Here is a 226,417-nt window from a genome sequence, read left to right on the forward strand (position 1 = left end):
CTTACATTTTCGAACCCCTATTTTTACCAGCCATCCCGAAAGGATCGACTTATGACAGTAGCACGCACCTTCACCGCTCACCCTCCCCACCGCCCAGCAACACGGGCGCTGCTTTACCGCATCAACGTGGCGGAGGCAAAACTGGGGGTCTCACGCTCCACCATCTATCGACTGGTGCATGACGGCGAGCTGGAGCTGGTCAAGATCGGCAAGCGCTCCAGCGGCATCACCGCCACCAGCCTCCATGCCATGATCGAGCGAAACAAGACGCCGTGCTGATACCATAGTCGTATTCACGCAACACAGAGAAAAACGCCCACCGGGTTCAAACTGGGTAGCCAGGTGGGTAGCTAGAGCAAAAACGCGGCTTGTGCTGATGTGATAACTATCTGATTAACAAAAGTAATACTCATCGCATGAAACTTGCCACCTGGAACGTCAATTCCCTCAATGTGCGCCTGGGCCACGTCATCGACTGGCTGCAGGCCAACCCGGTCGATGCCTTGTGCTTGCAGGAACTCAAGCTGCCGGACGAAAAATTTCCGCACCAGGCGCTGGAAGACATTGGTTACCACGCCTGCTGGGCGGGGCAAAAGACGTACAACGGCGTGGCCATCATCAGCAAGGCCGCCCCGCAGGACGTGCAGCGCAACATTCCCGGCTACGACGATCCGCAGCAACGCATCATCGCCGCCACGCTGGCTGACGCGCAGGGCATGCCGGTGCGCGTCATCAGCGCCTACTGCCCCAACGGGCAGGCGGTGGGCAGCGACAAATACGCCTACAAGCTGCACTGGTTCGAAGCCCTGCAACAGTGGCTGGCGGACGAAATCCAGCGGCACCCCGACCTCGCCATCCTGGGAGACTACAACGTGGCGCCCACGGATGCCGACGTGCACGACCCCGACGCCTGGGCGGGCAACATCCTGGTGTCGGACGCCGAGCGGCAGGCCTTCCAGGGGCTCATCGACCTGGGCCTGACAGACACGTTCCGCCTGTTCGACCAGGCCCCCAAGATCTTCAGCTGGTGGGACTACCGGCAGATGTCCTTCCGGCGCAACGTCGGGGTGCGAATCGACCACATTCTGGCGACGCCCGATCTGGCCGGGCGCTGTACCGAATGCGTCGTCGATAAAACCCCGCGCGGCTGGGAAAAACCCTCGGATCACGCCCCCGTCGTCGCACGCTTCGAGCTGCCCTGACAGGCAGCGCCCGCGGGGGGCTGTTTATAATAGAGGCACCCCGTTCATACACATATTCGCATGCCGCTTGCCAGCACCCTCATTGCCCGTCTGGATCAGGGCCTGATTCTGGACATCACCCTCGAAAACCTGCCCTTCCGCGTCTACGTCGCGCAGCGCGAAGCCGATGTCGAGCAGGTTTCCAACCTCGTGCCCGCCGAACAGTTCGCCGCCGACGGCGACGTTCACGTAGCAGCCATCCACGAAGGCGACGATGCCTCCGAGCAAATCCAGGACGTGCTCTTCAACCTCAACCCGGGCGATGCCATTGTGTTTCTGTGCACCGGGCCGCAAGCCTATGCCGACGCGCTGGCCGAGCTGGGCCAAGCCGACGAGGCAGCCGCTGCCTCGGGCCAAAAGGGCACCCTGCAATGAGCGCAGACAAGAATACGCCACACATCGGCAACATCTTCATGGTGGTGGCCCCCAGCGGGGCCGGAAAATCCAGCCTGGTCAATGCCTTGCTGGCCGCCGATCCCAGCCTCGCGCTGTCGATCTCCTGCACCACCCGCGCACCCCGTCCGGGCGAACGCGACCAGGAAAACTACCGCTTCGTCTCGGTCGATACCTTCCAGGCGCTGCGCGACCGCGGCGACATGCTCGAATGGGCCGAAGTGCATGGCAACCTGTATGGCACTCCACGCGATCGCGTGGCCCAGGCCATCGCCAATGACACCGACATCATCCTGGAAATCGACTGGCAGGGTGCGCGCCAGGTGCGCCAGCACTACCCGCAAGCCATCGGCATCTTCATTCTGCCGCCCTCCATCGAGGCGCTGGAAACCCGCCTCAACAAGCGTGGCCAGGACGCGCCCCAGGTCATCGCCCGGCGCCTGCTGGCCGCGGGCGGAGAAATGGCGCATGCCTCAGATTGCGAATATGTTATTATTAATCAAGAATTTAGCGTCGCATTACACGAAATGCAGCAAGTCATTGCCGCCGCTCGTCTGCGCTACGCGGCACAGTCCGTGCGGCACGCCGACCTGTTCATGCAGCTAGGCATCCGCAAACCACTCAGCAACGCAAGTTGATCAGGAATCCCATGGCCCGTATTACCGTTGAAGACTGCCTCGAGCAGGTGCCCAACCGCTTTGACCTCACCCTGGTAGCCACCTACCGCGCCCGCGAACTCGCCCAGGGGCACGAAGCGCACATCGAAAGCCACAACAAACCCACGGTGACGGCGCTGCGCGAAATCGCCAAAGGCCAGGTCGGCACCGAGATGCTGCGCAAGGTTCCCACCTGATCGTCCGGGGGCGCCATGGCATTTTCCGGCTTTCGCGGTGCATCATCCGGGCTACTCGCCGTCCTGCGCAAGGGCCCCCGCCTACGTCGGCGCAAGCCGCACAACGCCCCCGCCTCCGTACCCGCCGCAGCCCCCAGCCCGATTGCATCGCTGGCCGGGCTGCAGCAGATCATTTCCGGCTATCTGTCGCCGCGCGACATCGAACGCGTGCGCGAAGCCTACCGCTTCGCCGACAACGCCCACCTGGGCCAATTCCGCGAAAGCGGTGAACCCTATATTTCCCACCCCATCGCCGTCACCGAAATCTGCGCCGGCTGGAAACTCGACGCCGATTCGCTCATGGCGGCCCTGCTGCACGACGTCATCGAAGACCAGGGGGTGGCCAAGCAAGAGCTGGCCGAAAAGTTCGGCACCGAAGTCGCCGACATCGTCGATGGCCTCACCAAGCTGGAACGGCTCGAATACGCCACCAAGGCTGAACAGCAGGCCGAATCGTTTCGCAAGATGCTGCTGGCCATGGCGCGTGACGTACGCGTCATCCTCATCAAGCTGGCCGACCGCCTGCACAATATGCGTACGCTGGGGGCAGTCAGCCCCGAGAAACGCCGCCGAGTGGCGCGCGAAACGCTCGACATCTACACCCCGATCGCCCATCGGCTGGGGCTCAACGCGCTGTTCCGCGAGCTGCAAGACCGCTGTTTCAAGGCCATGTACCCCAACCGCTACGCGGTGCTGCACAAGGCCATGATGGCGGCGCGCGGCAACCGGCGCGAAGTCATCTCAAAAATTGCCGAGGCCGTGCGCACAGCCCTGCCGGCCGCCGGCCTGGACGCCGAAGTCAACGGACGCGAAAAATCGCTCTACGGCATCTACAAGAAAATGGTCGAGCAAAAGAAGTCGTTCTCCGACGTGCTCGACATCTACGGCTTTCGGGTCGTGGTGCATACGCTGCCCGAGTGCTACCTGGCGCTGGGCACCCTGCACCAGCTGTACCGCCCGGTGCCGGGCAAGTTCAAAGACTACATTGCCATTCCCAAGATCAATGGCTACCAGTCGCTGCACACCACGCTCATCGGGCCCTACGGCACGCCGGTCGAATTCCAGTTCCGCACGCGCGACATGGATCACGTCGCCGAAGAGGGGGTGGCTTCGCACTGGCTCTACAAAGAGCAGGGCACCTCGCTCAACGACCTGCAAAAGCGCACGCACCAGTGGCTGCAGTCTTTGCTCGACATTCAAAGCCAGACGGGTGATTCGGGCGAATTCCTCGAACACGTCAAGGTAGATCTCTTCCCCGACGCGGTCTACGTGTTCACCCCGCAAGGCAAGATTCTGTCGCTGCCGCGCGGCGCCACACCGGTCGATTTTGCCTACGCCATCCACACCGACGTCGGCAACCACGCGGTTGCCTGCAAGATCAACGGCGATTTTTCGCCGCTGCGCACCGAACTGCACAGCGGCGACGCCGTCGAGGTCATGACGTCCACCGCCGCGCGGCCCAGTGCCCAGTGGCTCAATTACGTACGCACCGGACGCGCGCGCTCCGAGATCCGCCACTATCTGCGTACCGAACGCTACGAAGAATCCGTCGCCTTTGGTCGGCGCCTGCTCAACCAGGCCTTCGACCAACTGGAAATCCCCTACCCCAAGGACGACGACACGCAGTGGGATCGCCTGGCGAAAGGGTCGGGTGGGGCCTCGCGCACCGAAATCCTGGCCGACATCGGCCTGGGCAAGCGCCTGGCTGCCGTGGTGGCCCGCCGCTTCGCCCCCGAAAACGCCATGCTCGAAACCACGGCCATGGCGGTGGACGAATTCAACTCGGTCACCAGCGCGCCCATCGTCATTCACGGCAACGAAGGCCAGGCAGTGCAGCTGGCGCAGTGCTGCGGCCCCCTGCCGGGCGACGCCATCATCGGCGGCATCCGCCTGGGCCACGGCCTGGTGGTGCACATGGCCGACTGCCCGGTGGCCCTGCGTCAGCAGGCCAAAGAACCCGAACGCTGGATTCCCGTGGTCTGGGACACCACCACGGCGCGCCACTTGACGACACGGCTGGAAATCACGGTGCTCAACGAGCGCGGCGTCCTGGGCCGCCTGGCCGCCGAAGTCACCGAGGCCGACTCCAATATCGTCCAGCTCACCATGCCCGACGAAGCCGCCTCCACGGCGCTCCTGCACCTCACCGTCCAGGTCGACAGCCGCAAGCACCTGGCGCAGGTCATCCGCGCCATCCGCCACGTCCCCCAAGTCCAAAAAATAGTCAGAGCGAAGGGATGAGACAGGACACAAAAGGGGCCCTGCGGCCCCTTTTGTGCCTGTCGAATCCGAGCGGCCTGCAGGCCGCGAGGTGGGGGGATGCCACGCCCAAGAAGAGCCCTGCGAGAGCCCTGCGGCCCCTTTTGTGCCTGTCGAATCCGAGCGGCTTGCAAGCCGCGAGGTGGAGGGATGCCACGCCCCAAGAAGAGCCCTGCGAGAGCCCTGCGGCCTCCCCGATCAAGACGCTTCCCCCAAAAAAACAGGCACGAAACAGATCTTTTCAGACTGCTCCGTGCCTATCTCTCCCACGCGATGGCCCGTAAGTCATCGATCAGGGAAAGCCCAGCCCCATCCAAGAGGCCGCCCCATCAGCTCCCGCTGTCTCCGTGTTCGATCAGCTTGCGGCCTTCGGCCGTTATCTTGACCCCCAGCGTGCGGCGCAGGTCGGTGAGCACCGCCTGTTCTTCGACCCCGCCCAGCATCTGGGCCAGTTGCGAGCTCAGGCCACCAAGAGCGGATTTGTCCATGCTGCCCGCCTTGACCTCGTCCACCTGGACGATGGCATAGGCCTTGGGCAGCGAGACGCCGCCAAAAGCCGGCAGTGCCTGGTGCGGCACGGCAAATGCCGCATCGAGCACCGCTTTGCTCAGGCCCGCGGGATCAAGGCGGCTGATCGTCACGGGGGCCTCGAAGCCGTCGGTGGACGCTTTCTTCCGCAGGTCGGCCAGCGCCTGTTCGCCCGCGGCGACGGCGGCGGCCTGGGCGCGCTCATTTTCGAGCTGAGTATGGATGTGCGTCTGTACCTTGTCGAGCGCGGGCACCTGCGCCGGGGTGACCGTATCGACACGCACCACGACCATCGTGTCGGGCGAGATTTCGATCACACCGGAGTTCTGCTTATCGGTCAGCACCTGGCTGCTGAACAGAGCCTGACGCACCCGGACATCACCCAGAATGGCGGAATCCTTCGAGGCCGACGCCGCCTTGTCGCCGACTTCGTCGGCCGCCAGCAGACGGTCACGGGCAATGCCGCTGGCCTGGCGCAGCTGCAGGCCCAGTTCTTTGGCGGCGGGTTCCAGGCTGTTGGCGTTGTCGTAGACCAGACTGGTGAGTTTGGTGGCCATGTCGGCGAAGCGATCCGCGGCCAGCTGGCGGCGCACCTCGGACTCGACCTTGCTGCGCGCCTGTTCGAAGGTTTCACCCTTTTCGGGCTCGACTTCGTTGGCCATGAAGACGTGGTAGCCATCCGGGCCTTTGATCGGCTCGGACACCTGCCCCTGCTTCAGGGCGAAGACCGCCTGTTCCATGTCGAGCGGCAAGGTGCCGCGCTGAATCCAGCCCAGCTTGCCGCCATCGCGTGCCGTGCCCGCGTCCTGGGATTCTTTGCGTGCCAGCTCGGCGAACTGGGCAGGGGCGGCCTGGGCGCGCTGCGCGATGCCCTGTGCGCTGGCCAGAGCCGCCTTGGCGGTGGCCTCGGACGCGCCTTCGGGCAGCTGCACCAGAATGTGGCTGACGTTGACCCGGGCGGGCACGACGTAGCGCGACTTGTTCTGCTCGTAATAGTCTTTCAGCTGCGCCTCGCCGATGGAGGGCACGCTGGCCACCGCCGCGGCTTCGTCCAGCACCAGGTAATCCGCCGAGACCTGCTCGGGCAGGCGCAGGGCATCTTGATGGGCGTCGTACCAGGCCTTGACGTCTTCAGGCGTGATGACGACAGTCTTGCGGTAGTCGTCCGCCGGGAAGACCCGCAGGCGAATGACGCGTTCTTCGGTGAGCGCCCGCTTGAGGCCGTCGAGCACGGGCTGCGGCACCGCCGCCGTATCGCGCACCGGCCCCAGCACCGTGTTCAGGGCCAGTTCGGCGCGCTGCTGGGCTTCAAAGTCGCGCGGCGTCATCCCCACCGAAGCCAGCACCTCGTGGTAGCGATCTGCGGAAAACTGTCCGTCCACCTGCAGTTGCGGCATGGCGGCAATGGTGTGGCGCAACGTGCTGTCGGACACGCTGAAGTGGTTTTGCGTGGCGACGGCGATCTGCACCTTGCGATCGATGAGCTGGTCGAGCAGTGCCTGACGCGCCTGGGGGTTGTCCAGCAAGGCCGGGTCGAAGCGCCCCTGGCTGCTTTCCTGCATCTGCTGCAGCTGGTTGCGCTGGGCCTCGGTGAATTCGGTCTTGCTCACCGACGCCTTGCCGACCTCGGCCACGGTGGGATCGGCCGTGGCGACCGAATAGCCGCTGATGCCAAGAAACACGAAGGACGGCACCACCAGGATCAGAAGGATCAGCTGCATCAGGCGCTGGTGCGTGCGAATGAAATCGAACATGGGCGAAGGTCCTGCTGAAGATGGCTGGCCCGCTGGCGCAGCCACCCGAAACAAAAAAGGCGAACACCGTCGCCCAAGCTGGCTGATCGAACGGACAGCCGGAAAATGCTCCGAAGTTTAACACTGTGAGCCCCAGCCCGCGAGGCGCGCCCCGGGATCGCCACCCGGCGCGCGGCGCATCCGGGCGCATCCTGGATGCCAGCGGCTAAAATGAGGGCCTCTCATTTTGATCCGATACCGAGCCCATCATGCCCACCTCTTGCGCCGCCTGGCCGTGGCCCGCCTTCATCGCCCACCGGGGGGGCGGTCACCTGGCCCCGGAAAACACGCTGGCGGCCATGCGCACCGGTGCGGCGCACGGTTTCCACATGGTCGAGTACGACGTAAAGCTCAGCCAGGACGGCGTGCCGTTCCTGTTGCACGACGACACTATCCAGCGCACGTCCGACGGTGCGGGCCAGGCCGCGGAACTCAGCTGGAAAGCCCTCAGTCAGTTCGATTTCGGCGGTTGGCACGGATCCGCATTCGCTGGCGAGGCGGCGCCCAGCCTGTTTGCCGTTGCCCGCTGCACCCAGGCCCTGGGCGTACACAGCAACATCGAGATCAAGCCATCCACTGGCCACGAAACGGCCACCGGCCTGGCCGTCGCCCAGGCCGCGGCGCGGCTCTGGCAAGGTGCCGCACTGCCGCCGCTGCTGTCCTCGTTTTCCGAGGCCGCGCTCGACGCCGCCCGCGACGCCGCCCCCGACCTGCCCCGGGCACTGCTCATCGAAGGCCCGGTGCCCGCCGACTGGCGCGCCCGCCAGGCAGGCCTGGGCTGCATCGGCATCAACATCGATGTCCAATACGCCGACCTGGCGCTGGTGCGCGACGTCCTGGCGCGAGGCGCCACACTGGCCGTCTGGACGGTCAACGAGCCCGCACGCGCGCACGAACTGCTGCGGTGGGGATGCCACGCCGTCTTCACGGACGCGCTGCGCGAAGTCCATGCCGTCACGGCATCCACCCAGCCATAAAAGACAAGAGGTTCAGGCTTTGTTCAGCTACCGCCACGCCTTTCACGCAGGCAACCATGCCGACGTGCTCAAGCACGCCATCCTGGTACAGATTCTCGATTACTTCAACCGCAAGGACACGCCCTACTGGGTGATCGACACCCATGCGGGCGCGGGCATGTACGCGCTCGACGGCGACTGGGCCGGCCAGAGCGGCGAAGTCACCCAGGGGCTGGATCGCCTGCTGGGCGCGCCCCAGCCGCCCGAACTTATCGCCCGCTATCTGCGCGCCGTACAGGACTTCAACCCCGACGGAGTGGCCAACCGCTATCCCGGCTCGCCGTGTCTGGCCTTGCACGCCCTGCGCCCGCAAGACCGCCTGCGCCTGTTCGAGCTGCACCCCACCGAAGGCCAGGTGCTGGAAGACACGCTCAGGCACGAGGTGCACGCCTCGCGCCGCCAGGTGGCCGTGGCCTACGAAGATGGTTTCGAGGGGCTCAAGCGCCTGCTGCCGCCACCGCCGCGGCGCGGGCTGATCCTCATCGACCCCTCGTATGAAAACAAACAGGACTACCGCCACGTGCTGCAGGCGGTGCGTGAGGGGCTCGAACGGTTCGCGCAAGGCTGCTTCGTCGTCTGGTATCCGCTGGTGCAGCGCGTGCAGGCGCACGAGATGGTGCGCGCCCTCGAACGTCTGCCGGTGCAATGGCTCGACGCCGCCCTGACGGTGCGCAAGCCCACCGAGGACGGCCTGGGCATGCACGGCAGCGGCATGTTCGTCATCAACCCGCCCTACACGCTGGAAGCCGAACTGCAAGCGGCCCTGCCCTGGCTGAAAAAGACGCTGGCGCAAGACGCGCACGCCCATTTCAGTCTCAAAAACAGCGCCGCCCCGCAGGGCACGGCAGCCAGCGACGCGCCCGCCAGGGCGCCGCGCACGGCGGGCCGCCCGGCGTCAGGCGCGCGCGGCGCCCTGGCGGCTCAGAAGCGCTCGCCCTCGCGCAAATAGCGCCATTGGCCCAGAGGCAGGTCGCCCAGCACCACCTGCCCCATGCGCACGCGCTTCAGGCCGACCACTTTCAGCCCGACCTGCTCGCACATGCGGCGGATCTGGCGCTTGCGCCCTTCGCGCAAGATGAAGTGCAGCTGATCTTCGTTCTGCCAGGCCACCTTGGCGGGGCGCAGCGCCTGGCCGTCGAGCATCAGGCCGTGATTGAGCAAGGCCAGGCCGTTGCTGGACAGGCGTCCGGTGACGCGCACCAGGTATTCTTTTTCGATGCCGGAATCGTCGCCGATCAGCTGGCGGGCGATGCGCCCGTCCTGCGTCAGCACCAGCAGGCCCTGGGAATCGATGTCCAGGCGCCCCGCCGGGGCCAGCCCCCGGACGTGCGCGGGGTCGAAACTGCGGCGCGCTCGATCGGCATGAAACTGGTTTTCGGGGCGAATGAGCGATGCCGCCAGCTTGTAGCCATGATCGGCCTGGTGCGACACGTAGCCCACGGGCTTGTTGAGGATGACGGTGGCTTTATCCGTCTGCCGCCGGGCGGCCTGGCGTTCGAGTGAGATGCGGGCGTTGGGCAAGGCCTTGCTGCCCAGTTCGCGGACGATCTGTCCATCGACCCGCACCCAGCCGCGCTCGATGTAGGCGTCGGCCTCGCGGCGGGAGCACAGGCCGCGCTGGGCCATCAATTTGGAGATGCGTACGGGTTCCATGATGCTGCGCATTGTAGCTTCAGGCGTGCTATCGTGTCGCCCCGATGACCCCCGACACTGCAAGCCCGCGCCACTGGCGCAACGACACGGCTCCCCGGCTCAGTGAGCTACAGAAAACCTGGCTGGCCCAGCCCGGCGCCCTTACGGCGGGCCTGCGCCGCCTGGGCGAGGTGCGCCTGTTCGTCCGCCGGGAAACCGTGCTGGCCATCACTCCGTCCTGGGCCCGCGAAGCGGGCCTGCGGGCGGGCGATGCCGTCTGGTGGCGCGAGATACTCATGACGATCGACGGCTGCCCCGGCGTCCAGGCCTGCAGCTTCACGCCCTGGCGCGCCAGCCTGGGCGCCTGGAAGGCCATGCGCGGCCTGGGTCAGCGACCCTTGGCCGACATTCTGTACCAGGACGCGCGCATCGAGCGCAGCGCGTTTCGCTTTGGCCGCCTGAGGGCTGGAGGGCCCAGCCAGCCCTGGGCAACGCACATCGACAACGCGCCCATCGAAGCGCGCCATTCGGTCTTTACCCGCCTGGGCAGCCCCCTGCTGGTGGCCGAATATTTTCTGCCGACCTTCTGGGTGCTGGCGAACCGCCCCGGGGCTAAAGGGCCTCGACGCCGGTTTCCCCGGTACGGATGCGAATGGCCTGCTCGATTGGCGTGACGAAGATTTTGCCGTCGCCGATCTTGCCCGTGCGCGCGGCGCGGATGATGGCCTCGATGACGTTGTCGGTCTGCTCGGCGGCCACCACGACATCCACGCGAATTTTCGGCAGAAAATCGACCACGTACTCGGCCCCGCGGTAGAGTTCGGTGTGGCCCTTCTGGCGCCCGAAGCCCTTGACCTCGGTGACGGTGAGCCCATTGACGCCGAGTTCGGACAAGGCTTCGCGCACTTCGTCGAGCTTGAAGGGTTTGACGATGGCTGTGATTTGCTTCATGTCGGGCTGCGCCATGATCTCCGGGTTCCGCTGAAAACTTTTAATATAGCGCAGGTGACGTCAGCGCAGCCGAGACGCGCCGCGTTTCCCGGGCGCCGCACCGGATCGACGGCGCGCCCCTCCCTTATAATGCCCGCACTATGCCCAATACCCCGTCTACCCACAGTCAATTCGACAACAAGTCCCAAGCCTGGTCGGCACGCTTCTCCGAGCCGGTATCCGAACTGGTCAAGCGCTACACCGCGTCGGTCAATTTTGACCAACGCATGGCCAGCTTCGACATCCAGGGCTCGCTGGCGCACGCCGACATGCTGGCCGCCGTCGGCGTCATCACCGCCGCCGACCTGGCCGACATCCAGCGCGGCATGGCGCAGATTCTGCAAGAGGTCGAAGCGGGCCAGTTCCACTGGTCGCTCGACCTCGAAGACGTACACCTGAACATCGAAAAGCGCCTGGTCGAACTCATCGGCGACGCCGGCAAGCGCCTGCACACCGGCCGCTCGCGCAACGACCAGGTGGCCACCGACATCCGCCTGTGGCTGCGCCACGAGATCGACCTCGCCATCGAACTGCTGCAGCAGCTGCGCGCGCGCCTGGCCTCGCTGGCGCTGGCGCACGCCGACACCATCCTGCCCGGTTTCACGCACCTGCAGGTGGCGCAGCCCGTCACCTTCGGCCACCACCTGCTCGCCTACGCCGAGATGTTCGGCCGCGATGCCGAGCGCCTGGCCGACTGCCGTCGCCGCACCAACCGCCTGCCGCTGGGCGCCGCCGCACTGGCGGGCACCAGCTACCCCATCGACCGCGAGCGCGTGGCCCGCACGCTGGGTTTTGACGAAGTCTGCCGCAACTCGCTCGACGCCGTGTCCGATCGCGACTTCGCCATCGAATTCTGCGCCGCCGCCGCGCTCATCATGACGCACATCTCGCGCCTGTCCGAAGAACTGGTGCTGTGGATGAGCCCGCGCGTGGGCTTCATCGACCTGGCCGACCGCTTCTGCACCGGCAGCTCGATCATGCCGCAAAAGAAAAACCCCGACGTGCCCGAACTGGCGCGCGGCAAGACCGGCCGCGTGCATGGCCACCTGGTGGCCTTGCTCACCCTGATGAAAGGTCAGCCACTGGCCTACAACAAAGACAATCAAGAAGACAAAGAGGGCCTGTTCGACACCGCCGACACCATCCGCGACACCCTCACCATCTTCGCCGACATGATGGGCGGCGTGCGTGTCAAGCCCGATGCCATGCGCGCGGCGGCCATGCAGGGCTACGCCACGGCCACCGACCTCGCCGATTACCTCGTCAAGCGCGGCGTGCCTTTCCGCGACGCCCACGAAACCGTGGCGCTGGCCGTGCGCGCATGCGAGACGCGCGGCTGCGACCTCGCCGATCTGTCACTCGACGAACTGCGCGCCTTTCATACGCTGATCGACGATGACGTGTTCCAGGTGCTCACGCTCGAAGGCTCGGTGGCGGCACGCAAGCACATCGGCGGCACGGCCCCCGAACGCGTACGCATCGAGGCGCAGCGCATTCTCGACCTCGTCGCTGCGGGAAACACGGCGGTTTAAACCCCTTACTGAGGCTCGAATACCGCGATCGACTCGACGTGCGCGGTGTGCGGGAACATGTTGACCGCGCCTGCCGCGCGCAGCACCCAGCCGCCCACGTTGCACAGCACGCCGGCGTCGCGCGCCAGGGTAGCCGGGTTGCACGACACGTAAACCACCCGCCTGGGCCGTTCTTCGGGGGCCAGGGTCGCCAGCGCCTGGGCCACGGCCAGGGCGCCCTCGCGCGGCGGGTCGATCAGCATGCGGTCGAAATGCCCCAGGCCGCGCAGCCAATCGGCGTCCACCTCGAACAGATTGAGTTCGGTAAACGAGGTCTTGTCGGCCAGGCCCTGGCGCGCCGCGTCTTCGTGCGCGCGCGCCACCAGGGTGCGGCTGCCTTCGATGCCCACCACCGCCCGCGCCCGCGTGGCCAGCGGCAGGCTGAAGTTGCCCAGGCCGCAGAACAGATCGGCCACCCGGTCTTGCGGCTGCACGTCGAGCAGGGTCAGCGCACGCGCAATCAAAGCCTGGTTGATGTGCGGGTTGACCTGCGTGAAGTCGGCAGGCCGGTAGTGCATGCGCAAACCGTAGGCGGGCAAGGCATAGGCCAGCGCGTCTTCCTGCGCGGGATCGAGCGGGTGGGCGGTTTCCGGCCCCTTGGGCTGCAGCCACCAGACGACATTGTGTCGCGTACCGAAAGCGCGCAGGCGGTCGATGTCGGCATCCGTCAGTGGCTCGAGGTGGCGCAGCGAAAACACGGTGGCCTCGTCGCCTACCGCCACTTCAATCTGCGGGATGCGATCGGGCCGCGACAGGCCTTCGATCAACGTGCGCAGCGGCATGAGCAGGGCCGAGACGTGCGGCGGCAGCACCAGGCACTGATGGATGTCGGCCACGTAGCTGCTGGCGCGTTCGCGAAAGCCCACCAGCACCCCGCCCTTCTTGGGCACCAGGCGCACGGACAAGCGCGCCCGGTGCCGGTAGCCCCAGTTGGGGCCTTGCAGGGCGGGCAATATCTGCCTGGGGCGCACCTTGCCCAGGTGTTCGAGCGCGTCTTCCAGGGCGCGCTGCTTGATGGCCAGCTGCGCATTGGGTTCAAGGTGCTGCATGGCGCATCCGCCACAGACGCCAAAGTGCGGACAGGGTGGCGTCGTGCGCTGCGCCGACGCGCGGATCACGCGCTCGACGCGGGCCTTGTCGTATGAGGGCTTGCGGCGCGTGACGCGGGCCAGCACGCGCTCGCCCGGCAGGCCGCCATCGACGAAGATCACCTTGCCCTCGTGATGGGCAATGCCCTGCCCTTCGAGATCAAGCGATTCGATCTCGAGGGTATGCAAAATGGGTTCAGACATAGTTCCAGGCGGAGAGAAATTCTTGCCAATGCGGCGCATCGATGGCGCTGAGCGTGTCGTGCACGAGCTTCAGTTCGGCGGCGTACGAGGTGGCGTCAAGTTCGCCCTTGATGAGCCGGTAGCGGCAATACACCAGCCAGGTGTTGACCACGTCGGTCTCGCAGTAGTTGCGCACGTGCTCGCGCTCGCCCGCGTGCCAGGCCCGCCAGACCTGGCCGCCGTCCATGTCGAGCTTGCCCGGGAAACCACACAGCTTGGCCAGCTGGTCGAGCGGCGCGTTGGCACGCGCGTTGAACTTGGCCAGCACGTCCATGAGATCGATGTGGCGCGTATGGTAGCGATTGAGGTAATTGTTGTAGCGAAACTCGCGATCGTCCTCGCCGGTATCCCAGTAGCGCGGTGCCGCCACCCCGTGAATGAGGCTGCGGTAGTGCAGCACGGGCAGATCGAAGCCCGAGCCGTTCCAGCTGACCAGCGTGGGCGTGTAGTAGCCAATGGTCTTGAAAAAGCCCGAGAGCAAGGTGGCCTCGGGATCGTCGGCCTGGCCGATGGTCTTGACGCGAAAGCCCTGGTCGTCGCGAAACGCGCAGCCGACGACGGCCACCTGCTGCAAGTGCAGCGGCAGGAAATCGTTGCCATGCGACTCGCGCCGGGCGACCAGGGCCGCCTCGATGAGTTCGGCGTCCGGCAGGTCGGCCCACTGCGGGTTGAGCCGCCGCAGACCCGTGGCATCCGGGATGGTTTCGAGGTCGAAGACCAGCGTGGGGATCATCGCGCGGGCAGGTACGAAAGCGGGTTGACCGGCGTGCCGCGGCGGCGGATTTCAAAGTGCAGGCGCGGCGAGGTGGTGTCGGTTTGCCCGATGGTGGCGATCTTGGCGCCCTTTTTGACGCTTTCGCCCGTCTTGACCAGCAGCGTCTGGTTGTGTGCGTAGGCCGTGATGAAGCCGTCGCTGTGTCCTAGCAAGATGAGGTTGCCCAGGCCGCGCACGCCGTTGCCCGCGTACATGACCTTGCCTGCCGCTGCGGCGTTGACCGGCGCACCGATCGCGCCCTCGATGTCGATGCCCTTGGTATTGGCGTTGAAGCCCTGGATGATCTTGCCCGCGGCGGGCCAGCCCCAGGAAACCAGGTTGGCGTCACTGGCCTTGGCCGCCGTCGTATCGACCACCGGCGCCGCCCCGGTGGGTTCGGCGCTGCCCGTGGCGGCGCCGGTGCTGCCGCCCGACTTCACCGGCACGGGCGTGGCCACCGTGGACGAACCCGCGCTGGCGGGCGTGTTGGCATCCAGGCGCAAGACCTGGCCGATGGACAACTGGGTGGGGTCGGTGATGTTGTTGAGCTGGGAGAGGCGCGCGACATCCATGCCGTGCGCCTGGGCGATCTTGTAGAGCGTGTCGCCGGGGCGTACGACATAGGTGCCCCGGGCGGCGGCCACGCCCGACGACCCTGCCGCCGAGCCGTTGGAATAGTCGCTGACAGGCGCGCGCTGAGAGCGCGATGCGCAGCCCGACAGGACGGCTGCCGACAGCATGATCGACCCGAGCAAAATGCGCCCGGTGCGTGGCGATTGGGTGAACGGAGCATCTGTCACCAGCGTCCCATCGAGCATGTGGTTCTCCTACTGAATACTGAGTACTTAGGTCTGCGTTCCGGGACGCAGCGGTACGAATCGGACATCTTCGAGCTCGACCCGGTGCCAGGACGACGGGCCCGTGCGCTCGAACAAAATCAATCTTTGGTGCGTGGCGCCCTCGGGGGCGATGAGACGCGCCCCGACCGCCAGTTGATGCAGCAAGACTTCTGGGATTTTAACGCCCGCAGCGGCCACGACAATGCCATCGAACGGCGCCCGGTGTTCAAGCCCCTGCATGCCGTCGCCAAACGACAGGCGGATGTGGCCCCGGGCACGGATCTGCGCCAGATTGAGCCGGGCCTGATCGTAGAGGCCGCGGATGCGTTCGACGGTGTAGACCTCGGGCACGAACTGGGCCAGAACGGCGGCCTGGTAGCCGCAGCCGGCGCCGATTTCCAGCACCCGCTCGGGCGAACGCCCTTCGCACATCACGGCCAGCATGTAGGCCACGACCCAGGGCTGGGAGATGGTCTGGCCGTAACCGATGGGCAGCGCCGCGTCTTCGTAGGCCCGGCTGGCCAGGCCCTGATCGACGAAATCGTGCCGTGCGACCGCCTGGATGGCGGCCAGTACGCGGTCGTCGCGGATGCCCTGATCGCGCAGGCGGCGCACCATCTGCGTGCGCAGGCGGTCGGAATTCAGGCCCAGATTGCCGGCGGCCTGCGCCATCTGCCGCTGCGCCGCCAACGTGGGCGCCAGCGCCTGCGGGCCCAGAATACGGGCGTTGCTGTTGGCCACCGAATAACCCGGCCCCAGCGTGGAGCTGCGCACCGGGCTGCGCGAGACGCGCGGCGCAAGGGGCCTGTCCAAGGGGCGCCGGGGCTTGTTCATCGGACGTCCATCCAGTGCGCGACGGCCTGCGCCTGATCGTGCGCGGTGAGATCGAGGCGCAGCGGCGTCATGGAAACCGCCTGCGCCTCGATGGCGCCGAAATCGGTGTCCGGGCCGCTGTCGAGCGCGCGCCCGACCGGCCCGATCCAGTACACCGTCTCGCCGTAGGGGGTGGTGCTGCGGATGACTGGCTCGGACGGGTGGCGGCGCCCCAGGCGGGTGACGCGAAACCCCGTGAGGGCCGGGTAAGGCACGGCGGGGATGTTGATGTTCAGCAGCATCGGGCGCGGCCAGGGCTGGTGCTTGTAGCGCTCGACCATTTCCCGGGCGACGCGCGCCGCGGTGTCCAGGTGCTGCCATTCGCGCTGCACCAGCGAGAAGGCGAGCGAGGGCACGCCGAACAGCAACCCTTCCGAGGCCGCCGCGACCGTGCCCGAATACAGCGTGTCTTCACCCAGGTTGGCTCCGTTGTTGATCCCCGACACGAGCAGGTCGGGATGGAAGTCGAGCAAGCCCGTGAGGGCCACGTGCACGCAGTCCGATGGCGTGCCATTGACGAAATAGTAGCCATTGGCCGCCTGGCGCACGGACAGCGGGCGGCGCAGGGTGAGCGAGTTGGAGGCGCCGCTGCAGTTGGTCTCGGGCGCCACGACAGTGACCTCGCCCAGCAGGCGCAAGGCCGCGACCAGCGCCTCGATGCCCGGTGCGTTATAGCCGTCGTCGTTGGTGACCAAAATGCGCATGCCTTCATCTACCTGCTTGATACTGGATGGTGCGAATTGTACTCGGGGATATCCCCCAACATGATGACGGCGCGGCACGAGGGCTATAGAATGGCCGCCATCTCTTTCGTGTCTCTGAAAAACCACCTACTTTATGTCTGAATCGTTTCTCCTGGCGGGCACCGGCCTGAGCCTGCTGGTCGGCTACCTGATGGGCTCGGTCTCGTTTGCGGTGGTCGTCAGCCACCTGATGGGGCTGCGCGATCCACGCAGCTTCGGCTCCGGCAATCCGGGGGCCACCAACGTGCTGCGCGGCGGCAACAAGCTGGCCGCGCTGCTCACCCTGGTCGGCGACGCCGCCAAGGGCTGGCTGGCCGTCTGGCTGGCCACCTGGGGCGTTGCCCAGGCCTGGCTGCCCGAGGCGGCCATCCCGCTGGCCGGGCTGGGCGCTTTCCTGGGGCATCTGTATCCGGTGTTCTTGCGGTTTCACGGCGGCAAGGGCGTGGCCACCGCCCTGGGGGTGCTGCTGGGCCTGCAGCCCTGGCTGGCGCTCGCCACGGCACTGACCTGGATCATCATCGCCTTCGTCACGCGCTACTCATCGCTGGCGGCCATCATCGCCGCCGTCTTCGCCCCCTTTTACTATGTGCTGGGCGACAAGGTGGCCTGGCACATCGACGCGCTGACGGCCTCGGTCATCGTGGCCATCAGCGTGCTGCTGCTTGCCCGCCACCACGAAAACATCGCCCGCCTGATCGCGGGCAAGGAAAGCCGCATCGGCGGCAAGAAAAAATCGGGCTCATGAGGCACGGCGCCCGCGGGCGCCGACAGGCACTTCAGCCCTGGGCCGCTCGCCAGCGGGAAGCCGCCAGAAATCAGGAAGCCGAAACGCACACGTCCTGTAAATCCCAGCGTGGACGCACGGCAAAAGCGGCATCGCGGTAATCGTCCAGGCGGATCAGCCCGGCGCGCACCCGCTGCACGGCGGCCCAGGCAATCATGGCGCCGTTGTCGGTGCACAAGTGCAGGGGCGGAAAATACACCTGCCCGCCCAGCTTGGCCAGCGCCTGCGTCAGCTGCTCGCGCAGACGGCCGTTGGCCCCCACCCCGCCCGCCACGACCAGGCGCTTCAGGCCCGTCTGGCGCAGCGCCTGCAGGGATTTTGCGGCCAGCACGTCCACGATGGCGGCTTCGGTGCCCGCGGCGAGGTCGGCGCGCGCGGCGAGATCGGTTTCCCGCCCTTCGGCCTGCAGCGCCCGCATGCGCGTGAGCACCGCGGTCTTCAGGCCGCTGAAGCTGAAATCCAGATCGTGGCTGTGCAGCATGGGGCGCGGCAGCGCACAGGCCTTGGGGTCGCCCTGCTGCGCCAGGCGCGAGAGTTCGGGCCCGCCGGGATAGCCCAGGCCCAGCAGCTTGGCGCTCTTGTCGAAGGCCTCGCCCGCCGCGTCGTCGAGCGTCTCGCCCAGCAGGGCGTAGCGCCCCACGCCATCGACGCGCATAAGTTGCGTGTGCCCGCCTGAGACGAGCAGGGCCACGAAGGGAAAGGCGGGCACGTCGTCCGCCAGCAGGGGTGACAGCAGATGACCTTCGAGGTGGTGGATGGGGATGGCGGGCAGGCCGCGCCCCCAGGCGAAGGCGCGGGCGAAACCGGCGCCCACCAGCAAGGCCCCCGCCAGCCCCGGGCCCGCCGTGTAGGCGACCGCGTCGAGATCGGCGGGCGCGACCCCGGCTTCGTCCAACACCTGGCGCGTCAGCGGCACGATGCGGCGGATGTGATCGCGCGAGGCGAGTTCGGGCACGACGCCGCCGTATTCGCGGTGCATGGCAATCTGACTGTACAGGGCGTGCGCCAGCAGGCCGCGTTCGGTGCAGGCCACGGCCACTCCGGTCTCGTCACACGAGCTTTCAAATCCGATGATGAGCATAGGGCGCCAGTTTACAGCGGTTCCCAAAAGGGTTTTACGCGCCTTAGAATACCTGGGTTGCAAAACACGCAGTCAATAACAGTAACAGCATCCATCCTTGGGGATACAACCATGCTCGAACAGCTTTTCAAGCTCAGAGAACACGAGACCAATGCCCGCACCGAACTACTGGCGGGCATCACGACGTTTCTCACGATGTCCTACATCGTCTTCGTCAACCCCGACATCCTGTCGAGCACGGGCATGGATCACGGCTCGGTCTTCGTGGCCACTTGCCTGGCCGCCGCGCTGGGCTCGCTCATCATGGCCTTCGTGGCCAACTGGCCCATCGGCATGGCGCCGGGCATGGGGCTGAACGCCTTCTTCGCCTTCACGGTCGTGGCGCAGATGGGCTACACCTGGCAGCAAGCGCTGGGGGCTGTGTTCATCTCGGGCGTGGTGTTCGTCATCCTCACGGTCACGGGTGCGCGTGAATGGCTGGTGGCGGGCATCCCGCCCTCGCTGCGCGCCGCCATCGCGGCGGGTATCGGCCTGTTCCTGGGCATCATCGCCCTGAAGACGGCGGGCATCGTCGTCCCCAACAAGGCCACCATGGTGGGCCTGGGCGACCTCACCCATGCCACCACGCTGTTTGCCATCCTGGGCTTTTTCATCATCGCGGCGCTGGGGGCCTTGCGCATCAAGGGGGCCATCCTCATCGGCATCCTGGCCATCACGCTGCTGGCGGTGGTCACGGGCTACACCGAATACCGCGGCATCGTCTCCATGCCGCCCAGCCTCGATCCCACTTTCTTCAAGCTGGACATCGCCGGGGTGCTGAGCACAGGTTTTTTCCACATCATCCTGGTCTTCGTGCTGGTTGAAGTGTTCGACGCCACCGGCACCATGATCGGCATCGCCACCCGCGCCGGGCTGGTCAGCCCCAACAACCCGGGCCGCCTGGGCCGCGCACTGCTGTCCGACAGCTGCGCCATCGTGGCGGGCTCGATGCTGGGCACCAGCAGCACCACGGCCTACGTCGAAAGCGCCTCGGGGGTGCAGGCCGGGGGCCGCACCGGTCTCACCGCGCTGGTGATCGCCGTGCTCTTTCTGCTGGCGCTCTTTCTGTCGCCGCTGGCCGGCATCGTGCCCGCCTACGCCACGGCCCCCGCCCTGCTGTACGTGGCCTGCCTGATGCTGCGCGAGCTGGTATCGGTCGACTGGGAAGACATCACCGAATCGGTGCCCGCCGCCATCGCCGCCGTGGCCATGCCGCTCACCTACTCCATCGCCAACGGCCTCGCCTTTGGCTTCATCAGCTACACCGTCATCAAGGTACTGTCGGGGCGTGCCCGCGAAATTCACCCGGCCACGCTGCTGGTCGCCGTGCTGTTCGTCATCAAATACACGCTGTTCCCCGAATAAGCGGCGACGTTCGCCACGTCAACCGGCGGGCGCCCGACAGTGCCCGCCGCACCTCGCCGCCCCGCTGAAAAGATTGGAGACAAGCGGCACTTGCAAGCACGGTACACTGCCCCCATCTGCACTTCATCACGGCAGGCATCTCCTGCCCGTCGTCAACCGACCGGAGTCCACATGAGCATCATCGAACTCACCCAGGAAACCTTCCAGGAAGCCACCAAAGCCGAACAACCCCTCATCATCGACCTCTGGGCGCCGTGGTGCGGCCCCTGCCGCCAGTTTGCCCCCACCTTCGAAGCCGCCGCCGAAAAACACGCCGACGTCACCTTCGCCAAGATCAACACCGAAGAACAGCAAGAGCTCGCAGGCGCGCTGGGCATCCGCTCCATCCCCACACTCATGGTGTTCCGCGAAAACGTGCTGCTGTTTCAGCAGGCTGGCGCCCTGGCCGCTTCGCAGCTCGAAGAGCTGATCACGCAGGTCAAGGCGGTGGACATGGCGCAGGTGCACGCCCAGATCGCCGAACAGGAAAAGGCGTCGTCCACGACGCACTAGACCAAGCCGTTGCCCTGGCAGCCCCACAGAGGGCTGCGCGCGCATCAAGGCCCGGATACGCGCCAGCGCCCGGGCCTTTATTCATGGTCGATGTATTCCGGCTGGCGCCAAGGCACACCAACAGGGGCACCGATGGCACCACCGGCGGGGGTCAGCGCGGCTGGCCTCCCGCATCGGCAGACACCTGCCAGCTGCCCTGACCGCGCGTCTGGTCGATGTACAAGGATTCCAGCGCCGCCGCCTCGGCTTTGGCCACGGCCAGCGTCCAGATGACGCCCTGCGCGTCAAACTCGGCGGCCTCGATACGCGCGCCGGCCGCCAGCAAACGCGCCTGCACGCGATCCAGCTCGGGGTACGGACAGGTGCAGCGCACCTGGCACTCGTCACGCAGCTCGGTCTTGTCGGCCAGGCGCAGGCATTCCGCCGCCGTGCCGCCATAGGCGCGCGCCAGCCCGCCCGTGCCCAGCTTGATACCGCCAAACCAGCGGATCACCAGCACCGCCACACGATCGCAGTCCTGCGATTGAATCGCCTGCAGGATGGGGCGCCCCGCAGTGCCGCCCGGCTCGCCATCGTCGCTGAAACGGTATTGATCGCCCACTTGCCAGGCCCAGCAATTGTGCGTGGCCTGCGGATCGCGGTGCCCGTCGAGAAAGGCCTGCGCCGCAGCGGGGCCGTCCACGGGTGCCGCCAGGGCGAGAAAGCGGCTCTTGCGGATGTCCGCCTCGTGGCGCGCCGGGCCGGTGAGCGTGCGGGCCAACGCCAGGCCTAGACCTCGATGCCCTGCGAGGACAGATATTCTTCGTAGGTGCCCGGGTAATCGTTGAGACGGCCATCGGGCAGGATCTCGATGACGCGCGTCGCCACGCCGGAGACGAACTGGCGGTCGTGCGAGACGAACACCAGGGTGCCGGGATATTGCTCAAGCGCATACTGCAGCGACTCGATGGATTCCATGTCCAGGTGGTTGGTGGGCTCGTCCATCAGCATGACGTTGTGGCGCCCCAGCATCAGGCGGCCAAAGCTCATGCGGTTTTTCTCGCCCCCGGACAGCACGCGCACGGCCTTGGTGATCTCGTCGCCCGAAAACAGCAGGCGCCCCAGCACCGAGCGGATCGACTGGTCTTCGTCACCCGGCTGGCGGTAGTCGGTCATCCAGTCGAACAGGTCGCGGTCGGAGTCGAACTGATCGGAGACGTCTTGCGCCATGTAGCCGATGTCGGCGTTTTCCGACCAGCGCACCGCGCCGTCGTCGGGCGGCAGCTTGCCGGCCAGCATGCGCAGCAGCGTGGTCTTGCCCACCCCGTTGGCGCCGATGATGGCGACTTTCTGCCCGGCCTCGATCATGGTGGACAGACCCTGGATGATGGGCCGGTCGAAGGCCTTGGACAGGTCTTCGATGTGTACGGCCTGGCGGTGCAGCACCTTGTTGACCTCGAAGCGGATGTAGGGGTTTTGCCGCGACGATGGCTTGACCTGTACAGTTTCGGACTTGATGCGGTCGATCTGCTTCAGGCGCGAGGTGGCCTGGCGCGACTTGGACTTGTTGGCGGCAAAGCGGCGCACAAAGTCTTGCAGCTCGGTGACGCGATCTTTGGCGCGCGCATTGGCCGCCAGCTGACGCTCGCGTGCCTGGGTGGAAGCCAGCATGTAGTCGTCATAATTGCCTGGATAGACCCGCAGCTCGCCGTAGTCGAGGTCGGCCATGTGGGTGCAGACCTGGTTGAGAAAGTGACGGTCGTGGCTGATGATGATCATGGTGCTGTCGTACCCATTGAGCACGGTTTCCAGCCAGCGGATGGTGTTGATGTCGAGGTTGTTGGTAGGCTCGTCGAGCAGCAGCACGTCGGGGTTGGAAAACAGGGCCTGGGCCAGCAGCACGCGCAGTTTCCAGCCCGGCGCGATCTCGCGCATCAGCAGCTGGTGCTGCTCGACCGGGATTTCCAGCCCCAGCAACAGTTCGCCCGCGCGCGCCTCGGCGGTGTAGCCGTCGTATTCGGCAAACTTGCCTTCGAGCTCGGCCGCCCGCATGTAATCGTCTTCGGTGGCCTCAGGGTTGGCATAGATGGCGTCACGATCGGCCATGGTCTGCCACATCTCGACGTGCCCCATCATCACCACGTCCAGTACGCGCACGTCCTCGAAGGCGAACTGATCCTGGCGCAACTTGCCCAGCCGCAGGCCCGGCTCGAGCGCCACGTTGCCCGAGGTGGCTTCGAGATCGCCGCCGATGATCTTCATCAGGGTGGATTTGCCCGAACCGTTGGCGCCGATGAGGCCATAGCGGTTGCCATCGCCGAATTTGACGCTGACGTTTTCAAAAAGGGGTTTGCTGCCGAACTGGATGGTGAGGTTGTTAGTGGAGATCACGGTGGGGGATGTGGGGGAAAAGTGGTGAGAAAACAATCTGTTAGTTTAGCAGAGAGCGCATCCCAAGCTGGGCGCGGGCCGCCTGCCCGCCATTGTTGGCGGCAGCGCCCCCGCTCGCCGCTTCGCACGCGGGCTCGATCCTGCCCTGAACCCGGCCGCGCGTGCTTCGACGCGCATGCCTCAGTGCGTATGTTCTTGCAGCACCAGGTGCGCCATGCCGTCTTCGGTGGCGATGCCCACCTGGGCACCCACCGGCAAGGTGGCCTTGACGCGCACGTGGCCGTAGGGCAGGCCGGTGATCACCGGCACCTTGATGGTGGCGCGCAGCCAGCGCACCACGGCGGCCAGGTCATAGCCATTGTCGTGGGGCGCCAGCCGATAATCGGTGAACTGCCCCAGGACGATGGCACGCTGCCGGGCGAGCACGCCCGCATGCCACAGTTGCGTGAGCATGCGTTCGATGCGAAACGGGTGCTCGGCGATGTCTTCGAGAAACAGAATGCCGCCGTCGATGTCCGGCAGGTAGGGCGTGCCCACCAGAGACGCCACCATGGCAAGATTGCCGCCCCACAGAATGCCGCGCGCGTCCACCGCATCGGCATCGGGCGATTCGAAGCTGAGGATTTCGAGTTCGCCTGACAGGGTTTCTTGAAACAGGGCCTGGGTGAGGTCGTCCACCTTCTTGCCGCCGAAATCGTACAGCGCGGTGGGGCCGGCCAGGCTGACGGCCCCGGTGCGCGCCAGCAAGGCCAGGCTGAAGGCGGTGAAATCGCTTTGGCCGATGAACGTCTTGCCGCTGTCGGCCACGGCCTGCCAGTCGATGGCGGGCAGCAGGCGGCTCAGGCCGTAGCCGCCGCGTGTCGCCATCACCACGGGGTGCTTCTGCTTGAGCGCGCGCGCGATGCTCGCCAGGCGCTGCTTGTCGGTGCCGGCAAAACGCTCGTGCACCGCGCAGGCGGTGCGATCCACGGCCACCTTGTAGCCCATGCCCTTGAGGCGCTGCACGGCAAGGTCGAGCACGGCGGGATCGGCCACGGCGCCCGAGGGCGAAAAGAGATAAATGCCCGACGGAACCTCGTGGTGATGATGATGCGTATCCCCGTCCGGGCAGGCCCAGTGGGTATGGGCAGCGTGGGGGCCATGACCCCGGGCGCCCTCGCCCGCAGCGGGGCCCTGGCGGGCGGCCGAGGCTCCGCCGGAGCCCGCCGCGAGGTGCGCATCCACGACAGGCGGCATCGCGTCGATCGGGGCTTCTGTGGCTTTTTTCTGCGTGCTTTTCTGAGTGCTCATGGTGGCGTGATCTTCACTGACGGTGGATGGCGTTTTCGCGCGGCGCGCGGCGGCGCGGCGCGTCTGGAAAAAGTGGCGCAGCAGGGCCGCGCCTTCGGCGGCGCGGACGCCGCCCTGGATGAGCGCGTGGTGATTGAGCCGCGGCTGTGCGCCGAGATCGACCACGCCACCGCACGCGCCGGTCTTGGGGTCGGCGGCGCCAAAGGTGATCTGCGCCAGGCGCGCGTGGAACATGGCCCCCAGGCACATGGCGCAAGGTTCGAGCGTGACGTACAGGCGCGCGCCGGTGAGCCGGTAGTTGTTCAGCCGCCGGGCGGCCTGGCGCAAGGCCACGATCTCGGCGTGGGCCGTGGGGTCTTGATCCAGGATGGTGCGGTTGTGGCCGCTTGCCAGCAGGTGGCCCGCGGCATCCAGCACGACGGCGCCCACCGGCACCTCGCCCAGCTCGGCGGCCTGGCGCGCCTGCGCCAGCGCCAGCGCCATGGCGGCAGCGTCATCCAGAACAGCCGACCCATCGGGCGCGCGCCCCCCCTCGCCCGTCGGACACGCGAGCGCATCGATCCGTGGGGCCGTCGAGGGTGAGTCTGGTGCGTCGATAGTGAAGGTGGGTGCCTGCGGCAAGACCTGCCCCTGTTACCTGGACAATGAGGAAGACGCCGACGGATCGTCCGTCAGCCGTGCGAGCGATTCTAGCGCCCCAGGCAGCGCCGCGGGCAAATCTTCGGCCAACAGACCCAGCCCCAGGCGATCGGCCGCCAGGCCGTGCAGCCAGACGGCAGCGCAAGCGGCCTCGAAAGCCGACATGCCAGCGGCCAGCAGCCCCACCAGGCAGCCGCTGAGCACGTCGCCCGAACCGGCGGTGGCCAGGCTGGGTGGGGCGTTGTCATTGATGACGCAGCGCCCGTCGGGTGCTGCGATCACGGTGTCGGCGCCCTTGAGCACCACCACGGCGCCGCTGCGCCGCGCGGCGCCCCGCGCCCGGCCAAGCTTGTCGCCCGCCAGGGAAAACAGGCGGGCGAATTCGCCCTCGTGCGGCGTGAGCACGCATCCTGCGTGCAGGGCATCGAGCAAGGTATCAGGCTGCGCGGCGAACACGCTCAGGGCATCAGCGTCCAGGACGCAGGGCCGCCGGGTGGCCAGCACGGCCAGCACCTGCGCGCGCGCCGCAGGCTGCCGCCCCAGGCCTGGGCCGATGAGCACCGCATTGCGCCGTGGGTCGGCCAGGGCCGCGTCCAGCTGCCCACCTGCACCCAGGGCCTCGACCAGCACCGACGTGAGCGCCCCCGCCTGGATGGCCCAGACCGACGACGGTACGGCCAGGGTGACCAGGCCCGCCGCCGTACGAGCCGCCGCCAGGCAGGCCAGGCGGCTGGCGCCAAGCATCTGCGCGCCACCGACGACCAGCGCGTGCCCCCGGCGGTATTTGTGGTCGCCCGTGCGCGGCCAGGGAAACCCAGCCTGCCACAGCTGCGGATCGTTGGCCCACACCCGCGCGCCCAGCGGCTCTAGCACTGCGGCCGGAATGCCAATATCGGCGCACTGCAGCTCACCGCACAGCACGCGCCCCGGCAGCAGCAGATGGCCGGGCTTGCGGCGAAAGAAAGTGACCGTCAGTTGCGCTTGCAGCGCCACGCCGGGACATTGGCCGTTGGCGCCGTCCAGGCCTGTGGGCACGTCGATGGCGCACACCGGCAGGCCCGAGGCATTGATGGCCTCGATCAGCGCGGCCAGGCCCTGCGCGGGGGCGCGGCTCAGGCCCGCTCCCAGCAAGCCGTCCACCACCAGCTCGGCCCCGGCCAGCGCCGCGGCACCCGCCACTTCGATGGGCCCCGCCCAGGCGGCAGCCGCGCACGCCGCCGCATCGCGCAGCGCCTCGCGCGAACCCAGAAGCGCCACGCGCACGGGCCAGTGCGCGGCCCGCAGCAGCCGCGCGGCCACGAAACCGTCGCCACCATTGTTGCCCGGGCCGCACAGCACCAGGACGGGGCGGGCGCTCCAGCGCCGCATCACCGCCTCGGCCACGGCGCGGCCCGCGGCCTCCATGAGGCGTGCAACGGAAATCCCGGCGCTTGCGGCGGCACGATCCGCCGCGCCCATCTGGGCCGGGCTGAGCAGCACGTGGGCCAGGTCGCCGGGCGCCGTCATGCCGGGCGGGCCGCCCGCTGGCGCAGCTCGAATTTCTGGATCTTGCCAGTGGAGGTCTTGGGCAGCTCGCCGAACACCACCATGCGCGGCACCTTGTAGCCCGCCAGATGCTGCTTGCAATGGGCAATGATGTCTTCCACCGTGACGCGCGCATCCGCCTTGAGCTCGACGAAGGCGCACGGGGTTTCGCCCCAGCGTTCGTCCGGGCGGGCCACCACGGCGGCGGCCAGCACCGCCGGATGGCGGTACAGCACGTCTTCGACCTCGATGGAGGAAATGTTCTCGCCACCGGAGATGATGATGTCCTTGGAGCGATCCTTGATCTTGATGTAGCCGTCGGGGTCAACCACGGCCAGATCGCCGCTGTGAAACCAGCCCCCCGCGAAGGCTTCGTCGGTGGCGGCGGGATTCTTCAGGTAGCCCTTCATGCAGATGTTGCCCTGAAACATGATCTCGCCCATCGTCTGCCCATCGTGCGGCACCGGCTGCAGGGTGGCCGGATCGAGCACGTCGGCGGCGCGCTCGAGGTGGTAGCGCACCCCCTGGCGTGCATTGAGGCGGGCGCGCTCGCCAATGTCGAGAGCGTCCCAGTCGGCATGCTTGGCGCAGACCGTGGCGGGGCCGTAGACCTCGGTGAGGCCGTAGACGTGCGTGAGGTCGATGCCCAGGGATTCCATGCCTTCGATCATCGACGCGGGCGGCGCAGCCCCCGCCACCATGGCGCTGATGCCCGCCGGAATGCGCTCGCGCAGGGCCTGCGGCGCGTTGACCAGCATGCTCTGGACGATAGGCGCGCCACAGTAGTGCGTCACCCCATGCTCGACCATGCGCTCGACCATGGCGGCGGCCTCGACACGCCGCAGGCAGACATTGACCCCGGCCCGGGCGGCGACCGTCCAGGGAAAGCACCAGCCGTTACAGTGGAACATGGGCAGCGTCCAGAGATAGACCGAGTGCTTGGGCATGTCCCATTCGAGGATGTTGGAAACGGCGTTGATAGCCGCCCCGCGATGGTGGTAGACCACCCCCTTGGGGTTGCCGGTGGTGCCGCTGGTGTAGTTCAGGGAAATCGCGTCCCATTCGGATTCGGGCAGCAGCCAGGCGGCATCGGGGTCGCCCTGCGCCAGCCAGGCTTCGTAGTCGAGCGTGCCGATGGCCTCGCCCGGCCCATCGTACAGGGGGTCGTTGACGTCCACCACCAGCAAGGGCTCGGTGCGCTTGCGCAAGCCCAGCGCCTCGCGCATCACGCGGGAAAACTCGCGATCGACGATGACCACGCGGGCCTCGCCGTGATCGAGCATGAAGGCCAGTGTCGCGGCGTCCAGCCGCGTGTTCAAGGTGTTGACGACGGCCCCGCTCATGGGAATGCCAAAGTGCGCCTCGACCATGGCCGGGATGTTGGGCAGCATGACCGCGACCGTGTCGCCGCGCCGGACGCCGACGCGGGTCAAGGCGCTGGCCAGGCGCCGACAGCGTTGATACAGTTCGAGCCAGGTATGGCGGATGGCGCCCGCCCCCAGGCCATGCACCACGGCCAGCCGCCGCGGATACACATCCGCCGCACGCTCCAGGTACAGCAGCGGCGTCAAGGGCGCAAAATTGGCGGACGTCTGAGGCAGGTTCTGGTCGAATATCGAGGTCATGGATGTCTCCGTTCATGCGTTCAGCCATTTTAGCGAGCCGCCGCCGCAACGGGCGCCCTTGCGCGCGCGATCGTCTGCGCGCGCGCAAATGCGCGGGTGGCCGCCCGCGCGGCAGGGGCCGACTATTGGGGTTATCCTAAAACATACTTTCACTGCAAGATTCGAGGCTGTCCATGAGTGCTGTCCCCCCAAGCCGACCGGCTTACCACACCGCGTCCTCCCAGACGGAAATCGAGGCCAACCTGGCCGACATCCGCCAGCGCATCGAGGCCGCCTGCCAGCGCGCCGGGCGCGACCCCGCCGAGGTGCGGCTGCTGCCCGTCAGCAAGACGGTGGACGAGTCGCGCATCCGCATGGCCTATGCGGCGGGCTGTCGGCTGCTGGGTGAAAACAAGGTGCAAGAGGCCTACGGCAAATGGGAACAAATGGCCGACCTCACCGACCTGCACTGGGCTGTCATCGGCCACCTGCAGACCAACAAGGCCAAGTTCGTCGCCCGCTTCGCGCAAGAATTCCAGGCGCTCGACAACCTGCGCGTGGCCGAGGCCCTGGATCGACGCCTGCAGGAAGAAGGCCGCAGCCTCGACGTCTTTGTGCAGGTGAACACCTCGCACGAAGACAGCAAGTTCGGCCTGGCGCCCGACCAGGTGCTCGACTTCGCCCGCGCCCTGCCCGCCTACAGCGCGCTCAAGGTGCGCGGCCTCATGACGCTGGCGCTGTTCTCATCCGACGAGAACCACGTGCGCCCCTGCTTCGTCACGCTGCGCACGCTGCGCGAGCGGCTGCGCCAGGACGCCCCCCAGGGCGCGGACTTCGCCGAGCTGTCCATGGGCATGTCGGGCGACTTTGAATGGGCCATCGAAGAAGGCGCCACCACGGTGCGGGTGGGCCAGGCCATTTTCGGTTCGCGCGCGCTGCCCGACAGCTACTACTGGCCCGAAGGCGCCAGCGGCGAGGCGGCACGCGGCTGACGGCCCCAACGTCCCGTCCGGCCGATGCGCGTCCTTGAATCCGCTGCCTGCGCAGCCCGCGCCGCGTTGCGAACCCGGGCAGCGGCCCGACCCGGCGCGCGGGTCGTTCAAGCGCCCGCCCCGTGCGGGCTGCTCATTTTTTTCATAATTCGTTCATCATTGCGCCGCACTGTCTCTTTAATCTGTGTCCATGGCCGCACCACCGGGGTGCGGCGCCACTGAAAAGGACGCACCATGACATTCATGCCCACCCGCACGCTCTCCACCCTGGCCCTGGCCGCCGCCATCGTCGCCGCGCCGCTGGCCGCCTCGGCCGCCAATACAGGCCCGGCCGACGGCGGCGCCCGCCACTTCCAGAAAACCGGCCACGCCTGGGGCCATCACGGTGACGGCTGGCTGCGCGGGCTCGACCTGACGCAAGCCCAGCAAGACCAGATTTTCAAAATTCGCCACGACCAGGAACAAGCGGTCTACGACCAGAAGAAGGCCGCCAAGGAAGCCATGCGCTCGCTGCGCGAACTGGGCCAGGCCGACACCTTCGATCCGGCCAAGGCCAAGCAGGCCGCTGACGCCCTGGGCCAGGCCCAAGGCCAGCTCGCCCTGCTGCGCGCCCAGACGCAGTCGCAAATTCGCGCCGTGCTCACGCCCGATCAGCGCCAGAAGCTCGCCGAGCGCCACACCCGGCACATGGGCGACAAGGGGGGCAAAGGCGGCATGAAATCGTAATCAGACGGGCCGGCAGGCCGGATCAAACGGCCCGCCGGCCCGGTTTCGCCGTACGCCGCCCAGGCCGCTGCTCACGTTCCAGGCAGTCGCAACCACGGACACGCGCACCGCATCCGCGACATCCACTACATCCACTCCATCCGTCAGCACCCAAGAGCCCCTGTCCGGGGCTCTTTCGCTGTCTGCTCCAAGCACCTTTTCAGCGGGCAAACAAAGTGCCCACGGACTGGAAATGCCGCCGGTAATACGGGCTGTCCAGGGCGTCGAGGCGCACCTGTCCGCCCGTGGACGGCGCGTTGATGAAGCGCCCGCCGCCCACGTAGATGCCCATGTGCGAATTGGGCTGCCCCAGGGTGTTGAAGAAGACCAGATCGCCGGGCTGGAGGTCGCGGCGCGCGATCGGCTGGCTCAGGCGGGCGATCTGATCGGTGCTGTGCGGCAGCGGGGTGTGTGCAGCCGTTGCAAACACGTATTTCACCAGCCCGCTGCAGTCGAAGCCCTGGGCCGGACGCGCGCTGCCGTAGCGGTATTGTGTGTCGAGCAGGCTGAGCGCGGTCATGACCACTTCCGCGCGCTGCGCCGGATCGATGGGCTTGACCATCATGGCCGACCGGCGCCCGCCGGACGGCCCCCCGGCGCAAGCCACCAACAGACCACACAGCAGGGCGACGCCCGCCGCCCGCGCGCGGCGCCCCCAGACTGGTGGCACCGGCCCGTTGGCATCCTTAATAGCTGAAATAACCATGCTTATAATGTTGAGATATATCAACAATCGATTCATGTTCAGGAAGAGGAATGATGACTATCGGTACGCGAGGCTCGCGCCTGGCCTGGGTTCCTGTGTTTGCAGGGTGCCTCAGTTTGTCCGCACTGTCCAGCGCGCACGCGGACACCCTGCTCGATCAGGGCAAGCAAATCTATACCCAGGGGGCCAACGGCGCCCCCGCCTGCATCGCCTGCCACGGCGCCCAGGGCGAAGGCTCGGCGGCGGCCAATTTTCCGTATCTGGCCGGCCAGGGCGCGGACTACCTGCGCGAGCAGCTGGCCGCGCTGGCCGACGGGACGCGCCAGAGCGCCGTCATGAAACCCATTGCGTCGGCGCTCGATGACGCGCAGCGCCAGGCCCGCCGTCCCGCAATTCACGCCGCCGCCCGCCAACGCCCTGCCTGAAGGCCCCTTCGGCGAAGCCGTTCTGCGCGGCCAGGACATTTTCCTGCACACGGCGAAATTCGCCTCGCAATACGTCGGCAACTCGCTGAACTGCGCCAGCTGCCACATGGACGCCGGCCGCCAGGGCAATGCTTCGCCCATGTGGGCGGCCTACGTGCTGTACCCCGCCTACCGGGCCAAGAACGGCCACGTCAACACGCTGGCCGAGCGCCTGCAGGGCTGTTTCCAGTTCAGCATGAACGGCAAGATGCCGCCCGCCGACAGCCAGACCATCGTCGATCTGGAAAGCTATATGTACTGGATGGCCAAGGGCGCCCCGACGGGTGTCAAGCTCGTCGGCCAGGGCTTCCCGGCGCTCGACAAACCCGCGCAAGAGCCGACATACGTGCGCGGCGGGCAGGTGTTCGAACAACACTGCGCCCTGTGCCACGGCGCACAGGGCCAGGGGCAGCACGACGCCACCGGCAAGATGGTGTTCCCCGCGCTGTGGGGCGATGATTCGTTCAACTGGGGCGCGGGCATGCACTCCATCAGCACGGCGGCGGCGTTCATTCACGCCAACATGCCACTGAGCCAGGGCGAGACCCTGACGGTGCAGGAGGCCTGGGACGTCGCTTACTTCATGAACGCGCACGAACGCCCGCAAGACCCCCGCCACGCGGGCGACCTGCAAGCCACGATCAAGGCGCACCATGGTGGCAAGAACGACCTGTACGGCCAGAAGGTCAATGGCGTCGTGCTGGGAGCAAACTCCACGCCCGCCGGCGGACGACTGACGGGCCACAACCCCGGCGTGGCCCAGCCGTAACACGGCCCGGCGCGCATGTGGGCCCGCCGCCCAAGCGGGCCCGCACGGCACACGTCCCCGGCCCCACGCAACACCGCCGGGCCGGGACGCTCAACTGGCCGCGGCGTCCAAGTCCAGCCGATATCCCACCCCATACACCGAGCGAATCAGCTCGCCTTCGGGGCGGATGGCCGCCAGTTTGCGGCGCAAGTTCTTGATGTGGCTGTCCACCGTGCGGTCGGTGACGACCCGGTGATCGTCGTACAGGCCATCGAGCACCTGGTCGCGCGAGAAAATGCGGCCCGGCTGGCTGGCCAGCAGGCTGAGCAGACGGAATTCGACGGGCGTGAGATCGAGCAGCACGCCATCGAGGCGCGCCTGCCAGGCGTCGGCCACGATCTGCAGACCCGTCGCCGGGTCGGCCACAGGATCGGCGCGCCCTTCGGCGCGGCGCAGCACGGCACGCACGCGGGCCACCACTTCGCGCGGGCTGTAAGGCTTGCAGATGTAGTCGTCCGCCCCCAGTTCCAGCCCCAGCAGGCGGTCGATTTCTTCGGTGCGCGCCGTGACCATGATGACCGGAATGCGGGTCTGCGCGCGGATGTCGCGGCAAATGTCCAGCCCATCGCGCCCGGGCAGCATGAGATCGAGCAACACCAGCGCGGGCTGCCACTGCTGCACGGCGTCCATGACCAGCAGGCCATCGGCCACGCAGCGCACCTCGTAGCTGGCCGCTTCGAGATACGTCTGCAGCACCTGAGCCAGCTTGGGCTCGTCTTCAACCACCAGAACCTTCATCGTTCACCCTGCTCAAAGTGTGCTGGCGGCGTCTGTCGGCCAGCGGATGCGAATGGCCAGCCCGCCCAGGTCGGAGGCGGCCGCCGTGATCTGACCGCCGTGGGCCTGGACGATGCTGCGGCAAATGGCCAGCCCCAGCCCGGCCCCGCCGTGCTGGCGACTGCGCGAGGCCTCCGCACGATACAGGCGGTCGAACAGCCGCGGCAGCTGCTCGGGCGCCACGCCCGGCGCCGTATCGGCGACGTCGAGCTCGATGGCCTGGCGCGTGCGATGCGCCCGCACCCGGACGCGTCCCGGGCTGTCGGTGTAGCGCAGGCTGTTTTCCAACAGATTGCTCACCAGCTGCAGCAGACGCCGCTGGTCGCCCTGCATCACCAAGCGCTCTTCGGCCTGCAGGTCGATGGCGATGCCGCGACGCTGGAAGCGATCTTGTACGGCATCGACCGCCTGGGCCACCAGCACACCCAGATCGACCGGCTGCATATGATAGTTGAGCGCCCCGGCATCGGCCAGGGACAGGTCGTACAGGTCGTCGATCAACTGACTGAGCTGGCTGACCTCGTGCGCCAGCGACCCCAGGGCATTGCCATCGAGCGGGCGCAGACCGTCTTGCAAGGCCTCGATCTCGCCACGCAGCACCGCCAGCGGCGTGCGCAGCTCGTGGGAGACGTCGGCCATCAGCTCGCGGCGCCACTGCTCGTGGCGTTCAAGGCTATGAGCCAGGCGGTTGAAATCCCGCGCCAGGCGGCCCAGCTCGTCGGGCGCGCCTACCCGCACGCGGGTCCGGTAATGGCCTTCGGCGAGCCGGTGGGTAGCCTGCGCCATGCGCCGCACGGGCACCAGCAGCACGCGCGCCAGCAGCAGGCTGACGAGCGCCGCCAGCAGCACCGAGAGGCTGACGATCACCCAGGTGGCCCGCAGCTGCCGCGCCTGAAACTGGCGGTCGATCTCGTCGTTGATGACGTGCGCCATCGGCGGCAAGGTGTACAGCCAGCCGACCACCTGCCCATCGGCGCGCACAGGCATGCGGCGCAGGCTGGGCGACGGCGGCAGCTTTGGCCCGGCCAGCCAGTCGCCCTGGGCATCGGCCAGCATGACCCGCAGGGGCGGCTCGTCGTGCTCGCGCCCGTCCGGCAGGTCACGGCGCGACAGGCGCAGGCTGCGCCACCAGCGGTCGCGCCGATCCGACAGAAACTGCCAGCCCTGCGCCTCGAGGTAATCCGCGGCCAGCAGCTGGGCCAGGGTGTCCAGGCGCTGCTGCTCGCGCTCTTGCACGTAGTCGTCAAAACCGCTGTCGAAACTGAAGCGCACGGCGGTGCCCATGGCGAGGGCCACCACGATGCAGCTTGCCAGAATGGCCAGGAACAACTTGAATGTAATACTGGAACGCAACTATGCTTCTCCATCCGCGACGTTCATCCCGGCCTGCCACGGGCACGGCCCCACCGAGAAACCCATGACAGACACCGCAGGCGATACCGATCCGGTCATTGCCATCCACAAGCTTAGCAAAACCTACGCCACTGGCCACCAGGCCCTGCGCGACGTCAGCCTGGACATCCGGGCCGGCGAAATCTTCGCCCTGCTGGGCCCCAACGGGGCGGGCAAGACCACGCTTATCAGCATCGTCTGCGGCCTGGTCAACCCCAGCGGCGGCAGCGTGCGGGTGGCGGGCCACGACATCGTACGCGACTACCGGGCCGCCCGCTCGGCCATCGGCCTGGTGCCGCAGGAACTCACCACCGACGCCTTTGAAACCGTCTGGGATACGGTCAGTTTCACCCGGGGGCTGTTCGGCCTGGCGCCCTCACCCACCACCATCGAACGCATCTTGCGCGCCCTGTCGCTCTGGGACAAGCGCAACAGCATGCTCATCACCCTGTCGGGCGGCATGAAGCGACGCGTCATGATCGCCAAGGCCCTGTCGCACGAACCCAGCGTCCTGTTTCTGGACGAACCCACGGCGGGCGTGGACGTCGCCCTGCGCAAGGACATGTGGGCGCTCGTGCGCAGTCTGCGCGCCGAAGGCGTCACCGTCATCCTCACCACGCACTATATCGAAGAGGCCGAAGAAATGGCCGACCGCATCGGCATCATCAATCACGGCCAACTGCTGCTGGTCGAAGAAAAATCCGCGCTCATGCGCAAGCTGGGACAAAAGTACCTCACCCTGCACCTGCGCGAACCCCTGTCCCGGGTGCCCGACGCCCTGGCCGCCTGGGCGCTCGAAGCGGGCGGCGACCCGCATACGCTGCGCTATCGCTATGCCTCGCCGCAAGCGGGGGCGGACGTACCGGCCCTGCTGGCCGCCCTGCAGGCCTGTGGCCTGGGCATCGCCGACCTCGAAACCGAGCAGCGCTCGCTGGAGGACATCTTCGTCGATCTCATCGGGAGGCCCGCATGAACTGGCGCGCCCTATACGCCATCTACCGCTTCGAGATGGCCCGCACCCGGCGTACCCTGATGCAAAGCATCGTGGCGCCGGTGATTTCCACCTCGCTGTATTTCGTGGTCTTCGGCACGGCCATCGGCTCGCGCATCCAGCACGTGGGCGACGTGAGCTACGGCGCGTTCATCGTGCCCGGCCTCATCATGCTGTCGCTGCTCACCCACAGCGTCTCGAACGCGGCCTTCGGCATTTATTTTCCGAAGTTCACCCGCACCATCTACGAGATCATGTCGGCCCCGGTCTCGTACGTCGAGATCCTGTTGGGCTACGTGGGGGCGGCCGCCACCAAGTCCATCATCCTGGGCATCATCATCCTGGCCACGGCAGCGCTGTTCGTGCCGCTGCGCATCGACCATCCCGCCGCCATGCTGGCCTTCATGGTGCTGACGGCGTTCACCTTCAGCTTGCTGGGGTTCATCATCGGCATCTGGGCCGACAACTTTGAAAAACTGCAGTTCGTGCCGCTGCTCATCATCACCCCACTGACCTTCCTGGGGGGCAGTTTTTATTCCATCGACATGCTGCCGCCCTTCTGGCAGACCGTGACGCTCTTCAACCCGGTGGTGTACCTGGTAAGCGGCTTTCGCTGGAGCTTCTTTGGCCTGGCCGACGTCAACGTCGGCCTGAGCCTGGGCATGACCGCCCTGTTTCTCGCACTGTGCCTGGCCATCGTGGCCTGGATTTTCCGCACGGGCTACCGTCTGCGCCCGTGAAGCCCGCGACCGGGACTACTGCATGCGATCAAGCGCCTGGGCCAGCGTCTGCACCGTGCGCTCGACGTGGTTGAGCTTGTCGAGCCCGAACAGACCCAGACGGAAGGTCTTGAAGCCTTCGGGTTCGTCGCAGGCCAGCGGCACGCCGGCGGCGGCCTGCAGGCCGGCTTCGGCAAACTTGCGCGTGGACTGGATGCCGTCGTCGGTGGTGTAGCTGACCACCACGCCCGGGGCCTCGAAGCCGGGCGCCGCCACGCTCTTGAAACCGCGCTCGCGCAAGAGCTTGCGCACGGCGTCGCCCAGTTGCTGCTGCTCGGCCTTGACGCGCTCGTAGCCATAGGTGTGCGTCTCAGCCATGACGTTGCGCAGCACCGTGAGCGAATCGGTGGGCAGGGTCGTGTAATAGGCGTGCCCGCCTTTTTCGTAGGCTTCCATGATGCCCAACCACTTGCGCAGGTCGCAGGCAAAGCTGGTGCTTTGCGTGGTTTCGATGTGCTTGCGGGCCGCTTCACCCAGCATCACCAGGCCGCAGCAAGCCGACGAGGTCCAGCCCTTTTGCGGCGCCGAGATCAGCACGTCGACGTGCACGTCTTGCATATTGACCCAGATGGTGCCCGAGGCGATGCAGTCGAGCACGAACAGGCCGCCTTCGGCGTGCACGGCATCGGCTACTTGGCGAATGTAGTCGTTGGGCAGCATGATGCCCGACGCGGTTTCGACGTGGGCCGCGAAGACTACCTCGGGCTTGAATTCTTTGACGGCGGCGATGACTTCTTCAACCGGCGGCGGTGCGAAAAAGGGCTGGTTGCCGGATTCGATGGGGCGCGCCTTGAGCACCCGTTCTTGCGCGGGGATGTGCCCGGTCTCGAAGATTTGCGACCAGCGATAGCTGAACCAGCCGTTGCGGATGACCAGCACGCGCTTGCCCGTGGCAAATTGCCGGGCCACGGCCTCCATGCCGAAGGTGCCGCTGCCCGGAATGACGATGGCGGAATGCGCCCCATACACCGACTTCAGCGTCTTGGAAATGTCGCGCATCACACCCTGAAACGACTGGGACATGTGATTCAGGGCGCGGTCGGTATAGACCACGGAGTATTCGAGCAGACCATCGGGGTCAACCTGAGGAAGCAAGCCTGGCATAGTGTTCTCCGGTTTGAGGATGCCCCGATTGTAGACCACCCGGAATCGGGCTCTACAGCTGCGCCAAAAGCGCGCGCGCCCAGCGCCGCGCGGGCAGCCCGGTGCGCTGTTCGAGTTCGGCGGCCCGATCGAGCAGCGTGCGCGCCGAGACGTCGAGCACCGGCCCTTTGAACGCCAGCGCGACGGTATTGCCTTCGTCGATTTCGGGCAGGCACAGCACCTTGCCATTGAAGGCGGCACGGATGCCTTGCAGATTGTGCTCGAAGCTGGCGTGCTGACCAAACAGATTGACCGCCATGACGCCCGGTTCGTCAAGCACGCGAAAGCAGTCCCGGTAGAACGCCGGTTCATCGCACACCGGCCCTTGCGCCTGGCTGTCGTACAGATCGACCATCAGTGCGCGATAGCGCCCTGCCGCGTCGGGCCGCGCCACCCAGTCGCGCGCGTCGGCGTGGTCGATATGCGAGCGGGCGCTGCCCGGCAGGCGAAAAAAGGCCCGGCACATGGCCGTGACCGCCGGGTTGCGCTCGACCGTCTCGATCTGCGCGCGCGTGTGGCGCAGGCTGAAGCGCAGCAAAGACCCCGCCCCCAACCCGAGAATACCCAGCGTGTCGCGCATGCCGGGGCGCACGAACAGCAGCCAGGCCATCATCTGCTGGGTGTACGCCAGCACCAGTTCGGAGGGCCGCGCCGTGCGCATGGCCCCTTGAATCCACTCGGAATTGAAATGCAGATAGCGCACCCCGTCCTCTTCGGACAGGGTGGGGATGTCGGCCTCGATGTCGGCCTCTCGTTGGTGTCGGGCGGTACGCTGGCGTGCCATGTCGTCGATCCGAAGTCTGGGCGGGAGCGCTGGGCCGGACACGACGCGGCGCCCCCCCGCCGAAGGTTAAAGCCGCTCGAAGATGGCGGCGATGCCCTGTCCGCCACCGATGCACATCGTCACCAGGGCATGGCGCCCCTGCACGCGCTCGAGCTCGTGCAAGGCCTTGACCGTGATGAGCGCCCCCGTGGCGCCGATGGGGTGCCCCAGGCTGATGCCGCTGCCGTTGGGGTTGACCTTGGCCGGATCGAAGCCCAGCTCGCGCGACACGGCGCACGCCTGGGCGGCAAAGGCCTCGTTGGCCTCGATGACGTCGATCTGGTCGAGCGTCAGGCCCGCACGCTGCAAGGCGCTGCGTGTCGCGGGCACCGGGCCGATACCCATGTATGCGGGGTCAACCCCCGCGTGGCCGTACGACACCAGGCGCGCCATGGGCTTGAGCCCTCGCGCCTGGGCCGCCTTGGCGCTCATGAGCAGCACGGCGGCGGCACCGTCGTTCAAGCCCGAAGCATTGCCCGCCGTGACCGTGCCGTTTTCCTTGGCGAACACGGGTTTCAGCTTGCTGAAGCTCTCGAGGCTGGCGTCGAAGCGCACGTGCTCGTCCTGCTCGAACACCACGTCGCCCTTGCGCGTCTGGCGCACCACAGGCACGATCTGCCCCTTGAAGTAGCCCTGCTCGATGGCGCGGGCGGCGCGGCGGTGCGATTCCAGCGCCAGCGCGTCCTGGTCTTCACGGCTGATGCCGTATTTCTTGGCCACGTTCTCGGCCGTGACGCCCATGTGATACTTCTCGAAGGGGCAGGACAAGGCCCCGGTCATCATGTCCACCAGACGCGAATCGCCCATGCGCGAGCCCCAGCGCTGCCCCACGGCCAGGTACGGCGCGCGGCTCATGCTCTCGGCTCCGGCGCCGATGGCCACTTCGACATCACCCAGCAGGATGCTTTGCGCCGCCGACACGATGGCCTGCAGGCCCGATCCGCACAGGCGGTTGACGTTGAATGCCGGGGTGGCCTGCGGGATGCCCGCCTGGATGCTGGCCACGCGCGACAGATACATGTCACGCGGCTCGGTGTTGATCACGTGGCCGAAAACCACGTGCCCCACGGCGTCCGGCGCCACGTCCGCCCGCTCGAGCACGGTGCGCACGACCAGCTCGCCCAGGTCGCAGGGCGCAACGTCTTTGAGCGAACCGCCAAAGTCGCCAACCGCCGTGCGGCATGCCTGTACAACGACTACCTCTTCCATGGTGAAGCCTCCTGTAGGTGCTGCATTGCAACATATGATTCAGCGAGCATAGTAGCGTACTGCGCGCCCACAAGCACAGGCCCCGCGGCCAGAAGGGCGCGGGGCCTGCGTCGGCAACGGAAACGCGAGCCAGGCCTAGGCCTGACGGGCAAGCACCTTGCGCAGGGTGTCGGCAAGCTCTTCCGCCGAAAACTTGGCCACGTAGCCGTCCGCGCCCACGCTGCGCACGTGGTCTTCGTTGGCCGAACCGGAAAGGGATGAATGGATCACCACGGGCAAGGCACGCATGCGCGCATCCTGCTTGATGTTGCGCGTGAGCGTGAAGCCGTCCATTTCGGGCATTTCGAGGTCGGTGAGCATGAGGCTGACCTTATCGAGAATGGTCTTGCCCTCGGCCTCGGCGGCGGCCTTCAGGACATTGAGGCGATCCCAAGCCTCGCGTCCGGACTTGACCATCTCGTAGGGCAGTTTCATTGCCTTGAGCGCCTGTTCGAGCAGCGCGCGGGCCACGAAGGAGTCGTCGGCCACCAGCACGATCGTGCCCGGTTTGAGGACGATTTCGTCGCCCACCTGCTTGGCATCGACCTGGTGGCGGTCTTTTTCCGGCGTGACCATCTGCAAGATGGCTTCGACGTCGAGCACCTGAGCCAGGCGCGTATTGTCGGCGCTGTCGTCGAGCTTGGCCATGCTGCTGACCAGGCTTTGCGAGGTGCCGCTGGATTCGGCGGAAATGACGTCGTTCCAGTCGAGGCGCACGATATCGTCCACGGATTCAACCGTGAAGGCCTGCGTGGTGCGGCCAAATTCGGTGACCAGCATCAGCGTGGGCGGATTGTCGAGCTTGTTGCCGACGATGCCAGGCAGATCGAAGACGGGAATCACCTGATCGCGCAGCTGCACCACCCCGAGGGAAAATTTGGGGGCGCCGGCCACCGCGGTGACCGTGGGCATGGTGACGATCTCGCGCACCTTGAGCACGTTGATGCCATAGAGTTCGGACTGCCCGGAACCGACGTTCGTCCCCAGGCGAAACAGGAGAAGCTCGAACCGATTGGTGCCGGTGAGACTGGAACGATCATCCACGACATTCTGGCTGGGACTCATGAGAAACCTTTGGTGATATCAGGGGGCTGAAAGGTGCAGTGTAAAGGAAAGTGTCTTGCGCCAATTGATCTAACTCACCGGCAGCACGGGGCCTATTTGACCGTGTCGGGCAGGAAGGCCGTCCGCGCCGAGCCGCCCCACAGCGCGGTGCACGCCGCGCCGGGCGCTTGACAGCGCACGCTCGATCCTGCATTTTAATTAGGTTTACCAGACGCCCCGACCGGGCGCTCTGGTTCCCGCCCTGATCGGCGACGGGCCGCTTGCGCCGGGTTCAAACAACCCGCAAGAGCGGCCCCGGGGTTCGTTCCCGACAAACCCGTTGCGCGGCAACGAGTGGCGTCTGCGCAGACGCCGCAGGCCGATCACGGGGCCATCCGGCCCCGACGGACGGGGCTGGCTGGCGCCAGCCCGGCGCATGCTGCCATGCCAGCGGCGCTGTCCGATTTCACCCTCTGGTGTGTCGTTGCACCTGCGGCGAGGATGTCGTCAAGACGTTCTCCTGGCTTGCCCGTGCTGTTCGACGCCCACGTCAAAAGGAGAATCCATGCAACAAGCAGAACACACCATCGACGCCCAATTGATGCAACGCCTGAAGCTTGCCAGCCAACGCCAGAACATGGGCGAAGACCTGACGCGGCAGGACTATGCCTGGCTGCTGGCCGTGACGGTTCTCGCCCCTGCCCTGATGATGGTCGCGGGGTGGTATCTATGATCGGGGCGGCAACCCCCGCCACGACCCAAGGCGCCGGACAGGATGCCTGGCCCGCCCTGCCCCACGAACGCAACTGGGGCGTCCTGGCCCTCTTTGGCAATGCCGCCGCCACGGGCGTGGCCACCTGGGTCTACATCATCGGCGGCTTCGTCTCGTTTTATCTGTCCGCCGGCCCCGGCATCCTGGTGATTCTGGCCGGCGGCCTGGCCGGCATGCTGCTGATCGCCCTGGCCCTGCTGCCGGTCACCGGGCGCCATGGTGTCGACTCGGCCACCAGCACCATCCCTCAGCTGGGCACGCGCGGCGCCTGGTATTCCGTGTTCCTGATGTTCGTCACCATGGCGGGCTGGAACTGCCTGCTGCTGATCTTCCTGGGCCGCGCGGTCGCGGAAATCGTGATCTCCCTGGGCTGGGCGGATGCCAGCGCCCGGGAAGCCCTCATCATCGGCTTCTCGCTCATCGGCGCCCTCGCGGTCTGGCTGCTGCTCTGGCGCGGCCCCAGCGCCCTGCAAAGCGCCGGCCCCATCATCTCCATCACGGTCGTCGTGCTGGGCCTGTACATTCTTTACCTGCTCGTGAAGCACGTGGGCTGGGCGCATCTGCTGCGGGCGCAGCCCTCCGAGCCCTCGCCCGACCGCGCCTGGAACTACGCCACGGGCTTCGAGGTGCTGGTCGTCGCCAGCATCGGCTGGTGGCCGTATGTGGGCGGGCTTGTACGCCTGGTGCCCAGCGCGCGCAAGGCGCTGTGGCCCACCGTGGGCGGGCTCGGGCTGCCGTTGTCCGTCATCTCGATCGTGGGCTTTTTCTCGGGCCTGGCTTTTCCGCAATCGGGTGGCGACCCCACCGTCTTCCTCGTCAATCTGGGCGGCTACTGGGGCGGCATCACGGCGCTCTTGTTCATCGTGCTGGCCAACGTCGGCACCGTGATGGTGGGCGCCTACGTCAGCGCCATCGGGCTCAAGCGCATTCCGGTCGTGCAGGCGCGTTGCGGCTGGCGCTTGACGACCTTTCTGGCGCTTGCGCCAGTCTTCGTGATCGTGGTCACCATGCCCGGGCTGTTCTTCGACAACTTCGGCACCTTCCTCGCCTTCGTCGGCGTGTCGTTCGCGCCCATGTGCGGCATCCAGATCGCCGATTACTACTGCCTGCGCCGTCATCGCGGCGGCGTGGATGTCAAGGCGATGTTCATCACCGGGCCCGGCACCCGATACCACTTCTGGGGCGGCATCAACCCCGCCGGGTTTCTGGGGATTGCCGCCGGGTTCGTCGCATACCTGTACCTGCTCGACCCGCTCACCTACGCGTCGCACTTCCCCTACCAATACGTCTCGGCAAGCTTTCCTTCGGCGTTGGTAGCTGGTCTGGTCTATCTGCTGATCACCCGCTATTTTGTGCTGCCCAGTGGCCGGGGCGGATATGCGCCAGTGAAACCGGCCGTGGCCCAGGGTCAATAAGCCGCGTTTTCCGTCTGCTTGGGCGATTTGGGCCGGTGCTGCTTGAGGTAGTCTTGTTGAAACAGGCGCATGCGCATCACGCTGCGATATTCGCCGTTGACGAAGAATTCGTCTTTCAGCTCGCCCTCGGCCTCGAAGCCCAGCTTGTTGTAGATGTGGATGGCCTTGTGGTTCTCTTTATCGACAATAAGATAGATTTTGTACAGGTTGAGCACCTTGAAACCGTATTCCAGCGCCATGCGGGTGGCTCGGGCCGCCAGGCCCTTGCCCTGGAACTCGGGGGCGATGATGATCTGGAATTCGGTGCGGCGGTGCACGTGGTCGATTTCGACCAGTTCGACCAGGCCGGCGTTTTCGCCTTCGCACTGCACGATGAAGCGCCGCTCGCTTTGGTCGTGCACGTGCTGATCGTAGAGCGACTGCAGTTCGGTGAAGGTGGCGTAGGGTTCTTCAAACCAATAGCGCATCACGCTGGCATTGTTGTCCAGCTGATGCACGAAGCGCAGATCTTCGCGTTCCAGCGGCCTGAGCTTGATATTGAGCGCAACCGGCATGTCACGCCCCCTGGCGCAAGCGCACTGTCAGGCTTTGCGCGGCCGTGCCCACCGGCCCGTGGATGTCGCTCAGCACGGAAAACGTCTCGCCCAACCCCGTCGGCCCGAAGCTGACGCGGGTGTCGAAACCCACCCAGCCGGCCTGAGGTTGGCGCGTGAGGTGGATGGTGAGATCGACGTTGGCGAAGAACACACGCTCGGGGTGCTCGCGCACCACCAGGCCGTTGGCGGTATCGACCAGCTTGACGAAGCTGGCCACGGGCGGGTCGGCCTCGCCCGCCACCAGCGGGCAGTGCGTGCGTAGCCAGCTGTGGCCGCGCCCTGGCTGCGCCTCGGCGCTGCGGCGCCCTTCGAGACTGGCAATGAACCCCCCGTTCCAGACAGAGGAAAACGTCAGCGGCGGCACTGCGTCGGGCGGTGGCAGGACGGGCCATTCGTTGCCCTGCACGGGGCTGGTGTCGCTTGCCTGCAGGCGCCAGACGCGTGCGTGGATGCTGGTCTGTTCACCGTGGCGCATGCGCGCCTCGACGAGTTCGATCGAGCGGCCCGGGCGCACCACCTCGACCTCGATGGAAAAGGGGCCCGAATGAATGACCCCCAGCACGTCGAAGGACACCCGGGAGATCAGTTTGTCGCTGGGCAGGCGCCGTTCGATCTCGGCCAGCACCAGCCCCGCAGCGGGTGCCAGGTGTTGTTCTCCGGGCTGCCAGGCGCCCTGGGAATGCAGGGTGGACATGAATTGATGTTCGCCGCGACGCACGTAAAAGGCGTCGGGATAGTCGTCGTCCTCGTGACCGAGGTGCAGGTTCTGTGCGATAGGCATGCGGCAAGTATAGAGGGCCTGCCCGGCGATTGCCAAAGGCGGGTTTACGCCCGCTGGCGACGCACCGTCGCCCGGGCCTCGGGCACGCTGCGGCGGAACCGCGCACCGGTCTGCCGGATGCCGTGCGCCAGCAAGGTGCGCCGGACGGCCCGGGTCGCGGCCGCCAGATAGACCCGCGCGCCACGACGGCCCGCCTTGTCGGCAAAACCCTGGATGGTTGCTGCGCCGGTCGAATCCAGCAGCGAGACGGCGGACAAGTCAATGACGTACGCACCCGGTTGGTCTCCGATGCGGTCGAGCGCGGCTTCGACGGCCGACGTGGCCCCGAAGAAAAACGCCCCGGTCACCCGGATGACGGCCATGTCCGGGTCGCTGGCATCGGCCAGCGCCGCCCCGTCGGGCATGCTGTCCGCGGTGGCGTCCGGCGCGTCTTCTTCGACTCGCGGGCCGATATGGTCGACTTCTACCGCCTGCGCCATGCGGTGCAAAAACAGCAGCGCGCTCAAGGCAAAGCCGATGAGAATGCCTTCGCTGAGGTCGCGGAAGACGACCAGCAGGAAGGTGACCAGCAGCACTACCGCGTCGCCCCAGGAGGCGCGCAGCAGCAGCGCGAAAGCGTGCTTTTCGACCATGTTCCAGGCCACGATCGTCAACACCCCGGCCAGCGCCGCCAGCGGGATATAGGACGCGGCGGGCGCAGCCACCAGCACGAAGAGCAGCAGAAACACCGAATGCAGCATGCCGGAGATGGGGCCGCGGGCGCCCGAGCGCACGTTGGTGGCCGTACGCGCGATGTTGCCGGTGACGCAGATGCCGCCAAACAGCGGCGACGCGATGTTAGCCAGCCCCTGGGCGACCAGTTCGCAGTTGGAGCGGTGCCGCCGCCCGGTCATGGAATCGGCCACCACGGCTGACAGCAGGCTTTCGATGCAGCCCAGCAAGGTGAAGGACAAGGCGCTGGGCAGCACGGCCATCACCTTGGCGTAGCTGATCTCGGGCAGCTGCGGCCAGGGCAGCGCCTGGGGAATGCCGCCGAACTGGGTGCCGATGGTGGCCACGGGCAGCTTGAACCAGGCCGCGCCGACGGCAGCCACCGCCACCGCGATCAGGAAGGCGGGCCAGTGCGGGCGGTACTTGCGCAGCGCCACGATGATGGCCAGCGTGACGCCCGCCACGAGCATGGCCACGGGGCTGGCCGTGGGCAGCGCACCCGCCATGGCCTGCAGCTTGGGTAGCAGCGGCCCGGGCTCGTGCGCGAGCTGCAGGCCGAAAAGATCCTTGATCTGGCTGGCAAAGATGATGACCGCGATGCCCGCCGTGAACCCCACGGTGACGGGATAGGGAATGTACTTGATGAAGGTGCCCAGCCGCAGCAGACCGATGGCGGACAGCATCAAGCCCGAGAGCAAGGTGGCCAGCAAGACACCTTGCACGCCATGCTGCGCCACCGTGGCGGCCACCAGCACGATGAAGGCGCCCGCCGGCCCGCCGATCTGGAAGCGCGTGCCGCCCAGGGCGGAGACGATGAAGCCGCCGATGATCGAGGCGTAGAGCCCCCGGTCGGGCGTGACCCCGGATGCGATGGCGATCGCCATGGACAGCGGCAAGGCCACGATGGCGACCGTCAGCCCCGACAGGGCATCGGCCTTGAGCCCCGTCAGGCCGTAGCCCTGCTTCAGGACAGTGACGATCTTCGGCGTGTACAGCTCGCGGAAACCAGGTTTTGCGGTGGCAACCATGTCGGGGACGATCCTTGCATCCGCCGCGTCACCAGCGGCGCGGCAAGGGGTATTATACTTCAGCCAGCGGCAGCTTTTTCACGTTGCCCGGATGGCCGCGCACGTTGTTCGGGCGGCCGCACGTCAGGCAGCAGCACGGCCAGCAGACCCAGCAGCGGCAAAAACGCGCACAGCTGATAGACGAACACGATGCCGAAGCGATCAGCAATCAGGCCCAGTACGGCGGCGCCCAGGCCACCCAGACCGAAGCTGAAGCCATAGAACAGCCCCGAGACCATGCCGATACGGTGCGTCATCATGTCTTGCGCATAGACGATGATGGCGGGAAAGGCCGACGCCAGCACCAGCCCGATGATGGCGCTGAGCACGACCGTCGTACCCAGACCGACGTAGGGCAAGGCCAGGGTAAAGGGCGCGCAGCCCAGGATCGAAAACCAGATGACGCGCTTGCGGCCGATGCGATCTCCCAGTGGCCCGCCCAGCAGGGTGCCCACGGCAACCGCGATGAGGAACACCCCCAGCAGATTGGCCGCCGCGTGCGCCGTCAGGCCGAAGCGGTGCATGAGGAAAAATTCGTAATAGCTGGAGATGCTGGCCAGGTAAAAGAATTTTGAAAACATCAGGACAAACAGAATGCCGACCGTGTGGCGCACGACCCACGGCGGAAAGCGGCGCACGGCTTCGCCATGCATCGGCTTGGGCTTGCGCAGATACAAGTGCCCGCTATACCAGTGGCTGACCATGAACAGGATGATGACAGCGATCAGGGCGGCAATGCCGAACCAGGCCAGGTTGGCGCGGCCCGCCAGGCCGTAGCGCAGCACGACGGCGGCAGCCAGCAAAGGGCCCAGGGCCTGCCCCAGGTTGCCGCCGATTTGAAACAGCGATTGCGCCAGGCCATAGCGCCCGCCAGACGCCGCGCGGGCCGTCTGCGACGATTGCGGGTGAAACACGGACGAGCCACAGCCGATCAAGGCAACCGACAGCAGCAGCACGGCGTAGTCGGGCGCCACCGACATGAGCAGCACGCCGGTCAGGGTGAAACACATGCCGATTGGCGTGGCGTACGGCAGCGGATAGCGGTCAGTCACCATGCCCACCAGCGGCTGCAGCAGGGATGCCGTCAGCTGGAAGGTAAGCGTGATCAGGCCGATCTGGATGAAGTTGAGGTGAAACTGCCCTTGCAGCAGCGGATAGACCGTCACGATCAAAGACTGCATCATGTCGTTCATCAGGTGCGCCGTGCTGACGCCAGCCAGCACGCCGTAGTAGGTTTGCCGCTTGCCGCCATCGCCACGCGCCGCTGGCGCACTACTCGCGGCAGAGACCGGCATGGGAGCCCCTGCGTTTTGTGTGACTGTATCCATGGTGCTATTGTCGCACCATCGACCAACCTGCTGCGCACGAAACATCAGGCCAATAGGGTCGCTTTTTTCTGCGGAAAGACCCGTGGAAAATGACCTTCGCCAGGGGCCACCAGCCGCACCCGCTGACAGGACGCCACGGCGCCCCGCGGCATCTGGCGCGGCAGCGGGCGAGCACCACTCGATCAGGAAGCATTCACAGCATGAAGATCATCGGCATTCTGGGCGGCATGTCCGCCGCATCAACCCAGATCTACTACCGCCAGATCTGCCATCTGGCCAGGGAACGCCTGGGCGGCCTGCACTCACCGGAACTGCTCATCCGCTCACTCGACTTCGCCCGGATCGAGGCCCTGCAGGTGGCGGGCGCCTGGGATCAGGCGGGCGACATCCTGAACCGCGAGGCCCGGGCGCTCGAGCGCGGCGGGGCCGACTTTCTCGTGTTGGCGACCAACACCATGCACAAGCTCGCCGCGCCGATGATGGCGGGGGTCGGCATTCCGCTGCTGCACATCGCCGATGCCACCGCCGCAGCCATCTCGCAGCGCGGCCTGCGCGCGCCCGGCCTGATGGCTACCGCCTTCACGATGGAACAATCTTTTTACACGGATCGGCTGCGCGCCGCCGGACTGGCGCCCCTCATCCCCGACGCCGCCGACCGGGCGACGACGCACCGCATCATCTACGATGAACTGTGTTGCGACATCACCACTCCGGCCAGTGAAGCGGCGTACATCGCCATCGCGCAACGCCTCGTCGAGCGCGGCGCAGATTCCCTCATCCTGGGCTGCACGGAGGTAGGCATGCTGCTCGACCAGGGCAAAGTCAGCGTGCCGGTCTTCGACACCACGCTGATTCACTGCGACGCAGCCATCGCCCAGGCCCTGGCCTGACACTGGAAACACACCATGAACCTGAGTTACGCCTGGCTATACGACACGGTGCGCGCACGCTTTGATTCCGACGCGGCCCTGGAGGCCTTGCTGCCCCAGGCGCTCGGGCCGGACGAACTGGCCCGCAAGGGCGACGACAGGTATCTGTCGGCCATGGCGCAGCGGGTTTTTCAGGCCGGCATGCAGCACACCGTGGTGGACGCCAAATGGCCGACGTTCGAAACCGTGTTCGCGGGCTTCGCGCCAGAGGCCATGGCCCGGCTGAGCGAAACCGACATCGAACACTACATGCACGACACGCGCATCATCCGCGACCGCGCCAAACTGCGCACCCTCCCCCTGAACGCCCGGTTCATCTTGGACGTTTGCCAGGAACAGGGCGACAGCTTTGGCACCTTCATCGCCCGCTGGCCGGTGAGCGACACCATCGGCCTGTGGCGCCTGCTCGCCCAGCGTGGCGCGCGCCTGGGCGGACGTTCGGCGGCGGGCTTTCTGCGCCTGGCAGGCAAGGACACCTTTTTGCTGACCAGCGACGTGGTGGCCCGCCTGATCGCGGCGGGCATCATCACCCGCGAGCCTGGCAGTCAGCGCGACCTGCGGGCCGTGCAGGACGCGTTCAATGCCTTGCAGGCGGAATCCGGCAGGCCTTTGTGCCAGTTGTCGGCCCTGTGCGCCCTGAGCATCCATCCGGCGTTTTAGGTCTCGCACCGCGAGCCTCCTGTGCCTCGCGGTGCGCGCCCCTCAGGCACTGGATGCCGGGGAGCGCTTACGCGCACGCCACGCGGGCCGCAGCTCGCTGACGAGCACACCCGCCACGATCAAGGCGCCGCCCAGCAAGGCGAGCGCCGGCAGCCGGTCGCCCGCCAGACGCCCCACCACCCCGCCCCAGACCGGCTCGCCCGCGTAAATGACCGTGGCGCGCGTGGGCGACACCGACTTCTGCGCCCAGTTCATCGTCAGCTGAATCACCGCGCTGGCGGCCCCCAGCCCCAGCGCACCGCCCAGCCACACCCAGGAGAAGGCGGGGACAGACTCGCCCGCGACGGGCATCAGCAACAGCGACAGCCCCCCCGCCACCAGTAGCTGCACGACGGTGACCCGGCGGCTGTCCACCGACGTGGCAAAGTGGCTGATAAGGATGATTTCGACGGCGATGGCCAGCGTGCTGACGATGGTGGCGATCTCACCGGCGCTCAGGGAGACGCCCCCCGCTTGTGGCCCCGCCAGCAGGATCAGGCCGGTGAACGCGCAGGCGATCCCGATCCAGCTCATGAGGTGCGGCGGACGTCTCAGCACGGCCCACTGCAGCAGGGGCACCAGCGGCACGTACAGCGCGGTGATGAATGCCGACTGGCTGCTGCTGATCGTCTGCAGGCCGTAGGTCTGCAGCGCGTAACCCGCGAAAATGGCCGCGCCGATGGCGGCCCCCGCCCCGGCCTCGTGGCGTGTCAACCCCCGCAGGCAGCGGCGAAACAGCAGCGCCATCAGCGAGCCCGCCACGAGGAAACGCACGCCGACGAAAAACAGCGGGCCGGCATGCCGCATGGCAAGGTGGATGACGAGAAACGTCCCGCCCCAGACCATGGTGATGGCGATGAGGGCCAGTTCTTGGCGGGACAGGAAGAAAGCGCGGTCGGCGGTCATGTTTTTGGACGAGGAGGATCCCGCGGGTGCGGCCTCGCCAGTGTACCGGCTTCGGCGAAAGGCGCGACGGGCGTCCATCCTGCGGCGCGCGTCGATGAAGTGGTCAATCTGGTCGTCTACAGCGCCTCGCCGCTCGCCTGGCCGTGCCCGACAGTGCCGGACGCTGCCAGAACATCCGTTCAGTGCCGCTCGGTGTCGCTACGGGTCGGTTCCTTCGCCTTAGGCGGATTCGGCCCGATGTAGACCGACTTGCCGTCCTTCCACACCACGGCGTACTGACCCAAGCGCCGCTTGCGATCCAGTGCCTTGGCCACGGAACGGCGCAGGCTTTCCAGAAGTTTTTGGTCGTCCTCACGATACCCAATCATAGACCCGCCTCGTTACGTAAATGCCGGTACACGGCCATATCTGAGATCTCAATGTCGTTTTGGTGCTGGAAAAACACAGCACTTGGGGAGTCACCACTGTTCAAGTAGCAGCGAGCCCGGCTCACCCTTCCCGAGTACAGGGTGAACAAATTCCGCAAGCTGCGCGCAAACCGGCGGTCAATGGCCTCAGGGGGGATATTATGCCCTCCGTGCTCAACCCGTTCAGCAACACGATCGTGTGAAAGCTGTACATGAAGCAGAGCCAAATAGACCAACTCTACCCGCCACCCGTCTTGCATCAGACGATCCACCAGTCGCAGATAACCACGCCCGGACAAGGTTGTCTCAAAGGCGAAGTCCTGGCGGGCACGTTCGCACCGGGCAATTTCCGCCAGATACAGCCTTGACGCCGCCAATTGTTCACGCTCGGGGTTCAAAGGGGACAATCCGGCAGCAATCAGGTCGGCATTGATGAACGCCTGGCACTGGGCCACAGCGGGCAGGTAATCCAGCGCAAAGGTCGTCTTTCCAGCGCCGTTGGGGCCTGCAATGATCCAGCAGGTGGGCGTCATCGTCATGCAAGCTCTCCTGTCAGGTAGGCAGGCAGCTTGGCCTGCCATTCGCTCATCAGAATCAGCGTGCCTTCCACTGTGGTATCTGGGCTCACCAGTTCCAAGTCACCCACAGGCGAGACACGATCCCACTGGAAGTTGCTCGACAGAAAATCCAGCAAATCACGCTTGTAGGCAGTATCCAGATTTCCACTCAGCTGGTCTCCCTTGGTTTCCAGCGCCACGATGCGCTGGGCGCTGCCGTCCTGCCGCACAGCGAAGATGAAGTCTGGATAGACCTTGGCGCGTTTCCATCCCTGCAGGCCGTACTGCTGCCGGGCCACATTCCGGTGCCACCAGGATAGCGTCTCGGCGGCATCCAGATAAACCGCCACGTCACGCTCGTCCTGATTCAGTTCTGCCTCGTACACGGGCGCGAACAAGCTTTGTCGCAGCGCGCCGCCGTCCTGGCCCAGCAGCTGACGGGCATCCTCCGGCTCTATCGTAGCCATGGTGCCGGGCATCTTCCAATTGCGCCCATCCAGGCGTAGCCGAAACTGGATGCGGCCTTGCGCCACCTCATTCTTGAACACCGTTTCGGCCAGCATCGTTCGCGCCGCATCCAGGCCTTTGCGCAGTTCTTCTGCAATCAGACTGGCCAGCTTGCCCAGTTTGGTGCTGTCAAAACCTCGTTCACGCAAACGCGCAATCGCTTTGGCAACGATCTCGCGGGCCACAAACGGATTGGGCACCAAATCAGACACCAGCCGCACTACATAGGCTGGATCAAACGCCAAAGATTCCTGATTACTGGCCACCGGGCTATTGGTCAGCAGTTCATCACCATCGTCGGCCAGTTGAATACGCTGCAACTGGCTCTCAGCCGCCTGGGCGTTGTCGGGGATGCGATTCGCAATGTCCGTCGGGTCGAAACCCCGCCAGTCGATTGCGGCCAACACGTCGGTTTCATAGTCCAGTTCCCGAATGTCCTTGCCGACCACCCGCAGGACCTTGGGCAAGTAAATCTCGGTCTTGGCAAATGCAGGACGGCGCTGAACAGGTCGAGCCGTCAGCCCGCCACCTTGCGTATCCGGCTGTGGGACCTGCAGCACGAGGTCGCCCAAACCATCTCGCTCCAAGCCCGTTTTGATGGCCTCTACCACGTCCTTGGTCGCGGCATGGTGGGTGATCACATAACACTCGTCCAGCGTGTCAACGCCTGTTTTCAAGGCGTAAGGCTGGCGCAGAATACGGCCTACCAGCTGCGTCATGGCCTTCTGGTTGGAACTTGCGGCCAGACTGCACAGCACATAGGCAAAGGGACAATCCCAGCCCTCCTGCAGCGCCTGCTTGGTAATGATGATGCGCACGCGATTCGTGGGCGAGAGCAAATTCTGGTTTTCGGGGGCGGCCAGATCATTTTGTTCCGCCGTTTTGATGGCCACCTCGGCCTCGTCGAAGCCCGCCGTGATCAGCCACTCCTTGACATCGTCAGCGTGAATATGATGGCTTTCACGCTGGTCGCGCCCGGTACGCTCTACTTGCACCAGCATGATTGGGCGGATATAGCGCCCGGTATCGGCTCGCAGCCGGTCGGCGTCCCTTGCCACGCTATTCAGGCGAGCCAACGCGGCATTCAGCGTGGCCCGCCAGTCCGTACCCTGTCTGGGATCGAGGTTGAGCGGCATCTTGATCATGCCCTCGCGATCCAGCTCGCGGCCCGTCACTTCCACCAGGATGTTGGCATAACGCTCTGGACGGGGGTTCCTGCCCCCGCGCGGCTGCACGTCCTGCGGGGTGGCCGACAGCTCCAGCACAAAGCTGGGGTTAAAGCCATACAGCGTCTTAAAGGCCAGATCGGAAATCGCCTTGTGGCCCTCATCCAGCACCACAATGGGACGAACCAGCCGCAACGCATTGCCCAGCGAATCCTTCACCATCGCAAACATACCCTGGTAGGCATCCAGATTGGGTGTGGCGGCAATGGCGGCTTGATGGGCCTGTTGCTCACCTTCCGGCGGAAAGAAGCCATGCACATCGCCCCGATCCTGAAACATCTTCAGCGATTCTTTGTTCTGCCGGTTGGAGGATTGCAGCATCAGCAGCATCACGCACAGATGGCTTTGCACATCTCGGGCATCCAAGCGGTCGGCCTTTTCCATGATGATGACCCGATCTGCGCCCGCCGCTGCGCGATCCAGGGCCTGCCGATACGGATGCTGTCGATCCTTCAAATGCTTCAGGGTCTGGGTATAGATGGCCTCGCTGGGGACGATCCACAACACAAAACCTGCATTGCTGCGCAAATACTGACCCAGGATGCGGGACACCCCAGCCACGGCCAGCCAGGTCTTGCCCCCGCCGGTGGGCACCTTCAACACAACGTTTGGGACGGGTCTGTCGCAGCCATCGGTGCGGCGCGAAAATGGGATGGCTACCCGGGACGCAGGCAATCGGCCCTGAGCCTGCAGTGCATGCCATGCTTCCTTGGCAAAGTCGGGCACAGGAATGGCGATATTCTCACGCAGGGCCAACGCAGCCAGGTGGTCTGCCGTCCCCTTCTTCTCGTTCAAAGCATCCAGATAAGCATCTAACGTGCTCAATACCCGGTCTTGATAATCCAGCTGACGGAACATGGACTCAGCTCCGGTCGATGCGATATAGCGCAAACGGCAGCGGCACAAATTCCACCGGCAGGTTCTGTTCGGCCAGCATCTTCTGACTGACATAACGCGCCGGGGCAAACACCAAATGACGTTTTTCTGGATCAGACGCCGCAAAAATCTGCGCGCGCGACAGCGTCAGAGCCGCATCCGGCGACTTCAGCCATTCCAGGTCGGGCTTGTAGATCAACCAGACGTGCCGGCTTTCCGTGCTTCCCAGGTAGAAATCGGCCTCGCGGATTGCCGCCGAGTCCAGGACTTGGCTGGTGGCCATATTGAACAGCACGGCTCCCAGGCTGCCATAGGCGGGCAAGTCCTGGCCTGTCAGGATTTTGTCGAGTTCAATCGGCTCGCCCAGTGTGCAGTAGGTGAAACTGCCACCCAGGCCTTCTGCCCTGCTTTCAACCGATTTTTCGCCCGTGACGATGAGTTCGCCGTCTTTGACTTCTTTTTTGATGCGGTCAAATTCGTGGCCTTGCAGGTTTTCAATGCCTTCGATTTGGTGCAACAGCTTTTCGGATGATTTGAGAGTCGAAAACGTCAGGCGTTCACGAAGGAGTTCGGTCTTTTGGGTGCCATGGAAGCCATAACCGTTGATGACGCGGCGAACGCGTTCGGCTGTCAAGCGATCAGCGTAGTCTTCCATTTCGACCAAGATGAAGCGGCGGTTACCGCCATCGCTTCTATTAGCCTTCAACACCGCCTGAGCAGTAGTACCAGAACCAGCGCACGAGTCTAGAATAATACTGTCTGACTTCGTTGCTATGTGTATGATTCTATCAAGTAACTTAGTCGGCTTTGGAGTATCAAAATCAATTTCCGCGCCAAGAATCGCATATATCTCCTTCTTTGCCTCATCCGTATGGCCCACTTCATCACTTGGCCACCATGTCCAAGGAACAAGACCTTCTACCTCACTCAGATATCTGATCACATTTGGTTGAGAATTTCCATCCTTACCAAAATAAATACGACCTTGCCTTTTTAATTCTAAAAATGTCTTTTCAGAAACTCCCCAACACCGCCCAGGAGATGGGGTAAACACAGTGCCACTTGGTGCCTTTATTTCATAAAATTGGTCAGGAGTAGCATGCCCAGCCTGAGCGGTCATCGGAATCGGTCTCCAAGGTCCCATGGGGTCATTATTAGGATTGCGATAAACCCGCCCTTGTTCCTCGTTCATCGGAACTTTATTTCTTCTATTTTTGAAATCTGAGGGGTAATTTGCATAAACTAAAATATAGTCATGAACATCCCCTATCGCTTCTCGGTTTTCCCTTGAGTATCGTTTCTGCCAAACGCAGCAAGCAATAAAATTTTCCTCACCAAATATCTCACCAATAAGCGCCTTAGCCCTATGGATTTCATCCTCGCCAATTGTCATCCAAAACGATCCAGTCTCACTCAACAACTCACGCAATAAGCGCAACCTCGGCCACATCATGGCGCACCACTTGTCATGCCGCAACCCATCCTCAATACCAATTGGATTGCTGTCTAACCACTCCCTAATCATGGGGGCGTTAACATTATCGTTGTAGCACCAGTCTTCGTTACCAGTGTTGTAAGGCGGATCAATAAAAATGCAATCTACCTTCCCGGCGTAATACGGCAGCAGCGCTTTGAGCGCATGCAGGTTGTCGCCCTGGATAATCAGGTTGCCATCCAACGATGCCGAGCCTATTCCCTTCTCCGGGTGCGGCACCAGAGGCCGGAACGGCACGGCCAAGTGGTGGTTGTAGACGAATTCTTTCCCTTTGAAGCTGAGCGCCGTCATGATCAGCGTTCTCCCTTTTTAGATGACGGCACACACAAGTGCCTGAATGACAGCATCAGCCCGATACCGGCAAATAGAGCGTCAGCACAGCACTGGCCGTACGCCGAAAGCTGAAACTCTCGTAAAACGCGGCCACCTTCGCATCCTTTGCATCCACAATCAGCACCCGCACACCCATGGTTTGCCGCACAGCCACGGCAAGATTCACCGCGTGGCCCAGTAGCAGTTGGCCGTACCCCTTACCCTGCCGCGCCTGAGACACGGCCAAGCGCCCTACCCGTATGGCGGGCACGGGATACGCCGGTAGTCGCCCGCCATCCGGCTCAAGCATCTCGTGCAGGTGGAGCTGCGCCGCTGACAGGGAGCAATAGCCGAGAATGCGCGCAGGGGCGGTATCGTCCACCAGGACATGCGTCGTGGCGATACCATCGCGCTGATGCTGTCCCGCCCGGCGGCGTAGGTAGTCATCCAGGGCTGCGACGCCACAGGAAAACCCGGCGCGGTCATGTTGATGCCCATCCAGGACAGCAAAGCTTAGCGCCATGAATCAACGCTGTGCCACAGAGGCGGCAGCGTCCATTGCTTCCTTCAGGCGCGCATTAGGCTGAAATGGAGCATCCAATGCCGCCAGGAAGCGACGTGACTCCGCAGCGGACAAAGTGACGACCGTATCGGCTGCAATAGCCGCATCGGCTTCGCGCAAGACAGCATCGCGAACGAAAGACGACACAGGTAGACCGCGCAAGGCGGCGGCCTTAGTGATCCGTTCTTTGTCACGCGGCTCAAGACGCAGATCCAGGCGGGCGGCGGCGGTCGTCATGATTTACCTCCAATCTGTACGCTATTGTACCGTACAAATTTACTACCTACCAAGATGGACTTGACGCCGAAAACCGACGATCGGTGGGCTTACTAGCTTCTCACCGGCCGTCAGGGTTATACGCAGCTTCATCGATAGCTTGTCTTTCTTTCGATGATGGCGCCCTACCCCGACACAGCTTCGCAGCTGGTGATCTGCACCTGAACGGCATGAGGCTGTGATGTTCACGGATGATGCCGACAAACTGCCGGAGCGGGTGGGCCGGTTGGGGATCAAGGGGCTGGCGCATGACCTGCTGCCCGTGACAAATAATGAACTGGCACCAAATCGCGCGGGTTTACGCGGCATCGGCTTATCATCAATCAGACGTCCATCATACCGAACATGCGACCGCCCTGCCGCAAGCTGTCGACAGTTTGAGATTGCCGATCCAATCGTAGTCAGACTACGACGAAGAAAATTATTCAAATATCTCGGGTATAGCTTTCAACGCTCGCCCGCCTCCGCAACAGAGTGGAATCCGGTCACCCTACCCCGCCTCGCTTCCTCGTCGTCACCCAAGTCCTTGTAGAAACTTCGGATGGCTTCGTCCACGCAATTCGGCGACCACCTTGTCGGTCAATTTCCACGGATCGCCCCTGAGCCGGGATACCAGTTTGACCCAAACGCGCTCGAAAGCGCGCAACGCATCGGAGTCGTCGAACCGCACTCCAGCCGACAGCAAAGGCGCGATGTCTTCCGTCAGGCTGCGCGTGAGTTTCTGCAACATGCGCTGCTCGGCTTCCGCACGCGTGATCGCCGTGTCTTCGAGAGCAAGGTAGTGATCGAAGCAAGCCACCAGCTTGTCCACGTTCATGTCCAACTGCTCCAACCCTTGGGCCAAGTCGAACAGGTCACGGTTCTTGCGCCGCTGCAGTAGTGCGCGCAGCTTGGTGCCGAACAGTTCTTCCGGCTCGAAAGATGCGATCTGCGTCCGCCCCCGATACCAGTCGTTCTCCACCGAGAAGGGATACTGGCGGATACCGAACAGGCTTTCATGCTCGCGGGTGTTGATCTCGACCTTGAGCTTCAACGCCGATTGCGGATCGGCCTCGGGGGCGAACCGGAACACCAGGTGCATTGAGTGCCCAGCCTGATTCCGATTGAATCCTCCAAGCCAGGTCAGCGCATCGCGGATCGCATCGACGGTCGTGCCGATCGGTTCCGGTTGTGTCTGTACCAAGTCAATGTCTTCGGAGTAGCGCAGCGGTCGTTGAAACAGCAGCTTGTTGATTGCCGTGCCGCCGCGGAACGCGATCTTGCCACGCAACGCCGGTGCGTTGAATAGGTCGCACAACGCGCGGCTGATGATCAGATCCTGTTCGACCTGGCGGAAGTCGGGCCACGGTGCCGTGGCGCTCCAGGCTTGAAGGAAGGCTTGGGGAATCAAAAATCCACCTCCACTTGCTCATTGATAACGAGCAGCCAATCGGGCGCTTTCTCATGCAGGTCGGACAGCCCTTCCACCAGCGGTTTGACTGACGGATCCAGCAGCACCATCGCCTTGGCTTTCCCGGCGAACGGCCGCAGCGCATCGGCCTGCTGCAAGTGCCCTGCCCGCTCCAACAGATAGCCCAGGCGTCGCACCGAGGAGTTTTCGTAGTGGGCCGCGATCGAGGCGAGCACGTCTGCGCTCGCTTGCCCGCCCAAGTCCCGAGCGATCTGCGCAAGGCCATTGATGCCCGCCGCCTTGTGGAAGTAACGCGCGCAGTCCAGCAGCGTCAGTTCCAGGCCCGCAACTTTCGCAAAGCCGGCCTCGCTCTTGATCGAACCCAACCAGTCGGGGCAATTGGCCTCATGGAATGCGGAGGGGCTTTGATAGACGAACTCCACGCGCTGACGACCGACCTCGAACCCGCGTACTTGCCTGGGCACGATGACCTGGAACACCATAGCCGCCTGATGCGATGAACCGTGGAAGGCGGCCGCGCGCAGCAAGGCAACGCGGTAGTCCAGTTTCAGGCTCCGCATCAACGGGTCGATCCAGCGCACCGGATCGGGGGCGCCGAAGGTCCGGTCCTCAGGGCGCAGGATCAGGTAGAAGCCTCGTCGGGGATTGGCCAGACGCCCTTTCTTGACCTGCCGCAGCAAGGCGACGCTCAACGGGTGCAACGTCAAGCCGAGCGCAGCCTGCGCCTCCTCCCGCGTGAAGTAGGCGCGTCCGCGAGCCAGATGTTCATCGATGTACTGGTCGATCGTCGCCATTCCCAAGTCATATGCGATAGTTGACAATTTTTGTATATTAACGCATATGATCTGGGAAGCAATTGGATAGCGCCATCCTCCTGTCGGGGCCGCCGCCGCTTCATCCCCGGCCTTCCGACCGCTATCCAGCAATCTTCGCACCCCCACTGCGGCTCCTGAACCCCCGGCCCCCCGCCATAAAGGCCTCCAGCACGAGCGGAATCAACGTCACGGCATCGACTGTCTCGCCGTAGGTCTGGGCATGCAGCGCCGCGTAGCGGTCCAGGTCGGCCTTGAGCCGCGCCGGACACGCAAAGGCCAGCTTGACGGTCTGCGTATCGGGCAGCGGCCCTAGCCGCAATCTTTTCGGTGGTGCGCTCATGGCATCGGCCCTCGCTGGATGAAGAGCAGCTGGTACGGCCGCAGCACCAGATCCTTGTTCACCATGACGTTGACTTGGAAGCCGGGTCGCACGGTCAGCGTCGGCTGGATGCTCAGGTTTCGGCGCGTGATCTCCTGGCCGATCTGATTGATGGTGTCCTGGGCGCTGTCACGCAAAGCGATGACGGTGTTGCCGTTGGCCTGATTCTGATTGGAGACGGCCAGTTCGGCGTTGGCCCCCAGCAGCGTGGACAGCGCCGCACCCGCCAGGATGCGGCTCCAATGCCAGTCCACGCCATCCCCCAGGCCGGCATAGCCGGCCGGGTCGATGCCGGGCAGCTTGTCCAGTGCGATCGACGAGGTGTCGGGCAGCACCAGGCGCAGCCGGATCATGTGCTTGGTGTATTCGCGCCGGTCGTCGGCCCGTACACGGGTCTGGCACACCATGAAAGGCTCGAAGCCTTCGCCACGTAGTTCCTGCAACACGGTTGCGGTGGGGATGTAGCTGTAGCGCTGCGAGCGGCTTTCGTGCGGGGCCTCCGCGAAAATGGATGGGGCCACCCTGCTCATTTGGTCGTCGGACAGCAAGTATGCGCTGCGCAGTGCCGGGGAATGGGAAGCGAAACGGGATGCGAGTTGCATGGTCTTTCTCCTGACGAAAAGAGGTTTGCTGTTCACCACACACTGGATTCCAAGATTCGGAGCCCGCCTTTCGGCTGTTTGGTGCGGTCGGCACGAGGAACCCGGTTGGCCCTGTTGCCACCGTCTTTCCTGAGTTCATCGCCCGCGACGGTCAGGAGCGCGCGGACGGGGGCCGTCAAGGAGGCAAGCGCGGGGTGAGTGCGGCCGACAGGCGCAGCCGAGGACAACGTAGCCGTCGGTTTATCCGGTACGCCGAGCCGCGAGGCAAGGCGGAATCTGCCAGCACGAAGGCGGAGAGGCGCCAGGGACGGATGGGTACGACCAACACATGTGAACGTCCGCCAACGCGTCGTAAGCGTCTATCGAGCCAAACGTGCCGACAGGCTCGAACCAAAAAGGTACGCGGCAAGGCATGGTCTTCGTTCTCTGGACCATCATGGACAGGAATGCCGCCGGCGCACAGGACGGGTCCGCACCATCCAGAAATTCATGCGGAACAGGGTAAGCCCATCACGCTGCCGGCAACGGCAGGCGAACCGCAAGGGACGCTATTGGCGTGGTGGGTAAAGGAATGCGGAGAAAGCGAAAGCCCGGCTGTAATAGCCGGGATACGGGCTGCGACATCGCCCGACGCGAAAGCGGGCAGACTTCCGCAAGGTCATTCATGGCGAGAGAAGATGATTAACCGTTGTACGAGGAAAAGCAGATGACGACGAACGATGCGCAAGCATCGAGCGTTGGTGCGTCCTCGCCCGATGCTCGGATGTCCACGGGCTCGGCGGCGAGCCAGATCCGGTCTACCCGAATCATCGGAACAGCTCGCGCAGCCAGGCCGCGCAGTCGTGGGCATCCCGCACCGGCCAGCTGACCTGCGCTTGCAGGGCACCGCGCTGCAGGTGGACTTCGATCACGGTCGCAGCTTGTGTGTTCGGGCGCGGTGACACCGCAGCCTGGGAAGCGGCAACAACGGGAACGAATACGGGCGCGTTCGGCAGCGCTAACTCACCGCCTCGGGCCTCACGACGCCAGCGCTGCACCATGTTCGGGTTCAGGCCGTGGGCGATAGCAATGCCCGAGACCGAAGCGCCTGGCTCACCGCAGGCTTGCAGAATCTGCGCCTTGAATGCCGCGCTGTGCCGACGTCGCGCCGGACGAGGTGTTGAAGTGTCTGACTCCATGGATAGTCCCCACTAAAAGTGAAGTGGGGACTATCGACTGTTCGCTATGCCCCTTCAAGATGCGTTCGCCGGACAGATACCCTTATTCGGACGACAGGCGTTCGATGACTATTCGATACTGCTCCTCGCTAATCGGTGGATCGTTGCGCCGAGATAGCCATTCATCGGGTAGGCCGGCGATCGCGCGGAACCGCGGATAGAAATCGTGCCGCCGATTGGGGTCGAGCGTAGCAAGAGCCTCCTTGGCTTGTCGAGAGAGGCCTCGCGGCGACCAACTCTGGCCGCGCTTATCGATGACGACCACCAGCGAGCGATGGGTAAATCCGCTGGTGTCCCCGGCACGGCCACTCGACTTTCCCCTATGATATTTCTGGAGCGTAAGTAAGACGACAAGGCTACGCTCGGATATCTTGAGCAGGGAAAGCAACACGTCACGATTGACGAGCAAGCGGTATCCAGTCTCACTCCAGGCGTACTCACCGCGTCCGCCATCAGCACCCCAGGCTTCGGCGCGATACGCTCTTCTCCTGTCGATTGACCAGCGACGGGTCGCCTCATCATCCGAGACAGTCCCCAACAGATCTCGCGACCAATCCGATGGGAAAGGCCTGTCGAGTGCGGTTACCGCGCCATAAGGATCATGCCGATCGAGCTGGCGCTCGGTGTTCGATGTCTTTGCAACCCACGGCTGAATCGTGTGCCCGTCGCTGCCGAAGTGACGGGAAATCTCGTCTTCATCGTCAGGCAGCCATCTAAAGAATGCTTCAGCCGAAAGCACAGTCATGACCACCGCTCGTGCATCGCTCGCATTCGCTAGTACGCTTTGAAGCATGACTGTTGTGTCTCGCCCAATCGACCAACGTCCCACGACCGGGAGCCAATCCGCCGCTACTTTGCCGTCCAGCAAGCCAAGCAACGGTGCCAGCAGATTGCTGTCTTCGCGGATGGTGCCTTTCTCACCGCTCTCCGGCATGGGCATGCCCGCCTCCTTGGTAAGGTCGAGCGGAAACGGATCTGTGAGATCGGCAAGCCAAAGACCGTCGCTTCTTGACAGCGTGTATTCCTTCAGGAACGCGGCCCAAGCATCACCACCCCAGTCCTCGCCGACAACCACCCGTGTCGCCAGCAACTCGCCAGCGACAAGCATGAGTGCATGCCATCCGAGATACCCCCCATACCGATCTCGGTCCGGAACATATCCCGATGACCAAGATGCGTCATCGCTTCCGCCACGTGGGCAATCGTACATTCCTCGGACGGTTGTGTCCCAACGCCGCACCCACGCGCTGATGCGGTCTTCCACCTCCCAGCCTGGACAAGCGAAGACATGGCACAAGCGCTCGACCTGGTATTTGTTGAAGTCGTAGTCGAGGTGGAAGCCATCCTCTAATTGCGGCGAAGCGTCTGGTCTGGGTGCATACCGGAACTCGCGATAGTCGGCCCGAGGAGCCGATGGGAAGGACGACTGGTTTGCGAGGCCAAGCTTGGCGATCAGAGCTTCGCGCTCTTCGGGTGCTAGTGCAGGCGCAAGCTCGCGAAGTACGTCTATCGCGAACGTACGCATGACAACATGCGGAAACTCAGCGGAAAAGGCGATTCGCTCGAAGAACGCGCGATGAGGGACAAATGAGTGGGCAGCGTCTTTCGCTACGCGAGCGAGTGCGATCAACATCCAGAGCTGCGCATGCATTACGTAGAAAGGCAGCTTCGCATCACCGAAAGGCAAACTCGAAGTAGATTCAAAGCGATCGATCAGTCGTTCAATGACATCGAGTCGTCCGGCCACCACTAATCGCCGCACCGCATGGGCCGCGCGCCAGCGCATGGCTGCGACGGGATGGCCAAGCCTCGCCCACACCAGCCCTGCCACGAACACGGCCTCGTCGGACGGAACCGCAAAACGCGCATCCCACGGTCCGTCCCCAACTTCGGGCGGCAGCTTTTCATCTGTATTCGCCAGAAACCGTTCGAGGCCCTCCGCTATGGCGCTGTCACTGACATCAGAGGCCAGTTTCGCGGCAAGCGCGAGCCAGGCATTACCACCCAGGCTGTCCGCGGTATTCCGTAGCGCTGCAACGACATGCTCGACAAGAATGGCGCGGTCGGCATGAAAATGTTGCTCTAACCCCCACCAGGCGCCCCACGCATCGGTGCCTGAGCTGGTGAGTTCGGTGGCGTGCTTGGTCGCCAAGCGTAGACCCAGGTCAGGCAGAGCATCACGCATCGCCGCCGACGACCTACCCCACTCATCCAAATAATCATCCAACGCGCGGATCTTGTCAGCAAGCGTGGCCGCCGTTGCTTCAACGACCGCGCGAACGAATCTGAGGCGCTCGGCGGGAGAGCTTGCTCGCTTGGCCAGATCGACCAGTGTCCGGACCGGCCAGCGCCGCCCCGACTCGTCAATCTTCTCGTTGAGGATCTGACGGTCAATGCCGTCCGGAGTCGTGAGGTCCACCGGGAAGGCGGGCGGTAGCTCCGCCGCGGTCGGCGGGGGTATGACCGCTTGTGATTTGGACTTGGGGCCTAGGCGAGCAAGCAGGCCTTCGATGCGTGCTCGAGCTCGGGAAGCGGCAGGAAGGCTGCGCTCAGCGAGGTTTTGTAGCCGTTCGATCGTCTCCCGTGCTGGGGACAGTTGATCCTCGCGATCGATCTCGATCAGCAGGAGATCAAAGAACCATTCCCGTCGTTCTTTAGGCAGGCGGCTAATGATCTCTGACGCGAAGTCCGAGACACGCCACGTCCAGGTTTCGACCGGTGCAGCCAAGCCAAACAGAGCGACGGCGGCTTCGACAGAAAGCTTCGAGTCACGAACGAGGACAGTTAATGCGGGGCCGAGTGACAGTCCGAGCCGAACAGCGTCGCGATCGTCCAGCCGTGCCAGCGTAGCCAACGTCGCCCGCCCAGCGACCGGCACCATCGTTTTCGCGTATTCAGTCCAAGGGAATTTGCCATCCTCGTTCTGATTCAGCTCAAGGATACGTGCCAAGGTATGCGCCGCCGCCGGCGGTAGTTCGGGACCCGAATAGCGGCCGGTCAACTCCAGCAAGTGGTTGGTACGATCGAAGTCATCCGAGCCGATAGCCTCGGCAAGATCGAGCGCACGGCGAAAATAGGCCGCGGCCTCGTCAGTGCTTACTCGCCAGACTGCGCGAGCGAGACTACCGTAGGCTGAGATTCTGGATCCGACATCGGTATCGAGCTGGATCCTGCGTTCAACATGGCCGGCAAGGAGGAGTGCAGCATCATGGCATTGGGGAACGCATGACAGTCGAGCAACCACATTGGTCAGCTCCGGCGTGAATAGGCCTGGCGCACTCGCTGCCCACTCGACCATGCGCTTCGCAAGGGTGGCATTGAGCGCACCTAACGCGTCGGCAAGATCGAAAATGACTCGGAAACCGTTCCGTGCGAGATACGCCTTCCCGTCCCGATACGGATAGTCGGATGACTTCTCAACATCACGGACAAGCCGATCAAACGCCGCGGCCACCATCTCATCCCGCATCTCTCCATGGGGCGGGCGAATGATGTCGGCGACATCCTGCGCATAGTTCAGCATCGGTTGTATCCGGCCGCTAAGCGTGCGCGAATAGTCCGATCGCTTCTCCTCATCGAGTCCGCCACGCCGCTTCCGTCGGCGCCGAGTGCCATCGAACGTCGGAGCGGCCAGCTTCTGGTCAAGTACCCGGCTGAAGGTCGCCGCGCCCCGCGACCGAGCGCTTGTAGGCACCAGTTCGATGAATTCCGTCGGCACTAGGTCGATCAAAGCGGCGCGCTTCCGGCTCAAGGCGGCTCGAACACCAGCGGCCAGCACGGTCACTTGGACCGTGCGGTCAGCCGGATACTGACTTGAATAGTCATAAATGCCAGGCGACGTAAGTGCAGCTCCAGCGAGGATGCTTGCTGCCTCCTTTTCCATGCCGAGCTCTATTGCCAGCGCCGATGCCAGTACGCTGCCCATCGCCAAGTCTCCGCTTTTGCCATCCGCAGAAGCTGCCGCAGCAAGTGCCGCGACAAGTCTTCCGGCGTGGGATGGATCTCGGCCGACGAATGGAAGCGCGGCGGCGTAGAGTGCGCGAGACGGCAGTCGGCAACGCAACAGCCGCGTTGCGATGCGCGTCTTGGGCGGATGCGTCGAATGCTGGTGTCGATCCAGGAGATCGAACAAGTCCTGAAATTTGGCGAAGGCCACACCGTCGTCTCGACGGGCAAAGAACTCTGCGACGCGCACGTCATTGCCTGCCAGCATCTCTACATAGGCGAAGCCCACATCGTCCCACTGCCTGGAGATGCTCGATTCGTTAAAACGTGTGCTGCGTCTGGTATGCGCGGCCCAATTGTGCCAATCGATGGATCGCCGAGCGTGGCGACGGGCCTCGTCTCGGTCACCAGCGAAGACGTTTGCAAGCGCAAGAGCGGCGTGCTTCCCCCCAGGCCAGCCAACGTGGGTCGCGGAAAGCCGTCGCAAAGCTTCGGGGTCGCCTGTCACGGCGGCGAGATCAGGATGCTCGTAAAGGAAGCGGTCGGATCGCTCATGGCCCGCGGCAACGAGCGACGCTTCCAGCAGCAGGCGCAGAAGATCGTCGCGCCGGTTCAACTGCCCCGCCAATGCTATCGCGGCAGTGATTCGCGACAGACGGATGTCGCGTATGCTTACCTGTGAAGCGCCCGGAGGAACGCGCAGGTCGTAGGCCAGTTGGATGAGCCGATCGGCATCGCGTAGCGAGGTGAGCAACGCGGGTAGTGCCCGGGCTGCATAGTTTGAAGTGAGCTGGCGTTCTTGGAGAGCGGCGAGAATGCGATCTCGGCCCGCTTGGCTCGCGCCGTAGCTCGATCGGATCAGGGTCTCGGTCGGTTCGTCTCGGAACATCAACCCGTGTGGCGTCCTCTCAAGCAAAGGGGCTAGGTCAGCCGCGAAACTCTCAACCTGCTCCGTGATCAAGCCGTGTGCTACAGCCAGCTCTTCAATGGGAACTGGAGGCACCAACAAGGCAATGCCTGTGAGCAGGAGATCAATGTCTGCATCGCTTGCACCGCGAGCGCGTGCGGCTTCGCGCGCTTCGGCAAGACGCTTGCGAAGCAGCACGTCAAGCAGATCTTGCTGCTCTCCCGGGGCGTCAGGAAAAGACACGGGGTCAAACGGCCGTCCAGTCGCTATCAGGTTGTCGAGACAGCGGGGATTGCGACCGGATCGTGTCAGCAAAGCGGCGATCTCGTCAGCCGAAGCGTCCGGTACGCGTCGCTCAACGAGGGAACGCACTTCCGCGTCAGTGAACAGCGGAACTGCGAAAGACCGGTGCGAGGCACCCCCAGTTGCCAGCGCGAGCCGTTCAGGCCGGCACGATGCGACAAGGCGAGCGCCGTCAATCGGATCAACGCTGATGCTGCGCATGAGAAGGTGTGCGAACGATGATGTCGCGGTATCCAGCGCGGCAAGCCCGGCGTGGTCGATCGCGTCGAGCACCAGTGAAACACATGCATCGCTGCGAGTTCGCCGAGCTGTTTCCACCGCCTGGGCGAGCCGTCGGCGGAACGCCCTCAGCAAGCTCGTGACATCCGCCACAGGCAACAGAATGTCGCACAGCCCCTGCCCGGCCATGAGATTGGCAAGATGGACAAGCGTCCTTTCTGGGCGGTGCCGGCCGTCGGCAGGATCCCGCCAACGGCCGGCGCCAAAGCCATCAAAGAGCACCACGGGGCCATCAGCTCGCAATCGGTCAGCGAGGCCTTGCATCAATACCGTCTTGCCCATCCCGCCAGCGGCATGAACAACAAGAGGAAGACCAGGTTCGCGGGCGAGAGTTGCAATGTCACCAAGAACGTCGCGCTGAATGACGACATCAACCTCGGGAAACGAGTCAGGCGTGGGATACAGGCGATCCTCGTGTCCCACGCCCAACTCAGCCAGAACCGCTACCCGATCAACTCGTTTGTCCGTCTCGCTACCGGGGCCGGCCTTGATCCTGATGAGATTCCTCAGCTTGAGCAGGCGTTTCTCCGCATCCGGATCCCCTGGTTCGCCCCATGCGGCGAGCGTTGTGGAAATCGCACGCTCCGCCTCGGTCAAGCTTCCCTTGCTGCCAGCCAACTCCAATCGCCGCAGCAGGTCAGCAATGGGATGGGGGTAGTCTTTCAGGGTTTGTGCAATCCGCCCTGCTTGGCGGGCAATATCACCAGTTTCTTGTGTACCCGCGACGACCGCTGAGATTGCCTTCGCCAAGTTCTCGTGGATGGGCCTGTTCGTTGCAAACTCATAGCGGACCACGGCGAGAACATGATCATCACCATGGGTCGCCCGCAGCTCGGCATCGGTCGTGGCAAACTTGCCAAGAGTCGATGCTAGGTCAGCAGCGCGAACTGCCGTGTCAGCGCTTGCGATCGAATACTTGAACTGGACGACCTCGACTCGATCCGCCCGTGCAACATCGGTTGCGCCGTAGTACCGGACAAGATCGGCAATCTCTACCGCGCCAGTCCCCAAACTCTGCTCGTCTTGCTCGTCGAAACCCTCAAGCGTGATCGCTGTAAGGTCGGTGGATGGAGGAAGGAGTTCAAGAGCGGTGCGTGCGGCCCAAGCTTCATGAAAAGCATGGCCTGCCTTTGACGCTCGAACTTTGTCGATTTCTATTGGCGTTGTGCTGGTATCGTCATCACTCATGATCGGCTTGATTCACATAATCCATGCGGTCGTATCTGCGTCACCCAACCAAGACTTCCAGTGCCTTGGACGCCGAACGCGGCAAGCGTCGCCCCTCCTTCGCAAGATTGACCTGCAAGGCTACACGTGCTACGTCCAGCACATCCTCGGCCAGCGAATAACTGCCCTTGGCCTGCAACCAGGCCAGCACATCCACCAAGTGCCAGATCGAAGTGCTGCCTTCGTGCACCGGGGCCGGAAAACTGCCCGAATGGGCCAGCATCAGCTTGCGCATGTTCTGCCGCGACATGCCCACGATGTCCGCCACGTCGGTCAGCCCAACCAGATCCGGCGCCACTTCAATCAGCGTGGCCGACGGCACGGCACGACGCACATCCGCCAGCGCACTGCGCACGGCAGCCTCCGCGTTGGCCGCGTCGCGGGTGAACTCCAGCGCCAACCGTCCTGGTTGCCCGATACCGACCAAGGCATCGTCGCAGCCGGCTTCACCCAGGCGCTCGACCAGCGCATCCGAGTCGCGGTCGTCAGCGGCGAGTTGGTACTTCAAGGTGAAGGTGTATTCCATCGCGCTACTCCTTGGCACCATCGTAAGCCTCGTGCTGCCTGCGGTGCGTGGTGCAGTTGTCCACGACGCGCCGCAAGGCACGAGCGTGGTTTCCGGGGTTCTTCGGCGTGCTCCACACACTGGTAATGCAGAACTCGCCGCAGCGGCATTCCTCATCGTTGTACGGGCAGTAAATCCGCCCCCAGGCATGGCTGCCGCCGACTTCGACGCGCCAGCCCTGCCCTTCGGCGTGCCTGAGAGCTTCCTCGACCACTTTCTTCGGGTGTGAGGGGCGAGCCATCAGTAGCCTCCAGTATGAGGATGGGTCACGAAGTTGTCAAGTGACAACCAACCCAAGACAGGATCAGGCCGCGTCCCGCCCAGTCCAACCAGCGAGAAGTTCAGATTTCCTGGTTTTCGATCACTCACAGTGACCTTTTCACCAAAAAAGTAAACCTGACGCAGCCCAGCAAAGACCAATTCGAAGCGAACCATGGTGCGGCCCCCTACGCGATCGCGCTCAACGCCGGCACGACCACGTTCCTCGGCATCAGCTTCGGTATGTAGGTCTGTCCGGCACCCCAGGCATCGACCAGGTTGGCCCACTCTTGCAGCATGTGGCGCCGCTGCTTGGCGTACTCGGCCTTGTTGTAGACCGAGCGGGAGGAACGCCCCTCCTCGTGCGCCAAGCACTTTTCGATCCAGTCGCGGTTGAAGCCGATTTCGTTCAACAGCGTCGAGCCAGTACGGCGGAGGTCGTGGACGGTGAACGGCTGCAACGGCAGACCTTTGGCCTTGGCGCCTTCCGCCACGAGCATCGTGATGCGATTCAAAGTCGCATTGGACATGCACTTCAGTGGATCGTAGCGAGAAGGGAAAACGAAGCTTGAGCCCGCCGCGCAGGCGTGCAGCGTGACGAAAATGTCGAGCGCTTGAGTCGACAGGTAGGCCACGTGTGGGTTGCGCCCCTTCATCCGCTGCTTCGGAATCGTCCAGGTCTTGCGCTCGAAATTGACCTCATCCCAGGTGGCTTGAATCAATTCGCTCTTGCGCACCAGCGTCAGCAGGATCAAGCGCAGCGCCAGCTTGATGGTCGGATAGGTCGCCACCGACTCCAACTGCTGCACCATCAGCCGGATTTCCAGCGGCGACAGGGCGCGATCTTTTGGGACGAAGGTCGCGATCGACGACGCCCGCACGCTGTCGGCGGGGTTGTCCACCTTTTCGCCGTGGGCGATGGCGTAGACGTAGACCTGCTTCACGATGTCACGAATCTGCACCGCCGTGGCCGGCGCACCGCGTTCCTTGACCTTGTTGCACAAGGCCCGCAGGTCCTCGGGTTGGATTTCGATCAGCAGGCGGTTGCGGAAGACCGGCAGGATGTCCCGGTCGATGATGTGCTTGCGCATGGCGCGGGTGCTGTCGGCCAATCGGGCATTGGTCAGCCATGTGTCCAACGCCGTGCCGAAGGTCTCGATGGCGGTCACCCGGCGTTTGGCACGCTGCTTTTCGAGCGCAGGCGACACGCCCTGGAGCACGGTCTTGCGCGCTTCCAGGAGCAGTTCACGCGCCATCGCCAGCGAGATGCCGCCGGGGCCGTAGCGTCCGAGGGTCAGCGTCTCGCGGCGACCGTGGAGGCGGTAGTCATAGCGGAAGGTGACGGTACCGCTGGGCGATACCGTCACGTACATTCCATTCCGATCAGAAGCCTTATAAATCTTGGACTTAGGCTTCAGGTTACGCAGTGCAGCGTCGGTGAGCATCGTGGTTTCCTCCGGCTTGTGACGGCTTTACCGTCAGGTTTTACCGTCAGGGACCAGGAAACATGTTGATGCTCGGAAAGCCGCATGACACCAGCATTCCAGAGGTGGCTTTTACCGTCAAAGACGGTAAAAGTCTGAATAGTCAACGAGCGGGTCTTAATTCAGCCTCGATTTTTACCGTCAGCACTATCGCCAACTTATTTTGCTGGCCGGCGATAGCCACCGATAGCTGCCGTGACGCATCTTCTTCTAAATCAACACGTTACGTCAGTTTTTCGATAGCTGGCGATAGGCCTCGAGGGACCTAAATTCACTCCCACTCAATCGTGGCAGGCGGCTTGCTCGACACGTCGTACGTCACGCGATTGATACCGCGCACTTCATTGATTATGCGTGACGACACCTTTTTCAGCAGCGCATACGGCAGCTCGGCCCAGTCGGCGGTCATGAAGTCGGTGGTCTGCACCGCCCGCAGGGCGACGACGTAGTCATACGTGCGGCCATCGCCCATGACACCCACGGACTTCACCGGCAGGAACACCGTGAATGCCTGCGAAGTCAGGTCGTACCACGACTTGCCCGTGGCTTCGTCGATCGTGTTGCGCAGTTCGGTGATGAAAATATCATCCGCGCGGCGCAACAGGTCGGCGTATTCTTGCTTGACCTCGCCCAGGATGCGCACCCCCAGGCCGGGGCCGGGGAAGGGATGGCGGTACACCATCTCGGGCGGCAGACCCAGGGCAATGCCCAGGTGACGCACTTCGTCCTTGAAGAGTTCGCGCAGGGGTTCGAGCAGCTTCAGGTTCAGAGTGTCGGGCAGGCCACCCACGTTATGGTGCGACTTGATTGCCACAGCCTTGCCGGTTTTCGAGGCGGCGGATTCGATGACGTCGGGGTAGATCGTGCCCTGGGCGAGCCATTTGGCCGACTTCAGCTTGGCCGATTCGGTCTGGAAGACCTCGATGAACTCGCGGCCGATGATCTTGCGTTTGGCTTCGGGGTCGGCGACCCCGGCCAGCTTGCCCATGAACTGCTCGCTGGCATCCACATGGATGACGCGAATGCCCAGGTTGCGGGACATGGTGTCCATCACCTGCTTGGCCTCGTTCAGGCGCAGCAGGCCGTGATCGACGAAGACGCAGGTGAGCTGATCGCCGATGGCTTTGTGGATGAGCGCCGCCGCGACGGATGAATCGACCCCCCCCGACAGCCCCAGGATGACCTCATCGGAACCCACCTGCTCGCGGATGCGGGCCACGGCTTCGGTGACGTAGTCGGGCATATTCCAGTCGCGCGTGCAGCCGCAGATTTCAGTGACGAAGCGCTGCAGAATGGCCTGGCCCTGTACCGTGTGCGTGACTTCGGGGTGAAACTGAACAGCGTAGAAGCCGCGGGCTTCGTCGGCCATGCCGGCGATGTCGCACGAAGGGGTGGAGGCCATACGTTTGAAGCCCGGCGGCAGCGCTGTGACGCGGTCGCCGTGACTCATCCACACCTTCAGCATGCCGTGGCCTTCGGGGGTTTCAAAGTCTTCGATACCGGCCAGCAGGCGCGTATGGCCATGGGCGCGCACCTCGGCGTAGCCAAATTCGCGGTGGTCGGAAAATTCGACCTTGCCACCCAGCTGCTGCGCCATGGACTGCATGCCATAGCAGATGCCCAGCACGGGCACCCCGGCCTGGAAGACTGCGGCGGGCACCTTGAGGGAGTCGTCGCCGTAGGCCGACGCATGGCTGCCCGACAGGATGATGCCTTTCAGGCCGCTGCCCTGCTGCTCGCGGATGAAGGCGTCGCTGACGTCGCCGGCGTGGATTTCACAATACACGCCGACGTCGCGCACGCGGCGGGCAATGAGCTGGGTGACCTGTGAACCGTAGTCCAGGATGAGGATGCGCTGATGCATGGTGATGCTCTGGGAGGCTGTTCAAGGCGTTAATGTAACCCATGCGCGGTTGCGCTTCCACGCACAATCGCGAGGCCACCCCCTATCGGGGCCACACAGTTGCCGACGCGCGGCTGCTGACAAAGACCCGGTACAACCGTTACAGTAAGTACGTCCGCGCCGGGCGCAACCGCCCACGGCCAGGCACGACCCGACCAGCCATCAAAACCGTCCGCCCATGACCGTACGTTCCCACTTCGTTTCCATGCCTTTTGCGGGCCTGCTGGCCCTGGCTGTCGCCATGGGCATCGGCCGCTTCGCCTTCACCCCCGTGCTGCCCATGATGCAGGCCGACCTCGGCACTACCCTGGCGCAGGGCGGCTGGCTCGCCAGCGCCAACTACCTCGGCTATCTGCTGGGCGCCTTGCTGGTCACGCACCTGAACACCTCGCCCGCCTCGCTGCTGCGCTGGGGCCTGTGGCTGGTCGTGCTCACCACGGCGGCCATGGGGGTGGATACTCACTGGGCGGGGTGGCTGATCTGGCGCCTGCTGGCGGGCATTGCCAGCGCCTGGGCACTGATCGGCACGGCGTCTTTGTGCATCGCGCGGCTCAACGCCAGCGGGCAGGCCGAACGCAGCGGCGTGGTCTTCGCGGGCGTGGGCTGCGGCATCACCTTTGCCGGCCTGGCCTGTATGATCCTCACACTGTCCAACACCAGCGCCTCGCACGCCTGGCTGTGGCTGGCCGCCGCGGCGCTGCTGGGTCTGGTCGGGGCATCCATGCTGTGGCGCACGCCGATCACCGAAGCGCCGCCGCAGCCCGCAGCAGCGCCGCAGCCCGCCGCGGCGCAGCAGGCCGCCACAGCCAAGGAAGACACCAAGGAAGGCGCGCCAAATGCCGTCACGCAGGCGCCGCCACTGCACTGGGGGCTTATCCTCTGCTACGGGGTGTACGGGTTCGGCTACATCCTGCCGGCCACATTTCTGCCCGCCCAGGCGCGCCTGCTGGTTCCCGACCCTTGGCTGTTCAGCCTCGCGTGGCCGGTCTTCGGCATCGCCGGGGCCTGTTCGACGCTGGTCGCCAGCCGCCTGGCCCGCCGCTTCGCGCGGCCCCAGATCTGGGCCGGAGCACAGATCGTCATGGCGGTGGGCGTCCTGATGCCCGCCGTCTGGCACGCGCTGCCCGCCATCCTCATCGCCGCGCTGTGCGTGGGCAGCACCTTTATGGTCATCACCATGGTGGGCCTGCAAGAAGCGCAGGCCGCCGTCGGTGCCGCCGGGGCCAAGCGCCAGATGGCCGCCATGACGGCCTCGTTCGCCCTGGGGCAGCTGATCGGGCCGATCTTCTTCAGCCTGACGCACCAATGGTTTGGCGCACCACTGGAATTTGCTCTGGTCATGGGCACGCTGGGCCTGGTGGCGGGCGCCCTGCCCATCTTGCGGCTGTCTACGCGGCAACCCGACGCGGCCTGAACAAGGCTGCGCGTACCAGGCCCACCCTCACAGGAGACTGCCATGACACCCAGACAATCGAACACCTACGTCCTCGTGCACGGCGCCTGGCACGGGGGCTGGTGCTGGACGCGGGTGGCCGAGCGCCTGCGCCAGGCGGGGCACACGGTTCGCGCCCCCACGCTACCCGGCCTGGCCGAACGCCAGCGCGAGCTGTCGGCGGCCATCACGCTGGATGACTTCATCCAGAGCATTGCCGACGCGCTGCAGCAGCAAGACCTGCAAGACGTCATCCTGGTGGGCCACAGCTTTGGCGGTCTGGTGATTTCAGGGGTGGCCGATCGCCTGCGCACACGCATCCGGCAGCTGGTGTTGCTGGACGCCTTTCTGCTGCGCAACGGGCAATCCACGCTGGACACCCTGCCCCCCGCGCTGGTGGCCAAGCTCGAACACAAGGCGGCGGACACGGGCGGCATCCCGCCCCTGCCCGCGGACGGCTTTGGCCTGAACGACCCGGCGGACATCGCCTTCGTGCAGGCGCAGCTGACGCCGCAGCCCATCGGCACGTACCGCTCGACGTTCACGCTGCGACACCCGCTGGGCAACGGCCTGCCGGTCAGCTACATCCGCTGTACCAGCCCCGCCTTTGCCGGCGTGGCCGACTGCCAGCAGTGGGCTCACGCGCAGTACGCGCAAAAATGGCAATGGATCGACCTGGTCGCCGGGCACGATGCGATGATTTCCGCCCCCGATGCCTTGACGCAGTTGCTGCTGACTATCCCGGATCAAGCCAGACCCTGAAAGGTAAAGCGGCCAACACCGCGCAGGGGGTGTTGGCCGCTTGATCAAGAAGATCCGGCAAGGATCAATCAGGGATCAACCCGGACATCAATCGGCCCGGTAGTTGGGCGCCTCTTTGGTGATCTGCACGTCGTGCACGTGCGATTCGCGCACACCCGCGGCGGTGATTTCGACGAACTCGGCCTGGGCATGGAGGTCGGCGATGGTGCCGCAGCCGCAGTAGCCCATGGACGCCCGCACGCCACCCACCAGCTGGTAGATGATGGCGATGACGCTGCCCTTGTAGGGCACGCGCGCCTCGATGCCTTCGGGCACGAGCTTGTCAACGTTGTTGCTGGGGTCCTGGAAGTAGCGGTCGGCCGAGCCGTCGGCCATGGCGCCCAGGCTGCCCATGCCACGGTACGACTTGTACGAGCGGCCCTGGAAAAGCACGACTTCGCCGGGGGCTTCTTCGGTGCCCGCGAACATGCCCCCCATCATGCAGGTGGATGCCCCGGCAGCCAAGGCCTTGGCCACGTCGCCCGAGTAGCGGATGCCGCCGTCGGCGATGAGCGGCACACCCGTGCCGTCGAGCGCCTGGGCCACGTCGGCGATGGCGGTGATCTGCGGCACGCCGACACCGGCCACGATGCGCGTGGTGCAAATGGAGCCCGGGCCGATGCCCACCTTGACGGCATCGGCACCGGCTTCGACCAGCGCGCGCGCGGCGGCGGCCGTGGCGATGTTGCCGCCGATGACCTGGATGTTGGGATAGTGCTTCTTGACCCAGCGCACGCGTTCGATGACGCCCGCCGAATGGCCGTGCGCCGTATCGACGACGATGACGTCCACCCCGGCGGCAGCGAGTTTTTCGACGCGTTCGTCGGTGCCTTCGCCCACGCCCACGGCAGCGCCCACGCGCAGCTGGCCTTGCGCATCCTTGCTGGCCAGGGGGTGTTCGGTGTTCTTGACGATGTCTTTGACGGTGGCCAGGCCGCGCAGCTGGAATTTGTCGTTGACGATGAGCACGCGCTCGAGGCGGTGCTTGTGCATGAGCGACTGGGCTTCTTCGAGGGTGGCGCCTTCGCGCAGCGTGACCAGGCGGTCTTGCGGCGTCATCACCTCGCGCAAGGAAACGTCGAGCCGGTCTTCAAAGCGCAGGTCGCGGTTGGTGACGATGCCCACCAGTTTGCCGCCCTCGACCACCGGCAGACCCGAGATGCCATGCTGGCGCTGCAGCTCGATGGCGTCGCGCACTTTCATGGTGGGGGTGACGGTGACCGGATCGATGACGATGCCGAATTCGTGGCGCTTGACGCGGGCGACCTCGCGCGCCTGTTCGTCGGCGGTGAGGTTTTTGTGGACGATACCGATACCGCCTTCTTGGGCCATGGCGATGGCCAGGCGCGATTCGGTGACGGTATCCATGGCGGCGGAAACTAGCGGGATGTTGAGCTGGATGCCACGGGTGAGTTGGGTGTTCAGGCGCGTGTCGCGCGGCAGAACCTGGGAAAAGGCCGGAACCAGAAGAACGTCGTCAAAGGTCAGGGCTTTCTTGATGAGACGCATGGAAGAACTCCGCACAAAGATGGATTATACCGTCGTGATGCCTCCCTGTTAAATGCAGGCGGCGGATGGCCCGGAAATCCGGGACGCATCCGCCGCGCGGCCGACGGCGCCATGCCGCCGACGTATCGTCTGGAAAACGCCTAGCCCAGCCACGCCCGGGCGTTGCGGAACATGCGCATCCAGGGGGTATAGCCGCCGTGCGCCGTGCCTTCACCCCCCTGGTCGGCCGCCCCCCAGCGTTCGGGCCGCCAGGACATCGTCACGTTGCGCGTCACCCGCTCGGGGTGCGGCATCATGGCGGTGAAGCGGCCATCGGCGGTGGTAACCGCCGTCAGGCCCGCCGGGCTGCCGTTGGGGTTGGCTGGGTAGGCGTCGGTGCGCACGCCCCGGTTATCGACAAAGGCCGCCGCGGCAATGACGCGATCAGCCTGCCCCTGGCGGCTGAAGTTGGCAAAGCCCTCGCCATGCGAGACCGCGATCGGGATCTGCGCACCCGCCATGCCGGCAAAGAAGATGGAGGGCGAATCAAGTACCTCGACCAGTGACAAGCGGGCCTCGAATTTTTCCGACACATTGCGTGTGAAGCGCGGCCAGTCCTGTGCCCCCGGAATGAGGTCGGTGAGCGCAGCCAGCATCTGGCAGCCATTGCACACGCCCAGCGCAAAGACGTCGGGCCGCGCGAAGTAGGTAGCAAACTGATCGGCCAGCGCCGCATTGAAGCGGATGGTGCGTGCCCAGCCTTCGCCCGCACCCAGCACGTCGCCATAGCTGAAGCCGCCCACGGCCACCAGGCCTTGCATGTGATCGAGACGGATACGGCCTTCAAGCAGATCGGTCATGTGCACGTCCACGGCCTGGAAACCGGCCACGTCAAAGGCCCAGGCCATTTCCACCTGGCTGTTGCAGCCCTGCTCGCGCAGCACGGCCACCCGCGGGCGGGCGCCCGTGGCGATGAAGGGCGCCGCCACGTCTTCCTGGGGATCGAAGCCCACGCGCGGGGTAAGCCCTGGGTTGTCGATATCGAGCCAGGTGTCGTATTCGGCCTGGGCGCACTCGGGGTGATCGCGCCGCTGCATGATGCGCCGCGTGGTTTCGCTCCAGATCTGACCCAGTTCGGACAAGGGCCGATGGTAGAGGATGGCGCCGTCGCGGAACACCTGCAGCTCTTGCCGGGGGTTGAGCATGCCCACGACGTGAACGATGGGCGCCAGGCCTTCTTGCCGCAGAAACTGCAGGATTTCGTCGCGCTGCGCGCGCGGCACCTGCACCAGCCAGCCGGCCTCTTCGTTGAAGAGTGCGGTCAGGTTGTGCTCGTGGTGCAGCACAGCCACCTGGTCGTTGCGGATCTTGTAATCGCCGGCATCGGCGGTGTGCGGGTCGATGGTCAGCATGTCGAGGTTGAGCGACACCCCCACGTGCCCGGCAAAAGCCATCTCGGCCGCCGCGGCCAGCAGGCCGCCGTCCGAGCGGTCGTGGCAGGCCAGCACCCAGCCACGCGCCACCAGCTTGCGCAGCGCCAGAAAGGCCGTGCGCAGCATGCTGGCGTCCTGCATGTCAGGCGTCTCGGCTCCGATGCCGCCATACACCTGGCCCAGCACCGAACCGCCCATGCGCTGGCGCCCCTCGCCCAGATCGATGAGCAGCAGCACGGAATCGCCCGCATCGGTACGCAGCTGCGGTGTGAGGGTGGCCCGCACGTCGGCCACCGGGGCAAAGGCGGTCACCACCAGCGAGACGGGCGACACCACTTCGTGCTTGCCTGCGTCGTCTTGCCAGGCGGTGCGCATGGACAAAGAATCCTTGCCCACGGGAATGGCCAGGCCCAGGGTCTGGCACCAGTCGCTGACCGCAGCCACGGTGTCATACAGGGCGGCATCCTGCCCCGCCGCCCCGCAGGCAGCCATCCAGTTGGCCGACAACTTGATGTCTTCCAGGCGTGCAACGTCGGCCATTGCCAGATTGGTGAGCGCCTCGGTGACGGCCAGGCGGCCGGAGGCCGCGGGATTGAGAATGGCGACCGGACTGCGCTCGCCCAGCGCCATGGCCTCGCCCGCCACGCCTTCGTAATCGCGCAGGGTCACGGCACAGTCGGCCACCGGCACCTGCCAGGGCCCGACCATCTGGTCACGTGCCGTCAGGCCGCCCACGGTGCGGTCGCCGATGGTAATGAGAAACGACTTATTGGCGACCGTGGGATGGCGCAAGACGCGTTCGACGGCATCGCCCAGATCGACGTCCACGAGCGTGAGCGGCTCGCCATGCAACGGCGTGCGCCGGGCGTCGCGCTGCATGCGTGGCGGCTTGCCGAGGATGACGTCCACCGGCACGTCCACGGGGCGCACCCCCTGGGCGGGAAGTTCGCCCTCGGGACGGTCGATACCTGGCAAGCCTTCGCCCAGCGTGACGCGCAGGCGGCGTTCTTCGGTGGCCACGCCCACCACGGCATACGGGCAGCGCTCGCGCTCGGCGATGCGGGCAAAGCGTTCGAGGTCGCCCGGCAAAATGGCCAGCACGTAGCGCTCTTGCGACTCGTTGCTCCAGATTTCGGCAGGCGACAGGCCGGATTCTTCGAGAGGCACGCGCTGCAGCTCGAACTCGGCGCCGCGCCCGGCGTCGTTGACGAGTTCGGGGAAGGCGTTGGACAGGCCGCCCGCGCCGACATCGTGGATGGCAAGCACAGGGTTGGCCTCGCCCTGCTGCCAGCAGCGGTCGATGACCTCTTGCGCGCGGCGCTGCATCTCGGGGTTGCCGCGCTGGACAGAATCAAAGTCGAGTTCGGCCTGGTTGGTGCCCGCCCCCATGCTGGAGGCCGCACCGCCACCCATGCCGATGCGCATGCCCGGCCCGCCCAGCTGCACCAGCAGGGCGCCCGGAGGCAGTGGGTCTTTGTGCGTGAGCCGGGCATCGATCAGCCCCAGGCCGCCCGCGAGCATGATGGGCTTGTGGTAGCCCCAGTGCACGCCCGCGGCCTCTTGTTCGAAGCTGCGGAAATACCCCAGCAGGTTGGGCCGACCAAACTCGTTGTTGAAGGCCGCGCCCCCGATGGGGCCTTCCGTCATGATGGCCAGCGGCGAAGCAATGCGCCCAGGCGCCTGCGGTGCGCCTTCCCAGGGTTCGACGGCGCCATCGACCCGCAGGTTGGACACCGTGAAACCCGTGAGCCCGGCCTTGGGCTTGGAACCGCGCCCCGTGGCGCCTTCATCGCGGATTTCCCCGCCCGCCCCGGTGGCCGCGCCGGGAAATGGCGCGATCGCGGTGGGGTGATTGTGGGTTTCCACCTTCATCAGGATGTGCGCGGTGACGTCGTGACGCCGGTAGACGGTATCGGCGCCATCGCCCGCGTGAAAGATTGAAGCCGGGCCACCTGCCATGATGGCGGCGTTGTCCGAATAAGCCACCACCGTGCCCTCGGGCTGGGCAGCGTGGGTTTCACGGATGAGGTCGAACAAGGTGAGCGACTGCGCCTGACCATCGACCGCCCAGTGCGCGTTGAAAATCTTGTGGCGGCAGTGCTCGCTGTTGGCCTGGGCGAACATCATGAGCTCGACATCGGTGGGGTCGCGCTCGAGGTCGCGGTAGGCCCGCAGCAGATAGTCGATTTCGTCCGCCGACAGTGCCAGGCCAAGATCGGCGTTGCAGGATTCGAGCGCCGCGCGCCCCTGGGCCAGCACGGGCACCAGTTGCACCGGCTGCCCCGTGACGGGGGCAAACAGGGCCTGGCCGTCGAAGTCGGCGGGCACCACGGTTTCGGTCATCCGGTCGTGCAGGCAGTCGGCCAGCACCGCCAGCTGCGCCGCGTCGAATTTCTGCGTGCCCAGCAAACGGCGTTCGGGCGTCAGCACGTAGCGCACGCCGCGCTCGATCCGCTGCACCGTATCCAGCCCGCAGTGGCGCGCGATGTCGGTGGCCTTGCTCGACCACGGGGAGATCGTGCCCAGACGCGGAACCACCAGCAGCTGGATGGCATGGCGCTCGGCGGCGGGCGGCGTGTGGTCACCGCCGTCGTCCAGCAGGGCCTGCAGGCGCTGTTGCTCGGCGGCGGACAAGGCCTCGCGGGTTTCGACAAAATAGCAGGATTGCGCCGCAATCGTGGCAACCGGCAAATCCCGGTCGAGCAGCGTGCGCAGCAGGCGCTCTCTGCGGAAATCGGACAAAGCGGCAGAACCGGGAAGGATCGATACGGTGGTCACGACAGATAGCCCAAGAACAAACAGAATGAGGAAGCCGGTATTTTACCGGCATCGCCCCGGCTCAAGCCCAGAGACCCGCCCGCAAGGCGGGATGCCCGCGAGGCACCCTGAGCTCAGGCATCAGGATAGCGGACTTCCAGGATATCCAGTTCTTCGATGCCGGCGGGCGTGCGCAACGTCACCACGTCGCCCTCGCGCGCCTTGATCAGGGCGCGCGCCACGGGCGATATCCAGCTGATGCGCCCGGCCAGCGGCTCGGCTTCATCGACCCCGACGATGGTCACGGTGAACTCCTCGCCCTGGCGGTTGCTGTAGTGCACGGTGGCGCCAAAGAACACCTGATCGCGGTTGGGCTGCAGGGCGGGATCCACCACCTCGGCGGATTCAAGCCGCTTGGTGAGAAAGCGGATGCGCCGGTCGATCTCGCGCAGGCGCTTCTTGCCATAGATGTAATCGCCGTTTTCCGAGCGGTCGCCGTTGGAGGCCGCCCAGGAGACGACCGACACGACGCCAGGCCGCTCGACGTTCATGAGATTCATCAGTTCGTCGTTGAGCGCGCGGTAGCCGCCAGTCGTCATGTAGTTTTTGGTGCCGGCGGGCAGTGCGCGCGCTTGCGGCAGTTCGTCGTCCTCGTCTGCATCGGATTCTTTTACAAAGGCTTTGTTCATTGCTTGACTCCATGAGTCTGGGAATAGCGGCGCAGCGCGCAAACCTGCCCACGGGCAGGCTAGAACAGATCATGCCAGATGGGTGTGAGCCCTTCGGGCAGCGCGGGCATATTGCCCAGGTCGGCCCGCCCCACCCCCGGCGCGTGAAAATCCGAACCGCGCGATGCCTCGAAACCATAGAAGGCGGCCAGGCGGGCGTACTGCTGGTACTGAGTCGGCGTGTGGCTGCCCGTCACCACCTCGATGCCCTGCCCGCCCAGATCCTTGAAAGCGTCAAACAGGGCATTGCGCTGCGCGGGCGTGTACTTGTAGCGCCCCGGGTGCGCGATGACGGCCTTGCCCCCCGCCGCATGAATCCAGCCCAGGGCCTGCGCCAGGCCGACCCACTGAACCGGCACGAAGGCGGGCCGCCCGTCCTTGAGATAGCGGTCGAAGGCATGTTGCAGGTTCTTGCAATGCCCTTGCTCGAGCAGGAAGCGGGCAAAGTGCACCCGGCCGATGAGATCGGGATTGTCCACGTGGCGCAAAGCGCCCTCGAACGCACCGTCGATGCCGCAGGCCGCCAGACGCCGGGCGATCTCATGGGCGCGCTCGAAGCGGCTGCGGCGCGCGGCCGCCAGACCGGCGCACAGCGTGGGTTGCGCCGCGTCGATGCCCAGCCCCACGATGTGGATGGTCTTGTCACAAAAGGTGACAGAAATCTCGACGCCAGGCACAAAACGCATGCCCAGGACACGGGCTGCCGTGGCAGCCTCGTCCAGGCCGCTGGTTTCGTCGTGGTCGGTCAGCGCCCACACGTCCACGCCGTTGCCCTGCGCCCGCGCCGCCACGGCGGCGGGCGGCAGCACGCCATCGGACTGGCAGGAGTGGCTGTGCAGATCGATGTTCAACATCAGGCGTCCAGCAGAAAATCCCGCACCAGCCGGATTTGCTCGTCCGAGCGCAAGGTGGGCGCATGCCCGACCCCCAGCAGCTCGGCGCAGCGGGCCTGGGCGTTGCGCGCCACCATCTGCTGGGCCGTTTCAGCCGAGAGGATATCGGACTGCGCGCCGCGCACCACGAGGGCGGGTACGGGCAGATGATCCCAGGCCCGCCAGAGCAGGGCCTCGGCGGCCTGAGTGGCTTCGGGCGTCTGCAGGGCAAAGGGCTGCGCCATGCGCAGATCGTAGTGCTTGACCCACTGGCCGCCCTGTTCGAGAAACACGTACCGGGTCAGCGCCTCCCAGCCCGCCGTATCGTGCGGCCCGAAGCCCTGCGAGACGGAGTGCACATAATCCACGGCTTGCTGGAAGGTCTCGAAGCGGATGTCCTGGCCCACGTAGCCCGCGATGCGCGACAGGCCGTTCAGGTCGAGCGCCGGGCCGACGTCGTTGAACACCATGCGCCCCAGCGGGATGTCCGCGGCGGCGCCCAGCCCGTGGCTGCCGCGCCCGGGCCGCAGGGCGGGCGAGGCCGTGGCCGCCCCGGCCAGCGCCAGCCCGATCAGGCCACCCATGGAGGTGCCCACCCAGTCGAGCCGCGTGGGCTTCAGGCGGGCGATGAGCGTGACCATGTCGGCCACGTATTGCGGAATGACGTAGGAGGCCGGGTTTGCCAGCCAGTCGGAGCGCCCGCGGCCCACGACGTCGGGACAGACCACCCGGTAATCGCCCTGCAGGGCCTGCGCCAGCGGATCGAAGTCGCGCCCGGTGCGCGTCAGACCATGCACGCACAACAGCACGCGGTCGTTGCATGGATCGCCCCATTCCAGATACGCCATGCGGTGCAGCCCCGCCGGGCTGGCGCAGGTGACAAAATCAGCCCGCGGGCTGGCACTGGCCGACGAGGTGTACCCGGAACGACTGACACTGGCGACGGAAGACATGAGAAACCCCTGAAAATGCCGGAAATCACCAGATCATTGTAAACAAGCGGACTCAAGCGGGTGGAATCCGACAGGGGGATCGGATGGGCGCCGGACGAAAACGCCGCGCCCCCGCCACCGCTCACGAGCCGCCGATGCACATCGTCGGCTGTCGGCACCAGGGCAAGACGGCGGGCGCCCGAAAAACAGGCCCCCGCCGCGCCTGGCGCATCAGGTGTGGATGGCCTGCCCCAGGGCCCGCAGCGCGGCCTCTTGAATGGCCTCGCCCTGCGTGGGGTGGGCGTGGATGGTATGCCCCACGTCTTCGAGGCGTGCACCCATTTCCAGGGACTGCCCAAACGCGGCGGCAAATTCGGACACGCCGCGCCCCACGGCCTGCCAGCCGATGATGAGGTGGTTGTCGCGGCGCGCCACCACACGCACGAAGCCGTCGGTGGATTCGAGCGTCATGGCGCGGCCATTGGCCGCCAGCGGGAAGGTGCCATCCAGGGCGTCGATGCCCGCCGCCGCGGCCTGCTGCGGCGACAGGCCCGCCGTCACCACTTCGGGGTCGGTGAAGCACACCGCCGGAATCGCCGCGGGCACGAAGCGCCGCGTCTGTCCGGCAATCTGCTCGGCCACGCACTCGCCCTGCGCCATGGCGCGGTGCGCCAGCATGGGCTCGCCGGTGAGGTCGCCAATGGCCCAGACGCCATTCATGGACGTGCGGCAGCGGTCGTCCACGCGCACCGCCAGGCCGTCCATGTCGAGCATGAGCGAGCTGAGGCCAAAGCCGCGGCTGCGCGGGCGGCGCCCGACGGCCACGAGCACCTGCTGCGCGGCCAGCACCCGCTCGTCGCCCTTGGGCGGCTGGATGCGCAGCCCCTTGCCGTCGTCGGCCAGCCCCAGCACCTGGGTCTGCAGATGCAGGCTCATGCCCAACGACTTGAGCGAAGCCAGCACCGGCTTGGTGAGTTCGGCGTCGTAGGCGGGCAGGATACGATCTTGCGCCTCGACGACATCGACCTTGACGCCCAGCTTGCGGTAGACCGTGCCCAGTTCGAGGCCGATGTAGCCGGCCCCGACGATGGCCAGCGACTTGGGCAGCTCGCGCGGCGAGAGGGCCTCGGTGGATGAAATCACCGGGCCGCCAAAGGGCATGAAGGGCAAGGCGGCGGGTTCTGAACCCGTGGCCAACAGCAGGTGTTCGCAGCGGATGCGCTGGGGCGCGCCCTCTTTGCCCTTGACGAGCGGATCGACATCCACGGTCTTGCCGTCGATGATGTGCGCCCAGCCGTGCACGACGGTGATTTTGTGCTTTTTCAGCAGGGCACCGATGCCGCCGGTGAGTTTTTTGACAATGGCGTCCTTCCAGGCGACGCTGCGTGCGAGGTCGAGCTCGGGGGCCTGCACCCGGATGCCCAGCGCGCTCTCGCCCGCGTAGCCTTGCACCGCGTGGAATTGTTCGGCCACGTGGATCAGCGCCTTGGACGGAATGCAGCCGATGTTCAGGCAGGTGCCGCCCAGCGACGCCCCTTCGACCAGGACAGTGGGTATGCCCAACTGCCCGGCCCGGATGGCCGCCACGTACCCGCCGGGGCCACCGCCCACGATCAACAAAGTGGTATTGATGGGATTGGACATGCTTACTCCACGAACAGAAGCGCCGGGCATTCCAGATAACGGCGAATGCACTGGATGAACTCGGCGGCGTGCATGCCGTCGACCACACGATGATCAAAGGACGAGGACAGGTTCATGAGCTTGCGCGCCACGATCCGCCCTTCGCGGTAGACCGGGCGTTCGACCACCCGGTTGACCCCGACGATAGCCACTTCGGGCCAGTTGATGACGGGGGTGGAAACGATGCCACCCAGCGGCCCCAGGCTGGTGATGGTAATGGTGGAACCCGTGAGCTCGTCGCGGGCCGCCTTGCCCTCGCGGGTGGCCACGGCCAGCCGCGCGATCTCGGCGGCGCACGACCAGAGGTCGAGCGTTTCGGCGTGGTGCAGCACCGGCACCATCAGGCCCGACGGGGTTTGCGCCGCCACGCCCAGGTGCACCGCGCCATACTGCGTGACCACGCCCGCATCGTCGTCGTAGCGCGCATTGATCTGCGGAAATTCGCGCAACGCCAGCACCATGGCGCGCGCCAGGAAAGGCAGCAAGGTGAGCTTGCCGCGCTCGGTGCTGTAGCGCGCATTGAGGCTGGCGCGCAGGGCTTCGAGTTCAGTGACGTCGGTTTCTTCGACGTAGGTGAAGTGCGGGATGCGCCGCTTGGATTCTTGCATCTTCTGCGCGATCTTGCGGCGCAAACCGATGACCGGAACCTCGGTTTCTTCGTCGTGCGAGCGGTACAGCGCCGCCGTGGTGCGATTGGACGTCGCATTGCGGTCGCGCGCCAGCCAGGCGTCGAGGTCGCCATGGGTGATACGGCCCGCGGGCCCCGTGCCCGGCACGTACTGCAAGGTGATGCCGAGATCCCAGGCCCGGCGGCGCACGGCGGGTGAAGCCAGGGGACGCTGCCCTTCGAGGCGCGCCGGCGTATGCGACGCGGAATGTGGCCCCGGCGCGGGGCGTGCGGCCATGGCCATGGGGGCCGGAGCCGGGGCGTGCGGCGCATGTTCGGGCGCCGCTGCGTCGGGCGTAGCCACCGCGCGCGCTGGCGCGGAAGCATGCACTGCCGGGGCGGGAACGGATGTGGCGGCCGCAGCCTGCGCGGCGGCCTGCGCCCCGCGCGCCGCTGGTTCAGCGCGTGTCTTGAATGTGTGCTCGTTGCCTTCGCCCTCGACTTCGAGGCGGATGAGCTCGGAACCCACGGCCATGACCTCGCCCACTTTGCCGCCCAGCGCCAGCACACGGCCATGCACCGGCGATGGCACTTGCACGGTAGCCTTGTCGGTCATGACGTCGGCCAGCACCTGGTCTTCGACCACGGCGTCGCCCGGCTGTACGTGCCATTCGACCAGTTCGACTTCTGCGATGCCTTCACCGATGTCCGGCATCTTGATGATGTGAATACCCATTATGCCTCCCGGAACGCCCGCTTGAATGCCTCTGCCACCCGCTTCGGGCCTGGAAAATAGGCCCACTCGTGAGAGTGCGGATAGGGCGTATCCCAACCCGTGACGCGTTCGATGGGCGCCTCAAGGTAATAGAAGCAGTGTTCTTGCACCAGCGAACACAGCTCGGCCCCGAAGCCCCCGGTGCGGGTGGCTTCGTGCAGCACCACACAGCGGCCCGTCTTGCGCACCGACGCCAGGATGGTGTCGAGATCAAGCGGCCAGAGGCTGCGCAAATCGATGATGTCGGCCTCGATGCCGGCCTCTTGGGCCGCCACTTCAGCCACGTAGACCATGGTGCCGTAGGTCAGCACCGTGAGCTCGCGCCCCTCGCGGTACAGCGAGGCCTTGTCGAGCGGCACGGTGTAGTAGCCCTCGGGCACATTGCCCAGCGGGTGCTTGGACCAAGGCACGACGGGCTGGTCGTGATGGCCGTCGAAAGGCCCGTTGTACAGGCGCTTGGGTTCGAGAAAGATGACAGGGTCGTCGTTCTCGATGGAACTGATGAGCAGGCCCTTGGCGTCGTAGGGGTTGGACGGCATCACCGTGCGCAGGCCCGAGACGTGCGTGAACAGGGCCTCGGGGCTTTGGCTGTGGGTCTGCCCGCCGAAGATGCCGCCGCCGCAGGGCATGCGGATGGTGAGTGGCGCCGAATAGCCGCCCGCCGAGCGATAGCGCACCCGGGCGGCTTCGGAGAAAATCTGGTCGGCGGCAGGATAGAAATAATCGGCAAACTGGATTTCGACCACGGGCCGCAGGCCGTAGGCCCCCATGCCGATGGCCGCCGCCACGATGCCGCTTTCGGAGATCGGCGCGTCGAACACCCGGTTATGGCCGTACTTGGCCTGCAGGCCTTCGGTGCAGCGGAACACGCCGCCAAAATAGCCCACGTCTTCGCCGAACACGACCACGTTGTCGTCGCGCTCGAGCATGATGTCCATGGCCGAGCGCAAGGCCTGGATCATGGTCATGGGACGCGTCTTGAGTTTTTCTTGTGCCATGATCAGACCCCCAGTTCCTGGCGTTGCTGACGCAGATGCCCGGGCATCTCTTTGTAGACGTCCTCGAACATCGTCGCCACGCTGGACGTGCGCCCGGTGGCCATCGTGCCGTGAGATTCGGCCTTTTTCTGCGTGGCCACGATGTCGGCCTCGCAGGCTTTCTGCGCCTCTTGGTGTTCTTGCTCGGACCAGATGCCGCGCACGATCATGTGCTGCTTCAGGCGCACGATGGGGTCGCCCAGCGGAAAGCGCGACCAGTCGTCCGCCGGCCGGTATTTGGACGGATCGTCGGAGGTGGAGTGCGGCCCGGCCCGGTAGCTGACCCATTCGATGAGCGTGGCGCCGAAGTTGTTGCGTGCCCGGTTCGCGGCCCAGCGCGAGGCGGCGTACACGGCCAGGAAATCGTTGCCGTCCACGCGCAGCGAGGCCACGTTGGAGCCAATGCCACGCGCGGCCAGGGTGATGCCCTCGCCGCCCGCCACTGCCTGGAAGGTGGAGATGGCCCACTGATTGTTGATGACGTTGAGGATGACCGGCGCGCGGTAGACGTGCGCAAACAGCAGTGCGGTCTGGTAGTCGGATTCGGCTGTCGCGCCATCGCCCACCCAGCCCGCGGCGATGCGGGTGTCGCCCTTGATGGCCGAGGCCATGGCCCAGCCCACGGCCTGCGGCACCTGGGTGGCCAGGTTGCCCGACAGCGTGAAGAAACCCTTGTCGGGCACCGAATACAGCACCGGCAGCTGGCGCCCCTTGAGCGGGTCTTTGTCGTTGGAGAAAATCTGGCACATCATGTCGAACAGGGGGTAGTCCTGCGCGATCAGCAGGCCCTGCTGGCGGTACGAGGGAAAGTGCATGTCGCCCGGCTGCAATGCCAGCGACTGGCCAATGGCGATGGCTTCTTCGCCCAGGCACTGCATGTAGAACGAGCACTTCTTTTGCCGCTGGGCAATGACCATGCGGGCATCGAAGATGCGCGTCTTGATCATGGCCAGCATGCCCTTGCGCAAAGTGGCTTCATCGGGCCCGTCTTCGGCCCAGGGCCCGACGGCATGGCCGTCGTCATCCAGCACCCGGATCAGGCCCAGGGCCAGGTCGCGCGTGTCGTAGGGGATGGTGTCGATGGGGGGCTTGCGGGCAGCGCCTGCGGGCTGCAGGCGCAAGTAGGAAAAATCGGTCGCCTGACCGGGACGCCCCGAGGGTTCGGGGACATAGAACTTCAGCGGTGTCTGTGTCATGGTCGCAAAAATCTTTTGGATTTCCATTAACCCATCAATGGGCAACAGTCGCCTTGTGGACGGCTGCCGCATCTTCACTGATCCCGCTCTGTTACGCAAGATAGCGAAAACCACTACGGGCGCCGTCCGTGCCAATAACGACGGGACGACTCAAGAACACTGTACAACGTAAGCCCCGTGGCGCGCGACTGGGCATTTACCCCGCCCTGCGCATCGGTGCGCCAGAGACGGGCACCCGCCCGTGCCCAACGCGCCAGCACCATCGGCGCGGGGTGCCCATGGCGATTCCAGCGCCCCACCTGCAGGATCACGTGCCGCGGCGCAGTGGCCGTCACGAAGGGGGCGGACGAGGACGTTCGCGAGCCGTGGTGGGCGGCCACCACCACGTCCACGGCCCCCAGGCCACGGAGCACGAGCGCCGCCTCGCCCCGCGCATCGATGTCGCCCGTGAGCAGCAGGCTGTGGTGAGCACCCCGCACCCGCAGCACGCAGCTGCCGCGGTTGGCCTGCACCCCCTTGCGTACGCGGCGTTCATCCAACGGCCAGAGAAACTCGAAGCTCACGCCGTCCACCTGCCAGTGCGCCCCCAACAGACAGCTGTTCAGAGCCAGCGGTGGACGCACCACGGGTGCCTGCAGCAGGCGTGCCTCGGTTTCCAACCAGGGCTGCAGAGCAAACGAGCTGTAGGCCTGCTCGACCGGCACGGCGTCCAGCACCCCGCGCACACCGCCCGCATGATCCAGGTCGGCATGCGAGACCACCAGGGTATCGAGCCGTCGCAGACCCAGGGCTCGCAGCATCGGCACCACCGTGCGGCTGCCCTCCTCCGACTCCCGGCCATGGCGGGCGCCCGCGTCGAACAACAGGGCATGCCGCGCGGTGCGCAGCAACAGCGCGCTGCCCTGCCCCACGTCCAGCGCGTGCAAATCCCATTCGCCGTCGGCGGGCCGCGGGGCCGTCCAGAACAGCATGGGCGCCAGGGCCAGGCAGGCCCAGCCACGACGGTGCCGCAGCCACTGCGGCAAGGCTGGGCGCGGCCATAGCGCCAGGGCGGCCCCCGCGCTCGCCAGCAGATACAACCAGGCGGGCCCGGCTGTCACCGGCCAGGTGGGCAGGCGCGCCAGCCACTGGGTGGGCTGCATGAGCGCCTCCAGGACGGCATGCGCCAGCCAGGCGAGCGCCTCGGCCAGCGGCGCCAGCGCGGGCACCGGCGCGACCGCCGCCAGCAACAGCGACAGCGGTGTGACGCACAGCTCGATGAGCGGAATGGCGTAGGCATTGGCCAGCGGCGAGACCAGCGAAATCTCGTGAAAGACCCAGGCCAGCGCCGGAGCCAGGGCCAAAGTAACGGCCCACTGCAGGCGGGCGGCCAGCCACAACCCCTGGCGCCAGCGCCGCAGACGAACACGCCACGCGGACACGGGCTGCGCCGCTACGGACGCCACCGCGGGCGCCGGGCCTGGCCCCGCCCACGTCACCTGCCCCGCCCGCCGGGCAGCGGCCTGCGCGGCCTCGTGCTCGGCCCCGACAGCCAGCAGCACCGCCACGGCGCCAAAGGACAGCCAGAAGCCGCTGGCAAGCACCGCCCACGGATCGCAGGCCACGACCGCCACGGCCGCCATGGCCAGCACCCGCGAGCCGGTGAGCCGCAGCTGCAAGGCCTGGGTGCCGGCCACCACCGCCAGCATCATGAGCGTGCGTCGGGCGGGCACACCCCAACCGGCCAGCAGGCAGTACAGCCAGGCCACCAGAAGCGCTGCGCAGGCCGCTGCCCGGCGGGCGGGCCAGCGCTCGGCCAACGGACGGCCGCGCCAGGCCAGTCGGCACCAGAGCCAGGACACGGCCAGGCCGCCCGCCCCGGCGAGCAGCGTGATATGGGAGCCGGAGATGGACACGAGGTGGGTCAAACCCGTGCGGTTGAAGAGCGTCCAGTCGCTATCGTCCACCCCGTCCTGGTCGCCGATGGCCAGCGCCCGCAGTACCGGCCCGTAGCGCCTGTCACGCAGGTACGGCGCCATGGCCTCGCGGATGCCGTGGCGCGCCCGGTCGGCGACGACGGCCAGGCTGTGCCAGTCATCGTCGCGCACGTGTTCGGGCGTACCGCGCACCGTGGCGGAGGCCCGGATGCCGCGCGCAAACGCGTGGCCTTCGTAATCGAAGGCCGCCTGATTCTGCGCCGCGGAAACAGGGCGCAGCACCAGGGCCATGCGCCAGACCTGCCCGGCGCGCAGCACTGGAAACGGCGGATCGGCGGGCTGCGACGCGGCATAGGGGCTGCGCCAGCCTGGCGCCGACCAGCTCACCAGCACACGCCTGGGCACACCCGCCGGGCGGGCTTCGAGAACCTCCGCCTCGAAGCGCACCCGATCCGGCTGCAAACGAGGCAAGCCTTCGACGCGCAGCAGCACGCGCGACACCCGATCGACGTTGCCCGCCAGCAGGCGATCTGCCAGCGTCAGCTGCGCCCACCCAGCCGTAAAGACAAAGCCGGCGGCGCCCGCCAGCAGCCAGAGCCCCAGGCATGACAGCTGTCTGCGCAGACGCCCGCGCAGCCACCCGCGAAAATGCCCACACAACCGCCCGCGCACCGGCGCCCCGGCCGGTGCAAGGCCCGGATGCATCGCCCACAGCAGGCCGACGCCCAGCAGGCCGACGCCCAGCAGCAGCGCGGCCGCCAGCGCCAGCAGCCAGGGCCAGCCGGGCAGCCGCGCCAGCTGATGCGCCCCGCTCACCCCCGCCAGCCCCGCCGCCACCGCCAGACGTCCGATCATGCCGTGCCTTCCCCACCCTTGTCCCTGACTCGACATTAAAGAAACGCAGCAGGACAAAACCAGTCCAGCCGGACATTTTCAGCCCATCCCGGCCCGGTTTCCGGTTGGCATCGACACACGGCGATCCATGATGCGCATTCATCAGTGAAGCCTATTAATCAATGGAAAAAAACTGTTTGAACGATGGACGAATCTTGCGTTTAATAAGGACAGCACGACGCAAGAACCGCATGACGCTCCCGCTGTTTTCCGGCCCACCCGGCTTGCGCCGCCCGGATGCGGCCCTACATTCACCGAGGTTGAAATGACGACCGATTCATCCTTGAAGTACCTGAGCGGATTTGGCAACGAGTTCGCCACCGAAGCCCTGCCCGGGGCCCTGCCCGACCGGGGCAACTCGCCACAGCGGGCGCCCTACGGGCTGTACGCCGAGCAGATCAACGGCACCCCCTTTACCGTGGCCCGCGCGGCCAACCGCCGTTCCTGGCTGTACCGCATTCGCCCGGGCGCGGCGCACGACGCCTTCGTCCCGCACCGGGCCGGCGCCCGCTGGCTGTCCACCTTCAAGCAGGTGCCCACGCCACCCAACCGTATGCGCTGGAGCCCGACCCCCATATCCAGCGGCGGCGCGCCGCTCGACTTCATCGACAGCATGATGACCGTCGGCGGCAACGCGGGCTGCGGCATCCACGTGTACACCGCCACGCAATCGATGACCAGCCGCTACTTCTACGACGCCGACGGCGAGCTGCTCATCGTGCCCCAGCAAGGCCGCCTGAGACTGGCGACCGAATTGGGCGTGCTTGAAGTCGAGCCGCAGGAATTCGCCGTCATCCCGCGCGGCATCCGCTTTCAGGTGCAGCTGCCCGACGGCGCGGCGCGCGGCTTTGTCTGTGAAAATTTCGGCGCCCCGCTGCAGCTGCCCACGCTGGGTGTGATCGGCTCCAACGGTCTGGCGCATCCACGCGATTTCCTCACCCCGGTGGCAGCCTGGGAAGACCTCGAAGGCGAGTTTGAAATCCTTGCCAAGTTCGACGGCCAGTTCTGGGCGGCCAGAACCGACCACTCGCCGCTCGACGTGGTCGCCTGGCACGGCACGCACGCGCCCTACAAGTACGACCTGCGCAAGTTCAATGTCACGGGCTTCATCAGCTACGACCACCCCGACCCCTGCCTGAACCTGGTGCTGCACGCGCCCAGCGCCACACCGGGGGTCGATACGCTCGACTTCATCGCCTTCGCGCCGCGCGTGCTGGCCATGCAGGACACCTTCCGTCCGCCCTGGTTCCACCGCAACGTCGCGGGCGAATTCATGGCCAACATCCATGGCCACTACGACGCCAAGGCCGGGGGCTTCGAGCCTGGCAGCATGTCCATCCACAACACCATGACGGCGCACGGCCCGGATACCGCCACTTTTGAAAAAGCCAGCGCCGCCGACACCCGCCAGCCGGACTACATCACGGACACCATGGCCATCATGTTCGAAACCCCGGTCATCATCCACGCCACCGAGCAGGCGCTGCAATCGTCGCACCGGCAGGCCGATTACGTGCACGTCTGGGACGGTCTGAAAAAACATTTCAATCCACAACAACGCTAAGGAGGCGCACCATGCCCGTGCTCGACGAGACGCACGATCCAGCCCTGCGCAGCTGGGTTCCATCCGCCAACGACGAGGCCACCGATTTCCCCATCCAGAACCTGCCCTTCGCCATCTTTCGTCGGCGAGACAGCGCGGAAGCCTGGCGCGGCGGGGTCGCCATCGGCGAGCAGATCATCGACCTGGCGGCTGCGGCGCAAGCCGGGCTGTTCACCGCCGACGCACTGGCGGCGGCGCAAGCGGCCAGCGAGCCCACGCTCAACCGCCTCATGGGCCTGGGCCGGCCCGCGGCGCGCGCGCTGCGTCTGGCGCTGTCCCGGGCGTTGGCGGCGGGCAGCGACCAGCAGGCCCTGGTGCAGCCCTGCCTGATCGACCAGGCCGACGCGCAATACGCGCTGCCCGCCCGCATTGGCGACTACACCGACTTCTACACTTCCATTCATCACGCCACCCACGTGGGCCAGCTGTTTCGCCCCGACAATCCGCTCATGCCCAACTACAAGTGGGTGCCGATCGGCTACCACGGGCGCTCGTCTTCCATCGGCGTGTCGCCACAGCGCTTCCACCGTCCGTGCGGGCAGGTCAAGCCCGCGGACGCCACGCAGCCCCACGTCCAGGCCAGCGCGCGCCTGGATCTCGAGCTCGAACTGGGGGTACTGGTGGGCCGGGGCAATGCCCTGGGCAGCCCCATCCCCATCGACCAGGCAGAAGAGCACCTCTTTGGCCTGGTGCTCTTCAACGACTGGTCGGCGCGCGACATCCAGCCTTGGGAATATCAGCCCCTGGGGCCGTTTCTCGCCAAGAATTTTGCTTCCACGGTGTCGCCCTGGGTCGTCACGCTCGACGCCCTGGCGCCGTTTCGCACGCCCTTTGCGCGGCCCGACGGTGATCCGCAGCCGCTGCCCTATCTGGACGGCGCCGTCAACCGCGCTGCGGGCGGCTTCGACATTCAGCTCGAAGCCCTGATCCAGACCCAGACCATGCACGCGCAGTGCCAGGCGCCCACGCGCCTGGCCCATTCCAACTATCGCTACGCCTACTGGACGGCGGCCCAGATGGTGGCCCACCACACCATCAACGGCTGCAATCTGCAGCCCGGCGATCTTTTTGGCACCGGCACCCTGTCGGGGCCCGAACCCGATCAGGCCTGCGCCCTGATCGAACTGACCGCGGGCGGCAAGCGGCCCATCAGCCTGCCCAACGGCGAACAGCGCACCTGGCTGCAGGACGGCGACACCGTGGTGCTGCGCGGCTGGTGCGCCAAGCCCGGGGCCGCGCGCATCGGCTTTGGATCATGCGCGGGCACCGTGCTGCCCCCGCACAACGCATGAGCCCCCCAGTCGCAAGTCCTCAGCCTGGACGGCCTTCGGGCCCTTCGGGCGCTGTCACAGCGTCGCCACGCCAGGGCGACCCAGGCGACAAGACCGCGCGCAAGCGCGGCACGACCCGGCAGGCATTGGCGGCGCACTGCGCCACAAGCGTTTTGAACGGGGTCGCACGCAGGCCCGCCAACACCTCGGCCATGCGCGCCACCTCGGCGGGCTCGTTGCGCGCGGGCCGACGCCGACCGTCGGCATCCAAGCCTAACCAGGCAGGCGGGATGTCCGGCGCATCGGTTTCCAACACCAGCGCGGTCTCGGGCAGCTGTGCCGCCAGGCGGCGGATTTGCAAAGCGCGCGCAAAGGTCATGGCGCCGCCCATGCCCAGGGCAAAGCCCAGATCCAGAAACTGGGCCGCCTGCTGGAAGCTGCCATTGAAGGCATGGGCAATGCCGCCGATCGCAGGGCGGCGGCGCAGCTGCTTGAGCAGGGCATCCTGCGAGCGGCGCACGTGCAGCAGCACCGGCAGGCCAAACTGCCGGGCCAGATCAAGCTGGCGCACGTAAAAGTGTTCCTGGCGATCACGCAGGGCAGGCGTATTGGCCTCGGGGACAAAATAATCAAGGCCGATTTCACCAATGGCCACCAGGCGCGGGTCATCCCGCCAGGCGGCCAGGCATTCGGCGAGAACGTCCAGATCCCCCTCATCAGAGCGCGCCACGTACAGTGGGTGAATACCCAGGGCATAGCCGACACCAGGCACCGACCGGGCAAGATCGCGGACAGTCTGGAAGTTGCCCCGGCTGACGGCAGGGATGATGAGGCCAGCCACGCCAGCCTGCCGCGCGCGGGCGACCACGGCCAAGCGATCGGCATCAAACTCGGTGGCATCCAAGTGACAATGTGTATCAATCAGCATGGGCTCTCCTGAGGGGTGATGGCACCGAGCGCTGTCCATCGTTCAAGATGGTACACGTTGTCCGCCGCAAGCAGACGCGCCCGAACCGAGCGCGTTGCACGCCGCTCAGGCTTGCGCCAGCACTCCGGCCCGCATCTGCAGCTGGCGATGTGCCAAGGCGGCCAGCGCCGGATCGTGCGTCACGATGATGAAGGCCGTGCCCAGTTCGCGGTTGATGCGCCCCAGCAGCTCGAACATCGCGTCCGCCGTGTGACGGTCGAGGTTGCCGGTGGGTTCGTCGGCCAGCACGCAAGCTGGCCGGGTGACCAGGGCCCGGGCCAGGGCCACGCGCTGGCGCTCGCCTCCCGAGAGTTGCCCGGGGAAATGACTGGCGCGGGCCTCGAGCCCCACCTGGGCGAGCAGGCCCTGGGCTTGTTCGCGGGCCTGCGCGCGCGGCATGCGGCGCACGATGAGCGGCATGGCGACGTTGTCGAGCGCGGAAAATTCCGGCAGCAGGTGGTGAAACTGGTAGACGAAGCCCAGCGCCCGGTTGCGCAGGCGGCTGCGGGCGCGCTCGCTCAGGCCGGCGGCGGCCTCGCCCGCCACCCACAGCTGCCCGGCATCGGCCTGATCCAGCAGGCCCAGCACGTGCAGCAGCGTGCTCTTGCCCGACCCCGAGGCGCCGACGATGGCCAGCATCTCGTGCGCGTTCACCGACAGGCTGACGTCGTGCAGCACCTCGACACGGCCCGCGCCCTCGTCGTAGGTCTTGGCCAGATGTTCGGCGCGCAAGACGGTCTGTGCCGTCCGAAGAGCATCAGTCATGGCGCAACACCTGGGCGGGCTGCAGGCGCGAGGCGCGCCAGCTGGGGTAAAGGGTGGCCAGCAAGGACAGCACCAGGGACGTCACGCCGATGGTGGCGATGTCGCCCACCTGCGGATTGGAGGGCAGCTCGCTGATGAAATAAATCTGCTGTGGCAGGAAATGAATGCCGAACAGCCGTTCGATCCAGGGCACAATGACGTCGATGTTGTAGGCGGCCAGCGTGCCCAGGGCCACGCCGGCCACCGTGCCGACCACCCCGATCAAGGCTCCCTGCACGAGAAAGATCCGCGCGATCTCGGCGGGCGTCGCCCCCAGCGTGCGCAAAATGGCAATGTCGGACTGCTTGTCTTTCACGGCCATCACCAGCGACGACAGCAGGTTGAAGGCCGCCACCGCGACGATCAGCGTGAGGATGAGGAACATCATGCGTTTTTCCGTCTGCACGGCGGCAAACCACGTGCGGTTGTTCTGCGTCCAGTCCATGGCGCGCACCCCGGCGGGCATCAGTTCCAGCAGCTGGCGGGCCACTTGCGGGGCCTGCTGCATGTCGGCGATGCGCAGGCGCACGCCGCTGACGCCGCTGTCGCGAAACACGCGGGCGGCGTCCTGCACGTCGACGAAGGCCAGCGTGGCGTCGTATTCATAGTAGCCGGTGGCAAACACCCCCGACACCGTAAACTGGCGCATGCGCGGCGCAAAGCCCGCGGGCGAGATCGAACCCTGGGGCGCCAGCAGCAGCACCGTGTCGCCGACCATCAGGCCCAGCGACTGCGCGATCTGGCTGCCGACGATGATGTTGAAGGAACCGGGCGTCAGACTGTCGAGCGAGCCTGACTCCATCTGGCCTTTGAGGTCGGACACCTTGGGTTCGATGGCCGGGTCGATGCCGCGCACCTGCACGCCGCTCAGGGACTGCCCGCGCGCCAACATGCCCTGTGCCGCCACGAACGGCGCCGCCCCGCGCACCTCGGGGTCTTGCGCCGCGTCGCGCGCCAGCGCCTGCCAGTGATCGAGCACCTGCTGGTGATCGACGCCCGGCACGTAGAGTTCGATGTGCGGCAGCACCGACAGCATGCGGTCGCGCACCTGCGTCTGGAAGCCGTTCATGACCGACAGGACGACGATGAGGGCGGCCACCCCCAGGCCGATGCCCGCCATCGAGCTGGCCGCCACGAACGACACGAAGCGGTCGCCCCGGCGTCCGCCGCGTCCCGTGCGCGCCAGACCCGCGTAGCGGGCCCCGATCCACCATTCATAGGCCATGAGCACTGCCTTCGGATTCTTTTGACTCTACAATTCTGCTATGCATATCGTGATACCTGGGGCTTGGCCCGACCCCGAAGTGGCAACCGAACTCGCGCCGCATCTGGTGCAACGCGCACCCACCCTCGCCCGCTGGCTGGGCCAGGGCAAAGCCCGCATCACCCCCAGCCTCGCGGCCGAGACCTGGTGCCTGCCCGCCGAGCACTGGCTGCTGCAGGCGCGCGGTTTTCAGGCGCTCGAAACCGAGCATCTTAGCGCAGGTTTGGGCCCCCTGCGCGGCCAGGCGCACGACGACGACCCCGTCTGGCTGGCCGAGCTCATCCACATGGCGCCTTCGCGCGACGGCGCGGCCCTGCTGCCCGCCGACACGCTGGCGATCACCGACGAACAATCCAGGGCGCTGCTGCTCAGCGCGCAGGCAGAGCTCGAAGACAGCGGCCTGCAACTCGACTACCTGCGCCCCGACGTCTGGCGCGTGCGCTGGCCGCAGCCCGTACGCATTCCCTGCGCCAGCCCGGCTCTGGTGGCCGTCAGCTCGGTCAACGACTGGTGGCCGCAGCAAACCGAGGCGCGCCCCTGGCGCCGCCTGGTCAACAGCCTGCAGATGGCCTGGTTCGAGCACCCCGTCAACCAGGCCCGGCAACGGCAGGGGCAGGCCCCCGTCAACAGCCTCTGGCTCTATGGCGGGGCACGGGCCAGCCAGCTGAGCCGCCCCCTGCCCGACGGCCTGCTGATTGACGAGCGCCTGCAGCCCCTGGCCGCAGCCCAGCGCTGGGGCGAGTGGCTCGACGCGCTCGCCGCGCTCGATGCCCAGTGCCTGGCCCCCAGGGCGCAAGAACCAGCGCCCGTCCTGGTGCTCACCAGCCGCGAACGCTACGTCGAGGTGACGGTGCGCAGCGGCTGGTTCGCACGCTGGCACACACAAGACTGGAGGCGCTGGTGGTGCAGCCGCTGATCCGCCCGCGGGCCACGCACCGCCAGCACGCGCAGGCGCTCGCCGAGGTCGGTGTGCATCCCCTGCTGGCGCGGCTCTGGGCTGCCCGGGGTCTGGCGCAGCCGACCGCCACCGACTGGCAGGCGCTGATCCCGCCGCAGCGGCTGACGCACGTGAACACCGCGGCCTCGCTGCTGGCCGATGCCATCGCCACGCAAAAAAAACTGCTGATCGTCGCCGATTACGACTGCGACGGCGCAACGGCCTGCGCCGTGGCCATCCGCGGCCTGCGAACCATGGGCGCCCAGGTCGATTTCCTGGTGCCCAACCGCTTCGAGACGGGATACGGCCTCTCGCCCGCCGTCGTCGAATTGGCCTGTCGCCACCCAGCGGGCAAGCCCGACCTGCTCATCACGGTGGACAACGGCATCGCCAGCATCGACGGCGTGGCTGCCGCCCGGGCCGCCGGCATCGAAGTGATCGTCACCGACCACCATCTGCCAGGCGAACAGCTGCCGCACGCCCTGGCCATCGTCAACCCAAACCAGACGGGCTGCGGCTTTCCCTCCAAGCACCTGGCCGGGGTGGGGGTCATTTTCTACGTCCTGCTGGCCCTGCGCGCCGAACTGCGCACGCGCGGCACCCTGCCCGCGCAAGGCGGGCCGCGCCTGGACACCCTGACCGACCTGGTGGCCCTGGGCACTGTCGCCGATGTCGTGCGCCTGGACGCCAACAACCGCCTGCTCGTCACACAAGGCCTCAAACGCATCCGCCAAGGCCGCATGCAGGCCGGCATTGCGGCCCTGTTCCAGGTGGCAGGGCGAGATCCGCAGCAGGCCGGCACCGACGATCTCGGCTTCGCGCTGGGGCCGCGCATCAACGCCGCGGGCCGCATGGCCGACATGAGCCTGGGCATCCACTGCCTGCTGGAAGACGAACCGGCCCGCGCCCTGGAGCTGGCCCAGGCGCTGGATACGATCAACCGTGAACGCCGCAGCCGCGAAACCGAGATGCGCGACGAGGCCCTGGCGCAGCTCGACACCCAGGCGCAGGCGCGGGCCGCCAGCGTCTGCGTCTGGCAACCCGGCTGGCATCCCGGCGTCATCGGCCTGGTGGCTTCGCGGCTGAAGGAAACCTACTGGCGCCCGGCCCTGGCCTTCGCACCCGACGATGCCGACACGCTGCGCGGCTCAGGGCGCTCCATCCCCGAAGTACACCTGCGCGACGCGCTCGACCTCGTTTCCAAGCGCCTGCCGGGGGCCATCGCGCAATTTGGCGGCCACGCCATGGCGGCGGGTCTCACCCTGCGCAAAAGCGCCTTCGAGGCTTTTGCGCAACAATTCGACCTGGCCGTGCGCACGCTCAGCGGGCACGACGCCTTCGAGCCCTGCCTGGAGACAGATGGCTCACTGGAACCCGGCTACTTCAACGCCGAGACCGCGGCGCTGCTGGCGCATCAGGTATGGGGGGCGGGCTTCGCCCCGCCGCTCTTCCAGGATCGCTTCCACGTGGTGCACCAGCGGCTGCTGAAAGAACGCCACCTGAAGCTCTTCCTGGAAAAGGACGGGATGCGCCTGGACGCCATCTGGTTCAACCACGCCGAGCCGCTGCCCGAAGCCATCGAAGCCGTCTACCGGCTGGAACGCAACACCTGGGGCGGGCGCACCACGCTTCAGTTGCTGATCGAGCACGCGCGGCCTGCCTGACGTCGCCGGGCGTCGGGCCAGGCGGCAAGCACCAGCCCCAGCAGCGCCGCGGCGAACGCCAGGGCGTGCAGGCCGCTGAAAGGCTCGCCCAGCACGCCGACCCCGACGCAGGCGGCGCCCACCGGCAGCATGACGGTGAACACCCCGGCGCGAGACGCCGGCACGCGCCGCAAACCCGTCATCCACAACCAGATCGTCCAGCTGGCCGCCAGGCCGTAGAACAACAGCAGCCCCCAGGTGGGCGCCGTAATGGCCGAAAAATCAAAATGCCAGGCGGCATAGGCGCCCGCGGGCAGCATGAGCACGAAGCCCCAGACGTTCATCAGGGCACTGATGCGCCGGGCCGACAGCGCGCCAGTGAGCTGCTTGCCGATGACGGCATAGGCCGCCTCGCACAGCACCGCGCCACCCAGCAGCGCATAGCCCAGCCAGCGCTGCGGCGCGCCACCGTCAGCGGCCGGGTCGGGCGCCTGCGTCAGTGCCAGCAGCGCAATGCCGCAGACAGCGCAAGCGATTGCCGCCAGCACCCGGGGGCGGATCGCCTCTTTGAGCACGAGGCGGCTGAGCACGGCAATGGCCGCCGGAATGGCCGACATGATGATGCCCGCGGCCACGGCGCTGCTGTAGCTCACGCCCAGTACCATGAAGACGGTGAACAGGAAGCTGCCGATGAAAGACTCGAGAAACACAAGGGCGCGCACACGCCGCGTGAGCGCGGCCTCGGCGGGCGGCTTGCGCAGCCAGTGCAGGACGGACAGGCTGCCGATGCCAAAGCGCAGGCAGCCCAGCAGAAAGACGGGGAAAATGGCTGCCAGCGGCTTGCTGAGCGCGACGTAGGCGCCCACCACGAACATGCTGGCCGCCAGGCAGGCGTAGGCCAGCCCGGGCGCCGCCCCGGCGGGGGCGGCACTCATCCGGCGGCCCCCCGGTGCGAAGACAGCACGATGCCGCCGATGATGAGCATGAACGCGAGGGCGTGATAGAAGTGCGGGCTCTCGCCCAGCAGACCCAACGACAGCAAGGCCGCAATCAGGGGGGTGAGGTTGTTGAAGAACCCAGCCAGCGTAGGCCCCACCCGCTGCACCCCCACCCCCCAGCAGCGAAAGGCGATCACGGCGGGCCCCACCGCGACGAACACCACCGTCAGCGCCAGGGGCCAACCCCACTGGATGGTCTGGCCGCCCAGCCCCCATTCGGCGGCGGCGAACAGGCCTGACCAGGCCGCGCCGTAGAGCACCTGTCCCAGGAGAAACCCGGCCCAGTGCGCGCGCACCGGCGCATCGGCCGGCACGCGGGTCAGCTGCCAGCTGTAGAACGCCCAGATGATCGTGGCCAGCACCATCAGCAGGTCGCCCACCACGAAACGCAAGGCCCACAGCTGCGCCCATTCGCCATGCGACAACACGACGGCCACCCCGGCCAGCGACAGCACGGCGCCCAGCACCTGCGCGGCGCGAATCGCCACCCCATGAAAGGCGCGCCCGATGATCAGCATCCAGACTGGCATGCTGGCGGCTACCAGCGTGACGTTGACCGGCGTGGACGTATGCAACGCCAGGTATTGCAGGGAGTTGTACAGGCCCACGCCCAGCAAACCCAGCAAGGCGTAGCGCGGCCATTGGCGCCAGATGGCGCTGTCGCGCCGCAGGGCATGATACCCCAGGGGCAGCAATAGCAGCAGGGCCAGCGCCCAGCGCAGGAAATTGAGGGTCAGGGGGGGCACCAGGTGCACCACGGCGCGCCCCACCACCGCATTGCCGGCCCACATCAGAGGCGGCACGAGCAGCAGCGTGACCGTACCGGGCGTCAGTCTTTCATTCATCGGGATATCGACCGGGCAAGCGCTATACAAGCCTGGATTCTAACCGCAGCATTGCCCCCGCCGATGCGGACACGCGACGCCATGCGGGCGAAAATCCCCGAACGTTCATCGAACCGCCAATAATTCTTGACATAATACTGCTTCAAGCCTTAAGATAAGCCATTGCATCATCAGCGGTTTTCAGTCTTGCCGGGCCTCCCGGCTGTCTTGTCAGGCTCCGCGCCTGCTGCCTCTTGGGGGCCATCGCCGCCCCCGCCTGGTTTCTGATCGCCTCTCAAGCCCGCCCCAGACCGGCACACCGGCCCGGCAGGCGTATGCCCGCTGATGCCACATTCTCACAGGAGCACACCCTATGGCCAAAGAAGAACTACTCGAAATGCACGGTTCCGTCACCGAAGTCCTGCCCGACTCCCGCTTCCGTGTGACGCTGGACAACGGCCACCCCGTCATCGCCTACACCGGCGGCAAGATGCGCAAGCACCACATCCGCATCCTGGCGGGTGATCAGGTCACACTCGAAATGTCGCCCTACGACCTCAGCAAGGGCCGCATCACGTTCCGTCACCTCAACCGCGCCCCTGGCAGCGGCCCCGCCCCGGCGCGTCGCCGTCACTGATCTCTCGGCCGCCAGGGCCTTCTCCCAGAAAGCCCGCCGCCAGTGCCATTCACCGCTCGGCCTCCGGGCATCGGCCTCAGTGGCAGTCCGGCACCGACTGATCCAGATACACCTCAAACGCAATATCGCGCGCCTGCTGGGCAGCCAGCAGCTGCAGGCGCATGGCCGCCGTGGCCTGGCGCAGCGCGTCGCGCACGGCGGGCGCCGCGTCCGCCCGCGACAGGCGCTCCAAGACTTGCTTGCGATACGGCTGCAGTTGCGCGGAAAACTTGCGCCACTCGGGGTATTTCAGCAGCTGGCGCAAAAACCCTTCATCTTGCACCGCGGCATCGCACGCCCCGGTACGCAAGGCCAGCAAGGCATCCGTCGCCGACGGGTACACTTGTTCGAGCGCGGCAAAACGCGCCGCCAACTCGCCCACATAGCGCCCATCCGCGCTCAGACACACCGTCCTGCCCGCCAGTGCCGACCAGTCGTGAATGTCGGTATCGCTGCGCAAGATGGCCATGGGACTGACCGAAACGTCCAGGCGCTTGCGATGGATGGCCGCCGACACGGACGAATCAAGCGGCACGACGCCAATCCAGGCGTCCAGCTGCCCATCGGCCAATTGCTCGACTGCCCGCTCGTAGGGCACGGCCTGCACCGAGGCGCTGCCCTCGGCGGCCTGCGCGGCCAGCACCTCAAGACGCAGCGGCGTGCGCGGCTTGGCGCCCGGCGCAGGCGCGGACGGCACATCGGCCACCCCCAGCGTCCAGCCGTCGGCCCGCGCCACGCTCGCACCCTGGGCCGGCCAGGCACAGACGAGCATCAGGCACAGGCCCGCCCCCGAAAAACGCATCCATCTCGCGCGCCAAAACGGCCGATGGGCACGGCTTGTTGCATCAGACATATTGGTAGCGCAGCACACGGCGCTTGATGTTTTCGAGTATGACCTGGTCGATCAGCGTCGCCAGGATGGCAATCGTCAGGATATTGGCCATGACCCCGACCATGTCGGCCGTCTCGCCCGCATAGGCCAGCGAGCGGCCCAGGCCCTGACCAAAGCCGATCAGCATCTCGGCTGAAATCAGAGCACGCCAGGCATTGCCGAAAGCCAGCTGGGCCCCGGTGATGAGTTCGGGCATGACGGCGGGCAGATACACCCGGCGCAGCATGTCCCAGGGCCGCGCCCCCATCACGCGCGCCGCCGACACGTGAGTCTGCAACACGCTCTCGGTGGCGTTCATGACCGACAGGGCCGCCGGAAAGAAGGCCGCCAGCGCGATGACGACGATGATGGGCACGTTGCCAAAGCCCATCAGAATCAGAAACAGCGGCACCCAGGCAATGGACGGAATCGACTGCAGGATGATGATGGCGGATTTCAGCACTTCGCGAAAGAACAGCAGCAGCCCCCCGGCCAGGCCGAACCCGATGCCGAACAGCAAGGCAAAGCCGTAGCCCACGCCCAGGCGCCCCATGCTGCCCGCCAGAATGGCGCGAAACTCGCCCGTCTGCAGGTCGTGCCAGACGCGCGCCAGCACACTCGGCACACCCGGCATCAGAAAATCGGGCAGCGTCCAGGCGGCCAGCTGCCAGACCAGCAGAATTGCGGCAATGGCCACCAGCATGGCCAGCTTGCGCGCCGTGGGTGAAACACGTCTTGTTTTACTCATGAGCAGCACGAAGGCCGGGGACAAGCCCGGCCACAGAAAGAAGATCAACAGGGGGCGCCATTATGGCATCCGGATCGCCAGCCTGCGTGCCCGGCGGGGCTGGGTCGCGCCTTGGACGCGCGCCCCGCCCGGACGCCAGGCTCACAGCTTGCGCGCCTGCTGCCAGTCGAGATCGACGATCGATTTTACGTCGTAGGCCTTGCCATCCCGGGTTTTGAGAGCGCCCTGGGCCTGCATGATGTCAGCCACTTCCTGCATGCGGCCCAGGTCGGCGGGCGTCAGCGCCGCGCTGAAGGTCTGCGTCTTGATGGCCTTGCTGATCACCTGTTCGCGCGGCACGTCACCGTCTTTCAGCGTCTTGAGCGTCGGCTCGGCGATGAAGTAGCTGGCAATGAGCTTGGCGGCTTCGTCAGGTTTGTGCTGCAGCAGGTCGATGGCCTTGCGCTGGGCATCGAGCGATTTCCAGACCAGGTCTTTCTTGGTCTTCAAGGTTTCTCCAGAGGTGATCGTGACCATGCACGGAAACGGCCAGACTTCACCGATTTCGTAGATTTGCTTGACCGGCGCGATCAGCTGCGCGATGCTGGCCTGCGGTTCAAACAGGAAGGCGGCATCCACCCGCTTGCCCACCAGCGACTGCACCGCCACCTGGGGGCTGACCCCCATGATCTGCACGTCCTGGGGTGTGAGCTTGGCGTCTTTGAGCACCACGCCGCGCAAGACAGTATCGGCCGTGCTGCCTTCTTTTTGCGAAGCCAGCGTATGCCCTTTGAGATCGGCCACGGTATTGATGCCCGCATCATCGCGCACCACCAGGGCATGGTAGCCACGCTGGGCGCCCGCCACCACCTTCAGATCGGCCCCACGCGAAGACCAGGAGGCCGCGTTGGTAAAGCCCAGCACCCCGGTGTCGAGCTGGCCGCCCACGATGGCCTTGATGAGATCGGTGCCCGACTTGAACTCGACCAGTTGCACATCCAGCCCCTGATCGGCGTAGAACTTGCCTTCGTAGGCCGTGATGGCCTGGGCGTCGTCCATGACGCGAATGTACCCGACCTTGAAGGGCTCGGCCGCCATGGCCTGGGATGACAGCGTCAGTGCGGCCAGAACGGGAATCAGAAGACGGGCGAGTTTCATGCTGCGAGTTCCTCGGGGATGGAAAGAGAAGGTTGGTGGGGTTCGTCCACGATACCCAGCAGGTGCAGGATTTCGCGGCGCACGTCGGCGTAATGGGACAGATCGTGGGTCTTGTCTTCGTCACTGAGCTGAAATTCTTTCAGCAGGCGCGAAGGCCGGGCGCTGAACACCAGGATGCGATCGGCCAGGAACAGCGCCTCGTCCACATCGTGCGTCACCAGCAGCACGGTGGGCCGGGTTTCGCGGATCAGGGTGCGCAGCGCATCTTGCAGGGTCATGCGGGTGAGCGCGTCCAGGGCGCCGAAGGGCTCGTCCAGCAGCAAGACCTCGGGATGCGTGATGAAGGCGCGCGCCAGCGCGCAGCGCTGGCGCATGCCGCCGGACACCTGATGCGGGAAATAGTCTTCAAACCCTTTCAGGCGCACCTTGTCGAGCCAGACCAGTGCCTGCTCGCGCGCCTTGCCGCGGCCGACCTTCTGCAGTTCGAGCGCCATGGAGACGTTTTGCGCCAGGGTCAGCCAGGGGTACAGGGCATTTTCCTGAAACATCAGCATGCGGCTTGGGTCGGGGCGCCGAATGAGCTGGCCATCAGCCAACACCTGGCCCGCGCTGGGCTTTTCGAGCCCCGCCGCCATGTGCAGCAGGGTGGATTTGCCGCAGCCCGAAGGCCCCACCAGGGCGACCAGCTCGCCCGGCGCGATGTTCTTGTCGAAATGATCGACCACTTTGAGATCGCCAAACTGCTTTTCGACCTGCTGAAAGGAAAGATTCATAGTGCTTGCCTGCCTCTGGGAGGCGTTGGAGTGCCGGGCGCGTCACCGGCCCGACACGGCTCATACGGTATGACTGACACTGTACCGAGCGCACTTAATGCTTAACAACGATAATTTTATGATTTCTTTATAACCAGTAGAAATAAATACCCAACCCACATCCGCGCCTTCGGGCGCGGCGACCGCATGGCGGCGCGCGACTGGCTACTATGGAGGCTCCGGCGCTTCCGGCGCCCAGCGATGCCCCGACAGACCATGCCCGATTCCGCCGCCCCCGCCCCCATCGAAACCCTGCTTCAAGCGCACGCGCGCACCCGCGCACTGCTGCGCACACTGGCCGCCTGGGCCGCGCAAGCTCCGGCCGATCCCGCCCCGCCGATGCGGCGGCGCGACGAACTGATCGCCTGGTTCGACGGCCCGGCCCCTGCCCAGCACCACCTGCTGGACGACGTCCTGTTTCCAGCCTTCATCGAATCCATGGCCGGATCGGACGCCGTCTGTCTCAAGGGGATGACCCAGGGCCTGAGCGCCCAGGGTGCCCGTCTGCAGCACCGCTGGCACGGCACCATCCGCGCGCAGCTGATGGCCGCGGCCCCCATGCGCGACACCATCGTCGCCTGGGCCGAAGACTATGTCGATTACCTGCAACGCGCCGACGAAGAACTGCTGCCCATGGCCGAGCGCCTGCTGGACGACGACGCCATGGCCCGGCTGCGCGAAGCGTGCGCGGCCCTGCCCCCCTGGATCGGGGGGCGCGACGATACAGGCAACGGCGCAACGGGCGCGGACACAGACAGTCGGCAGCCATGAGCGGCGGTCAAGCCGCAACCCCGCGCGTTCAGACGGACGCCGTCCCCCGCAATCCGCGCACCGAAGCGCGCACCAGCCCGATGAACGTCACCAACCAGGCTAGCAGGGCGGCATACAGAAAGACCCTGGGAATACCGGCCAGGAAGCTGAAGTCCATCGCACGATCCATCTGCCAGGTGCACGCCGCATACATCCCCAGGGGAAACACCATGCCCCAGTACAACGGATCGTAACGAAACGGATAGCGCTGAAAGATGTGGCGCCAGACACCCAGCAACAGCAGCATTGGAATCCACCACGTTCCCGTGGCCCAGTAGAACACCGTGAACCCCTTGAGAAAAGGCAGCAGGGAAACCAGATACGGCGCCTGCGGAGCATTGAGAATCAGCAAGGATCCGGCCAAGGTGGAAATCGCCATCGCGCCCATGTTGATCCAGTATGGCGGCAGCAAGTCGGCGGGCGAGAAGTGGAAAAATGCATAGCGGTAGAAGATGAGCGACATCATCCAGATGTACAGCATGCCCCCCCACAGCCACATCGACAGGGCAAAGAAGTTCAGTTCAAGCCGCAAGGGCTGGCCGATGCGTGGGGCCAGCAGGGCACTGGACACCGCCAGGGACTGGGTGGCCACCACGGCCAGCAGCCAGCCCCCGCTGATCCCCTTGTCGAGTGGCGGCTTGTGCGATTTGACGGTAAAGGCGGCAAAGATCGTATAGGTGAGCATCAGCCATAGAACGACCGCCCCGCCCCACAAGAAAACGCCGACATGAAGCTGGTGCACCTGCACCATGAACTGGCTGGACAGAATGCCGGTGGCGGCCACGGCGGTAAAGTAGCCCGGCCCGGCCGAATGACTGACCATGTCACCAAAAAAACGGCGCGGAAAGCGCACCGCGCGCGCCGCGTACAACACGCACAAGACGCCATACTGCACGACGTTGAGCACCAGCAGCAGCCGGGACAGCAAGCTGTAGCCCATCATGTCGGCCCCCAGCGAGACAATGCCGGTTGCCATGACCAGGCCGAAATAGGCCGGCGACAGGTTTTCCAGTCCGCCAGCCAAGCGCGCGCGCAAAGAAGTCATTGCCAAAGGCGGGGCCGCTGGCAAGGATTCCCGGCTGATAGGCGCGGGCAAGCCTTCCGGCTGCGAATGATCTGGCACCATGTGTTCTCCCAACTGCCAATTCTGTTGACGCGTTAAAATATCAGGTTTATCGCTGCGGCGTCATACAGCTTGCCTCCAAAGGCAGGCCTGCCACCTGCCGCACACATCACACGGAAACACTATGGAAGCCGAACGCCAGAACCAGATCAGCAGTCACATCGAGGACTACCTCGACCGTCAGGCGACCCTACGGAGGTATCTTTGACTACGATGCCAAGGCCGAACGCCTGCTCGTCGTCAATGCCGAACTCGAAAGCCCCGACGTCTGGAACAATCCACAGCACGCACAAGAACTAGGGCGCGAGAAAAAGTCCCTGGAAATCGTCGTCCACACCCTCAGTGAACTCGAACGCGGCTTGCTGGACGCGCGCGACCTCTTCGAACTCGCCAGCGAAGATGACGACGACGCCACGCTCGTGGCCATCGAACACGACTGCGCCGCCTTGGGCGAACGTCTCGAAGCACTTGAATTCCGCCGCATGTTCAACAATCCGGCCGATCCGCTCAACTGCTTCGTCGACATCCAGGCGGGCGCGGGCGGCACCGAGGCACAAGACTGGGCCTCGATGCTGCTGCGCCAGTACCTGCACTACGGCGAGCGCAAAGATTTCAAGACCGAAGTCCTCGAAGAATCCGAAGGCGAAGTCGCCGGCATCAAGTCGGCCACCATCAAATTCGAGGGTGAATACGCCTACGGCCTGCTGCGCACCGAAACCGGCGTGCACCGCCTGGTGCGCAAAAGCCCCTTCGATTCCTCCAACGGGCGCCACACCTCGTTTGCCAGCGTCTTCGTCTACCCGGAAATCGACGACTCCTTCGAGATCGACATCAACCCGGCGGATCTGCGCATCGACACCTACCGGGCCAGCGGCGCCGGCGGCCAGCACATCAACAAGACCGATTCCGCCGTGCGCATCACGCACAACCCCACCGGCATCGTCGTGCAGTGCCAGAACGACCGCTCGCAGCACCGCAACCGCGCCGAAGCCATGCAGATGCTCAAATCGCGCCTGTACGAGCTCGAAATGCGCAATCGTATGGCTGAACAGCAGAAGCTCGAAGACTCCAAGAGCGACGTGGGCTGGGGGCACCAGATCCGCTCCTACGTGCTGGATCAAAGCCGCATCAAAGATCTGCGCACGGGCGTCGAAATCTCCAACACGCAAAAGGTGCTGGACGGCGACCTCGACCCCTTCATCACGGCAAGCCTGAAGCAAGGGGTGTAAGCCCCCCGCCTCGCCCGCTTCCAGACACGGGGCTTGCGCCTGCAGGCCCCGGCGTCCACCCTCTTTCACGAACTGACCGATATCCCACCATGACCTCGCAGACCGACCCCCAAGCCCCGGACGAAAACCGCCTGATCGCAGAGCGCCGCGCCAAACTGGCGGCCCTGCGCGAGGCGGGCCCGGCCTACCCCAACGACTTCCGCCCGGACAGCCACGCCGCCACCTTGCACGAAGACTGCGACGCGCTCGACGCCGAAACACTCGAAACGCAAGCGCGGCGGGCCCGGGTGGCGGGCCGCATGATGCTCAAGCGCGTCATGGGCAAGGCCAGCTTCGCCACACTGCAAGACACTTCGGGCCGCCTGCAGCTCTATCTGGATCGCAGCGTGCTGGGCGACGACACCTACGCCGCCTTCAAATCGTGGGATATCGGCGACATCGTCGGCGCCGAAGGGGTTGTCTTCAAGACGCACAAGGGCGAGCTGTCCCTGCGGGTCGAGTCGCTGCGCCTGCTGTCCAAGTCGCTGCGCCCCTTGCCCGACAAATTCCACGGGGTGGCCGACCAAGAACTGCGCTACCGCCAGCGCTACGTCGATCTCATCATGACCGAAGAGACGCGCCGCACGTTCCTGGCGCGCAGCGGCATCGTCACGGCCATCCGCCAGATCATGTCCAAGGCCGATTTTCTCGAAGTGGAAACGCCCATGCTGCACCCGATCCCGGGCGGCGCGGCGGCCAAGCCCTTCATCACGCACCACAACGCGCTCGACATGGACATGTACCTGCGCATCGCCCCCGAACTGTACCTCAAGCGACTGATCGTGGGCGGTTTCGAACGCGTGTTCGAGATCAACCGCAACTTCCGCAACGAAGGCGTCAGCCCGCGCCACAACCCCGAATTCACCATGATGGAGTTCTATGCCGCGTACACCGACTACCGCTGGCTGATGGACTACACCGAAGCGCTCATCCGCGAGACGGCCCTGCGCGTGTGCGGCACCACCGAACTCAGCTATCAGGGCCAGCCGCTCGAACTGGGCCGCGCCTTCGACCGCCTGACCATCACCGAGGCCATCCTCAAGCACGCGCCGCACTACACGGCGGCCCAGCTGGAAGACATCGATTATCTGCGCGGTGAACTGCGCCGCCTGGGCGCCGACATCGATGGCCCCGCGCTCGCCCACGCCGGGCTGGGCGCCTTGCAGCTGGCCCTGTTTGAAGAAACAGCCGAAACCAAGCTGTGGCACCCCACCTTCATCATCGACTACCCGGTCGAAGTCTCACCCCTGGCGCGTGCGTCGGACACCCAGGCGGGCATCACCGAGCGCTTCGAGCTGTTTGCCTGCGGGCGCGAAATCGCCAATGGTTTTTCCGAGCTGAATGACCCCGAAGACCAGGCCGCGCGCTTCCAGGCCCAGGTGGCCGCCAAAGACGCGGGCGATGAAGAAGCCATGTACTACGACGCCGACTACGTGCGTGCGCTGGAATACGGCATGCCCCCGACGGGCGGCTGCGGCATCGGCATTGACCGCCTGGTGATGATGCTGACCGACAGCCCGAACATCCGCGACGTGATTCTGTTTCCGCACCTGCGCCGCGAAGACTGAGCGCGACACGCGCCCAGGAAGGCGGGCCGACAGCGCGTCGGCCCGACAGGCCCGCTTGGCTCAGACGGTGAACGATTCGCCGCAGCCGCAGGCGGCCTTTTCGTTGGGATTGCGGAAGCGGAAGCCCTCGTTCAGCCCCTCGCGGGCGTAATCGAGCTCGGTGCCCTGCAGGTATTGCAGGCTGTCGGGCGCCACGTACACCCGCGCGCCAAACTGTTCGAATACCTGATCTTCGGCGACGGGCTCGTCGACGTATTCCAGGTGATACGACATGCCCGAGCAGCCCGAGGGCTTGACCCCCAGGCGCAGACCGACGCCCTTGCCGCGTTTGTCGAGATGGCGCTGGATGTGATCCGCCGCCGATTGAGTGAGAGTGATCGCCATGATGACCTCGAACGGGTGAAGGTTCAGGAATGTTTGTGCGCGTAGTCTGCCACAGCCGCGCGGATGGCGTCTTCGGCCAGCAGCGCGCAGTGCAGCTTGGCGGGCGGCAGCTGCAGCGCCTGGACGAAATCCTGGCTGTGGATGCGCAGCGCGTCGGGCAGGCTGCGCCCCGCCAGCCACTCGGTGGCCAGCGACCCGGCGGCAATCGCCGCACCACAGCCGAACGCCCGGAAGCAGGCGGATTCGATCACGTCGCCCCGCAGGCGGATTTGCAGCTTGAGCACCTGCCCCACGGCGGGCGAACCCACCAGCGCCGTGCCCACGCGCGCATCGTGAGGGTCGAACGACCCCACGTGGCGCGGATGCAGGTAGTGGTCGAGCACCTGCGGCCCATAGTTTGGCCCGGCCATCAGTGCGCCTCCGCCCAGGCCGACAGCGTGCCCTGTTGTCGCATTTCCCAGAGGGGCGACAGTTCGCGCAGGCGCTGAATCTGCGTGCGCAGCAGAACGACGGCGCGATCGACCTCGTCTTGCGTGGTGTAGCGCCCCAGCGTGAGCCGCAGCGAGCTGTGCGCCAGCGGATCGCTGCGCCCCAGGGCGCGCAGCACGTAGGAGGGTTCGAGGCTGGCCGACGTACAAGCCGAGCCGGTGGACACCGCAAGCTCGGGGATGGACATGAGCAAGGCCTCGCCTTCGATGTGGGCCACGCTGAAATTGAGTGTATGCGCCACCCGCTGTTCGGGGTGGCCGTTGAGATAGATGTCGGGCAGATCGCGCAGCCCGGCCCACAGGCGGTCGCGCAAAGCGCGGATGCGGGGGACTTCGTCGGCCATTTCTTGCGCCGCCAACGCATAGGCCTGCCCCATGCCCACGATCTGGTGGGTGGGCAAGGTGCCCGAACGCATGCCGCGCTCGTGGCCCCCGCCGTGAACCTGCGCTTCGAGGCGCACGCGCGGCTTGCGCCGCACGTACAGCGCCCCGATGCCCTTGGGGCCATAGGTCTTGTGCGCCGACAGGGACATCAGATCGACGTCCAGCGCCTGGACATCGATGGCCACCTTGCCCGTGGCCTGGGCGGCATCGGTATGAAAGAGAATGCCGCGCTCGCGGCACACGGCGGCCAGCGCGGCAATGTCCTGCACGACGCCGATTTCATTGTTGACCAGCATCACCGACACCAGGATGGTGTCGGGACGCAAGGCGTCGACCAGTGCCTGCGCGCTGAGCAGCCCGTCGGCATCGACGTCCAGGTAGGTGACCTGAAAGCCCCGCTGCTCGAGCGCCTGACAGGCATCGAGCACCGCCTTGTGTTCGGTGCGCACGGTGACGATGTGCCGTCCGCGCGCCGCGTGGAATTCGGCCACGCCCTTCAGGGCCAGGTTGTCGGACTCGGTGGCACCGGACGTGAAGATGATTTCACGCGGGTCGGCATGGATGAGCCCGGCCACCTGGGCACGCGCCTGTTCGACGGCTTCTTCGGCATCCCAGCCCCAGGCGTGGCTGCGCGAGGCGGGGTTGCCAAACCGCTGACGCAGCCAGGGCACCATGGCCTCGACCACCCGCTCATCCACCGGCGTCGTGGCCGAATAATCAAGGTAGATGGGATGATCGGGGGGCAAATCGTGCAGCATTCGGACTCCGGAATCAGACCGAGACAGGCTCGCGCGGATGCGGGGCATCGTTGACGGGCGTGATCGGAATAGTGGGTCGGCCATTACGCATGTGGCCGGACTCTTGCCATTCGCGCAGGCGCTGCTGATCGACGAGATCTTGCAGCGACACTGAATCGAGGTATTCGAGCATTTTACGACTCAAGGTGGCCCAGAGATCGTGCGTCATGCACTTGCCCGAGCGCCCGTTGCGCCCGATGTCGCAGTTCTCTTTGCCGCCGCAGCTGGTGGCGTCCAGCGGCTCGTCTACCGCGAAGATGATATCAGCAACCGAGATGTCGCGCGCGTGACGCGCCAGCGTGTAGCCACCGCCCGGCCCGCGCACGCTATCGACGAGTTCGTGGCGACGCAGCTTGCCGAACAGCTGTTCGAGGTAGGACAGGGAAATGTTCTGGCGCGCGCTGATGGCGGCCAGCGTGACTGGCCCGCTGTGGTGGCGCAACGCCAGATCGATCATTGCCGTGACGGCAAAACGCCCTTTGGTCGTCAAACGCATGATGAACCCCTTGAATCTAGATGAAAGGTCACGGGCGGATGGATACCCGACCATTTGAGTCAAGTATAGCCCGATACCTGAGTAAACCAGTCAGTTTTAGGGGTATTTGCCAGACAATGATTGATCGATGTCAATTCTGTGTCCCGCAGACGTAAAACGCAAAAAGCCTCAACGGCGGTGGTTGAGGCTTTTTGGAAAGGAGGTTGAAATCAGGCTGCCTGGTACTGTAATGCGCGCTTGCGAACGAGTTCGAGCACACCCTGACAGGAATCTTCGATGTAGTCGAGCACCTTGTTGAAGCCTTCGGGCCCGCCGTAGTAGGGATCGGGCACCGTGGCTTCTTCGTATTCGTTGGAAAAACGCATCAGCAGCATCAGCTTGTGCTGGTAGACCTTGGGGCAGCGTTGCTGCAAGGCCGACAGGTTTTCCCAATCCATGGCGAGGATGAGGTCGGCTTCGCGGAAGTCGTCGGCCGTGATTTGACGCGCCACGTGTGTGGAGATATCGTAGCCACGTTTGCGCGCCGCCGCTTGGGCGCGCGCATCAGGGGCTTCGCCCACATGGAAGTGATGGGTAGCGACTGAATCGACCGAAACAGCGTCAGCGAGCCCAGCCTCGTCGATGAGATGCTGGAACACACCCTGGGCAGAGGGGGAACGGCAGATATTGCCCGTGCAGACAAAAAGTACCTTATGCATGATAGGTGAAAGTGTGCGGGAAAACCCGGAAATAGGCAAGCTTTTTTAAGCAAAATACTCAAAAAAACGTGTCTGGCCGGGGGCTTGCAAAAACCCTCATTCTCTGCTTAAAAATGCGCGCCGCGCGCATCACGGCCCTTGCCGCAGCCTCTTGCACCGCCTTGCCGCGGCCTGGGCCACGGGCGCCACAAGCGCACGGTGGCCTCAGCCCAGCAAGGCCCGCTCCTGCAAGGCCCGCAGGGTGTCGCGCACGGCGGCCGCCTGTTCGAACTCGAGGTTGCGGGCGTGCTCGTTCATGCGCTGCTCCAGCCGTTTGATTTCGCGCGCCAAGGCCTTTTCGTCTGTCAGCACCGAGGCGTCAAAGCTGGCCTGCTCCACCGCGGCGGCAGCCGCCGACGACACGCCGTCGATCAGGTCGCGCACCGCCTTGCTGACGCCGCGCGCCGTGATGCCGTGCTCGACGTTGAAGGCCTGCTGGCGCTCACGGCGGCGCGCCGTCTCGTCCATGGCCCGGTGCATGGAATCGGTGACGCGGTCGGCATACAGGATGGCCCGCCCATTGAGGTTGCGCGCGGCGCGACCGATAGTCTGGATGAGGCTGCGCTCGGAACGCAGAAAGCCTTCTTTGTCGGCATCGAGAATGGCCACCAGGGACACCTCGGGGATGTCCAGCCCCTCGCGCAGCAGGTTGATGCCCACCAGCACGTCGAATGTCCCCAGCCGCAGGTCGCGGATGATCTCGACCCGCTCGACCGTGTCGATGTCGGAGTGCAGGTAGCGCACTTTCAGGCCGTTTTCCTGCAGGTATTCAGTGAGGTCTTCGGCCATGCGCTTGGTGAGCGTAGTGACCAGCACGCGTTCGTGACAGGCGATGCGCAGCTTGGCCTCGCCCAGCAGGTCGTCCACCTGGGTGGCCGCCGGGCGCAGTTCGACTTCGGGATCGACGAGCCCCGTGGGGCGCACCACCTGCTCGATCACCGCGTCGGCATGCGCCGCTTCGTAGGGCCCGGGCGTGGCCGACACGAAGACGCACTGCGGCATGCGCGCCTCGAACTCTTCCAGGCGCAGGGGGCGGTTGTCGAGCGCCGAGGGCAGGCGAAAGCCAAACTGCACCAGGGTTTCCTTGCGCGAGCGGTCGCCGCGGTACATGCCGCCCAGCTGGCCGATGGTGACGTGGCTCTCGTCGATGAACATCAGGGCATTGGCGGGCAGGTAGTCGATCAGCGTGGGCGGCGGGTCGCCGGGCGCCGCGCCCGACAAATGGCGGGAATAATTTTCGATGCCCTTGCAAAAGCCCAGCTCTTGCAGCATTTCAAGGTCGAAGCGGGTGCGCTGCTCGAGCCGCTGGGCCTCGACCAGCTTGCCCGCCTGGGTGAGCTCGGCCAGGCGCTCGCGCAGCTCTTCTTTGATGGTTTCAATAGCGCGCAGCACGGTTTCGCGCGGCGTGACGTAGTGCGAGCTGGGAAAGATCGTGAAGCGCACCAGGCTTTGCGTGAGCTTGCCCGTCAGCGGATCGAAGAGGTCGAGCGATTCGATCTCGTCGTCGAACAGCGTGATGCGCAAGGCCTGCTCGGCGTGCTCGGCCGGAAAGACGTCGATGATCTCGCCGCGCGCCCGAAACGTGCCGCGAGAGAAATCCATGTCGTTGCGTTCGTACTGCATCGACACCAGCCGCGCGAGGATTTCCTGGCGGCCGATGCGGTCGTTGGTGCGCAACGTGAGCACCATGGCATGGTAGTCCGCCGGGTTGCCGATACCGTAGATGCACGAGACCGTGCCGACGATGATGGTGTCCGGGCGTTCGAGCAGGCTTTTCGTGGCCGACAGACGCATCTGCTCGATGTGCTCGTTGATGGACGAATCTTTTTCGATGAACAGGTCGCGCGAGGGCACGTAGGCCTCGGGCTGGTAGTAATCGTAATAAGAGACAAAGTATTCGACGGCGTTGCGCGGGAAAAATTCACGCATTTCCGCGTATAGCTGCGCGGCCAGCGTCTTGTTGGGCGCCAGCACGATGGCGGGCCGCCCCGTGCGCGCAATGACGTTGGCCATGGTGTAGGTCTTGCCCGAGCCCGTCACACCCAGCAAGGTCTGGTTCATGAGACCGTCGCGCACCCCTTCTTCCAGCGCGGCGATGGCAGCGGGCTGATCGCCCGCGGGCGGGTACGGCTGAAAAAGCTGAAACGGGCTGTCCGCAAAGCGGACAAATTTTGCATCGGTCGCCATGCTCGTCTAGACACTATTCGGGTAAACCCCTTATTATCCCATCGTTGGCCTACGCGACCAAGCTCAATCCCTTTTCGTCTCAACGGTACTCCATGTCCTCTATCTTCGCTTCCGTCGAACTCGCCCCGCGCGACCCCATTCTGGGTCTGAACGAACAATTCAAGGCCGACACCCGTTCCACCAAGGTCAACCTGGGGGTGGGCGTCTACACTGACGACGCCGGGCACATCCCCCTGCTGAAGGCCGTGCGCAAGGCCGAAGCCCAGCTCTTCGAACAGGCGGCGCCGCGCGGCTACCTGCCCATCGACGGCATCCCGGGCTACAACGCCGGCGCCCGTGCCTTGCTGCTGGGTGCCAATTCGCCGCTGGTGGCCGACCACCGCTCGGTCACGGTGCAAACGCTGGGCGGCACGGGCGCACTCAAGGTGGGGGCCGATTTCCTCAAGCGCATTCTGCCCAACGCCAAGGTCGCCATCAGCAACCCCAGCTGGGCCAACCACGAAGCACTCTTCTCGGCGGCCGGTTTTCCGGTCGTCCAGTACGACTATTACGACGCCGCTACCCATGGCCTCAATTTTGACGGCATGCTGGCCTCGCTGCGCGCCCTGCCCGTCGGCTCCATCGTCGTGCTGCACGCCTGCTGCCACAATCCCACCGGGGTTGATCCCAGCACCGAACAGTGGCAAACCATCGCCGAAACCCTGAAAGCCGGGCAACTGGTGCCCTTCCTTGACATCGCCTACCAGGGCTTCGGTTCGGGCCTGGAAGAAGACGCCGCCGTGGTGCGCCAGTTTGCCGCACTCGGCCTGACGATGTTCATCAGCTCGTCGTTCTCCAAGTCGTTCTCGCTGTACGGCGAACGCGTGGGCGCCCTCACCCTGGTCACGGGCGGCGACGAAGAAAGCGCCCGGGTGCTCAGCCAGCTCAAGCGCGTCATCCGTACCAACTACTCCAACCCGCCCACCCACGGCGGCGCCATCGTCTCGGCGGTGCTCAACACGCCCGAACTCTTCACGCTGTGGGCCGACGAACTGGCCGAAATGCGCGACCGCATCCGCGCCATGCGCCATGCGCTGGTCGAAAGCATCCACGCGCAGGGCGTGGCACAAGACTTCAGCTTCGTCAAGGCCCAGCGCGGCATGTTCTCGTATTCCGGCCTCAGCAAGGCCCAGGTCGAACGCCTGCGCGAAGAATTCGGTATCTACGCCGTGGGCAGCGGCCGCATCTGCGTGGCCGCCCTCAACAGCGGCAACGTCGAATACGTGGCCAAGGCCGTGGCCCAGGTGCTCAAGGGCTGACGCCTGGCAAGTGGCCAAGGCCATCAAGGCCTGCCGCAACCCAGCCGCGGCGATCCCGAAAGGCCCGAGCAGCACTCGGGCCTTTTTTCGGGCTGCGCCAGGCAGCCGGTCAGGCGCCGAAGCAGACGGGAACTTGCACCCACGGACGCATTCGGCCACAATGGCAACTGGTTTTCCATCCAGTAGCATGTTATGGCCTTAAAGCTCACTGCCCGGCAAGCGCAGATCCTGGAACTCATCATCCACGACATCACGCACACGGGGCGCCCGCCCACCCGCGCCGAGATCGCGCGCACGCTGGGCTTTCGTTCGGCCAACGCGGCAGAAGACCACCTGCGGGCGCTGGCGCGCAAGGGCTATATCCAGCTGGCCGCCGGCACCTCGCGCGGCATCCAGCTCACGGCACTGGCGCAGGCACCCGCCGCGTCTCAGGCGATGCTCCGCCCGTCCGTCGGGGCCGCAGGCACACCGGCCCACAGCCAGGCGGGCAACGGCGCAGCGGCATCGACAGGCAGCCACGGCGTGGTCAGCGCCGCGCCGCTATTAGTGGCCGCCCCGCCGCGCCACCTGCAGGCGCCGCCTGGCGCCCCCATCTGGACAGCCTCCTCCGATCAGCGGCTGGTGCCGCTCATTGGCCGTGTGGCCGCGGGGCACCCCATCCTGGCCGCCGAACACATCGAACGCGAAATCCCGCTCGCCCCCCACCTCTTCGAATCCAGCCCCGACTACTTCCTGCGCGTGCGCGGCACCAGCATGCGCGACATCGGCATCCTCGACGGCGACTTGCTGGCCGTGCGCAGTACCCCGCAGGCGCGGCACGGGCAGATCGTGGTGGCCCGCCTGGGCGACGAAGTCACGGTCAAGCGGCTCGAACACCGGGGCCGCCGCATCCGGCTGCTGCCCGAAAACCCCGATTTCGAACCCATCGTCATCGGCGCGGGCGACGACTTCGCCATCGAGGGCATCGCCGTCGGCCTCATCCGCACGGCCTCGCTGCACTAAGGCCCACCGGGCAGACGGCTCAGCCCCCCCCCCCCGGGCGAGGCCGCTACCGCTCGCGGACGCGCCCGCAGGCAGCAGCAAACACCCGGCCCACCGCTTGCCGCCCGCCCAGAAAAATGCCCGCCGATCCATCAGGCGGGCATTTTTCGTTCAGCAGCGGCGTATCAGTGCTTGATGATGTCGGTGCTGCCCGAAGCCGTCGGCTTGCCAGCCGCCACGGCCTCGGCGGCCAGACGCGCCACTTCTTCGTCCGACAACGGGGTGGGCATGCGCTGCAAGGCGACTTCGAGTACCCGGTCGATCCAGCGCACGGGAATGATTTCGAGGTGATTCTTGACGTTGTCGGGGATATCGACCAGGTCTTTGACGTTTTCCTCGGGAATCATCACCGTCTTGATGCCACCCCGGTGCGCCGCCAACAGCTTCTCTTTGAGACCGCCGATTTCAAGCACTTCACCGCGCAGCGTGATCTCGCCCGTCATGGCGACGTCCGCCCGCACGGGAATACCCGTGAGCGCGGAGACCATGGCGGTGGTGATCGCGATGCCCGCCGAAGGGCCGTCCTTGGGCGTGGCGCCTTCGGGGAAGTGCACGTGCAGATCGTGTTTTTCAAACACTTGATCGGCAATGCCCCATTTGTGGGCGCGCGCCCGCACGACGGTGCGCGCGGCTTCGACGGATTCTTTCATCACGTCGCCCAAGGACCCCGTGCGGGTAACCACACCCTTGCCCGGCATGTCGGCGACCTCGATGGTGAGCAGCTCGCCGCCCACTTCCGTCCAGGCCAGACCCGTGACCTGCCCCACGCGATCTTCTTTTTCGGCCACGCCAAAGCTGAAACGACGCACCCCCAGGTAATCGCCCAGATTGTCGGAATCGACCTGGATGGATTCGGCCACCTTGGCAATCTTGTGGTTCTTGCCCATGGGATTGGCCGAGAGCAGGCGTTTGACGGCCTTGCGGCAGATCTTTGAGATTTCGCGCTCGAGCGCCCGCACCCCGGCTTCGCGCGTGTAGTAGCGCACGATGTCGCGAATGGCGGACTCGGTGACGACGAGTTCGCCTTCCTGCACCCCGTTGTTCTTCATGAGCTTGGGCAGCAGGTGGTCGAAGGCGATGTGCACCTTTTCGTCTTCCGTGTAGCCTGACAGGCGAATGACCTCCATGCGGTCAAGCAGCGCGGGCGGAATATTGAGCGTGTTGCTGGTGGCCACGAACATCACATCCGAGAGGTCGAAATCGACTTCGATGTAGTGATCCTGGAAGGTGTGGTTCTGTTCCGGGTCGAGCACTTCGAGCAGCGCGGATGAGGGATCGCCGCGGAAGTCAGCCCCCAGCTTGTCGATCTCGTCGAGCAGGAACAGCGGATTGCGCACGCCCACCTTGGCCATGTTCTGCAGAATCTTGCCCGGCATGGAGCCGATGTAGGTGCGCCGGTGGCCGCGAATTTCAGCCTCGTCGCGCACCCCGCCCAGCGCCATGCGCACGAACTTGCGATTCGTGGCGCGCGCCACCGACTGACCCAGCGAGGTCTTGCCCACGCCCGGAGGCCCGACCAGGCACAGAATGGGTGCCTTGAGCTTTTCGACGCGCTGCTGCACAGCCAGGTATTCGATGATGCGCTCTTTGACCTTCTCGAGGCCGTAGTGGTCGGCGTCGAGCACTTCTTCGGCGTTTTTGAGCGCATTGTTGACGCGGCTCTTTTTGTGCCAGGGCAGACCCACCAGGGTGTCGATGTAGTTGCGCACCACGGTGGCCTCGGCCGACATGGGCGACATGAGCTTGAGTTTTTTGAGCTCACCATCGGCCTTTTTGCGCGCTTCTTTGGACAGGTGCGCACCGGCAATCTTGCGTTCAAGTTCTTCGAGATCGGCGCCTTCTTCGCCTTCGCCCAGTTCTTTCTGGATGGCCTTGACCTGCTCGTTGAGATAGTAGTCGCGCTGGCTCTTCTCCATCTGCTTCTTGACGCGGCCGCGAATGCGCTTTTCGACCTGCAGGATGTCGATTTCGGATTCGAGCTGCGACAGCAGGGATTCGAGCCGCTGCGCCGGGCCGGCCATGTCGAGCAGCGACTGCTTCTGCTCGATTTTCAGCGGCAGATGGGCGGCGATGGTATCGGCCAAGCGTCCGGCGTCTTCGATGCCCGACAGTGAAGTGAGAATCTCTTGCGGGATTTTCTTGTTGAGCTTGACGTACTGCTCGAACTGGGCGAGCACGGCACGGCGCAAGGCCTCGGCCTCGGCTTGCCCCGCGGTATCTTCTTCGATGCCCGTGACGCGGGCCATGAAGTGGGTTTCGGCATCGGACACGGCGTGAATGCGCGCCCGCTGCAGGCCTTCGACCAGCACCTTGACCGTGCCGTCGGGCAGCTTGAGCATCTGCAGAATACTGGCCGCACAGCCGATCTCGTAGAGGTCGTCGGGTGTGGGTTCATCTTTGCCGGCTGACTTCTGGGCCACCAGCATGATGCTGTTGCCCGCCTCCATGGCAAGCTCTAGGGCCTTGATCGAGCGTGGCCGCCCCACGAACAGGGGAATGACCATGTGGGGAAAGACCACGACGTCACGCAGCGGCAGCAGCGGCAAATCCGCAGGTTCCTGGGTCAGAATCTGACTAGCAGACATGGTTGCTTCCTAAAATTTAATATCCAATAAAAAAGGAAGCGCAGGCTTCCTTTTCGCATCTTGCCTGCTTCTTCATATGGAGCCGATGCCAGGCCTTTCAAGGCCTGGCTGGCGACTCTCAGTATAAAGGCAGAACGCCGGGTGACGAACCGGGGATCAGGCGGCAGCCGAACGCAGGGCTTTTTCCTCGTCGGCATGCGGGGCGCTGCGCGGCCCCTCGATGAGGGTGGGCGCGCTGCGGCCTTCGACCGCATCGACGTCGAGCACGACGCGGTTGATTTCCTGGCGCGAAGGCAGCTCGAACATGGTGCCCAGCAGCGCCTGCTCGATGATGGAGCGCAGGCCGCGCGCGCCGGTACGCCGCTTGATGGCGCGCTGCGCGATAGCCGTCAACGCTTCGGGTGTGACGTCGAGCTCGACCTCTTCCATTTCGAAAAGCTTCTGGAACTGCTTGACCACGGCGTTACGCGGCTCGGTGAGGATGCGCACCAGCGTGTCTTCTTTCAGTTCTTCGAGCGTGGCGACGACCGGCAGGCGCCCAACGAGTTCGGGAATGAGGCCAAATTTGATGAGGTCTTCGGGTTCGACTTCGGCGAAGAGTTCGCCCACGCCGCGCTCGGAACGCGCCCGCACCGTGGCTGAAAAACCGATGCCCGAACGCTCGCTGCGGTCGCGGATGATTTTTTCGAGCCCGTCGAAGGCGCCACCCACGATGAAGAGAATGTTGGTGGTATCGACCTGGACGAAGTCCTGGTTGGGATGCTTGCGCCCGCCTTGCGGGGGCACCGAGGCCACCGTGCCTTCGATGAGCTTGAGCAGCGCCTGCTGCACGCCCTCGCCCGAAACATCGCGCGTGATGGACGGGTTGTCGGACTTGCGCGAGATCTTGTCGATTTCGTCGATATAGACGATGGCGCGCTGGGCCTTTTCGACTTCGTAGTTGCAGTTTTGCAGCAGCTTCTGGATGATGTTTTCGACGTCTTCACCGACGTAACCGGCTTCGGTGAGCGTGGTGGCATCTGCCATGACGAAAGGCACGTCCAGCATGCGCGCCAGCGTCTGCGCAAGCAGCGTCTTGCCCGAACCCGTGGGCCCGATCAGCAGGATGTTGCTCTTGGAAAGCTCGACGTCGCCGCTCTTGGCATCCGAGTAGCGGATGCGTTTGTAGTGGTTGTACACCGCCACGGCCAGGTTGCGCTTGGGCGTTTCCTGCCCGATCACATAACCGTCGAGAAAGCTTTTGATTTCCTGCGGCGTGGGCAGTTCGTTGCGTACGGCCAGGCGCGCGGCCTCTTGTTTTTCGTCGCGGATGATGTCGTTGCACAGGCTGATGCATTCATCGCAGATGAAAACGGAGGGGCCGGCAATGAGCTTGTGGACTTCGTGCTGGCTTTTGTTGCAGAAGGAGCAGTGCAGGGTCTTATCCTCGCTGGATCCCTTTTTTTCGGTCATGGCAAACCTGTCGCTATTTGGTTTCGTCGGTACGCGAAACCAATACCTTGTCAATCAGCCCGTAGGCCTGAGCCTCGTCGGCAGACATGAAATTGTCGCGCTCGGTGTCGATGCCGATGCGCTCGATGTCCTGGCCCGTGCGGTCGGCCAGGATGCCGTTGAGGCGTTCGCGCAGGCTGAGGATTTCCTTGGCCTGGATCTGGATGTCGGATGCCTGGCCCTGCGCACCGCCCGAAGGCTGGTGGATCATGATGCGCGAGTTGGGCAAGGCATAGCGCTTGCCCTTGGCACCCGCCGCCAGCAGGAACGCCCCCATGCTGGCCGCCAGGCCGGTGCACAGAGTGGAGACCGGTGGCTTGACGAACTGCATGGTGTCGTAAATGGCCATCCCGGCGTACACCGAGCCGCCCGGCGAGTTGATGTACAGGGAGATGTCTTTGTCGGGGTTCTCCGATTCCAGGAACAAGAGCTGCGCCACGACAAGGTTGGCCGACTGATCGTTGACCTGCCCCACGAAGAAGATGACCCGCTCGCGCAGCAGGCGCGAGTAGATGTCATATGAGCGCTCGCCTCGGCCCGATTGCTCGATCACGATGGGCACGTAGCCCAGATTCGTGGGGACGACGGAATCCCCGCCATACATCGATGCATAGAAATCGGTGAACCTGGACATTAACGTGTTCCCATCAAGGTATCAAAATCGACGGCTTCGTCGGTGACCTGGGCAGCGGCCAGGACGTGATCGACGACGTTGTCTTCGAGCACCAGCGATTCGATTTCGGCGCGCCGCTGGCGGTCGGACAGATAATAGGCCACGACCTGGGCAGGTTGTTCGTAGCTCTTGGCGAATTCTTCGATGCGGGCGCGCACTTGTTCGGGCTTGGCCTTGAGGTCGGCCGACTTGATGAGTTCGCCCACCAGCAGGCCCAGGCGTACGCGGCGCTCGGCTTCCGGACGGAAGGTGTCTTCGGGGATGGGCAGGGTGTCGGCATTGGGCACGCCACGCTGCTTGAGTTCTTCGCGCGCGGCGGCGGTGCGGCTGGCCACTTCGTTATCGACCAGCGCCTTGGGCAGGTCGAAGGTGCAGGCGCCCGCCAGGGCGTCCATCACGCTGAGCTTGGTGCGGTTCTTGGCACGGGCCTGGGCCTCGCGCTCGACGTTGCCGCGCACGTCGGCCAGCAGGGCTTCGACGTTGCCTTCGGCCTGGCCCAGCGACTTGGCGAAATCGGCGTCGATTTCGGGCAGTTCGGGCTCGGCGACTTCTTTGACGGTGATGGTGAATTCGGCCTTCTTGCCAGCGACGGTTTCACTACCGTAGTCGGCGGGAAATTCGAGCGGGAAGGTCTTGCTTTCACCAGCCTTCAGGCCCTGGGTGGCGGCTTCGAATTCGGGCAGCATGCGGCCCTGGCCAAGCACGAAGGGGAAGTCTTGCGCGGTGCCGCCCTCGAAGGCCACGCCGTCGATGGTGCCGGCGAAGTCGAGCACGACACGGTCGCCGTCTTGCGCGGCACGGTCGGCGGCGGGCTTGAAGATGGTGCGCTGGCGGCGCAGGATGTCGAGCGTCTTTTGCACCTCGGCATCACCCACCTGGGCGCTGCTGCGGGTAACCTTGAGCGTGGCGAGGTCGGGCAGTTCGACTTCGGGGTAGACCTCGAAGGTGGCCGAGAAGGCCATCACGCCGTCTTCGGCGCCTTCGACCTTGGGTTCGAGGTTGGGGGTGCCCGCCACGCGCAGGTTGGCGTCGGCGATGACCTTGTCGAGCGATTTGCCGATCTGGGTATTGATGACGTCATAGCGCACCGAAGGGCCATGGCTGCGCTCAATGACCGACAGCGGGGCCTTGCCCGGACGGAATCCGTGGACCTTCGCCGTACGGGCGACGCGCTTGAGTTGTGCCTGGACTTCTTTTTCGATGTCGGCCACTGAAACGCTCAGATCGACACGGCGCTCCAGGCCGGACAGTTTTTCAACCACGGGCTGCATTCGGAACCTATTGATGTAGTGGACAATAAACGGGCTATTTTAGCGGAAAGTGGATGAGGGCGTAGGATTGCCGGGAGGATCGGGATTTCACGCTATAATGTTCGGCTGACCTAGCGAACGTGGCGGAATTGGTAGACGCACCAGATTTAGGTTCTGGCGCCGAAAGGCGTGAGAGTTCAAGTCTCTCCGTTCGCACCACTGATCTTATAACAGCTGACAGCATACTATCATAATCAGCAAAATCAGTGGGTTACGAGACAACCCTGGAGCATACGGGCAATCTCATCATCGCTAAGTTTCGCCACGAAACGGCCCGGCCCACAGAAGACGCTGCACCGGACCCGCGTCTGCACGTCCACGCGCTGCTAACGAACCTGACGCAGCGGGCCGACGGACAGTGGGTTGAAGTAATGGGAAGGGGCGACCATCCCATTACTTCAATTTGATGCTGGGCGATTCGCCGAAAACCCGGCGGTTGATGCAGCAGAAAGCGACTGCACCATGGCGCGGCGACATGCGACCCTGAATGGGCAAGCGATCTCTATAAGACGGATATCTTGTATTTTTGTGTCTCTGAAGATACATTATTAGTGATAGCCAAATTTTTGCATCTCAGGAGGCACCATGACGACGCTCGCTGACGTCGCGGACATGTTGCGCGAGGCCCGCAAAGAAGCAGGCCTTAGCCAACAGGCTTTGGCCAAGCGCGCAGGGGTTTCGCGCACCACGGTTGCCCGCATGGAAACGGTCGCTATGGGCGACATGAGCGTCTCTGCCTTGATCAGGCTATTGGAATCAGCAGGCTATGACCTGAAGCTGATCAAGCACGGCCATACTCGCACCATTGAAGATATCCTTGCCGAGCAACGTCGAGGCGATGACACATGAAGCTCGACGTACACGTCTGCGGCAAAATGGTCGCCAGCCTGCATAAAGACCGGGACGAATACGTCCTGACGTATTTGCCGCAGACCGACCCTGCTGATTTCATCAGTCTGGCCATGCCCGTCCGGGAGGAACCATGGCGCTGGCCTCGTGATCTGCATCCGTTCTTTCGCCAGAACCTGCCAGAGGGCTATTTGCTGAGCATCATCCGCGAGGAATTTGGTCCCCTGCTGGACGGCACCGACCTGTCCTTGCTGGCCGTCGTGGGAGGCACCGGGATCGGACGCGTGACGGTAAGCCCCGAAGGTACCGCCCCAGGCAGCGATCTGGAATCCGTGCATATCGAACAACTGCTGAAGGCTGACAATACGACAGAACACTTCGCCAGGCTGGTGCGTCGGTACGCTCGGGCATCCATCTCGGGCATGGTACCGAAATTCATTGCACCCGAAGCAATCGCTGGAGAAATGCTGGAGCCCCTGGGCAAGCCCACCCTACGCACCCACCGCCACATCATCAAAGGCTCGGACGACAGCACACCGTTTCTGGGGTTCAACGAGTTCTACACCCTGCGCGTCCTGGCACGACTGGATGTGACCCCAGTGGTCACAGCTCAAATGTCGGAAGATGGACGCGTGCTGATCGTCAAACGCTTTGATGTAGACGAGCACGGGGCCGTGACTCACGGTGTCGAGGACGCCTGCAGCCTGTTAGGGCTGCCGCCACACGAAAAATATGCGACCACCACCGAGCGCGTCCTGACAGCCACTCGGACTTATATTGCAAGCAGCCATGCCCGATTACAGCTGACGCATTTCGGCTGGCAATTGCTCGCGAATTATGTCGTGCGCAACGCCGACTACCATGCCAAGAACATCGCGCTGTACTACACCACCCTGAATGATGTGGCATACACGCCGGTCTACGATGTCGTCACCACACAGGCCTACCCACGCTACGCGACCAACCCACCCGGGCTGCCCGTTGATGGACGACAGACATGGGCCGCGGGGAAAACACTGGAACGATTTTTCAACGCACGACTCGGCATCCCACCGAAACAGTATGCTGAGATGGTCGAACGGCTTTGTGAGTCCGCCGTCGAAGTCGGACTAGAAGTGATTGAAGCGGCCAAGAACAACCCACAGTGGCATAGCGTGGCTAAAAATATGGTGCATGCCTGGAACGACGGGATGGCATCGCTGCGCAGCCCCAAAAGCCAAGTGCTGTTCAAAGGCCTGACCAATGCCATTGCCGATGCAGGCTTCTCTGATGCAGACAAACCCGAGAACGAACGAACCGTCATCGGGCGTTCGGAATTACTGGCGACGCGACGGAAAAAATAAGCCGAGCAGATAACAACCGTACCACGGTGCGGCAACGCACGGCCTTGACTATGGGCGATGAGCTTGAAGGCCGTCACACAACGGTCGCGCCTATCGATAAGCAAAGCGGTGCAGAAGCAGGCAAAATCACCGAATCCCCGACGTCTGGCCCCAAAAAAGCCCCAGAACCCGCCGAAACCCACATGAATGTCGGGTGTTGCTTGCTCTCCGTTCGCACCACAAGCCGGTCAGCTGCTGATAGCACATCATTAATAATCAATAAAATCAGCCACTTACCATATCAAGGCGGCATATCGGGGCGTGCCTGAAGCAGGCGGATACAGTTGTGCCGCGACGGCGGCGGTATCCTGGGGGCGGAGAGTCAAGTCATGAACGAGACGCTGTTGCTGTCCCGCCTGCAGTTTGGCTGGGTCATTTCCTTTCATATTCTGTTTCCCGCCTTCACCATTGGACTGGCCAGCTGGCTGGTGTTTCTCGAAGCCTGGTGGCTCAAGACGCGCAGCGAGCTGCTGCGCGATCTCGTCTTCTTCTGGATGAAAATCTTTGCCGTGTCCTTCGGCGTGGGCGTGGTCAGCGGCATCGTGATGAGCTTCCAGTTCGGCACCAACTGGGCGGGCTTTTCCGCCGACGCGGGCAACATCGTCGGGCCGCTGCTCAACTACGAAGTGCTCACGGCCTTCTTCGTCGAGGCCTCGTTTCTGGGCATCATGCTGTTTGGCTGGCGCCGCGTGGGGCACAAGACCCATTTCGCCTGCACCTGCATGGTGGCGCTGGGCACGCTGGCATCCACCTTCTGGATCATGTCGGCCAACAGCTGGATGCAGACGCCCGCGGGCTACACCCTGAAGGACGGTGTCTTCTACCCGCTCAGCTGGTGGGCGATCGTCTTCAACCCCTCTTTCCTGTACCGCCTGCCGCACATGGCGCTGGCCGCGTTTCTCAGCACCGCCTTCATGATCGGTGGCATCTCGACCTACTACCTGCTGCGCGACCGCTTCGCGGACAAGGCGCGCCTGTGCCTGAAATGCGCCGTGGCATTCGTGGCGATCGTGGCGCCGCTGCAGATATTCGTCGGCGACCTCAGCGGCCAGGAGGTGCGCCACAACCAGCCGGCCAAGCTCGCCGCCATCGAAGCGCACTGGAACACCAGCCGCGACGTGCCGCTGGTGCTGTTCGCGGTGCCCGACGAAAAGACCCAACGCAACGACTATGCGCTCGACGTACCGCACCTGGGCAGCCTCATCCTCACGCACTCCTGGCATGGCGCCGTCGAAGGCCTGAAAAGCTTCCCGGCCGACGACCGCCCGCCCGTGGCTATCCCCTTCTATGCTTTTCGGATCATGGTCGGCCTGGGCGTCCTGATGTGGCTGATCGCCTGGTACGGCATCTGGAAGTGGCGGCGCGGCACCCTGCTGGCCGCGCGGGGCTACCTGCGGGCATGGATCTGGATGATGCCCTCGGGCTTCATCGCGTTGCTGACGGGCTGGTACGTGGCCGAGGTGGGCCGCCAGCCCTGGGTGGTCTATGGCCTGCTGCGCACCGCCGACGCGGTGAGCCCCGTGCCCGCGGGCAGCGTCCTGGCCTCGCTCATCCTCTACGTCGCGGTGTACGCCGCCTTGTTCGGCTTTGTCGGCTGGTATCTGCTGAAGATGCTGCGCGTGGGGCCCGTGGCGGCGCCGCAGCGCCTCGCGCACCAGACCGCGGCGCGCCCGCTGTCGCTGGCGGATGAAGAACCGGGAGCTCGTTCATGACGCTTGTCACGATACTGCCCGTCGTCTGGTACGCCGTCATCGGCTTCGCGGTGCTGATGTACGTCCTGCTCGACGGTTTCGTGCTGGGCATCGGCATTCTTTCCCCCTTCGCCGACGACGAGCACCAGCGCGATCACATGATGAATACCGCAGCCCCCATCTGGGACGGCAACGAGACGTGGCTGGTCATGGGCGGCGCGGGGCTCATGGCGGCCTTCCCCAAGGCATACGCCATCGTGCTCTCGTCGTTGTACCTGCCCGTGCTGTTCATGCTGATCGCGCTCATCTTTCGCGGCGTCGCCTTCGAGTTCCGCTTCAAGGCCACGCGCTCGCGCGCGCTGTGGGGCGCGGCCTTCGCTCTGGGCTCGGTCGGCGCCGCCTTCATGCAGGGGCTGATCCTTGGCGCCCTGGTGGAAGGCATGCCGCTCACGGGCGGCAAGTACATCCACGACCCGGCCTTTGCCTGGTTCAGCCCGTTTTCCGTGCTGACAGGGGTTGCCGTGGTGTTTGGCTACGCGCTGCTGGGCGCGACCTGGCTCATCCTGAAAACCGAAGGCCGCGTGCAGCGCATCGCCTTTGACCTCACGCGCCCGCTCATGCTGGCGGTGATCGCCTTCATGCTGCTGGTCAGCACCTGGCTGCCCTTCCTGGATTCCAGCCTGATGTCGCGCTGGTTCACCTGGCCCGGATTCCTGTACCTGTCGCCCGTGCCGGTGCTGGCCATCGCCAACGCGGCGGCGCTGTGGCTGGCCGTCATCCGCAACCACGAAGTGGCGCCCTTCGCGCTGTCCCTGTGTTTTTTCGTCCTGGGCTTCATCGGGCTCGTGGCGGGCATCTGGCCCAATATCGTGCCGCCCACGCTCACCATCTGGCAGGCCGCCTCGCCCGTGGCCTCGCAAGGCTTCGTGCTGGTGGGCGTCGTCATCATGATCCCGGCGGTGCTGGCCTACACGGTCTATTCGTACCGCGTCTTTCGCGGCAAGGTGCAGGCGGGCGAAGGCTACTGAAGCCGCCCGGCCCGCCGACGGCCGCCCCAGGGCGTCAGCGCCGCCCCGGATCGCGGCCCGCCACGGGCTTGCCCGCCCCCAGCATGGATGCCGCAAAGCGGTCGCGCAACCAGCGGGCCGCGGGGCCGCTGGGACGCTGCTTGTGCCAGACCATTTCAAGGGCGACCGGCCAGTCGGCGTCGTCGAACAGGAGCTTGGGGCTGAGCAGATCGACCGCATCGGGCGAGTCTTCAACGATGTGGTCGGGCACCAGCGCCCAGCCTAGCCCCTGGCGCAGCAACTGCAAAATGACCCAGTGGCTCTCGACCCACCAGACGTCCGCCGCCATGCGCAGGCGCTGCTTTTCCGGGCCTTCGCTGCGCACGGCCACCATCAGCTGGCGATGGCGTTTCAGGTCTTCCCATTCGACGGGTTCGCGCGCAAAGGGGTGCTGCAGGCCGACGAGCAGCTTGAGCTGCACCCAGCCCAGGGTGTGGAACGCCAGCTCGGTCGGCAGCGCCTCTTGACGCCACATCACGCCCAGATCGGCCTTGCCGTCGAGCACCATGCGGCTGACGTCTTCCATCATGGGAAACAACAGTTCGAGTTCGATGTGCGGAAAGTGGCGGGCAAAGTCGCCAAACAAGGCGGCCAACGCGCGTTCTGGATAAAGCTCGTCGATGGCGACCACGAGCCGCGTCTCGACGCGCGACTCGAAGCTGGCGGCCACGCCGATGAGGTGTTCGCGGCGGTCGAGAATCAGCTGCGCCTCGCGCAGCAGGCGGGCGCCGGCCTCGGTCAGTACCGGCGTGCGCCCGGCCCGGCTGAACAAAGCCAGCCCCAGGTCGTCTTCGAGGCTGGACACCAGGGTACTGATGGCCGACTGCGCCTTGTGGACGGCCCGGCCCGCCGCGGAAAACGAGCCGTGCTCGGCGGCGGCGACGAAGGCGGCCAACTGATCGATGGAGACGGTCATCCGGTGTCCTATCTATCTTTAAGTGAGATATATTCTAACTTTGGATTATCTCATAATCAGATAACATAGCGGCTATCCATTCTATCCATCATCTGCCACCGGCAACCACCGGCCAGCCGCTTTTACCTGGAACCCGCCACCATGCCTTTGCGCACCTTTGCCGATCGCGTCCGCCACGCCCTGCTGTTCGAAATCATCGGCCTGATCATCGTCATCCCCGGCGCGGCGTATCTTTTCGACCAGCCCATGAGCCACATGGGGGTGGTCGGCGTCGGCGCCTCGGTCATCGCCACGGTCTGGAACTTCATCTACAACCTGGGCTTCGACCACGCCATGCTGCGCCTGGTGGGCCACGCGCGCAAAAGCCTGCCCGTGCGCATCCTGCACACCGCGGCCTTCGAGATCGGCCTGCTGTTCGCGCTGGTGCCGCTGATCGCCTGGTATCTGGACACGAGCCTGTGGGCCGCCCTGGTCATGGACGCCGCCTTCGTGGCCTTCTACCTCGTCTACACCTTCGTATACAACCTGATCTACGACTGGGCCTTCCCTATCCACACCGCCCCCACCGCCCAGCCCGACAGCAGCCGCGCGACGACCGCCCACTGACCGCCCTGAATCAGGCCAGGCAGCAGCGTGCATCGGCAACCACCATCGGGGGCGAAAAGCACAGTCAGATACGCCCTATACTGCTGTCATGTTACGCATCGACAAGCTCAGCAAACGCTACGGCGACCACCTCGTGTTCCAGGGGCTGACACACACCTTCCAGCCGGGGTGCGTGGCGCTCTGCGAAGAAGACAGCACCGGCAAGTCCAGCCTGCTGAGCATCGTCGCGGGCGAACTCGCGCCGGACGCGGGCAGCGTCTGGATCAACGGCCTGTCGCTGCGGGACATGCCGCAGGCCGCCAAGGCCAGGCTGGCCTACGTGCCCGACGACTGCCTGAGCTTCCCGGCGCTTACGGGGCGCGAATTTCTCGTCCAACGCGCCGCCGACAAGCAGGCGGCACTGGACGACACCGTATCCGGCTTCGCCGACCAGCTGGGGCTGACGCCCCACCTCGACAAGCGCTTCGAGCAGATGTCCACGGGCACGCGGCGCAAAGTCTTTCTGGTGGCCGCGGCGCTGGGCAAGCCGACTGTGGTCGTGGCCGACGGCCCCAGCAATGGCCTGGACAGGCAGGCCACCCTGGCCTTGGCCGAGCAATTCAAACACTGGGGGCAAGACCGCGTGGTGCTGTTCGCCAGCTATGACCGCACGTTGGTGCAGGCCTGCGAGGCCCAAATTGTTGAAATCAACACGCTGCGCTAGACGCCGCACACCACCATACGCCCGAGCACACAGCCACTCTCACAGTGCCAGTACGGCCGACAATCCACCGCTGGCACCATTTCTGGCATTGCACCATCCCGCTGACCCGGCATGATGACCTCATGAACACACACTCGACATAAGCCCGATTCAAATCGAATCCCACGCCAACCACCCAACCGCCGCGCCCGGCCCTGACGGATAAAACAATGACCCGATCCGCGCATGCACCGCTCGATATTCTGACCGCCCGCCACCAGCAGACGTGGCAGGCTTATTGCCAGCACGACTTCGTGCGCCAGCTGGCTGCGGGCACCCTGCCCCGGCAGGCCTTCCAGCACTATCTGAAGCAGGATTATCTTTTTCTTGTGCACTTTGCCCGCGCCTGGGGGCTGGCCGTCTACAAAAGCCGCAATATTCACGAGCTGCGCCAGGGCTGCGACAGCCTGAAAGCCATCGTCGATCTGGAAATGGGCCTGCACATCCAGTACTGCGCTCAATGGGGCATCACCGAGGCCGATCTGGCCACCTTGCCCGAATCGCGCCAGACCCTGGCCTACACCCGTTACGTGCTCGACACAGGCCTGCGCGGCGACCTGCTCGACCTGCACGTGGCCCTGGCGCCGTGCCTGCTGGGCTATGCCGACATCGCGCGCTGGTTGTGCGCCCAGGACTTCACCCGACGCGGCGACGCCAACCCCTACGACGCGTGGCTGGGCATGTACGTCAGCGACGAATTCCAGGCCGCCGCGCAGGCCGAACGGCAGTGGCTGAACACGCAGATGGCCGACCTGCCCGCGCGCCGGATGGACGAACTCGCCCAGATATTCGACGACGCCACGCGACTGGAAATCGACTTCTGGCAAATGGGACTGGACGCTGCCAGCCTCTGACGCCCATCACCAAAGCCCGCCGCCAGGCAGGAACAGATCGGCATTGACACCCCGTCCGCCAGCCGCCAAGCTAACAGCTTGAACATCATCCGGCGGAGTGCCACCATGACCTTGAACCTGCTCATCGAACGGCGCATGCACGATCTGGGGGGCGGTTTCACCGTGGGGCGGCTGCTGCCACACGCGCGCCGCCGCATGGTGGGGCCCTTCGTCTTCTTCGACCACATGGGGCCGCTGGACGTCCAGGCGGGCGCCGACGCCAGCCTCGACATCCGGCCGCATCCGCACATCGGCCTGTCCACTGTCACCTATCTTTACAGCGGCTCGATCACGCACCGCGACAGCCTGGGCTCGCACCAGGAAATCTTTCCCGGCGAAGTCAACTGGATGACGGCGGGCCGCGGCATCACCCACAGCGAAAGGCTGGACGCCGCCCGCGCGCAGGGTGCAATCATGCACGGGGTGCAGGCCTGGGTGGCGCTGCCCCGCGAAAACGAAGACATGGCCCCCGCCTTCTTCCACCACCAGGGGCCCGGCGAACTGCCCGAATTTCAAGAAGACGGCGTCACGGGGCGGCTGATCGCGGGCACCCTGGACGGGGCGCGCGCGCAGGTGCAGACCCATTCTCCGCTGTTCTACCTGCACTGGAACATGGCGGCGGGCGCGCGCCGCGGCCTGAGCGCCGAACACCCCGAGCGCGCCATCTATGTGGCCGTCGGCCAGGTCGAGGTCGGCGGCCAGCCGCTGGCCGCCGGACAGATGATGGTGCTCGAGCCGGGCCAGGCCGTGCTCGTCACGGCGCAGGCACCCTCCACCGTGATGCTGATGGGCGGCGAGCCCATCGGCGAGCGCTACATGTTCTGGAATTTCGTCTCGTCCTCCAAAGACAAAATCGAACAGGCCAGCGAAGCCTGGCGCGCGCAGCGCATGCCATTGCCGCCCGAAGACAATCAAGAATTCATCCCCCTGCCCGAACGGCGCAAGCGCGTCTGACCACCAAACCGCCGCAACGCCCTCGTGGGCGCGCTGCGCACGGACACAAAAGATTCAGGACGAATTCAGCTGTCATCCTGATAAAATTTTCGGCCTGATTTTCATATCGCCTCAAGGGCCAGACATCATGCCGAGCACGCTGCAGGAACAGATCGAACTTGCCTGGGAAGACCGGGCCGCCTTGAAACCGGGGCTTGCCTCGTCCGACGTCAGCCGCGCCGTCGAAGAAGCCCTGCACGGGCTGGACACCGGCACCCTGCGCGTCGCCGAAAAGATCGACGGCCAATGGCACACCCATCAATGGCTGAAAAAAGCCGTGCTGCTGTCTTTCCGGCTGGCGGACAACCGCCTCATGGGCCAGGCGCCGCAACTGTACTACGACAAGGTGCCGCTCAAGTTTCAGGATTATTCCCAGGCTGATTTTCAGCAGGGCGGCTTTCGGGTCGTGCCCACGGCCACGGTACGGCGCGGGGCCTACATCGCCCCGGACGTCGTGCTCATGCCCTCTTACGTGAACATCGGCGCGCGCGTGGGCGAAGGCACCATGGTCGATACCTGGGCCACGGTGGGCTCTTGCGCACAGATCGGGCGCCACGTGCACCTGTCCGGTGGCGTGGGCATCGGCGGCGTGCTCGAACCCCTGCAGGCCGGCCCCACCATCATCGAAGACAACTGCTTCATCGGCGCCCGCTCCGAAATCGTCGAAGGCGTCGTCATCGAAGAAAACTCGGTGCTGGCCATGGGGGTGTTCATCTCGCAAAGCACGAAAATCTACGACCGCGACACGGGTGAAATCCACTATGGCCGCGTGCCCGCCGGCTCGGTGGTCGTGCCGGGGTCGCTGCCCGCCGCCGACGGCAGCCACAGTCTGGCCTGCGCCGTCATCGTCAAGCGGGTGGACGCCAAGACCCGCGCCAAAACCAGCATCAACGACTTGCTGAGGGCATGATGGCCGACGCCGATGTGCATGCCCTGGCGCGGGCGCTGATTGCCCGGCCATCGGTCACCCCGGACGATGCGGGCTGCCAGGCCCTGATCACCCAGCGCCTGCAACCGCTGGGCTTCGCCTGCGAGCCCCTGTCCAGCGGTGCCGTCAGCAACCTGTGGGCGCGGCGCGGCAGCACAGCCCCGCTGGTGGTGTTTGCCGGGCACACCGACGTCGTACCCACCGGGCCGGAATCCGCCTGGCCCAGCCCCCCCTTTACGCCCACCGAAGCCGAAGGGCACCTGGTGGGGCGCGGCGCCGCCGACATGAAAACCTCGTTGGCCGCCTTCGTCGTGGCCGCCGAAGAATTCGTCGCAGCCCACCCGGATCACGCCGGGTCGATCGCCCTGCTGCTGACCTCGGACGAGGAAGGCCCGGCCACCGAGGGCACCGTACACGTCTGCCGGGTCTTGCAAGCCCGCGGTGAAACCCTCGACTACTGCATCGTGGGCGAACCCACCTCGGCCGATACGCTGGGCGATACCATCAAGAACGGACGGCGCGGCTCGATGTCGGCACGCCTGACGGTGCGGGGCATCCAGGGCCACGTGGCCTACCCGCAACTGGCCCGCAACCCCATCCACCAACTGGCGCCCGCCCTGGCCGAGCTCGCCGCCACGCGCTGGGACGAAGGCAATGCATACTTCCCCCCCACGACCTTTCAGGCGTCGAACCTGCACGCGGGCACCGGCGCGGGCAACGTGATCCCCGGCAAGGCCGTACTGGACTGCAATTTCCGCTTTTCAACCGCTAGCACGCCCGAAGACCTGCAGGCGCGCGTGGCCGCCATCCTGCAGCGCCATGGGCTCGAATACGACATCCGCTGGACGATTTCGGGACTGCCCTTCCTCACCCCCCAGGGCCCCCTGTGCGCTGCGCTACAATCGGCCATCGCGGAAGAAACCGGCGTCCAGGCCGCGCTCTCCACCACAGGGGGCACCTCGGATGGCCGCTTCATCGCCCGCATCTGCCCGCAGGTGGTCGAGTTCGGCCCGCTCAACCGCAGCATCCACCAGGTGGGCGAGCGCATCCCGCTCGACACGCTGGTGCCCCTGAAAAACATTTACCGCAAGGTGCTCGAAAAGCTGCTGGGCGCCGAACGCGCGTAAGCCCTGTCCGGGCGGCGCGCAGTCGGCCCCGGCGCTACGGATCGGCCCGCGTCAGTGCGCGGTGCCAAGACCCTGCGCGCACCCCCATACAAGGACATTTCCCACCCCGCCATGGCTGCCCCACATACCGAACTGCTTACGCTGCGCGACCTGCTGCGCTGGGCCATCACCCGCTTTCGCGGCGCCAATCTGGTGTTTGGCCACGGCAGCGACAATGCCTGGGACGAGGCCGTCTACCTGTTGCTGCACGCCCTGCACCTGCCACTCGACACGCTCGAACCCTTTCTCGACGCGCGCCTGCTCGAACGCGAGCGCCAGCGCTGTGTCGATCTCATCCACGAACGGGTGAACACGCGCAAACCCGCGGCATATCTGACGGGCGAGGCCTGGCTGCAAGGCGAGCGCTTCCTGGTCGACGAGCGCGTCATCGTGCCGCGCTCGCCCATCGCCGAACTGCTGGGCGAGCAACTGTCGCCCTGGATCGACGACCCGCAGGCCGTACATCAGGTGCTCGACCTGTGCACCGGCTCGGGCTGCCTGGCGATTCTCGCGGCGTTGGCGTTCGAAGACGCCCAAGTGGACGCGGTGGACATCTCCGCCGACGCCCTGGCGGTCGCGCAGTCGAACATCGCCCTGCACGGCCTGCAGGGACGCGTCCGCGCCCTGCGCAGCGACCTGCTCAAGCAGGTGCCCGCCGAGCGGCAATACGGCCTGATCGTCTGCAATCCACCTTACGTCAACAGCCAGGCCATGGGGGCGCTGCCTCCTGAATACCGCCACGAACCACGCCTGGCGCTGGCCGGTGGCAGCGACGGCATGGATCTCGTGCGGCGCATCCTGGCAGACGCTCCGCGCGTCATGGCGCCCGAAGGCCTGCTGGTGCTGGAAATCGGCCACGAACAGGCGCATTTTCATACGGCCTTCCCCGCGCTCGATCCTATCTGGCTCAGTACCGAAACCGCCAGCGACCAAATCCTGCTGCTGCGCCGCGCGCAGCTTGCCTCGTGATCCGCGCCAGTCACCTGACCCTGCGGCGCGGCGTCAAGGTTTTGCTGGAAGACGCCGAATTCGTGGTGCACCCGGGCGAGCGCGTAGGCTTCGTCGGCAAGAACGGCGCGGGCAAGTCGTCGCTCTTTGCCCTCATCCAGGGGCAGATCGACCCCGACGCGGGCGATCTGGACATCCCCGCCGCCTGGCGCGTAGCCAGCGTCGAGCAGATCCTGCACGACACCGACCGCGCGGCGCGCGAATTCGTCATGGACGGCGACCACCACCTGCGCGAGCTGCAGGCGCAACGCGCGGCCACCCCGCTGGATCAGGGCCAACGTATCGCCGAACTCGAATCCGCCCTGATCGAGGCCGACGCCTGGAGCGCGCCCTCGCGCGCCGAGCAACTGTTGGCGGGCCTGGGCTTCGCGCCGGACGAGTGGGCGCGCCCGGTGGCCAGCTTCTCGGGCGGCTGGCAGATGCGCATCGCGCTGGCGCGCGCGCTCATGTCGCCCTCTGACCTGCTGTTGCTGGACGAACCGACCAACCACCTCGACCTCGACGCCATGCTGTGGCTGGAACGCTGGCTCGCCAGCTACCCGGGCACCGTGCTGCTGATTTCCCACGACACCGAGTTTCTCGACGCCGTGGCGCGCGTCATCCTGCACTTTGAGCAGGGCAAGCTCGTGCGCTACAAGGGCGGCTACGAAGACTTTCTCGAACAGCGCGCCGAACGCCTGCGCCAGAACCAGCTGGCACGCCAGAAGCAGGCCCGCGAGACGGCCCACCTGCAGTCGTTCATCGACCGCTTCAAGGCCAAGGCCACCAAAGCCAAGCAGGCCCAAAGCCGGGTGAAGGCCCTGGCGCGCATGCAGACGCTCGCCCCGCTGGCGGTCGAGGCGGGCATCGACATCCGCCTGCCCGACCCAGCGCAGACGCCCGACGTGCTGCTGCGCCTGGACGAAGCGGCGCTGGGCTACCCGGCACCAGTGGGTGCCGAGCCGCGCACGGTGCTGCACGACGTCAGCCTCATGGTGCGCGGTGGCAGCCGCATCGGCATCCTGGGGGTCAACGGCGCCGGTAAAAGCACGCTGGTCAAGACCCTCGCGCAAGAGCTGCAGCCGCTGGCGGGCCGCTACCAACCCGCCAAGGGGCTGGAAGTGGGCTACTTCGCCCAGCAGCAGCTCGACGTGCTCGACCCCGAATCCAGCCCCCTGCAGCACTTCACCCGCATCGCTCCCGACACGCGCGAACAAGAACTGCGCAACATGCTGGGCCGCTTCGGTTTCGGTGGCGACATGGTGAACCAGCCGGTCGCGCCTTTCTCGGGCGGCGAAAAGGCACGCCTGGCGCTGGCCCTGGTAGTCTGGCGCAAACCCAATCTGCTGCTGCTGGACGAACCCAGCAACCACCTGGACGTGGACACTCGCGAGGCCCTGGCCCGCGCCCTGGCCGAATTTCCCGGCAGCGTGCTGCTGGTGTCGCACGACCGCCACCTGCTGCGCACCACGGTGGATTCGTTCTGGATCGTGGCCGACGGCCAGGTGCGGCCCTTCGACGGCGACCTGGAAGACTACCGCGACTGGCTGCAACAGCGGCAGACGCAACAGAACCAGGCCAGCCGCACGGCCACGGCGCCCGAGAAAGACCGCAAGGCCCAGCGCCGCGAGCAGGCCCAGGCCCGCCAGCAACTGGCCGCGCAGCGCAAGCCGCTGGAGACACGACTGAAAAAGGTGGAAGACGCCATGGCCCGCGCGCAAACGCGACTGAGCGCGCTCGACGCCCTGATTGCCGACCCCGACTTCTACTCGGACGCCCACAAGGACACGCGCCCGAGCCTGCTGGCCGAGCATGGCGAACTGAGCAAGGCCTTGCAGCAGGCCGAAGAAGAATGGCTCGAAATCCAGACCGGTCTCGAACAGCTGCAAGCCGACGTCGGGTGACCTTCAACGCTCCATATTCCAAATTTGAATAATTTAATGCGCTTATAGTCGTTCGCTATGAGAGTGCGGCTCCATAGAATGATTGGGTCTTAACCCTGATCACGCTATCTGCCATGAGCCGCCTTCCCATTCAGTCCATCGAATCCGCCCACGCCGACGCCCAAGAACGCCTGCGCACCGCCGCCAAAGCCAGCGGTTTTCTACCTAATCTGCTGGGCGTGCTGGCCAATGCCCCCACCGCGCTCGAAACCTACCAGGTCGTCGGCGCCATCAACGGGCGCAACAGCCTCACCCCCACCGAGCGCGAAATCGTGCAAATCACGGCGGCCACCTACAACGGCTGCGGCTTCTGCGTGGCGGGCCACACCAAGATCGCCACGAAAAAGCTGCAATTGCCGCAAGCATTCGTGGACGCCCTGCGCGGCACCCGCGCCCTGGACGACCCCAAGCTCAACGCCCTGGCGCAGTTCACGCTGCAGGTGCTGGAACACAAAGGACAGGTGGGGGACGAAGCCCTGGCGGCGCTGCGCGCAGCGGGCTACGGCGACGCCCAGGCGCTGGATGTCGTGCTGGGCGTGAGCCTGGCGACCCTGTGCAACTACGCCAACAACCTGGCACGCACGCCCATCAACCCGGAACTCCAGGCCTACGCCTGAACCGCGGGGGCCCGTCATGACTGAATCCACCCTGCCCGCCGCGCTGCGCGACGGCATCGACCAGCTGATCGCCGACACCCTGGCGCCCCAGGTCGAGGCCATCGACCATGGTCAGTTTCCTGAAGCCTTCCTGCGGGCCCTGGGCCGCCTGGGTGGCTTTGGCGCCGCACTGCCCATCGCCCAAGGCGGCCTGGGGCTCGATCTGGCCGCTCAGGTCGAGATCATCGCCCAGGTGGCGCGCACCTGCGGCACGACGGCCTTCACCGTCTGGTGCCAGAGCAGCTGCGTCTGGTATCTGCGGCAGAGCCACAATACCGCGGCCCAGGTGCACTATCTCCCGGCCCTCGCGCGCGGCGAGCTGCTGGCGGGCACGGGCATGTCCAATGCCGTCAAGCACCTGGCGGGCATCGAGCGCATCAATCTGCGCGCCCGCCGCGAAGGCACGGGCTACCGGGTCAATGGCGCCTTGCCCTGGGTCTCCAATCTGGGCCCCGGGCACCTGCTGATCGCCGCCGCCGCGCTGGATGAAGGCGGCTATCTCATGTTCGCCGTCCCGTCCGGAGCCGAGGGCAGCACGCTGCGCGCGTGCCCGAGCTTCTCGGGCCTGGAAGGCAGCGGCACCTACGGCGTGCACCTGAGAAACGTGCTGGTGCCCGCCGATGACGTGCTGGCCGACGCAGAGGATTTCTGCGCTTACATGCAGCGCATCAAACCCGGTTTCCTGCTCACCCAGATCGGCATGGGCGTGGGGCTGGTACAGGCCAGCATCGACACCATCCACGCGGCCAACCGGCGCCTGCAGCACGTCAACTGCTACCTCGATGACCAGGAAGACGACTTGGCGCGTGAGCTGCACGCACTGATCTCGACGACCCAGGCCCTGGCGCGCCAGGATCAGGCGGCTCCCCTGTTGAGCGTGCTGCGCGCCCGCGCCCAGGGTTCGGAACTGAGCCTGCGCGCCACGCAATCCGCCGCCCTGCATGCGGGCGCGGCGGGCTACCTGATGAGCAGCCCGGCTCAACGGCGCCTGCGCGAGGCCCTGTTCGTCGCCATCGTCACCCCTGCGCTCAAGCACTTGCGCAAGGAAATCCAGGCGCTCGAAGCGTTGCAGGCGGCCTAGAAGATGCGCACCACGTCCAGTCAGACAGCCGCCACCAATGCCGGCGGCGTACTGCGCGCCAGCGACATCTCGCTGGGCTATGCCCAGGCGGGTCAGCGGGCCTTCACCCGCGTCCTGGACGACTTCTCGCTGGCGCTGCAGGCGGGCGAAATCGTCGCTCTGCTGGGCCCCAGCGGCGTGGGCAAATCGTCGCTGCTGCGCGTGCTGGCGGGGTTGCAGAGCGCCCAGGCGGGCAGCGTGCAGCTGCACGGCAAGCCCCTCACCGGCCCGGCGCCCGCCCTGGGGCTGGTGTTTCAAGACCCCAGCCTGCTGCCCTGGCTGACACTGGAAGAAAACGTCGCCTTTGGCCTGGACTTCCGCAATCAGCCCAGGCTCGACGCCGCCACGCGCCAGCAGCGCGTGCAACAGGCAATCTCCGAAGTGGGCCTGCTGGCCGCCCGCAAGCGCTATCCCGACGAGCTGTCGGGCGGCATGGCCCAGCGGGCATCACTTGCCCGCACGCTGGCACGCGCGCCCGAAATCCTGCTGCTGGACGAACCTTTCAGCGCGCTGGACGAAGTCACCCGGCACGAGATGCAGACCTTGCTGCTGCAAGTGACGACGCAGCACCAGGCCGCCGCCGTGCTGGTGACCCACGACATCGACGAAGCCCTGATCCTGGCCGACCGGATCGTGCTGATCGGCGGTCAGCCCGGCCGCCTGATCGGCCAGTGGTCGATTGCCCAGCCGCATCCCCGGGATGAAACTCATCCCGAACTGACCTCCCTGCGCGTCGAAATCCTGCAAACCCTGCGCGCCGCCCGTTTACCGAGACCCCAATGACCCGTTTCAAGCTGTTCGACACCTGCTGCGCCACCGACGCCGGCACTCAGGCCCGCCGCCGCGAATTCCTCAAGCTCTCCGCCCTGTTCACGGCGGCGGGCGCCCTGCCCTTCGTACAGGCGGGCCGACTGGCGCACGCCGCTGAGCCCGACGCGCCGGTGCGCATCGGCTACCTGCCCATCACCGACGCCACGCCGCTGCTGGTGGCGCATCACAACGGCCTGTTCGCCAAGCAGGGCCTGCAGGTCGAAGCACCGCGCCGCTTTCGCAGCTGGTCGCAGATCGTCGAAGCCTTCCTGAGCGGCCAGGTAAACGTGGTGCACCTGCTCATGCCCATGACGATCTGGTCGCGCTACGGCAGCCAGTCGCCCGCCAAGGTGGTGGCCTGGAACCACACTGAAGGCTCGTGCCTGACCGTGCTGCCCGAAGTCAACAAGGTCGAGGATCTGGGTGGCACGACTGTGGCCATCCCCTTTTGGTATTCAGTACACAACATCGTGCTGCAAGCCCTGCTGCGTGAATCCGGGCTGGAATTCATCAGCGAAGGCACGCCCGGCAAGCGGCAGGTGAAGCTGGTGGTGATGTCGCCCGGCGACATGCTGCCCGCCCTGGGCAGCAAGCGCATCTCGGGCTACATCGTGGCCGAGCCCTTCAACGCCAAGGCCGAAGAATTGGGCGTGGGCAAGGTCTGGCGCTTTACTGGCGACGTCTGGCGCAACCATGCTTGCTGCGTGGTGACGATGCACGAGCGCGACCTGCAAGAGCGCCCCGAATGGTCGCAAAAAGTGGTCAACGGCATCGTCCAGGCTCAGGCCTGGGTGCGCGACCACCGCGAAGATACCGTACAGATTCTCGCACGCAACAACGCGGCGGCCTATACGCCGCACGAGGCCTCCACCCTGGCTCGCGTGCTGCTGCCATCCGCCCAGCGGGATGCCGAATACGCCCGCAGCGGGGCGATCCTGCACCCCGCCTGGCACGAGCAACGCATCGACTTCCAGCCCTACCCCTACCCCAGCTATACGGAAAAACTGGTCGAGCTGCTGAAATCCACTTACGTGCTGGGCGAGAACGCCTTTCTCAAGACGCTCGACCCGGCGCATGCGGCGCGCGATCTGGTGGACGAGCGCTACGTGCGCAAGGCTATCGAGGCCCAGGGCGGCCTGGCCACTTTCGGCCAGCCGACGGGCTACAGCCGCACGGAAACCTTCGAGGTGAGCTGATGAGCACACGCACCCCCGCCCTGTCGGCCCGCCAGCGCTTGATCCTGAGCGCCAGCGGCCTGCTCGTTCTGATCCTGCTGTGGGCCCTGGGCATCGGCCTGCTGGGCCAGGATCTGGCCATGGCGCGGCTGTTCGCGCCCGGCCAGGCGCTGCCCAGCCTTGTCCACCTGATTTTGGACAATCAGCTCACCACGCACACGCTGGTCAGCCTGCGGCGGGTGGCGGTAGGGCTGTTCTGGGCGCTGGTGTTCGGCATCCCCCTGGGGTTGGCACTGGGCCTGTCGCGCAAGCTGGAATCGGCCACCAGCGGCGCCTTCCAGTTTTTGCGCATGGTCTCGCCTTTGTCCTGGATGCCGATTGCCGTCATGCTGTTTGGCGTGGGTGACGCCCCCATCTATTTTCTGCTCAGCTTTGCCGCCGTCTGGCCCATCATCCTCAACACCAGCGCCGGGGTACGTCAGCTGGACGCCCGCTGGCTGATGCTGGCACGCAGCCTGAGCGCCACCCGGCGCGAAATGCTCTGGAAGATCATCATCCCCGGCGCGCTGGGCCATATTTTGACGGGCCTGCGCCTGGCCATCGGCATCGTCTGGATCATCCTCGTGCCCTGCGAAATGCTGGGGGTCAGTTCGGGCCTCGGGTATTTCATCCTGGACACGCGCGACCGCCTGGCGTATTCCGAATTGATGGCCGTCATCGTGCTGATCGGTGCCCTGGGTTTCGCGCTGGACGCCACCGCCCAGCGGCTGCACCGGCGCTGGGCGCGGGGACGCTGAGGGCTTGCGCGCCCGTGCCCGGGCGGCGTACGACGCCATCCGCCACAGCGGGCACACACACCGGATGGCGTCGTACGCCCCACCACCGTAGAAGTTGGTCACACCGGCACGCCAGACGGTCTGGTATAAAAACCTTTTGTGATCGTTTTTGCGAGGTTTTGCACGATGCCCATCCCGACCACCGCGTATTACGGCGCCGCCCTGCTGCTCACGGCTCTGCTGTCGGGCTGCGGCTCCGCCCCCGAACGCACCAGTGCCGTGCACCGCGACACCCAGTGCCGCCTGGCCCCCAGCAGTTGCCAATACAACGGCGCCTACGAACCGGGCGAGCGCGACTACGCCGAAGAAGAAGCCCGGCGCCTGAACCAGGCGCAAACCGCCAAGCTCAAGCGCGGCGGGCTCTGGTGATCCCAGCGGGCGGCATGGCATAAGCGGTGCCGCATCTGCCGTCGGGCCAAACAGGGACGCCCAGGCAAAGAACGCCGAGGAGGAAACGCTGCACATATGGTTCGACCTGTGGTTCAATCCGATACTGCGAATCGTTCTCATCCATCCAAGGCCGTCCCTGCATGTTCCGCCATCGCTTTGCTATCCCATGCCCACATCTGCTCAGGCAACGCTCTCGGTGGTGGATCGGCTTGACCTTGATATTCAGCCTGTGCGGCATGCCCGGCATCGTACAGGCCCAGGCGGCGTCTTCTCCCAACCAGACCCGCAGCGCGCGCCTGGTCGGGGAAACCGTTGCGGATCACCCCTCGGCATACTATCGCTTCGAAACGCACCAGCTGGACTCCGCCGACGGCAAACGGCACTATCGAATCCAGATCGGTATCCCCGACACCGCCTCGTCTCCGGGCAGCCATGCCGCGCTCTACATGCTGGACGGAAACGCCGCGCTCGACACACTGACCGACCAGGATCTGGCATGGCTGTCGCGCCACAACCCCCCCGTGCTGGTGGCCATCGGCTATGACGTCGCCACCCGCAACGACGTCGTCTCGCGGGCCTACGATTACACGCCGCCGGTCGTCGAACACGGCCATGTTCTTCGGCCGGTCGTGCGCGGACGCGCCGGAGGCGGGGCCGACGCCTTCCTGAATTTCATTGAAACCCGCGTCAAGCCGCTGGTGCGTGCCCGTGCCCAGGTGAACGGCCAGGCATACCTCTGGGGCCATTCGTACGGCGGCCTGTTCGCGCTGCACGTCCTGTTCACACAGCCAGGCAGCTTTTCCCGCTATATCGTCGGTGACCCATCCGTCTGGTGGCACGAAGGCACCCTGATGCGGGAATGGGAGGCTTTCGACAAATCCCGGGCCGTCGGCAAGCGCGTCGCCATCCTGATCGGCACCAAACCGCGCGAAGACGGCCGACCGGCGCCCTCCGCCATCCCCATCCGGGCCGCAGACGGCACGATCCTGGATTCGCGCAGCGCCGCCCGGGCCATGGCGGCGGGCCTGCTGGCCAATGCCGCGGACGCCACCTACGAAACCTTCCCGGAACAAGGGCACGGCGGCATGATCCGCGTCTCCCTGGAGCGCGCTCTGCAAATCGCCACCGAACCCTGAGGGCGCGGCGGCACGCCCAGCTTTCCGCCCCAACCGCGGCAAAAGCCTTGATGGCAGCCGCCTGAGAGGCAGCCCCACGAGCGCGGGGCACCCGGGGCGCTATGCCCCCCGCGCGCAACCCTCATGGCCTTCACGCCACCTGGCCACGGCGCTGTATATAGTCGTGCGCGAAATACCGTATGGTCAAGGCCATATCGCTGTGCAACGGACTTGAAGCCTTGCTCACTCGACTCGTAGCTTTGCACTACGGACAGCTTGAATTGCTCATCGTACTTCGACATGAAAAACACCCCAAATGTTGGATCGGTGTCCATCTTCTGGGGTGCAGTTCACCGGAGGGCTTTTTCATATCTATACATGCTTCCTGGCTACGACCTTCTTCAAAGCTTCGTTCATGCGGGTCTGCCAGCCCGGGCCGTCGGCCTTGAATGCATCGATCACAGTCTTGTCATAACGGATCGTCACAGCGACCTTGGGCGTATCCAGGCGTGGGCGCCCTCCCCGATTCTTCAGTTGCTTGAACTCTTCTGTGCTCAGCTCATAAGTGTCAGGATCCGCCGCTATGCCGCGATTGATCGCCGCATCCTCTTCAGGCGTCGGCATGATCAGTTTACGTTTGATTGACATAGTCTCGTACCTCTCGCGAATTGGCCTTGCGCAGACTGATGACATGCATCTTGTCCCCACGTTGCGTGAACACCACGCAGTGCAAGCGGTCGTCTATGACCGCATAGCCGATTTCCCGCACTTCGCCGTAATCCTGGCGGGTGTCGGGCTTGGTCATTACCTCGTGCCAGTCAATCTCTTGGGCTAGCGCCAGCGACACGCCGTGCTTGCGCTGGTTGCTACTGTCTTTGGCTGGATCAAAGGTGATTTCCATACGGATTATTGTAGTTACAATAACTGCCTATCACAAGAGGTTTTCTCCGTCACGGAAGACCGTCATAGAAACGGGTTTTGCCGCTCTGTCGATCATTTTCTTGCACGAAGTCGCTGACAGCGCCCTCAGAGGGCACTGATAGGCCGCATGGTGGTCTCATTTAAGCATTTCGCTTAATGAAGGCTATACCATGCGAACACTGCTTATTTCGTACTAGCGTGTGCTGGATCTGTCGCAGATGAGGCTAGGAGGGACAACGCTGCCCCATACCTGGCAGCTACGGGTTTAGGCCTTAGTTTAGGCCTCAGACAGCAAGAAAGAACAAGGGCTTACAGAGAAACCTCTGTAAGCCCTTGATAATGCTGGCCGGGACGGCGGGATTCGAACTCGCTCCCCTTGCACCCCATGCAAGCCAGCAAGTAGTAGAGTTCTTATTTTTCAATAACTTACGAGAGTGTCCGTTGTTGCCAATGCCCTACAGAGTCACGCAAAGTCACGCAGCATCACGCAAAAATCACGCAAGACCCGATGGTGCTCACTCATAGAAAACTGTATAAAACAACAGCTATCAAGATGAGCCATCACCATGTACACAATCACCCTTCAAGACGCCCCAGCCGACCTACCGGAACTGGCGCGGGCCGACGCCGAACACCGCTTCCGCAGGACGCTGGAACGCGCACTGGGCGGCCCGGAACAAACGCTTGCGGCCTACCGGGCCTGGACCACGGCAGAGGACACCGCGGAGAGCGAGATGGCGGCCGATGATATCGCGCTGGCCAAGCGCTGGATCGCCGCAGCCGGCCGGGCCCGGGGCGATGCGTTCCAAGCCATGGGGGAGACGGAGGCTTGGTTTGAGGTGCGGGTGGAGAGGTAGTCTGGCAAATCGCCCTCCTTCAGGCCCACTTTCGCCGCCTTGATCGAACCCAGTGACAACAGATACAAAGTAAAGCTCGCTATCCACCCCCACATACCCCAGACTGAATGAAACGAGGCAGAAGTAATTCAAGGCCAATATTTGCCCCAACAGATTGCGCCACCGCCTCCGTCAGAATCGCATGTACTGAACATGCGGCCCCTTGCACACTGATTTCTTCGAAATCGGAACGTTTCGCGACGGGCAACCCTGGCTCGGATGTACACAACAAACCGGCCAGGCTACTTGGAGCCCTCATGACCCTTTACCTCTCGCCTGCTGGCGTTTTCGCCCCGAAACTGCGGGCCACGGACACGGATTGCCCACCTTCGCCACCCTCGCCGTTCGACGAGGTCGAGCGCAACAGGCGCCGCATCAAGCACCGTGCCCATTTTCTCAAGCTGATGAAAGAAAAATTCCCAGGATTGCCATACTGACCCGCAATCCGGCCACGCAGCGGCACTGCCCAACTCCTAACCTAACACCCGTGCCATCGACCCGTTTTGGGCGATGACAACTGAAATCTTGGAGCACACCATGGAACAAATCAGACCCATCAACACCCCTTCCGTCAACCAGAAGAAGGATGAATTGCAACAGAAGCCCGCCCCCGAGAGCGATCCCCAGGAATCCACTGAGCATGAGCACAGGGATCAAGCGCCGAAGAAGCAACAGTAGCCAAAAGGCTACTGAAGGAAGGTCTAGCAGCCCTTCCCTCATCTGCGCTACCAGCCGCCTATGGGCGGCTCTTTTTCGCCCCTATTTGCCATGCACCGCCCGCACATACCTCTGTAGCCCGTTCACCTGCACAGCGCGGCCACGGTCTCATTGTGCACCACGATCTGCCGGGTGATCGCCGGGGGCGTGGCGTCCAACTCGTCGGCCGACTGCCACCAGATCAACCGCGCGATGTCGCAGTAGCTACCGCCCGTCGTGGCGCACCCAGCGTTCAGCCCGATCACGGACAGCAGGATCATCCAGCGCATCGATTTTCTGAGCCACAGCATCGGCTTTCCCCTTCGCGGCCGCATCGCGCCGCCGTTGATCCAACTCTGCACTCCGGCGCGCGGCTCGACCGCCCGCAGCATAGGCCCCGATCAGAATCAGAACCAGGGCGGCAGCGCCTAGCAGGAGCAGCCAGCCCTGCAGGCGGGTCCAGAGACCGATCAGCATTTGAGGCGTCCCAAGTACCGGGCGGCGGCTTCTGATTGCGCTTCCGCGCCTTCCGAGCCCGTCAACATCGCCGCGACGGCTTTGACCCCTGCGCCGTGATCTACCATCATTGGGATCGGTAGATCGACAAACCATTCCAGAAACTGCAGCACCTTTTCCATCACAGCACCCCGGCCTTGTGCTTCGAGACCTGAGACCAGGCGATGAATACCGCCAGCCCCACCAGCACCAGCACCAGCCCCACCACCACGCGGCCGATCTGGCCGCTGGTCAGGCTGTCCTGGGCGTTGGTCACCGCGTCCATCACGGCCGGCGCAGCCTCGGCGAACTGGCTCACGCCCACGTCGGCCGTTGCGGTGGCGCCCACGGTTTCCCGGGTGACAGGCACCGGGCCGGCCGCGCGCTTGGGCGGCTCGACGCCGACCAGCGCCAGGCCTTTGTTGATGGTCTGGGCGTCGTACCAGGTGTTCGGCGTGGACATGGGCCCGGCCCCGTTTTCGTGCCGGATGATGGCTTCGGTCACCGCGCGCAGGTCGGCGTAGTCCTGCATGTCCAGCCGATCGTTCGCCGCGCGGCCGGTCTGGGCGGCCACGGCTCGGACGTAGGCGTTCGTGTCGTTTTCCTTGGCCGGCGCCCACCGGCCGATGATCTGCCGGATTGTCCGGAGGCCGTACTTATCCTGGTAGGTGATCAGCGTGCGGATGCCGTAGGCGGCCGACGCGAACGTGGCGAAATCCTTGTCGGGTTGGTTCTTCGCCAGGCCCTGCCACGGATCGCCGTGGCGGATGTTGCCGGGGTTGTTGTTGCGGATGCCGCAAGAGGTCTTCATTTCATAATCTCCATCTTGAATGCCGTCCATACGGCGTATGCGATCCAGCCTAGAGCGCCGAGTGCGCCGGCCTGCGCGGCCTTGATCAGCGCTTCCTTCACCATCCTGTTGCGCAGCTCGCGCCATTCGATGATGCTTTCGTGATAGCGGCGGTGGCTGTCCGGGTCGCCATCCGGGAACCCCTCGCGCAGTGCCGCCACGTCGGCCTGCAGCTTGCGCTGCTCGGTGATGAGGACCGCGATCTGCCGCTCGACATCGCCCTTCGTCTCGCGCAACGCCCGGATGATGGCCTGCGTGTCGGGAGACAGGGGCGGGGCGTCATGCAGGTTCATGCGGCCGGCTCCGGTTGAAGCAGTTCGGCCTTGCGATCAGCGTCGATGATCCCGGCGCTGATCATCAGGTCCAGGCCCATCCCGACAGCGGGGTCCGTCAGATCCACGAATTGGGCCGCGATCAGGCTGTCGTATGCCCGGTGCAGGTCGATGCTGTCCGACGAGCGCACAGCCGCGTATTCCGCGTTGGTGAAGCGCATCAGATATTCGCGGCTGGACAGAATGGTGCTGGGCTGCGGCGCCGGTGGGTTCAGGTGCGCCTCGACCTCTTCCGGCGTCATCGGCACGAGGTCCGGCCTGATCCAGGCATCCTGAGAACCGTCGGATTCATACGCGAACACATCGTCAGCGGGAGATTTGAAATATTTCATCAGTACAACTCCAGCCAATTACTAACCGCACCGCTCGTTTTGTAGTACCACCCACCCGGAACGCCGCCACCGTGTCGTCCGTGAGGCCTCGACTGTTCAGCCAGGAAAGCACCCGGCCCTTGGCGCTACGCACCTTCGGCTTGGCCGGGGCGGTGTACGCCTTCCTGGGCGCGCGCTCCGGCATGTCGTCGCGAACTCCCAGGTACGCCTTCGCGTCCCGGATGGCATCGGCCAGCACACCACCACGCACGGCGACCCAGAGGTCCAGCAGGTCGCCCGTCTCGCCCGTCGAGAAATCGAACCACACGCCCGCCTTTTCCCCGGACACGCACACCGACAAGGACTGGCCGGCCTCGCCCTTCGTGCTGCCGGCCTTCTACTCCCGGCCCTGCTTCTTGCCCTGGGGCAGCAGGTGCTGGGCGACGTTGGCAGCGGAATCGGCCAGTCGGCGGGAAAGCTCGTGTGCGTTCACGGCTGTCCCTCCCCTGCCCGCCCAGCCTTGTACGCCTGCCAGTCCTCGGGCTGGCGCACCTGCTTGCCGCCTTCGAACATCCAGGCTTTGCCCTCGGAGCAGCCCTCGTTTTCCGCCTCCCAACGGGCGGAGAAACCAGCTGCCAGCCACCAGGAGCCGGCATCATCGTCGCCGCCATCTTCCGTTGTGGATGGGATCTCGTAGCGCTCTTTCCACCGCTCGTTCGGCCCGAAGAAAGTGCTGCCCATCATCGTGTGTTCCGTGCCTACCTTGCCCTTGAACCGGCAGTGTGCGGCGTAGCGGGCAACGGCTTCGGTCAACTCCTGGGCTGTCACACCTGATCGCAATCGGGCCTTCCACGCCTTCCACGCGGTCATGCGCGGATTCGCGCCTTCACGCTTCGGGTAAGCCTCCCATGCTGCCAGGAACTCCGGCGATGGCTCGTCGTCACCGCGTTGCGCCTTTGGGCGAGAAGGGTCATCGCCCTCACCCCCCTTGGGGGGATGGGGGGTATTGTTTTTATCTTTTAATGGAGATGGAGATGGAGATGACGGGGCTGCGCGTGGCGCCTGCCCGGGCGCGCACGTGAGGGGTGAAGGGTCAGGTGTACCCTTTGGTGTTTGCTTTGGTGCTGCATCAATGCCTTCACCAATGGGGGGATTACCTCTTGATTTCTGGACAGTTTCGGGGAAAAGTGAGGAATATTCAGGTGAAAAATACTGGAAATTCCCCCGAGGGCTGTGGAAAACTCCCCACTTTGAAGCATCCTCAAAGAATCAGCGAACGCGATTTAAAACCTGCGTGAGGTGGTCCACGGTCACCTCGCCGACGAGCTGTCCATCTGATGCCGGAAAACCGAGCAACGGGCGTGCTGGCAAACCTGGATGTGTGACGCGTTTCCGTACCAGACCAGCGAACGCGAGTGCCTTGGCCTTCTTCGGGGTGATCGTGTAGGGTGCCCCTTTGGGTCCGTGGCTGCCGGTGCCGCCGTGATGCCAGATAGCCTTGGGGTCATCGTGCCCTTTTTACCAGAACGCCATCCAGGACATCATGCGCATGCTGGACAAAGACGACGGCCAGCCTGATGCACCCATGGCGCTGCGCGAAGCCGAGAACTCGGTGTTCCAAGGCGGCTCCCTGCCGCCCCGGCGCGGCTCCGGCCCGGGTGCAGAGGCACGGCAACGCAGCCCCGGAGGCGGTCGAGCGCCGCGTAAGCCTGCGCCAGACCGGGGGGTTCGCCGGTATTCGGAGGCGCGCCGCCGACTTGAAGACCTGTTCAAGGCGTAGGGGCGGTCATGGCAGAACTACTTCCCCGCCTCATTCGAGCGGGCAAGGCGCCGTCGTACCTGGGGGTCAGCCGCAACACCTTCAATCGCCACGTGCGCCCTCATCTGCGCGTGATTGAGATCGGCCCCCAGGGTAAGGCCTTTGACCGCCTGGAACTGGATGCCTGGGTGGAGCAACGCCTGGGGCAAGAAGGAATTGACAGAGCGCAACCCCAGGGCGAAGATGGCCCCGGCAACAGCGGATGCGCTCATGGCAACGGAGATCATCAACCATGGCGCAAAACACAATCCCAGGGCTACGGCTCCGGGCCGGTGTCTGGCACATCGACAAGCAGGTCAAAGGGTATGGCCGCCTTTGCGAAAGCACTGGAACGAGCAACCGCCAAGAGGCACAAACCTACCTGATCTATCGACTTGAAAATATCCGCCAGACAGTCGTCTACGGGGTTCGCCAGGATCGCACCTGGCGGCAGGCCGCAACACGTTTTTTGGAGGAGTATTCGCACCAACGATCGATATGGCACTCGGCGATTTTCTTGAAACAGCTTGACCCCTATATTGGGGATATGGCGCTGCGTGAGATTGATGGCGAAGCGCTTGAACCCTACATCGAAGACAGGCTTGCGCAAGGGAAATCCAACCGAACCGTGAACATTGCCCTGCAAAGGGTCGTCAGGGTGCTCAACCTATGCGCTCGGAAGTGGCGGGACGAACATAAGCGGCCGTGGCTGGATTCGGTTCCCATGATCGAAATGCTCAGCGAGAAAAGCAGCCGCCAGCCTTACCCGCTATCCTGGGAGGAACAGAAAGCGTTCTTCCTGGAACTGCCTGCGCACCTGAGAACGATGGCGCTCTATAAGGTCAACACGGGATGCCGAGAGCAGGAGGTCTGCAAATTGCGATGGGAATGGGAGATCGCCGTGCCTGAGTTGAAGACCAGCGTTTTTTTGCTGCCCGCCGACTTTGGCGGCAGGTTCGAAAACTCGGGGGTGAAGAACGGCGAAGAGCGGCTGGTGATCCTCAACCGCGTGGCCAAGTCCATCATCGACGGTCAGCGTGGCCAACATGCGGAATGGGTATTCCCGTACGAGGACGGCGCGCTGAACCGGATGAATGACACGGCGTGGAGGAACGCCAGGCGGCGGGCAGCGGCGAAATGGGAGAAAGCTCACAGCACCCCGGCGCATCCTGGCTTCGCTGGGCTGCGAGTCCACGACCTCAAGCACACGTTTGGACGAAGGCTGAGGGCCGCAGACGTACCTGAGGAAGACCGCAAGGCCTTACTGGGTCACACCAACGGCAGCGTGACATCTCACTACTCTGCCGCAGAACTGGGCAAGCTGATCAAGCTTGCAAACAAGGTGGTCGCAGCCAGGGGGCACACCCCAGCGCTTACTATTCTGAAGCGTAAGACTGCGTGATGGAGGTCACGCAAAACTCACGCAAAAAGAACAAGGGCCTACAGACCGAAATCTGTAAGCCCTTGATAATGCTGGTCGGGACGGCGGGATTCGAACTCGCGACCCCTTGCACCCCATGCAAGTGCGCTACCAGGCTGCGCTACGCCCCGAAAGGAAAGCATTCTAGCACAGAATTTTTCGTCGTGTTGGCACCCAGTGCCACGCCCGATGAACACCCGTACTCGAACGCGGATGGATCACCCGCACAGGGCATCAACAGCACACCGACACGACCCGCGCGGGCTGGCGGCTCAGGCTGACGTAGACGTGGCCGACACCGCTGTCGAAGTACGCGGTTTCGTGGCGGCCAAGCTCGACGGTTTCGCCGTTTTCAAACACGATGCGCACGCGCCCCGAGAGCACGACGACGAACTCCTGCCCGGGGTGGCGTATCGTCTCGGAAAAATCGCAGGCCTCGCGCGCGTTGATCCGGGCGATGATCGGCTGCATTTTCTTGCCGGGGAAGGCGCCGCACAGCACGCTGTACTCGTACTGATCGGTCTCGTAGCGCTGCACGTCCTCGAAGCGGTCTTTCACCACGACCGGGTGCTCGGACTCATCCGGGTCGAGTTGCGTGCCAGTGGGCATGAACAGGCGCGTCATGTCGATGTCCAGGGCGCGCCCGAGCTGCAGCACTTTTTCGTAGCTGAGCGCGATGCGGCCGCGTTCGGCCTTCGACACTGTGGAGACCGCCAGGCCGCTGCGCTGCGCCACCTGCTGCAGGGTCAGCTGGCGCGCCTTGCGGGCCTGGCGCAACTTGGCGCCGACTTCCTGCTTGCCCGCCAGCGCGGCGGCCTCCGGCGTCCGGGCACCAGGCAGTACGCTGGACAAGATTTGCGCGGCCTGGAGTTTCGGTTTGATGGCGCCGGACATAAATACCATGAATGTGGATAATGAATCCGCCATTCTATCGGCTGCCCGCCTGCGCGGGCGGCTTCAGGCCCGTGCAGATGCGCCGCGCCGACGCACGACCCGCAGCCAACCCACGAAAGCCAGCGCCATCAGCACAAAGCCGATGTAGCCGTAGATCGGGTACACGATGCCCACCAGCTTGATGAAGCCCACGAAACTGCCGACCAGCGCGACCAGGCCGGCAAAAATGGTGCCGGCGCGAAACTGGCGGGTGTTGGGCGGCATGATCCGGGCCATGAAGGCATAGAGCATGCCCACCGCGGTGTTGAGAATCATCCCGAAGATGACGAGCGACATCAGGTGGCCCAGCCAGGGGGAAATCTGCGCCGCGATCGAGAGCATCGGCATGGGCATGCCGCCGATGGTATCCATGCGCAGGTACATGGCCGTCGCGATCAGGAACATGAGCACGCCCAGCAACAGACCGCCCAGGATGCCGCCCCAGAAAGCGGTGGTGCGCGACTTGGCCTGCCCGCCCATGATGACCAGAAACGGCATGCCCGCCACGATGTTGTAGGACACGTAGAGCAGCGCGGCGATCAGCCAGCCGTCCGCCCCGTGCGGCTGGGTTGCGGCGGCGCTTTCCAGCACTTCGGGCTGCGCGTGCGCGGACATCAGCACGTAGGCGGCCACCACGACCGTCATGAACATGAGAAAGGGCGTGACCGCGCCGATGAAGGCAATGACGCGGCGGATATCCAGGCAGACGATCAGGATCGTCGCCGCCGTGGCCAGGATGCTGCCCCAAGCCTCGGGCAGCCCCAGCCACTGCTGCAGCAAAGACCCCGCCCCGGCCAGCATCACCACGGTGACGGCGAACAGAAAAAACGTGATGAGCACGTCGAAGACAAAGCCGACGTACCGGCCCAGCACGGCATTGATGACTTCTTTGTGCGAGCGGGCCGCCAGACGCTGGCCCATCACGGAGAAGGCCATGGTCAAAAACACGAAGAGCAGGCCCGCCAGCAGGCAGCCCATCAGCCCGATGCGGCCAAAGCCGGCAAAGAACTGCAGGATTTCCTGTCCCGAGGCAAACCCCGCCCCGACGATCACCCCGACGAACGCGCCGCCGATCTTGCAAACATCCTTCAAAGCATCCATGTCTCCATCCCTTTGTGTGTCATGATCAATAAAGCCCGAAAGCCGCTGTCAGGCGCGCTCAGGCGGCCTGCCCCGCGAAACGGCCCGGCCCAAGCAGGCGGGCCTCGACGCCCTGCTCACGCAGGAAATCCGGCAAGGGGCGTCCCAGCAGCAGCGCGCACGCCGCGGCGGAAGCCCCCGCCGAAGTCTGGATGCCATACCCGCCCTGCCCCGCCAGCCAGAAGAAGCCCGCGCGCCGAGTGTCCCAGCCGATCACGAAATCGCCATCCGGCGCAAAGCTGCGCAGACCCGCCCAGACGCGACCGGGCCGCCGGATGCGCAGGCTGGTGAGCGACTCGATGTGGTGGATGCCCAGCGCGATGTCCAGCTCTTCGGGAACCACGTCGTGCGGCGCCACTGGATCCGCATTGGCGGGCGAGCCCAGCAGCTGCCCGGCGTCGGGTTTGAAATAAAAGCTTTCATCGACCCCGATGACGGCGGGCCAAGCGCTGGCGTCCACGCCCTCGGGCGCGGCAAAGGTGAAGGCGGAGCGGCGCTTGGGCTGGATACCCAGGGGCTGCACACCGCAGGCCACGGCCACCGGGTCGGCCCAGGCGCCGGCGGCATTGACGACGTGCCGCGCCCGGACCGGCGCACCGCTGTCCAGGGTGAGCGTCCACAGACCCTCGGCCTCGTCGCGCCGCGCGGCCAGCAGTTCGGCCTTGCAGCGCAGCTGGGCACCCTGGCGGGCCATGCCGCGCAAAAAGCCCTGGTGCAGCTCGGCCACGTCGATGTCCATGGAATCGACCTCGTGGACGGCGCCGATCAATGCCGTATCCAGCAGGCAGGGCACCAGGGCCTTGGCCTGCGCCGCGCTGATCCGGCTGGCAGCCAAGCCCTCGCGGCGATAGGTGGCCAGGGCGTCGTCCAGCAAGGCCTCCTGGCCGGGCGTGCCCAGGTAGAGCACCCCGCGCGGGTGCAGCAGCGGGTGCGTGCAAAAGCCTTCGGGCGGCTGGGTGAAGAACGCCCGGCTGGCGCGCGTCAGGGCGCGGATCTGCTCGGTGCCATAGCTTTCCATGAACATGGCCGCCGAACGGCCAGTCGAGTGGTAGCCGGGCTGCGCCTCGCGCTCGAGCACCAGCACCGACACCCCCTCGCCCGCCAGGCGGCAGGCGACCGAGGCGCCCGCCATCCCCGCGCCGATCACGACAAAATCAACAATCGAATCCAGCATGGTTTTCTCACACAGTCCAATGGTTTTTCCAATCAGAAAATTGTCGTATAGGAAAAAATTTGCCGCAAGCCCTGATCGCATTCAAGTCGGTAAACCAGGGTAGACCCTAATGCTCAAGGCTCTGTTAGACTGCTAACATCTTAGCTAATTAATTCGACCAGCCCCCGGTGCACGTACACCGCGCACCGCCTTATCATGATCGGTGGCGGGTTTCTACCTTTTGCGAGGAAAACCATGCAATTTCATCACCACGGCTACATCTCCGGCGAACCCCGCGTCAGGCCCGCGGCAGGGACCGGGCTCAACAGGCCTGAAACCCTGCCCGACACCATGGATGTACTCATCATCGGCGCAGGCCCCGCAGGGCACATTGCCGCCGCGCAGCTGGCCCAGTTTCCCGGCATCAACACACGCCTGATCGAGCGCCGCGGCGAACGCCTCAACCTGGGGCACGCCGACGGCATCCAGTCGCGCTCGGTCGAAACCTTCCAGGCCTTCGGCTTTGCGCCGCAGGTCATCCAAGAGGCCTACCACATCACCGCCATGGCCTTCTGGGCGCCCGACCCGCAAAACCCCAAGGCCATCATCCGCACTGGCTTGCCTGCCGACGACTCGTACCATATCAGCGAGTTTCCCCACCTCATCGTCAATCAGGCCCGCATCCAGGATTATTTCGCCGAAGCCATGCTGCGTGCCCCCGCGCGCATCAAGCCCGACTTTGGCTGGGAATTCCTCGGGCTGGAAGTGCGCACAGGCGAAGAATACCCGGTGGTCGTGCAGCTGCGCGGCTCGGCCCATGCCCAACAAGACCAAGAGCGCACGGTGCGTGCCAAGTATGTCATCGGCTGCGACGGCGCGCACAGCCGCGTGCGCAAGGCCATCGGGCGCGTGATGTCGGGCAGCGAATCGATGCACGCCTGGGGCGTGATGGACGTGCTGGCCACTACCGATTTCCCGGACATCCGCACCAAGTGCGCCATCCAGTCGCACGACGGCGGCAACATCCTGCTCATTCCACGCGAAGGCGGCTATCTGTTCCGCATGTACGTCGATCTGGGCGTCATCGACGACGACAACGCCAAGACCATCCGCTCGACCTCGATTGACGAAATCATCGCGCGCGCCAACCAGATCATCCAGCCCTATTCCCTGGACGTGAAGGACGTGGCCTGGCACAGCGTCTACGAAGTGGCGCACCGCCTCACCGACCACTTCGACGACGTGGATGAACAAGACATCGGCAGCCGCACGCCGCGTGTCTTCATCACGGGCGACGCCTGCCATACGCACAGCGCCAAGGCCGGCCAGGGGATGAATGTCTCGATGCAAGACGGCTTCAACATTTCCTGGAAGATCGCCCACGTGCTCGAAGGCCGCAGCCCCGAATCACTGCTGAACACCTACTCGGCCGAACGCCAGGTCGTGGCCAAGCAGCTGATCGACTTCGACCGCGAGTGGTCCACGCTCATGGCCACCCCGCCCGACCAGCTCGAAGACCCCGCCGCCGTCGAGAAATACTACGTGCGTACCTTCGAGTTTCCCAGCGGCTTCATGACGCAGTACACGCCCTCCATGATCACCGGCGAAGACAGCCATCAGCCGCTGGCCACCGGCTACCCGGTGGGCAAGCGCTTCAAGTCTTCGGCCGTCGTACGCATCTGCGACATGAACGTACTGGAGCTTGGCCACCAGGCCCCCGCCGACGGACGCTGGCGCATCTACGCCTTTGCCGACACGGCCCCGGCAGGCCAGGATTCAGCTTTGTCGCGCTTTGCGCACTGGCTGGAAAACGACCCGCAATCGCCGATGGTGCGCACCCCCGCCGGGCTCGACCGCGATGCCTGGATCGACGCCAAGGTGATCTACCAGCAGCCCTTCGACACCATCAACATCAACGACGTGCCCGCCGCCTTCAAGCCGCTGACCGGCCCCTTCCAGCTGCCGGACTACGAAAAGGTGTATGCCGCCAGCACCGGCCCCGACGGCAGCGGCAGCGACATCTTCAAAGAGCGCGGCATCAGCCGCGACGGCGTCATCGTCATCGTGCGCCCCGACCAATACGTGGCGCACGTGCTGCCCCTGACGGCGCACCAGGCGGTGGGCGCTTTCTTTGATTCGGTCATGGGCCCCGCCCAGCGCTGAGCGATCCGCGGGTGGCCGCCACGGCGGGCCGCCCGCTTCATGAATAGAGAGAATACCGTGAACGAACTGGGATTCAACTGGCAAGACACGCTGATCTGGTGCCGCCACAGCCCGGCCCCGACCGAGCTGCCCCTGGCGGCGGCGCAGGCGCTGCTCGGGCAAGGCTCCGAGCTGCTGCCCCCGGTGCGCGGCACCGTCTTCGGCACCCTGCTCAACGACAAGAAAGCGCTGCAGGCACTGGGCGATGCCGTGCATCAAGACCCCTACAAGGCGCCACCCAAGGCGCCCATTCTGTATATCAAGCCGCGCAACAGCCACTGCGCGCACGGCGATCGCATCCCCCTGCCCCAAGGCATCGACGGCCTGCTGGCCGGCCCCGCCCTGGGGCTGGTGATCGGGCGCACCGCCTGCCGCGTGCCGCGCGACGAGGCCCTGTCGTACCTGGCGGGATACACCATCGTCAACGATCTGACGGTGCCGCACGACAGCTACTATCGCCCCGCGCTGCCCTGCAAGGCGCGCGATCACTCCTGCCCCATCGGGCCCTGGGTGCGCGCGCCACGACAGATTGCCAACCCCGATCAGCTGGCCATCACGGTACGGGTCAATGACAGCATCCGCCTGCAGGCCAACACGGCGGATCTCATCCGCCCCGTGGCGCAACTGCTGCACGAAGTCAGTGCCTTCATGACGCTCAATGCGGGCGACATCCTGCTGGCAGGCGTACCCGCCGGGGCCCCGCTGCTGCATGCGGGCGACACCGTCAGCGTCGAGATCGAGCAGATCGGCACCCTCACCAACACACTCATCGCGGCCCAAGGAGGTGCACTATGAAGCGCGCACGCGTGGCCTATGCCGGGGCCATCCACACCGCATTCCCGCATGCCCAGGGCCTGCAGCTGGCCGATGGTCGGGTACTGGCCGAAGACCAGGTGGTCTGGCTGCCGCCCTTCGAGGTCGGCACCGTCATCGCCCTGGGGCTGAACTACGCCGAACACGCCAAAGAGCTTTCGTTCGGCAAGCAGGCCGAACCGCTGGCCTTTCTGAAAAGCCCGCAGGCCATCATCGGCCACCGGGGGCAGACGCGCCGCCCGGCCGACGCCACCTTCATGCACTACGAGTGCGAACTGGCCGTGGTCATCGGCCGCACGGCTCAAGACGTGTCCGTCGAACACGCACTGGAGTACGTCGGCGGCTACACGGTGGCCAACGATTACGTCATCCGCGACTACCTGGAAAACTGGTATCGCCCCAATCTGCGCGCCAAGAACCGCGACACCTGCACGGTGCTCGGGCCCTGGCTGGTGGACGCCAGTGACATCCCCGACCCCAATGCGCTGAGCCTGAACACCCGCGTCAACGGCCAGGTCACGCAGGAAGGCGGCACGCAAGACATGGTGAGCAACGTGGCCGAACTTGTTGCTTATCTCAGCAGCTTCATGACGCTGGCCGCGGGCGACGTCATCCTGACCGGCACGCCCAAGGGAGTGGTGGACGTCCAGGTGGGCGACACGGTCACCACTGAAATCGAGCGCATCGGTGCGCTGTCCAGCCAGATCGTGGGCGATGCCACATTCGGCATTGCCTGACGCACGTTTACAGGAGAAATCCGCATGATTCCGCACATCATCAACGGCAAAGAAGTCCAGAGCGCCGACACATTCGAGACCATCAACCCGGCCACGCAAGAAGTGCTGGCCGACGTCGCCTCGGGCGCCCGGGACGAAATCAACCAGGCGGTCGCCGCCGCCAAAGAGGCTTTCCCGGCATGGGCTGCCACGCCGCAAAAAGAACGCGCGCGCATCCTGCACCGCCTGGGCGACCTGATCACCGAGCACGTGCCCGAGCTGTCTGAAACCGAATCGCGCGACACCGGGCAGGTGATCTCCCAGACCGGCAAGGGGCTCGTCCCCCGCGCGGCGCACAACTTTCACTACTTTGCCGAAATGTGCCAGCAGGTCAACGGCCACACCTATCCGGTGGACGACGTGATGCTCAACTACACGCTCTACCACCCGGTCGGCGTGTGCGCGCTCATCTCGCCGTGGAACGTGCCCTTCATGACGGCCACCTGGAAAACCGCGCCTTGCCTGGCCTTCGGCAACACCGCCGTGCTGAAGATGAGCGAACTCTCGCCGCTCACGGCCACGCGCCTGGGCCAGCTGGCGCTCGAAGCGGGCGTGCCGCCCGGCGTGCTCAACATCGTGCACGGCTTTGGCGCCCAGGCGGGCGAAGCACTGGTCGAACACCCCGACGTCAAGGCCATCTCGTTTACTGGCAGCACGGCCACCGGCACGCGCATCATCCAGCACGCGGGCCTGAAGAAATTTTCGATGGAACTGGGCGGCAAGAGCCCCTTCGTGGTCTTTGAAGACGCCGACTGGCAACGCGCCATGGATGCGGCGCTGTTCATGATCTTCTCGAACAACGGCGAACGCTGCACGGCGGGCTCGCGCATCTTCGTGCAGCGCAGCATCTACGACCGCTTCGTGGCCGAATTCACACAGCGCGCCGCGCGCATCCCCGTGGGCGACCCCATGGATCCGCACACCATCGTGGGCCCGATGATCTCCAAAGGCCACCTGGACAAGGTGCGCCACTATATCGAGCTGGGCCCCAAAGAAGGGGCGGAAATCACCACCGGCGGTCTGGACGCCCCCGACCTGCCCGCGCACCTGCGGCAGGGCAACTTCGTGCGCCCCACGGTCTTTGCCAATGTGCGCAACGACATGGCCATCGCCCAGGACGAAATCTTCGGCCCCGTGGCCTGCCTCATCCCGTTTGAAGACGAGGCCGAGGCCGTGCGCATCGCCAACGATATCCGCTACGGCCTGTCGTCCTACGTCTGGACGCAAGATATCGGCAAGGCCCACCGCGTGGCCGCCAAGATCGAGGCCGGCATGTGCTTCGTCAACAGCCAGAACGTGCGCGACCTGCGCCAGCCCTTTGGCGGCACCAAGGCCTCGGGCACGGGTCGCGAAGGCGGCACCTGGAGCTACGAAGTCTTCCTCGAACCCAAGAACGTCTGCGTCTCCATGGGCTCACATCCGATTCCCCGCTGGGGCGTCTAATCATTTTTCCAGGAGTCTGTCATGGGGAAGCTGGCATTTGCCGCAAAAATCACGCACGTTCCATCCATGTATCTGTCCGAACTCGACGGCCCGCACAAGGGTTGCCGCCAGGCGGCCATCGACGGCCACCACGAGATCGGACGGCGCTGCCGCGAGCTGGGCGTGGACACCTTCGTCGTCTTCGACGTGCATTGGCTGGTGAATTCCGAATACCACATCAACTGCGCGCCGCGCTTCGAGGCTACCTACACCAGCAACGAGCTGCCGCACTTCATCAAGAACATGCACTATGCCTATGACGGCAACCCGGCGCTGGGGATCGCCATCGGCCAGGCCGCCAACGACATGGGCATCGCAACGCGCGCGCACAGCGAGACTTCGCTTGATCTCGAATACGGCACGCTGGTGCCCATGCGCTACATGAACGCCGACCAGCATTTCAAGGTCGTGTCGATCGCGGCCTGGTGCGCCTGGCACGACCTGCGCGAGAGCGAACGCTTCGGACTGGCGGTGCGCCGCGCCATCGAAGAGCGCTACGACGGTACGGTCGCCATCCTGGCGAGCGGCTCGCTGTCGCATCATTTCAGCAACAACGGCAAGGCCGCCGAGTACATGCACAAGGTCTGGGATCCTTTCCTCGAAGAAACTGATCGTCACGTGATCGAACTTTGGAAAAAAGGCGACTGGGCCACCTTCCACGGCATGCTGCCCATGTATGCCGAGAAATGCTGGGGCGAAGGCAATATGCACGACACCGCCATGCTGCTGGGCGCGATGGGCGGCAAAGCCTACGACCAAAAGGTGGAAATCCTCACCCCCTACTTCGGCAGTTCGGGCACCGGGCAGATCAATGCCGTGTTCCCGGTCAGCCCCCTGCCGCACACCGCCGAGGCCTGAGCATGCCGCACCTGACCATCGAATACAGCGCCAATCTGCGCCCCCAGACGGACATGCCCGCCTTGCTCAAGCATCTGTCGGACGTGCTGCAGGCGGTGCGTTCCGCCGAAGGCGAACACATCTATCCGCTGGGCGGCATCCGCGTGCGCGCCATCCCCTGCGAAGACTACTGCATCGCGGGCGGCCAGGTGCCCGAGGCGGGCTTCGTGCACGGGGCCCTGCGCATCGGCGGGGGCCGTTCGCTGGATGTCTTGAAAACCACCGGCGACCAGGTATTCGACGCCATCAAGGCGCACTTTGCCCCGCTGTTCGAGCGGCAGCCCCTGGCCCTGTCCTTCGTCATTGACGAGTTCGCGCCGCCGGGCAGTTGGAAGCAGAACAACCTCCATCGTCTGTTGAAAAAGGACTAACGTGCTCAAGCAAGAAACCATCACCGCGCTGGCGCAAGAGCTGTACGCGGCACGCAAGGCGCGCACGCAGATCCGCCACCTCTCGGCGCGCTATCCCGACATGACGATCGCCGACGGCTACAGCATCCAGCGCGCCTGGGTCGCGCTGGAAAAGGCCGATGGCCGGGTGGCACGTGGGCGCAAGATCGGTCTGACATCACGCGCCATGCAGAAGTCGTCGCAGATCACCGAACCGGACTACGCCCCGCTCATGGACGACATGTTCTTCGAGCAAAACGGCGACATCCCCTTCGAGCATTTCATCAAGCCGCGCGTCGAAGTCGAGCTGGCCTTCGTCCTCAAGCACGACCTCAAGGGGCCGGGCGTGACGCTGTTCGACGTGCTGCGCGCCACCGAATACGTGGTGCCGGCGCTGGAAATCATCGATGCCCGCATCGAGCAGCACGACCGCGACACGGGCAAGCCGCGCAAGGTGACCGACACCATTTCCGACTTTGCCGCCAACGCCGGCATCGTGCTGGGCGGCACACCGATGCCGCCCGATGCGCTGGACATCCGCCGCGTGGGCGCCGCCCTGTTTCGCAACGGCACCATCGAAGAAACCGGGCTCGCCATCGGCGTGCTGGGCCATCCCGCCACGGGCATCGTCTGGCTGGCCAACAAAATTGCCCCCTACGACGAACAGCTGTACGCGGGCGACGTCGTGCTTGCCGGCTCTTTCACGCGCCCGGTCGAGGCCGAGCGCGGCGATACGATTCATGCCGATTACGGCGAACTGGGCAGCGTGTCCTTTCGCTTTGTCTAAGAGACCTCACCATGCAATTGAAAACCAACGCATTCAAGGCGGCCCTGAAATCCGGCCCGGCCCAGATCGGCTACTGGGTGGGTACGGGCGACCCCTACGTCACGGAAATCTTCGCCAGCACCGGTTTCGACTGGCTGCTCATCGACGGCGAGCACGGCCCCAACGACCTGCGCTCCACCTTGTCGCAGCTGCAGGCCATGGCCGCCTACCCCACGCACCCGGTCGTACGTCCGGTCAAGGGTGACGCTGCCATCCTCAAGCAGCTGCTCGACATCGGGGTGCAAAACTTCCTCATCCCCATGGTTGAGACCGCCGAGCAGGCACAGGCGCTGGTGCGAGCCACCCGCTACCCGCCAGCGGGCGTGCGCGGCGTGGGCACTGCGCTGGCCCGGGCATCCGCATGGAAGCAAATCCCCGACTACCTGCAGCGCGCCAACGACGAAATCTGCCTGCTGCTGCAAGTGGAATCCGCCACCGCGCTCGAACACCTGGACGCCATTGCCGCCACCGATGGCGTGGACGGCGTGTTCTTCGGCCCCGCCGACCTCGCCGCCTCGATGGGTCATCTCACCGACCCAGGCCACCCCGACGTGAAAGCCGCCATCGACGACGGCATCCGCCGCGTGCAGGCGCACGGCAAGGCCGCCGGCATCCTGATGCTCGACGAACAACGCGCCCACCACTACCTCGATCTCGGCGCACGCTTCGTCGCCGTCGGTGTGGACACCATCTCGATCGTCGGCGCCGCCAAGGCCGTGCTGAACAAGTACCGCAACTGAAATTTTTACGCAGCCAGAAAAAGGCCCGAAGCAAGATTTTGCTTCGGGCCTTTTTCTGGCTGCTGATGCCCCGGAAGCTGGGCGGCACGCCCCGCCCGGACGCAAGGATTGATTACCGGCCAAGCAAAAATGGCCCCTCCCAGATGAACAACTGCCCCCGGAAATCGGCGCGATGTCCAATGACCGGGATCTGTGCGTGCCCAGGTAAATGCCGAGCCTCAGTTGGTCGGCAACAGCATCAGCGTCAACATCGGCACGGAGGCCAGCAGTACCACCCGCACCAGATCGGCGCACAAGAACGGCCCGATGCCCCGGCTGACGGTGGCCAGTGTCGTGCCCTTGCTGAACTTCTGCACGATGAAGAGGTTCATCCCCACAGGCGGCGTGATCAGGCCGATTTCCACCACCATCAGCGCAATGACGCCGAACCAGATCGAAATCTGCGACTGGGTGAGGCCAAAGAACGGCAGGCCGACCATGACCGGATAGAAGATGGGGATGGTCAGCAGGATCATGGAGAGCGAATCCATGACGCAGCCCAGCAGCAGGTAGATGACGAGGATGGCGGCCAGCACCACGTACGGTGCCAGGCCGATGGTGGTGACCCATTCGGCCAGGTCGCTGGGCATGCGGCTGAGCGCCAGGCCGCTGTTGAGCAGGTCGGCGCCCATGACCACCAGGTAGATCATGGCCGTGGCTTCGGCCGTGCCCAGGATGCTGCGATACAGGCCGGGCCAGCGCATGCCGCCGCGGATCACGGCGTACAGCCCGCAGGCCGCCGCGGCGATGGAGGCCGCTTCGGTGAGATTTGCCCAGCCGCCATAGATGCCGTAGATGACGACGACGAAAACCAGCGCCACCGGCGAGACTTCGACCAGCGAACGCAAGCGCGTGGGCCAATCAGCACGCGGCACCGGCGGGATGTCGCGCATCTGGCGCGTGGCCATGATCTTGACCACGACGAAATAGCCCAACATCGCAATGATGCCTGGGATCACCGCCGCGACGAAGAGCTTGGCGATCGACTCTTGCACCAGCACGCCGTAGACGATGAGCGGCACGGAGGGCGGGATGAGAATGCCCAGCGTGCCGCCTGCGGCCACGGTGCCCGCCGCCAGCTTGGGCGGATAGTTGTGGCGCCGCAGTTCGGGCAGGGCCACTTGGCTCATGGTGGCGGCCGTGGCCAGCGAAGAGCCGCAGATGGCGCCAAAGCCTGCGCAGGCGCCGATGGCGGCCATACCCAGACCACCGCGCCAATGGCCGATGAAGGCCGAGGCCGCCCGGAACAGCGCGCGCGACAGGCCGCCGTGGATGGCGAACTGCCCCATGATGAGAAACAGCGGAATCACCGCCAGGTCGTAGTCCGAAAAGCGGGCGTACACCAGGCCATTGATGGTGTACAGCAAGGCGTTGGTGTCGCCGTGATTGACGACGAGATACAGCGCCGCGCCGGCCAGGAACATGCCGATGCCGACGTAGACGCGCAGCGCCAGAAAGCCCAACAGGACGGCCAGAACAATCAGGCCCAGTTCAATGCTGCCCATCGATCACCTCGTCTCCGGTATCAATTTCGTGGGGGACTGCGATGCCTTCCGCCGCCAGGCCGGCGCGATACAGCCCGCACAAGGTCAGCAGGGCAAAGCTGGGCAGCATGAGCCCTTGCGGGATCCACAGCGGCACCATCAGCATGGTGGAAGTTTCCATATTGTGATAGCTCTCGAGCGTGAGCAGCCCGGTGCGCCAGCAGATGAAGGCCGATACGACGGCCAGGGACAGATGGCAGAGCGTGAGCAGAAAGCGGTTGACTGCTTCGGGGAAAATCCCCGCCAGCAGATCCACGCGAATGTGGTTGTCGCCGATCTCGCACAGCGGCAGGAAGGCGGCCACCGCGACGGCGACCACCATTTCCAGCAGTTCGATGTCGCCCGGGATGGGGGCCGAGAAGAGCTTGCGCCCCACCAGCGAGACGATGGACATCGCCACGATGGCCAGCACGGCCATGCCGCCGATCAGGGCAAAGCCCACCGACAAGCGCCGTAAGATATTTCCAAGCATGATGTGATTGCTCCTGGGCAACCAGAAAACGACGCACCGTTCCGGGTGCGTCGTTCAGGATGCCGGCGTCGAATGTCAGCCTATCAATGCACCAGCGCGGGTGCCTGTTCCTTGACCAGCTTTTCCAGGCCGTCGTACAAGGCCTGCTTGTCAACGTTTTTCACCTTGGCGGCCAGCCATTCATCGACCACCGGCTGCGACTTCGCCTTCAACGCCGCATAGGTATCGGCCGACCAGCTGTTGACGTGCTGCTTCGGATTGGCGGAAATGGTCTTGACCACCTGCGCCGTGGCCTTGTCCCAGGCGGCGGCAAAGCGCATGGTGAGCGCCTCGCCGCTGTACTTGTCGAGAATCGCCCGCAAGTCAGCGGGCAGACCCTCGTAGCGCTGTTTGTTCATCAGCACGGCCAGCGTCGTGATGGTGGTGGCCGCCTGATTGGGGCCGGTTTGCGTGTGATAGAAGGTGGTTTCGTCCAGCTTGGTGGGCGGCACGACTTCCCAGGCGGCCAGGGCGCCGTCGAGCACGCCCTTGGACAGGGAATCGGCGATCTGCGACGGCGGCATGCTGACCGGCGTGGCCCCCACCGATTCGAGGAAGCGCGAGGCCAGGCGCGTGGATGCCCGGATGCGCAGCCCCTTTAGGTCGTCCACCGTCTTGACGTCTTTCTTGGTGGTGTGCAGCGTGCCGCCCACGTCGCTATAGACGGCCAGCACCTTATAGGGCGTGAAGTCGTCCTTGCCGTAGGTGGTGGCGTAATCCCAGATGATCTTGCTGGCCGCCTGGCCGTTGTCGGGCAGCATGAAAGGCAGTTCGAGCACTTCGCTGCGCGGGAAGCTGCCTGCGGAATAACCCAGGGCCGTCCAGACAATGTCCACGACCCCATGACGCACCTGGTCGTTGAGCTGCGAGGGCTTGCCACCCAGCTGCATGGACGGGTAGATTTCGCACTGGATGCGGCCTTTGGACTCGGTCTTGAGATCGTTGCACCAGGGCTCGATCACATTGACCTGGGCATTGGAATTGGCAGGCAGGAAATGTTCGAAACGCAGTGTGACCGTATCGTCCTTGGCATTTGCCACCCCCGTCCCAAACAGGCTGGCCGATGCGAAAACGGCGGCCCACGCCGCAACACGTTTGGCTTTGAAGTGCATGATGTCTCCATGAGAGTCGTGATTTCACTAACATGTAAACTATATCGTGCACAATCAGCCTTTGATATGGCGGAAATCCCTAATATTTAAGTGTTCAAGAATCTGAAGCGACGCGCGCATACAGACGCTTGATCGCTGTGGTCAGCCCCGCGCGTGCCGGGCCCACCCGCAGCCTGGGCTGCGGCTAGGCCGGATCGGCCAGGACGTCGATCTCGGGCAAGGCCACATTGGGAATGCTGTCAGTAGGCGCCGCCAGCAGCAGATCGAGCAACTCGTAGGCCTGGTGGACGAGCCCGCTGCCGATCGTCTGTTCGAGCAGGCGGTACTGCGCCTCGATCAACGGCGCGATCTGCTGATACAGGCGCTGCCCTTCGGGCGACAACCGGATGATGACGCGCCGCCGGTCGTGCGCCACACGGGTACGCGTCACCAGGCCCATGGTCTGCAGCCGCGCTAATACGCCCACCATGCTGGGGCTGAGGATGACGCAGGCGTCACACAGTTGATTGGGTTCGGCCGACCCTTGCTCGCCCAGCTCGCGCACGATGCGCCATTGCTGCTCGGTCAGGTTGAAGTGATTGAGAATGGGCCGAAAATGAGACAGCAAAGATTCGCGCGCCTTCAGCAATAATTGTGGAAGATTGCGCTTGGTGATGTCCGCCGCCATGAAAGATGCTCCGCAAGAGACGTGTTTCTCTAGCATGTTAGCATCCAGGCCCGCGCCTGGCACCTTTCGCGTGACACGATGGCATCTTCCGGCCCGGCGGGCGCAGCCCGCGCGGCGGCGCCCCGGCCTACGCCGCCTGCAGCGAGCCGACCCCGCGCCGCTCGATGAAGAGGGTGGATCCCGGCTGTTTCTTGGCCTGTGATTTCGCCTCGCTGGCCGCCTGCGCGATCTGGTGGCGCGATTGATAAGCCCCCGGCTCGACCTGCACCGCGCCCAGCGACAGGGTGGGCAGGCCATATGAGCACGTCACGCCCCGGCGGTCTTCGGCCTCGTAGTGCTGCACGTCGCCCTGCCCGGCCTCGACCATCAACTGCGCCATGCCCGAGGTGAATTCCCGCATCATGCGCTCGCAGCGCGTCTTCCAGTCGCCGCTGCGAAACAGCACGATGAAATCATCACCGCCGATATGGCCGAGAAAATCCAGGCGCTCATCCACGTGATGGCTCAGCACGCGGCTCAGCAGCCGGATGACGTCGTCGCCCAGACGGTAGCCGAAGCGATCGTTGAAAGGTTTGAAGTGATCGAGATCGGCATGGCACACGGCAAACTGCAGGCCGCTGGCCAGGTAGCGCTGAATCTGCCGGTCGATGGGCACGTTGCCCGGCAGCTGCGTGAGCGGATTGGCATGGCGCGCGGCGCGCAGCTGCAGGCGGTTGAGCGCCTGCAGGAGATCCTGGCTCGACCCGATCCCCAGATAGTGCCCACGCCCGGTGATGATGAAATCGGCGGCTAGGCCATGGCCCTCGGCCTCGGCCAGCCAGCGGCTGAGCGTCAACAGGGGCGTGTGCATGTCCACGATGAGCGGCTTGCTGTCCATGAACAGACGACATGGGCTGGAGCCGTACAGTTCGCGCTGAAAAGGCAGCGAAAAGCGCTCGATGAGACTGCTGCGCTTGAGCACGCCGACCGGAATCTCGTGCTCGACGACCGGAATGGTGTAGAGATCGGGTTTGGACAGGAAAAGATTGAAGACAGCCTCGCTGCTGACCTGCGAGGTGACGCTGGGCACGCGGCGCAGCAGCTGCAGGGCCCAGCCCTGGACGTCGTCCTGCGGCAAGCCGGGCTCGGAGCAGCAGCGCAGCGCATCCAGACGCTGGCCCGCCAGCGCGGCGGCAAGCTCGGGCCAGTTCAAGCGCTGCGGCTGAGCCTGCGGTCTGGCCAGGTAGTAGCCCTGCGCGCAGGCGATGCCCTGATCGCAGACGCTGGCCAGCTCTTCAAGTGTCTCGACACCCTCGGCCACCACGATCGCCCCGGCCACCGCGGCAATGTCGCTGACCGAACGCAGAATCTGTTGGCGCAGCAGATCTTCCTGGATGCCCGAAACGAATGCCTTGTCGGTCTTGATGTACTTGGGCCGCAGCGTCAGCCAGCGTCCCAGGTTGGAAAAGCCGGCGCCCAGGTCGTCGATGGCAAACTGCACGCCGCCGCGCTGCAGCCGCGCGATCACGCCCGAAAGCTCGGGCCACGACGCGCCCAGGCTTTGTTCGGTGATTTCGACGACCAGTCGGCTGCCTTCAAGCCCGGCCTGCGCCAGCAGTGTCAGCAGATCCGAGGGGCCGTGCGCGGCAGCCAGCAAGGCCTGCGGGCTGACATTGAGAAACAGCCGCCCCGGCAGCCGCAGCGCGGCGAAGCGCTGAATCACGCAGACGCAGGCGCGGTGTTCGAGCTCGACCCCCAGGCCCAGAGCGCGCGCCCGGGCAAACAGCAGGTCGGGCGCATGCAAGGGGCTGCCGACAGGCCCACGGGTGAGGCCCTCGTGGCCGAGCACCGAGCCCTCGCGCAGCCAGACGATGGGTTGAAAGACGGCGGACAGCGAGCACTGGCGAATGGCTTCGCGCTCGACGTCCAGTTCATCCCCCGGATCGTTTGATACAAACTGATTCGCACCGGGCATCCAATCGGGCAACAAGGACATCGAACCGCAACCACACTAGAAAAAAACGGGCGCCTCGTCGAGGCGAACCTTTACAGCAAACCCAGTTGCAGCTTGGCGGGTTCGCTGATCATCTCCCGGCTCCAGGGGGGATCCCAGACCAGATCGACCGTGGCTTCGTCCACGCCTTCGATGTTGAGCAGCTTGTTGCGCGCCTCGTCGGCAATCATGGTGCCCATGCCGCAACCGGCCGCCGTGAGCGTCATCTTGATTTCGATGCGGAAGCGCCCCGGGGCGCTGGCGGGCACGACCTTGCACTCGTAGACCAGCCCCAGATTGACGATATCCACCGGGATTTCCGGGTCGTAGCAGGTGGACAGCATCGTCCAGGCGGCTTCCTCGACGGATTCTTGCGTGGCGGGCCCATCGTGGGTGTGCTTGACCTCTTCCGTGGGTTCGAAGCCCAGGGCATCGCCATCGACGCCTTCGATGCGATACAGATTGCCCTCGACCATCACGGTATAGGTGCCACCCAGCTGCTGGGTGATGACCGCCTCGCAGCCCGCTTCGATGGTGACCGGAGAGCCATAGGGCACGGTGACCGCCGGGCAATCCCGGTTGACGACCACTTCCTGACGATTGAAACTCATGTTCTTACCTCGGGTTCAACGCATTATTCGGTGACGGCCGTGTCACGCGCCTGCGTGATGGCGTTGTGCAGGGTATGCCAGGCCAGGGTGGCGCACTTCACCCGCGAGGGAAACTCGCGCACCCCCGACAGGACTTCGAGCTTGCCCAGATCGCAATCGGGATGCGCCTCGGTGAGCATGGCATGGATGTTCTGAAACAAGGCGTCCACCGCCTCGATCTTCATGCCGCGCACGGCCTCGGTCATGAGCGAGGCCGAGGCGGTGGAGATGGCACAGCCATGCCCGACGAAACTGACCTCTTGCACCACACCATCGGCCACCCGCGCGTATACGGTGAGCTGGTCGCCGCACAGGGGGTTGTGGCCGTCGGCGCGATGCGAGGCATCGTCCATGGCACGAAAGTTGCGCGGGTTGCGGTTGTGGTCGAAGATGACTTCCTGGTAGAGATCGCGCAGGCCGTCCTCGGTGTCCCTCATGAATTCATACCCCAAATAATGTCTGAGCCTTGCGCACGCCAGCCACCAGGGCTTCGACGTCGCGCAAGTCGTTGTACAGCGCAAACGAGGCGCGTGCCGTCCCGGGGATGCCGAAGTACGACATCAGCGGCATGGCGCAATGGTGCCCGGCGCGGATGGCCACCCCTTCGGTGTCCAGGATGGTGCCCAGATCGTGCGGGTGGATGCCGTCCACCAGGAAGGACAGAATGCCCGCCTTGTGCGCCGCCGTGCCCACCAGCCGCACGCCCGGAATGGCCCGCATGGCCTCGGTGGCCTGTTCCAGCAACATGGTTTCGTGTGCGGCGATACGATCGAGCCCCAGCGTACGCACGTAGGCAATGGCCGCCCCCAGGGCAACCGAACCGGCGATGTTGGGCGTGCCCGCCTCGAAGCGCTGCGGGCCCTCGGCCCAGGTGCTGCCCTCGAAACTGACGGTGCGAATCATATCACCGCCCCCCTGCCAGGGGGGCAGGTCTTTCAGGATGCTGGCGCGCACGTACAGGGCGCCGATGCCGGTGGGGCCGTAGATCTTGTGCCCGGAAAACGCATAGAAGTCGCAATCCAGCGCCTGCACGTCCACCACGGCGTGCGCCACGGCCTGGGCGCCATCGACCAATGCCAGGGCGCCGGCCTCGTGCGCCAGGCGCACCAGCTCGGCCACCGGATTGACCGTGCCCAGGGCGTTGGAGACGTGGGCGATGCCCACCAGCCGCGTGCGGCTGCCCAGCTGCGCCTTGAAGTCGGCCAGGTCGAGTTCGCCCGCGTCGGTGATACGCGCGTGGCGCAGCACCGCCCCCGTGCGCTGGCACAGCAGCTGCCAGGGCACGATGTTGGAGTGGTGCTCCATGCCGGTGACGAGGATTTCATCGCCCGCCTGCAAGCCTTGTCCCCAGGTCTGCGCCACCAGGTTGATGGCTTCGGTGGTGCCGCGCGTGAAGATCACGTCGCGGCTGGCGGGGGCATTGAGCAGGCCGCGCACCTGTTCGCGCGCTTCTTCGTACAGGTCGGTGGCATGCTGCGAGAGCCAGTGCACACCACGGTGGATGTTGGCGTTGGACTGTTCATAGAACTGATCCAGCGCCTGGATCACGGCGCGCGGCTTTTGCGTCGTGGCACCGTTGTCCAGGTAGGCCAGGCGGCGCTTGCGCACCGGGCGGGCGAGGATGGGGAAGTCGTCGGCGCAGACGCGGCCCGCGGCGTCCAGCAAAGCCCCGCGATCCTGAGCGGATTCATCCGCCAGGCGCACGCTTTCTTGAGATGTCAGTGGCGCATTCATGCGGCCTCCAGGACGGCGCCGCCGCCGGGCAGCAGGGAACGGATTGCCTGCTCGACGCGCTGGCGCAGCAGGGGCGCGTCGATGCGCGCCACGCTGGCGGCGGCAAAGGCATAGGTGAGGATGTCGCGCGCATGCGCCTCGTCCAGGCCGCGCGAGCGCAGATAGAACAGGCTGTCTTCGTCGATCTGCCCCACCGTGGCGCCGTGCGCGCACTTGACGTCATCGGCGTAGATTTCGAGTTCGGGCCGGGAATCGGACTTGGCCAGGCGCGACAGCAGCAGACTGTCGTTGCGCTGGATGGCATCGGTGCCGTCGGCGCCCGGCGCCACCAGGATGCGGCCGCTGAACACGCCGTGCGCGGTGTCGGCCAGGATGCCCCGGTAGGTTTCATGGCTGACGCAGCGCGGCTTTTCGTGGCCGATGAGCGTGTGGTGATCGACGTGGCGCCGCTGATCGACGTAATACAGGCCGTTGAACAAGGTCTCGCAGCGTTCGTCGGCAAAGTGCGTGGCGATGTCGTGGCGTGCCAGGCGTGCGCCCAGCGACACCGAATGCGAGGCAAAGTACGAGCCGCGCGCCTGCACGGCGTCGATCTCGCCCAGATGCCAGGCCTGCGCCGATTCTTGCTGCAGCTTCAGGTGCGTGATGCGGGCGTCCTGGTCGAGCCGCAGACGCGTGACGGCGTGGTGGAAATTGCTGGCCCCCGCCACGCCCACGTAGTGTTCGACCACCGTCGCCTGGGCGCCGGCTTCGGCGTGTACCACGTGGCGCAGGAAATGCGCCGCCTTGGGCGAGGCAGCCACGCAGACGATGTGGACGGGCGCGTCGAGCGTGGCGCCGCGCGCCAGCGACACCCAGGCCCCGTCGCTGGCCAGCGCCAGATTGAGCGCGCTGGTGCTGTAGCCATCGGCCACCTGGCCATAGAGGCCCTGCAGCGCGTCGGCCTGCGCGGCCCAGGCCTGCGACAGCGGCAGCAGCCGCACATCTGCGGGCAGGCTACCGATATCGGAGAGCGCCGCATCGAAGGCGCCATCGACGAACACCAGCCAGTGGCCCGCCTCTTGCGCCTTGAGCGCGGCGACCTGATCGGCCACGGCCTGCGCATCGCCATCGACAAAGGTGGCGGCAGCCAGCGGCGACAACGACGTGTGGCGCCAGGCGTCGTTCTTGGTGGTGGGCCAGCCCTCGCCCATGAAGCGGTCGAGGGCCTGCTGGCGCGCCGCCGCCAGCCACGGCAACTGCGCACCGGGCAGGTGCGCCGCGCGCCCGCCAAAGGTGTCGGCCCAGGCTTGCAGGTTGTTGCTCATGCCCGTGCCCCCGGCTTGACGCCAATCTTCTTGCCGTCGTCGGCCTTCAGGCCGCCGCGCGGTGCGGCAGGCGCCTGATTGACGCCTTCGATCCAGCCATAGCCTTTGGCTTCGAGTTCGAGCGCGAGTTCGCTGCCGCCCGAACGCACGATCTGGCCGTGCGCCAGCACGTGTACGAAATCGGGCTTGATGTAATCGAGCAGGCGCTGGTAGTGCGTGATGACGATCATCGAGCGTTCGGGTGAGCGCAGGCGGTTGACCCCTTCGGCCACCGTCTTCAGGGCATCGATATCGAGGCCCGAATCGGTTTCGTCGAGAATGGCCAGCTTGGGTTCGAGCAAGGCCATCTGCAGCACTTCGTTGCGCTTTTTCTCGCCGCCGGAAAAGCCTTCGTTGACGGAACGGTAGAGGAATTCGTCGCGCATGCCCACGAGTTTCATTTCGGCCTTGGCCTTCTTGACGAAGTCCATCGCGTCGAGCTCGGGCTGGCCGCGGTGCCGACGCCCGGCATTGACCGCCGCGCGCAGGAAATAGGCATTGGACACACCGGGGATTTCGATGGGGTACTGGAAGGCCAGGAAGATGCCCGCGCGGGCCCGTTCTTCGACCGGCAGCGCCAAGAGGTCTTGCCCTTCGAACTCGACCGAACCGCCGGTGACCTTGTAGGCCTCGCGCCCGGTGAGCACCTGCGACAGCGTGCTCTTGCCCGCCCCGTTGGGGCCCATGATGGCGTGTACCTCGCCTGGCTTGATGTCGAGGCTCAGGCCGCGCAGGATTTCTTTGTCCTCGATCGAGGCGTGCAGATTGTTGATTTTCAGCATGAGATAGGCTCCTTAACCGACGCTGCCTTCCAGGCTCACGCCGAGCAGATTCTGCGCTTCGACGGCGAACTCCATGGGCAATTCCTTGAAAACTTCTTTGCAAAAGCCGTTGACGATCATCGACACGGCATCTTCGGCGGACAGGCCGCGCTGCATGGCGTAGAACAGCTGGTCTTCGGCGATGCGCGAGGCGGTGGCCTCGTGCTCGACGCTGGCACTGGGGTTCTGCACCTCGATGGTGGGGAAGGTGTGCGCGGCGCAGTCTTTGCCGATGAGCAGCGAATCGCACTGCGTATAGTTGCGCGCATTCTCGGCCTTGGGCGTCATGCGCACCAGGCCGCGGAAAGTGTTGCTGCCGTGCCCCGCCGAAATGCCCTTGGAAATGATGGTGCTGCGCGTGTTGCGCCCCATGTGGATCATTTTCGTGCCGGTATCGGCCTGCTGGTAATGGTTGGACAGGGCCACGGAATAGAACTCGCCGGTGGAGTCGTCGCCACGCAGAATCACGCTGGGGTATTTCCAGGTGATGGCCGAGCCGGTCTCGACCTGCGTCCAGGAGATGCGCGAGCGTGCGCCACGGGCATCGCCGCGCTTGGTGACGAAGTTGTAGATGCCCCCCACCCCGTTTTCGTCGCCGGGATACCAGTTCTGCACGGTGGAGTACTTGATGCGGGCGTCTTCCAGTGCCACCAGCTCGACCACCGCCGCGTGCAGCTGGTTTTCGTCGCGCATGGGCGCCGTACAGCCTTCGAGATAGCTGACGATGGCGCCTTCGTCGGCGATGATGAGGGTGCGCTCGAACTGCCCGGTATCGGCGTTGTTGATGCGGAAATAGGTAGACAGTTCCATTGGGCACTTGACGCCCTTGGGGATGTAGACGAACGAGCCATCCGAGAATACGGCCGAGTTCAGTGCCGCGTAGAAGTTGTCGCCCGGCGGCACCACCGAGCCCATGTATTTCTGCACCAGATCGGGGTGCGAGCGCACGGCTTCGGAGAACGAACAGAAGATGATGCCGACGTCGGCCAGCTGCTTGCGGAAGGTGGTGGCCACCGAGACGGAATCGAACACGGCATCCACGGCCACCCCGGCGAGCTTGGCGCGCTCGTGCAGCGGCACGCCCAGTTTCTCGTAGGTTTTCAGCAGCTCGGGATCGACTTCATCCAGGCTCTTGGGGCCGTCTTTCTTGGATTTGGGCGCCGAGAAATAGCTGATGTCCTGGAAGTCGGGTTCCGGGAAATTGACCTTGGCCCAGTCGGGCTGCGGCATCTTCAGCCATTCGCGGTAAGCCTTCAGGCGCCACTCGAGCATGAACTCGGGCTCGCGCTTGACCGCGGACAGGCGGCGAATCACGTCTTCGTCCAGACCTTTTGGAAAAGTCACGGCTTCGATTTCAGTGACGAAACCGGCGTCGTAGTCACGGTCGAGGAAGGAATCGAGCTTGTCGTTGACAGTACTCATTTGGACAGACTCCAGTTCGGGATGTTCGGAATACGGGAAGCAGCCGCCGGGACATGGCGCGCCGATGCGGCCACGGATACGGGAGCAGGTAGGGATTCTTCAAGCATGTCGGCCACCGTCACGGCTTCGAGCGTGCGGCGCACAATGAGGTTGATGCGCTGCCAGTGGGTGCGGATGTGGCAGGCACCTTCGACGCTGCACACGCCAGGCGTGGCCGTGCATTCGGTGAGGCCGAAGGGCTGCTCTTCGAGCGCGTCGATGATTTCGGCCACGCTGATCTGCCCCGCCTCGCGTCCCAGCCGGTAGCCGCCGTGCGCGCCCCGCGTGCTGGCCACGAGGCCGTGCTGTGCGAGCAGCTTGAGCACCTTGCTGACGACTGGCTGCCCCAGGCCCAGGCTGGCAGCCAGTTCAGCGGCGCTGCAAACGTGTGCCGACTGGGCCGCCATGTGCGTGAGCACAAGGATTCCGTAATCGACGATCTTGCTGATCCGCAGCATGAGCCACACCAGGGGGATGAATTCGAGAGACCAAATAGTACTGCTTTGGTACAGTATAGGTCAAACCCTGATGCGCGACTGTTGCAGCCGCCACATATGGGCGTAGCGCCCGCCCTGAGCCAGCAGTGCATCGTGCGTGCCCTGCTCGACCACCCGGCCGGCGTCGAGCACCAGAATATGATCCGCATCGACGATGGTGGACAGCCGGTGGGCGATGATGAGCGTGGTGCGCCCCCGGGCAATGCGGTCGAGCTGATCCTGGATGGCCCGCTCGGTGCGCGTATCGAGCGCGCTGGTGGCTTCGTCGAACACCAGGATGGGCGGCGACTTGAGCAGCGCCCGGGCGATGGCCACGCGCTGCTTTTCACCGCCCGACAACTTCAGGCCGCGCTCGCCGACGGGGGTATCGTAGCCCTGGGGCAGCGACATGACGAAATCGTGGATGTGCGCCGCCTTGGCCGCCGCAATGCACTCGTCCTGCGTGGCGCCGGGCCGCCCGTAGGCGATGTTGTAGCCAATGGAATCGTTGAAGAGCACGGTGTCCTGGGGCACGATGCCGATGTGCGCACGCACGCTGTCCTGGGTGTATTCGCGGATGTCCCGGCCATTGATGCACACCGCGCCCGCCGTGGGGTCGTAAAAGCGGAACAGCAGCCGCGACAGCGTGGACTTGCCCGCGCCCGAGGCCCCCACCACAGCCAGCGAACCGCCCGCGGGTACGGTGAAGCTCACCCGATGCAGGATCTGGCGGTCGGACTGATAGCCGAAATCGACCGCCTCGAAGCTCAGGCTGGCCTGCCCAGCCTGCAGGGCCACGGCCCCGGGGCGGTCGGCGACCTCTTGGTGGTGCCCGAGCAGATCGAACATGCGTTCCATGTCGGCCAGCGCGTGCTTGATCTCCCGGTAGACGAAGCCCAGAAAATTCAAGGGGGCGTACAGCTGCGTGAGATAGGCCGACACCAGCACCACGTCGCCGATGCTCATGCTGCCCTGCACCACCCCGCGCGCCGACTGCCAGAGCAGCGCCGTCATCCCGACGGTGATGATGACGCTTTGCCCCATGTTCAGCAGATTGAGCGATACCTGATTGCGCACGGCGGAATCCACCCAGCGGCGCATGTCGTGATCGTAGCGGCGGCTTTCGTAAGCCTCGTTGCCGAAGTATTTGACGGTTTCATAATTCAGCAGGGCGTCGATGGCCTTGCCGTTGGCCTGGCTGTCGAGCGTGTTCATGGTGCGCCGGTACACCATGCGCCGTTCGGTCACCCGCAGCGTGAAGACGATGTAGGCGGCAATCGTACTCAGCGTCAGCGCGGCAAAGACCCAGTCATAACGCCACAGCAGCACCCCCGTCACCATGCCGATCTCCAGCAGGGTCGGCAGGATGTTGAAGACGGTGAAGTTGAGCAGAAAGCCGATGCCCTTGGTGCCGCGCTCGATGTCGCGTGTCAGCCCCCCCGTACGCCGTCCCATGTGAAAGCGCAGCGACAGCGACAGCAGATGACGGAACACTTGGCTGGCCACCCGCTGGATGGCCCCCTGGGTGACGCGTGCAAACAAGGCGTCGCGCAGTTCGCCGAACACGCCGGTCATGAGCCGCGCCAGACCATACCCGGCCAGCGCGGCCAGCGGCACGGTCAACAGCGTGGCGGGCACCCCAAGACCGTCGATGAGATCTTTCAGGTAGATCGGCGTCAGCACGTTGGCCAACTTGGCCACAATCATGCAGGCCAGGGCAAAGCCCACCCGTCCGCGGTATGCCCAGACATAAGGCCAGAGATTCTTCAGGGTCTGCCAGTCGTCGCGCCGTGCGGGCGCCGGGCCGGTGTGGGTGAAACGCAATTTGAAACCTCTTTACCAACAGGGATACTGCCAGGACTGCGCATACAATAGGGGGCAATTGCACTATGCCCCGGCCAGGCCGGAAAGATTGTATGACTGTTTCGGTATTCGATTACGAGGCCGAGCTTGGCGCCTGCGCCGCAGGCGACCGAACCGCCTTCCATTCACTGTACCGCCACGAGGCCCCCGCCATGCGCGCCCTGGCCCTGGCCATCCTGGACGACGCCGGGCAGGCCGACCGCCTGTTGCACGAAACCTTCGTGCTCATCTGGCGCAACGCCGCCGGCTACAGCGCCAGCATCGGCACGGCGCGCGCCTGGATGTACAGCATCTTGCGCTACCGCGCCAAGGCACACCGGTACGAACTGCGGCGCATGGGCCAGCACACCGACACGCCCCGGCTGCCCGCGCTGACGCTGCCGCAAGACGCCAGCCACGACACCATTGCGGGGGTGCTCGCCGCGCTGCCGACGCCGCAGCTCGAAGCCCTGCTGCAGGCCTATCTGCACGGCGGCGACCTGGCCCACATCGCTGCCCGCCTCGATCGCTCCGAACCCGACATCCAGGCCTCCATCGAATCAGTGCTCACGCACATCGACGAGGCCGTGCGCGCATGAAATCGCACCGCTCCTATTCCGATCACGAAATCGCCCGCTACGTACTCGGCCTGGACAGCCCCGAACACGCGCAGGACATCCAGGCGCGCCTGGCGCAAGACGACGCCGCCGCGGCCTGCGCACTCAAATGGGAAGCCTATTTCCTCGGCATCGTCGATGCCTTGCCCCCAGCCCCGCCACCCGCCACCGTGCTGGCGGGCATTCAGGCCACGCTAGGCATCGAAGAAACCCCGACCGACGCTGCGCCGACAACCGGTCGTCCGTCTCACGAAGCGCCGGAAACAGCGAGCGACACGGCCACGACGCCCGCGCCCGCCCGGCCCCGGCGCGCCTGGCGCTTCGGGCGCAAGCAGGCCGTGGTGGCCAGTATCGTCGCCGTCGTGATCATCCTGGTGGTTCTCGTCCTGTCGGCCAGCCTGCACCACACGTCCAGCACGGTCGTCCAGCAGACGATCGATCTCGACGCGCAATAACAGACTCAGCGTAAACGGCTCAGCGCACACAGCGGCGCGCCTGCGCAAAGCCGGGCTCCTGGCCCGGCTTTGCCTGGTTCGTATGCAGACGTACTCGGCAAACGCAGACGCCAGACCGGCCCTTCGCGGCCTGGCGACGGCTCAGTCGGGCGAGACGCCGCCTTCGAGCGCCTGCCCCAGCTGCGCCCGGATGGCCAGCAGGTCGCTGCGCAGCGCCTGCAGCTCGGAGCCCTTCAGGCGCACGGCGGCATCGGCATCGTGAGGGACGTCGGCGCCTTCACCCAGGCGGTTGCGCGCCCCGGCAATGGTGAAGCCCTGTTCGTAGAGCAGGTCGCGGATGCGGCGCACCAGCAGCACTTCGTGGTGCTGGTAATAGCGGCGGTTGCCGCGGCGCTTGACCGGCCGCAGCTGCGAGAATTCTTGTTCCCAGTAGCGCAGGATGTGCGGCTTGACGCCGCACAGCTCGCTGACTTCGCCGATGGTGAAATAGCGTTTGGCCGGAATGGGTGGCAGAGCGGCTGCCGTGGTAAGCGTGGTCATGCGGATTCTCCGGTCGCGACGATGCCGTCCTTGAGTTTCTGGCTGGCATGGAAGGTGACCACCCGCCGCGCCAGAATGGGGATGACTTCGCCGGTCTTGGGATTGCGCCCCGGGCGCGGCGGCTTGTTGCGCACCTGGAAGCTGCCAAAGCCCGAGAGCTTGACCTCGACCCCCTGCACCAGGGCGTCACGCACCTCGGAGAAGAAGGTGTCCACGACGTCCTTGGCCTCGCGCTTGTTGAGCCCCACCCGCTCGAACAAGAGTTCAGCCAGATGCGCCTTGGTCAATGTTCGATCCATATCCACCGAAAATGCTCCTATGTACGCAACCGCGCCCCATGCACCCGCGTCAGGGCATCGATGAGACGCTGCATGCAGTATTCAATCTGACGATCATCGAGCGTGGCATCCTGCCCCTGGAACCAGAAGCGCAACGCCAGGCTACGCTGTTCGGCCGACGAGGAGTCGCGCCAAATGTCGAACAGTTTAATGTCTTTGACCACGGCAAGTGCTTCATCCGCCGCAATCTGGTGCTCAAGTGTATCAAGCACGGCCTGCCACGGCAGGGCGGCATCGACCCAGACGGCCAGATCGCGGATCACCACAGGCTGGCGCGACAGTTCGACGGGCTGCGGGAAGGGCTGCGTGGCGATCGCCGCCGTGTCGAGTTCGAACACGACCGGCGCGTGCGGCAAGTCGAGCGCCTGCGCCCAGCGCGGGTGCACCTCGCCGATCCAGCCGATGGCCCGGCCATCGAGCAGCAGGCGGGCGCTGCGCCCCGGATGCAGGGCCGGGTGGCTGGCCGCCTCGCAGCGCAGGCCCGCGGCCTGGGCGCCCAGCAGGGATTGCAGGTCGCGCTTGACGTCGAAGAAGTCGACCGGACGACTGGCCTCGCCCCACTGCTCGGGCACGGCGGGCCCCCAGGCCGCGGCGGCCAGGTGCGTGGGCTGCGCCACGCCGGCCACCGCCAGGGCGCCATCGGCCACCGAGGCGTCGCGCGCGAACACGCGCCCCAGTTCGAAGACGCGCACACGCGTCTGACGGTGCCGGGCGTTGTGGGCAATATTGGCCAGCAGGCCACCGATCAGGCTGGAACGCATCACCGCCAGCTGGCTGGCGATCGGGTTGAGCAGGCGGATGGGCTGCGCGTTGCCGCAGTAGTTCTGTTCCCAGGCCTCTTCCACGAAGGAAAAATTGATGACTTCCTGGTAATCCAGCGCCGCCATGCCGGCCCGCAGGGCGTGCGGCCCGCGCAGCACTTCCGGTTGCACCCGCATGCGGGCGGGCGCCATGGGGGGCAGATCGGGGATCTGATCAAAGCCGTAGATACGCGCCACTTCTTCGATGAGGTCTTCTTCAATACCCAGATCGAAGCGCGCCGCGGGCGGCGTCACCCAGAAATCGTCGCCGTCCTGGCGGAAATCGAAGCCCAGGCTGCCAAACACGGTGGCCACCTGCCCGGCGGACAGCTGGATGCCGAGCACACGCGCGCAGCGCGACAGGCGCATGCGCACGGGCTCGCGCGTCGGCAGGCGGATGATCTGGTCGTCCACGGGGCCGGCCTGCCCGCCGCAGATGTCCAGGATCAGCCGGGTCATGATGTCGAGATGGGCCGGAATTGTGGAAAAATCGACGCCACGCTCGAAGCGGTGGCCTGCCTCGGAGGTGAGCTTGTAGCGGCGCGGGCGGCCCATGATGGCCTCGGGCCACCAGAAAGCCGCTTCCAGGAAGACGTCCGTGGTGTCGAGCGTGACGGCCGAGGCCAACCCCCCCATGATGCCCGCCAGGCTTTCAAGCGTATCGCCCGTCCCGATGACACCGACATCGGGCGTCAGCGTGACGGTCTGCTCGTTGAGCAGTTGCAGCTGCTCGCCCTCGCGCGCCCAGCGCACGGTGAGGCCGCCCCGGATGCGCTGCAGGTCGAAGACGTGGGTGGGCCGCCCGAGTTCGAGCATGACGTAGTTGGAAATATCCACCAGGGCCGAGACCGAACGCTGGCCCGCGCGCTCGAGGCGCGCCTTCATCCAGTCGGGCGTCTGGGCGCGCGCATTGACGCCGCGCACGATGCGCCCGGCAAAGCGACCACACAGATCGGGGGCCTGCACATTCACCGGCAGGCGGTCTTGCAGCGTGACGTCGATCTCGGGGACGGGCGGCGTTTGCAGGACGCAACCGGTCAGCGCTGCGACCTCGCGCGCAACCCCCTGAATCGACAGGCAATCGGCGCGGTTGGGCGTGAGCTTGATGGTGAAGATGGTGTCGTCCAGCTGCAAGGCAGCGCGGATGTCGGTGCCTGGCACGAGCTGCGCGGAGAGTTCGAGCAGACCGGCGTGGTCTTGCGACAGCCCCAGTTCGCGCGCCGAGCACAGCATGCCGAAGGATTCGACCCCGCGCATCTTCACCGGGCCGATCTTCATGCCGCCCGGCAGTTCTGCGCCGATGCGCGCGAGCGGCACCACCAGGCCCGCGGCGGCGTTGGGCGCGCCGCAGACGATCTGCAGCGGCGTGCCCGAGCCGTCATCCACCTGGCAGACGTGCAGCTTGTCGGCATTGGGGTGATCGGCCACCGACACGATGCGCGCGACCACCACGCCCGCGAAGGGCGGCGCATAGGGCGCGGCCTCTTCGACCTCGAGGCCCGCCATGGTGAGGCGATGCGCCAGCGTTTGGCTGTCGATCTCGGGATTGGCCCAGGCGCGCAGCCACGATTCAGGAAATTGCATGATTGGATTCCGTACTAGACGTTGAACTGGCGCAGGAAGCGCAGATCGCCTTCGAAGAACTGGCGCAGATCGTTGACGCCGTAACGCAGCATGGTGAGGCGTTCGAGGCCGGAGCCAAAGGCAAAGCCCATGTAGCGTTCGGGATCGAGGCCGAAATTGCGCACCACCTGCGGGTGCACCTGGCCCGAACCGGAGATTTCCAGCCAGCGCCCCTGGTTGGGCCCCGAGGTGAACATCATGTCGATTTCCGCCGAGGGCTCGGTGAAGGGGAAGAACGACGGCCGGAAGCGCAGGGTGAGGTCTTCGGTCTCGAAGAAGGCGCGCAGGAAATTCGTGTATACGCCCTTGAGGTCGGCAAACGAAATGTTCTCGGCGATCCACAGGCCTTCGACCTGATGGAACATCGGCGAGTGCGTGGCGTCGCTATCGACGCGGTAGGTGCGCCCCGGCGCGATCACCTTGATGGGCGGGGTGTTCATGCGGGCATAGCGCACCTGCATGGGACTGGTGTGCGTGCGCAGCACCAGCGGCAGGCCCCCGGCATCCTGCATATCGACGTAGAAAGTGTCCTGCATCGAGCGCGCGGGGTGGTTCTCGGGGTTGTTCAGCGACGTGAAATTGGTCCAATCGTTTTCGATCTCGGGCCCATCGGCGACATCGAAACCGATCGAACGGAAAATCTGCTCGACGCGCTGCCAGGTGCGGATGACGGGGTGAATACCCCCCGTACCTCGGCCCCGCCCCGGCAGCGTGACGTCGATGGTCTCGGCCGCCAGACGGCGCTCGAGCGCAGCCTGCGCCATATCGGCACGACGCGCGTTGAGCAGCGCCTCGATCTGCTGCTTGGCCTGATTGATCTGCGCACCGCGGCTGCGTTTTTCTTCGCCTTGCAAACTGGCCAGGCCCTTGAGCAAGGCGGTCAGCGAGCCCTGCTTGCCAAGAAAGGCGGCCTTTTCGTTTTCCAGCGTGGCGGCGTCCTGTGCCTGGGCAAAGCGGCCCCGCGCCTGATTGATCAGCTCGTCGAGCGTCGTATCCATAGTTTCTTCCAAAACGCAAACGGAGCCCAAAAGAGCTCCGTTTGCGATGAGACAGAATCGAAAACGAAACTGTGTCGTTTAGGCAGCCAGTGCAGACTTTGCCTGGGCCACGATGGCAGCGAAGCCGGCCTTGTCGCGCACGGCCATGTCGGCCAGCACCTTGCGGTCGAGTTCGATCGAGGCTTTCTTCAGGCCGGCGATGAACACGCTGTAGGTGACGCCGAGTTCGCGGCAGCCCGCATTGATGCGGGTGATCCAGAGCGCGCGGAAGGTGCGCTTCTTGTTGCGGCGATCGCGGTAGGCATACTGGCCAGCGCGCATGACCGCTTGCTTGGCAACCCGGAATACGTTGCCACGACGGCCACGGTAACCCTTGGCGGCTTTGAGGACTTTTTTATGGCGTGCACGAGCAGTGACGCCGCGTTTGACGCGAGGCATGAGGAATCTCCGATCAGGCGAAAGGCAACATCGCCTTCACGGAAGCGACGTTCGTTTCATGGACAGCAGCCGAACCACGCAGCTGGCGCTTGTTTTTCGTGGTCTTCTTGGTCAGGATGTGACGCTTGAAAGCCTGGCCGCGCTTGATGGAACCACTGCCGCGCACCTTAAAGCGCTTGGAGGCGCCTTTTTTGCTCTTCATTTTGGGCATGACGATACTCTGTTGGCTTGGCAAACCCAGGTGGCCAGACACATCGGGCACTTGTTTGACCTGATATTTGCAAATGAATGAACCCGGCCATGCGCAACCAGCATGGCCAAGCCTTGTTCTCAAAATAGGCTTTGAGAAAAGCCCTTGATTATAGGGCGATTTACTCGGTTTTGTCGAGTTGCTGTTCAAGTGCCTGCACACGGGCCTCGAGTGCCTCGACGCGTTCCAGCGCGCGGGCAAGCAGGTCGGTCTGCACGTCGAACTCTTCGCGCGTGATGAGATCCATGCGCGCGAAGGTTTGCGCCATCAAGGCCTTGACGTTGCGCTCGATGTCGGCGGCGGGCGTCTTGGACAGCAGATCGGACATGTTCTTCTGAAAATCATCAAACCACTGGTTGGGGGCGATCATCGCAGCCTCCTGGACGAAAATCGTAGTTTAACCGGCCCGTGGCCCGGCGGTCTGCCGATGGCCGCGCTGCGCGCAGCCGCTGTGGATCTCAGGAAGCAAGCGCCAGCGAACGGGGGCCGGGCTGGGGTCGGAACTGAATCGCCTCGGCCAGGTGGGCCGCAGTCAGCGCATCGGCCCCCTGCACGTCGGCCAGGGTGCGAGCCACCCGCACGATGCGCTGAGTCGCCCGGGCCGACAGGCCCAGAGCGTCCACGGTGCGGGCCAGCAAGGCCTCGCCTTGGGCGTCGAGCGGAGCGTACCGGGCCAGGTCGGCTGCCTCCAGGCGCGCGTTGACGCAGCCCTGACGAGCCAGCTGCCGCGCTCGCGCCGCCAGCACCCGCTCGCGCACCCTGGCTGATGGCTCGCCGGGCGCAGCCTGGTGCCAGGCCTGCTCGACCCCCAGCGCGACGTGCAAGTCGATGCGATCCAGCAAGGGCCCCGACACCTGGGCCCGGTAGCGCACGATGCGTTCCTGCGAACAGCGGCAGACCTGGCGCGGATGCCCCAGCCAGCCACAGGGACAGGGATTCATCGCCGCCACCAGCTGGAAACGTGCGGGAAAGCGGCAGCTGCCCGCTGCCCGGGACACGGTCACCTGCCCGGTTTCCAGCGGCTCGCGCAAGGCCTCCAGCGCGCGGCGTTCGAACTCGGGCAGCTCATCCAGGAACAGCACGCCGTGGTGCGCCAAGCTGATTTCGCCGGGCCGGGGCAGCGCCCCGCCGCCCACCAGCGCGGGCATCGATGCCCCGTGGTGAGGCGCCCGGAAAGGTGGTTCGACCGGCAAGGCCGTAACGGGCTGCAGCAGGCCGCGCACCGCCGCCACTTCCAGCGCCTGCAGCCGCGTCAGGGGCGGCAGCAGGCCGGGCAGACGCTGCGCCAGCATGCTCTTGCCCACCCCCGGCGGCCCGGCCATCAGCAGACTGTGGCCGCCGGCAGCGGCCAGTTCCAGGGCGCGGCGGGCCGTGGCCTGCCCCCGGACGTCGGCCAGGCAGCCCGTGATGCCGCCGGGCTCATCAGGCACCGAGGCCTGCGCCTGCGGCAGCGGCTCGCGCCCCGCGAAGTGGGCAACCACGGCATCCAGGCTGACAGCGGCCAGCACACGCAAGTCTGGCACACAGGCGGCGACCCCCGCCGCTTGCGGCGCCAGAATCAGCGTGGCGTGCGGATCGTCGCGCGCGACGGCCAGCGCGATGGCCAGGGCCGCGTCGGTCGGCACCAGCACGCCCGTGAGGGACAGCTCCCCCGCCAGAACGTAGTGGCGCAGGTCGGGCCCCTGCCCCTGCGCGTCCACGACCTGCCCAGAAGCGAGCAGCACACCCAGGGCGATCGGCAGGTCGAAGCGGCCCGACTCCTTGGGCAGGTCGGCGGGCGCCAGATTGGCCGTGATGCGCCCCGCCGGAAACTCGAAACCACAATTCAAAATGGCCGAGCGCACCCGCTCGCGGCTTTCGCGCACGCCCGCGCCCGGGAGGCCGACCAAAGAAAAAGCAGGCAGGCCATTTCCGACGTGTACCTCCACCTGAACGGGCCGGGCCTGCAGCCCGAACAAGGCACGGCTTGCCAGCACCGCCAGCGACATGGACGCCTCCTTCTGCGCTTGGTTCCAGGAATATCACTTCGAGAACACTATACGCAGGCCGGCCCCGCCCCGGCGCACCACCAGGACAAAACGATCCCGCCCCGGCCCAGGCAGTGCGTCGGCAGGAATCGCGCTCAAGCCATGGGGGTCGGATCGACGAACCGGGGCCGCCGGGTCTTTCAGGCCGCACCATGAAAAACACCCCGTCGGCCGGATCGGAGTCCAGTCGGCGGGGTGCGGTGTACTCGCGGGCCCGCGCGGAAACCGCCTGGCGGCGATGCGGCGCGGGCCTGGCGGGCGGCAGGCTTACTTGCTGCTGCCGTTGCCCACGGCGCCTTGAATGGCGGCGTCGGCCTTGGCCGCGCCTTCCTTGACGGATTCGCGGGCGCTATTGGCCGCGTCGCCCGCCTTGGCGGCCAGTTCGCCAGCTTTGTCGGCCACGGCGTGACCGACTTCAGCGGCCTTGTCCTTGGCTTCGCTGGCGGATTCCTTCACCTTGTCGCCCAGGGAGGACTGCTCACCGGCGGGCGCACTGTCTTGCGGCGGCGTCGATTGCTGTTCGGGCGTTGTGGGCGCGGCCGGCTGAGCCGGCGCCGGCGAGGTGGCCGGAGCGGGTGCGCTCTCGGGAGCCTTGGGTGCATCCGACTTGGAGCAAGCAGCCAGCAGGCTCAGCGATGCGGCCGCGACGGCCAAAGTCAGCGTCTTGCGCGTCATATTCATGATCTTCCCTATAAAATTTATGCCGCCCTCGATACCTGGCGGATCATTGTTCAAGGCCAGCATGTCATCACCTGGCCCGCCTCGCGTCCGATGCCACCTGAATTCTTGACACCGATCAAACCGAGCGCTGGTTACAATTCTAGCGCCGCGGGCCCAAGGGTAAACCCTCAGCTGTAAGGACTCATTTCACCACCGCGCGACACCCCCGCCCGCCGCGCCGTCACGATGCCCCAGGAGAAAGCGCCGCCGGGCGCGCACACGCCAGGCGGCACCGGCGACAACAACTGGACACAATCCCCTGCAGCCTGTAGGGCTCCCCACCATGGGGCGTGCCCGCCCGCCGTCATGCACCAGGCCGGTGCATACGCGCCTCTCGTCCTCACCTACCCGGCACTGTCCCCACCCGATGGGGCCCCTGGCGCCCCTCGTCCACGGTCGGTGGGTGATCACACCTGGCACGGCTTTTGCATGAAAGCCCATCGAGATCAACAGCCAGGAGCGACCATGAAGCTCATCACCGCCATCATCAAGCCATTCAAGCTGGACGAAGTCCACACGGCCCTGCTGGAGTCCGGCATCCAGGGGATGACCGTGTGCGAAGTACGCGGCTTCGGGCGCCAGAAGGGACACACCGAGCTGTACCGAGGCGCCGAATACCAGGTGGATTTTCTGCCCAAGCTGCAGGTTCAGGTCGCCGTGGCGGACGAACAGGTCGAGCTGACCCTCGAATGCCTGTGTCAGGCGGGGCGCACCGGCAAGATCGGCGACGGCAAGGTGTTCGTCACGCCGCTGGACGAAGTCATCCGCATCCGCACTGGTGAAACCGGCGCCGCCGCCCTCTGAACGCACACAAGGAGATGGACAGCATGGATAAAACCGACGTTCTCTGGGTGATGGTTTCCACCCTGCTGGTATGGCTCATGTGCCTGCCAGGGCTCGCCCTGTTCTACGGCGGCCTGGCCCGCCGACACCACACGCTCTCGGTCATGAGCCAGGTGCTCGGGGCCAGCGCCCTGGCCACCCTGCTCTGGTTCCTGTACGGCTATTCATTGGTCTTCACCCCCGGTTCCGGCGCGCTCGGCGGCTGGACGCGACTGGGGCTGTCCGGGCTGTACACCCCGGCGGACAAGCCCTCCCTGGCGCTGCTGGACAGCATCCCCGAACTGCTCTTCGCCCTGTTCCAGGCCACCTTCGCCGCCATCACTTGCGCGCTCATCACCGGCAGCATCGCCGAACGGGCGCGCTTTGGCGCCGTCCTGTGCTTCACCGCCCTGTGGTTCACGTTGGGCTACCTGCCCATCGCCCACATGGTCTGGGGGCCCGACGGCTGGCTGCACGCGCTCGGCGCGCTGGACTTCGCCGGCGGCACGGTGGTGCACATCAGCTCCGGGGTGGCCGGGCTGGTCGCGGCACGCTACCTGGGTGCACGCAAAGGCTTCGGGCGCCAGGCCATGGCCCCCCACAGCCTGCCGCTCAACCTGACGGGCGCGGCGCTGCTGTGGGTGGGCTGGTTCGGCTTCAACGGCGGCTCGGCCCTGGCCGCCAACGAACAGGCCGTGCTGGCGCTGGCCAATACCCTGCTGGCCGCGGTCAGCGGCGTACTGGCCTGGGCCTTGGCGGAACGCATGTTCAAGGGTCGGGCCTCGCTGCTGGGCGCCATCTCGGGCGGCATTGCCGGACTGGTCGGCATCACGCCGGCGGCAGGCCTGGTGGCCCCCGGCGCGGCCTGCCTGATCGGCGCCCTGACGGCCTGGGCCGCCGTCTACGGGGTCAACGGCCTCAAGCGCCGCCTGGGGGTGGACGACGCCTTTGATGTCTTCGGCATCCATGGCATCGGCGGCGCCGCCGGCGCCCTGCTGACGGGCGTCTTCTTCTCCGGCAGCCTGGGCGGGCCCGGCCCCGCGGGGGTGGGGCCGCTGATCCATCAGGTCTGGGTGCAGTTCGAGGCCGTCATCGTCAGCCTGCTGTGGGCGGCCCTGGCTGCCTTGATCGCCGCCTGGACGGCGGATCACCTGCTCGGCCTGCGTGCCACGCCCGAGCAGGAAAGCCAGGGGCTGGATCAGGCCGACCTGGGCGAAAGCGCCTACTCGGTCTGAGCGGCGGGCACGACGGTCGGCGCGTCTTCCGGCGCGCCGACCGCGACACCACCGTCCGTGATCCGTTCGGCCTGCAGCTGCTCGCGCCGCAGCTCGGCGCGCTCCCGCAAGTCGGGGGAATAGACGCAATACTGATTGCGGCCCATATCCTTCGACGCGTACATCGCCAGGTCGGCGTTTCTGAGCAGCTCGTCGGGCCGCTGCCCGTCGCGCGGAGAAAACGTGACCCCGACGCTGGCCGAAATCTGGACAGTATTGTGTTTGAGCACAAATGGCGCTTCCACCGCGCGCAACACCTTCCGGCACACTGTCTGAATGTCTTGCGCATGCTTGAGGCCATGCACCGTCAGGGTGAACTCGTCACCCCCGAGCCGCGCCACCAGGTCGCTGCCGCGCACGCAGCCGCTCAGGCGGCGCGCCACCAGGCGCAGCAGTTCGTCGCCCTCATCGTGTCCGTAGGTATCATTGACCGACTTGAACAGATCGAGATCGACGAACACCAGGGCAAAGAGCAGCCCCGTTTCGCGGGAAGACTGGATGCTGCGCTGCAAATGATCATGGAACATCTGGCGGTTGGGCAATTCGGTCAGGTGATCGTAATGCGCCTGATGCCAGATGGAGGCCTCGCGGCGGCGCTTCTCGGTGACGTCCGAGAACAGGCCGATGCGGCAGTTGACGCTGCCGTCCTCGTTGTACGAGGTATTGATGGTGAGGCGCTCGGTGTATTCTTCGCCCGAGCGGCGCCGGTTGACCACGTCGCCGCTCCAGCGGCCGGTCTCCGTCAGGCTGCGCCACATGCGCCCGTAGAAGGCGCGATCCTGCCGCCCCGAACTCAGCAGATTCATGCGCTTGCCCACGACCTCGGCGGCGCCATAGCCCGTGACCACGGTGAACGCCGGGTTGATGTCCTGGATGAAGCCGTCGGCGTCGGTGACCACCATGGCTTCGCTGGTGTGTGCATAGACCAGGGCTGCCCGCCGTGCCGAGGCCTCGGCGCGCTTGCGCTCGGAAATGTCGAGCATGATGCCGATGATGGTCGCCTGGCCGTTGAGCGACATGGCCGAGCCGAACACCTCGATCTCGATGGGGCTGCCGTCCGCGCGCAACGCCGTGCATTCGTAGCGGCTGCTGCGGATACGCCCCGAGAAGCGCGCCTGCACCTGGCTGACGACCGACTCGTAGGTGGCCGGGCTGAAAAAACGCGCCAAGTTGAAGCCGCTGGTCAGCTCGTCGCGCTCGTAGGCCATCATCTTCGCCAGTTGCTCGTTGGCGTAGATGAGGTTCATCCGGGCGTCCAGCATGTAGATGCCCGCCACGGTGTTGTCCGCCAGGCCGTCGAACATGGCCTTGGCCTGCTTGAGCAGGCCGCGCTCGGCCTCGACGTCGCGCAGCAGGCGGACGATGTGCGCGGCGGATTCATTCAGGGCCTCCGCCAGCTGCCCCAGTTCGTCGGGCCGGCGGGCGCCGGAGCGGGCCGCATAGTTGCCCGCCGCCAGTTCGCGGCACTGGCGCATCAAGCCGCGAATGGGCCGCAGCACCTGCAGAGACACCAGGCCATAGGCCAGCAGCAAGAGCAGCAGATCAAGCACGAAAAGGACGTAGGCGCCGTACAGCGCGCCCTGCTGCACGTCGCGCGCATGCAGCACCAGATTGTCCAGCAAGGCCTCGGTATCCGCCAGCAGCGCATCGCCGGCGGACAGCACCTGGGCCGGGTCACCGCGCGCCGCGTGGCCCGCGGGCATGCGCGCGTCCTGCTGCTGCACATACTGCTCGACCACAGCGCGATACACCTGCCAGTCGCGCCCGACCTGGGCCAGCAGCTCGCGGTGCCCCTCGCCCAGCGCGCGCACGGCCATGCCGAAGGCCATGCCGCCGTCGTGCAGGGCGTGATACGCCTGCTCGAAGGTGGCTTGCTGGCTGCGCAGCACCGCCTGCGCCGAGGTGTCGGTCAGCGAGCCCGCCAGTACCTCCAGCGCGATACGCTGGCTCAGCATCCGCATCTTGCCGGCCACATTGACCGTGGCGGCGATACCATCGGATTCTTGCAGCAACAGGCGGACGACGCCCACGTTGGCCACCGCCAGCACGGCCGCGACGGCAAAGGTGTACAGCACCTTGTGTTTGAGCATGCGCGGCCAGGCAATGCCAAGTCGCGTGGGCCGGGCATCAGGCGAAGAAGTCATCGGGGCCTCGAATCGGACAGCTGTCAGTCAGGAGCAGCGGGGCAACCAGGTCATGGCAGTGTAATTGACCATGAAGAAGACGCGGACTTTACAACATGGAGCAATCGGCCGCCAACTTGACGCATATCAAGCCGACGGGGCGATGCGCGGCCCCAATACGCACGGGAACGGGCGTCAGGCCGACAAGGCGGCCAAGTCGATGCGCTCGGCCCGGTTCAGGGCCGACGCCACCTTGACCCGCAGCGCATTGGAATGCGCCTTGCGAATTTCTTTCTTGACGTCGAGCAACTGCTGCGGATGCATGGAAAAGCCCGTCAGGCCCAGGCCCAACAGCATGCGGGTGACGCGCACGTCGCCCGCCATTTCACCGCAGATGGACACTGGCTTGCCAACCCGCTCGCCGACGTTGATGGTGTGCGCGATGAGCCGCAACACCGCCGGGTGCATGGGGTCGTAGAGCGCCGCCACGTCTTTGTCGCCGCGGTCGATGGCCAGCACATATTGGATGAGGTCATTGGTGCCGATCGACAGGAAGTCGAGCGTGTCGGCGAAAGGCTCGATGGCAATCGCCATGGCGGGGATCTCGACCATCGCGCCGACCTGGATCTGGTCACTGTAGGCGATGCCGGCGCCTTTCAGTTCTTCGGCGGCGCGGGCCAGCGCGCGGCGCGTGGCGACCACCTCGTGCATGTGCGACACCATGGGAATCAGCACGCGGATCGGCCCGTGGGCGGCGGCCCGCAGCAAGGCGCGCAGCTGCGTGTTGAAGAGTTCGGGATTGGCCAGGCAGTAACGGATGGCGCGCAGGCCCAGCGCCGGATTGGTGGCCACGGTGGCTTCGCCATCGAGCGTCTTGTCGGCGCCGATGTCGAGCGTGCGGATCGTCACCGGACGCCCGCCCATGGTGCGCACGACCGCGGCATAGGCCTCGTATTGTTCGTCTTCGGTGGGCAGCTCGGCGCGCCCCATGAACAGAAATTCGCTGCGAAAAAGCCCGATGCCCTCGGCCCCGGCGGCCAGCGCGTCGGCGGCTTCGTCGGGCAGTTCGATGTTGGCCTCCATGCGCACCTGGATGCCGTCGAGCGTGACCGCCGACGCAAAGCGCAGGGCCTTGAGTTCGTCGCGCTCGCGCAGGAAGGCGGCCTGGCGCTCTTGGTATTCGCGCAGGATGGCGGGCGACGGATTGACCACCACCAGGCCATTGAGGCCATCGACGATCAGCAGGTCACCATCGCGCACCAGGGTACGCACGAGTCCCATGCCCACGACGGCGGGCACGTTCATGCTGCGCGCCACAATGGCGGTATGCGAGGTGGGCCCGCCCAGATCGGTGAGGAAGGCGCCGAACTTGCCGCCGCGCAGGCGCATCATGTCGGCGGGCGAGATGTCGCGCGCCACGACAATGAGGCTGCCGTCGATCTCGACTTCGTCGAGGTTGGGCAGCCAGGAAGCCGACCCCGAGAGTACGCGCAAGACGCGCTCGATGACCTGGCGCACGTCGGCGCTGCGCTCGCGCAGGTAGGCGTCCTCCATCAGGGCGAACTGTTCGGCCAGCGCCTGCCCCTGCGAGGTGAGCGCCCATTCGGCGTTGTACTGGCGCTCTTCGATGAGCTGGCAGACGGCCTGCACCAACATGGGGTCTTGCAACAGCATCGCGTGCACGGAGAGCAGGACGCCCAGCTCGCGCGGGGCGTCGCCGGGCAAGGTCTCGCCCATCTGGCGCAGCTCGTGGACGGCGTCATCCATGGCCCGGCGCAGGCGCTGCTTTTCTGTTTCGATGTCTTCGGCGGCAATGCGGTAGTGTGCTACTTCTAGCGAGGCCGCGCTCATGACGACAGCGCGCCCGATAGCGTAGCCGCGCACGACCCCCTGGCCGTACAGGCACAGGGTGGAGGCCAGCCCCATGGGCAATGCTTCGGGGGCGCTCATGCGTCGGCCCCGCCAGACGAGGAAATGCGCATTTTTACTCGGCCTCTCCGAATTTGCCCTCGAACAGTGTGCGGATGTCGGACAGCGCCTGGTGTTCGTCTTCCCCCTGGGCATCGATCTTGACCGTGACCCCCAGGCCCGCCGCCAACATCATGACGCCCATGATGCTTTTCGCGTTGACGCGCTGCGCGCCGCGCGAGATGAAGACATCGCTTTTGAAACGACCGGCCAGCTGGGTGAGCTTTGCCGCCGCGCGCGCATGCAGGCCCAGCTTGTTGGAAATCACCAGATCGATCGACGGCATGGGCAAGGCTCCTGGACTAACAATCGGGAGGGGGGTCGGCATTGACGATCCCGCGCAGCGCCCCCTGTCGCACGCGTTCACTGAGAGAGTCGGGGTTTTCCTGCTGGTCTGTCAAGGCCTTGAGCACCATGCAGGCGTTGGTGCCCGTCAGCAGGTGGATGACGTAGCCTTCTTCCAGCCCCTGGCGCAAAGCCTGGGCCGCAATATTGAACGGCGTGGCGCCGTACAGATCGCACAACATGAGGATAGGTTCGTCGGGATGCCCCTGGCGCACCCAGTTGAGGATGCGCTCGGTTTCGCCCGCAGGCGAGGCGTCGGGCACCACGTCGAAAACCTGCAGATCGGGCGTGCGGCCCAGCACGTGCCGGGCGCATTCTTGAAACGCCGCCCCCAGCGGTTCGTGCATGACCAGCGCCAGCCGCGTCGTGCTCATGCCGCGACCTGGACAGCCTGTTCGAGCGCCTCGACGAAGCGCCCGGCCACGTCGAAACCCGTCTGTTCGGTGATCTCGACAAAGCAGGTGGGGCTGGTGACGTTGATCTCGGTGATGAAATCGCCGATCACGTCCAGGCCGATGAGCAGCAGACCCCGCCCGGCCAGACGGGCCCCCACGGCCTGGGCAAGTTCGCGGTCGCGCGCCGACAGCGGGCGCGCCTCGCCACGCCCGCCCGCGGCCAGATTGCCGCGGGTTTCGCCATGCAGCGGCACGCGCGCCAGCGCGTAGGGCACGGGCTCGCCGCCGATGATGAGGATGCGCTTGTCGCCCTGCACGATTTCCGGGATGTAGCGCTGCGCCATGATGGTGCGCGTACCCAGCTCGGTGAGCGTCTCGAGGATGGAGCCCAGGTTGGGTTCTTCGGGCCGCAGGCGGAAAATGCCGCTGCCCCCCATGCCGTCGAGCGGCTTGACGATGACGTCGCCCTGCTGGGCGTGAAAGGCCCGCAGCCGGGCCATGTCGCGGCTGACCAACGTGGGCGCCGTATACGCGGCAAATTCCGTGATGGCCAGCTTCTCGGGGTGATTGCGGATGGCCGACCCGGCATTGAAGACCCGCGCGCCCTGCGCCACGGCGTAGTCGAACAGGTGCGTCGCGTAGACGTATTCCATGTCGAAGGGCGGGTCTTTGCGCATCAGCACGGCGTCGAACTCGGCCAGGTCGCGCTCGATCGGCGCGTCGTCCTGCGTCCACCAGTCGTGGCCGTGCGCATCGGCCCCGGCGCGCAGGCCCATGCCCGTGGCCGCCGCGCGCACGCGCCCACCGTCGATGTAGAGGTCTTGCATCAGCGCGAAGCTGAACCGATGACCCCGGGCATCGAGACTGCGCATGATGGCCACGGAAGAATCCTTCCAGGCCTTCAGGCCGGGAAGCGGGTCGATGACGAACAGCACGTGCATGAAAAACCTCTTCGATGACGATCGACCCACCCCGCCGGGCAATCGATCAGGAACTGCGCTCAGGCAGCATCGCCTTGCTTGCCCGTCTTGCGGCGTGGCGCCAGCACCATCACCATCTGACGGCCTTCGAGCTTGGGCATGGCTTCGACCTGGATGAGTTCGCCCAAGTCGTCGCGCACCCGTTCGAGCACGCGCATGCCGAGTTCCTGGTGGGCCATCTCGCGGCCACGGAAGCGCAGCGTGACCTTGGCCTTGTCGCCATCCTCGATGAAACGCCGCAAATTGCGCAGCTTGACCTGGTAGTCGCCCTCGTCGGTGCCGGGCCGGAACTTGACTTCCTTGACCTGGATGACCTTCTGCTTGGCGCGGGCTTCGGCCTGACGCTTTTGTTCCTGGTACTTGAATTTGCCGTAATCCATGAGGCGGCAGACGGGCGGCGTGGCCGTGGGCGAGATTTCGACCAGATCGACGTCGTGCTGCTCGGCCAGGGCCAGGGCCTCAGCGGTGCGCATGATGCCGAGCTGCTCGCCATCGACGCCCAGCAGGCGGACTTCATGGATACGGATTTCACCGTTGATGCGGTGTTTCTTTTCGGTTGCGATGTCTAGGACTCCGGTAAGTTGAAGAAAGCGGGACGGCGGGCCTAGGCGGCCTCGCCCCCCTGATAACGGGTGGTGATTTCGTGCTGCAGGCGGGCGGCGAAATCGGCGACGGACAGAGTGCCCAGGTCGAGCTTGCCGCGACCGCGAACCGCGACGGTGCCGGATTCGCGTTCTTTGTCGCCCACTACCAGAATATACGGAATTTTCTGCAGGCTATGTTCGCGAATTTTACGGGTGATTTTTTCGCCACGCAAATCCGAGAAGACCCTAAACCCTTGTTTCACAAGAGATTTGGCGACTTGATCGGCATATTCGGCAGAACTGTCGGAAATGCAGCACACCACGGCATGGTGCGGGGCCAGCCACGCGGGCAACGCACCCGCGTGGTTTTCGATGAGCATGCCGATGAAGCGTTCGAGCGAACCGAGGATGGCCCGGTGCAGCATGACCGGCGTGCGGCGCTGATCCTGGGCATCGACGTATTCGGCGCCCAGGCGCGCGGGCATGGAAAAATCGACCTGGATGGTGCCGCACTGCCAGTGGCGGCCAATGGCGTCTTTGAGCGTGTATTCGATCTTGGGGCCGTAAAAGGCGCCCTCGCCCGCCGAGACTTCGTATTGGCAGTGCGACAGATCGAGACTGTCCATGAGCGCTTTTTCGGCCTTGTCCCAGACCTCGTCGGCGCCGATGCGCTTGTCGGGGCGCGTGGCCACTTTGTAGAGGATTTCGGTGAAGCCGAAATCGGCGTACACCTGCTGCAGCAGGCGCGTGAACGCCGCGCATTCAGCCTGCAGCTGGTCTTCGGTGCAGAAGATGTGGCCGTCGTCTTGCGTGAAACCACGCACGCGCATCATGCCGTGCAGCGAGCCGGAGGGCTCGTTGCGGTGGCACTGGCCGAATTCGCCATAGCGTAGTGGCAGCTCGCGGTAGGAGTGCAGGCCCGCCTTGAAAATTTGCACGTGGCCGGGACAGTTCATGGGCTTGAGGCCGTAGACGCGGTTCTCGGACTCGGTCGTGAACATGTTTTCTTGATAGTTGTCCCAGTGGCCGGTCTTTTTCCAGAGCGACAGATCGAGAATCTGCGGCGCCTTGACTTCTTGGTAGCCGTTGTCCTGGTAGACCTGGCGCATGTACTGTTCGACCTGCTGCCAGACCGTCCAGCCCTTGGGGTGCCAGAAAATGAGGCCCGGGGCTTCGTCCTGGAAGTGAAAGAGATCGAGCTCGCGGCCGATGCGGCGGTGATCGCGCAATTCGGCCTGTTCGAGCATGTGCAGGTAGGCGTCCTGGTCGGCCTGACGCGCCCAGGCGGTGCCGTAGATGCGCTGCAACATCTCGTTGTTGCTGTCGCCGCGCCAGTAGGCGCCCGCCACTTTCATCAGCTTGAAGACTTTCAGCCGCCCAGTGGATGGCACGTGCGGCCCGCGGCACAGGTCGATGAAGCCGCCTTCGCGATACAGGCTGATTTTTTCGTTGCTGGGGATGGAGGCGATGATTTCCGCCTTGTAGTCTTCACCGATACCCTTGAAGAACTTGACCGCCTCGTCGCGATCCCATTCTTCGCGCACCACCGTCTCATCCAGCCGGGCCAGTTCGGCCATTTTCTTTTCGATGGCTTGCAGGTCTTCGGGCGTGAAGGGGCGCTTGAACGAGAAATCGTAGTAGAAGCCGTTGTCGATCACTGGGCCGATCGTGACCTGGGCCTCGGGAAACAGGCTTTTCACGGCATAGGCCAGCAAGTGCGCCGTCGAGTGGCGGATGAGATCGAGCCCATCGGCGTCTTTGTCGGTGATGATGCTGAGCGCCGCATCCTGGCTGATGACGTGGCTGGTGTCCACCAGCCGCGCGGCCTGGCCGTCCACCGCCACCCGGCCCGCCAGCGCCGCCTTGCCCAGGCTCGTCCCGATGGAATGCGCGACATCGTGCACAGTGACGGGATGATCGAACTCGCGCTGCGAGCCGTCGGGTAAGGTGATGCGAACCATGAATGTGTGTCCTGAAAATACAAAACGCGGCCTGCGCCGCGTCGGTAAATGTCTAAATTGCCATGCAGGAGGGGTATCTCCGCAGTTTAGCAATCCGATCAGTAACAAGCAATTTACGCGCGCCCATTTGGGCGCCTGCGCACAGGCCGCGAGGCGCACGCGCCACGGCCCAAACGAAAAGCCGCGAAACCCGATGGCTGCGCGGCTGACTTGGCATACTGAAAAATTGTTGCAGCCGCAAAGGCCACAAAAACGACAAGCAAAAAACCTGGTAGGCAGTACTGGATTCGAACCAGCGACCTCTACGATGTCAACGTAGCGCTCTAACCAACTGAGCTAACCGCCTGAAGAAAGAACGAGATTATAGGCAGGGTTTTGCGGTCTGTCAAACCAAGACGCCATCCTGGCAAGGATGGCCGGTATCCGCGTGCAACAAGTTACTTATAATGACTCACAGCTTGATGGGCAAGTACAGAAATCAAGTACACAAATTCGACCGAGGAGCACGAAGCATGGACGACGCTACCCCCGTGGCTGAAGCACAGACGCAAGACGAACCATCGGCAGCCCTGCCTCCCTACCTCATCCGGCGCGAACCCGTGCTGGACCAGAACCGGGGGCTCAGCGGCTACATTCTGAAGGTGCTCTGGGCGCAGCCGGGCGAGGCAGACCCCGGCGCCGCGCTCATCGAGGCCGCCCGCACCCACGGGCCCAGCAACTTTCTCGCCTATGCCCCCCACTGGGTGGAAGGCACCGAGGCGCTGATCAAGAACACCTTCGCCCTCAGCCTGCCACGCAACCGCTGCTACGTCGAATTCCCCGAAACATTGCAAAGCACCCCCGAAATCATCGCGTCATTGCAGCACCTGGCGCACGCCGGGCTCAAGTTTTCCATCCGCGGCGACCTCGCCGCCCAGGCGCAGCACCAGGCCTTCGTACCTTTTTGCAAAGTCGTGCGCTTCGACCCCCGGCTCAGCACCAAGGCCGACATCTTCCGCCAAAGCGGCCAGCACAAACAGGCGGGCCGCCTGCTCATGGCCGTGCACACCCCCGACCAGACCACGCTCGACCACTTCCTGCTGCTGGGCTTCAGCCTGTTCCAGGGTGGCTGGCCCAGGACACTCGTGGCCGCGGCCGCGCTCACCCCGCGCCAGAAGACGCTGCTGCGCCTCATCACCCTCATCATGGGCGAAGGCGAAGCGCCTGAAATCCAGGCCTGCCTGCAACGCGACCCCGAACTCGTCAAGACCCTGCTGGACATGGTCAACACGCCCGCCTACGGCCTGAGCCAACCGGTCGAATCCCTCAGCCAGGCCATCATGCTGCTGGGCCGACGGCAGCTGCAGCGCTGGATTCAAGTGCTGATGTACACCGAGTCCGGGCGCCCGGCGGGCTACCTGTCGCCCACGCTCATCCAGGCCAGCGCCCGCGCGCACTTCATGGAAGCACTCTCCACCCTGCGCCACCCCGAGCAAACCGTCCGCGCCGAGATCGCCTTCACCACCGGCATGCTCTCCATCATGGATCAGCTCTTTCACAACTCCATGAACGACCTGCTCTCGCAGGTGCAGGTCGATGTGCCGGTGCGCGACGCGCTGCTGCGGCGTGAAGGCCTGCTCGGGCCCGATCTACGCCTGGCCACCCTGATTTTCCCCTCGGACTCCGATCCGCAAGAAGACCTGGCTCCCCTGCTGCAGGCCCTGGGCGTCAACGCCGAGCAACTGGCCCCGCTGATACAGGACGCGTTCGTCTGGGCCCACAGCATCACCCGGGCGGCCCCATGAGCGCACCGGCACTGGGTGCCCGGCTGGCCAGCTGGTTTCGTCTCTCGCACCTGGCCTCGGGCTTCATCGCCGTTCTGGTGGGCTACACCAGCTCGGTTGCCATCGTCTTCCAGGCCGCCACGGCAGCCGGCGCCCAGGATGCCCAACTGGCCTCTTGGCTCTGGGCCCTGGGCATCGGCATGGGCATCACCTGCATCGGCCTGTCGCTCGCCTGGCGCGCCCCGGTGCTCACGGCCTGGTCCACGCCCGGCGCGGCGCTGCTCGCCACCAGCCTGGGCGACATCGGGCTGGCGCAGTCCATCGGCGTGTTCATGGCCAGCTCCGTGCTCATCACCCTCTGCGGCATCACCGGCTGGTTTCAGAAACTGATGGACTGGGTGCCGCGCCACCTGGCCTCCGCGATGCTCGCGGGCATCCTGCTGCGCTTCGGCATGGATCTGTTCACCTCCATGCGCACGCAGGCCGGGCTGGTGCTGGTCATGTTCGTCGTCTTTCTGCTGGCCCGGCGCCTGCTGCCGCGCTACAGCGTGCCGTTGGCGCTCTTTGCCGGGATGGTCGGCGCAGCGCTGCAAGGCTCGCTGTCGCTGCGCGGGCTCGACTGGACACCCGCCCACCCGGTCTGGATGGCGCCGGCCTTTTCTCTGTCGGCGTTCATCGGTGTGGCGATTCCGCTGTTCATCGTCACCATGACGTCGCAAAACATCCCCGGGCTGGCCGTCCTGCGCGCCAACGGCTACCACCAGGTGCCCGCCTCGCCGGTGATTTCCTGGACGGGTCTCACCGGCATCCTGCTGGCGCCCTTCGGCGGTTTTGCCTACAACCTCGCCGCCATCACGGCGGCCATCTGCATGAGCCCTGACGCCGACCCCGACACGCGCGAGCGCTACAAGGCTTCGGTCTGGGCGGGCGTGTTCTACCTGCTCACCGGCATCTTCGGCGCCACCGTCATCGCGCTGTTCGCGGCCTTTCCGCACGAGCTGGTGGCCGCCATCGCCGGGCTGGCGCTGTTGGGCACGCTCAGCACCAGCATCCACGACTCGCTCCAGGCGCCCGAGCATCGCGACGCGGCCCTGGTCACCTTTCTGGCAACCGCCTCGGGCATGAGCCTGTTGGGCATCGGCAGCGCCTTCTGGGGGCTGGTGCTGGGCGGCGTGTGCCACTGGATGCTGCGCAAGAAGGCCGCTTGAGCAGGCACCCGCGAGCCGCACCCGCCGCCCGCTGAAGGGCTCGACACGGGCACCTGCGATCCACACGCCGCCCAGCGGCGCCTCGGGCCTCGGTCAGCAGCCTACAGGTCGAGCACCAGCTTGGGCGTGCGCGCCCGCGAGCAGCAGGGCGTGAACTGGTCGTTGGCCGCATGCTCTTCATCGGTAAGATAGGTATCGCGGTGATCCGGGATGCCCTCGACCACCCCGGTCAGGCAGGTGCCGCAAATGCCTTCTTCGCAGGACACCGGAATGAACACCCCCTGGCGGTCGAGCGCTGAGGTGATCGACTCATCCGCCGGGATGTCGAAGATTTCGCCCGTGCTGGCCAGCTGCACCTGAAAGGCCACGTCCTGCTCGGTGGGCACGGGGCGCTCGGCATCATCCAGCGCAAAGCGTTCGATATGGATGGCCGATTCGGGCATGCCCGCCGCGCGCGCCTGCCCCAGTACGTAGTCGATATAGCCCAAGGGGCCACAGACGTAGAGCTGCGTACCGGGCTGGGCGACGGCCAGTTCGGCGGCCAGGTCGAGCTGCGTGTCCGGTTCGTCATCAAAGTGCAGGCCGACGTGCGCCGCCAGCGCGGGCGCCGCCAGGGCATCGAGAAACGCCGCCCGCGCCCGCGTGCGACAGCTGTAGTGCAAATGAAAGGCCGCACCATCCGCCTGCAGCTTCAGGGCCATGCACAGCAGCGGCGTAACCCCGATGCCTCCGGCCAACAGCAGGCTGCCCGGCGCAGGCACCAGCGGAAAACGGTTGCGCGGCGGGCTGATCTGCAGCAGGTCGTCCCGTTGTATCCGCTCGTGCGCGGCGACCGAGCCGCCGCGCGACTGCGGTTCGCGCAGGATGGCGATGCGGTAGCGGTCGGTGCGTGCGCAATCGCCCGCCAGGGAATACTGCCGGATCAGCCCGCCGGGCAGATGCAGGTCGATGTGCGCGCCCGGCGCAAACGCGGGCAAGGCCCCACCCTGCGCCGCAGCCAGCTCGAGCACCACGATGTCTTGCGCCGCCACCTGTCGGTCGGCGACCCTGACCGTTATCAATGAGTTATCCATATCTGCTTATTGTCGAACATTGAACAAGATCGTGCACCACGTCGGCATGCGCCGCCACGGGATGCACCCGAAGGCCCGCCAGGCGGGCCCGCCGCATCAGCCATCGCCCTCCGCAGGGGCGTCATCGTCCGCCGCGCCGGGCCGCAGGTACAGTTTTCTGTCGATGCCATGGCGCCGCAACTTGTCGTAGAACGTCTTGCGCGGCAAGCCCAGGGCGGCCAGCGTACCCTTCACCTCGCCGCCGTGGTCGACCAGTGCAGCACGGATCAGCTCGGCCTCGTAGCGGTCGATGCGCTCGGGCAGGCTGCCCGGCTCGCCGTCGGCGTGGACGTCCGCGGCCGGCGCCTGGACACCCAGCACGTAGCGGTCGGCCACATGAGCCAGCTCGCGCACGTTGCCGGGCCAGTCGTGCCGCATCAGGTGGCGCCAAAAGGCGGGATCGACGGCGGGCACCGCGCAATTGAAGCGCTGCGCCGAACGCGCCGCGAAATGCGCGAACAGTAACGGGATATCTTCGCGCCGCTCGCGCAAGGGCGGCAGCTCGACCGTGACCACATTCAGCCGATAGTACAGGTCGGGGCGAAAACGGGCCCGCATCCCGGCGGCGCCCAGGTCGGCCTTGGTGGCGGCCACCACCCGGATATCGACGGCGCGGTGCTCGTTCGTCCCCAAGGGGCTGACCTGCCGGGTTTCGAGCACGCGCAGCAGGCGCACCTGCATGGCGGGCGACATGCTTTCGATCTCGTCCAGAAACAGGGTGCCACCGTGCGCGTGCTCGATGCGCCCCACGCGGCGCTTCTGCGCGCCGGTGAAGGCTCCCGGCTCGTGACCGAACAGCTCGCTTTCGATCACGCTCTCGGGCAGGGCCCCACAGTTGATGGCGACGAAGGCGCCCGTGCGGCGATGGCTGAGCTGATGCAGCACCTGAGCCACCACTTCCTTGCCGCTGCCCGTCTCGCCGTGCACGAGCACGTCCACGTCGGCATCGGCCACCTGACGCAGCAGTTCGCGGATGCGCACCATGGCGGGGGCATTGCCCATGAGCAGGGCGGCGGCGTCCGGCGGCCCAGCCTGCGCCCGCAAGCGGCGGTTCTCGAGCACCAGGCGGCGCTGGGCCACGCCGTGGCGGATGGCGGCCAGCAGGCGTTCGGGCGCGTAGGGCTTGGAGAGGAAGTCATACGCCCCCTCGCGCATGGCGCCCACGGCCATCTCGATGTCGCCATGGCCGGTGATGAGGATGACCGGGATGTCCGGGTCGAGCCGCCGCACGTGGCGAAACAGGGTGAGCCCGTCCATCTCGGCCATGCGCACATCGGTGACGAGCACCCCGGGGAAGTCCGGCGTCAGGTGGCTCAGCGCCTCACTGGCGCCCGCGCAGGCGCGCACGACGACCCCCTGCAGATCGAGCGCCTGCTCGTTGGCGTCGCGCACGTCCGCATCGTCATCCACGAAAACGACATCCACCAGACTCACCCCTGCCCCTCCGCACGCATCAGCTGCACTTCAAACAAAGCCCCGACATCGGCGTCGAGCAGCTCGAGGCGCCCGCCGAACTCGGCCACCAGGTCACGGGAAATGACCAGCCCCAGGCCGACTCCCTGGGCCCGCGTCGTGTAGAACGGCGTGAACAGCTGGGCGCGCGCCTGCGCATCGATGCCGCGGCCATTGTCGGCGATGCGCACGGCAAGGCGGTCGTCCCGCACCTGCACGGACAGCCGGATGCACGGCGCGGCGCAGCCCTCCAGGGCTTCCAGCGCATTGTGCAGCAGGTTGACGAAGACCTGCTCCAGCCGCAAGGCGTCCGCCCGCACCCAAGGCGAGGGCGCGCGGCGCTCGTCCAGCAAGGCCACCCCCAGGCGTTCGAGGCGTGGACGGATCAGCATCAAGGCGCCGGCCAGGGCGGCGTCCAGGCTGACCGCTTCGATGCGCGCGGCGCGCTTGCGGGAAAAGGCCCGCAATTCCTGCGTGATACCGCCGATGCGCTCGGTGAGGCGGGCAATGGCCGTCAGGTTGTCGCGCACCCGCTCGAGCTGGCCCCGGCGCAGAAACTCGGCGGTATTGTCGGCGTAGGTGCGGATGGCACCCACGGGCTGATTGATTTCATGCGCCACACCAGCGGCCACCTGCCCCAGCAACGACAGGCGATTGGCCTGCGCCAGTTCGTCGCGCATCTCGTGCAGGCGCGATTCGGCCTGGCGGCGCTCGGTCATCTCGGCTTGCAGGCGCTCGTTGGCTTGCGACAGCTCGGCGGTGCGTACACGCACCTGCGCTTCGAGCGCCTCGGTGGCGCGGCGCAGGCGCGCCGCGCGCCGTCGCCGACGCAGCCCCGCCCACCCAGCCAGCGCCACGGACATCAGGCCCAGCAGCGTCAACGCCTGGGCGGCCAGGGCGGCCTGCCGCAGGGCCGCCGAGACCGGGCGCAGCACGTGCAGGCGCCAGGACGCCGTCTGCCCGACCGGCAGCTCGACGTGCACGAAGCGCTGATCCACCGCGAAGTCGGGGGCGGCGCGCCGCAGGCGCACCAGGGTGGCGGCGTGACCGGCGGCATCGTCCAGCGCGGGCGCGAACGGCAGCTGGCGCAGCGGCGCCGCGCCAAACTGCAGGCTTTCACGCACGCGCGCCGCCGCCTGGGCCGCCAGCGGCCGCACCACTTCGTAGTGCCAGCCGACGGGATAGCCCAGCAGCACGACCCCTTGTGCATCGGTGACGAACTGCGGCATGCCGCTGCGGCCCCACACGGCTTCGAGATCGTGGAAACCGATCTTGAGCACGATCACACCCAGCGGGCCCGACGGCCCATCGACACGCCGGGCGAGGTACAGACCGGGTTCGTGGCTTACCACGCCCAGGGCGAAGTGCGCTGCAACGCCCGAAGCCATGGCATCACGGTAATAGGGCCGAAAGTGGTAGTCGTAGCCAACGAAGGAATCGGTCTGCCGCCAGTTGCTGGCGGCCACCGTGCGGCCATCAAGCCGCATCAGGTACAAGGCCGAGGCCCCCAGCTCGGCGGCGAGGCGCTCGAAACGTGTGCTCAAGCGCGCTTCGCCTGATTCTGATGGGTGCAGCAGCGTGGCGACCAGTGCGGTGTCCTGCGCGAGGATTTGTGGGATTGCCCGAAACTTGTCCAGTTTGTGGCCCAGCGCGGTGAGGCTGAGCTGTGCCACGGCCTGGGTCTGGGCCTGCTGTTCGTGCAGGGCCCGCACGCGCGCCCAGTCGCCCACCCACCAGACAGTCGCCAGCACCAGGGCCGCCACGCACAGCACGACGCCCCCCAGCCAGAGCGGGTGGCGCGGCGATGAGCGCGCGTGCCCAGCGGCGTAAGCCCCAGGCACCGAAGAAGGCGGCGGATCAGACATGCGTGTTTGGGCGAAATTTCGGACATTCTACCTTTTCCATGGGCGAAAATCCGCACATTTTTCCGTTCAGGCCTGGGCCAGTTTTGTGTCATATTTCCAAAAACCATTATTTATCAAATATTTACATAACACAGGCAAATAATCCGAAAACTGGCACGCGGCTTGCTTAAGACCAGGCAGGGGCTGCCGCACATACGGCGCACCCGCTTCCAACACAAGGCAGGATCCGACGCGACACCGAGCGCGCATCCCGCCACCCCGGAGACGCAGACCATGATCGAGATTCCCACCACGCCGCAGCCTGCCCGCAAGCAGCGCTTCTACCAGATTCTGTATGTCCAGGTGATCTTCGCCATTGCGGTGGGGATACTCCTGGGCCACCTGGCGCCCTCGCTGGGCGAATCCATGAAGCCGCTGGGCGACGGCTTCATCAAGCTGGTGAAGATGATCATCGCGCCGGTGATCTTTCTCACCGTCACCACCGGCATCGCCGCCATGAGCGACCTGAAGAAGGTGGGCCGGGTCACGGGCAAGGCCATGCTGTATTTCCTCACCTTCTCAACCCTGGCGCTCATCATCGGCATGGCGGTCAGCCACCTGATCCAGCCGGGCGCGGGCATGCACATCGACCCGGCCTCGCTGGATCACGGCGCCGTCGCGACGTACGTTTCCAAGGCGCACGATTCCACCATCAGCGGCTTTCTGATGAACATCATTCCGGCCACCATGTTCAGCCCCTTCGTCAGCGGCGACATTCTGCAGGTGCTGTTCGTTGCCGTGCTCTTTGGCATCGCCCTGGCCATGATCGGCGAGCGCGCCCGCCCGGTGATCGACCTGCTGACGGCCCTGGCCAGCCCGGTCTTCAAGGTCGTTGAAATCCTCATGAAGGCCGCCCCGGTGGGCGCCTTCGGCGCCATGGCCTTCACCATCGGCAAGTACGGCATCGAGTCCGTGCTCAACCTGGCCATGCTGGTGGGCACTTTCTACATCACGGCGGTGCTGTTCGTGGTCGTCGTGCTGGGCGCCGTCGCGCGCTACAACGGCTTCTCGATCCTGAAGCTGGTGCGCTACATCCGTGAAGAGCTGCTGCTGGTGCTGGGCACCAGTTCATCCGAAGCCGCTCTGCCCACCCTCATGCAAAAGATGGAACGCGCGGGCTGCTCGAAGTCGGTGGTCGGCCTGGTGATCCCCACGGGCTACTCGTTCAACCTGGATGGCACCAACATCTACATGACCATGGCGGCGCTCTTCATCGCCCAGGCCTGCGACATCCCGCTGAGCCTGGGTGACCAGATACTGCTGCTGATGGTGGCGATGCTCAGCTCGAAGGGCGCGGCCGGGGTGACCGGCGCGGGCTTCATCACCCTGGCCGCCACGCTGTCTGTCGTACCGTCCGTGCCCGTCGCGGGCATGGCCCTCATCCTTGGGGTGGATCGTTTCATGTCCGAATGCCGGGCACTGACCAACCTGGTGGGCAACGCCACCGCCTCGGTGGTGGTTGCCCGCTGGGAAGGCGAGCTGGACAAACACCAGCTCGATGCCGCCCTGGCCGGCCACCCGCTGCCACTGGACACCAACGCCCACCCGCACCAGATCCAGCAAACCGGCGCACCCGACGCGGCCCTCCCGGCCGAAGAAAGCGCCCAGGCCGCCTGAGCCCTTTTTTACAAATCACATACCGGAAGACAGGCCGCGGCACACCCATTGCCGATACGGCTCGCAGCACCTGCACCGCGCGGTCTGCCTGACATCCCCGGCTTATGGCCGGGAATGTCGCATTGCACCAACCGTCCGAGTTGACACAACGGCACCTGATTCGCTCAGGCTGTCATGTCCAGGACGACCCGACCATCGACCTGGCCTTTTAACAAGCGATCGAGAACTGCATTGACGTTCTCCAGCCGATCGGTGGAGACCGTGGCGGCAACCTTGCCGTCACCGGCAAAATCCAACGCTTCCTGCAAATCCAGACGGGTTCCCACAATAGAGCCTCGCACGGTGATGCCATTGAGCACCATGTCAAAGATCGAAAGGGGAAATTCACCGGGCGGCAGACCGTTCAAGGCAATCGTGCCGCCACGCCGAGTCATGCCCAGCGCCTGTTCAAACGCTTTAGGAGACACCGCCGTCACCAACACGCCGTGCGCACCGCCAATCTCGCGCCGCAGATAGGCCGCGGGGTCAGTCTGCCTGGCGTTCACCACGACTTCCGCCCCAAGGCGCTGCGCCAAGGCCAACTTGCCGTCGTCGATATCGACTGCCGCCACATTGAGCCCCATCGCCCGGGCATATTGCACGGCCATGTGCCCGAGCCCGCCGATGCCCGAGACCACCACCCAGTCACCGGGTTTGGTGTCCGTCATCTTGAGCCCCTTGTAGACGGTGACTCCGGCACACAAAACAGGGGCAATTTCGATGAAGCCCACATTATCCGGCAGGCGTCCAACGTAATCCGCATCCGCCACGGCATAGCGGGCAAAGCCACCATTGACGGAATACCCGGTGTTCTGCTGGCTTTCGCACAAGGTCTCCCATCCCCCCAGGCAATGCTCGCAATGGCCGCAGGCCGAATACAACCAGGGGATGCCAACCCGATCCCCCTCCTTGACATGCCGCACACCGGCCCCCAGGCCAACCACGTACCCCACGCCCTCATGGCCCGGGATGAAGGGCGGCTCCGGCTTGACCGGCCAGTCTCCGTGGGCCGCGTGCAAATCGGTATGGCAAACCCCCGAGGCTTCGATCTGAACCAGAACCTGTCCTGGGCCAGGCCTGGGCACAGCTACCTCCTCGATATGCAGCGGCTTGCCAAACTCCCGTACCACGGCGGCCTTCATTGTTGGTTCCATTGGCAGTCTCCTTCCTTGTGAAAGACGGGCTTCGTGACGCTCCTTCCGGACGCCGCCCGCAGCAGCGCGCCCTGCCGGGCGCACCATGAAAAACGCCAGCACATCCGGCTGGCGTCGTGAAGGTCTAGAAGAAGCCCAGCGCGTCCGGGCTGTAGCTCACCAGCAGGCACTTGGTCTGCTGGTAGGCGGAGAGCGCCATCTTGTGCGTTTCGCGCCCGATGCCGGACTGCTTGTAGCCGCCGAAGGCGGCGTGGGCCGGGTAAAGGTTGTAGCAGTTCGTCCAGACGCGGCCCGCCTGCACCTGGCGGCCCACCCGGTAGGCCTGCGAGCCGTCGCGCGACCAGACCCCGGCCCCCAGGCCGTAATAGGTGTCGTTGGCAATGGCGATGGCCTCGTCTTCATCCTTGAAGGTGGTCACCGCGGCCACCGGGCCAAAGATTTCCTCCTGGAAGACCCGCATGCTGTTGTCCCCGAACAGCAGCGTGGGCTTGATGTAGAAGCCTTGATCCAGCCCCGCGCCCGGCACGTTGCGGCCCCCGCCCGTCAGGCACTGGGCGCCCTCGTCGCGACCGATGTCGATATAACCCAGGATCTTGTCCATCTGCGCCCGGGAGACCTGGGCGCCCAGCATGGTGGAGGCCTCCAGCGGATGCCCGGTCTTCATGGATTCGACCCGCTTGACCGCACGCTCGATAAAGCGCTCATAGATGGATTCCTGCACCAGGATGCGCGAGGGGCAGGTGCAGATTTCGCCCTGATTCAGGGCGAACATGCTGAAGCCTTCCAGGGTCTTGTCGAAGAAGGCATCGTCCTGATCCATGACGCTGGCAAAGAAGATGTTCGGGCTCTTGCCGCCCAGTTCGACCGTGCTGGGAATGAGGTTGTCGGCAGCGGCATGCAAAATGTGCTTGCCCGTGGGCGTGGAGCCGGTAAAGGCGATCTTGGCGATACGCTTGCTGGAGGCCAGCGCCTGGCCCGCTTCCTTGCCAAAGCCGTTGACGATATTGAGCACGCCCGGCGGCAGCAGGTCGCCGACGAGCTCCATCAGCACCAGGATCGAGGCCGGCGTCTGCTCGGCGGGCTTGAGCACCACGCAATTGCCGGCGGCCAGGGCCGGGCCGAGCTTCCAGGCGGCCATGAGCAAAGGGAAGTTCCAGGGGATGATCTGCCCCACCACCCCCATGGGCTCGTGAAAGTGATAGGCCACGGTGGTCTTGTCGATCTCGGAGATGCCGCCTTCCTGGGCACGGATGCAGCCAGCGAAATAGCGCAGGTGGTCGATGGCCAGCGGCAGGTCGGCGTTCAGCGTCTCGCGCAGGGGCTTGCCGTTGTCGATGGTCTCGGCCACGGCCAGCAGGCGCAGGTTCTGTTCCATGCGGTCGGCCATGCGCAGCAGCACGCCGGCGCGCTCGGCCACCGAGGTTTCGCCCCAGGCCTTGCGCGCGGCGTGGGCGGCATCCAGGGCCAGCTCGACGTCCTCGGCGCCCGAGCGCGGCACCTCGCAAAACACCTGCCCGGTGATGGGCGACAGATTGTCGAAATACTGCCCGCCCACGGGCGCCACCCAACGCCCGCCGATGTAGTTCTCGTAGTGCTTTTTGTAGGGAAAACCGAGGTCGATGCCAAAATGCTTCAGGTCGGTCATGTCCATGTCTGTCTCCTTGAGTCAGGCGCCGCCTGCGGCAGCCGCCCAGTTCACCGGGACACCGTGTCCCGGTGTTTGATGAGTTCCAAAGCAACAACCATGCCAGCCTTGAAAACCCCACGGCCGACAGCGTCCAGGCTCGCGGACGGCGCCCCTCCGCGCACGGCGTCTGGCCCGGGCGCCATGGGGCACGCGGCGCGGGCTTTTCTTGCCGCGTCGGCAATGGCATACTGAAGAAAATCACGTTTAAAAACAGCAAGCTGTCGCATTTTGCGACACTCAGCTGCGCAGCCTGCGACAGGCGTGTCGCCTTATGCACGCCCACCGCATGTGCCCGGACGGAGAGATCCCCATGCCGCATCCACTGCCGCTCACCCTCGCCCCAGACGCCCAGGCCGACGTATCCGCGCTGGTTCATCGCTCATGGGCCCGCTGCGCCAAACTCGACCCGCAGCTGCTCGCCGATCCCAACCCGCTGTCGCAGGCCGATCTCAGCGACCAGATCGACGCGCACCAGGCCCTGCTGCACCATGCCGAGCCCAGCCTCAGCGCCCTGGGCGCCCTGGCGCAGGCCAACCACGGCATCGCCATCCTGGCGGCGCCCAACGGCCTCATCCTGCACGAGCGGGGCAACCCTCAGTTTCTCGACAAAGTGCAGCGCATCGCCTTGCGCCCCGGCGTCAGCTGGGCCGAATCCCAGCGCGGCACCAATGCCATCGGCACGGCGCTGTTCGATGGCCGCGCCATCCGCATCCACGGGGCCGAGCACTTCCTGACGCGCAACCAGGTGCTCAGCTGCCACGCCGCTCCCATCCGTTCAGCTACCGGCGACATCCTTGGCGTACTCGACCTCTCCGGCCCCGCCGATGCGCTGTGCAGCTACGCGCTGGCGTTGGTGCGGCAGCTGGCCAGCGGCATCAGCAACCAGATCCTCGTCGGCAGCCCGCTGCAGCGGCTCGAATTCCACCCAGGACGAATGGCGGTCGGCGGCGCCGCCACCGCCATCCTGCTGTTGGACGACGCGCTGCGCATCGCTGGCGCCAACGAGGCCGCCCTGCGGGCCTTGAACACCGACTGGCGGCTGCTGGGCACCCCGTACACACAGTGGATCGACGGCACACCGCATCCCCAGGACACGGCGCTGCGCCGCCACGACGGGCTGCCGCTCACCGGACGGCTGCTGCGCGGCCCGCAGCCTGTCGGCGCCGCGCCGCGCAAACCCGCCCCGCCCGCGCCATCCCCCACCGCCGCGCACGCGCTGCCTGCGCCTGACGCCATGAACCGCCCGTTGCTGGCCCAGGCCGTGCGCGCCGTCGACAGCCAGCTGGCCGTGCTGCTGCAAGGCGAGACCGGCACGGGCAAAGAGGTGATGGCGCGGCATATCCACGCCGCCAGCGCGCGCGGCACGGGGGCCTTCGTGGCGATCAACTGCGCCGCCCTGCCCGAACACCTGATCGAATCCGAGCTTTTCGGCTACGAGGCCGGCGCTTTCACCGGCGCGCGGCGCGAAGGCGCACGCGGCCTGCTGCGCCAGGCGCACCAGGGCACCCTGTTTCTGGACGAGATCGGCGACATGCCACTGGCGCTGCAGACCCGCCTGCTGCGCGTGCTGCAAGAACGCGAAGTGCAGCCGCTGGGCTCGGAAAAACGTCTGGCGCTCGACTTCAACCTGATCAGCGCCAGCCACCAGAACCTGCCCGAACGGGTCGCCCAGGGCCTGTTTCGCGCCGACCTCTACTACCGTCTGCAGGACATCCCCATCGAACTGCCGCCGCTGCGCGCGCGCCCTGATCTGGCCCGTTTCATTGCCGACCAATACGCGCGCCTGGGGGGCGCGTTGGCCGCCGACGCGCTCGACGCGCTGGTGCGCCACCCCTGGCCGGGCAACTACCGCGAACTGCTCAGCCTGCTGCGACGCCTGCGCTGCCTGCATCCGCAAGAAGAACCGCTGACGGCGTACCAGCTGCCGGTGCCTGCCGGGCACGAGCCCGGGCCCGGATCTATGCCGTTGGACGCGCCGACCGCGGGCCAGCTGCACGCACTCGAACAATCCGCCATCCATCAAGCGCTGCACGACTGCGCCGGCAACATCAGCCAGGCGGCACGGCGGCTGGGCATCCACCGCAGCACGCTGTACCGCAAGCTCAAAGGCCAGCCTTAGCGCGCCACACAGGCCGGCCCCCACGAAAAACACCCCGGACATCGGACGAAAATCCAATGTCTGGGGTGTCGCTGACCGCAGAAGCCCGGCTGTCCCAGGCAGGTGATCCGGGCAAGCGCCGCAGGACGGCGGTTGCCCGCGGATCGCTTACTGGCCTTCGAGGAAGCTCTTGAGCTTGTCGGCCCGGCTGGGATGACGCAACTTGCGCAAGGCCTTGGCCTCGATCTGGCGGATGCGCTCGCGCGTGACGTCGAACTGCTTGCCCACTTCTTCGAGCGTCTGGTCGGTGCTCATTTCGATGCCGAAGCGCATGCGCAGCACCTTGGCCTCGCGCGGCGTAAGCGAATCCAGCACTTCTTTGACGACATCGCGCATCGAACCATGCAGAGCCGAATCGGACGGCGAGACCGTGGCGTTGTCTTCGATGAAATCGCCCAGGTGCGAATCGTCGTCGTCGCCAATGGGGGTTTCCATCGAGATCGGCTCTTTGGCGATCTTGAGGATCTTGCGCACCTTGTCTTCGGGCATGTCCATCTTCTGCGCCAGCGTGGCCGGATCGGGCTCGGCGCCGGTTTCCTGCAGAATCTGGCGATTGATGCGATTCATCTTGTTGATGGTTTCGATCATGTGCACCGGAATGCGGATGGTGCGCGCCTGGTCGGCGATCGAGCGCGTGATCGCCTGGCGAATCCACCAGGTGGCGTAAGTGGAGAACTTGTAGCCGCGCCGGTACTCGAATTTGTCCACTGCCTTCATCAGGCCGATATTGCCTTCCTGGATGAGGTCGAGGAACTGCAGGCCGCGATTGGTGTACTTCTTGGCGATGGAGATCACCAGGCGCAGATTGGCCTCGGTCATTTCGCGCTTGGCCTTGCGGGCCTTGGCCTCGCCGGTGGCCATGCGCTTGTTGACGTCTTTGAGGTCTTTGAGCGGCAGCACCACGTTGCGTTGCAGGTCGATGAGCTTCTGCTGGATTTCCTGCACCGCCGGCTCGTGGCGTGCGAGCGTCTCGGAATAATCGTGCCCTGCGGCAACCTCTTGGGCCACCCAGTCAAGGTTGGTCTCGTTGCCCGGGAAAGCCTTGATGAAATGCGCCCGCGGCATGCCGGCCCGGGTGACGCAGATGGACATGGCGCCGCGTTCGAGCTTGCGCACTTCGGCCACCTGGGCTCGCAAGGCGTCGGCCAGGCGCTCGACCATCTTGGCCGTGAAACGCACGCCCATCAGCTCGGCGTGGATGGCCTCGCGCGCCTCGGTGTAGGCAGGCGACTTATAGCCCTCGGACTCGAAGGCGGCGCGCATCTTGTCAAACCAGGATTCGACGGCGTCGAACTTCTTGAGCGCCTTGGTGCGCAGGTATTCGAGCTGCTTGCTGCTCATGCCGCCCGCCGGGCCATCGTCGTCGTCCGACGACACGCCCGAGCCGGCGTAGTCTTCGCCCTCTTCGTCGATCAGGCCATCGACGACCTCGTCGATCTGGGCCGAACCGTCGCGCACCTTGCGGATGTGCTCGAGGATTTCGTTGACCGTGGTCGGGCAGGCCGCAATCGCCATGACCATGTGCTTGAGGCCGTCTTCAATGCGCTTGGCGATTTCGATCTCGCCTTCGCGCGTGAGCAGTTCGACCGTGCCCATCTCGCGCATGTACATGCGCACCGGGTCGGTCGTGCGGCCGAAGTCGGAATCGACGGTAGTGAGCGCCGCTTCGGCTTCGTCCTCGACGTCGTCGTCGCTGGAGGCCGAGGGCACGTTGTCGCTCATCAGCAGGGTTTCGGCATCGGGCGCCTGGTCGTAGACCTTGATGCCCATGTCGTTGAAGGTGCTGATGATGCCGTCGATGGCTTCGGCATCGACGAGGTCGTCGGGCAGGTGATCGTTGATCTCGCCGTACGTGAGATAGCCGCGATCTTTACCCAGCTTGATGAGGATTTTCAGGCGGTTGCGCCGGGCTTCTTGTTCTTCGGGCGTGAGCTGGCTGCGCGAAGGAGCGTCTTTCTCGCCCTTGGCACGCTTGCCGCCGCGCTTGGGCAAGGGCTTGAGATCGGGGATGACCTCGCCGTCCTCGACGTCGTCATCGACGAAGTCGGCGCCTTCGTTGTTGGCGTTCTTGGCCGGGCGCCCGGGCTTGCGCCCGGTGCCCTTGGCGGCGGCCTTGGGCGCCGCTGCCTTTTTGCTCGTCTTTTTGGCGGCTGTCTTAGCCACCCCAGGTGCAGCACCTGTTGCTGCGCTGGCCGCCGTCACCACGGCCTCGAGCTCGGCGCTCGATACCTTGGTTTTTTTGGCAGCCGTCTTCTTGGCCGCCGCGGGGGCCTTGCCAGTTCCTTGGGTCATGTGCTCAGTTCCGTTAACAGTTCTGTTGACAGTTCCGCTAAAAGCGTTCAACTTATTGAAAACCATATAGTTTACTGCACTCAACAGGAAGATTCATCCTGTCCTGCGCTTCAAGCGAGCCAGACGCTGGCTCAATTCCAGGTAGTGCCTGCGTTGTTCATCGGTGTGGATCCCCATCTCGATCAGGCGATCGCAACGCGCCTGCACCACCTGCAGCTCGATCTGCCGCAAGGCATCGCGCCACTCGGCCTCGGGCTCGGGCAACTCCTGCATCATGACCTCGGTCGACAGGTCGCGAATGGCCTGCGCCAGGTCGGAATCAGGATCGGCGGCCTCCAGTAGCGCCCCCGCATGCCGCCCGCGGCTGGCACTCGCCAGCGCAACAAGCTCGCGTACCAAGCCCAGATGGGGATGATGCGCCAATAATTCAAGCTGCTGGTCGCCCAGGCCATCGACCAGCGCCGGGTGCGCCAGCAAAAGCTGCAACAGGCGCCGGGCCAGCGGCGTGACGCTGCGCGCACCCTGCGGCCGCTTGCCTGCGCTCCGGGCCCGCGCGCCACCCGACGGGCGCGGCGGCTCGTGTGCCTGCCCCAGCCAGGGCGGCGCGTCGTCGGGAGCCTCCCACGAGCCCGTAAATCCGACATCGCCGCTCCCGTCCCAGGGCGCTTCGCCGTCCCAGGGCGCGCCCACGGCGCCCGTCGGCTCCGGCGCGCCACGCCCCCGGCTCGCGCCGCCCGCGCCCGTGCCGACCGCCGCCGCGCCTACCACGGGCGCCTCGGTGCCGCCCGCGGCCAGCAGCATCTGCGTCAGCTCGTCGGGCGTCAGACGCACCAGCTGGGCGAACTCGCGCTCCACCTGCAGGCGATAGCCGCCCTCGGGCATCTGCCGCAGCAGGGGCCGCGCCTCGTGCACGCAGGCGGCGCGGCCCTCGGCCTCGCGCAAGTCGTGGCGCGCGCTGAGCTCGTCGAGCAGAAAGCGGGACAGGGACTGCGCCTCGTCGAGGTAGGCGCGCAGCGCCTGTACGCCGTAGGCGCGCACGTAGGAATCCGGATCCTGCCCCTCGGGCAGGAACAGGAAGCGCATCGCCACCGCCTCGCCCACCCAGGGCAGGCAGGCCTGCAAGGCGCGCCAGGCCGCCTTGCGCCCCGCCCCATCGCCATCGAAGCTGAAAATGATGCGGTCGCTGGCGCGGCACAGCTTCTGCACGTGCGTCGGCGTCGTGGAAGTACCCAGCGTGGCCACGGCGTTGTTCAGGCCGAACTGTGCCAGCGCCACGACGTCCATATAGCCCTCGACCACCAGCACGCAGCCCTCGGTGCGGATGCCCGCCCGCGCCTCATGCAGGCCATAGAGCTCGTTGCCCTTGGAAAACAGGCTGGTCTCGGGCGAATTGAGGTACTTGGGCTCGCCCGGCTCGATGAGCCGCCCGCCAAAACCGATCAGCTGGCCCCGTCCGTTGTGAATGGGAAACATCACCCGGGCGCGGAAGCGGTCGTGGCGGCGGCCATCCTCGGACTCGACCACCAGCCCCGACTCGATCAGGGCGGGGTCGTCGTAGTGCTCGAACACCGCCGCCAAGCCGCGCCGCTCGGCGCTGGCCCAGCCCAGGCCGTAGTGTGCCGCGATCTCGCCGCTCAGGCCGCGCTTTTTCAGGTAGGCGACGGCCTGCGGCGACTGCTTGAGGGCGGCCCGGTAGTGCGCCTGGGCCTTGTCGAGAATGTCGCGCTGGCGCGAACTCTCGGCCTTGCGCTCGCGCTCGACGGCGCGCTGCTTCGGGCTGCGCGGTTCTTCGGGCACGGTCATGCCCACGCTGGAAGCCAGCGTGCGCACCGCCTCGGGGAAGGTGGCGCCTGTGTGCTCGGTCAGGAAGTGCAGCGCGCTGCCGTGCGCGCCGCAGCCGAAACAATGGTAGAACTGCTTGGTCGGACTGACCGTGAAGGACGGCGTCTTCTCATTGTGAAAAGGGCACAAACCCAACAGGTTTGCACCCCCTTTGCGCAGCTGTACATATCGGCCGACGACATCGACGATATCGACGCGCGCCAGAAGTTCCTGAATGAAGGATTCAGGAATCAATCAATAGAGACGCGGCGGCAGTTGTTGGCTGCGGATGCGCTTGTAGTGGCGCTTGACGGCAGCGGCGGCCTTGCGCTTGCGCTCGGCGGTGGGCTTCTCGTAGAACTCGCGCGAACGCAGTTCGGTCAGAAGACCGGTTTTTTCGATGGTGCGCTTAAAGCGCCGCAGGGCAGCCTCGAAGGGCTCGTTTTCTTTGAGGCGGACAATCGGCATGTAAATCCTTGAAAGCCTGGGTAAATTCATGGGTATCGGCGAAAACGAAATCAGCCGGTGCACCCACGGTTGGGGTTAAAGGTATATCCTGACTAGGACAGCAGAAGATTCTATCATGGATCGCCCAACGAAGCCATGGCCGCGCATGGTCGTCAGCCCTGTCCTGCCAAACCCCGCGATCGGCTCCCCGTCGGCGCGAACCGCGATGCCCGCCCCAAAAGCCGCGCTTCGAGGCCGGGCGCCAGGCCGCCGCTTACTTGGCTTCGGAATCGGGGTATGCCGTACGCACGCCCTTGCGGATCCAGGATTCCAGCTGATGCGGCCGCAGGCTGTCGTAGTCTTCGAAAGGCTGATGTATCCAGGGATTGGTCGGCAGCTGATCGACGTAGTAATCGGGCTCGACTTTGGCGTGCCCTTTCCACCACAGCACGGCGGTGCGCAGTTCGGTGATGCCGGCAAACTGTTTGAGCAGGTGATCGCGCACGCGCGTGAAGGTAAGCCCGGTATCGACCATGTCGTCGACCAGCAGCACCCGGCCATCCAGCGTGCCACGCGTGATGGTGATGAACTGGGCGATGTCCAGCTGCCCCTGCACGGTGCCTGCGGCCTCGCGATAGCTGCTGGTGGCCAGAATGCCCAGCGGCACGTCGAAAATACGCGACAACACGTCGCCCACCCGCACCCCACCGCGCGCCAGACACAAAATCTTGTCGAAGGCCCAACCGGATTCATGCACCTGCAAGGCCAGGCGCTCGGTCAGCTCGTGATATTGTTCCCAGCTAACCCATAGATCGCGGTCGGTGCTCGGCGGGGTACTCATGGTGTGATCCTATTGTCTTTCAAAAAATCGAGGTCAAAAAAACCGCAAGCTCACTTGCGGTCTTGGGGAGCGCCTCAGCCCTGGAAGGGGTGGCGCAGCACGATGGTCTCCAGGCGGTCGGGGCCGGTGGACACCATGTCGATGGGCACGTCGCACACGTCGGCGATACGCTCGAGGTAGCGTCGGGCGTTGATGGGCAGCTTGTCGTATTCCGTGATGCCCACGGTGGATTCCGACCAACCCGCCATTTCTTCGAGCACAGGTTCGGCTTCGGCGGCCGCGTGCGCACCGTACGGCAGCACGTCAAGGAATTGCCCCTTGTAGCGGTAGCCGACGCCGATCTTGATCTGTTCGACGCCGTCGAGCACGTCGAGCTTGGTGATGCACAGCCCAGTGAGGCCGTTGATCATGACCGAACGCTTCATGGCGGCGCCATCGAACCAGCCGCAGCGGCGCGGGCGCCCGGTGACGGAACCAAATTCTTTGCCCACGGTGGCCAGGCGCAAGCCGGTGTCGTCGAGCAGTTCGGTGGGGAACGGCCCCGAACCCACGCGCGTGGTGTAGGCCTTGGCGATGCCCAGCACGTAATCGAGTGCCTGCGGCCCGACGCCAGTGCCCGCCGCCGCAGCGCCTGCCACGCAGTTGCTGCTGGTGACGAACGGGTACGTGCCGTGGTCGATGTCGAGCAGCGTGCCTTGCGCGCCTTCGAACAGCAGGTTGTGACCCGCCTTGCGCGCCACGTGAATGTTGCTGGAGACGTCGGCCACCATGGGGGCGATCTGGGGCGCGAGCGCCATGACCTGATCGCGCACCTGGGCCGCGTCCACGGCCTTGGCGCCGAGATACTGGGTGAGCACGAAGTTGTGGTAGTCGAGCACTTCGGCGAGCTTTTCGTCGAAGACCGCCGGATCGTAGAGATCTTGGATGCGCAGCGCGCGGCGCGCCACCTTGTCTTCGTAGGCCGGGCCGATGCCGCGACCCGTGGTGCCGATCTTGCCCTCGCCCTTGCGCGCCTCGCGCGCCTGATCAAGCGCGATGTGGTAGGGCAGGATGAGCGGGCAGGCCGACGACACTTGCAGGCGCGAGCGCACGTCGAGGCCGGCGGATTCGAGCTCGGCGATTTCGCCCAGCAAGGCCTCGGGCGAGATGACCACGCCATTGCCGATGTAGCAGGTGACGTGGGGGTGCATGATGCCCGAGGGGATCAGGCGCAAAATGGTCTTGCGCCCGTTGATCCACAACGTATGGCCCGCATTATGCCCGCCCTGGAAGCGCACGACGCCCTGGGCAGATTCGGCCAGCCAATCCACGATTTTGCCCTTGCCTTCGTCACCCCACTGGGTTCCGATCACAACGATGTTCTTGCTCATAAGCCTTGCTTGCGGCAGCACTATGCCACCATGGGAAACCAGTAAGTTTATACCATCTTAGCGGATGGCTACCGCGCGCAGCACCCAGCCACTGTCCGAGGACACCAATTCCTGATCGATCAGGAACTCGTCGAACTGCCGTGGCTCGCCCGGCAGGCTCTGGATGACGATATGCCCTTGGGTGCGCAGCGTACGCACCGCTTCGGCCAGGGCGGGGTCGTCCGACCAGGGCGCCGAGATGGCCTGGGCGCGGCGCGCATCGGGCAGGCCCGCCGACAGTTTGCGCAAATCGAGGCTGAAACCCGTGGCCGGGCGGGCGCGCCCGAATTTGCGGCCAATGCCGTCGTAGCGGCCACCGCGCACCAGGGCATCGTGCCAACCGGTTGCATAAATGGAAAACACCACACCCGAGTGGTAGCCGTAGCTGCCCCCCATATCGGCGAGATCCAGGGCGATGTGCGCATCCGGCAAGGCGGTGCACAGCGTGCGCAGCGCATCCAGGGCGGCATGCACCGTGGGCAGACCGGGCAGGCACTGGCGCGCCCGATCGACCACGGAAAGATCGCCATACAGGCCGGTGAGCGTGCGCAGAGCCTGCGCGGTGTCGGGCCGCGCACCGGTTTCGGCGCACAGCGCCATCAATCCGGGAACGTCTTTGGCGCTCAGCAGGTCGAAGACGGTATCGGCCACTTCCTTGAGGGCGGCATCGTCGTCCACCAGCGCGCGACCAACCCCCGGATGGTTCAGGTCGAGGCGCGGCTGCAGCACACCCGCGCGGCGCACGGACTCGAGCGCCAGGCGCACGCATTCGATGTCGGCCTGCACCCCCGCATGGCCGAAGATTTCGGCACCGATCTGCAGCAGCTCGCGGTCGGACATCAACCCCGAGGGGCGCGCGTGGATCACCGGGCCGCAGTAGCACAGGCGTGTGACGCCGGACCGGTTGAGCAGATGGGCATCGATGCGCGACACCTGCACGGTCATGTCGGCACGCACCCCCATCGTCAGGCCCGAGAGCTGATCCACGAGCTTGCAGGTGCGCAGGCGCAAGGCCTCGTCATCGGCCAGCATGAGCGAATCGAGGTACTCGACCATGGGCGGCGCCACCAGTTCAAAGCCATAGGTGCGATACAGATCGAGCAATTCGCGGCGCAATTCTTCAATGCGCCGCGCCTCTGCGGGCAGGATGTCCGACAGATTCTCCGGCAGCAGCCAGTTTGACATCATGATGTGGGGTTCCAAAAATCGGCCAAAAAGAAAACGACCCGCCTCCCGCAGGCAGGTCGTTCATTGGATGGGCTCAGTGCGCTGCGGCCTTGTCGCCCTGCGCGCGATCCCAGTAGCGGAAGAACTCGGAGTTGGGGCTCAGCACCAGGCCGCTGTCCTGACCGGCGAACGCCGAACGATAGGCTTCGAGGCTCTTGTAGAAGCTGTAGAACTCGGGGTCTTTGCCATATGACTTGGCGTAGATGGCGGCTGCCGTCCCGTCGCCCTCGCCGCGCTTGGCCTGGGCTTCGGCATAGGCCTTGGCCAGAACCTCTTGACGCTTGCGGTCGGCCTCGGCGCGGATGCGTTCGCTGTCGGCGGCACCGCTGGCGCGCAGCCGGTTGGCCTCTTGTTTGCGCTCGGCTTCCATGCGGCGATAGACCGACTCGGAAATCTCGGGCGCGAAGTCGATGCGGCGCAGGCGCACATCGACCACGTTGACGCCCAATGGCTTGGCGCGCTGGGCGACCGCCGACTGGATCTCTTTCATGATCGTGTCGCGGTCGCTGGACACCACCTGCTTGACCGTGCGGATGTTGACGGCGGCGTTCAGGGCGTCGCGGATCTGCGCCTGCAGACGCTCGACGGCGGCGCCGCTGTTGGCGCCGAACGTCACGTAGAACAGCCGTGGATCGGCGATGCGCCACTTGACGAAGGAGTCGATCAGCAGGTTTTTCTTCTCGGCGGTCTGAATGCGTTCGGGATCGCGCGTTTCGATGGTCTGCAGGCGCTTGTCGAGATAGACCACGTTTTCAAAGGGCGGCGGATACTTGAAGTACAGGCCGGGCTCGGTGATGGTCTCGCGCACTTCGCCCAGGGCGAACAACAGGGCGGAATGGCGTTCGTTGACCACGAACACGCAGGAAGACAGCGCGGCCACCAGCAGAACCAGCCCGACCAGAACAGGAAAAAGGCGTTGCATCATGGGCTCCTAGTTCGAGTACGGGTTGTTCAGCAGGGAATCGAGGCCGGACGGCACGCCCCGCGCAGCCGGGCTGCCGGATGGCTTGCCGGTTCTGGACGTCGTCGCCGCATGGGCCGCGGCCCCCGCCCCGGCCACTGTGCCGCTGCTGCCAGCCGCCGCCGCGCCGGATGCGCCGCCGACTGTCCCGGCGGCGTGGGCCGCCTGCCCCATGATCTTGTCGAGCGGCAGGTACAGCATGTTGTTGCCCGACGGCACATCGACCAGCACCTTGGCCGTGTCGTTGAGGATATCTTGCATCGTTTCGAGATACATGCGCTCGCGGGTGATGGCCGGCGCCTTGTTGTACTCGGCGGCCACGCTGTCGAAGCGCGAAGTATTACCCTGGGCCTGGCCGATGACCTTGGCGCTGTAGCCCTCGGCCTCTTGAATCATGCGCGCGGCCTGGCCCTCGGCCTCGGGCAGCACCTGGCTGGCGTAGGCATTGCCTTCGTTGATCTGGCGTTCGCGATCCTGCCCCGCCTTGACGGCATCGTCGAAGGCGGCCTGCACCTGCTCGGGCGGCTGCACGTTCTGGATGGCCACCGTGGAAATCTGGATGCCGGTCTTGTAGCGGTCGAGAATGCTTTGCGCCAGGGCCTGTACTTCGGAGGCGACCTCGGTGCGCCCGGAATACAGCACGAAGTCCATGGGCTTGCGACCCACGATCTCGCGCATGGCGGTTTCAGCCGCCTGGCGCACGGATTCGTCGGGCTGGCTGGTGTTGAACAGGTAGGCAGGCGCCCCGTCGGGCCGCAAGCGATACTGCACCACGAACTGCACGTCCACGATGTTTTCATCGTTGGTGAGCATGAGCGATTCGGACAGCACCTTGTTGCGCGACGAACCGCGAAAGCCCACCTCGAAGGTGCGCAACTGCGCGATGTTGACGTCTTGCGACGCCTCGATGGGATACGGCATGCGCCACTGCAGGCCTGGCGTGAGCGTGCGCGTGTACTTGCCAAAGCGGGTGACGACGGCCACCTGGCCTTCTTGCACGATCATGAAACCGCTGGCCAGCCACAGCAGGATGGCGACGATGACGAGCAGCAGCACGAAGCGCGGCGACGGCCCTGGCAGGGACGGCAGGCCGCCCCCCGTCGGCAAGCGCGGGCCGCGCCCGCCACGTTTGCCGAACAGGCCCGTCAGCCGTTTGTTGAAGTCGCGCCAGACTTCATCGAGGTCGGGCGGCCCGCCCGACTGGCCGGGCTTGTTGTCGGAGGAATTATCGTCTTGATTTTGCTGACCGCGCCCCCAGCCCGGATCATTCAGGTTGAACAGTTTCATTCCACGCATTGTTTCCCGTTAGCCCCCCAAATTCGGCGATCGACTGTCGCACACCGTCCAGACCCTTGCGCTGTAACGCACTGACAAAGACTCGCGCAATCGTACCATGTTCATTTCGTTCGACCCGCGGATCATATCCGGCGGTGTCGATTTTGTTATAGACGCGGATTTGCGGAATATCCCGCGCCCCGATGTCTTCGAGCACTTTGTTGACCTCGGCGGCCTGCTCGTCGCGCTGCGGGCTTGCGGCATCGACGACGTGCAGCAGCAGATCGGCGTGGACGGTCTCTTCGAGGGTGGCCCGGAAAGCGGCGATCAGCATGGGCGGCAAGGCGCGAATGAAGCCCACCGTGTCGGAGATGACCACCTGCCCCGCCCCTTCGATCCAGACCCGGCGGGTGGTGGTGTCGAGCGTGGCGAAGAGTTGATCCGCGGCATAGGCGCCCGCCCGGGTCAGGGCATTGAACAACGTGGATTTGCCCGCGTTGGTATACCCCACCAGCGACACCGAGAGCGTCTGCCCCCGGGCCCGGGCACGGCGCTGCGTGAGCCGCTGACGCTGCAGGCGTTCGAGGCGCTCGCGCAAGGCACGCACCCGCACGCCGATGAGGCGGCGGTCGGTTTCGAGCTGGGATTCGCCCGGCCCGCGCACGCCGATGCCGCCCCGTTGGCGTTCGAGGTGCGTCCAGAGACGGGTGAGGCGGGTGGACAGGTGCTGCAACTGGGCAAGCTCGACCTGCACCTTGCCTTCGTGGCTTTTGGCCCGCAAGGCGAAAATGTCCAGGATCAGGGCGACCCGATCGACCACGCGCACGTCGAAGTGACGTTCGAGGTTGCGCTGCTGGGCGGGGCTCAGGGGCTGGTCGAACAGCACGACCTCGGCCCCGGTGGCCTTGACCAGCGCCGCTGCTTCTTCGACCTTGCCCGAGCCGATAAAGCCCGCCGCATCGGGACGGCTGCGCCGCACGGTGAGGACTTCGACGATGTCCGCCCCGGCGCCGCGTGCCAGCATGAGGAATTCTTCGGCATGCGCCGTGTAGTCGGCGTTGCCCAGATCGACGCTGATGACGAGCGATTTCATGCAAACGCCCCCTCGACAAACAGCGGAGCGGGCGTCTGGAAGCAGCGGAATGCGGTGTTATTCAGCAGAGTCGTCTACCTGGAAGGAGACTGGGCGAGCCGGCACGACCGTGGAGATGGCGTGCTTGTAAACCATTTGCGTGACCGTATTGCGCAACAGCACCACGTATTGATCGAAGGACTCGACCTGGCCTTGCAGCTTGATCCCGTTGACCAGATAGATCGAAACGGGCACGTGGTCCTTGCGCAATGCGTTCAGGAACGGGTCTTGAAGAATTTGCCCTTTATTGCTCATGGACGAGGCTCCGGTTATTGAAGTTATAGGGAACGAGTTATTTTAATGCGAATCTTGCGGTGCAGCAGGCGCCGCAAGGTTTTCAGGTGGAGAGGACGCTTTTCAGCGTATCACAGAGCCGCGCGCACTGTTCTGGCGTGCCGACCGTGATGCGCAGATATTGCTCGATGCGGGGGGCCTGGAAGTGGCGCACGAGGATACCGTGATCGCGCAGGCGGCGCGCGATGATGGCAGCCTCATGGCTGCGGTGCCGGGCAAAGACGAAATTGGCCTGGGAGGGCAGCACGGCGAAGCCCAACCCCTGCAGTTCGCGCACCAGTTGCTCGCGCGCGTCGATGACGGCACGGCAGGTGCGCTCGAACCAGGCCTCGTCCTCGATGGCGGCCTGCGCGCCTGCCAGGGCAATGCGGTCAAGCGGATAGGAGTTGAAGCTGTCTTTCACCCGCAGCAGGCCCTGGATGAGTTCGGGCGAGGCCAGCGCATAGCCCACTCGCAGGCCGGCCAGCGAGCGCGACTTGGACAGGGTATGGACGACCATGAGATTGGGCGTATCGGCCAGCAGCGCGGCAGCCGACTCGGCGCCGAAATCGACGTAGGCCTCGTCCACCACGACGGCGCTGTCGGGATGGGCCGCCGCGATGGCGGCGATGGTATCCAGCCCCAGGGCGCAGCCCGTGGGCGCGTTCGGATTGGCGAAGATGATGCCCGCGGGCTCTTGCTCGCTGACGGCCGTGTAGTCGGCCACCTTCAGGGTGAAGTCGTCCGCCAGCGGAATCAGGCGATGTGGCACCTGGAAGAAACGGCAGTACGTGCGATAGAAGCTGTAAGTGACGTCGGGCAACCACAGCGGCCGCCCGCCGCGCAGGAAGAAGGCATTGAAGACGTGCGCCAATACTTCATCGGAGCCATTGCCGAGAAACACCTGATCGGCCGTCAGGCGGTAGCGCCGCGCGACGGCCTGGCGCAGGGCCTGGGCCTGGTAATCGGGGTACAGGCGCAAATCGTCGGTGACGGCGGCCCGCATGGCCTCGATCGCCTTGGGCGATGGCCCATAGGGATTCTCGTTGGTGTTGAGCTTGAGCAGATTGGGAATCCGCGCCTGCTCACCGGGTACATAAGGCGTCAGCCCGGCAATGTGATCGCTCCACAAGGTGGTCACGTCTTGTCGTCCTTCAGGTAGGGATTGTGCGAAGACTTGAATTCCACGCTCAGGGGCGTACCCGCCAGCTTGAAGGCCTCGCGAAACTGCCCTTCGAGGTAGCGGCGGTAGGAATCGGGCACGGCGTCGAGCGCATTGCCGTGAATGATGATGCGCGGCGGATTCTGCCCGCCCTGGTGGGCGTAGCGCATCTTGGGCCGGAAAATCCCCTTGCGTGGCGGCGGCTGCTGCTCGACGGCGGCCTGCAGCACGCGCGTCAGCCGGGGCGTGGACAGCTTGGCGAACGCGGCGGCGTGGGCCGCCTCGACCGCCTTGACCACCGGCCCGATCCCCTGCCCTTTCAGGGCCGACAGATGCAGCACCTTGGCAAACGACAGAAAACGCAGCTTGCGGTCGTATTCGCGCTGCACCCACTCACGCTGCTCGCGGTCGATGGCATCCCACTTGTTGAGGCCGACCACCAGCGCGCGCCCGGCCTCCATGGCGAAACCCGCGATGTGGGCGTCCTGGTCGGACACCCCGGCCTCGGCGTCGATGAGCAGCAGCACCACGTTGGCGGCCTCGATGGCCTGCAGGGTCTTGATGACCGAGAATTTCTCGATGGTCTCGAAAACCTTGCCCCGGCGCCGCAACCCCGCCGTGTCGATGAGGGTGTAGCGGCGCGCGCCCCGCTCGAATTCGATTTCGATGGCGTCGCGCGTCGTGCCCGGCAGATCGTAGGCGATGACGCGATCTTCGCCCACCAGGGTGTTGATGAGCGTGGACTTGCCGACATTGGGTCGGCCCGCAATGGCCAGCTTGATGCGGTGATCGGGTGCCGTGGCGGGGTCATCGTCCGAAGCTTCGTCAGCCAACGCGGCATCGGCGGCTGCGTCGGTGGCGGCAGGCGCCTGCAGAGGCAAGAAAGCTTCGTCCACCAGCGCGGCAATGCCGTCCCCGTGGGCGGCGGAAATGGGATGAGGCGTGCCCAGGCCCAATTCGTGGAACTGGGCGAGGTCGGCGTGATCGCGCATGCCTTCGGCCTTGTTGACCGCCAGCAGCACGCGCTGCCCGGACTTGCGCAGCAGGCGGGCGATCTCGTGGTCGTGCGCGTTGATGCCCTCGCGTCCATCGACCAGGAACAGCACGACGTCGGCCTCGGCGATGGCCTGCGCCGTCTGGCGCGCCATCTCGACCAGGATGCCCTGGGTGGCCACTGGCTCGAAACCGCCGGTATCGACCACGATGAAGGGGTGGTCGCCCACGCGCCCCTCACCGTAGTGACGATCACGGGTGAGCCCCGAGATATTGGCAACCAGTGCGGCCCGCGAACGGGTCAGCCGGTTGAAGAGCGTCGATTTGCCGACGTTGGTGCGGCCCACCAGGGCCAGGACGGGTTTGAAGCGCAATTCAGTCACTAACACCCACCAGCATCAGATTGCCATTGCCGGTCTGAACCAGCACGCCGCGCGGCGTGGCGAGCAAGGCGGAAGTAATCGGCCCGCCGCCCACCTGCAGGCGGGCCATCAGGCTGCCATCGGTGCGCGAAAGGAAATGGACGTAGCCCTGGAAGTCGCCCAGGGCAAGCGCGCGTCCGGCCACCGCCGGCGCACTGAGATGGCGATTGAGCAGGGCCGAGGTCTTCCAGGCCTCGTGGCCGTTCTGCAGGTCGAGCGCATGCACGGTATCGCGCAGGCCGGGCAGGTAGAGACGCTGGCCGTCGGTGGTCATGCCGGTGGCCGAGGAAATATCCTGCGACCAGACGGGCCGCCCGCCCTGGGCGACGTCGAAGCAGGTGGTGCGTCCCTGATAGCTGACGCCACACAGCAGCGACCCCGCCGTGATGGGCTCACCGACGATGTCGCTGATGCGTTCGAGGTCGGAGGCCCCACGGTTGGCGGCAATGGTGCCTTCCCAGCGCACGGCACCAGAAGCCGCGTCGATCACCAGCAGCCGTCCCCCCGGCATGCCCGCAATCAGCAGATTGGGCACGATGGCCATGCGCATGCTGGTGCGCAGCGCCAGCGCCGGGCCCGGGCGCTGGATGTCCCAGCGCAGCTTGCCGCTGGATTCGTCGAAGGCCTGCACGCGGTAATCGGTGGTGCGCACCGCGACGATGCCGTTGCCGACGGCCGGCGACACATTGACGGCGCTGGCCGCCTGCGTGCGCCAGACTTCCTTGCCCGCGGCGTCATAGGCCACGACCATGCCATCCTGGGTAACGACCGCCGTGGTGCGGCCATCGCTGCCCACCCCCGCGGTCAACGCCTCTTTGCCGGCACGCCAGCGGATGGCGCCATTGGACAGGTCGAGCGCCGCGACGCTGCCCGAAGGCGTGGCGGCGTAGACGGTATCGCCCACCACTTGCGGCGCAAAGCCGTAGTCGCCGCCACTGCCGATGGACACGGACCAGCGCACCGCCACGCTGAGCGTGGGCGTGTAGTCGGTGAGCGGCGCCGGATCGAAGCGGGCGTCTGTCTGGGAAAACAGCCCGCAGCCGGACAGGCCCGCAATGGCCAGGCCGACGACGGCGGCGCGAAACAGACGAACAGGGATACGCATGAGGCTCAAGCTCCGTTCAAGGCGTCAATCTTCAGTTGGACGATCTGTGCAGCCGGGTCGGCCCCCAGGGCCTTCAGGGCTTCTTTCCAGGCCTCGACGGCCTGCTGGACGTGCCCCTGGGCGGCAAGCACATCGCCGCGCCGGTCGGCATACAGGCCAACAAAGCCGTCAGGCGCCGTCCCCTGCAGCTGGGCCAGCGCGGGGTCGTATTGTTTCTGGGCCAGCAGCACGCCCGCCAGCCGCAGCCGGGCGACAGCCTGCAGGGCGGGCGCCGATTTGTCCCGCACCAGCCATTCGAGCTGTTCGCGCGCGCCGTCGAGGTCGTTGCGCTGCTGCAAGGCCCAGGCGGCCACCAGCACGCCGCGGGCCGCATAGCCCGAGCTGGCGTAGTCCGAACGCAGGGCGCTGCTGGCCGCCTTGATGCGCGCGACGGCGTCATCCCCGGACTGGCCGGCGGCGCTTTCGAGGGCTTCGTAGTAGCCCATGGCCTGCCCCGCCTGATGCGAAGCGTACCACTGCCAGCCGCGCCAGCCGCCAAACGCCAGAACGACGGCCAGCACGAGCACCATGCCAAACGTGCCGTAGCGATCCCACCAAGCCTTCAGTGCGTCGATTTTTTCCTGTTCTTCGAGATCGTATGCCATGCCTGTAGTCAGATCCTTTGCTTGAGATGATGCGCCAGCTGCTCGAAGGCGACCGATTCCTGCTGCGCCGCGTCGGCGGCGTCGCGCCGCAGCCACTTGACCGTGGCGGCGCCAGCGGCAAGTTCGTCGCCACCGATGATGACGGCGGCCTCGGCGCCGCTTGCGTCCGCGCGGCGAAACTGTGATTTAAACCCAGTCGAGCCCGCGTGGACAAGTGCCCGCAGGCCCGCGTCGCGCAGGGCCTCGGCCAGGCGGGCCGCCTGGCGCTGGCCCGCCTCGCCCTGGTGCACGAGATAGACCTGGCATTCCGCTGGCGTCGGCGCCGCCCCGTCCTGCTGCCAGAGGTCGAGCAGGCGCTCCATGCCGATGGCAAAGCCCACGGCGGGCGCGGCCTTGCCGCCCAGCAGTTCGATCAGGCCGTCGTAGCGGCCGCCGCCGCAGACGGTGCCCTGGGCGCCCAGCCGGTCGGTGACCCACTCGAACACGGTGAGATTGTAGTAGTCGAGCCCGCGCACCAGCCGCGGATTGAGCGTGTAGGTGATGCCCGCGTCGTCCAGGCGGGCGCACAGCCCCTGATAATGGGCGAGCGATTCGGCCCCCAGGAAGTCGAACAGGCGCGGGGCGCTGTTGGCCATCGCCTGCATTGCCGGGTTTTTCGTGTCGAGTACGCGCAGCGGATTCGTGTGCATGCGCCGCCGCGCTTCTTCGTCGAGCACGTCCACGTGCTTTTCCAGGTGCTCGATGAGCGCGGCCCGATGGGCGGCGCGCTCGGCGGCCTGTCCAAGCGAATTGAGTTCGAGGCGGATGTCGGCGAGCCCCAGCAGGCGCCACAGGCGCGCCAGCATGATGATGAGTTCGGCATCGACGTCCGGCCCGGGAAAGCCCAGCGCCTCGACGTCGATCTGGTGAAACTGGCGGTAGCGTCCGCGCTGCGGGCGTTCGTGGCGAAAGACCGGCCCCATGGCGTAGATACGCCGCGGCCGATCATAGAGAAAGTTGTGTTCGATGGCCGAGCGCACGATGCCCGCGGTGAATTCGGGGCGCATCGTCAGG

General features: G+C 65.3%; 209 protein-coding genes, 3 tRNA genes and 3 pseudogenes (1 of these 215 cut by a window edge). 76 read left to right on the forward strand and 139 right to left on the reverse strand.

Annotated elements, in window-relative coordinates; all coding sequences use genetic code 11:
* The 6 genes from CCA01S_RS00005 to CCA01S_RS00030 all read left to right on the forward strand — a co-directional run.
* Nucleotides 1–279, forward strand: a 279-nt coding sequence (locus tag CCA01S_RS00005) for a helix-turn-helix transcriptional regulator (RefSeq protein ID WP_369691507.1), incomplete at its 5' end; no start/stop codon positions are given.
* 137 nt (nt 280–416) lie between these two features.
* Nucleotides 417–1,202, forward strand: a complete 786-nt coding sequence (gene xth / locus CCA01S_RS00010) for an exodeoxyribonuclease III (protein ID WP_066452521.1) — start codon at nt 417–419, stop codon at nt 1,200–1,202.
* A 60-nt stretch (nt 1,203–1,262) separates the two neighbouring features.
* Entirely contained in the window at nt 1,263–1,616 is a 354-nt protein-coding gene (locus tag CCA01S_RS00015) for a hypothetical protein (protein WP_103035981.1), read from the forward strand.
* Nucleotides 1,613–2,272 (forward strand): guanylate kinase, encoded by a 660-nt coding sequence (gene gmk, locus CCA01S_RS00020; protein ID WP_066452523.1) that lies wholly within the window; start codon nt 1,613–1,615, stop codon nt 2,270–2,272. The genes CCA01S_RS00015 and gmk overlap by 4 nt, the downstream gene beginning before the upstream one ends.
* A gap of 11 nt (nt 2,273–2,283) precedes the next feature.
* Nucleotides 2,284–2,487 carry a DNA-directed RNA polymerase subunit omega gene (gene rpoZ, locus CCA01S_RS00025; protein ID WP_066452524.1) on the forward strand — a complete coding sequence of 68 codons (204 nt, stop codon included), beginning with the start codon at nt 2,284–2,286 and terminating at the stop codon, nt 2,485–2,487.
* A 15-nt stretch (nt 2,488–2,502) separates the two neighbouring features.
* Complete coding sequence (locus CCA01S_RS00030) at nt 2,503–4,767, forward strand: RelA/SpoT family protein (RefSeq protein WP_066452525.1); 2,265 nt, start codon at nt 2,503–2,505, stop codon at nt 4,765–4,767.
* Nucleotides 4,768–5,114: 347 nt separating this feature from the next.
* Here the strand turns inward: CCA01S_RS00030 and CCA01S_RS00035 are convergent, their stop codons facing one another.
* Nucleotides 5,115–7,067 (reverse strand): SurA N-terminal domain-containing protein, encoded by a 1,953-nt coding sequence (locus CCA01S_RS00035; RefSeq protein WP_066452526.1) that lies wholly within the window; start codon nt 7,065–7,067, stop codon nt 5,115–5,117.
* A 248-nt stretch (nt 7,068–7,315) separates the two neighbouring features.
* On the opposite strand from CCA01S_RS00035, the gene ugpQ reads away from it, so the two are divergent.
* Both ugpQ and CCA01S_RS00045 read left to right on the forward strand, forming a co-directional pair.
* Entirely contained in the window at nt 7,316–8,083 is a 768-nt protein-coding gene (gene ugpQ, locus CCA01S_RS00040) for a glycerophosphodiester phosphodiesterase (protein WP_066452528.1), read from the forward strand.
* Between the two features lie 19 nt (nt 8,084–8,102).
* On the forward strand, nt 8,103–9,071 hold the full coding sequence (locus CCA01S_RS00045; protein ID WP_084386245.1) for a 23S rRNA (adenine(2030)-N(6))-methyltransferase RlmJ: 969 nt from the start codon (nt 8,103–8,105) through the stop codon (nt 9,069–9,071).
* Here CCA01S_RS00045 and CCA01S_RS00050 read toward each other — a convergent pair.
* Complete coding sequence (locus CCA01S_RS00050; RefSeq protein WP_066452906.1) at nt 9,044–9,775, reverse strand: pseudouridine synthase; 732 nt, start codon at nt 9,773–9,775, stop codon at nt 9,044–9,046. The genes CCA01S_RS00045 and CCA01S_RS00050 overlap by 28 nt on opposite strands.
* Nucleotides 9,776–9,819: 44 nt before the next feature.
* Between CCA01S_RS00050 and CCA01S_RS00055 the strand changes: the two genes are divergently transcribed.
* Nucleotides 9,820–10,428: a chorismate--pyruvate lyase family protein gene (locus CCA01S_RS00055; RefSeq protein WP_066452534.1), complete on the forward strand. Its 609-nt coding sequence runs from the start codon at nt 9,820–9,822 to the stop codon at nt 10,426–10,428.
* Here the strand turns inward: CCA01S_RS00055 and CCA01S_RS00060 are convergent.
* Nucleotides 10,367–10,705 (reverse strand): P-II family nitrogen regulator, encoded by a 339-nt coding sequence (locus CCA01S_RS00060; RefSeq protein WP_066452908.1) that lies wholly within the window; start codon nt 10,703–10,705, stop codon nt 10,367–10,369. The two genes, CCA01S_RS00055 and CCA01S_RS00060, sit on opposite strands and share 62 nt — an antisense overlap.
* Before the next feature lie 140 nt (nt 10,706–10,845).
* Between CCA01S_RS00060 and argH the strand changes: the two genes are divergently transcribed.
* Nucleotides 10,846–12,276, forward strand: coding sequence for an argininosuccinate lyase (argH, locus tag CCA01S_RS00065; RefSeq protein ID WP_066452536.1), 1,431 nt, complete (start codon nt 10,846–10,848; stop codon nt 12,274–12,276).
* 5 nt (nt 12,277–12,281) lie between these two features.
* Here the strand turns inward: argH and rlmD are convergent, their stop codons facing one another.
* The 5 genes from rlmD to surE are packed head-to-tail and all read right to left on the reverse strand — an operon-like array spanning nt 12,282 to nt 16,816.
* Nucleotides 12,282–13,607, reverse strand: coding sequence for a 23S rRNA (uracil(1939)-C(5))-methyltransferase RlmD (gene rlmD, locus CCA01S_RS00070; protein WP_066452539.1), 1,326 nt, complete (start codon nt 13,605–13,607; stop codon nt 12,282–12,284).
* On the reverse strand, nt 13,600–14,379 hold the full coding sequence (locus CCA01S_RS00075; protein WP_066452540.1) for a 3'-5' exonuclease: 780 nt from the start codon (nt 14,377–14,379) through the stop codon (nt 13,600–13,602). The genes rlmD and CCA01S_RS00075 overlap by 8 nt, the downstream gene beginning before the upstream one ends.
* The gene (locus CCA01S_RS00080; protein ID WP_066452542.1) at nt 14,376–15,218 is read right to left on the reverse strand and encodes a peptidoglycan DD-metalloendopeptidase family protein; all 843 of its coding nucleotides are present in this window, start codon (nt 15,216–15,218) and stop codon (nt 14,376–14,378) included. Before CCA01S_RS00080 ends, CCA01S_RS00075 begins: the two co-directional genes overlap by 4 nt.
* Nucleotides 15,219–15,245: 27 nt before the next feature.
* On the reverse strand, nt 15,246–16,073 hold the full coding sequence (locus tag CCA01S_RS00085; protein ID WP_066452544.1) for a protein-L-isoaspartate(D-aspartate) O-methyltransferase: 828 nt from the start codon (nt 16,071–16,073) through the stop codon (nt 15,246–15,248).
* Nucleotides 16,070–16,816, reverse strand: a complete 747-nt coding sequence (gene surE, locus CCA01S_RS00090; protein ID WP_066452546.1) for a 5'/3'-nucleotidase SurE — start codon at nt 16,814–16,816, stop codon at nt 16,070–16,072. Before surE ends, CCA01S_RS00085 begins: the two co-directional genes overlap by 4 nt.
* A 133-nt stretch (nt 16,817–16,949) precedes the next feature.
* Between surE and plsY the strand changes: the two genes are divergently transcribed.
* Nucleotides 16,950–17,600 carry a glycerol-3-phosphate 1-O-acyltransferase PlsY gene (plsY, locus tag CCA01S_RS00095; RefSeq protein ID WP_066452548.1) on the forward strand — a complete coding sequence of 217 codons (651 nt, stop codon included), beginning with the start codon at nt 16,950–16,952 and terminating at the stop codon, nt 17,598–17,600.
* Between the two features lie 70 nt (nt 17,601–17,670).
* Here the strand turns inward: plsY and tsaD are convergent, their stop codons facing one another.
* Nucleotides 17,671–18,720: a tRNA (adenosine(37)-N6)-threonylcarbamoyltransferase complex transferase subunit TsaD gene (gene tsaD / locus CCA01S_RS00100; protein WP_066452551.1), complete on the reverse strand. Its 1,050-nt coding sequence runs from the start codon at nt 18,718–18,720 to the stop codon at nt 17,671–17,673.
* Nucleotides 18,721–18,831: 111 nt separating this feature from the next.
* Here tsaD and CCA01S_RS00105 point away from each other — a divergent pair, with 111 nt between their 5' ends.
* On the forward strand, nt 18,832–20,124 hold the full coding sequence (locus tag CCA01S_RS00105; RefSeq protein WP_066452553.1) for an NCS2 family permease: 1,293 nt from the start codon (nt 18,832–18,834) through the stop codon (nt 20,122–20,124).
* A 171-nt stretch (nt 20,125–20,295) separates the two neighbouring features.
* Entirely contained in the window at nt 20,296–20,676 is a 381-nt protein-coding gene (trxA, locus tag CCA01S_RS00110) for a thioredoxin (RefSeq protein WP_066452554.1), read from the forward strand.
* A 151-nt stretch (nt 20,677–20,827) separates the two neighbouring features.
* On the opposite strand, the gene CCA01S_RS00115 is transcribed toward trxA, so the two are convergent.
* The 6 genes and pseudogenes from CCA01S_RS00115 to CCA01S_RS00135 form a co-directional block, all read right to left on the reverse strand.
* On the reverse strand, nt 20,828–21,436 hold the full coding sequence (locus tag CCA01S_RS00115) for an IMPACT family protein (protein WP_066452555.1): 609 nt from the start codon (nt 21,434–21,436) through the stop codon (nt 20,828–20,830).
* An 8-nt stretch (nt 21,437–21,444) separates the two neighbouring features.
* Nucleotides 21,445–23,046, reverse strand: coding sequence for an ABC-F family ATPase (locus CCA01S_RS00120; RefSeq protein WP_066452557.1), 1,602 nt, complete (start codon nt 23,044–23,046; stop codon nt 21,445–21,447).
* A gap of 180 nt (nt 23,047–23,226) precedes the next feature.
* Complete coding sequence (locus CCA01S_RS15915; RefSeq protein WP_373278664.1) at nt 23,227–24,282, reverse strand: LD-carboxypeptidase; 1,056 nt, start codon at nt 24,280–24,282, stop codon at nt 23,227–23,229.
* A gap of 96 nt (nt 24,283–24,378) precedes the next feature.
* Nucleotides 24,379–24,957: pseudogene (tadA, locus tag CCA01S_RS15920) on the reverse strand (tRNA adenosine(34) deaminase TadA); the annotation flags it as partial.
* Nucleotides 24,958–24,969: 12 nt separating this feature from the next.
* Nucleotides 24,970–26,481, reverse strand: a complete 1,512-nt coding sequence (locus tag CCA01S_RS00130; RefSeq protein ID WP_066452558.1) for a bifunctional ADP-dependent NAD(P)H-hydrate dehydratase/NAD(P)H-hydrate epimerase — start codon at nt 26,479–26,481, stop codon at nt 24,970–24,972.
* Nucleotides 26,478–28,124 (reverse strand): acyl-CoA synthetase, encoded by a 1,647-nt coding sequence (locus tag CCA01S_RS00135; protein ID WP_066452561.1) that lies wholly within the window; start codon nt 28,122–28,124, stop codon nt 26,478–26,480. The genes CCA01S_RS00130 and CCA01S_RS00135 overlap by 4 nt, the downstream gene beginning before the upstream one ends.
* Nucleotides 28,125–28,297: 173 nt before the next feature.
* On the opposite strand from CCA01S_RS00135, the gene CCA01S_RS00140 reads away from it, so the two are divergent.
* On the forward strand, nt 28,298–29,095 hold the full coding sequence (locus CCA01S_RS00140; RefSeq protein ID WP_066452563.1) for a YggS family pyridoxal phosphate-dependent enzyme: 798 nt from the start codon (nt 28,298–28,300) through the stop codon (nt 29,093–29,095).
* 234 nt (nt 29,096–29,329) lie between these two features.
* Entirely contained in the window at nt 29,330–29,821 is a 492-nt protein-coding gene (locus tag CCA01S_RS00145; RefSeq protein ID WP_066452568.1) for a Spy/CpxP family protein refolding chaperone, read from the forward strand.
* Between the two features lie 199 nt (nt 29,822–30,020).
* Here the strand turns inward: CCA01S_RS00145 and CCA01S_RS00150 are convergent, their stop codons facing one another.
* Nucleotides 30,021–30,530, reverse strand: coding sequence for a C40 family peptidase (locus CCA01S_RS00150; RefSeq protein WP_232304920.1), 510 nt, complete (start codon nt 30,528–30,530; stop codon nt 30,021–30,023).
* An 86-nt stretch (nt 30,531–30,616) separates the two neighbouring features.
* Here CCA01S_RS00150 and CCA01S_RS00155 point away from each other — a divergent pair, with 86 nt between their 5' ends.
* Nucleotides 30,617–30,991 (forward strand): c-type cytochrome, encoded by a 375-nt coding sequence (locus CCA01S_RS00155; protein ID WP_066452570.1) that lies wholly within the window; start codon nt 30,617–30,619, stop codon nt 30,989–30,991.
* The gene (locus tag CCA01S_RS00160; protein WP_066452573.1) at nt 30,927–31,799 is read left to right on the forward strand and encodes a c-type cytochrome; all 873 of its coding nucleotides are present in this window, start codon (nt 30,927–30,929) and stop codon (nt 31,797–31,799) included. Before CCA01S_RS00155 ends, CCA01S_RS00160 begins: the two co-directional genes overlap by 65 nt.
* Before the next feature lie 90 nt (nt 31,800–31,889).
* Here the strand turns inward: CCA01S_RS00160 and CCA01S_RS00165 are convergent, their stop codons facing one another.
* Both CCA01S_RS00165 and CCA01S_RS00170 read right to left on the reverse strand, forming a co-directional pair.
* The gene (locus tag CCA01S_RS00165; protein ID WP_066452578.1) at nt 31,890–32,576 is read right to left on the reverse strand and encodes a response regulator; all 687 of its coding nucleotides are present in this window, start codon (nt 32,574–32,576) and stop codon (nt 31,890–31,892) included.
* A 12-nt stretch (nt 32,577–32,588) separates the two neighbouring features.
* Nucleotides 32,589–33,968 carry an ATP-binding protein gene (locus tag CCA01S_RS00170; RefSeq protein ID WP_084386251.1) on the reverse strand — a complete coding sequence of 460 codons (1,380 nt, stop codon included), beginning with the start codon at nt 33,966–33,968 and terminating at the stop codon, nt 32,589–32,591.
* A gap of 64 nt (nt 33,969–34,032) precedes the next feature.
* Between CCA01S_RS00170 and CCA01S_RS00175 the strand changes: the two genes are divergently transcribed.
* Both CCA01S_RS00175 and CCA01S_RS00180 read left to right on the forward strand, forming a co-directional pair.
* Complete coding sequence (locus tag CCA01S_RS00175) at nt 34,033–34,980, forward strand: ABC transporter ATP-binding protein (RefSeq protein WP_066452581.1); 948 nt, start codon at nt 34,033–34,035, stop codon at nt 34,978–34,980.
* Entirely contained in the window at nt 34,977–35,738 is a 762-nt protein-coding gene (locus tag CCA01S_RS00180; protein WP_066452582.1) for an ABC transporter permease, read from the forward strand. Before CCA01S_RS00175 ends, CCA01S_RS00180 begins: the two co-directional genes overlap by 4 nt.
* Nucleotides 35,739–35,753: 15 nt before the next feature.
* On the opposite strand, the gene CCA01S_RS00185 is transcribed toward CCA01S_RS00180, so the two are convergent.
* The 4 genes from CCA01S_RS00185 to CCA01S_RS00200 form a co-directional block, all read right to left on the reverse strand.
* Nucleotides 35,754–36,881 carry an aminotransferase class V-fold PLP-dependent enzyme gene (locus CCA01S_RS00185; RefSeq protein WP_066452583.1) on the reverse strand — a complete coding sequence of 376 codons (1,128 nt, stop codon included), beginning with the start codon at nt 36,879–36,881 and terminating at the stop codon, nt 35,754–35,756.
* A 52-nt stretch (nt 36,882–36,933) separates the two neighbouring features.
* Nucleotides 36,934–37,704 (reverse strand): class I SAM-dependent methyltransferase, encoded by a 771-nt coding sequence (locus CCA01S_RS00190; RefSeq protein ID WP_066452584.1) that lies wholly within the window; start codon nt 37,702–37,704, stop codon nt 36,934–36,936.
* Between the two features lie 66 nt (nt 37,705–37,770).
* Nucleotides 37,771–38,952, reverse strand: coding sequence for a beta-ketothiolase BktB (gene bktB / locus CCA01S_RS00195; RefSeq protein WP_066452585.1), 1,182 nt, complete (start codon nt 38,950–38,952; stop codon nt 37,771–37,773).
* Nucleotides 38,953–39,087: 135 nt separating this feature from the next.
* Nucleotides 39,088–40,056, reverse strand: a complete 969-nt coding sequence (locus CCA01S_RS00200; protein ID WP_066452586.1) for a chemotaxis protein — start codon at nt 40,054–40,056, stop codon at nt 39,088–39,090.
* 544 nt (nt 40,057–40,600) lie between these two features.
* Between CCA01S_RS00200 and CCA01S_RS15795 the strand changes: the two genes are divergently transcribed.
* Both CCA01S_RS15795 and CCA01S_RS00205 read left to right on the forward strand, forming a co-directional pair.
* Entirely contained in the window at nt 40,601–40,768 is a 168-nt protein-coding gene (locus CCA01S_RS15795; protein ID WP_180984201.1) for a hypothetical protein, read from the forward strand.
* Complete coding sequence (locus CCA01S_RS00205; RefSeq protein WP_066452587.1) at nt 40,765–42,222, forward strand: cytosine permease; 1,458 nt, start codon at nt 40,765–40,767, stop codon at nt 42,220–42,222. The genes CCA01S_RS15795 and CCA01S_RS00205 overlap by 4 nt, the downstream gene beginning before the upstream one ends.
* Here the strand turns inward: CCA01S_RS00205 and speG are convergent.
* Genes speG through CCA01S_RS00225 form a run of 4 tightly spaced genes read right to left on the reverse strand, consistent with a single transcriptional unit; the run spans nt 42,216 to nt 46,672 of the window.
* Nucleotides 42,216–42,776 (reverse strand): spermidine N1-acetyltransferase, encoded by a 561-nt coding sequence (gene speG, locus CCA01S_RS00210; RefSeq protein ID WP_066452588.1) that lies wholly within the window; start codon nt 42,774–42,776, stop codon nt 42,216–42,218. The two genes, CCA01S_RS00205 and speG, sit on opposite strands and share 7 nt — an antisense overlap.
* A 1-nt stretch (nt 42,777) precedes the next feature.
* On the reverse strand, nt 42,778–43,599 hold the full coding sequence (locus CCA01S_RS00215; RefSeq protein ID WP_066452589.1) for a thioesterase family protein: 822 nt from the start codon (nt 43,597–43,599) through the stop codon (nt 42,778–42,780).
* A 44-nt stretch (nt 43,600–43,643) separates the two neighbouring features.
* Nucleotides 43,644–45,338 carry a SulP family inorganic anion transporter gene (locus CCA01S_RS00220; RefSeq protein WP_066452595.1) on the reverse strand — a complete coding sequence of 565 codons (1,695 nt, stop codon included), beginning with the start codon at nt 45,336–45,338 and terminating at the stop codon, nt 43,644–43,646.
* A gap of 59 nt (nt 45,339–45,397) precedes the next feature.
* Nucleotides 45,398–46,672 carry an MFS transporter gene (locus CCA01S_RS00225; RefSeq protein WP_066452597.1) on the reverse strand — a complete coding sequence of 425 codons (1,275 nt, stop codon included), beginning with the start codon at nt 46,670–46,672 and terminating at the stop codon, nt 45,398–45,400.
* 233 nt (nt 46,673–46,905) lie between these two features.
* Between CCA01S_RS00225 and CCA01S_RS00230 the strand changes: the two genes are divergently transcribed.
* Nucleotides 46,906–47,595: an aspartate/glutamate racemase family protein gene (locus CCA01S_RS00230; protein WP_066452599.1), complete on the forward strand. Its 690-nt coding sequence runs from the start codon at nt 46,906–46,908 to the stop codon at nt 47,593–47,595.
* 15 nt (nt 47,596–47,610) lie between these two features.
* Nucleotides 47,611–48,294 carry a DNA-3-methyladenine glycosylase I gene (locus CCA01S_RS00235; RefSeq protein ID WP_066452601.1) on the forward strand — a complete coding sequence of 228 codons (684 nt, stop codon included), beginning with the start codon at nt 47,611–47,613 and terminating at the stop codon, nt 48,292–48,294.
* A 42-nt stretch (nt 48,295–48,336) separates the two neighbouring features.
* On the opposite strand, the gene CCA01S_RS00240 is transcribed toward CCA01S_RS00235, so the two are convergent.
* From CCA01S_RS00240 to guaA, 19 genes and pseudogenes are all read right to left on the reverse strand, one after another.
* Complete coding sequence (locus CCA01S_RS00240; protein WP_066452603.1) at nt 48,337–49,239, reverse strand: DMT family transporter; 903 nt, start codon at nt 49,237–49,239, stop codon at nt 48,337–48,339.
* Between the two features lie 179 nt (nt 49,240–49,418).
* On the reverse strand, nt 49,419–49,607 hold the full coding sequence (locus tag CCA01S_RS00245) for a hypothetical protein (protein WP_066452604.1): 189 nt from the start codon (nt 49,605–49,607) through the stop codon (nt 49,419–49,421).
* On the reverse strand, nt 49,604–50,185 hold the full coding sequence (locus CCA01S_RS00250) for an ATPase (RefSeq protein WP_232304921.1): 582 nt from the start codon (nt 50,183–50,185) through the stop codon (nt 49,604–49,606). The genes CCA01S_RS00245 and CCA01S_RS00250 overlap by 4 nt, the downstream gene beginning before the upstream one ends.
* Entirely contained in the window at nt 50,182–52,794 is a 2,613-nt protein-coding gene (locus CCA01S_RS00255) for a DEAD/DEAH box helicase (protein ID WP_066452606.1), read from the reverse strand. The genes CCA01S_RS00250 and CCA01S_RS00255 overlap by 4 nt, the downstream gene beginning before the upstream one ends.
* Nucleotides 52,795–52,798: 4 nt before the next feature.
* Nucleotides 52,799–54,598: a site-specific DNA-methyltransferase gene (locus CCA01S_RS00260; protein WP_066452608.1), complete on the reverse strand. Its 1,800-nt coding sequence runs from the start codon at nt 54,596–54,598 to the stop codon at nt 52,799–52,801.
* Nucleotides 54,599–54,653: 55 nt separating this feature from the next.
* The gene (locus CCA01S_RS00265) at nt 54,654–55,142 is read right to left on the reverse strand and encodes a GNAT family N-acetyltransferase (RefSeq protein WP_066452609.1); all 489 of its coding nucleotides are present in this window, start codon (nt 55,140–55,142) and stop codon (nt 54,654–54,656) included.
* Between the two features lie 3 nt (nt 55,143–55,145).
* On the reverse strand, nt 55,146–55,418 hold the full coding sequence (locus tag CCA01S_RS00270; protein ID WP_066452612.1) for a type II toxin-antitoxin system TacA family antitoxin: 273 nt from the start codon (nt 55,416–55,418) through the stop codon (nt 55,146–55,148).
* Nucleotides 55,419–55,971: 553 nt separating this feature from the next.
* Nucleotides 55,972–56,847: a nucleotidyl transferase AbiEii/AbiGii toxin family protein gene (locus tag CCA01S_RS00275; protein WP_066452613.1), complete on the reverse strand. Its 876-nt coding sequence runs from the start codon at nt 56,845–56,847 to the stop codon at nt 55,972–55,974.
* Nucleotides 56,844–57,662, reverse strand: a complete 819-nt coding sequence (locus CCA01S_RS00280) for a type IV toxin-antitoxin system AbiEi family antitoxin domain-containing protein (protein ID WP_066452615.1) — start codon at nt 57,660–57,662, stop codon at nt 56,844–56,846. Before CCA01S_RS00280 ends, CCA01S_RS00275 begins: the two co-directional genes overlap by 4 nt.
* A gap of 121 nt (nt 57,663–57,783) precedes the next feature.
* A complete protein-coding gene (locus CCA01S_RS00285) occupies nt 57,784–58,023 on the reverse strand; it encodes a DUF2274 domain-containing protein (protein ID WP_066452617.1) in 240 nt (79 codons plus the stop codon).
* Nucleotides 58,020–58,403: pseudogene (locus CCA01S_RS00290) on the reverse strand (TraB/TrbI/VirB10 family type IV secretion system protein); the annotation flags it as partial. The pseudogene CCA01S_RS00290 and the gene CCA01S_RS00285, both read right to left, overlap by 4 nt.
* A pseudogene (locus CCA01S_RS15800) lies at nt 58,401–58,664 on the reverse strand (DUF932 domain-containing protein); the annotation flags it as partial. The pseudogenes CCA01S_RS00290 and CCA01S_RS15800, both read right to left, overlap by 3 nt.
* Nucleotides 58,665–59,470: 806 nt before the next feature.
* Nucleotides 59,471–59,842 carry an IS66-like element accessory protein TnpA gene (gene tnpA / locus CCA01S_RS15105; protein ID WP_084386255.1) on the reverse strand — a complete coding sequence of 124 codons (372 nt, stop codon included), beginning with the start codon at nt 59,840–59,842 and terminating at the stop codon, nt 59,471–59,473.
* Nucleotides 59,843–59,924: 82 nt separating this feature from the next.
* Nucleotides 59,925–66,503 (reverse strand): P-loop NTPase family protein, encoded by a 6,579-nt coding sequence (locus CCA01S_RS00295; RefSeq protein ID WP_066452619.1) that lies wholly within the window; start codon nt 66,501–66,503, stop codon nt 59,925–59,927.
* Nucleotides 66,504–66,543: 40 nt separating this feature from the next.
* On the reverse strand, nt 66,544–67,068 hold the full coding sequence (locus CCA01S_RS00300) for a helix-turn-helix transcriptional regulator (protein ID WP_066452621.1): 525 nt from the start codon (nt 67,066–67,068) through the stop codon (nt 66,544–66,546).
* Between the two features lie 4 nt (nt 67,069–67,072).
* Nucleotides 67,073–67,348 (reverse strand): hypothetical protein, encoded by a 276-nt coding sequence (locus CCA01S_RS00305; RefSeq protein ID WP_066452623.1) that lies wholly within the window; start codon nt 67,346–67,348, stop codon nt 67,073–67,075.
* Nucleotides 67,348–67,542 carry a hypothetical protein gene (locus CCA01S_RS15515; RefSeq protein ID WP_146030652.1) on the reverse strand — a complete coding sequence of 65 codons (195 nt, stop codon included), beginning with the start codon at nt 67,540–67,542 and terminating at the stop codon, nt 67,348–67,350. The genes CCA01S_RS00305 and CCA01S_RS15515 overlap by 1 nt, the downstream gene beginning before the upstream one ends.
* Nucleotides 67,543–67,553: 11 nt before the next feature.
* Nucleotides 67,554–68,810 carry a tyrosine-type recombinase/integrase gene (locus CCA01S_RS00310; RefSeq protein WP_066452625.1) on the reverse strand — a complete coding sequence of 419 codons (1,257 nt, stop codon included), beginning with the start codon at nt 68,808–68,810 and terminating at the stop codon, nt 67,554–67,556.
* A 310-nt stretch (nt 68,811–69,120) separates the two neighbouring features.
* A complete protein-coding gene (gene guaA, locus CCA01S_RS00315) occupies nt 69,121–70,713 on the reverse strand; it encodes a glutamine-hydrolyzing GMP synthase (protein WP_066452626.1) in 1,593 nt (530 codons plus the stop codon).
* 217 nt (nt 70,714–70,930) lie between these two features.
* Here guaA and CCA01S_RS00320 point away from each other — a divergent pair, with 217 nt between their 5' ends.
* Nucleotides 70,931–72,166, forward strand: coding sequence for a YbfB/YjiJ family MFS transporter (locus CCA01S_RS00320; RefSeq protein WP_066452628.1), 1,236 nt, complete (start codon nt 70,931–70,933; stop codon nt 72,164–72,166).
* A 42-nt stretch (nt 72,167–72,208) separates the two neighbouring features.
* Nucleotides 72,209–72,946 carry an alpha/beta fold hydrolase gene (locus CCA01S_RS00325; RefSeq protein ID WP_066452630.1) on the forward strand — a complete coding sequence of 246 codons (738 nt, stop codon included), beginning with the start codon at nt 72,209–72,211 and terminating at the stop codon, nt 72,944–72,946.
* 87 nt (nt 72,947–73,033) lie between these two features.
* On the opposite strand, the gene guaB is transcribed toward CCA01S_RS00325, so the two are convergent.
* The 10 genes from guaB to CCA01S_RS00375 form a co-directional block, all read right to left on the reverse strand.
* A complete protein-coding gene (gene guaB / locus CCA01S_RS00330) occupies nt 73,034–74,494 on the reverse strand; it encodes an IMP dehydrogenase (protein ID WP_066452632.1) in 1,461 nt (486 codons plus the stop codon).
* A 140-nt stretch (nt 74,495–74,634) separates the two neighbouring features.
* A complete protein-coding gene (gene purL, locus CCA01S_RS00335; protein ID WP_066452633.1) occupies nt 74,635–78,684 on the reverse strand; it encodes a phosphoribosylformylglycinamidine synthase in 4,050 nt (1,349 codons plus the stop codon).
* Between the two features lie 113 nt (nt 78,685–78,797).
* Entirely contained in the window at nt 78,798–79,352 is a 555-nt protein-coding gene (greB, locus tag CCA01S_RS00340) for a transcription elongation factor GreB (RefSeq protein ID WP_066452635.1), read from the reverse strand.
* Nucleotides 79,353–79,411: 59 nt separating this feature from the next.
* Nucleotides 79,412–80,245: a PHP domain-containing protein gene (locus CCA01S_RS00345; protein ID WP_066452637.1), complete on the reverse strand. Its 834-nt coding sequence runs from the start codon at nt 80,243–80,245 to the stop codon at nt 79,412–79,414.
* Nucleotides 80,245–81,216, reverse strand: a complete 972-nt coding sequence (locus CCA01S_RS00350; protein WP_232304922.1) for an alpha/beta fold hydrolase — start codon at nt 81,214–81,216, stop codon at nt 80,245–80,247. Before CCA01S_RS00350 ends, CCA01S_RS00345 begins: the two co-directional genes overlap by 1 nt.
* Before the next feature lie 210 nt (nt 81,217–81,426).
* Entirely contained in the window at nt 81,427–82,839 is a 1,413-nt protein-coding gene (gene lpdA, locus CCA01S_RS00355) for a dihydrolipoyl dehydrogenase (RefSeq protein WP_066452639.1), read from the reverse strand.
* Between the two features lie 2 nt (nt 82,840–82,841).
* Nucleotides 82,842–84,221: a dihydrolipoamide acetyltransferase family protein gene (locus tag CCA01S_RS00360; protein WP_066452641.1), complete on the reverse strand. Its 1,380-nt coding sequence runs from the start codon at nt 84,219–84,221 to the stop codon at nt 82,842–82,844.
* Nucleotides 84,221–85,258 carry an alpha-ketoacid dehydrogenase subunit beta gene (locus tag CCA01S_RS00365; RefSeq protein ID WP_066452644.1) on the reverse strand — a complete coding sequence of 346 codons (1,038 nt, stop codon included), beginning with the start codon at nt 85,256–85,258 and terminating at the stop codon, nt 84,221–84,223. Before CCA01S_RS00365 ends, CCA01S_RS00360 begins: the two co-directional genes overlap by 1 nt.
* Before the next feature lie 2 nt (nt 85,259–85,260).
* On the reverse strand, nt 85,261–86,493 hold the full coding sequence (locus CCA01S_RS00370) for a 3-methyl-2-oxobutanoate dehydrogenase (2-methylpropanoyl-transferring) subunit alpha (RefSeq protein ID WP_066452919.1): 1,233 nt from the start codon (nt 86,491–86,493) through the stop codon (nt 85,261–85,263).
* 113 nt (nt 86,494–86,606) lie between these two features.
* Nucleotides 86,607–89,264: a DNA internalization-related competence protein ComEC/Rec2 gene (locus CCA01S_RS00375; RefSeq protein ID WP_066452646.1), complete on the reverse strand. Its 2,658-nt coding sequence runs from the start codon at nt 89,262–89,264 to the stop codon at nt 86,607–86,609.
* Nucleotides 89,265–89,568: 304 nt separating this feature from the next.
* On the opposite strand from CCA01S_RS00375, the gene hmgA reads away from it, so the two are divergent.
* Together hmgA and fahA are read left to right on the forward strand one after the other, a co-directional pair.
* Entirely contained in the window at nt 89,569–90,867 is a 1,299-nt protein-coding gene (gene hmgA / locus CCA01S_RS00380; protein ID WP_066452647.1) for a homogentisate 1,2-dioxygenase, read from the forward strand.
* Nucleotides 90,868–90,878: 11 nt separating this feature from the next.
* Nucleotides 90,879–92,198, forward strand: coding sequence for a fumarylacetoacetase (gene fahA / locus CCA01S_RS00385; RefSeq protein ID WP_066452649.1), 1,320 nt, complete (start codon nt 90,879–90,881; stop codon nt 92,196–92,198).
* Between the two features lie 19 nt (nt 92,199–92,217).
* Here the strand turns inward: fahA and CCA01S_RS00390 are convergent, their stop codons facing one another.
* From CCA01S_RS00390 to CCA01S_RS00400, 3 genes are all read right to left on the reverse strand, one after another.
* A complete protein-coding gene (locus CCA01S_RS00390; protein WP_066452651.1) occupies nt 92,218–93,105 on the reverse strand; it encodes a TatD family hydrolase in 888 nt (295 codons plus the stop codon).
* Nucleotides 93,106–93,210: 105 nt separating this feature from the next.
* Complete coding sequence (locus tag CCA01S_RS00395) at nt 93,211–93,909, reverse strand: ABC transporter ATP-binding protein (protein ID WP_066452653.1); 699 nt, start codon at nt 93,907–93,909, stop codon at nt 93,211–93,213.
* Complete coding sequence (locus CCA01S_RS00400; RefSeq protein ID WP_066452655.1) at nt 93,902–95,173, reverse strand: lipoprotein-releasing ABC transporter permease subunit; 1,272 nt, start codon at nt 95,171–95,173, stop codon at nt 93,902–93,904. Before CCA01S_RS00400 ends, CCA01S_RS00395 begins: the two co-directional genes overlap by 8 nt.
* 40 nt (nt 95,174–95,213) lie before the next feature.
* Between CCA01S_RS00400 and CCA01S_RS00405 the strand changes: the two genes are divergently transcribed.
* Nucleotides 95,214–96,128 carry a hypothetical protein gene (locus tag CCA01S_RS00405; protein WP_066452657.1) on the forward strand — a complete coding sequence of 305 codons (915 nt, stop codon included), beginning with the start codon at nt 95,214–95,216 and terminating at the stop codon, nt 96,126–96,128.
* Nucleotides 96,125–97,813 (forward strand): single-stranded-DNA-specific exonuclease RecJ, encoded by a 1,689-nt coding sequence (recJ, locus tag CCA01S_RS00410; RefSeq protein WP_066452921.1) that lies wholly within the window; start codon nt 96,125–96,127, stop codon nt 97,811–97,813. Before CCA01S_RS00405 ends, recJ begins: the two co-directional genes overlap by 4 nt.
* On the opposite strand, the gene CCA01S_RS00415 is transcribed toward recJ, so the two are convergent.
* Nucleotides 97,780–98,727 carry a DMT family transporter gene (locus tag CCA01S_RS00415; RefSeq protein WP_066452660.1) on the reverse strand — a complete coding sequence of 316 codons (948 nt, stop codon included), beginning with the start codon at nt 98,725–98,727 and terminating at the stop codon, nt 97,780–97,782. The genes recJ and CCA01S_RS00415 overlap by 34 nt on opposite strands.
* Nucleotides 98,724–99,635, reverse strand: a complete 912-nt coding sequence (locus CCA01S_RS00420; protein WP_066452661.1) for a DMT family transporter — start codon at nt 99,633–99,635, stop codon at nt 98,724–98,726. The genes CCA01S_RS00415 and CCA01S_RS00420 overlap by 4 nt, the downstream gene beginning before the upstream one ends.
* A gap of 352 nt (nt 99,636–99,987) precedes the next feature.
* Here CCA01S_RS00420 and infA point away from each other — a divergent pair, with 352 nt between their 5' ends.
* The gene (infA, locus tag CCA01S_RS00425; RefSeq protein WP_066452663.1) at nt 99,988–100,251 is read left to right on the forward strand and encodes a translation initiation factor IF-1; all 264 of its coding nucleotides are present in this window, start codon (nt 99,988–99,990) and stop codon (nt 100,249–100,251) included.
* A 76-nt stretch (nt 100,252–100,327) separates the two neighbouring features.
* Here the strand turns inward: infA and CCA01S_RS00430 are convergent, their stop codons facing one another.
* The 4 genes from CCA01S_RS00430 to CCA01S_RS00445 all read right to left on the reverse strand — a co-directional run bounded on the left by CCA01S_RS00430 (nt 100,328) and on the right by CCA01S_RS00445 (nt 103,819).
* On the reverse strand, nt 100,328–101,092 hold the full coding sequence (locus tag CCA01S_RS00430) for a substrate-binding periplasmic protein (protein WP_066452665.1): 765 nt from the start codon (nt 101,090–101,092) through the stop codon (nt 100,328–100,330).
* Between the two features lie 43 nt (nt 101,093–101,135).
* Nucleotides 101,136–101,909 (reverse strand): ABC transporter permease, encoded by a 774-nt coding sequence (locus CCA01S_RS00435; RefSeq protein WP_066452923.1) that lies wholly within the window; start codon nt 101,907–101,909, stop codon nt 101,136–101,138.
* Nucleotides 101,910–102,050: 141 nt separating this feature from the next.
* Nucleotides 102,051–103,046, reverse strand: coding sequence for an ABC transporter substrate-binding protein (locus CCA01S_RS00440; protein ID WP_066452667.1), 996 nt, complete (start codon nt 103,044–103,046; stop codon nt 102,051–102,053).
* Nucleotides 103,043–103,819: an ABC transporter ATP-binding protein gene (locus CCA01S_RS00445; protein WP_066452670.1), complete on the reverse strand. Its 777-nt coding sequence runs from the start codon at nt 103,817–103,819 to the stop codon at nt 103,043–103,045. The genes CCA01S_RS00440 and CCA01S_RS00445 overlap by 4 nt, the downstream gene beginning before the upstream one ends.
* A gap of 255 nt (nt 103,820–104,074) precedes the next feature.
* Between CCA01S_RS00445 and CCA01S_RS00450 the strand changes: the two genes are divergently transcribed.
* On the forward strand, nt 104,075–104,629 hold the full coding sequence (locus CCA01S_RS00450; RefSeq protein ID WP_180984178.1) for a hemerythrin domain-containing protein: 555 nt from the start codon (nt 104,075–104,077) through the stop codon (nt 104,627–104,629).
* A 28-nt stretch (nt 104,630–104,657) separates the two neighbouring features.
* Here CCA01S_RS00450 and CCA01S_RS00455 read toward each other — a convergent pair whose 3' ends face one another.
* Nucleotides 104,658–105,713, reverse strand: coding sequence for a tellurite resistance/C4-dicarboxylate transporter family protein (locus tag CCA01S_RS00455; RefSeq protein WP_066452673.1), 1,056 nt, complete (start codon nt 105,711–105,713; stop codon nt 104,658–104,660).
* A gap of 202 nt (nt 105,714–105,915) precedes the next feature.
* Between CCA01S_RS00455 and prfB the strand changes: the two genes are divergently transcribed.
* Nucleotides 105,916–107,020 (forward strand): peptide chain release factor 2 gene (gene prfB, locus CCA01S_RS00460; protein ID WP_198149869.1). Its coding sequence is split into 2 segments (ribosomal slippage): nt 105,916–105,996 and nt 105,998–107,020, totalling 1,104 coding nucleotides; the frame shifts between segments, so codons are not numbered across the junction.
* Nucleotides 107,021–107,109: 89 nt separating this feature from the next.
* Nucleotides 107,110–108,627, forward strand: coding sequence for a lysine--tRNA ligase (gene lysS, locus CCA01S_RS00465; protein WP_066452677.1), 1,518 nt, complete (start codon nt 107,110–107,112; stop codon nt 108,625–108,627).
* A 60-nt stretch (nt 108,628–108,687) separates the two neighbouring features.
* On the opposite strand, the gene iscA is transcribed toward lysS, so the two are convergent.
* The 6 genes from iscA to uvrB form a co-directional block, all read right to left on the reverse strand.
* On the reverse strand, nt 108,688–109,011 hold the full coding sequence (gene iscA, locus CCA01S_RS00470; protein ID WP_066452679.1) for an iron-sulfur cluster assembly protein IscA: 324 nt from the start codon (nt 109,009–109,011) through the stop codon (nt 108,688–108,690).
* A 23-nt stretch (nt 109,012–109,034) separates the two neighbouring features.
* Nucleotides 109,035–109,421, reverse strand: a complete 387-nt coding sequence (locus CCA01S_RS00475) for an iron-sulfur cluster assembly scaffold protein (RefSeq protein ID WP_066452683.1) — start codon at nt 109,419–109,421, stop codon at nt 109,035–109,037.
* A complete protein-coding gene (locus tag CCA01S_RS00480) occupies nt 109,421–110,641 on the reverse strand; it encodes an IscS subfamily cysteine desulfurase (RefSeq protein ID WP_066452685.1) in 1,221 nt (406 codons plus the stop codon). The genes CCA01S_RS00475 and CCA01S_RS00480 overlap by 1 nt, the downstream gene beginning before the upstream one ends.
* Before the next feature lie 13 nt (nt 110,642–110,654).
* Complete coding sequence (gene iscR, locus CCA01S_RS00485; RefSeq protein ID WP_084386261.1) at nt 110,655–111,176, reverse strand: Fe-S cluster assembly transcriptional regulator IscR; 522 nt, start codon at nt 111,174–111,176, stop codon at nt 110,655–110,657.
* A gap of 209 nt (nt 111,177–111,385) precedes the next feature.
* Nucleotides 111,386–111,877: a low molecular weight protein-tyrosine-phosphatase gene (locus CCA01S_RS00490; RefSeq protein WP_066452925.1), complete on the reverse strand. Its 492-nt coding sequence runs from the start codon at nt 111,875–111,877 to the stop codon at nt 111,386–111,388.
* 201 nt (nt 111,878–112,078) lie between these two features.
* Nucleotides 112,079–114,100 (reverse strand): excinuclease ABC subunit UvrB, encoded by a 2,022-nt coding sequence (uvrB, locus tag CCA01S_RS00495; protein ID WP_066452687.1) that lies wholly within the window; start codon nt 114,098–114,100, stop codon nt 112,079–112,081.
* Nucleotides 114,101–114,192: 92 nt separating this feature from the next.
* On the opposite strand from uvrB, the gene CCA01S_RS00500 reads away from it, so the two are divergent.
* Nucleotides 114,193–115,398, forward strand: coding sequence for an amino acid aminotransferase (locus CCA01S_RS00500; RefSeq protein ID WP_066452689.1), 1,206 nt, complete (start codon nt 114,193–114,195; stop codon nt 115,396–115,398).
* 192 nt (nt 115,399–115,590) lie between these two features.
* Nucleotides 115,591–116,400: a transcriptional repressor LexA gene (gene lexA, locus CCA01S_RS00505; protein WP_066452691.1), complete on the forward strand. Its 810-nt coding sequence runs from the start codon at nt 115,591–115,593 to the stop codon at nt 116,398–116,400.
* Between the two features lie 164 nt (nt 116,401–116,564).
* Here lexA and lon read toward each other — a convergent pair whose 3' ends face one another.
* From lon to tig, 4 genes are all read right to left on the reverse strand, one after another.
* Nucleotides 116,565–119,024 carry an endopeptidase La gene (gene lon, locus CCA01S_RS00510; protein ID WP_066452692.1) on the reverse strand — a complete coding sequence of 820 codons (2,460 nt, stop codon included), beginning with the start codon at nt 119,022–119,024 and terminating at the stop codon, nt 116,565–116,567.
* 156 nt (nt 119,025–119,180) lie between these two features.
* Nucleotides 119,181–120,476: an ATP-dependent Clp protease ATP-binding subunit ClpX gene (gene clpX / locus CCA01S_RS00515; protein ID WP_066452694.1), complete on the reverse strand. Its 1,296-nt coding sequence runs from the start codon at nt 120,474–120,476 to the stop codon at nt 119,181–119,183.
* Between the two features lie 13 nt (nt 120,477–120,489).
* Nucleotides 120,490–121,149, reverse strand: a complete 660-nt coding sequence (gene clpP, locus CCA01S_RS00520) for an ATP-dependent Clp endopeptidase proteolytic subunit ClpP (protein WP_066452696.1) — start codon at nt 121,147–121,149, stop codon at nt 120,490–120,492.
* Entirely contained in the window at nt 121,149–122,459 is a 1,311-nt protein-coding gene (tig, locus tag CCA01S_RS00525) for a trigger factor (RefSeq protein ID WP_066452698.1), read from the reverse strand. Before tig ends, clpP begins: the two co-directional genes overlap by 1 nt.
* Nucleotides 122,460–122,572: 113 nt before the next feature.
* Between tig and CCA01S_RS00530 the strand changes: the two genes are divergently transcribed.
* From CCA01S_RS00530 to cydB, 6 genes are all read left to right on the forward strand, one after another.
* Nucleotides 122,573–122,657, forward strand: a tRNA-Leu gene (locus CCA01S_RS00530).
* A 47-nt stretch (nt 122,658–122,704) separates the two neighbouring features.
* Nucleotides 122,705–122,905 (forward strand): relaxase domain-containing protein, encoded by a 201-nt coding sequence (locus CCA01S_RS15110; protein ID WP_084386263.1) that lies wholly within the window; start codon nt 122,705–122,707, stop codon nt 122,903–122,905.
* A 178-nt stretch (nt 122,906–123,083) separates the two neighbouring features.
* Nucleotides 123,084–123,347 carry a helix-turn-helix transcriptional regulator gene (locus CCA01S_RS00535; RefSeq protein WP_066452700.1) on the forward strand — a complete coding sequence of 88 codons (264 nt, stop codon included), beginning with the start codon at nt 123,084–123,086 and terminating at the stop codon, nt 123,345–123,347.
* Nucleotides 123,344–124,690, forward strand: a complete 1,347-nt coding sequence (locus CCA01S_RS00540; protein ID WP_066452702.1) for a type II toxin-antitoxin system HipA family toxin — start codon at nt 123,344–123,346, stop codon at nt 124,688–124,690. Before CCA01S_RS00535 ends, CCA01S_RS00540 begins: the two co-directional genes overlap by 4 nt.
* 368 nt (nt 124,691–125,058) lie before the next feature.
* Nucleotides 125,059–126,441, forward strand: a complete 1,383-nt coding sequence (locus CCA01S_RS00545; RefSeq protein WP_066452707.1) for a cytochrome ubiquinol oxidase subunit I — start codon at nt 125,059–125,061, stop codon at nt 126,439–126,441.
* Nucleotides 126,438–127,448, forward strand: coding sequence for a cytochrome d ubiquinol oxidase subunit II (cydB, locus tag CCA01S_RS00550; protein WP_066452709.1), 1,011 nt, complete (start codon nt 126,438–126,440; stop codon nt 127,446–127,448). The genes CCA01S_RS00545 and cydB overlap by 4 nt, the downstream gene beginning before the upstream one ends.
* Nucleotides 127,449–127,482: 34 nt before the next feature.
* Here cydB and CCA01S_RS00555 read toward each other — a convergent pair whose 3' ends face one another.
* Entirely contained in the window at nt 127,483–128,403 is a 921-nt protein-coding gene (locus CCA01S_RS00555) for a LysR family transcriptional regulator (protein ID WP_066452711.1), read from the reverse strand.
* Between the two features lie 141 nt (nt 128,404–128,544).
* Between CCA01S_RS00555 and CCA01S_RS00560 the strand changes: the two genes are divergently transcribed.
* The 15 genes from CCA01S_RS00560 to CCA01S_RS00630 all read left to right on the forward strand — a co-directional run bounded on the left by CCA01S_RS00560 (nt 128,545) and on the right by CCA01S_RS00630 (nt 142,784).
* Nucleotides 128,545–129,009 carry a PACE efflux transporter gene (locus CCA01S_RS00560; protein ID WP_066452713.1) on the forward strand — a complete coding sequence of 155 codons (465 nt, stop codon included), beginning with the start codon at nt 128,545–128,547 and terminating at the stop codon, nt 129,007–129,009.
* Nucleotides 129,010–129,097: 88 nt separating this feature from the next.
* Nucleotides 129,098–129,712 (forward strand): ABC transporter ATP-binding protein, encoded by a 615-nt coding sequence (locus tag CCA01S_RS00565; protein ID WP_066452714.1) that lies wholly within the window; start codon nt 129,098–129,100, stop codon nt 129,710–129,712.
* Between the two features lie 209 nt (nt 129,713–129,921).
* Complete coding sequence (tenA, locus tag CCA01S_RS00570; protein WP_066452715.1) at nt 129,922–130,605, forward strand: thiaminase II; 684 nt, start codon at nt 129,922–129,924, stop codon at nt 130,603–130,605.
* Between the two features lie 105 nt (nt 130,606–130,710).
* Nucleotides 130,711–131,598 carry a pirin family protein gene (locus tag CCA01S_RS00575; RefSeq protein WP_066452719.1) on the forward strand — a complete coding sequence of 296 codons (888 nt, stop codon included), beginning with the start codon at nt 130,711–130,713 and terminating at the stop codon, nt 131,596–131,598.
* Between the two features lie 127 nt (nt 131,599–131,725).
* Nucleotides 131,726–132,547: a 2,3,4,5-tetrahydropyridine-2,6-dicarboxylate N-succinyltransferase gene (dapD, locus tag CCA01S_RS00580; RefSeq protein ID WP_066452720.1), complete on the forward strand. Its 822-nt coding sequence runs from the start codon at nt 131,726–131,728 to the stop codon at nt 132,545–132,547.
* Nucleotides 132,544–133,692 (forward strand): succinyl-diaminopimelate desuccinylase, encoded by a 1,149-nt coding sequence (gene dapE / locus CCA01S_RS00585; protein WP_373278642.1) that lies wholly within the window; start codon nt 132,544–132,546, stop codon nt 133,690–133,692. Before dapD ends, dapE begins: the two co-directional genes overlap by 4 nt.
* A 111-nt stretch (nt 133,693–133,803) precedes the next feature.
* Nucleotides 133,804–134,700, forward strand: coding sequence for a 50S ribosomal protein L3 N(5)-glutamine methyltransferase (gene prmB, locus CCA01S_RS00590; protein WP_066452722.1), 897 nt, complete (start codon nt 133,804–133,806; stop codon nt 134,698–134,700).
* Complete coding sequence (locus tag CCA01S_RS00595) at nt 134,697–136,622, forward strand: ABC-F family ATP-binding cassette domain-containing protein (RefSeq protein ID WP_157076500.1); 1,926 nt, start codon at nt 134,697–134,699, stop codon at nt 136,620–136,622. Before prmB ends, CCA01S_RS00595 begins: the two co-directional genes overlap by 4 nt.
* 113 nt (nt 136,623–136,735) lie before the next feature.
* Nucleotides 136,736–137,278, forward strand: coding sequence for a carboxymuconolactone decarboxylase family protein (locus CCA01S_RS00600; RefSeq protein ID WP_066452723.1), 543 nt, complete (start codon nt 136,736–136,738; stop codon nt 137,276–137,278).
* A 16-nt stretch (nt 137,279–137,294) separates the two neighbouring features.
* Complete coding sequence (locus tag CCA01S_RS00605) at nt 137,295–138,398, forward strand: acyl-CoA dehydrogenase family protein (RefSeq protein ID WP_066452724.1); 1,104 nt, start codon at nt 137,295–137,297, stop codon at nt 138,396–138,398.
* 3 nt (nt 138,399–138,401) lie between these two features.
* Complete coding sequence (locus CCA01S_RS00610; protein WP_066452726.1) at nt 138,402–139,220, forward strand: ABC transporter ATP-binding protein; 819 nt, start codon at nt 138,402–138,404, stop codon at nt 139,218–139,220.
* A complete protein-coding gene (locus CCA01S_RS00615) occupies nt 139,217–140,443 on the forward strand; it encodes an ABC transporter substrate-binding protein (RefSeq protein ID WP_066452727.1) in 1,227 nt (408 codons plus the stop codon). Before CCA01S_RS00610 ends, CCA01S_RS00615 begins: the two co-directional genes overlap by 4 nt.
* Nucleotides 140,443–141,219, forward strand: a complete 777-nt coding sequence (locus CCA01S_RS00620) for an ABC transporter permease (protein WP_066452729.1) — start codon at nt 140,443–140,445, stop codon at nt 141,217–141,219. The genes CCA01S_RS00615 and CCA01S_RS00620 overlap by 1 nt, the downstream gene beginning before the upstream one ends.
* Before the next feature lie 165 nt (nt 141,220–141,384).
* Entirely contained in the window at nt 141,385–141,627 is a 243-nt protein-coding gene (locus CCA01S_RS00625) for a hypothetical protein (protein ID WP_066452731.1), read from the forward strand.
* Nucleotides 141,628–141,857: 230 nt separating this feature from the next.
* Nucleotides 141,858–142,784, forward strand: coding sequence for an alpha/beta hydrolase (locus CCA01S_RS00630; protein ID WP_232304923.1), 927 nt, complete (start codon nt 141,858–141,860; stop codon nt 142,782–142,784).
* Nucleotides 142,785–143,135: 351 nt separating this feature from the next.
* Here CCA01S_RS00630 and CCA01S_RS00635 read toward each other — a convergent pair whose 3' ends face one another.
* Nucleotides 143,136–143,411, reverse strand: coding sequence for a BrnA antitoxin family protein (locus tag CCA01S_RS00635; protein WP_066452735.1), 276 nt, complete (start codon nt 143,409–143,411; stop codon nt 143,136–143,138).
* Nucleotides 143,395–143,664, reverse strand: a complete 270-nt coding sequence (locus tag CCA01S_RS00640) for a BrnT family toxin (protein WP_066452736.1) — start codon at nt 143,662–143,664, stop codon at nt 143,395–143,397. Before CCA01S_RS00640 ends, CCA01S_RS00635 begins: the two co-directional genes overlap by 17 nt.
* Nucleotides 143,665–144,250: 586 nt before the next feature.
* Here CCA01S_RS00640 and CCA01S_RS00645 point away from each other — a divergent pair.
* The 3 genes from CCA01S_RS00645 (at nt 144,251) to CCA01S_RS15525 (ending at nt 145,258) form a co-directional block, all read left to right on the forward strand.
* A complete protein-coding gene (locus CCA01S_RS00645; protein WP_066452738.1) occupies nt 144,251–144,541 on the forward strand; it encodes a hypothetical protein in 291 nt (96 codons plus the stop codon).
* A 296-nt stretch (nt 144,542–144,837) separates the two neighbouring features.
* Nucleotides 144,838–145,017, forward strand: coding sequence for a hypothetical protein (locus tag CCA01S_RS15520; RefSeq protein WP_157076501.1), 180 nt, complete (start codon nt 144,838–144,840; stop codon nt 145,015–145,017).
* Between the two features lie 100 nt (nt 145,018–145,117).
* Nucleotides 145,118–145,258, forward strand: coding sequence for a hypothetical protein (locus CCA01S_RS15525; RefSeq protein ID WP_157076502.1), 141 nt, complete (start codon nt 145,118–145,120; stop codon nt 145,256–145,258).
* A 122-nt stretch (nt 145,259–145,380) separates the two neighbouring features.
* On the opposite strand, the gene CCA01S_RS00650 is transcribed toward CCA01S_RS15525, so the two are convergent.
* The 7 genes from CCA01S_RS00650 to CCA01S_RS00675 form a co-directional block, all read right to left on the reverse strand.
* Complete coding sequence (locus CCA01S_RS00650) at nt 145,381–145,668, reverse strand: hypothetical protein (RefSeq protein WP_066452740.1); 288 nt, start codon at nt 145,666–145,668, stop codon at nt 145,381–145,383.
* Nucleotides 145,669–145,746: 78 nt separating this feature from the next.
* Nucleotides 145,747–145,914, reverse strand: a complete 168-nt coding sequence (locus tag CCA01S_RS15530) for a hypothetical protein (protein WP_157076503.1) — start codon at nt 145,912–145,914, stop codon at nt 145,747–145,749.
* Nucleotides 145,914–146,582 (reverse strand): hypothetical protein, encoded by a 669-nt coding sequence (locus tag CCA01S_RS15115; RefSeq protein WP_084386265.1) that lies wholly within the window; start codon nt 146,580–146,582, stop codon nt 145,914–145,916. The genes CCA01S_RS15530 and CCA01S_RS15115 overlap by 1 nt, the downstream gene beginning before the upstream one ends.
* The gene (locus CCA01S_RS00660; protein ID WP_066452741.1) at nt 146,579–146,914 is read right to left on the reverse strand and encodes a hypothetical protein; all 336 of its coding nucleotides are present in this window, start codon (nt 146,912–146,914) and stop codon (nt 146,579–146,581) included. The genes CCA01S_RS15115 and CCA01S_RS00660 overlap by 4 nt, the downstream gene beginning before the upstream one ends.
* Nucleotides 146,911–147,285, reverse strand: coding sequence for a hypothetical protein (locus tag CCA01S_RS00665; protein WP_157076504.1), 375 nt, complete (start codon nt 147,283–147,285; stop codon nt 146,911–146,913). Before CCA01S_RS00665 ends, CCA01S_RS00660 begins: the two co-directional genes overlap by 4 nt.
* Complete coding sequence (locus CCA01S_RS00670) at nt 147,260–147,592, reverse strand: hypothetical protein (RefSeq protein ID WP_157076505.1); 333 nt, start codon at nt 147,590–147,592, stop codon at nt 147,260–147,262. The genes CCA01S_RS00665 and CCA01S_RS00670 overlap by 26 nt, the downstream gene beginning before the upstream one ends.
* A 161-nt stretch (nt 147,593–147,753) precedes the next feature.
* The gene (locus CCA01S_RS00675) at nt 147,754–148,134 is read right to left on the reverse strand and encodes a hypothetical protein (protein ID WP_066452747.1); all 381 of its coding nucleotides are present in this window, start codon (nt 148,132–148,134) and stop codon (nt 147,754–147,756) included.
* A gap of 1,181 nt (nt 148,135–149,315) precedes the next feature.
* Here CCA01S_RS00675 and CCA01S_RS00685 point away from each other — a divergent pair.
* Complete coding sequence (locus tag CCA01S_RS00685; RefSeq protein ID WP_066452751.1) at nt 149,316–150,464, forward strand: tyrosine-type recombinase/integrase; 1,149 nt, start codon at nt 149,316–149,318, stop codon at nt 150,462–150,464.
* Nucleotides 150,465–150,536: 72 nt separating this feature from the next.
* On the opposite strand, the gene CCA01S_RS00690 is transcribed toward CCA01S_RS00685, so the two are convergent.
* The 4 genes from CCA01S_RS00690 to CCA01S_RS00705 form a co-directional block, all read right to left on the reverse strand.
* Nucleotides 150,537–150,613 (reverse strand) — tRNA-Pro (locus CCA01S_RS00690).
* A 103-nt stretch (nt 150,614–150,716) separates the two neighbouring features.
* Entirely contained in the window at nt 150,717–151,376 is a 660-nt protein-coding gene (locus CCA01S_RS00695; RefSeq protein ID WP_066452752.1) for a helix-turn-helix domain-containing protein, read from the reverse strand.
* A 63-nt stretch (nt 151,377–151,439) separates the two neighbouring features.
* Complete coding sequence (locus tag CCA01S_RS00700; RefSeq protein WP_066452753.1) at nt 151,440–152,516, reverse strand: YkvI family membrane protein; 1,077 nt, start codon at nt 152,514–152,516, stop codon at nt 151,440–151,442.
* 58 nt (nt 152,517–152,574) lie between these two features.
* Nucleotides 152,575–153,729: an NAD(P)/FAD-dependent oxidoreductase gene (locus CCA01S_RS00705; RefSeq protein ID WP_066452754.1), complete on the reverse strand. Its 1,155-nt coding sequence runs from the start codon at nt 153,727–153,729 to the stop codon at nt 152,575–152,577.
* A 234-nt stretch (nt 153,730–153,963) separates the two neighbouring features.
* On the opposite strand from CCA01S_RS00705, the gene CCA01S_RS00710 reads away from it, so the two are divergent.
* From CCA01S_RS00710 to hpaI, 8 genes are read left to right on the forward strand one after another with little or no spacing between them, the layout of a single operon-like run.
* Complete coding sequence (locus tag CCA01S_RS00710; RefSeq protein ID WP_066452755.1) at nt 153,964–155,871, forward strand: FAD-binding monooxygenase; 1,908 nt, start codon at nt 153,964–153,966, stop codon at nt 155,869–155,871.
* A gap of 57 nt (nt 155,872–155,928) precedes the next feature.
* Nucleotides 155,929–156,705 (forward strand): fumarylacetoacetate hydrolase family protein, encoded by a 777-nt coding sequence (locus tag CCA01S_RS00715; protein ID WP_232304925.1) that lies wholly within the window; start codon nt 155,929–155,931, stop codon nt 156,703–156,705.
* Nucleotides 156,702–157,460: a fumarylacetoacetate hydrolase family protein gene (locus CCA01S_RS00720; RefSeq protein WP_066452756.1), complete on the forward strand. Its 759-nt coding sequence runs from the start codon at nt 156,702–156,704 to the stop codon at nt 157,458–157,460. The genes CCA01S_RS00715 and CCA01S_RS00720 overlap by 4 nt, the downstream gene beginning before the upstream one ends.
* A 24-nt stretch (nt 157,461–157,484) precedes the next feature.
* Complete coding sequence (hpaE, locus tag CCA01S_RS00725) at nt 157,485–158,942, forward strand: 5-carboxymethyl-2-hydroxymuconate semialdehyde dehydrogenase (protein ID WP_198149873.1); 1,458 nt, start codon at nt 157,485–157,487, stop codon at nt 158,940–158,942.
* Nucleotides 158,943–158,963: 21 nt separating this feature from the next.
* Nucleotides 158,964–159,839, forward strand: a complete 876-nt coding sequence (gene hpaD, locus CCA01S_RS00730) for a 3,4-dihydroxyphenylacetate 2,3-dioxygenase (protein ID WP_066452760.1) — start codon at nt 158,964–158,966, stop codon at nt 159,837–159,839.
* 2 nt (nt 159,840–159,841) lie between these two features.
* Complete coding sequence (locus CCA01S_RS00735; protein WP_066452763.1) at nt 159,842–160,249, forward strand: 5-carboxymethyl-2-hydroxymuconate Delta-isomerase; 408 nt, start codon at nt 159,842–159,844, stop codon at nt 160,247–160,249.
* Between the two features lies 1 nt (nt 160,250).
* Nucleotides 160,251–161,054: a 2-oxo-hept-4-ene-1,7-dioate hydratase gene (gene hpaH, locus CCA01S_RS00740; protein ID WP_066452766.1), complete on the forward strand. Its 804-nt coding sequence runs from the start codon at nt 160,251–160,253 to the stop codon at nt 161,052–161,054.
* 11 nt (nt 161,055–161,065) lie between these two features.
* Nucleotides 161,066–161,833 (forward strand): 4-hydroxy-2-oxoheptanedioate aldolase, encoded by a 768-nt coding sequence (gene hpaI / locus CCA01S_RS00745; RefSeq protein ID WP_066452767.1) that lies wholly within the window; start codon nt 161,066–161,068, stop codon nt 161,831–161,833.
* A gap of 218 nt (nt 161,834–162,051) precedes the next feature.
* Here the strand turns inward: hpaI and CCA01S_RS00750 are convergent, their stop codons facing one another.
* From CCA01S_RS00750 to CCA01S_RS00810, 13 genes are all read right to left on the reverse strand, one after another.
* Nucleotides 162,052–163,377 (reverse strand): TRAP transporter large permease, encoded by a 1,326-nt coding sequence (locus tag CCA01S_RS00750; protein ID WP_066452769.1) that lies wholly within the window; start codon nt 163,375–163,377, stop codon nt 162,052–162,054.
* The gene (locus CCA01S_RS00755; RefSeq protein ID WP_066452773.1) at nt 163,364–163,888 is read right to left on the reverse strand and encodes a TRAP transporter small permease; all 525 of its coding nucleotides are present in this window, start codon (nt 163,886–163,888) and stop codon (nt 163,364–163,366) included. The genes CCA01S_RS00750 and CCA01S_RS00755 overlap by 14 nt, the downstream gene beginning before the upstream one ends.
* Nucleotides 163,889–163,971: 83 nt before the next feature.
* Nucleotides 163,972–165,039: a TRAP transporter substrate-binding protein gene (locus tag CCA01S_RS00760; RefSeq protein WP_084386268.1), complete on the reverse strand. Its 1,068-nt coding sequence runs from the start codon at nt 165,037–165,039 to the stop codon at nt 163,972–163,974.
* A 184-nt stretch (nt 165,040–165,223) separates the two neighbouring features.
* Nucleotides 165,224–165,706 (reverse strand): homoprotocatechuate degradation operon regulator HpaR, encoded by a 483-nt coding sequence (gene hpaR / locus CCA01S_RS00765; protein ID WP_066452775.1) that lies wholly within the window; start codon nt 165,704–165,706, stop codon nt 165,224–165,226.
* Nucleotides 165,707–165,833: 127 nt separating this feature from the next.
* A complete protein-coding gene (locus CCA01S_RS00770) occupies nt 165,834–167,681 on the reverse strand; it encodes a GGDEF domain-containing protein (RefSeq protein WP_066452779.1) in 1,848 nt (615 codons plus the stop codon).
* A 50-nt stretch (nt 167,682–167,731) separates the two neighbouring features.
* On the reverse strand, nt 167,732–168,289 hold the full coding sequence (gene sufT / locus CCA01S_RS00775) for a putative Fe-S cluster assembly protein SufT (protein ID WP_066452780.1): 558 nt from the start codon (nt 168,287–168,289) through the stop codon (nt 167,732–167,734).
* Between the two features lie 23 nt (nt 168,290–168,312).
* Nucleotides 168,313–168,765, reverse strand: a complete 453-nt coding sequence (sufU, locus tag CCA01S_RS00780; protein ID WP_066452781.1) for a Fe-S cluster assembly sulfur transfer protein SufU — start codon at nt 168,763–168,765, stop codon at nt 168,313–168,315.
* A gap of 4 nt (nt 168,766–168,769) precedes the next feature.
* The gene (locus CCA01S_RS00785; protein ID WP_084386270.1) at nt 168,770–170,062 is read right to left on the reverse strand and encodes an aminotransferase class V-fold PLP-dependent enzyme; all 1,293 of its coding nucleotides are present in this window, start codon (nt 170,060–170,062) and stop codon (nt 168,770–168,772) included.
* Nucleotides 170,059–171,369, reverse strand: a complete 1,311-nt coding sequence (gene sufD / locus CCA01S_RS00790; RefSeq protein WP_066452782.1) for a Fe-S cluster assembly protein SufD — start codon at nt 171,367–171,369, stop codon at nt 170,059–170,061. The genes CCA01S_RS00785 and sufD overlap by 4 nt, the downstream gene beginning before the upstream one ends.
* Nucleotides 171,366–172,187: a Fe-S cluster assembly ATPase SufC gene (gene sufC / locus CCA01S_RS00795; protein WP_439951494.1), complete on the reverse strand. Its 822-nt coding sequence runs from the start codon at nt 172,185–172,187 to the stop codon at nt 171,366–171,368. The genes sufD and sufC overlap by 4 nt, the downstream gene beginning before the upstream one ends.
* 15 nt (nt 172,188–172,202) lie before the next feature.
* The gene (gene sufB / locus CCA01S_RS00800) at nt 172,203–173,651 is read right to left on the reverse strand and encodes a Fe-S cluster assembly protein SufB (protein ID WP_066452787.1); all 1,449 of its coding nucleotides are present in this window, start codon (nt 173,649–173,651) and stop codon (nt 172,203–172,205) included.
* Nucleotides 173,648–174,148 (reverse strand): SUF system Fe-S cluster assembly regulator, encoded by a 501-nt coding sequence (locus tag CCA01S_RS00805; RefSeq protein WP_084386288.1) that lies wholly within the window; start codon nt 174,146–174,148, stop codon nt 173,648–173,650. Before CCA01S_RS00805 ends, sufB begins: the two co-directional genes overlap by 4 nt.
* 60 nt (nt 174,149–174,208) lie before the next feature.
* Complete coding sequence (locus tag CCA01S_RS00810) at nt 174,209–175,990, reverse strand: ABCB family ABC transporter ATP-binding protein/permease (protein WP_066452789.1); 1,782 nt, start codon at nt 175,988–175,990, stop codon at nt 174,209–174,211.
* Nucleotides 175,991–176,082: 92 nt separating this feature from the next.
* Here CCA01S_RS00810 and CCA01S_RS00815 point away from each other — a divergent pair, with 92 nt between their 5' ends.
* The gene (locus tag CCA01S_RS00815) at nt 176,083–176,607 is read left to right on the forward strand and encodes a sigma factor (protein WP_066452790.1); all 525 of its coding nucleotides are present in this window, start codon (nt 176,083–176,085) and stop codon (nt 176,605–176,607) included.
* Nucleotides 176,604–177,080 (forward strand): hypothetical protein, encoded by a 477-nt coding sequence (locus tag CCA01S_RS00820; protein ID WP_066452791.1) that lies wholly within the window; start codon nt 176,604–176,606, stop codon nt 177,078–177,080. Before CCA01S_RS00815 ends, CCA01S_RS00820 begins: the two co-directional genes overlap by 4 nt.
* Before the next feature lie 141 nt (nt 177,081–177,221).
* On the opposite strand, the gene CCA01S_RS00825 is transcribed toward CCA01S_RS00820, so the two are convergent.
* The 9 genes from CCA01S_RS00825 to CCA01S_RS00865 all read right to left on the reverse strand — a co-directional run bounded on the left by CCA01S_RS00825 (nt 177,222) and on the right by CCA01S_RS00865 (nt 184,838).
* On the reverse strand, nt 177,222–177,620 hold the full coding sequence (locus tag CCA01S_RS00825) for a MerR family transcriptional regulator (protein ID WP_066452793.1): 399 nt from the start codon (nt 177,618–177,620) through the stop codon (nt 177,222–177,224).
* Entirely contained in the window at nt 177,617–177,919 is a 303-nt protein-coding gene (locus CCA01S_RS00830) for an integration host factor subunit alpha (protein ID WP_066452795.1), read from the reverse strand. Before CCA01S_RS00830 ends, CCA01S_RS00825 begins: the two co-directional genes overlap by 4 nt.
* A 17-nt stretch (nt 177,920–177,936) precedes the next feature.
* Nucleotides 177,937–180,342 (reverse strand): phenylalanine--tRNA ligase subunit beta, encoded by a 2,406-nt coding sequence (pheT, locus tag CCA01S_RS00835; RefSeq protein ID WP_066452796.1) that lies wholly within the window; start codon nt 180,340–180,342, stop codon nt 177,937–177,939.
* Between the two features lie 14 nt (nt 180,343–180,356).
* Complete coding sequence (gene pheS, locus CCA01S_RS00840; protein WP_066452798.1) at nt 180,357–181,379, reverse strand: phenylalanine--tRNA ligase subunit alpha; 1,023 nt, start codon at nt 181,377–181,379, stop codon at nt 180,357–180,359.
* Nucleotides 181,380–181,457: 78 nt separating this feature from the next.
* Complete coding sequence (gene rplT, locus CCA01S_RS00845) at nt 181,458–181,817, reverse strand: 50S ribosomal protein L20 (protein ID WP_066452800.1); 360 nt, start codon at nt 181,815–181,817, stop codon at nt 181,458–181,460.
* A gap of 13 nt (nt 181,818–181,830) precedes the next feature.
* Nucleotides 181,831–182,028: a 50S ribosomal protein L35 gene (gene rpmI / locus CCA01S_RS00850; protein WP_043682165.1), complete on the reverse strand. Its 198-nt coding sequence runs from the start codon at nt 182,026–182,028 to the stop codon at nt 181,831–181,833.
* 160 nt (nt 182,029–182,188) lie between these two features.
* Nucleotides 182,189–182,437: an accessory factor UbiK family protein gene (locus CCA01S_RS00855; protein WP_066452802.1), complete on the reverse strand. Its 249-nt coding sequence runs from the start codon at nt 182,435–182,437 to the stop codon at nt 182,189–182,191.
* Nucleotides 182,438–182,525: 88 nt separating this feature from the next.
* Nucleotides 182,526–184,055, reverse strand: a complete 1,530-nt coding sequence (locus tag CCA01S_RS00860) for a YifB family Mg chelatase-like AAA ATPase (RefSeq protein WP_066452803.1) — start codon at nt 184,053–184,055, stop codon at nt 182,526–182,528.
* A gap of 306 nt (nt 184,056–184,361) precedes the next feature.
* Complete coding sequence (locus CCA01S_RS00865) at nt 184,362–184,838, reverse strand: hypothetical protein (RefSeq protein ID WP_146030600.1); 477 nt, start codon at nt 184,836–184,838, stop codon at nt 184,362–184,364.
* Nucleotides 184,839–185,279: 441 nt separating this feature from the next.
* Here CCA01S_RS00865 and CCA01S_RS00870 point away from each other — a divergent pair, with 441 nt between their 5' ends.
* Together CCA01S_RS00870 and CCA01S_RS00875 are read left to right on the forward strand one after the other, a co-directional pair.
* A complete protein-coding gene (locus CCA01S_RS00870) occupies nt 185,280–185,618 on the forward strand; it encodes a P-II family nitrogen regulator (RefSeq protein ID WP_066452807.1) in 339 nt (112 codons plus the stop codon).
* 23 nt (nt 185,619–185,641) lie between these two features.
* Nucleotides 185,642–186,871: an ammonium transporter gene (locus tag CCA01S_RS00875; protein ID WP_066452935.1), complete on the forward strand. Its 1,230-nt coding sequence runs from the start codon at nt 185,642–185,644 to the stop codon at nt 186,869–186,871.
* Here the strand turns inward: CCA01S_RS00875 and CCA01S_RS00880 are convergent.
* The 8 genes from CCA01S_RS00880 to CCA01S_RS00915 form a co-directional block, all read right to left on the reverse strand.
* The gene (locus tag CCA01S_RS00880; protein ID WP_084386274.1) at nt 186,859–189,054 is read right to left on the reverse strand and encodes a diguanylate cyclase domain-containing protein; all 2,196 of its coding nucleotides are present in this window, start codon (nt 189,052–189,054) and stop codon (nt 186,859–186,861) included. The genes CCA01S_RS00875 and CCA01S_RS00880 overlap by 13 nt on opposite strands.
* Nucleotides 189,055–189,228: 174 nt before the next feature.
* Nucleotides 189,229–190,959, reverse strand: coding sequence for a phosphoenolpyruvate--protein phosphotransferase (gene ptsP / locus CCA01S_RS00885; RefSeq protein ID WP_232304929.1), 1,731 nt, complete (start codon nt 190,957–190,959; stop codon nt 189,229–189,231).
* Nucleotides 190,960–191,017: 58 nt separating this feature from the next.
* Nucleotides 191,018–191,287: an HPr family phosphocarrier protein gene (locus CCA01S_RS00890; protein ID WP_066452811.1), complete on the reverse strand. Its 270-nt coding sequence runs from the start codon at nt 191,285–191,287 to the stop codon at nt 191,018–191,020.
* 16 nt (nt 191,288–191,303) lie between these two features.
* A complete protein-coding gene (locus CCA01S_RS00895) occupies nt 191,304–191,720 on the reverse strand; it encodes a PTS sugar transporter subunit IIA (protein WP_066452813.1) in 417 nt (138 codons plus the stop codon).
* Nucleotides 191,717–192,682, reverse strand: coding sequence for a glutathione synthase (gene gshB, locus CCA01S_RS00900; RefSeq protein WP_066452815.1), 966 nt, complete (start codon nt 192,680–192,682; stop codon nt 191,717–191,719). The genes CCA01S_RS00895 and gshB overlap by 4 nt, the downstream gene beginning before the upstream one ends.
* A gap of 59 nt (nt 192,683–192,741) precedes the next feature.
* Nucleotides 192,742–193,284, reverse strand: coding sequence for a translation initiation factor IF-3 (gene infC, locus CCA01S_RS00905; RefSeq protein ID WP_084386276.1), 543 nt, complete (start codon nt 193,282–193,284; stop codon nt 192,742–192,744).
* Between the two features lie 41 nt (nt 193,285–193,325).
* Complete coding sequence (gene thrS, locus CCA01S_RS00910; protein ID WP_066452822.1) at nt 193,326–195,266, reverse strand: threonine--tRNA ligase; 1,941 nt, start codon at nt 195,264–195,266, stop codon at nt 193,326–193,328.
* A gap of 269 nt (nt 195,267–195,535) precedes the next feature.
* Nucleotides 195,536–195,612, reverse strand: a tRNA-Val gene (locus CCA01S_RS00915).
* A 166-nt stretch (nt 195,613–195,778) separates the two neighbouring features.
* Between CCA01S_RS00915 and CCA01S_RS00920 the strand changes: the two genes are divergently transcribed.
* Together CCA01S_RS00920 and CCA01S_RS00925 are read left to right on the forward strand one after the other, a co-directional pair.
* Nucleotides 195,779–197,050 carry an EAL and HDOD domain-containing protein gene (locus CCA01S_RS00920; RefSeq protein WP_066452824.1) on the forward strand — a complete coding sequence of 424 codons (1,272 nt, stop codon included), beginning with the start codon at nt 195,779–195,781 and terminating at the stop codon, nt 197,048–197,050.
* Nucleotides 197,047–198,237, forward strand: coding sequence for a benzoate/H(+) symporter BenE family transporter (locus CCA01S_RS00925; RefSeq protein WP_066452829.1), 1,191 nt, complete (start codon nt 197,047–197,049; stop codon nt 198,235–198,237). Before CCA01S_RS00920 ends, CCA01S_RS00925 begins: the two co-directional genes overlap by 4 nt.
* 101 nt (nt 198,238–198,338) lie before the next feature.
* Here CCA01S_RS00925 and CCA01S_RS00930 read toward each other — a convergent pair whose 3' ends face one another.
* The 3 genes from CCA01S_RS00930 to CCA01S_RS00940 form a co-directional block, all read right to left on the reverse strand.
* Nucleotides 198,339–199,310: a PDR/VanB family oxidoreductase gene (locus tag CCA01S_RS00930; RefSeq protein WP_103035393.1), complete on the reverse strand. Its 972-nt coding sequence runs from the start codon at nt 199,308–199,310 to the stop codon at nt 198,339–198,341.
* A 96-nt stretch (nt 199,311–199,406) separates the two neighbouring features.
* Nucleotides 199,407–200,777, reverse strand: coding sequence for a sigma-54-dependent transcriptional regulator (locus CCA01S_RS00935; RefSeq protein WP_066452937.1), 1,371 nt, complete (start codon nt 200,775–200,777; stop codon nt 199,407–199,409).
* 2 nt (nt 200,778–200,779) lie between these two features.
* Nucleotides 200,780–202,666 carry a sensor histidine kinase gene (locus CCA01S_RS00940; protein ID WP_084386278.1) on the reverse strand — a complete coding sequence of 629 codons (1,887 nt, stop codon included), beginning with the start codon at nt 202,664–202,666 and terminating at the stop codon, nt 200,780–200,782.
* Between the two features lie 273 nt (nt 202,667–202,939).
* On the opposite strand from CCA01S_RS00940, the gene CCA01S_RS00945 reads away from it, so the two are divergent.
* Nucleotides 202,940–204,322: a dicarboxylate/amino acid:cation symporter gene (locus CCA01S_RS00945; RefSeq protein ID WP_066452834.1), complete on the forward strand. Its 1,383-nt coding sequence runs from the start codon at nt 202,940–202,942 to the stop codon at nt 204,320–204,322.
* 164 nt (nt 204,323–204,486) lie between these two features.
* Here CCA01S_RS00945 and adhP read toward each other — a convergent pair whose 3' ends face one another.
* Nucleotides 204,487–205,515, reverse strand: coding sequence for an alcohol dehydrogenase AdhP (gene adhP, locus CCA01S_RS00950; RefSeq protein WP_066452836.1), 1,029 nt, complete (start codon nt 205,513–205,515; stop codon nt 204,487–204,489).
* Between the two features lie 124 nt (nt 205,516–205,639).
* Nucleotides 205,640–207,166, reverse strand: coding sequence for an acetaldehyde dehydrogenase ExaC (exaC, locus tag CCA01S_RS00955; RefSeq protein WP_066452837.1), 1,527 nt, complete (start codon nt 207,164–207,166; stop codon nt 205,640–205,642).
* A 346-nt stretch (nt 207,167–207,512) separates the two neighbouring features.
* On the opposite strand from exaC, the gene CCA01S_RS00960 reads away from it, so the two are divergent.
* On the forward strand, nt 207,513–209,321 hold the full coding sequence (locus tag CCA01S_RS00960) for a sigma-54-dependent Fis family transcriptional regulator (protein WP_066452839.1): 1,809 nt from the start codon (nt 207,513–207,515) through the stop codon (nt 209,319–209,321).
* A gap of 147 nt (nt 209,322–209,468) precedes the next feature.
* Here the strand turns inward: CCA01S_RS00960 and rpoD are convergent, their stop codons facing one another.
* The 15 genes from rpoD to hisS all read right to left on the reverse strand — a co-directional run.
* Nucleotides 209,469–211,652, reverse strand: a complete 2,184-nt coding sequence (gene rpoD, locus CCA01S_RS00965; RefSeq protein ID WP_066452841.1) for an RNA polymerase sigma factor RpoD — start codon at nt 211,650–211,652, stop codon at nt 209,469–209,471.
* A 93-nt stretch (nt 211,653–211,745) separates the two neighbouring features.
* Complete coding sequence (gene dnaG / locus CCA01S_RS00970) at nt 211,746–213,728, reverse strand: DNA primase (RefSeq protein WP_066452843.1); 1,983 nt, start codon at nt 213,726–213,728, stop codon at nt 211,746–211,748.
* Nucleotides 213,729–213,941, reverse strand: coding sequence for a 30S ribosomal protein S21 (gene rpsU, locus CCA01S_RS00975; RefSeq protein WP_066452846.1), 213 nt, complete (start codon nt 213,939–213,941; stop codon nt 213,729–213,731).
* 253 nt (nt 213,942–214,194) lie between these two features.
* Nucleotides 214,195–214,761: a phosphoribosyltransferase gene (locus CCA01S_RS00980; protein ID WP_066452849.1), complete on the reverse strand. Its 567-nt coding sequence runs from the start codon at nt 214,759–214,761 to the stop codon at nt 214,195–214,197.
* A gap of 74 nt (nt 214,762–214,835) precedes the next feature.
* Nucleotides 214,836–216,131, reverse strand: a complete 1,296-nt coding sequence (locus CCA01S_RS00985) for an adenylosuccinate synthase (RefSeq protein ID WP_066452851.1) — start codon at nt 216,129–216,131, stop codon at nt 214,836–214,838.
* 57 nt (nt 216,132–216,188) lie between these two features.
* On the reverse strand, nt 216,189–217,355 hold the full coding sequence (locus CCA01S_RS00990) for an ATP phosphoribosyltransferase regulatory subunit (protein WP_066452941.1): 1,167 nt from the start codon (nt 217,353–217,355) through the stop codon (nt 216,189–216,191).
* Between the two features lie 76 nt (nt 217,356–217,431).
* Nucleotides 217,432–218,319, reverse strand: a complete 888-nt coding sequence (gene hflC / locus CCA01S_RS00995) for a protease modulator HflC (RefSeq protein WP_066452853.1) — start codon at nt 218,317–218,319, stop codon at nt 217,432–217,434.
* 9 nt (nt 218,320–218,328) lie between these two features.
* Nucleotides 218,329–219,654, reverse strand: coding sequence for an FtsH protease activity modulator HflK (gene hflK / locus CCA01S_RS01000; RefSeq protein WP_066452855.1), 1,326 nt, complete (start codon nt 219,652–219,654; stop codon nt 218,329–218,331).
* Complete coding sequence (gene hflX, locus CCA01S_RS01005) at nt 219,623–220,726, reverse strand: GTPase HflX (RefSeq protein WP_066452856.1); 1,104 nt, start codon at nt 220,724–220,726, stop codon at nt 219,623–219,625. Before hflX ends, hflK begins: the two co-directional genes overlap by 32 nt.
* Nucleotides 220,727–220,783: 57 nt before the next feature.
* Nucleotides 220,784–221,020 carry an RNA chaperone Hfq gene (gene hfq, locus CCA01S_RS01010; RefSeq protein WP_043681925.1) on the reverse strand — a complete coding sequence of 79 codons (237 nt, stop codon included), beginning with the start codon at nt 221,018–221,020 and terminating at the stop codon, nt 220,784–220,786.
* A gap of 82 nt (nt 221,021–221,102) precedes the next feature.
* Complete coding sequence (hisC, locus tag CCA01S_RS01015; RefSeq protein WP_066452858.1) at nt 221,103–222,179, reverse strand: histidinol-phosphate transaminase; 1,077 nt, start codon at nt 222,177–222,179, stop codon at nt 221,103–221,105.
* Nucleotides 222,176–223,567 carry a ribosome biogenesis GTPase Der gene (gene der / locus CCA01S_RS01020; protein WP_066452859.1) on the reverse strand — a complete coding sequence of 464 codons (1,392 nt, stop codon included), beginning with the start codon at nt 223,565–223,567 and terminating at the stop codon, nt 222,176–222,178. The genes hisC and der overlap by 4 nt, the downstream gene beginning before the upstream one ends.
* Nucleotide 223,568: 1 nt before the next feature.
* Entirely contained in the window at nt 223,569–224,720 is a 1,152-nt protein-coding gene (gene bamB, locus CCA01S_RS01025) for an outer membrane protein assembly factor BamB (RefSeq protein ID WP_066452945.1), read from the reverse strand.
* A gap of 5 nt (nt 224,721–224,725) precedes the next feature.
* Nucleotides 224,726–225,364, reverse strand: coding sequence for a YfgM family protein (locus CCA01S_RS01030; protein ID WP_066452860.1), 639 nt, complete (start codon nt 225,362–225,364; stop codon nt 224,726–224,728).
* Nucleotides 225,365–225,372: 8 nt separating this feature from the next.
* Nucleotides 225,373–226,417, reverse strand: partial view of a histidine--tRNA ligase gene (hisS, locus tag CCA01S_RS01035; RefSeq protein ID WP_066452862.1) — the 3' portion only. 239 nt of this gene lie beyond the right edge of the window; 1,045 of the gene's 1,284 nt are visible here — the last part of the coding sequence; its start codon lies off the right edge, out of view — the gene reads right to left on this strand; it ends in the stop codon at nt 225,373–225,375.

This window comes from Castellaniella caeni NBRC 101664 (genome assembly GCF_001592225.1).
In the GTDB taxonomy this organism is placed as follows: Bacteria; Pseudomonadota; Gammaproteobacteria; order Burkholderiales; family Burkholderiaceae_B; genus Castellaniella; species Castellaniella caeni.

What these genes read in the sequence shown, in the direction of transcription:
- CCA01S_RS00160 (WP_066452573.1), top strand. Translation starts at nt 30,927, where the DNA reads ATGACGCGCAGCGCCAGGCCCGCCGTCCCGCAATTCACGCCGCCGCCC.
- sufB (WP_066452787.1), bottom strand. Translation starts at nt 173,651, where the DNA reads ATGAGTACTGTCAACGACAAGCTCGATTCCTTCCTCGACCGTGACTAC.
- plsY (WP_066452548.1), top strand. Translation starts at nt 16,950, where the DNA reads ATGTCTGAATCGTTTCTCCTGGCGGGCACCGGCCTGAGCCTGCTGGTC.
- CCA01S_RS00350 (WP_232304922.1), bottom strand. Translation starts at nt 81,216, where the DNA reads ATGTCTTCCGTCGCCAGTGTCAGTCGTTCCGGGTACACCTCGTCGGCC.
- dapE (WP_373278642.1), top strand. Translation starts at nt 132,544, where the DNA reads ATGATGGCCGACGCCGATGTGCATGCCCTGGCGCGGGCGCTGATTGCC.
- CCA01S_RS00450 (WP_180984178.1), top strand. Translation starts at nt 104,075, where the DNA reads ATGCCCGATTCCGCCGCCCCCGCCCCCATCGAAACCCTGCTTCAAGCG.
- CCA01S_RS00480 (WP_066452685.1), bottom strand. Translation starts at nt 110,641, where the DNA reads ATGCTGCACGATTTGCCCCCCGATCATCCCATCTACCTTGATTATTCG.
- adhP (WP_066452836.1), bottom strand. Translation starts at nt 205,515, where the DNA reads ATGGAACCAACAATGAAGGCCGCCGTGGTACGGGAGTTTGGCAAGCCG.
- thrS (WP_066452822.1), bottom strand. Translation starts at nt 195,266, where the DNA reads ATGGTTCGCATCACCTTACCCGACGGCTCGCAGCGCGAGTTCGATCAT.
- CCA01S_RS00030 (WP_066452525.1), top strand. Translation starts at nt 2,503, where the DNA reads ATGGCATTTTCCGGCTTTCGCGGTGCATCATCCGGGCTACTCGCCGTC.
- CCA01S_RS00245 (WP_066452604.1), bottom strand. Translation starts at nt 49,607, where the DNA reads ATGATTGGGTATCGTGAGGACGACCAAAAACTTCTGGAAAGCCTGCGC.
- ugpQ (WP_066452528.1), top strand. Translation starts at nt 7,316, where the DNA reads ATGCCCACCTCTTGCGCCGCCTGGCCGTGGCCCGCCTTCATCGCCCAC.
- CCA01S_RS00265 (WP_066452609.1), bottom strand. Translation starts at nt 55,142, where the DNA reads ATGGCGCTAAGCTTTGCTGTCCTGGATGGGCATCAACATGACCGCGCC.
- CCA01S_RS00165 (WP_066452578.1), bottom strand. Translation starts at nt 32,576, where the DNA reads ATGAAGGTTCTGGTGGTTGAAGACGAGCCCAAGCTGGCTCAGGTGCTG.
- CCA01S_RS00805 (WP_084386288.1), bottom strand. Translation starts at nt 174,148, where the DNA reads ATGCTGCGGATCAGCAAGATCGTCGATTACGGAATCCTTGTGCTCACG.
- CCA01S_RS00565 (WP_066452714.1), top strand. Translation starts at nt 129,098, where the DNA reads ATGTTACGCATCGACAAGCTCAGCAAACGCTACGGCGACCACCTCGTG.
- CCA01S_RS00895 (WP_066452813.1), bottom strand. Translation starts at nt 191,720, where the DNA reads ATGAGCACGACGCGGCTGGCGCTGGTCATGCACGAACCGCTGGGGGCG.
- CCA01S_RS00225 (WP_066452597.1), bottom strand. Translation starts at nt 46,672, where the DNA reads ATGCCGGTCTCTGCCGCGAGTAGTGCGCCAGCGGCGCGTGGCGATGGC.
- CCA01S_RS00540 (WP_066452702.1), top strand. Translation starts at nt 123,344, where the DNA reads ATGAAGCTCGACGTACACGTCTGCGGCAAAATGGTCGCCAGCCTGCAT.
- CCA01S_RS00360 (WP_066452641.1), bottom strand. Translation starts at nt 84,221, where the DNA reads ATGGGTATTCACATCATCAAGATGCCGGACATCGGTGAAGGCATCGCA.
- hpaD (WP_066452760.1), top strand. Translation starts at nt 158,964, where the DNA reads ATGGGGAAGCTGGCATTTGCCGCAAAAATCACGCACGTTCCATCCATG.
- CCA01S_RS15795 (WP_180984201.1), top strand. Translation starts at nt 40,601, where the DNA reads ATGCAACAAGCAGAACACACCATCGACGCCCAATTGATGCAACGCCTG.
- CCA01S_RS00390 (WP_066452651.1), bottom strand. Translation starts at nt 93,105, where the DNA reads ATGCTGATTGATACACATTGTCACTTGGATGCCACCGAGTTTGATGCC.
- pheS (WP_066452798.1), bottom strand. Translation starts at nt 181,379, where the DNA reads ATGGATACGACGCTCGACGAGCTGATCAATCAGGCGCGGGGCCGCTTT.
- surE (WP_066452546.1), bottom strand. Translation starts at nt 16,816, where the DNA reads ATGCGCATTTTGGTCACCAACGACGACGGCTATAACGCACCGGGCATC.
- hmgA (WP_066452647.1), top strand. Translation starts at nt 89,569, where the DNA reads ATGACGACCGATTCATCCTTGAAGTACCTGAGCGGATTTGGCAACGAG.
- CCA01S_RS00050 (WP_066452906.1), bottom strand. Translation starts at nt 9,775, where the DNA reads ATGGAACCCGTACGCATCTCCAAATTGATGGCCCAGCGCGGCCTGTGC.
- CCA01S_RS00035 (WP_066452526.1), bottom strand. Translation starts at nt 7,067, where the DNA reads ATGTTCGATTTCATTCGCACGCACCAGCGCCTGATGCAGCTGATCCTT.
- CCA01S_RS00880 (WP_084386274.1), bottom strand. Translation starts at nt 189,054, where the DNA reads ATGACTTCTTCGCCTGATGCCCGGCCCACGCGACTTGGCATTGCCTGG.
- CCA01S_RS00760 (WP_084386268.1), bottom strand. Translation starts at nt 165,039, where the DNA reads ATGCACTTCAAAGCCAAACGTGTTGCGGCGTGGGCCGCCGTTTTCGCA.
- hpaE (WP_198149873.1), top strand. Translation starts at nt 157,485, where the DNA reads ATGATTCCGCACATCATCAACGGCAAAGAAGTCCAGAGCGCCGACACA.
- ptsP (WP_232304929.1), bottom strand. Translation starts at nt 190,959, where the DNA reads ATGGGGCTGGCCTCCACCCTGTGCCTGTACGGCCAGGGGGTCGTGCGC.
- CCA01S_RS00785 (WP_084386270.1), bottom strand. Translation starts at nt 170,062, where the DNA reads ATGAATGCGCCACTGACATCTCAAGAAAGCGTGCGCCTGGCGGATGAA.
- CCA01S_RS00200 (WP_066452586.1), bottom strand. Translation starts at nt 40,056, where the DNA reads ATGAGTCCCAGCCAGAATGTCGTGGATGATCGTTCCAGTCTCACCGGC.
- rplT (WP_066452800.1), bottom strand. Translation starts at nt 181,817, where the DNA reads ATGCCTCGCGTCAAACGCGGCGTCACTGCTCGTGCACGCCATAAAAAA.
- CCA01S_RS00635 (WP_066452735.1), bottom strand. Translation starts at nt 143,411, where the DNA reads ATGTCAATCAAACGTAAACTGATCATGCCGACGCCTGAAGAGGATGCG.
- CCA01S_RS00345 (WP_066452637.1), bottom strand. Translation starts at nt 80,245, where the DNA reads ATGTTGAACATCGATCTGCACAGCCACTCCTGCCAGTCCGATGGCGTG.
- CCA01S_RS00500 (WP_066452689.1), top strand. Translation starts at nt 114,193, where the DNA reads ATGTCCTCTATCTTCGCTTCCGTCGAACTCGCCCCGCGCGACCCCATT.
- hflX (WP_066452856.1), bottom strand. Translation starts at nt 220,726, where the DNA reads ATGAAATCGCTCGTCATCAGCGTCGATCTGGGCAACGCCGACTACACG.
- CCA01S_RS00700 (WP_066452753.1), bottom strand. Translation starts at nt 152,516, where the DNA reads ATGGATGCTTTGAAGGATGTTTGCAAGATCGGCGGCGCGTTCGTCGGG.
- speG (WP_066452588.1), bottom strand. Translation starts at nt 42,776, where the DNA reads ATGCCGGTTGCGCTCAATATCAAGCTCAGGCCGCTGGAACGCGAAGAT.
- CCA01S_RS00710 (WP_066452755.1), top strand. Translation starts at nt 153,964, where the DNA reads ATGCAATTTCATCACCACGGCTACATCTCCGGCGAACCCCGCGTCAGG.
- CCA01S_RS00865 (WP_146030600.1), bottom strand. Translation starts at nt 184,838, where the DNA reads ATGCTGGCCTTGAACAATGATCCGCCAGGTATCGAGGGCGGCATAAAT.
- CCA01S_RS00645 (WP_066452738.1), top strand. Translation starts at nt 144,251, where the DNA reads ATGTACACAATCACCCTTCAAGACGCCCCAGCCGACCTACCGGAACTG.
- CCA01S_RS00250 (WP_232304921.1), bottom strand. Translation starts at nt 50,185, where the DNA reads ATGACGATGACGCCCACCTGCTGGATCATTGCAGGCCCCAACGGCGCT.
- CCA01S_RS00140 (WP_066452563.1), top strand. Translation starts at nt 28,298, where the DNA reads ATGAGTGCTGTCCCCCCAAGCCGACCGGCTTACCACACCGCGTCCTCC.
- CCA01S_RS00820 (WP_066452791.1), top strand. Translation starts at nt 176,604, where the DNA reads ATGAAATCGCACCGCTCCTATTCCGATCACGAAATCGCCCGCTACGTA.
- CCA01S_RS00215 (WP_066452589.1), bottom strand. Translation starts at nt 43,599, where the DNA reads ATGCCTATCGCACAGAACCTGCACCTCGGTCACGAGGACGACGACTAT.
- CCA01S_RS00660 (WP_066452741.1), bottom strand. Translation starts at nt 146,914, where the DNA reads ATGAACCTGCATGACGCCCCGCCCCTGTCTCCCGACACGCAGGCCATC.
- CCA01S_RS00980 (WP_066452849.1), bottom strand. Translation starts at nt 214,761, where the DNA reads ATGAGTACCCCGCCGAGCACCGACCGCGATCTATGGGTTAGCTGGGAA.
- guaA (WP_066452626.1), bottom strand. Translation starts at nt 70,713, where the DNA reads ATGCATCAGCGCATCCTCATCCTGGACTACGGTTCACAGGTCACCCAG.
- CCA01S_RS00300 (WP_066452621.1), bottom strand. Translation starts at nt 67,068, where the DNA reads ATGGAATACACCTTCACCTTGAAGTACCAACTCGCCGCTGACGACCGC.
- CCA01S_RS00205 (WP_066452587.1), top strand. Translation starts at nt 40,765, where the DNA reads ATGATCGGGGCGGCAACCCCCGCCACGACCCAAGGCGCCGGACAGGAT.
- CCA01S_RS00750 (WP_066452769.1), bottom strand. Translation starts at nt 163,377, where the DNA reads ATGGGCAGCATTGAACTGGGCCTGATTGTTCTGGCCGTCCTGTTGGGC.
- clpP (WP_066452696.1), bottom strand. Translation starts at nt 121,149, where the DNA reads ATGTCCAGGTTCACCGATTTCTATGCATCGATGTATGGCGGGGATTCC.
- CCA01S_RS00665 (WP_157076504.1), bottom strand. Translation starts at nt 147,285, where the DNA reads ATGAAATATTTCAAATCTCCCGCTGACGATGTGTTCGCGTATGAATCC.
- sufD (WP_066452782.1), bottom strand. Translation starts at nt 171,369, where the DNA reads ATGAGCAACAACCTGCAAGCCTGGGCCGACACCTTTGGCGGGCGCGCG.
- CCA01S_RS00815 (WP_066452790.1), top strand. Translation starts at nt 176,083, where the DNA reads ATGACTGTTTCGGTATTCGATTACGAGGCCGAGCTTGGCGCCTGCGCC.
- CCA01S_RS00695 (WP_066452752.1), bottom strand. Translation starts at nt 151,376, where the DNA reads ATGTCCGGCGCCATCAAACCGAAACTCCAGGCCGCGCAAATCTTGTCC.
- CCA01S_RS00435 (WP_066452923.1), bottom strand. Translation starts at nt 101,909, where the DNA reads ATGAGTAAAACAAGACGTGTTTCACCCACGGCGCGCAAGCTGGCCATG.
- CCA01S_RS00560 (WP_066452713.1), top strand. Translation starts at nt 128,545, where the DNA reads ATGCCTTTGCGCACCTTTGCCGATCGCGTCCGCCACGCCCTGCTGTTC.
- CCA01S_RS00260 (WP_066452608.1), bottom strand. Translation starts at nt 54,598, where the DNA reads ATGACGGCGCTCAGCTTCAAAGGGAAAGAATTCGTCTACAACCACCAC.
- CCA01S_RS00175 (WP_066452581.1), top strand. Translation starts at nt 34,033, where the DNA reads ATGACAGACACCGCAGGCGATACCGATCCGGTCATTGCCATCCACAAG.
- tenA (WP_066452715.1), top strand. Translation starts at nt 129,922, where the DNA reads ATGACCCGATCCGCGCATGCACCGCTCGATATTCTGACCGCCCGCCAC.
- rlmD (WP_066452539.1), bottom strand. Translation starts at nt 13,607, where the DNA reads ATGTCTGAACCCATTTTGCATACCCTCGAGATCGAATCGCTTGATCTC.
- lpdA (WP_066452639.1), bottom strand. Translation starts at nt 82,839, where the DNA reads ATGTCCAATCCCATCAATACCACTTTGTTGATCGTGGGCGGTGGCCCC.
- CCA01S_RS00825 (WP_066452793.1), bottom strand. Translation starts at nt 177,620, where the DNA reads ATGACCACGCTTACCACGGCAGCCGCTCTGCCACCCATTCCGGCCAAA.
- hfq (WP_043681925.1), bottom strand. Translation starts at nt 221,020, where the DNA reads ATGAGCAATAAAGGGCAAATTCTTCAAGACCCGTTCCTGAACGCATTG.
- CCA01S_RS00890 (WP_066452811.1), bottom strand. Translation starts at nt 191,287, where the DNA reads ATGCCGTCGATCGATCTGGTGATTTCCAACAAGCTGGGCCTGCATGCG.
- CCA01S_RS00855 (WP_066452802.1), bottom strand. Translation starts at nt 182,437, where the DNA reads ATGATCGCCCCCAACCAGTGGTTTGATGATTTTCAGAAGAACATGTCC.
- CCA01S_RS00080 (WP_066452542.1), bottom strand. Translation starts at nt 15,218, where the DNA reads ATGCTCGATGGGACGCTGGTGACAGATGCTCCGTTCACCCAATCGCCA.
- clpX (WP_066452694.1), bottom strand. Translation starts at nt 120,476, where the DNA reads ATGACCGAAAAAAAGGGATCCAGCGAGGATAAGACCCTGCACTGCTCC.
- infA (WP_066452663.1), top strand. Translation starts at nt 99,988, where the DNA reads ATGGCCAAAGAAGAACTACTCGAAATGCACGGTTCCGTCACCGAAGTC.
- CCA01S_RS00535 (WP_066452700.1), top strand. Translation starts at nt 123,084, where the DNA reads ATGACGACGCTCGCTGACGTCGCGGACATGTTGCGCGAGGCCCGCAAA.
- CCA01S_RS00720 (WP_066452756.1), top strand. Translation starts at nt 156,702, where the DNA reads ATGAAGCGCGCACGCGTGGCCTATGCCGGGGCCATCCACACCGCATTC.
- CCA01S_RS00230 (WP_066452599.1), top strand. Translation starts at nt 46,906, where the DNA reads ATGAAGATCATCGGCATTCTGGGCGGCATGTCCGCCGCATCAACCCAG.
- CCA01S_RS00055 (WP_066452534.1), top strand. Translation starts at nt 9,820, where the DNA reads ATGACCCCCGACACTGCAAGCCCGCGCCACTGGCGCAACGACACGGCT.
- CCA01S_RS00405 (WP_066452657.1), top strand. Translation starts at nt 95,214, where the DNA reads ATGCATATCGTGATACCTGGGGCTTGGCCCGACCCCGAAGTGGCAACC.
- guaB (WP_066452632.1), bottom strand. Translation starts at nt 74,494, where the DNA reads ATGCGTCTCATCAAGAAAGCCCTGACCTTTGACGACGTTCTTCTGGTT.
- CCA01S_RS00650 (WP_066452740.1), bottom strand. Translation starts at nt 145,668, where the DNA reads ATGCTGCGGGCGGTCGAGCCGCGCGCCGGAGTGCAGAGTTGGATCAAC.
- CCA01S_RS00555 (WP_066452711.1), bottom strand. Translation starts at nt 128,403, where the DNA reads ATGACCGTCTCCATCGATCAGTTGGCCGCCTTCGTCGCCGCCGCCGAG.
- CCA01S_RS00130 (WP_066452558.1), bottom strand. Translation starts at nt 26,481, where the DNA reads ATGACGGCGCCCGGCGACCTGGCCCACGTGCTGCTCAGCCCGGCCCAG.
- CCA01S_RS00430 (WP_066452665.1), bottom strand. Translation starts at nt 101,092, where the DNA reads ATGCGTTTTTCGGGGGCGGGCCTGTGCCTGATGCTCGTCTGTGCCTGG.
- tnpA (WP_084386255.1), bottom strand. Translation starts at nt 59,842, where the DNA reads ATGGAGTCAGACACTTCAACACCTCGTCCGGCGCGACGTCGGCACAGC.
- CCA01S_RS00605 (WP_066452724.1), top strand. Translation starts at nt 137,295, where the DNA reads ATGACTGAATCCACCCTGCCCGCCGCGCTGCGCGACGGCATCGACCAG.
- CCA01S_RS00285 (WP_066452617.1), bottom strand. Translation starts at nt 58,023, where the DNA reads ATGAGCGCACCACCGAAAAGATTGCGGCTAGGGCCGCTGCCCGATACG.
- CCA01S_RS00240 (WP_066452603.1), bottom strand. Translation starts at nt 49,239, where the DNA reads ATGACCGCCGACCGCGCTTTCTTCCTGTCCCGCCAAGAACTGGCCCTC.
- CCA01S_RS00705 (WP_066452754.1), bottom strand. Translation starts at nt 153,729, where the DNA reads ATGCTGGATTCGATTGTTGATTTTGTCGTGATCGGCGCGGGGATGGCG.
- CCA01S_RS00415 (WP_066452660.1), bottom strand. Translation starts at nt 98,727, where the DNA reads ATGAGTGCCGCCCCCGCCGGGGCGGCGCCCGGGCTGGCCTACGCCTGC.
- argH (WP_066452536.1), top strand. Translation starts at nt 10,846, where the DNA reads ATGCCCAATACCCCGTCTACCCACAGTCAATTCGACAACAAGTCCCAA.
- CCA01S_RS00295 (WP_066452619.1), bottom strand. Translation starts at nt 66,503, where the DNA reads ATGAGTGATGACGATACCAGCACAACGCCAATAGAAATCGACAAAGTT.
- CCA01S_RS00305 (WP_066452623.1), bottom strand. Translation starts at nt 67,348, where the DNA reads ATGGCTCGCCCCTCACACCCGAAGAAAGTGGTCGAGGAAGCTCTCAGG.
- rpoZ (WP_066452524.1), top strand. Translation starts at nt 2,284, where the DNA reads ATGGCCCGTATTACCGTTGAAGACTGCCTCGAGCAGGTGCCCAACCGC.
- iscR (WP_084386261.1), bottom strand. Translation starts at nt 111,176, where the DNA reads ATGCGTTTGACGACCAAAGGGCGTTTTGCCGTCACGGCAATGATCGAT.
- CCA01S_RS15915 (WP_373278664.1), bottom strand. Translation starts at nt 24,282, where the DNA reads ATGCCGCCTGTCGTGGATGCGCACCTCGCGGCGGGCTCCGGCGGAGCC.
- CCA01S_RS00420 (WP_066452661.1), bottom strand. Translation starts at nt 99,635, where the DNA reads ATGAATGAAAGACTGACGCCCGGTACGGTCACGCTGCTGCTCGTGCCG.
- uvrB (WP_066452687.1), bottom strand. Translation starts at nt 114,100, where the DNA reads ATGGCGACCGATGCAAAATTTGTCCGCTTTGCGGACAGCCCGTTTCAG.
- trxA (WP_066452554.1), top strand. Translation starts at nt 20,296, where the DNA reads ATGAGCATCATCGAACTCACCCAGGAAACCTTCCAGGAAGCCACCAAA.
- CCA01S_RS00875 (WP_066452935.1), top strand. Translation starts at nt 185,642, where the DNA reads ATGGATAAAACCGACGTTCTCTGGGTGATGGTTTCCACCCTGCTGGTA.
- CCA01S_RS00190 (WP_066452584.1), bottom strand. Translation starts at nt 37,704, where the DNA reads ATGGCACGCCAGCGTACCGCCCGACACCAACGAGAGGCCGACATCGAG.
- CCA01S_RS00940 (WP_084386278.1), bottom strand. Translation starts at nt 202,666, where the DNA reads ATGTCTGATCCGCCGCCTTCTTCGGTGCCTGGGGCTTACGCCGCTGGG.
- rpmI (WP_043682165.1), bottom strand. Translation starts at nt 182,028, where the DNA reads ATGCCCAAAATGAAGAGCAAAAAAGGCGCCTCCAAGCGCTTTAAGGTG.
- CCA01S_RS00870 (WP_066452807.1), top strand. Translation starts at nt 185,280, where the DNA reads ATGAAGCTCATCACCGCCATCATCAAGCCATTCAAGCTGGACGAAGTC.
- CCA01S_RS00235 (WP_066452601.1), top strand. Translation starts at nt 47,611, where the DNA reads ATGAACCTGAGTTACGCCTGGCTATACGACACGGTGCGCGCACGCTTT.
- lon (WP_066452692.1), bottom strand. Translation starts at nt 119,024, where the DNA reads ATGTCTGCTAGTCAGATTCTGACCCAGGAACCTGCGGATTTGCCGCTG.
- CCA01S_RS00610 (WP_066452726.1), top strand. Translation starts at nt 138,402, where the DNA reads ATGCGCACCACGTCCAGTCAGACAGCCGCCACCAATGCCGGCGGCGTA.
- rpoD (WP_066452841.1), bottom strand. Translation starts at nt 211,652, where the DNA reads ATGACCCAAGGAACTGGCAAGGCCCCCGCGGCGGCCAAGAAGACGGCT.
- CCA01S_RS00925 (WP_066452829.1), top strand. Translation starts at nt 197,047, where the DNA reads ATGAGCGCACCGGCACTGGGTGCCCGGCTGGCCAGCTGGTTTCGTCTC.
- CCA01S_RS00280 (WP_066452615.1), bottom strand. Translation starts at nt 57,662, where the DNA reads ATGGCGACGATCGACCAGTACATCGATGAACATCTGGCTCGCGGACGC.
- CCA01S_RS00220 (WP_066452595.1), bottom strand. Translation starts at nt 45,338, where the DNA reads ATGGTTGCCACCGCAAAACCTGGTTTCCGCGAGCTGTACACGCCGAAG.
- CCA01S_RS00600 (WP_066452723.1), top strand. Translation starts at nt 136,736, where the DNA reads ATGAGCCGCCTTCCCATTCAGTCCATCGAATCCGCCCACGCCGACGCC.
- CCA01S_RS00075 (WP_066452540.1), bottom strand. Translation starts at nt 14,379, where the DNA reads ATGATCCCCACGCTGGTCTTCGACCTCGAAACCATCCCGGATGCCACG.
- CCA01S_RS00860 (WP_066452803.1), bottom strand. Translation starts at nt 184,055, where the DNA reads ATGTCGCTGGCGGTGCTGGCAAGCCGTGCCTTGTTCGGGCTGCAGGCC.
- CCA01S_RS00400 (WP_066452655.1), bottom strand. Translation starts at nt 95,173, where the DNA reads ATGGCCTATGAATGGTGGATCGGGGCCCGCTACGCGGGTCTGGCGCGC.
- CCA01S_RS15525 (WP_157076502.1), top strand. Translation starts at nt 145,118, where the DNA reads ATGGAACAAATCAGACCCATCAACACCCCTTCCGTCAACCAGAAGAAG.
- CCA01S_RS00370 (WP_066452919.1), bottom strand. Translation starts at nt 86,493, where the DNA reads ATGACACAGACACCGCTGAAGTTCTATGTCCCCGAACCCTCGGGGCGT.
- CCA01S_RS00985 (WP_066452851.1), bottom strand. Translation starts at nt 216,131, where the DNA reads ATGAGCAAGAACATCGTTGTGATCGGAACCCAGTGGGGTGACGAAGGC.
- CCA01S_RS00440 (WP_066452667.1), bottom strand. Translation starts at nt 103,046, where the DNA reads ATGAAACTCGCCCGTCTTCTGATTCCCGTTCTGGCCGCACTGACGCTG.
- hflK (WP_066452855.1), bottom strand. Translation starts at nt 219,654, where the DNA reads ATGCGTGGAATGAAACTGTTCAACCTGAATGATCCGGGCTGGGGGCGC.
- CCA01S_RS00545 (WP_066452707.1), top strand. Translation starts at nt 125,059, where the DNA reads ATGAACGAGACGCTGTTGCTGTCCCGCCTGCAGTTTGGCTGGGTCATT.
- CCA01S_RS00325 (WP_066452630.1), top strand. Translation starts at nt 72,209, where the DNA reads ATGACACCCAGACAATCGAACACCTACGTCCTCGTGCACGGCGCCTGG.
- CCA01S_RS00755 (WP_066452773.1), bottom strand. Translation starts at nt 163,888, where the DNA reads ATGCTTGGAAATATCTTACGGCGCTTGTCGGTGGGCTTTGCCCTGATC.
- CCA01S_RS00145 (WP_066452568.1), top strand. Translation starts at nt 29,330, where the DNA reads ATGACATTCATGCCCACCCGCACGCTCTCCACCCTGGCCCTGGCCGCC.
- CCA01S_RS00960 (WP_066452839.1), top strand. Translation starts at nt 207,513, where the DNA reads ATGCCGCATCCACTGCCGCTCACCCTCGCCCCAGACGCCCAGGCCGAC.
- CCA01S_RS15115 (WP_084386265.1), bottom strand. Translation starts at nt 146,582, where the DNA reads ATGAAGACCTCTTGCGGCATCCGCAACAACAACCCCGGCAACATCCGC.
- CCA01S_RS00830 (WP_066452795.1), bottom strand. Translation starts at nt 177,919, where the DNA reads ATGGATCGAACATTGACCAAGGCGCATCTGGCTGAACTCTTGTTCGAG.
- CCA01S_RS00270 (WP_066452612.1), bottom strand. Translation starts at nt 55,418, where the DNA reads ATGACGACCGCCGCCGCCCGCCTGGATCTGCGTCTTGAGCCGCGTGAC.
- CCA01S_RS00180 (WP_066452582.1), top strand. Translation starts at nt 34,977, where the DNA reads ATGAACTGGCGCGCCCTATACGCCATCTACCGCTTCGAGATGGCCCGC.
- greB (WP_066452635.1), bottom strand. Translation starts at nt 79,352, where the DNA reads ATGAACAAAGCCTTTGTAAAAGAATCCGATGCAGACGAGGACGACGAA.
- CCA01S_RS00185 (WP_066452583.1), bottom strand. Translation starts at nt 36,881, where the DNA reads ATGCCAGGCTTGCTTCCTCAGGTTGACCCCGATGGTCTGCTCGAATAC.
- CCA01S_RS00375 (WP_066452646.1), bottom strand. Translation starts at nt 89,264, where the DNA reads ATGATCGGACGTCTGGCGGTGGCGGCGGGGCTGGCGGGGGTGAGCGGG.
- CCA01S_RS00945 (WP_066452834.1), top strand. Translation starts at nt 202,940, where the DNA reads ATGATCGAGATTCCCACCACGCCGCAGCCTGCCCGCAAGCAGCGCTTC.
- CCA01S_RS00475 (WP_066452683.1), bottom strand. Translation starts at nt 109,421, where the DNA reads ATGGCCGGGCCAAACTATGGGCCGCAGGTGCTCGACCACTACCTGCAT.
- exaC (WP_066452837.1), bottom strand. Translation starts at nt 207,166, where the DNA reads ATGGACATGACCGACCTGAAGCATTTTGGCATCGACCTCGGTTTTCCC.
- bktB (WP_066452585.1), bottom strand. Translation starts at nt 38,952, where the DNA reads ATGGAAGAGGTAGTCGTTGTACAGGCATGCCGCACGGCGGTTGGCGAC.
- prmB (WP_066452722.1), top strand. Translation starts at nt 133,804, where the DNA reads ATGGCTGCCCCACATACCGAACTGCTTACGCTGCGCGACCTGCTGCGC.
- hflC (WP_066452853.1), bottom strand. Translation starts at nt 218,319, where the DNA reads ATGCAACGCCTTTTTCCTGTTCTGGTCGGGCTGGTTCTGCTGGTGGCC.
- CCA01S_RS00015 (WP_103035981.1), top strand. Translation starts at nt 1,263, where the DNA reads ATGCCGCTTGCCAGCACCCTCATTGCCCGTCTGGATCAGGGCCTGATT.
- CCA01S_RS00640 (WP_066452736.1), bottom strand. Translation starts at nt 143,664, where the DNA reads ATGGAAATCACCTTTGATCCAGCCAAAGACAGTAGCAACCAGCGCAAG.
- hpaI (WP_066452767.1), top strand. Translation starts at nt 161,066, where the DNA reads ATGCAATTGAAAACCAACGCATTCAAGGCGGCCCTGAAATCCGGCCCG.
- lysS (WP_066452677.1), top strand. Translation starts at nt 107,110, where the DNA reads ATGACCTCGCAGACCGACCCCCAAGCCCCGGACGAAAACCGCCTGATC.
- tsaD (WP_066452551.1), bottom strand. Translation starts at nt 18,720, where the DNA reads ATGCTCATCATCGGATTTGAAAGCTCGTGTGACGAGACCGGAGTGGCC.
- bamB (WP_066452945.1), bottom strand. Translation starts at nt 224,720, where the DNA reads ATGCGTATCCCTGTTCGTCTGTTTCGCGCCGCCGTCGTCGGCCTGGCC.
- CCA01S_RS00735 (WP_066452763.1), top strand. Translation starts at nt 159,842, where the DNA reads ATGCCGCACCTGACCATCGAATACAGCGCCAATCTGCGCCCCCAGACG.
- CCA01S_RS00685 (WP_066452751.1), top strand. Translation starts at nt 149,316, where the DNA reads ATGGCGCAAAACACAATCCCAGGGCTACGGCTCCGGGCCGGTGTCTGG.
- lexA (WP_066452691.1), top strand. Translation starts at nt 115,591, where the DNA reads ATGGCCTTAAAGCTCACTGCCCGGCAAGCGCAGATCCTGGAACTCATC.
- hpaR (WP_066452775.1), bottom strand. Translation starts at nt 165,706, where the DNA reads ATGGCGGCGGACATCACCAAGCGCAATCTTCCACAATTATTGCTGAAG.
- dapD (WP_066452720.1), top strand. Translation starts at nt 131,726, where the DNA reads ATGCCGAGCACGCTGCAGGAACAGATCGAACTTGCCTGGGAAGACCGG.
- CCA01S_RS15515 (WP_146030652.1), bottom strand. Translation starts at nt 67,542, where the DNA reads ATGGTTCGCTTCGAATTGGTCTTTGCTGGGCTGCGTCAGGTTTACTTT.
- cydB (WP_066452709.1), top strand. Translation starts at nt 126,438, where the DNA reads ATGACGCTTGTCACGATACTGCCCGTCGTCTGGTACGCCGTCATCGGC.
- CCA01S_RS00320 (WP_066452628.1), top strand. Translation starts at nt 70,931, where the DNA reads ATGACCGTACGTTCCCACTTCGTTTCCATGCCTTTTGCGGGCCTGCTG.
- CCA01S_RS00770 (WP_066452779.1), bottom strand. Translation starts at nt 167,681, where the DNA reads ATGTCCTTGTTGCCCGATTGGATGCCCGGTGCGAATCAGTTTGTATCA.
- CCA01S_RS00575 (WP_066452719.1), top strand. Translation starts at nt 130,711, where the DNA reads ATGACCTTGAACCTGCTCATCGAACGGCGCATGCACGATCTGGGGGGC.
- tig (WP_066452698.1), bottom strand. Translation starts at nt 122,459, where the DNA reads ATGCAGCCCGTGGTTGAAAAACTGTCCGGCCTGGAGCGCCGTGTCGAT.
- CCA01S_RS00085 (WP_066452544.1), bottom strand. Translation starts at nt 16,073, where the DNA reads ATGAACAAGCCCCGGCGCCCCTTGGACAGGCCCCTTGCGCCGCGCGTC.
- CCA01S_RS00615 (WP_066452727.1), top strand. Translation starts at nt 139,217, where the DNA reads ATGACCCGTTTCAAGCTGTTCGACACCTGCTGCGCCACCGACGCCGGC.
- pheT (WP_066452796.1), bottom strand. Translation starts at nt 180,342, where the DNA reads ATGCAATTTCCTGAATCGTGGCTGCGCGCCTGGGCCAATCCCGAGATC.
- CCA01S_RS01030 (WP_066452860.1), bottom strand. Translation starts at nt 225,364, where the DNA reads ATGGCATACGATCTCGAAGAACAGGAAAAAATCGACGCACTGAAGGCT.
- rpsU (WP_066452846.1), bottom strand. Translation starts at nt 213,941, where the DNA reads ATGCCGATTGTCCGCCTCAAAGAAAACGAGCCCTTCGAGGCTGCCCTG.
- CCA01S_RS00155 (WP_066452570.1), top strand. Translation starts at nt 30,617, where the DNA reads ATGATGACTATCGGTACGCGAGGCTCGCGCCTGGCCTGGGTTCCTGTG.
- CCA01S_RS00395 (WP_066452653.1), bottom strand. Translation starts at nt 93,909, where the DNA reads ATGACTGATGCTCTTCGGACGGCACAGACCGTCTTGCGCGCCGAACAT.
- CCA01S_RS00455 (WP_066452673.1), bottom strand. Translation starts at nt 105,713, where the DNA reads ATGACTTCTTTGCGCGCGCGCTTGGCTGGCGGACTGGAAAACCTGTCG.
- CCA01S_RS00920 (WP_066452824.1), top strand. Translation starts at nt 195,779, where the DNA reads ATGGACGACGCTACCCCCGTGGCTGAAGCACAGACGCAAGACGAACCA.
- CCA01S_RS00365 (WP_066452644.1), bottom strand. Translation starts at nt 85,258, where the DNA reads ATGGCACAAGAAAAACTCAAGACGCGTCCCATGACCATGATCCAGGCC.
- CCA01S_RS00620 (WP_066452729.1), top strand. Translation starts at nt 140,443, where the DNA reads ATGAGCACACGCACCCCCGCCCTGTCGGCCCGCCAGCGCTTGATCCTG.
- CCA01S_RS00135 (WP_066452561.1), bottom strand. Translation starts at nt 28,124, where the DNA reads ATGACCTCGATATTCGACCAGAACCTGCCTCAGACGTCCGCCAATTTT.
- iscA (WP_066452679.1), bottom strand. Translation starts at nt 109,011, where the DNA reads ATGGCGATCACTCTCACTCAATCGGCGGCGGATCACATCCAGCGCCAT.
- CCA01S_RS00990 (WP_066452941.1), bottom strand. Translation starts at nt 217,355, where the DNA reads ATGTCAAACTGGCTGCTGCCGGAGAATCTGTCGGACATCCTGCCCGCA.
- CCA01S_RS00930 (WP_103035393.1), bottom strand. Translation starts at nt 199,310, where the DNA reads ATGGATAACTCATTGATAACGGTCAGGGTCGCCGACCGACAGGTGGCG.
- CCA01S_RS00625 (WP_066452731.1), top strand. Translation starts at nt 141,385, where the DNA reads ATGCCCATCCCGACCACCGCGTATTACGGCGCCGCCCTGCTGCTCACG.
- gmk (WP_066452523.1), top strand. Translation starts at nt 1,613, where the DNA reads ATGAGCGCAGACAAGAATACGCCACACATCGGCAACATCTTCATGGTG.
- CCA01S_RS00445 (WP_066452670.1), bottom strand. Translation starts at nt 103,819, where the DNA reads ATGAATCTTTCCTTTCAGCAGGTCGAAAAGCAGTTTGGCGATCTCAAA.
- fahA (WP_066452649.1), top strand. Translation starts at nt 90,879, where the DNA reads ATGCCCGTGCTCGACGAGACGCACGATCCAGCCCTGCGCAGCTGGGTT.
- sufT (WP_066452780.1), bottom strand. Translation starts at nt 168,289, where the DNA reads ATGAGTTTCAATCGTCAGGAAGTGGTCGTCAACCGGGATTGCCCGGCG.
- xth (WP_066452521.1), top strand. Translation starts at nt 417, where the DNA reads ATGAAACTTGCCACCTGGAACGTCAATTCCCTCAATGTGCGCCTGGGC.
- CCA01S_RS00675 (WP_066452747.1), bottom strand. Translation starts at nt 148,134, where the DNA reads ATGACCGCGTGGAAGGCGTGGAAGGCCCGATTGCGATCAGGTGTGACA.
- CCA01S_RS00310 (WP_066452625.1), bottom strand. Translation starts at nt 68,810, where the DNA reads ATGCTCACCGACGCTGCACTGCGTAACCTGAAGCCTAAGTCCAAGATT.
- CCA01S_RS15530 (WP_157076503.1), bottom strand. Translation starts at nt 145,914, where the DNA reads ATGGAAAAGGTGCTGCAGTTTCTGGAATGGTTTGTCGATCTACCGATC.
- sufU (WP_066452781.1), bottom strand. Translation starts at nt 168,765, where the DNA reads ATGAGGGACACCGAGGACGGCCTGCGCGATCTCTACCAGGAAGTCATC.
- CCA01S_RS15520 (WP_157076501.1), top strand. Translation starts at nt 144,838, where the DNA reads ATGACCCTTTACCTCTCGCCTGCTGGCGTTTTCGCCCCGAAACTGCGG.
- CCA01S_RS00060 (WP_066452908.1), bottom strand. Translation starts at nt 10,705, where the DNA reads ATGAAGCAAATCACAGCCATCGTCAAACCCTTCAAGCTCGACGAAGTG.
- gshB (WP_066452815.1), bottom strand. Translation starts at nt 192,682, where the DNA reads ATGCACGTGCTGTTCGTCATCGACCCGCTTCCCGGCCTGAAGGCCTGG.
- CCA01S_RS00105 (WP_066452553.1), top strand. Translation starts at nt 18,832, where the DNA reads ATGCTCGAACAGCTTTTCAAGCTCAGAGAACACGAGACCAATGCCCGC.
- CCA01S_RS00255 (WP_066452606.1), bottom strand. Translation starts at nt 52,794, where the DNA reads ATGTTCCGTCAGCTGGATTATCAAGACCGGGTATTGAGCACGTTAGAT.